174 protein-coding genes (2 of these 174 running past the window's edge) are annotated in these 230686 nt (G+C 47.8%); 77 read left to right on the top strand and 97 right to left on the bottom strand.

The features are described from left to right. Nucleotides 1–2073 carry the 3' portion of an elongation factor G gene (fusA, locus tag PV783_RS15225; protein WP_420988590.1) on the top strand. It extends 3 nt beyond the left edge of the window, so 2073 of the gene's 2076 nt are visible here — the last part of the coding sequence; its start codon lies off the left edge, out of view; the stop codon is at nt 2071–2073. A 58-nt stretch (nt 2074–2131) separates the two neighbouring features. Here fusA and PV783_RS15220 read toward each other — a convergent pair whose 3' ends face one another. Further along, a complete protein-coding gene (locus PV783_RS15220) occupies nt 2132–2728 on the bottom strand; it encodes a nuclear transport factor 2 family protein (protein ID WP_079468043.1) in 597 nt (198 codons plus the stop codon). 67 nt (nt 2729–2795) lie between these two features. Continuing rightward, nucleotides 2796–3833 (bottom strand): tRNA dihydrouridine synthase DusB, encoded by a 1038-nt coding sequence (dusB, locus tag PV783_RS15215; RefSeq protein WP_079468044.1) that lies wholly within the window; start codon nt 3831–3833, stop codon nt 2796–2798. Nucleotides 3834–4157: 324 nt separating this feature from the next. Between dusB and PV783_RS15210 the strand changes: the two genes are divergently transcribed. The 5 genes from PV783_RS15210 (at nt 4158) to egtD (ending at nt 10339) form a co-directional block, all read left to right on the top strand. Further along, nucleotides 4158–5546 carry a mercuric reductase gene (locus PV783_RS15210; RefSeq protein WP_420988589.1) on the top strand — a complete coding sequence of 463 codons (1389 nt, stop codon included), beginning with the start codon at nt 4158–4160 and terminating at the stop codon, nt 5544–5546. Between the two features lie 34 nt (nt 5547–5580). After that, a complete protein-coding gene (locus PV783_RS15205; RefSeq protein ID WP_420988588.1) occupies nt 5581–6519 on the top strand; it encodes an ABC transporter ATP-binding protein in 939 nt (312 codons plus the stop codon). A 9-nt stretch (nt 6520–6528) separates the two neighbouring features. Further along, nucleotides 6529–8097 (top strand): ABC transporter permease/substrate-binding protein, encoded by a 1569-nt coding sequence (locus PV783_RS15200; protein ID WP_420988587.1) that lies wholly within the window; start codon nt 6529–6531, stop codon nt 8095–8097. Nucleotides 8098–8109: 12 nt separating this feature from the next. Then, entirely contained in the window at nt 8110–9261 is a 1152-nt protein-coding gene (egtB, locus tag PV783_RS15195; RefSeq protein ID WP_420988586.1) for an ergothioneine biosynthesis protein EgtB, read from the top strand. 88 nt (nt 9262–9349) lie between these two features. Continuing rightward, nucleotides 9350–10339, top strand: a complete 990-nt coding sequence (egtD, locus tag PV783_RS15190; RefSeq protein WP_420988585.1) for an L-histidine N(alpha)-methyltransferase — start codon at nt 9350–9352, stop codon at nt 10337–10339. Here the strand turns inward: egtD and PV783_RS15185 are convergent. Further along, the gene (locus PV783_RS15185) at nt 10336–10806 is read right to left on the bottom strand and encodes a DinB family protein (RefSeq protein ID WP_111578747.1); all 471 of its coding nucleotides are present in this window, start codon (nt 10804–10806) and stop codon (nt 10336–10338) included. The genes egtD and PV783_RS15185 overlap by 4 nt on opposite strands. A 233-nt stretch (nt 10807–11039) precedes the next feature. Here PV783_RS15185 and PV783_RS15180 point away from each other — a divergent pair, with 233 nt between their 5' ends. After that, nucleotides 11040–13742: an outer membrane beta-barrel protein gene (locus tag PV783_RS15180; protein ID WP_420988584.1), complete on the top strand. Its 2703-nt coding sequence runs from the start codon at nt 11040–11042 to the stop codon at nt 13740–13742. Between the two features lie 244 nt (nt 13743–13986). Here PV783_RS15180 and PV783_RS15175 read toward each other — a convergent pair whose 3' ends face one another. Then, entirely contained in the window at nt 13987–14847 is an 861-nt protein-coding gene (locus PV783_RS15175) for an OmpA/MotB family protein (protein WP_079468052.1), read from the bottom strand. Nucleotides 14848–15129: 282 nt separating this feature from the next. Here PV783_RS15175 and PV783_RS15170 point away from each other — a divergent pair, with 282 nt between their 5' ends. Then, nucleotides 15130–16155 (top strand): LacI family DNA-binding transcriptional regulator, encoded by a 1026-nt coding sequence (locus tag PV783_RS15170; protein WP_079468053.1) that lies wholly within the window; start codon nt 15130–15132, stop codon nt 16153–16155. A 215-nt stretch (nt 16156–16370) separates the two neighbouring features. Here PV783_RS15170 and PV783_RS15165 read toward each other — a convergent pair whose 3' ends face one another. The 3 genes from PV783_RS15165 to PV783_RS15155 form a co-directional block, all read right to left on the bottom strand. Next, nucleotides 16371–17600 (bottom strand): alkaline phosphatase family protein, encoded by a 1230-nt coding sequence (locus PV783_RS15165; RefSeq protein ID WP_420988583.1) that lies wholly within the window; start codon nt 17598–17600, stop codon nt 16371–16373. Nucleotides 17601–17713: 113 nt separating this feature from the next. Then, nucleotides 17714–19882: a DPP IV N-terminal domain-containing protein gene (locus tag PV783_RS15160; protein WP_420988582.1), complete on the bottom strand. Its 2169-nt coding sequence runs from the start codon at nt 19880–19882 to the stop codon at nt 17714–17716. A gap of 36 nt (nt 19883–19918) precedes the next feature. After that, nucleotides 19919–20866, bottom strand: a complete 948-nt coding sequence (locus PV783_RS15155; protein ID WP_079468056.1) for a hypothetical protein — start codon at nt 20864–20866, stop codon at nt 19919–19921. Nucleotides 20867–21018: 152 nt separating this feature from the next. Here PV783_RS15155 and PV783_RS15150 point away from each other — a divergent pair, with 152 nt between their 5' ends. The 12 genes from PV783_RS15150 (at nt 21019) to PV783_RS15095 (ending at nt 30279) form a co-directional block, all read left to right on the top strand. After that, complete coding sequence (locus PV783_RS15150; RefSeq protein WP_420988581.1) at nt 21019–22284, top strand: dihydroorotase; 1266 nt, start codon at nt 21019–21021, stop codon at nt 22282–22284. A gap of 11 nt (nt 22285–22295) precedes the next feature. Then, entirely contained in the window at nt 22296–22856 is a 561-nt protein-coding gene (locus PV783_RS15145; protein WP_420988580.1) for a DUF4199 domain-containing protein, read from the top strand. A gap of 42 nt (nt 22857–22898) precedes the next feature. Continuing rightward, nucleotides 22899–23897, top strand: a complete 999-nt coding sequence (locus PV783_RS15140; protein ID WP_420988579.1) for a glycosyltransferase family 2 protein — start codon at nt 22899–22901, stop codon at nt 23895–23897. Nucleotides 23898–23927: 30 nt separating this feature from the next. Continuing rightward, nucleotides 23928–25064: a glycosyltransferase gene (locus tag PV783_RS15135; RefSeq protein WP_420988578.1), complete on the top strand. Its 1137-nt coding sequence runs from the start codon at nt 23928–23930 to the stop codon at nt 25062–25064. Nucleotides 25065–25131: 67 nt separating this feature from the next. Beyond that, on the top strand, nt 25132–26157 hold the full coding sequence (locus PV783_RS15130) for a dehydrogenase (protein ID WP_079468061.1): 1026 nt from the start codon (nt 25132–25134) through the stop codon (nt 26155–26157). Nucleotides 26158–26184: 27 nt separating this feature from the next. Continuing rightward, a complete protein-coding gene (locus tag PV783_RS15125) occupies nt 26185–26763 on the top strand; it encodes a D-sedoheptulose-7-phosphate isomerase (protein WP_079468062.1) in 579 nt (192 codons plus the stop codon). Next, on the top strand, nt 26760–27455 hold the full coding sequence (locus PV783_RS15120) for a nucleotidyltransferase family protein (RefSeq protein ID WP_079468063.1): 696 nt from the start codon (nt 26760–26762) through the stop codon (nt 27453–27455). Before PV783_RS15125 ends, PV783_RS15120 begins: the two co-directional genes overlap by 4 nt. Then, nucleotides 27452–27973 carry a D-glycero-alpha-D-manno-heptose-1,7-bisphosphate 7-phosphatase gene (locus PV783_RS15115; protein WP_079468064.1) on the top strand — a complete coding sequence of 174 codons (522 nt, stop codon included), beginning with the start codon at nt 27452–27454 and terminating at the stop codon, nt 27971–27973. Before PV783_RS15120 ends, PV783_RS15115 begins: the two co-directional genes overlap by 4 nt. Nucleotides 27974–27999: 26 nt before the next feature. Further along, entirely contained in the window at nt 28000–28974 is a 975-nt protein-coding gene (locus PV783_RS15110; RefSeq protein ID WP_079468065.1) for a hypothetical protein, read from the top strand. A gap of 9 nt (nt 28975–28983) precedes the next feature. Beyond that, nucleotides 28984–29373, top strand: coding sequence for a hypothetical protein (locus PV783_RS15105; RefSeq protein ID WP_111578754.1), 390 nt, complete (start codon nt 28984–28986; stop codon nt 29371–29373). Between the two features lie 99 nt (nt 29374–29472). Further along, nucleotides 29473–29844, top strand: a complete 372-nt coding sequence (locus PV783_RS15100) for a VOC family protein (RefSeq protein ID WP_420988577.1) — start codon at nt 29473–29475, stop codon at nt 29842–29844. Nucleotides 29845–29853: 9 nt separating this feature from the next. Next, nucleotides 29854–30279, top strand: a complete 426-nt coding sequence (locus tag PV783_RS15095) for a MarR family winged helix-turn-helix transcriptional regulator (RefSeq protein ID WP_111578756.1) — start codon at nt 29854–29856, stop codon at nt 30277–30279. Between the two features lie 71 nt (nt 30280–30350). Here PV783_RS15095 and PV783_RS15090 read toward each other — a convergent pair whose 3' ends face one another. The 4 genes from PV783_RS15090 to PV783_RS15075 are packed head-to-tail and all read right to left on the bottom strand — an operon-like array spanning nt 30351 to nt 36089. After that, a complete protein-coding gene (locus PV783_RS15090; RefSeq protein ID WP_420988576.1) occupies nt 30351–32888 on the bottom strand; it encodes a DNA gyrase/topoisomerase IV subunit A in 2538 nt (845 codons plus the stop codon). 17 nt (nt 32889–32905) lie between these two features. Continuing rightward, nucleotides 32906–33310 carry a hypothetical protein gene (locus PV783_RS15085; RefSeq protein ID WP_363435147.1) on the bottom strand — a complete coding sequence of 135 codons (405 nt, stop codon included), beginning with the start codon at nt 33308–33310 and terminating at the stop codon, nt 32906–32908. Beyond that, entirely contained in the window at nt 33307–34173 is an 867-nt protein-coding gene (locus tag PV783_RS15080) for a DUF1835 domain-containing protein (protein WP_420988575.1), read from the bottom strand. Before PV783_RS15080 ends, PV783_RS15085 begins: the two co-directional genes overlap by 4 nt. Nucleotides 34174–34181: 8 nt before the next feature. Then, nucleotides 34182–36089, bottom strand: a complete 1908-nt coding sequence (locus PV783_RS15075) for a DNA topoisomerase IV subunit B (protein ID WP_079468072.1) — start codon at nt 36087–36089, stop codon at nt 34182–34184. A 337-nt stretch (nt 36090–36426) separates the two neighbouring features. Between PV783_RS15075 and PV783_RS15070 the strand changes: the two genes are divergently transcribed. Beyond that, nucleotides 36427–36576, top strand: coding sequence for a hypothetical protein (locus PV783_RS15070; protein ID WP_159454179.1), 150 nt, complete (start codon nt 36427–36429; stop codon nt 36574–36576). A gap of 293 nt (nt 36577–36869) precedes the next feature. Here PV783_RS15070 and PV783_RS15065 read toward each other — a convergent pair whose 3' ends face one another. Continuing rightward, nucleotides 36870–37538, bottom strand: coding sequence for a response regulator transcription factor (locus PV783_RS15065; RefSeq protein WP_079468073.1), 669 nt, complete (start codon nt 37536–37538; stop codon nt 36870–36872). Between the two features lie 48 nt (nt 37539–37586). After that, nucleotides 37587–40688, bottom strand: a complete 3102-nt coding sequence (locus tag PV783_RS15060) for a sensor histidine kinase (RefSeq protein ID WP_079468074.1) — start codon at nt 40686–40688, stop codon at nt 37587–37589. 145 nt (nt 40689–40833) lie between these two features. On the opposite strand from PV783_RS15060, the gene PV783_RS15055 reads away from it, so the two are divergent. Together PV783_RS15055 and PV783_RS15050 are read left to right on the top strand one after the other, a co-directional pair. Then, the gene (locus PV783_RS15055) at nt 40834–41937 is read left to right on the top strand and encodes a WD40/YVTN/BNR-like repeat-containing protein (protein WP_336386113.1); all 1104 of its coding nucleotides are present in this window, start codon (nt 40834–40836) and stop codon (nt 41935–41937) included. A 254-nt stretch (nt 41938–42191) separates the two neighbouring features. Further along, on the top strand, nt 42192–44588 hold the full coding sequence (locus PV783_RS15050; RefSeq protein ID WP_420988574.1) for a glycoside hydrolase family 31 protein: 2397 nt from the start codon (nt 42192–42194) through the stop codon (nt 44586–44588). Between the two features lie 645 nt (nt 44589–45233). Here the strand turns inward: PV783_RS15050 and PV783_RS15045 are convergent. The 12 genes from PV783_RS15045 to PV783_RS14990 form a co-directional block, all read right to left on the bottom strand. Continuing rightward, complete coding sequence (locus PV783_RS15045; protein ID WP_079468077.1) at nt 45234–45833, bottom strand: toxin-antitoxin system YwqK family antitoxin; 600 nt, start codon at nt 45831–45833, stop codon at nt 45234–45236. 223 nt (nt 45834–46056) lie between these two features. Next, nucleotides 46057–46968 (bottom strand): DUF4382 domain-containing protein, encoded by a 912-nt coding sequence (locus tag PV783_RS15040; protein WP_420988573.1) that lies wholly within the window; start codon nt 46966–46968, stop codon nt 46057–46059. Nucleotides 46969–47298: 330 nt separating this feature from the next. Then, on the bottom strand, nt 47299–49248 hold the full coding sequence (gene glgB / locus PV783_RS15035; protein ID WP_420988572.1) for a 1,4-alpha-glucan branching protein GlgB: 1950 nt from the start codon (nt 49246–49248) through the stop codon (nt 47299–47301). A gap of 146 nt (nt 49249–49394) precedes the next feature. After that, complete coding sequence (locus PV783_RS15030) at nt 49395–51191, bottom strand: DEAD/DEAH box helicase (RefSeq protein WP_079468081.1); 1797 nt, start codon at nt 51189–51191, stop codon at nt 49395–49397. A gap of 124 nt (nt 51192–51315) precedes the next feature. After that, complete coding sequence (gene rimO / locus PV783_RS15025; protein ID WP_079468082.1) at nt 51316–52632, bottom strand: 30S ribosomal protein S12 methylthiotransferase RimO; 1317 nt, start codon at nt 52630–52632, stop codon at nt 51316–51318. A 215-nt stretch (nt 52633–52847) separates the two neighbouring features. Then, nucleotides 52848–53729, bottom strand: coding sequence for a cupin-like domain-containing protein (locus PV783_RS15020; protein WP_079468083.1), 882 nt, complete (start codon nt 53727–53729; stop codon nt 52848–52850). Between the two features lie 208 nt (nt 53730–53937). Continuing rightward, the gene (gene ftsY / locus PV783_RS15015) at nt 53938–54900 is read right to left on the bottom strand and encodes a signal recognition particle-docking protein FtsY (protein ID WP_111578767.1); all 963 of its coding nucleotides are present in this window, start codon (nt 54898–54900) and stop codon (nt 53938–53940) included. Between the two features lie 335 nt (nt 54901–55235). After that, nucleotides 55236–55409 (bottom strand): DUF4295 family protein, encoded by a 174-nt coding sequence (locus PV783_RS15010; protein ID WP_079468085.1) that lies wholly within the window; start codon nt 55407–55409, stop codon nt 55236–55238. Between the two features lie 75 nt (nt 55410–55484). Continuing rightward, the gene (rpmG, locus tag PV783_RS15005; protein WP_079468086.1) at nt 55485–55667 is read right to left on the bottom strand and encodes a 50S ribosomal protein L33; all 183 of its coding nucleotides are present in this window, start codon (nt 55665–55667) and stop codon (nt 55485–55487) included. A gap of 30 nt (nt 55668–55697) precedes the next feature. Continuing rightward, a complete protein-coding gene (gene rpmB, locus PV783_RS15000) occupies nt 55698–55934 on the bottom strand; it encodes a 50S ribosomal protein L28 (RefSeq protein ID WP_079468087.1) in 237 nt (78 codons plus the stop codon). A 193-nt stretch (nt 55935–56127) separates the two neighbouring features. Continuing rightward, nucleotides 56128–56715 carry a carboxymuconolactone decarboxylase family protein gene (locus PV783_RS14995; protein ID WP_079468088.1) on the bottom strand — a complete coding sequence of 196 codons (588 nt, stop codon included), beginning with the start codon at nt 56713–56715 and terminating at the stop codon, nt 56128–56130. A gap of 110 nt (nt 56716–56825) precedes the next feature. Continuing rightward, nucleotides 56826–57368, bottom strand: a complete 543-nt coding sequence (locus PV783_RS14990) for a peroxiredoxin (protein ID WP_407641629.1) — start codon at nt 57366–57368, stop codon at nt 56826–56828. Nucleotides 57369–57653: 285 nt separating this feature from the next. Between PV783_RS14990 and PV783_RS14985 the strand changes: the two genes are divergently transcribed. Next, nucleotides 57654–57779 (top strand): hypothetical protein, encoded by a 126-nt coding sequence (locus PV783_RS14985; RefSeq protein WP_310009537.1) that lies wholly within the window; start codon nt 57654–57656, stop codon nt 57777–57779. 363 nt (nt 57780–58142) lie between these two features. On the opposite strand, the gene bshB1 is transcribed toward PV783_RS14985, so the two are convergent. The 6 genes from bshB1 to PV783_RS14955 form a co-directional block, all read right to left on the bottom strand. After that, a complete protein-coding gene (bshB1, locus tag PV783_RS14980; protein WP_420988571.1) occupies nt 58143–58871 on the bottom strand; it encodes a bacillithiol biosynthesis deacetylase BshB1 in 729 nt (242 codons plus the stop codon). A gap of 35 nt (nt 58872–58906) precedes the next feature. Beyond that, complete coding sequence (locus tag PV783_RS14975; protein ID WP_079468091.1) at nt 58907–59401, bottom strand: hypothetical protein; 495 nt, start codon at nt 59399–59401, stop codon at nt 58907–58909. 46 nt (nt 59402–59447) lie between these two features. Next, nucleotides 59448–60071 (bottom strand): DUF4294 domain-containing protein, encoded by a 624-nt coding sequence (locus PV783_RS14970; RefSeq protein ID WP_420988570.1) that lies wholly within the window; start codon nt 60069–60071, stop codon nt 59448–59450. Nucleotides 60072–60150: 79 nt separating this feature from the next. Continuing rightward, a complete protein-coding gene (locus tag PV783_RS14965; protein WP_235015870.1) occupies nt 60151–61152 on the bottom strand; it encodes an alpha/beta hydrolase in 1002 nt (333 codons plus the stop codon). 133 nt (nt 61153–61285) lie between these two features. Further along, nucleotides 61286–63769, bottom strand: a complete 2484-nt coding sequence (gene ccsA / locus PV783_RS14960) for a cytochrome c biogenesis protein CcsA (protein WP_079468093.1) — start codon at nt 63767–63769, stop codon at nt 61286–61288. Between the two features lie 72 nt (nt 63770–63841). Next, nucleotides 63842–64240 carry a cytochrome c maturation protein CcmE gene (locus tag PV783_RS14955; RefSeq protein WP_079468094.1) on the bottom strand — a complete coding sequence of 133 codons (399 nt, stop codon included), beginning with the start codon at nt 64238–64240 and terminating at the stop codon, nt 63842–63844. Between the two features lie 239 nt (nt 64241–64479). Between PV783_RS14955 and PV783_RS14950 the strand changes: the two genes are divergently transcribed. From PV783_RS14950 to PV783_RS14940, 3 genes are read left to right on the top strand one after another with little or no spacing between them, the layout of a single operon-like run. After that, complete coding sequence (locus PV783_RS14950) at nt 64480–65523, top strand: agmatinase family protein (RefSeq protein ID WP_079469967.1); 1044 nt, start codon at nt 64480–64482, stop codon at nt 65521–65523. A 16-nt stretch (nt 65524–65539) separates the two neighbouring features. Further along, on the top strand, nt 65540–66127 hold the full coding sequence (locus PV783_RS14945) for a hypothetical protein (RefSeq protein WP_111578770.1): 588 nt from the start codon (nt 65540–65542) through the stop codon (nt 66125–66127). Nucleotides 66128–66141: 14 nt separating this feature from the next. After that, nucleotides 66142–67437 carry a radical SAM protein gene (locus PV783_RS14940; protein ID WP_079468096.1) on the top strand — a complete coding sequence of 432 codons (1296 nt, stop codon included), beginning with the start codon at nt 66142–66144 and terminating at the stop codon, nt 67435–67437. A gap of 115 nt (nt 67438–67552) precedes the next feature. Here the strand turns inward: PV783_RS14940 and PV783_RS14935 are convergent, their stop codons facing one another. The 3 genes from PV783_RS14935 to PV783_RS14925 form a co-directional block, all read right to left on the bottom strand. Continuing rightward, the gene (locus tag PV783_RS14935) at nt 67553–67987 is read right to left on the bottom strand and encodes a VOC family protein (RefSeq protein ID WP_079468097.1); all 435 of its coding nucleotides are present in this window, start codon (nt 67985–67987) and stop codon (nt 67553–67555) included. Nucleotides 67988–68167: 180 nt separating this feature from the next. After that, on the bottom strand, nt 68168–69055 hold the full coding sequence (locus tag PV783_RS14930) for an AraC family transcriptional regulator (protein ID WP_079468098.1): 888 nt from the start codon (nt 69053–69055) through the stop codon (nt 68168–68170). 80 nt (nt 69056–69135) lie between these two features. After that, the gene (locus PV783_RS14925) at nt 69136–70347 is read right to left on the bottom strand and encodes an MFS transporter (protein WP_079468099.1); all 1212 of its coding nucleotides are present in this window, start codon (nt 70345–70347) and stop codon (nt 69136–69138) included. A 142-nt stretch (nt 70348–70489) separates the two neighbouring features. On the opposite strand from PV783_RS14925, the gene PV783_RS14920 reads away from it, so the two are divergent. From PV783_RS14920 to PV783_RS14910, 3 genes are all read left to right on the top strand, one after another. After that, nucleotides 70490–71377 (top strand): hypothetical protein, encoded by an 888-nt coding sequence (locus PV783_RS14920; protein ID WP_420988569.1) that lies wholly within the window; start codon nt 70490–70492, stop codon nt 71375–71377. A 186-nt stretch (nt 71378–71563) separates the two neighbouring features. Beyond that, the gene (locus PV783_RS14915) at nt 71564–73036 is read left to right on the top strand and encodes a DUF5723 family protein (RefSeq protein ID WP_420988568.1); all 1473 of its coding nucleotides are present in this window, start codon (nt 71564–71566) and stop codon (nt 73034–73036) included. Between the two features lies 1 nt (nt 73037). Next, a complete protein-coding gene (locus tag PV783_RS14910) occupies nt 73038–74327 on the top strand; it encodes a bifunctional folylpolyglutamate synthase/dihydrofolate synthase (protein WP_420988567.1) in 1290 nt (429 codons plus the stop codon). A 1-nt stretch (nt 74328) separates the two neighbouring features. Here the strand turns inward: PV783_RS14910 and PV783_RS14905 are convergent, their stop codons facing one another. The 5 genes from PV783_RS14905 to fbp all read right to left on the bottom strand — a co-directional run bounded on the left by PV783_RS14905 (nt 74329) and on the right by fbp (nt 77945). Further along, nucleotides 74329–74886 carry an NUDIX hydrolase gene (locus PV783_RS14905; RefSeq protein WP_420988566.1) on the bottom strand — a complete coding sequence of 186 codons (558 nt, stop codon included), beginning with the start codon at nt 74884–74886 and terminating at the stop codon, nt 74329–74331. A gap of 12 nt (nt 74887–74898) precedes the next feature. Beyond that, entirely contained in the window at nt 74899–75426 is a 528-nt protein-coding gene (locus PV783_RS14900) for a YfiT family bacillithiol transferase (protein ID WP_079468104.1), read from the bottom strand. A 15-nt stretch (nt 75427–75441) separates the two neighbouring features. Beyond that, nucleotides 75442–76206, bottom strand: coding sequence for an ABC transporter ATP-binding protein (locus PV783_RS14895; protein WP_079468105.1), 765 nt, complete (start codon nt 76204–76206; stop codon nt 75442–75444). Nucleotides 76207–76287: 81 nt separating this feature from the next. Further along, nucleotides 76288–76776 carry a CAP domain-containing protein gene (locus PV783_RS14890; protein ID WP_200817195.1) on the bottom strand — a complete coding sequence of 163 codons (489 nt, stop codon included), beginning with the start codon at nt 76774–76776 and terminating at the stop codon, nt 76288–76290. A gap of 158 nt (nt 76777–76934) precedes the next feature. Continuing rightward, nucleotides 76935–77945: a class 1 fructose-bisphosphatase gene (fbp, locus tag PV783_RS14885; protein WP_079468106.1), complete on the bottom strand. Its 1011-nt coding sequence runs from the start codon at nt 77943–77945 to the stop codon at nt 76935–76937. A gap of 139 nt (nt 77946–78084) precedes the next feature. Between fbp and PV783_RS14880 the strand changes: the two genes are divergently transcribed. The 3 genes from PV783_RS14880 (at nt 78085) to PV783_RS14870 (ending at nt 82206) form a co-directional block, all read left to right on the top strand. Continuing rightward, a complete protein-coding gene (locus PV783_RS14880; protein ID WP_420988565.1) occupies nt 78085–79353 on the top strand; it encodes an aspartate kinase in 1269 nt (422 codons plus the stop codon). A gap of 74 nt (nt 79354–79427) precedes the next feature. Continuing rightward, complete coding sequence (locus PV783_RS14875) at nt 79428–79709, top strand: hypothetical protein (protein ID WP_111578777.1); 282 nt, start codon at nt 79428–79430, stop codon at nt 79707–79709. A gap of 52 nt (nt 79710–79761) precedes the next feature. Beyond that, nucleotides 79762–82206: an outer membrane beta-barrel protein gene (locus PV783_RS14870; protein ID WP_420988564.1), complete on the top strand. Its 2445-nt coding sequence runs from the start codon at nt 79762–79764 to the stop codon at nt 82204–82206. On the opposite strand, the gene PV783_RS14865 is transcribed toward PV783_RS14870, so the two are convergent. The 22 genes from PV783_RS14865 to PV783_RS14760 form a co-directional block, all read right to left on the bottom strand. Beyond that, the gene (locus PV783_RS14865) at nt 82203–83642 is read right to left on the bottom strand and encodes an NADH-quinone oxidoreductase subunit N (protein WP_079468110.1); all 1440 of its coding nucleotides are present in this window, start codon (nt 83640–83642) and stop codon (nt 82203–82205) included. The two genes, PV783_RS14870 and PV783_RS14865, sit on opposite strands and share 4 nt — an antisense overlap. Continuing rightward, nucleotides 83629–85080, bottom strand: coding sequence for an NADH-quinone oxidoreductase subunit M (nuoM, locus tag PV783_RS14860; RefSeq protein WP_420988563.1), 1452 nt, complete (start codon nt 85078–85080; stop codon nt 83629–83631). The genes PV783_RS14865 and nuoM overlap by 14 nt, the downstream gene beginning before the upstream one ends. A 23-nt stretch (nt 85081–85103) precedes the next feature. Further along, on the bottom strand, nt 85104–86993 hold the full coding sequence (gene nuoL / locus PV783_RS14855) for an NADH-quinone oxidoreductase subunit L (RefSeq protein WP_420988562.1): 1890 nt from the start codon (nt 86991–86993) through the stop codon (nt 85104–85106). Nucleotides 86994–87006: 13 nt separating this feature from the next. Continuing rightward, a complete protein-coding gene (gene nuoK / locus PV783_RS14850) occupies nt 87007–87315 on the bottom strand; it encodes an NADH-quinone oxidoreductase subunit NuoK (RefSeq protein ID WP_079468113.1) in 309 nt (102 codons plus the stop codon). Further along, nucleotides 87312–87842 carry an NADH-quinone oxidoreductase subunit J gene (nuoJ, locus tag PV783_RS14845; RefSeq protein ID WP_227024587.1) on the bottom strand — a complete coding sequence of 177 codons (531 nt, stop codon included), beginning with the start codon at nt 87840–87842 and terminating at the stop codon, nt 87312–87314. Before nuoJ ends, nuoK begins: the two co-directional genes overlap by 4 nt. Further along, nucleotides 87839–88354, bottom strand: coding sequence for an NADH-quinone oxidoreductase subunit NuoI (nuoI, locus tag PV783_RS14840; protein WP_079468115.1), 516 nt, complete (start codon nt 88352–88354; stop codon nt 87839–87841). Before nuoI ends, nuoJ begins: the two co-directional genes overlap by 4 nt. Before the next feature lie 10 nt (nt 88355–88364). Next, nucleotides 88365–89315, bottom strand: coding sequence for an NADH-quinone oxidoreductase subunit NuoH (gene nuoH, locus PV783_RS14835; RefSeq protein ID WP_111578780.1), 951 nt, complete (start codon nt 89313–89315; stop codon nt 88365–88367). Between the two features lie 4 nt (nt 89316–89319). Beyond that, nucleotides 89320–92013 carry an NADH-quinone oxidoreductase subunit NuoG gene (gene nuoG / locus PV783_RS14830; RefSeq protein WP_420988561.1) on the bottom strand — a complete coding sequence of 898 codons (2694 nt, stop codon included), beginning with the start codon at nt 92011–92013 and terminating at the stop codon, nt 89320–89322. Beyond that, complete coding sequence (gene nuoF / locus PV783_RS14825; protein WP_420988560.1) at nt 91991–93274, bottom strand: NADH-quinone oxidoreductase subunit NuoF; 1284 nt, start codon at nt 93272–93274, stop codon at nt 91991–91993. The genes nuoG and nuoF overlap by 23 nt, the downstream gene beginning before the upstream one ends. A 2-nt stretch (nt 93275–93276) precedes the next feature. After that, a complete protein-coding gene (gene nuoE / locus PV783_RS14820; RefSeq protein ID WP_420988559.1) occupies nt 93277–93741 on the bottom strand; it encodes an NADH-quinone oxidoreductase subunit NuoE in 465 nt (154 codons plus the stop codon). An 11-nt stretch (nt 93742–93752) separates the two neighbouring features. Beyond that, complete coding sequence (gene nuoC / locus PV783_RS14815) at nt 93753–95498, bottom strand: NADH-quinone oxidoreductase subunit C/D (RefSeq protein ID WP_420988558.1); 1746 nt, start codon at nt 95496–95498, stop codon at nt 93753–93755. A gap of 93 nt (nt 95499–95591) precedes the next feature. After that, a complete protein-coding gene (locus PV783_RS14810) occupies nt 95592–96230 on the bottom strand; it encodes an NADH-quinone oxidoreductase subunit B (RefSeq protein WP_079468121.1) in 639 nt (212 codons plus the stop codon). A 49-nt stretch (nt 96231–96279) separates the two neighbouring features. Further along, on the bottom strand, nt 96280–96762 hold the full coding sequence (locus PV783_RS14805) for an NADH-quinone oxidoreductase subunit A (protein WP_079468122.1): 483 nt from the start codon (nt 96760–96762) through the stop codon (nt 96280–96282). Nucleotides 96763–97014: 252 nt separating this feature from the next. Beyond that, a complete protein-coding gene (locus PV783_RS14800) occupies nt 97015–97458 on the bottom strand; it encodes a CBS domain-containing protein (protein ID WP_079468123.1) in 444 nt (147 codons plus the stop codon). Nucleotides 97459–97632: 174 nt separating this feature from the next. Then, on the bottom strand, nt 97633–99444 hold the full coding sequence (locus tag PV783_RS14795; RefSeq protein ID WP_420988557.1) for a glycoside hydrolase family 35 protein: 1812 nt from the start codon (nt 99442–99444) through the stop codon (nt 97633–97635). A 181-nt stretch (nt 99445–99625) separates the two neighbouring features. Next, complete coding sequence (locus PV783_RS14790; protein ID WP_079468127.1) at nt 99626–101323, bottom strand: GMC oxidoreductase; 1698 nt, start codon at nt 101321–101323, stop codon at nt 99626–99628. Between the two features lie 80 nt (nt 101324–101403). Beyond that, nucleotides 101404–103101: a GMC oxidoreductase gene (locus tag PV783_RS14785; protein ID WP_420988556.1), complete on the bottom strand. Its 1698-nt coding sequence runs from the start codon at nt 103099–103101 to the stop codon at nt 101404–101406. A 30-nt stretch (nt 103102–103131) separates the two neighbouring features. Next, entirely contained in the window at nt 103132–103707 is a 576-nt protein-coding gene (locus PV783_RS14780; protein WP_111578791.1) for a gluconate 2-dehydrogenase subunit 3 family protein, read from the bottom strand. A 181-nt stretch (nt 103708–103888) separates the two neighbouring features. Further along, nucleotides 103889–104638, bottom strand: a complete 750-nt coding sequence (locus PV783_RS14775; protein ID WP_079468130.1) for a L,D-transpeptidase family protein — start codon at nt 104636–104638, stop codon at nt 103889–103891. 263 nt (nt 104639–104901) lie between these two features. Next, nucleotides 104902–105735: a hypothetical protein gene (locus tag PV783_RS14770; RefSeq protein ID WP_420988555.1), complete on the bottom strand. Its 834-nt coding sequence runs from the start codon at nt 105733–105735 to the stop codon at nt 104902–104904. Between the two features lie 699 nt (nt 105736–106434). After that, nucleotides 106435–107565, bottom strand: a complete 1131-nt coding sequence (gene hppD / locus PV783_RS14765) for a 4-hydroxyphenylpyruvate dioxygenase (RefSeq protein WP_079468134.1) — start codon at nt 107563–107565, stop codon at nt 106435–106437. A 49-nt stretch (nt 107566–107614) separates the two neighbouring features. Beyond that, complete coding sequence (locus PV783_RS14760; protein WP_079468135.1) at nt 107615–108772, bottom strand: homogentisate 1,2-dioxygenase; 1158 nt, start codon at nt 108770–108772, stop codon at nt 107615–107617. An 802-nt stretch (nt 108773–109574) separates the two neighbouring features. Between PV783_RS14760 and thrA the strand changes: the two genes are divergently transcribed. The 5 genes from thrA to rpe all read left to right on the top strand — a co-directional run bounded on the left by thrA (nt 109575) and on the right by rpe (nt 116063). Continuing rightward, nucleotides 109575–112019: a bifunctional aspartate kinase/homoserine dehydrogenase I gene (gene thrA / locus PV783_RS14755; RefSeq protein WP_420988554.1), complete on the top strand. Its 2445-nt coding sequence runs from the start codon at nt 109575–109577 to the stop codon at nt 112017–112019. Between the two features lie 65 nt (nt 112020–112084). Continuing rightward, nucleotides 112085–113011, top strand: a complete 927-nt coding sequence (locus PV783_RS14750) for a homoserine kinase (RefSeq protein WP_079468137.1) — start codon at nt 112085–112087, stop codon at nt 113009–113011. 21 nt (nt 113012–113032) lie between these two features. Beyond that, on the top strand, nt 113033–114328 hold the full coding sequence (gene thrC, locus PV783_RS14745; protein ID WP_420988553.1) for a threonine synthase: 1296 nt from the start codon (nt 113033–113035) through the stop codon (nt 114326–114328). Between the two features lie 24 nt (nt 114329–114352). Then, nucleotides 114353–115363, top strand: a complete 1011-nt coding sequence (locus PV783_RS14740; RefSeq protein ID WP_420988552.1) for a tetratricopeptide repeat protein — start codon at nt 114353–114355, stop codon at nt 115361–115363. Between the two features lie 34 nt (nt 115364–115397). Beyond that, complete coding sequence (gene rpe, locus PV783_RS14735; RefSeq protein ID WP_079468140.1) at nt 115398–116063, top strand: ribulose-phosphate 3-epimerase; 666 nt, start codon at nt 115398–115400, stop codon at nt 116061–116063. Here the strand turns inward: rpe and PV783_RS14730 are convergent. Both PV783_RS14730 and PV783_RS14725 read right to left on the bottom strand, forming a co-directional pair. Next, nucleotides 116044–116433 (bottom strand): response regulator, encoded by a 390-nt coding sequence (locus PV783_RS14730; RefSeq protein WP_079468141.1) that lies wholly within the window; start codon nt 116431–116433, stop codon nt 116044–116046. The two genes, rpe and PV783_RS14730, sit on opposite strands and share 20 nt — an antisense overlap. Nucleotides 116434–116442: 9 nt before the next feature. Then, nucleotides 116443–119094: a PAS domain-containing protein gene (locus PV783_RS14725; RefSeq protein ID WP_420988551.1), complete on the bottom strand. Its 2652-nt coding sequence runs from the start codon at nt 119092–119094 to the stop codon at nt 116443–116445. A gap of 258 nt (nt 119095–119352) precedes the next feature. On the opposite strand from PV783_RS14725, the gene purE reads away from it, so the two are divergent. The 4 genes from purE (at nt 119353) to PV783_RS14705 (ending at nt 122378) form a co-directional block, all read left to right on the top strand. Next, nucleotides 119353–119808 (top strand): 5-(carboxyamino)imidazole ribonucleotide mutase, encoded by a 456-nt coding sequence (gene purE / locus PV783_RS14720; RefSeq protein ID WP_079468143.1) that lies wholly within the window; start codon nt 119353–119355, stop codon nt 119806–119808. Between the two features lie 99 nt (nt 119809–119907). Continuing rightward, nucleotides 119908–120864: a PhoH family protein gene (locus tag PV783_RS14715; protein WP_079468144.1), complete on the top strand. Its 957-nt coding sequence runs from the start codon at nt 119908–119910 to the stop codon at nt 120862–120864. A gap of 260 nt (nt 120865–121124) precedes the next feature. Continuing rightward, entirely contained in the window at nt 121125–121607 is a 483-nt protein-coding gene (locus PV783_RS14710) for a DUF4878 domain-containing protein (protein WP_079468145.1), read from the top strand. 231 nt (nt 121608–121838) lie between these two features. Further along, entirely contained in the window at nt 121839–122378 is a 540-nt protein-coding gene (locus PV783_RS14705; protein WP_200817196.1) for an inorganic diphosphatase, read from the top strand. Between the two features lie 243 nt (nt 122379–122621). Here PV783_RS14705 and PV783_RS14700 read toward each other — a convergent pair whose 3' ends face one another. Continuing rightward, the gene (locus tag PV783_RS14700; RefSeq protein WP_420988550.1) at nt 122622–123395 is read right to left on the bottom strand and encodes a C40 family peptidase; all 774 of its coding nucleotides are present in this window, start codon (nt 123393–123395) and stop codon (nt 122622–122624) included. Between the two features lie 92 nt (nt 123396–123487). On the opposite strand from PV783_RS14700, the gene PV783_RS14695 reads away from it, so the two are divergent. The 4 genes from PV783_RS14695 to PV783_RS14680 all read left to right on the top strand — a co-directional run bounded on the left by PV783_RS14695 (nt 123488) and on the right by PV783_RS14680 (nt 126171). Beyond that, nucleotides 123488–124063, top strand: a complete 576-nt coding sequence (locus PV783_RS14695) for a hypothetical protein (protein WP_079468148.1) — start codon at nt 123488–123490, stop codon at nt 124061–124063. Continuing rightward, nucleotides 124053–125144 (top strand): tetratricopeptide repeat protein, encoded by a 1092-nt coding sequence (locus PV783_RS14690; protein WP_420988549.1) that lies wholly within the window; start codon nt 124053–124055, stop codon nt 125142–125144. The genes PV783_RS14695 and PV783_RS14690 overlap by 11 nt, the downstream gene beginning before the upstream one ends. Nucleotides 125145–125218: 74 nt before the next feature. Then, entirely contained in the window at nt 125219–125800 is a 582-nt protein-coding gene (locus PV783_RS14685; RefSeq protein ID WP_079468150.1) for an RNA polymerase sigma factor, read from the top strand. A 17-nt stretch (nt 125801–125817) separates the two neighbouring features. Continuing rightward, complete coding sequence (locus tag PV783_RS14680; RefSeq protein WP_420988548.1) at nt 125818–126171, top strand: anti-sigma factor family protein; 354 nt, start codon at nt 125818–125820, stop codon at nt 126169–126171. Nucleotides 126172–126206: 35 nt separating this feature from the next. Here PV783_RS14680 and PV783_RS14675 read toward each other — a convergent pair whose 3' ends face one another. Together PV783_RS14675 and clpB are read right to left on the bottom strand one after the other, a co-directional pair. Further along, nucleotides 126207–126686 carry a nucleoside deaminase gene (locus PV783_RS14675; protein ID WP_363435026.1) on the bottom strand — a complete coding sequence of 160 codons (480 nt, stop codon included), beginning with the start codon at nt 126684–126686 and terminating at the stop codon, nt 126207–126209. Nucleotides 126687–126794: 108 nt separating this feature from the next. Beyond that, on the bottom strand, nt 126795–129395 hold the full coding sequence (gene clpB / locus PV783_RS14670; protein WP_079468153.1) for an ATP-dependent chaperone ClpB: 2601 nt from the start codon (nt 129393–129395) through the stop codon (nt 126795–126797). 206 nt (nt 129396–129601) lie between these two features. Here clpB and PV783_RS14665 point away from each other — a divergent pair, with 206 nt between their 5' ends. Together PV783_RS14665 and PV783_RS14660 are read left to right on the top strand one after the other, a co-directional pair. Further along, nucleotides 129602–131938, top strand: a complete 2337-nt coding sequence (locus PV783_RS14665; protein ID WP_420988547.1) for a right-handed parallel beta-helix repeat-containing protein — start codon at nt 129602–129604, stop codon at nt 131936–131938. Nucleotides 131939–132161: 223 nt separating this feature from the next. Then, nucleotides 132162–133442 (top strand): OmpA family protein, encoded by a 1281-nt coding sequence (locus PV783_RS14660; protein WP_363435017.1) that lies wholly within the window; start codon nt 132162–132164, stop codon nt 133440–133442. A gap of 44 nt (nt 133443–133486) precedes the next feature. Here the strand turns inward: PV783_RS14660 and PV783_RS14655 are convergent, their stop codons facing one another. Together PV783_RS14655 and PV783_RS14650 are read right to left on the bottom strand one after the other, a co-directional pair. Continuing rightward, nucleotides 133487–135400: a DUF3857 domain-containing protein gene (locus tag PV783_RS14655; RefSeq protein WP_420988546.1), complete on the bottom strand. Its 1914-nt coding sequence runs from the start codon at nt 135398–135400 to the stop codon at nt 133487–133489. Between the two features lie 3 nt (nt 135401–135403). Further along, the gene (locus PV783_RS14650) at nt 135404–137434 is read right to left on the bottom strand and encodes a DUF3857 domain-containing protein (protein WP_159454180.1); all 2031 of its coding nucleotides are present in this window, start codon (nt 137432–137434) and stop codon (nt 135404–135406) included. A 52-nt stretch (nt 137435–137486) separates the two neighbouring features. On the opposite strand from PV783_RS14650, the gene queG reads away from it, so the two are divergent. Beyond that, a complete protein-coding gene (gene queG / locus PV783_RS14645) occupies nt 137487–138401 on the top strand; it encodes a tRNA epoxyqueuosine(34) reductase QueG (protein WP_111578806.1) in 915 nt (304 codons plus the stop codon). Here the strand turns inward: queG and PV783_RS14640 are convergent. Further along, the gene (locus PV783_RS14640) at nt 138398–139198 is read right to left on the bottom strand and encodes a DUF4350 domain-containing protein (protein ID WP_420988545.1); all 801 of its coding nucleotides are present in this window, start codon (nt 139196–139198) and stop codon (nt 138398–138400) included. The two genes, queG and PV783_RS14640, sit on opposite strands and share 4 nt — an antisense overlap. Nucleotides 139199–139601: 403 nt before the next feature. Between PV783_RS14640 and PV783_RS14635 the strand changes: the two genes are divergently transcribed. The 8 genes from PV783_RS14635 to PV783_RS14600 all read left to right on the top strand — a co-directional run bounded on the left by PV783_RS14635 (nt 139602) and on the right by PV783_RS14600 (nt 158279). Continuing rightward, nucleotides 139602–143663, top strand: a complete 4062-nt coding sequence (locus PV783_RS14635; RefSeq protein ID WP_420988544.1) for a hybrid sensor histidine kinase/response regulator transcription factor — start codon at nt 139602–139604, stop codon at nt 143661–143663. A gap of 485 nt (nt 143664–144148) precedes the next feature. Then, complete coding sequence (locus tag PV783_RS14630) at nt 144149–146995, top strand: TIM-barrel domain-containing protein (RefSeq protein ID WP_420988543.1); 2847 nt, start codon at nt 144149–144151, stop codon at nt 146993–146995. A gap of 70 nt (nt 146996–147065) precedes the next feature. Beyond that, nucleotides 147066–150194, top strand: coding sequence for a SusC/RagA family TonB-linked outer membrane protein (locus PV783_RS14625; protein ID WP_420988542.1), 3129 nt, complete (start codon nt 147066–147068; stop codon nt 150192–150194). Between the two features lie 12 nt (nt 150195–150206). Continuing rightward, nucleotides 150207–151766, top strand: a complete 1560-nt coding sequence (locus PV783_RS14620) for a RagB/SusD family nutrient uptake outer membrane protein (protein ID WP_420988541.1) — start codon at nt 150207–150209, stop codon at nt 151764–151766. Between the two features lie 26 nt (nt 151767–151792). After that, entirely contained in the window at nt 151793–152551 is a 759-nt protein-coding gene (locus PV783_RS14615; protein WP_111578810.1) for a hypothetical protein, read from the top strand. 261 nt (nt 152552–152812) lie between these two features. Next, nucleotides 152813–153358, top strand: coding sequence for an RBBP9/YdeN family alpha/beta hydrolase (locus PV783_RS14610; RefSeq protein WP_420988540.1), 546 nt, complete (start codon nt 152813–152815; stop codon nt 153356–153358). Nucleotides 153359–153601: 243 nt separating this feature from the next. Then, a complete protein-coding gene (locus PV783_RS14605) occupies nt 153602–155431 on the top strand; it encodes an alkaline phosphatase (RefSeq protein ID WP_420988539.1) in 1830 nt (609 codons plus the stop codon). Between the two features lie 97 nt (nt 155432–155528). Then, the gene (locus PV783_RS14600; protein ID WP_420988538.1) at nt 155529–158279 is read left to right on the top strand and encodes a glycoside hydrolase family 2 TIM barrel-domain containing protein; all 2751 of its coding nucleotides are present in this window, start codon (nt 155529–155531) and stop codon (nt 158277–158279) included. Here the strand turns inward: PV783_RS14600 and PV783_RS14595 are convergent. The 9 genes from PV783_RS14595 to PV783_RS14555 all read right to left on the bottom strand — a co-directional run bounded on the left by PV783_RS14595 (nt 158271) and on the right by PV783_RS14555 (nt 169464). Further along, nucleotides 158271–158975, bottom strand: coding sequence for an NUDIX hydrolase (locus PV783_RS14595; protein ID WP_079468167.1), 705 nt, complete (start codon nt 158973–158975; stop codon nt 158271–158273). The genes PV783_RS14600 and PV783_RS14595 overlap by 9 nt on opposite strands. Before the next feature lie 77 nt (nt 158976–159052). Beyond that, nucleotides 159053–159715: an HAD family hydrolase gene (locus PV783_RS14590; protein ID WP_420988537.1), complete on the bottom strand. Its 663-nt coding sequence runs from the start codon at nt 159713–159715 to the stop codon at nt 159053–159055. An 82-nt stretch (nt 159716–159797) separates the two neighbouring features. Further along, nucleotides 159798–160307, bottom strand: a complete 510-nt coding sequence (locus PV783_RS14585; RefSeq protein ID WP_420988536.1) for a hypothetical protein — start codon at nt 160305–160307, stop codon at nt 159798–159800. 27 nt (nt 160308–160334) lie between these two features. Then, complete coding sequence (locus tag PV783_RS14580; protein WP_420988535.1) at nt 160335–161507, bottom strand: peroxiredoxin family protein; 1173 nt, start codon at nt 161505–161507, stop codon at nt 160335–160337. 26 nt (nt 161508–161533) lie between these two features. Then, nucleotides 161534–162730, bottom strand: coding sequence for a redoxin domain-containing protein (locus PV783_RS14575; RefSeq protein WP_420988534.1), 1197 nt, complete (start codon nt 162728–162730; stop codon nt 161534–161536). An 18-nt stretch (nt 162731–162748) separates the two neighbouring features. Continuing rightward, on the bottom strand, nt 162749–164131 hold the full coding sequence (locus PV783_RS14570) for a RagB/SusD family nutrient uptake outer membrane protein (protein WP_420988533.1): 1383 nt from the start codon (nt 164129–164131) through the stop codon (nt 162749–162751). Between the two features lie 20 nt (nt 164132–164151). Then, a complete protein-coding gene (locus PV783_RS14565; RefSeq protein WP_420988532.1) occupies nt 164152–167643 on the bottom strand; it encodes a SusC/RagA family TonB-linked outer membrane protein in 3492 nt (1163 codons plus the stop codon). Nucleotides 167644–167896: 253 nt separating this feature from the next. Further along, on the bottom strand, nt 167897–168850 hold the full coding sequence (locus tag PV783_RS14560) for a FecR family protein (RefSeq protein ID WP_420988531.1): 954 nt from the start codon (nt 168848–168850) through the stop codon (nt 167897–167899). Nucleotides 168851–168918: 68 nt separating this feature from the next. Further along, nucleotides 168919–169464: an RNA polymerase sigma factor gene (locus tag PV783_RS14555; protein ID WP_420988530.1), complete on the bottom strand. Its 546-nt coding sequence runs from the start codon at nt 169462–169464 to the stop codon at nt 168919–168921. A gap of 262 nt (nt 169465–169726) precedes the next feature. Between PV783_RS14555 and PV783_RS14550 the strand changes: the two genes are divergently transcribed. After that, entirely contained in the window at nt 169727–170572 is an 846-nt protein-coding gene (locus PV783_RS14550; RefSeq protein WP_420988529.1) for a hypothetical protein, read from the top strand. Here the strand turns inward: PV783_RS14550 and PV783_RS14545 are convergent. From PV783_RS14545 to PV783_RS14530, 4 genes are read right to left on the bottom strand one after another with little or no spacing between them, the layout of a single operon-like run. Further along, on the bottom strand, nt 170566–171672 hold the full coding sequence (locus PV783_RS14545; protein ID WP_420988528.1) for a sensor histidine kinase: 1107 nt from the start codon (nt 171670–171672) through the stop codon (nt 170566–170568). The genes PV783_RS14550 and PV783_RS14545 overlap by 7 nt on opposite strands. After that, complete coding sequence (locus tag PV783_RS14540) at nt 171669–172223, bottom strand: chemotaxis protein CheB (RefSeq protein WP_420989231.1); 555 nt, start codon at nt 172221–172223, stop codon at nt 171669–171671. Before PV783_RS14540 ends, PV783_RS14545 begins: the two co-directional genes overlap by 4 nt. 37 nt (nt 172224–172260) lie before the next feature. Continuing rightward, a complete protein-coding gene (locus PV783_RS14535) occupies nt 172261–173082 on the bottom strand; it encodes a CheR family methyltransferase (RefSeq protein WP_420988527.1) in 822 nt (273 codons plus the stop codon). A 7-nt stretch (nt 173083–173089) separates the two neighbouring features. Continuing rightward, nucleotides 173090–176467, bottom strand: a complete 3378-nt coding sequence (locus PV783_RS14530; RefSeq protein ID WP_420988526.1) for a response regulator — start codon at nt 176465–176467, stop codon at nt 173090–173092. 255 nt (nt 176468–176722) lie between these two features. On the opposite strand from PV783_RS14530, the gene PV783_RS14525 reads away from it, so the two are divergent. The 11 genes from PV783_RS14525 to PV783_RS14475 all read left to right on the top strand — a co-directional run bounded on the left by PV783_RS14525 (nt 176723) and on the right by PV783_RS14475 (nt 193325). After that, entirely contained in the window at nt 176723–177094 is a 372-nt protein-coding gene (locus PV783_RS14525; protein ID WP_079468174.1) for a response regulator transcription factor, read from the top strand. Nucleotides 177095–177098: 4 nt separating this feature from the next. Further along, nucleotides 177099–178253: a HEAT repeat domain-containing protein gene (locus PV783_RS14520; RefSeq protein ID WP_420988525.1), complete on the top strand. Its 1155-nt coding sequence runs from the start codon at nt 177099–177101 to the stop codon at nt 178251–178253. Continuing rightward, on the top strand, nt 178253–179686 hold the full coding sequence (locus tag PV783_RS14515) for a glycosyltransferase (protein WP_420988524.1): 1434 nt from the start codon (nt 178253–178255) through the stop codon (nt 179684–179686). Before PV783_RS14520 ends, PV783_RS14515 begins: the two co-directional genes overlap by 1 nt. Nucleotides 179687–179701: 15 nt before the next feature. After that, nucleotides 179702–181180 carry a glycosyltransferase family 2 protein gene (locus PV783_RS14510; protein WP_079468177.1) on the top strand — a complete coding sequence of 493 codons (1479 nt, stop codon included), beginning with the start codon at nt 179702–179704 and terminating at the stop codon, nt 181178–181180. 19 nt (nt 181181–181199) lie between these two features. Beyond that, nucleotides 181200–184061, top strand: coding sequence for a tetratricopeptide repeat protein (locus PV783_RS14505; protein WP_420988523.1), 2862 nt, complete (start codon nt 181200–181202; stop codon nt 184059–184061). A 22-nt stretch (nt 184062–184083) separates the two neighbouring features. After that, nucleotides 184084–186309 (top strand): DUF4838 domain-containing protein, encoded by a 2226-nt coding sequence (locus PV783_RS14500; RefSeq protein WP_420988522.1) that lies wholly within the window; start codon nt 184084–184086, stop codon nt 186307–186309. 84 nt (nt 186310–186393) lie between these two features. After that, nucleotides 186394–187011, top strand: coding sequence for a TetR/AcrR family transcriptional regulator (locus PV783_RS14495; RefSeq protein WP_143313488.1), 618 nt, complete (start codon nt 186394–186396; stop codon nt 187009–187011). Nucleotides 187012–187172: 161 nt separating this feature from the next. Beyond that, complete coding sequence (locus PV783_RS14490; protein ID WP_420988521.1) at nt 187173–188543, top strand: TolC family protein; 1371 nt, start codon at nt 187173–187175, stop codon at nt 188541–188543. A 10-nt stretch (nt 188544–188553) separates the two neighbouring features. Further along, nucleotides 188554–189597 (top strand): efflux RND transporter periplasmic adaptor subunit, encoded by a 1044-nt coding sequence (locus PV783_RS14485; RefSeq protein ID WP_420988520.1) that lies wholly within the window; start codon nt 188554–188556, stop codon nt 189595–189597. Between the two features lie 11 nt (nt 189598–189608). Next, on the top strand, nt 189609–192743 hold the full coding sequence (locus PV783_RS14480) for an efflux RND transporter permease subunit (protein WP_420988519.1): 3135 nt from the start codon (nt 189609–189611) through the stop codon (nt 192741–192743). A 66-nt stretch (nt 192744–192809) separates the two neighbouring features. Continuing rightward, nucleotides 192810–193325: a hypothetical protein gene (locus PV783_RS14475; RefSeq protein WP_079468184.1), complete on the top strand. Its 516-nt coding sequence runs from the start codon at nt 192810–192812 to the stop codon at nt 193323–193325. A gap of 44 nt (nt 193326–193369) precedes the next feature. Here the strand turns inward: PV783_RS14475 and PV783_RS14470 are convergent, their stop codons facing one another. After that, nucleotides 193370–194239, bottom strand: coding sequence for an aldose 1-epimerase family protein (locus tag PV783_RS14470; protein ID WP_420988518.1), 870 nt, complete (start codon nt 194237–194239; stop codon nt 193370–193372). Between the two features lie 103 nt (nt 194240–194342). Between PV783_RS14470 and PV783_RS14465 the strand changes: the two genes are divergently transcribed. Continuing rightward, nucleotides 194343–195059, top strand: a complete 717-nt coding sequence (locus tag PV783_RS14465; RefSeq protein WP_363434961.1) for a 3-ketoacyl-ACP reductase — start codon at nt 194343–194345, stop codon at nt 195057–195059. 53 nt (nt 195060–195112) lie between these two features. On the opposite strand, the gene PV783_RS14460 is transcribed toward PV783_RS14465, so the two are convergent. Both PV783_RS14460 and PV783_RS14455 read right to left on the bottom strand, forming a co-directional pair. Further along, entirely contained in the window at nt 195113–195898 is a 786-nt protein-coding gene (locus PV783_RS14460; RefSeq protein ID WP_420988517.1) for a porin family protein, read from the bottom strand. A 29-nt stretch (nt 195899–195927) separates the two neighbouring features. Next, nucleotides 195928–196746: a lysophospholipase gene (locus tag PV783_RS14455; RefSeq protein WP_420988516.1), complete on the bottom strand. Its 819-nt coding sequence runs from the start codon at nt 196744–196746 to the stop codon at nt 195928–195930. A gap of 84 nt (nt 196747–196830) precedes the next feature. Between PV783_RS14455 and PV783_RS14450 the strand changes: the two genes are divergently transcribed. Then, on the top strand, nt 196831–197247 hold the full coding sequence (locus PV783_RS14450; protein WP_235015872.1) for a hypothetical protein: 417 nt from the start codon (nt 196831–196833) through the stop codon (nt 197245–197247). Here PV783_RS14450 and xrtN read toward each other — a convergent pair. From xrtN to PV783_RS14395, 11 genes are all read right to left on the bottom strand, one after another. Further along, complete coding sequence (xrtN, locus tag PV783_RS14445) at nt 197237–198577, bottom strand: exosortase N (RefSeq protein WP_420988515.1); 1341 nt, start codon at nt 198575–198577, stop codon at nt 197237–197239. The genes PV783_RS14450 and xrtN overlap by 11 nt on opposite strands. Then, on the bottom strand, nt 198571–201087 hold the full coding sequence (locus tag PV783_RS14440; protein ID WP_420988514.1) for an XrtN system VIT domain-containing protein: 2517 nt from the start codon (nt 201085–201087) through the stop codon (nt 198571–198573). The genes xrtN and PV783_RS14440 overlap by 7 nt, the downstream gene beginning before the upstream one ends. A 101-nt stretch (nt 201088–201188) precedes the next feature. Further along, nucleotides 201189–205154 (bottom strand): alpha-L-arabinofuranosidase C-terminal domain-containing protein, encoded by a 3966-nt coding sequence (locus PV783_RS14435; protein WP_420988513.1) that lies wholly within the window; start codon nt 205152–205154, stop codon nt 201189–201191. Between the two features lie 3 nt (nt 205155–205157). Next, nucleotides 205158–207572, bottom strand: coding sequence for a glycoside hydrolase family 127 protein (locus PV783_RS14430; protein ID WP_420988512.1), 2415 nt, complete (start codon nt 207570–207572; stop codon nt 205158–205160). A 359-nt stretch (nt 207573–207931) separates the two neighbouring features. Then, nucleotides 207932–210184, bottom strand: a complete 2253-nt coding sequence (locus PV783_RS14425; protein ID WP_420988511.1) for a putative Ig domain-containing protein — start codon at nt 210182–210184, stop codon at nt 207932–207934. 7 nt (nt 210185–210191) lie between these two features. After that, nucleotides 210192–211151: a DUF5007 domain-containing protein gene (locus tag PV783_RS14420; protein WP_168771414.1), complete on the bottom strand. Its 960-nt coding sequence runs from the start codon at nt 211149–211151 to the stop codon at nt 210192–210194. A 13-nt stretch (nt 211152–211164) separates the two neighbouring features. Next, the gene (locus PV783_RS14415) at nt 211165–211836 is read right to left on the bottom strand and encodes a fasciclin domain-containing protein (protein ID WP_420988510.1); all 672 of its coding nucleotides are present in this window, start codon (nt 211834–211836) and stop codon (nt 211165–211167) included. Nucleotides 211837–211857: 21 nt separating this feature from the next. Continuing rightward, the gene (locus PV783_RS14410) at nt 211858–213429 is read right to left on the bottom strand and encodes a RagB/SusD family nutrient uptake outer membrane protein (protein ID WP_336386170.1); all 1572 of its coding nucleotides are present in this window, start codon (nt 213427–213429) and stop codon (nt 211858–211860) included. A 19-nt stretch (nt 213430–213448) separates the two neighbouring features. Further along, nucleotides 213449–216634: a SusC/RagA family TonB-linked outer membrane protein gene (locus PV783_RS14405; RefSeq protein ID WP_420988509.1), complete on the bottom strand. Its 3186-nt coding sequence runs from the start codon at nt 216632–216634 to the stop codon at nt 213449–213451. A gap of 252 nt (nt 216635–216886) precedes the next feature. Beyond that, complete coding sequence (locus tag PV783_RS14400; RefSeq protein WP_111578837.1) at nt 216887–218617, bottom strand: DUF885 family protein; 1731 nt, start codon at nt 218615–218617, stop codon at nt 216887–216889. 3 nt (nt 218618–218620) lie between these two features. Next, nucleotides 218621–220759 carry a prolyl oligopeptidase family serine peptidase gene (locus tag PV783_RS14395; RefSeq protein ID WP_420988508.1) on the bottom strand — a complete coding sequence of 713 codons (2139 nt, stop codon included), beginning with the start codon at nt 220757–220759 and terminating at the stop codon, nt 218621–218623. A 190-nt stretch (nt 220760–220949) separates the two neighbouring features. Here PV783_RS14395 and PV783_RS14390 point away from each other — a divergent pair, with 190 nt between their 5' ends. The 5 genes from PV783_RS14390 to PV783_RS14370 all read left to right on the top strand — a co-directional run bounded on the left by PV783_RS14390 (nt 220950) and on the right by PV783_RS14370 (nt 229175). Continuing rightward, complete coding sequence (locus PV783_RS14390; RefSeq protein ID WP_079468200.1) at nt 220950–221858, top strand: AraC family transcriptional regulator; 909 nt, start codon at nt 220950–220952, stop codon at nt 221856–221858. 93 nt (nt 221859–221951) lie between these two features. Then, nucleotides 221952–223409: an amino acid permease gene (locus tag PV783_RS14385; protein ID WP_111578839.1), complete on the top strand. Its 1458-nt coding sequence runs from the start codon at nt 221952–221954 to the stop codon at nt 223407–223409. A gap of 481 nt (nt 223410–223890) precedes the next feature. Then, nucleotides 223891–226944: a SusC/RagA family TonB-linked outer membrane protein gene (locus PV783_RS14380; protein ID WP_420988507.1), complete on the top strand. Its 3054-nt coding sequence runs from the start codon at nt 223891–223893 to the stop codon at nt 226942–226944. Between the two features lie 26 nt (nt 226945–226970). Further along, nucleotides 226971–228434: a RagB/SusD family nutrient uptake outer membrane protein gene (locus tag PV783_RS14375; protein ID WP_420988506.1), complete on the top strand. Its 1464-nt coding sequence runs from the start codon at nt 226971–226973 to the stop codon at nt 228432–228434. Nucleotides 228435–228626: 192 nt separating this feature from the next. After that, nucleotides 228627–229175: a hypothetical protein gene (locus PV783_RS14370; RefSeq protein ID WP_420988505.1), complete on the top strand. Its 549-nt coding sequence runs from the start codon at nt 228627–228629 to the stop codon at nt 229173–229175. A gap of 72 nt (nt 229176–229247) precedes the next feature. Here PV783_RS14370 and PV783_RS14365 read toward each other — a convergent pair whose 3' ends face one another. Continuing rightward, on the bottom strand, nt 229248–230399 hold the full coding sequence (locus PV783_RS14365; protein WP_420988504.1) for an aldose epimerase family protein: 1152 nt from the start codon (nt 230397–230399) through the stop codon (nt 229248–229250). 197 nt (nt 230400–230596) lie between these two features. On the opposite strand from PV783_RS14365, the gene PV783_RS14360 reads away from it, so the two are divergent. Further along, on the top strand, nt 230597–230686 hold the 5' portion of the coding sequence (locus PV783_RS14360; protein ID WP_420988503.1) for a beta-L-arabinofuranosidase domain-containing protein. 2280 nt of this gene lie beyond the right edge of the window; 90 of the gene's 2370 nt are visible here — the first part of the coding sequence; it begins with the start codon at nt 230597–230599; the stop codon falls past the right edge of the window.

Here is a 230686-nt window from a genome sequence, read left to right as displayed (position 1 = left end):
AAACGCTTAGCGGATTTTAGAAATATAGGTATCATGGCACATGTCGATGCAGGTAAAACAACGCTTACAGAACGCATGCTTTACTTCACCGGCTTCACACATAAACTTGGCAACGTAGACGAAGGCAACACTGTAATGGATAGTGACCCGCAGGAAGAAAAAAGAGGTATTACCATTTCCTCCGCTGCTATCACTACCTATTGGCAGCACCAGGATCATACCTGGCAGATCAATATCATTGATACGCCCGGCCACGTGGACTTCACCGCTGAAGTGGAACGTTCATTGCGGGTGTTAGACAGCGCCGTAGCCGTATTCTGCGCCCGGTCCGGCGTACAGCCCCAGTCGGAAACAGTATGGCATCAGGCGAATCATTATAATATTCCCCGCATTGCGTTCATCAATAAAATGGACCGGCAGGGCGCGGATTTCCGCCGCGTAGTAAACGACATACGCCAACGGCTAAACGCTAATGCGCTGCCGGTGCAATTGCCTATTGGCGCAGAAGATGACTTCACCGGGGTGATAGACCTCATTACCATGAAAGCGCTCGTATGGAACACCGCCGACGGTAAAACATATGAAACGCTCAACATCCCGGCGGCCTTGCTGAACGAGGCACAGGAAGCACGTAATTATTTACTGGAAGAATTGTCCCTGCTGGATGAATCCTTACTGAATAAATATACTGCTGCTCCCAACAGTATTCTTCCGGAAGATATTTACACCGCACTGCGCGGTGCAACCATCCGCCTGGAAGCCGTACCCGTACTGGCCGGTGCCGCCTATAAGAACAAAGGTATACAACCCCTGCTCGATGCAGTGGCTACCTATCTTCCTGCGCCTTCAGACATTGGCGATGTAAAAGCCACTGATCCGGAAACGGAAGCAACAGTGATGATTCCCGTTAGCGAAAGTGCGCCGCTGGCAGCACTGGCGTTTAAGATCATCACCGACGACTACGTAGGGAAGTTAACGTTAGTACGTGTATATGCAGGCGTATTGCGCAACGGCGATACACTCTGGAACAGCCGCACCGGTCGCAAAGTCAGGATCAGCCGTTTGATGCGGATCATGTCCGATAAATATGAAACAGTGGAAGAGATAGGCGCCGGCGATATCGGCGCGGTAGTAGGACTGAAAGATGTGAAAACAGGCGACTCCCTTTCGCATCCGGATCACCCGGTATTGCTGGAAAAAATCAGCTTCCCGGAACCCATGATCGGGTATGCGATTGAGGCAAAATCTGCGAAAGATAATGATAAACTGGGCGATGCCTTAAACAGGTTGCTGGAAGAAGATCCTACGCTCACCGTAACAGTGGATAACGCTACCGGCCAAACGATTTTGAAAGGTATGGGCGAACTCCACCTGGAAGTGGTGCTGGAAAAGCTGGCCACACAATATCATCTCGATATCAACAAAGGACAGCCGCAGATCGCGTACAAGGAAATATTTACGCAGGCCGTTACCCATCGTGAAGTGTATAAGAAACAAAACGGTGGCTCCGGTAACTTTGCGGACATCCAGTTTGAATTATCACCCGGCGATGAACAGGCAACAGGACTGGAATTTATCAACGAAATCAAAGGCGGTGCTATTCCAAAAGAATTCATCCCTGCGATCAGTAAAGGTTTTGAGTCGGCCATGCACAATGGCGCCCTTGCAGGGTATCCCGTAAAGTCCATGCGCGTGAGATTACTGGATGGTTCCATTCATAGCAACGACTCCCACGCCCTGGATTTTGAACACGCAGCCATCACCGGGTTCAAAAGCGTAGCAGCGAAAGCCGCTCCCCGCCTGCTGGAACCCTGGATGAAAGTAACGGTAACCATGCCGGAAGAATTTACCGGCACCCTCACCGGCGACCTGAACCGCCGCCGCGGTGTGATCAAACAAATGGAGATGGATGGATCTGTGCAAACCATCACCGCAATGGTACCGTTGTCCGAATTATTCGGTTATATAACGGTATTGCGTACACTCTCTTCCGGAAGGGCCGCTGCTTCGCTTACATTCGACAGCTACCAGACCGTTCCCGGTAATATTACCAGTCATATACTGGTGAAATAAAATGAAAAAGGTGAAGGACATAATCCTTCACCTTTTCTTTATGCGATAAAACCATTCACTATTGTAACACCTCACGATCGCTGTGAACATCCTGGTAAAATTTCTTTACCAGCCGGCTATCCGGCAAAGAGTTCAACACGGCGATAAACCATTTTCCGTCTTTCTTCACCACCTTTCCTTTGTAATAACCAACAGACATCAGTTGGATCTGCCCGGTGGTAAGGTCTGTCCAGAGGTTACTGGCGTACATCGTTACCCGCACGGTATCATTGGTGCCAGGGTAAAACTGCATATTGGAAATAAGGTGCCTCGACTGGTAATGCGTATTCCGGATACTCATTACCAGGGAATCTATTTTAGCGGTCCAGTTTTGTTTACCTTTTAGTTTCACCCCGTCTATTTCACCACGGATGTTATCATCCATAAACTCCACGCATTTATTCAGATCGCTGTTATCGAAATGCTCGCAGAAACCATAAATCACTTTTTCAATCTGTTGCTGTTCCCGGTATCCCAGCTCATGGGTATTGGAAACGTCCGGTAAAACGGCAGCAGTGCTGTCTGTATTTGTTTTTTCTTCGGGAGATGTGTGGCAGGAAAAGAGGCCTATGGTGCTAAGAACAAGCGCAGTGGCGAATAGGAAAAATCTTGACATCTTATAAATTTTATGATATAACAAAACAAACGCATAATTAGTTTTATTATATCATAAAATTTTCTGTCTATAATGGGCACTTCTGATGATAATCAATTAATTCAATCGGGGCGTTAGCCAGCTCAATACCTTTGTAGTAGGCTTCAATCTCATCCAGTACAGCTTCTACCTCTTCAACGGTTTTCATAGTTACCAGCCGCGTACGGAATTGTTTGATATCAGGTAATCCCTTCAGGTAATTGGCATAGCAGCCACGCATTTCGTTGATCCCCTGTACCGGTCCTTTCCATTCTACCGACAGGCGGAGGTGTTTCTTACTTACGGCAATGCGTTCTTCCAGGGTGGGGCCGGCCATTATTTCACCGGTATTCACATAGTGTTTGATCTCCCGGAATAACCACGGATAGCCAATCACCGCGCGGCCAATCATGATGCCATCCACGCCGTAACGGTTTTTATACTCCAGCGCCTTCTGCGGGCTGTTGATATCTCCATTGCCAAAAATGGGAATATGTATACGGGGATTGTTTTTTACTTTGCCGATGAGGGTCCAGTCGGCTTCGCCTTTGTACATCTGGCAACGGGTGCGGCCATGGATCGCAAGGGCTTTGATGCCTACATCCTGCAACCGTTCTGCTACTTCTTCGATATTCTTTGAGTCGTCGTCCCATCCCAGCCTGGTTTTCACGGTAACAGGCAGCTTAGTGGCCTTTACGCAGGCTTCAGTGAGCCGCACCATCAGGTCCAGGTCTTTCAGCACGCCCGCGCCGGCACCCCTTCCGGCCACCTTTTTCACAGGACAGCCAAAATTGATATCCAGCAGGTCAGGATTGGTAACATCCACGATCCTGGCCGCCATCGCCAGGCTGTCTTCATCCCCGCCAAAGATCTGTATCCCCACCGGGCGCTCATATTCAAAAATATCGAGCTTCTTCCTGCACTTAATGGCATCACGGATCAACCCTTCACTCGAAATAAATTCCGTGTACATCAGGTCAGCGCCGGCATCCTTGCATACCGCCCGGAAAGGCGGATCACTCACATCCTCCATAGGCGCCAGCAGCAAAGGAAAATCAGGAAGCGTTATGTTATCAATCTTTACCAAAATCTATATTTTTTCGCAGCAGCCGCAAAGATAAAGATATTACGCGGATTTTGTCTTTTTCAGGATTAGACTGATTATATTGATTACCCCGATTTGACTATGTTGGGATTTTTAAAGGATTTGGGAAGATATAAGCAGAATTCGCTTTTTATCTCCCTTAATCATTTAAAATCAAATATGATCAAATCCAATAAATCAATATTATCAGCGTAATCAGTGTTCCAGGACAATTTACAATCGCCGGAGGCGATCCCCCTTTTATTCGCAAAATTTACTTACTTTTCGTTGGTATAATCTTTGGCCCCGCATCCTAAATCTTTCGGTATGCAGAAATTTGACGCAATAGTAATCGGATCCGGTCAGGGTGGAAACCCGCTGGCAAAAAAACTGGAAGAAAAAGGCTGGAAAACTGCTATCATTGAACAACGCTATGCCGGTGGCACCTGCATTAACGACGGCTGCACCCCTACCAAAGCAATGATCGCCTGCGCAAAAGTGGCGCATACTGTTTTTCATAGTAAAGACTGGGGCGTTCACAGCCACGGATTCATGGTGGATCTGCCTTTTATTGTAGCCCGGAAAAATAATATCGTAACAGAATTTCGCGGAGGAACAATCAAAGGTTTACAATCAAACAATGTAAGCATCTTCATGGGAACGGCTGTCTTCACAGGTCATAAAACAATCACGGTTACCGGGCATAAGGGAGAAGAAAATATACTAACAGCAGATCACATTTTCATCAATACCGGCGCCACGCCTTTCATTCCACCCATCCCCGGTCTTACGGATGTGCCGTATCTCACTTCCACCACACTGCTCGATGAAGTAACAATTCCGAAAGAACTGATCATTCTCGGAGGCAGCTACATCGCCCTGGAAATGGGACAGCTCTATCAACGTTTAGGCAGTCACGTTACCGTGATAGAATCCGCTTCACAACTGGTATCAAAAGAAGATCCCGATGTGGCGGCAGTGATAAAAAAAATGCTGGAGTCGGAAAACATGCAGATTCACACGGGTACACAGGTAACCCATATATCCCGCAACGGGAAAAAGATCAGCGTGGATATTACCACCGGGGAAGATAAAGACACTATAACGGGCACGCATATACTAATAGCAACCGGCCGCACGCCACAAACTACAGCACTGCAACTGCAGCAAACAAATGTACTTACGGATGAAAAAGGATTTATACAGGTAAACGACCGGCTGGAAACCTCCGAACCAGGCATCTATGCCCTCGGCGATGTAAAAGGCGGCCCTGCATTCACACATATCTCCTATAACGATCATCTCATTATTTATAAGAACCTTTTTGAAAATGCAAACACCGGTATAAAAGACCGGCAGGTGCCTTATTGTATGTTCACCGATCCGCAACTCGGACGTATCGGCATCACGGAGAAAGAAGCGCGGAAAGAAGGGATCCCGTTTAAAATAGCCTGCCTGAGCATGGATAAAGTTGCCAGGGCCATAGAAACGGGGCAAACAAGAGGTTTTATGAAAGCGCTGGTGCATGAACATACCGATAAAATCCTCGGCGCCGCTGTAATAGGCACAGAAGGCGGCGAAATCATGTCTATCCTGCAAATGGCCATGCTGGGCGGTATCACCGCCACGCAGATACGCGAAATGGTGTTTGCCCATCCGCTCTATGCAGAATCATTAAACAATCTCTTTATGACCCTGGAGAAACCTGCTCCATAATGAGCAATTTTTTCCACAATCTGATATATACCGAATGATTAAACTGTCGAATGTTTCCAAATATTTTGGTCCGGAAAAAAAAGCGGTCGATGATATTTCCTTTGAAGTAAAAGAAGGGGAAACACTGGTGCTGCTGGGCACCAGCGGTTGCGGTAAAACCACTACCCTCCGCATGATCAACCGTTTGCTGGAAACCGACAGCGGTCAGATTTTTATAAACGGCAAAGAAATACGGGAGCTGTCTCCTGAAATACTCCGGCGCAACATCGGCTATGTATTACAAAACACCGGGTTGTTCCCTCACTACACCGTGAGCGATAACATCGGCCTCGTGCCCTCCCTGCTGAAGTGGGATAAAAAACGTATCCACGACCGTACCACTACGCTCATGGATAAACTCCATTTACCCGCGGCCACCTACGCAGAAGTATATCCGCAACAACTCAGCGGCGGACAACAGCAGCGCGTTGGCCTGGCCCGCGCACTGGCGGCAGATCCGCCGGTACTCCTCATGGATGAACCTTTCGGCGCGCTGGACCCGCTCACACGTATCAGCGTCAGGAAAGAGTTTAAATCGCTCGATGAAATCAGCCACCGGACCATCATCCTGGTAACACATGATGTGGAAGAAGCCTTTGAACTGGGCCACCGGATCTGTTTGATGAATGAAGGACGTATCCAGCAACTGGGCACGCCCGCAGAACTGATCTTCCATCCGGCCAACGATTTTGTAAGGTCGTTCCTTGATCCGCAACGACTACAACTGGAACTGAAATCCCTGCAAATAAAAGATCTTTGGCAATGGCTGCCATCTGCCGCTACACCTGGAAACGGACAACTAGCTGCTTCCAGCACCTGCTGGGATGCCCTGGAAGCTATCACGCACCAGCCGGTAACGGTAACGCATGAACAGGAACAAAAAATAATTGACGGGAATGGACTGATGAAGGCAATTGCTGCCTACAAAAATTAACACAACGGCATGGAAGCAACCGAAACCTTATTTGAATTTGTACAACAACAATCCGGTAAACTGCTGGAGCAAACCCTCACGCATACCGGGCTTACCTTTATATCCGTGCTGCTGGCCGTAGCCATAGGCGTACCCGCCGGTATTTTCATCACCCGCAAAAAAAGACTGGCAGCACCCGTACTCGGCTTCGCCGGTATAATGCAAACCATTCCAAGCATCGCCCTGCTGGGATTTATGATCCCTCTACTGGGCATTGGCCCCAAACCCGCTATAGTGGCCTTGTTTCTTTATGCTTTACTGCCTATTATCCGTAATACCTATACCGGTATCAGCGGGGTAGACCCTGGTGTTACAGAAGCGGCTACCGGCATGGGTATGAGCCGCCGGCAGTTGCTGATGAAAGTACAGCTGCCACTGGCCATGCCCGTTATACTGGCCGGTATCCGCACAGCCACCGTAATCAACGTAGGCGTAGCCACCCTGGCCGCTTACATCGCCGCAGGCGGACTCGGGGAATTTATCTTTGGCGGCATTGCACTCAATAACACCAATATGATGCTGGCCGGAGCCATACCCGCAGCTTTGCTGGCATTGCTGTTCGACTGGCTCCTGTCGCTGCTCCAGCACATCAATATCCGGAAAGCCCGTAAAACATTATACGCGCTGCCTTTTATCTTCCTGCTCCTCTCCTCCTTCTATCTTCTGCCCGATACTTACAGCGGTAAAATGCTGGCGGGATTCACCCCCGAATTTATGGGCAGAAAAGACGGCAACCTCGGACTGAAATCTGTATATGGCCTGCATATCCGTACCCTCGTGATCAGCGACATGATCATGTATAAAGCTGCTTATGAAAAAAAGCTGGACGTTATCAGCGGAAGCAGCACAGACGGCAGGGTAAAGGCATTTGACCTGGTAGTACTGGAAGATGATAAACATATTTTTCCTCCCTATTATGCGGCTCCCATCGTACGGGAAGAAACCCTGCAGAAATACCCCGAACTGGAACCGGCACTCAACCTGTTGGTTGGTACAATTAATGATAGTATCATGACGGAATTGAACTACCGGGTCGACTACCTGAAACAAAATCCCGAGAAAGTGGCAAAGGATTTTCTTGTTGCCAAACAACTCTGGAAACCTGCCGGCAACGGCGCTAAAGGCAGTATCCGCATCGGCTCAAAAATTTTCGGCGATGGCTATATCCTCGCCGCCATGTACAAGATGCTGATCGAAGGACATACCGGCCTTGCGGCCATCACCAAAACAGGATTAGGCGGCACAAAAATCGTATTCGACGCGTTGGTAAATGACCAGATAGATATGTACCCGGAATATACCGGCACCGGTTTACTCGTATTACTCCAGGCGCCGCAACACGTAACCGACAGCATTATCGGCGACAGCCGGAAAGTATACGATTATGTAAGCGCAGCATTTGAAAAACAATATCATATCAAATGGCTGCAACCCATCGGATTTAATAATACCTACGCACTAATGATGCGGAGAACTGCAGCAAAAGAACTGCATATCAGCAGCATTTCTGACTTTACAAAATATGTGAATCAACAGTAAGCACCTGTAATTATGTTACTGAAAGAACAATATGAAACAGTACGGCGGAGAAGTGAAAAAATTTGCGCGCCGCTAAAAACGGAAGACTATGTAGTGCAACCTATTGTGGATGTAAGTCCGCCTAAATGGCACCTGGGCCACACCACCTGGTTTTTTGAAACATTTATCCTGCTTCCTAACGCCAAAGACTACACGGTTTTTGATCCTCAATACAACTATGTTTTCAACAGCTACTATGAATCTGTTGGCGCACGGGTGATCCGCACCAACCGGGGTAACCTCAGTCGCCCGGCAGTGGAAGATATAATGCGCTACCGGAAATATGTGGATGAAGCCATGATCAGTTTTTTGAAAGAAGAACTGTCGCCGGAACTGCAGGAGCTGTTTATTCTCGGTCTGAACCACGAGGAGCAGCACCAGGAATTGCTGTACACGGATATTAAGTATATCCTCGGGCATAATCCCCTGTTCCCGGCCTACGATATTCATCATAAAGATATACCCGTAGTGAACAATCCCGGCGATAGCTGGTTAAATATACGTGCCGGCGTATACGATATTGGCTTTGCCGGAGATGGATTCTGTTTTGATAATGAACTGGGCAGGCATACCGTTTACCTGGCGGATTATAAGATCAGTACTGCACTGGTCACCAACACGGAATACCTGGACTTTATCCAGGCCGGTGGCTACCAGGATTTCCGTTACTGGCACGCAGAAGGATGGGATTGGGTAAAAAACAACCAGGTAACCACCCCGATGTATTGGTACAACATCGATGGTAAATGGATGCACTATACCTGGCAGGGGCTTCAGCCAATCATGCCGGATGCACCTGTTACGCATATCAGCTACTACGAAGCAGCTGCATATGCCGCCTGGAAAGGACAGCGGCTACCAACGGAGTTTGAGTGGGAAGTGGCCGCGCCCCAATTGGCATGGGGCCAGCGGTGGGAATGGTGCGAAAGCGCTTATCTCCCCTATCCCGGCTTTGCAAAGGCACCCGGCGCTATCGGAGAATATAATGGAAAATTCATGATCAATCAGATGGTGCTGCGTGGTGGTTCGGAAGTAACTTCTCCAAACCACAGCCGTATCACTTACCGTAACTTTTTCCATCCTTCACTGAGATGGCAATTTACCGGGATAAGATTGGCAGGATGATTGAGACACCGTTATGAAATGATCCGGATCTCAGAAAAGCAGCCCCCTGTTTTCCTGAGATCCAAGTTCAGAACATCAAAAAATATTTATGACTGTAATTCCTAATGTACTTGCGCCATGCAAGCGCAAACCAGCCACCGATATATTTTATCACGACGTGGTGCAGGGCCTCACTGCACCCCAGAAATACCTGGACCCGAAATATTTCTATGATGCAGCCGGCGATGCACTTTTTCAGCAGATCATGCAATGCCATGAATACTACTTAACCGGGTGCGAAATGGAAATCCTCCGGCAGCAGTCCGCACAAATAGTACAGGCGTTACAGTTATACGCCGGCGATTTTGATGTGGTGGAGCTGGGCGCGGGCGATGCCACCAAGTCTGTTCATTTACTGCAACAGCTGATCAATAACGGTATAGATTATACGTATTTCCCGATCGATATTTCCGCCAATGTGATCTCGCAGCTGGAAAAGAACCTGCCTGCGCAGATACCGGGCCTGCAGCTGCATGGCCTAAACGGGGAATATTTCCATATGCTGCAGCAGGCAAATAAGGTAACTACCAAAAAGAAGGTATTGCTTTTTATGGGCGCCAACATCGGTAACTTCAGCGTGAGCGCCGCCAGGAGCTTCTGCCAGCAGATGCGGCAGTACCTGCAGCCCGGCGATCTGCTGCTGACCGGCTTCGATCTAAAAAAACATCCGCAGGTAATCCTGAATGCATATAACGACTCCGCCGGTATCACCCGCGCGTTTAACTTCAACCTTTTACACCGTATTAACAGGGAACTGTATGCAGATTTTGATACCTCAAAATTTGAGCACTTCCCTACCTACGATCCCGTTACCGGCGCCTGTAAAAGTTATCTCATCAGCCTGGAAAACCAGCAGGTGCATATCGGGGAGGATACCACCATTCACTTCGCGGAAAATGAATCCATTTATATGGAGATCTCGCAGAAGTACAGCCTGGAAGAAACAGACCAGCTGGCCGCCTACGCAGGCTTCAAACCAGTGGCCCGCTTCTTCGACCGCAGGCACTGGTTCACCGATTGCTTATGGAAATGTATTTAATGCCAGGCGTTCAGTATTCTTCTGAGCGCCACAATTTCACCGGTATGATAACTGGTGTGGTCCAGCAACAACACCGCTTCGCGGAATAGGTGCTGACCGCTGCCATGCGGAAAAGGCGCGAACAGATCATCGCTCTGTTCCAGCAGGTCAATGAAAGCATGCAGGTCCTTATCTACCTGCTCTACGCTGTGCTTCCAGGCGGCATCGTCCTTTGGAGCAGTTTCCTCCGGCCAGTACGCCTTCGGCCACTCTATTTCCTTATAGTCCGGGTTCCTTGAGAAGTCGAGGATATCGTACTGTGTAATCCTGATATGCTCTACCAGTTGCCAGATGCTGTAAGGCATACCGGCTGGTACCACGCCTCTCAGATCGGCGGGCAGTTTTTTCACAGAATCGTTGAAAGTAACGTGTGCATTGGGTTTGAGCAACATGTCCTTCAGCGATTTAACTAACGTAGCAGTATTCATAAAATAGTAATTTATCTAAACAAAATTCTTATTATTAAAGTTCGGAGATTAAAAAAGAAAGACATCCCATCAAAAAATACTCCAATAATCACTTCTCCATAATTTGTAAATCATTTGTTAATCACATTATCTTATTAATAATTTTTTAACCATTCCGACAACATTTGATATTGATTAACAGAATGAGGATGTTTCAATACTATCATTGTATTGAATTTAACCAAGATCCTCGCATGGCAAAATACTACGCATTATTGTTAACTGTAGTTCTGATAGGAAGTCATTTCACACTTTCAGCACAAAGAGAAATAAAAGGCCATGCGTATGATAAAGACACCAGGAGACCATTGGCAGGAGCAAATGTACTGCTCTTCACCGCAGAAAGATCAATTCTTAAAGCACAGGGCACCACAAATGAATCCGGAGACTTTACCCTCAAAAAAATCCCCACGGGCAACTATGTGATCACGATCAGTTTTATGGGATATGATGCCGCTACCTCACTCATCATGATATCAGAAAAATCAGCAAAGCTATTCCAGGTAGACCTTCGCTATTCCGGCCTTCAGCGCAATCCCATCAAGTTAAACAGCGTGAACGTAAAAGTAAATAAGTCGGCATTCACCATACGCAAAGATACCGTTGAATTTTCTGCAGGCGATTTCCAGACAACAGAAAATGCTTCTGTAAGAAACCTCCTCAATAAACTCCCCGGCATCACCATCGATGCGGACGGTAACCTGTCTTTCCAGGGCACCGCTATAAAAACCATCCTGGTAAACGGAAGGCCCCTCTTCCAGGATGGTAACAGTTCTTCCGGTGATACAAAAAAAATAACACAGAATCTGCTGGCAGATATTGTTGATAAAATACAGGTCATCGACAGAAAAAGAATAGATGGCCTGGTGGAAGGAGGCAAAAATGAAAAAGTGATCAACATCACCGTTAAAAAGGAATATAAAAAAGGACTCAACGGCGCTGCAGGAGCGGGTTATGGAACAGACAAACGGTACAGTGCCGCCGCCAACGTCAATATGTTCCGGGATACCAAACAAGCCGTGATGATGGGATACATCAATAACGTAAACTCCTCCCGCGGCCCCGCTTCCACCGATGAAAACCTAAGCAGGGCAGAAACTATGATGGGAGGCATCTCCAACAAAAACAACCTCAGTGCAAATCTCGGTACCGACATCTCAAAAAAAATAAAGCTCAACGCCAACTTCCTGCACCAAAGTCAAAATATGGATAACAGCCAGCAGCAGCAGCGCGACAATGTACTGCCGGACAGTAACTTCCGCTACAACAGCAACAATACGTCGGCAAGCACCGCCAACATGAACATCCTCTTTACCAACCTGACCATCCAGGTAGATGAAAAAAACCTCATCTCAATAGATATGTCAGCCAACACACAGCGCAACACTTACCACTCTTTCAATAAGTATATTTCAATAGGTGGTAAAAATAACGACACTATTAACTTTGGCAATACCAATAACCTGGAAACAAGACGGAGCAGTAATATCAACCTGACTACACAATATAACCACCAGTTCAGCCCTACCCTGGGCAGTGTAAGCGTTTCCTTCAACATTGAGCAGAATAATACAAAAGATGAACAGCAGAATACTACCCTGAACAACTTCGTTCCTGCAAACCTGGCGGATACCATCAACCAGCAGGTGAATGCAAAAATAAATGTCAGTAAACTGATGGCCCGCATCAACTACCAATATCCGCTTTTTCCTTCCGTGTACCTGAACGTGTCTTATAAAATAACCAACAACCTCACCAGAAACAACCAGGACGCTTTTGATTTCGACAATGAAAAGAAGGGATATGATATTGTTAACCAGGACCTGACCTACCGGTTTAAAAACAACATCAATGAGCAATCGATCGGTACAGGGCTCTTTCTTAATAAAACAAAAATACAAGGCCAGTTAAATCTTGCCTATAACATCACAGATTCAAAAAGCAATAACTTCACCGCGGGGAATGAGTTCCTGCAAAGGATTCATTACCTGTCGCCCAACTTATCGCTTTTCTATAAAATAGATAACTACAGAAGCCTGGACCTGAGAATAAACCGGGAAACGCGCATCCCCCCTCCCAACGTATACCTGCCGGTCGTGTCTACCCGGAATCCGCTGTATGTGCAACTCGGCAACCCGGATCTGAAACCATCTATTTATAACTCCGCCTCTATTGGTTATCGTTCGTTCAGTGTAAAGGGCGTTACCTTCAGTACCAACCTGGGCGCCGATTTGCCCAATAACGCCATGACACAATCCATCTACTCCGACTCCGCCGGACGGCAAATCAATCAACCCGTAAATGTGGATGGAAACTTCAGCTTTAACCAGGACTTTTCAATAGGGAAAAGATTCAGCAAACCAGCCGTCACACTTAACTATTCATTGTCCTATTATTTCAGCCGGAATAATTCATTCATCAACCAGGTCAAAAGCCGCACCAGCGATCTGAGTATCACCCAAATGATGAACGGCTCCTGGATGTATAAAAAAGCGCTGGAACTGGAAGGCTTTGTGAGCATGCTGTATATCAGCAGCGTTTACTCTATCCAGAACAACAAACATGCTGATTACCTGATGTACAATGTGTCGCTTTCAGCAAACGTTTTTCTTCCTGCCAATATCAGCATCGGCAGCGCAGCCCTGTATTTCAACAATACCAGTCAGCATCAGCAGTTTGTAGTGCTCAACAGCTGGGTTGCCAAAGCCTTTGGGAAAAATAAAAGCTTCCAGGCAAAACTCTATGCCTACGATCTCACGAAACAAAATCAATCGCTGCTCACGATGCAGTCCCCTACTTATATAGAACAGCAACGGAATACTATTCTTACTCAATATTTCATGCTGAGCCTTTCTTATTTCTTTGGCAAAAAACCAGCGGCCAGGCCTGCGATGTAGGCATCGCCTTCGGCGATGAAATTATCCTGGAGCAGGATTAGACTGATTATATTGATTACACCGATTTGATTATGTTCTGATTTTACTTTCAGAATTTCTTATAAAAAGATCAGGGAAGATAAAAGCGGGTATATCCACTTCTATCTTCCCTGATCTTTAAAAATCAAAACTGATCAAATCGGTGTAATCAATATAATCAGCCTAATCCTGCTCCAGGACAATTTACAATCGCCGAAGGCGATCATTAATTCGCTGGTTTCTCGAGTAATTTGAAGAACTGATCCAGCTGTGGCAATATCACGATCCTTGTTCTGCGGTTAGCTGCTTTACCTTCCGCGGTATCGTTGGAAGCAATAGGCAGGTACTCGCTTCTACCAGCGGCAGTCATACGTGCCGGCGGAATAGCGTACTGGTTCTGAAGGATACGCACCACGGAAGTAGCTCTCTTCACACTCAGATCCCAGTTATCCAGCAATACATTCGGACGGTAAGGCACGTTATCTGTATGGCCTTCCACCATGAACTCAATATCCGGCTGGGCAATCAGCACTTTAGCCACTTTTCCCAGTACTTCTTTGGCTCTTTCGTTGATTTCGTAGCTACCACTTTTAAACAGCAGTTTATCGGAGATATCTATATATACCACACCCTTGTCCACTTTAATATTGATGTCTTTATCATCCATATTTCCAATGGCGCCCTTCAGGTTCATTACCAGCTGCATGTTCAGCGAGTCTTTCCGGGCAATAGCCGACTGAAGGTCTTTAATGTAAGCGTCTTTGGCGCCGATGTTATCCAGGGATTTCTTGATACTTTCTGCCTGGGCGCCGGAAATTACGGACAACTCCTTCAGGTGATCCAGCATCTGGGTATTGTTGGTTTTCAGTTGCTCCTGTTGCTCCGTTAAGTTCGTTACTTTTTCTTTGTACGATGCAGCGGCACGGGCAGCATCTTCTTCGCAGGTTCTCAGCTTACCGTAGGTAGCGCGGTAAAGACTATCAAGTTGCGCATTCCTGGCCTGTGATTCTCTTAATTTACGAGGGGCAGAACAGGATGCAAAAATGGTTACTAAAGCTACCGGCAAGGCTAGTTGTGCTATTTTCATAAAATTATACTTTTTAATAATCTAAAAAATAAGTATATATAAATAGTGGGGTATACAATGGAAAGCAATCCCTCTATAGCAAATAGCAGGCCGAAGCCCCCTTCAGTCCGTTAGAAGATGGTTAGAATACGGCTGGTATTAGATGTTGACACGCTTAAATAAAATAAAACCATCAGCCTAAAGATGCTTTATTCATAAAAAAAAGTTAATATTTTCCAATATCTAAGTAACTTGTCCGGCAGAGTATACGCTGTATCTATTTTCTATTAATTGCTGAAATGTATGAGAAAGGTGGTTTCTTCGGGTCAACCAACAATAAAGGAAATTGCAAAAAGGCTGAACATCTCTGTATCCACAGTATCAAGAGCGTTACATGATCATCACAGTATCGGTTTAAGAACCAAAACCAGGGTAAAAGAACTGGCTGCTGAACTGAATTATGAACGCAACCAGACCGCTATCTATTTCCAGCAGGGTAAAACATTCACCATCGGTATCCTTTTGCCCGAGCTGTCGGAAGCATTCTTTGCCAGCGCTATCAGTGGTATTGAAGACACGGCCTACAGCAATAACTATACGGTATTACTGGGACAATCGCACGACGATGAAGCCCGCGAAAAGCAGATCATCCAGAGCATGAAACAGCACCGGGTGGATGGCTGCATCGTATCTATCGGAAAAAACACCAGCAACTACGAACACTTTGAAATGCTGCAACAGGCACGCATCCCGGTGGTTTTCTTTGATCGCATTCCCAACCTTCCGAATATGCACGCCGTATCCTGCAACCTGGAATCAGGCACCGTGCAGGCAGTAGATTTCCTCCTGAAACAAGGCCACCGCGTAATCGGTATGATCAATGGACCCGAAACAATGGTGGCCAGTAAAGAACGTGCTACCGGCTATATCAGGGCGTTACAGAAACACCGCCTGAAATATGATCCCAAAATGATCGTCAACGCGGATCTCACCGCAGCTGGCACGGAAGAAGCCATGCAGTACCTCCTCTCGCTCAAAAGAAAAGTAACCGCCGTAGTTACTTTCAACGACTATGTAGCGATGGATGCCGTACAATATGCCCTAAAACAAAAATTGGAAATAAATAAGGATATAACTTTTGTATCTTACGCCAATACACCGGTAAGCGGGTATACAGCCTTTCCTCCTGCTGCATCTGTGGAGCAGTTCCCTTATGAACAGGGCCAGGCGGCTACTAATATGTTATTATCACTCCTGAACGGGGAACATGCCTTGAATGATTTTCAACGCACTGTCATGGAGTCGCAACTGGTGATACATCACCGCTGAGGCATTATCTTATCGATAACCTTGCCACAGTAGTTGACCGTGGCAGGTTATTCGACTTCATTGTTCGCTGTCTATAATTGCTGCTTTTCCAGCTTAGTTCACTTTCTGATTAATTGCTACAACGATTCTACATGATTTTTTTGGCATTCCATGTACGCAAACGCTTGCGTTATCCGCGCAAGCGTTTGCGTAAAGCCTGTTTTCCGTTGTTTTAGCTATTGTTGTACCACCCACCGGTTCACCGAATTTAATGGTCCTTCCAGCACAATCTTGTAGAATGAAGATGGCAGCGATTTTACACTGATGCTGGCGCTTTCTTTTGATACAGGTACTTCTCCGAGTAACTTATAATCGTCGTGACCACCGGTTTTATAGTGATTAGTAGTAGTCACCCATATTTTTACGGTTCCCTTTTTATCATAAGCCTTCCAACCCAGTTGCAGCTGATCCTGCACTAAGCTCGCAGTAGGCTGTGCCAGTGAAATAGCGCCTGTCAGCGGCACGCCATCCAGTTCACGCGCATTCTCAACAGGAATAGAGATATTCATAAACCGCGCAATAGACGGCAGGATATCTACAATACCCGGTTGCGCCGTTTTAAAGTAAGGATTCAATCCTTTTGCATTGGTAACGATCCAGGTGGTCCGCTCCCGGTCAGATTGCCCGCCGTGGCCATGCCCGCCATGTGCATCACGACCATGATCCGTGGTGATATAGATCTGCCAGTCTTCATTAAATTTCGCCCGCCTGTATTCCATCGCATCCCAGATTTTACCTACCATATCGTCTGTCATCCGCACGGCCGTATCCATCCGCTCACCGGTGCCATAACGATGTCCCATGTCATCGCTGTACTCCAGGTAAACCCAGGTCATATCAGGTGCATCACTTCTTACAAAATCTGCAGCTTTATCCACTACTGTTTCATCAATCAGGTGGATATACCAGCTGTCTTTATCATGCGGAAACCGCACGGTATCAAGTTCCAGCCCATCCACTGCATGATCAATATGCAGGTTGCCCGTTTGCGCTAATCCATCTCCCACCAGCTTGGTGCGGTTATCCAGCCAGGTGGAAAAAATAGCGGTCTTCTTTTCAGGATAAGCCGATTTAAAAAAACGGAAGATGCTGGGATAGGCATAGTTCTGCGCGGCAATATCATTGTCCCATACGTTGTGTTTATTCACCCACGTGCTGGTGAGCAAACTGTTGTAACCCACTGCTGAAATAGTAGGCGTTTGTGAGTAACTGTTCTTCTCCCCTCCTACGTAGGCACGGCGATACCCACCTTCCTTCGCTATGCGCTTCAGGTGAGGAGTGGGTTGCGACTCAATCACATCTGCCGGAATACCATCCGCAATAATAAATAACACTTTGTGTTTCTTCTGCTGCGCCGATAACGAGGTAACTGTTAAGAGGCTCATAGCGAGGAATAAATACTTCATCGTTAACTGTTTAAGATTAGCTGATCGCAAGTAGCATAAAATAATAAAGCGAAGATAACAGCGAATATTAATTTTTCGCTATGATCTTCGCTTTAAAAAGAAATCTAAAAAAACTACTTCAGATAGGCATCAAAATAATCCGTGATCTTCTGCATCAGGTGAACCCTGTCTTTTCCCAATACATTATGTAAATGTCCCGGATATACGAAATAATCTACCTGTACTTCGTTGTCTACACAGGCTTTCAGGAAATCCAGCGAATGCTGCCAAACCACTACATCATCATTGGTGCCGTGGATCAGCATCAGCTTCCCCTGCAGATTCTTTGTTTTGGTAAGCAGGTTGGAATTGGCATAGCCTTCCGGGTTTTCCTGCGGCGTATCCATATAGCGCTCGGTATACATAATTTCATACATGCTCCAGTCGATCACCGGCCCACCGGCTACTCCCACCTGGAACACATCCGGATGACGCAGCATCAGCGATGTAGTCATGAAACCGCCAAAGCTCCAGCCATGTACGCCCATCTTTTGCTGATTAATATACGGCAGCGACTTCAGGTAAGCCACGCCCTGTAGCTGATCATTCATTTCCACCGTACCCAGCTGCCGGAAAGTGGCCTGTTCAAAAGCCTTTCCACGGTTATCGCTGCCACGGCCATCCATTGTAAAAATCACGTAGCCATGCTGCGCCATGTACTCATACCAGAGGTTACCGCTGCAGGGGTAAGTATTACGGATCAACTGCACATTAGGCCCGTTATACAGGTATACAATTACCGGGTAGGTTTTGGTAGAATCAAAGTTCACCGGCAGAATCAGTTTACCATATAAAGGCGTACCGTCATCAGCTTTCAGGGTTACCTGCCTGATTTGCGGACGCTGGAAATCTTTCAGCGGATCGGCAGCAGTAATAATATTTTGTTCAAATTTACCAGTGGTGGCAGTTACCGTCGCTACATAAGGTGTGGTACCGGAACTGTAAGCATCCAGCACGTAGCTGCCATCGGTGCTGGCCAGTGCATCATGCCAGCCGGCTGCTTTATCCAATGGGGAAAGCGCAGCTGCTTTCTGTTTGTAATTAATCTTATACAGGTGTTTTTCCATCGGGCTTTCTTTAGAAGCCGTTAAGATGATTTCATTTTTCTTCGGATTAAAACCCGTTAGTTCATTTACCACCCAATTGCCTGCGGTAATCTCCCGCAGCTGTTGTCCGTTGGTATTATAGAGATACAAATGATTATAGCCACTTTTTTCGCTCCACCAGATAAACTGATCGGTTGTGCCGGGAACAAAAGTTAACGGATGGGTAGGATGCACATATTTGGCATCTGTTTCTTCAAATAATGTTTTTACCAGCTCACCGGTAGCAGCGCTGTATTGGTTCAGCCACAAATGATTTTGTTCACGGTTCAGCAGCGCAACGTAAACGGATTGCTGATCGGGCGCCCAGGTAACACAGGTCAGGTAATGATCTGCCGGTCCGCCGGTTTTCAGGAAAATAGTTTTTTGGGTAGACGGCTGATAAATACCGAGTGTTACCTCATGTGATGTACCGCCTGCCATCGGGTATTTGATGTTGGTATTATGCGCGGGCGTTACCGACCAGTCGATGACCGGGTAATCATTTACCATGCGCTGATCCATGCGGTAAAATGCCAGCTGATCGCCTTTGGGAGAGAAGAAAATACCTTTATCGATGCCAAATTCCTCGCGGTGAACGCTTTTTCCATTCACAATATTGATATCAGCGTCGTTGGTAACTGCCTGTACATTGCCTTCAGCAGTTCGGATGAAGAGGTTATTCTTTTCGGTCCAGGCAATCTGGCCGCTTTGGTTATTCACCGTTACATTCTCTGCTTCTTTGGGCAATTCGCACCAATGGCTGAATTGCATGATGCCATTTTGCAGTTGTCCTTTATACAGCGTGTTACCAATGGAAAACCAGGCACTGGTAGCGGATAACCAATACAGCGGAGGTACGCCGCGTAAAGGTTTGGAAGAAAATAACTGTTCATTGAGCCGGGGCAGTGTAAGCAGGGTATCTGTTTTACCGGCGGGTAGTGCCACCTTTATCCAGGCGTAATTATCTTTTTCTGATAGCACCCTGGTGTAGGCATTTTCGCCGGGCACCCATTCAAACTGTTTTAACCGTTCGGGGGCCAGTTGCTGCCGGAGCCCGTTAGTGGCTTCCGTCATGGTGTACTGACGCTGCTGGCCATAGGTATATTGCAGCCCACCCGTCATCCATCCTGTCAAAAGCAATAGGAAAGCTTTCTTCATCCTTCTTTTTGGGGAGCTAAATTAAGGTTTTACCCGTTACGCGCTCACAAGATGTTTTTTCACCCATTCCCTTTCTTCGGGCAACAGGTAGTCGGCTCTTTTTTCTGTAATCCAGGAAAATGTTTTTTTCACATCCGACTTCGCGGTGCGGAAGCGGAACAGGAATTCCATGCCCAGCATCAGGTCTGTAAAGCCATTCTTCACGGTTTCTATCGTCATCCGGGCGCTACTGCGTCTTTTTGATAACAGCTCGGTAATGCGCGCGGTTACTGCCTGGATCGCGTTCTCGTCGGCGTATTTATAAATGGCTTCCATCGCTTCAAACTTGAGTTGTCCGCGCATGAGGCAACGTGTATAGAACATGGCTTCCTTCTCTTTCTCAATATCAGCAATAGCGGCGAAGGCCAGGCTTTTCACATCCTGGCGGTGATATTCCAGGAGCCTGCGCAGGGCGGGTACACTTTTCTGGGTACCTACTTTATGAAGCAACAGGGTAATATAATAGATGTCGTATTCGTTCACGGTGCGCTTCAGCAGGTTCAGGGCCCAGTCTTCCACCGAAGGGTGGCGGGTACCTCTGAGCGCCAGCAGTGCGGAGCGGCGGATATTATTATTGAGTGAAAGCGTATTATTTAATAACGGTTCCAGGTTAATATAGCCTGGTATGGCCAATCCGCGTTCCAGGTCCTGCTGCATGGCAGTGATCATATCGGCGTCCTGTTCTATTCTGAGCCGGTCCAGCAGGAAACGGATCACTTCCGGATCATTGGTGTTCCTGGAAAGCTGGGTGATAATAAAGCAGGCGGCGCGGCGCTTATCTTTGTCGGGCTCCTGCTCAATGTATTGATAAAGTAGGGGTATATAAGCGTGATTAGCGAGTTGTTCTGCTTCGCGGAGAGCCTGCCAGCTGGTTGTCTGGCCATTATGCAATTGTTCTGAGCGGTCGCATATCCGTGCTACGAGGTTAGAAAGGTAGTCAATCATCAGTAGTTATTTTGATCTGCTACCCCTGCATTTTCAATTATCATACCAACCTGAACAGCCATCCGAAAAGTAGGGCGCCTCTCCCTTCAACAATTAACAGTTTTATGTTACATTTGCCCCTGTATTTTCGGACCGGTTATAGAACGTAAAGCATGCACATACTACTCAAGAACGTAAAGATTATAGCGCCTTCCTCACCCTTGCACGGGCAGCAAAAAGACATTTCTATTCAGAACGGCATCATTCAGCAGGTAGGCAACAACCTCGAAGATGCACGGGCAACGGTTATTTCAGGTGATAACCTGCATGTTTCCGCCGGCTGGATGGATGTTTTCTCCCATTTCTGCGACCCCGGCCAGGAACACAAAGAAGATCTGCAAAGCGGCATCAAGGCTGCTGCTACGGGTGGATATACCACTGTGATGGTAGTACCTAACACCCAGCCTGCCCTGCATACCAAACCGCAAATCGAATACGTACTGAGCAGATCCCGTCATTCGGCGGCCACAGTATTGCCAATTGGCGCTGCTACTAAAAACCTGGAAGGTACCGGCCTCGCCGAAATGTATGAAATGCAGCAGGCAGGCGCCGTGGCCTTCTCCGATGGCCTTAAACCTTTGCAGTCGCCCGGCCTCATGCTCAAAGCGCTGCAATACATCAAAGCATTCGACGGCACCCTCATACAACTGCCGGATGACCAGAGCATTTCCGCGCATGGACTCATGCACGAAGGCATCTACTCCACCCAGCTGGGAATGCCCGGCAAACCAGCACTGGCAGAAGAACTCATTATTCAGCGCGACCTTGAACTGGCGAAATATACGGACTCACGTATCCACTTTACCGGTATAAGTACCCGCAAATCGGTGGAAATGATCGCCGCCGCCAAAGCAGCAGGGATCAAAGTAACCTGCTCGGTAACGCCTTACCACCTGTCTTTAACCGATGCCCAGCTCATCAACTACGATACCCACCTGAAGGTAAATCCGCCGCTGCGCAGTGCAGATGATGTGAAAGCCCTGCAGGAAGCCGTTTTACACGGCACTATAGATTGCATCGCCACCCACCACACACCGCAGGACTGGGACGCTAAACAGGTGGAGTTTGAATACGCCAAAAACGGTATGATCGGCCTGGAAAGCGCTTTCGGCGTAATAAGGCAATACCTGCCCCAGCTGCCGCTGGAACAGCTGATCAACATGCTTACCATTCACCCCCGGAAAATATTCGGCTTGCCACAACCTGCCCTGCAGGAAGGCGCTGCCGCCAATCTTACTATCTTTGACCCGGAAGCCAGCTGGCAGTTTACCAAAGCCCACATCGCTTCCCGGTCCAAAAATTCAGCGTATATTGGCGAACAACTGAAGGGGAAAGTACATGCCACAGTGAATGGACCCGTATTTCATTTAAATAATTAGAGCGTGTGCGTATGCAACAAAATTCGAATCCCGGTATAAAATGGGGTCTTTTAGTGGGATTGGCCATGATTGTCTGGAACATATTAATCTGGGTTGCTGGTCCTGATTATCTTTTTTCCCTTAACTTAAAATTTGTCCAGTTTGTAGTATGGGCAGTACTTGGCATATTTGCCGGATTGGAAAGAAAAAAACAGCTCGGCGGATATATTGGTTTCAAAGATGCCATTAAACCCATCTTTACCACCTTTGTTATCAGCTCCCTGATGATAGCTGTTTATAACTATGTCGTATTTACCTATATGTACGATAATAACCTGATGGAGCTATCTAAAAAACACCTGATGGAAGATACTGCATGGTTATTGCGTAAATTCAAGGCGCCACAGGAAGAAATCGATAAGCAATTAAAAGATCTGAAAGATGCAGATTACCGTGTCACTATTTCTTCGGCATTTATTGATTACCTGAGAAACCTGATAAAATTTTTCGTGGTATCCGCGATACTCGCTGTAATAATCCGGAAGAAACAAGTTTTTGGTGGCGTCAGCGAAATGAACCGGAAAAATCCGTAAGAAAACACCTTATTGGTGAAGTAATAATACTATTCTTTTAAGATGAACATATCCGTAATCGTTCCTTTAAAAAACGAAGAAGAATCCCTGCCGGAACTTGCCGCATGGATTGAAAGAGTGATGGACGCACACCATTTCACCTACGAGGTATGGATGGTAGACGATGGCAGTACCGACGACTCATGGGCCGTTATTCAACAACTGGCTGCGCAGAATCCCCTTGTAAAAGGGATCAAGTTCCAGCGCAACTATGGCAAGTCGGCCGCCCTCAACGAAGGCTTCAATGCAGCACAGGGAGATGTGGTGATCACAATGGATGCCGACCTCCAGGATAGCCCGGATGAAATACCTGAACTCTACCGCATGATCGCGGAAGAAGGATTCGACCTCGTGAGCGGCTGGAAAAAGAAACGTTACGATAATGCCTTCACCAAAAATCTTCCTTCAAAATTATACAACTACACCACTACCCGCATGAGCGGCGTAAAGCTGCACGACATGAACTGCGGTCTGAAAGCCTATCGTAAAAAAGTAGTGAAGTCCATAGAAGTATACGGGGAAATGCACCGCTATATCCCCGTTATCGCCAAATGGAACGGCTTCCATAAAATCGGGGAAAAAGTAGTGGAACACCGCGCCCGCAAATATGGGGTCACCAAATTCGGATTGGAACGTTTTATCAACGGCTTCCTGGATCTGGCCACCATCATGTTTATCGGCAAATTCGGCAAACGCCCCATGCACCTCTTCGGCGCACTGGGCTCCCTCTCCTTCTTCGTGGGATTTGTAGTAGCCGCTTACCTCGCACTGGCAAAAATATTCTTTGATAAAGTAAATATGACCGACAGGCCCCTGTTCTATTTCGGGCTGCTTTGTATGATCATCGGTTCCCAGTTATTCCTCACCGGTTTTATCGGCGAGCTGGTAACACGCAATGCCACCGAACGTAATTCTTACCTGGTGGAAGAGCGGATGGATCATACCAGTAATGTTACGGATGAAGAGTTGCAGTTATCACACCAACATAACCGCAGACGCTGATCCGCTCATTCACTATCGTTATCTGAATCTATGGCTAACAAAAAGAAAATACTTATTTTAGGTACAGCCTACCCTTTCCGGGGTGGGCTGGCTGCTTATAACGAGCGACTCGCAGAAGAACTCCAGCAAACAGATGAGGTGGAAATATGGACCTTTACCATACAATACCCCAAATTCTTTTTCCCCGGAAAAAGCCAGTTCTCTACCGACCCCGCTCCGGCACATCTCCGCATCAAAAGACTGATCAACTCCGTAAATCCGCTGAACTGGTTAATAACCGGCCGCAAAATCCGGAAAATGAACCCGGATATCATCATCACCAAATACTGGCTGCCCATCATGGGCCCGGCATTAGGCTCCCTGCTCCGGTTAGGCAAAAGAAAACATACCAAAGTAATTGCGGTACTGGATAACGTAGTGCCGCATGAAAAAAGACCCGGGGATGTTGCTTTTACAAAGTATTTCCTGAAACCGGTAGATGCCTTCGTTGCCATGAGCCAATCGGTGCTCAACGATCTGCGCGTGTTTGAACCAGTGAAAAAAGCCTCGCTTATTCCGCATCCTATCTACGATAACTATGGCGCCCTGATATCCAAAGAAGAAGCCCGCGCCCAGCTGAAACTGAACCCGGGCAAAAAATATATTCTTTTCTTTGGCTTTATCCGTCAGTATAAAGGTCTTGATCTCCTGTTGCAGGCAATGGCGGATGAAAGACTGAAAAAGCTGGATGTACACGCCATCGTAGCCGGTGAATATTATGAAGATGCAGCCCCTTACCTGGAACTGCTGAATAAACTGCAACTGGGCGACCGTGTGCTGATGCACACCGATTTCATTCCCAACGAAGCTGTTAAAAATTATTTCTGTGCTGCCGACCTGGTGGTACAACCCTATAAAAGCGCTACCCAGAGCGGCATTTCACAGATCGCCTATCACTTTGAAAAACCAATGGTGGTAACCAATGTAGGCGGCCTTGTGGAAATGGTGCCGGACGGCGTGGTAGGATTCCAGGCAGAACCGGAACCAGCATCTATTGCCGCCGCCATCGAAAAATATTTCGTGGAAAACCGCGAAGCGGATATGGTGGAAGCCCTCCGGAAAGAGAAACTGCAGTATTCGTGGGCCAGGCTGGCAAAAGAAATTCATACGCTGGCAGCGGATAGCTGACGGTAGTGAATACAGCGGCATCATAATTGTTGACTACATCGCCAACAAACTAAACCTGACAACTAGCATGATTTACAGAAGCAAAGCTCCTTTACGTATAGGTCTTGCCGGTGGTGGCACAGATGTAAGCCCGTATTCGGACTTATACGGTGGCGCCATTCTCAACGCCACCATTTCTTTATATGCACGCGCATCTATTGAACCACTTCAGAACGGACAAGTGATTTTTGACTGCGCAGACAGAAGGGAAACCGCTACTTATGATGCCGTATACCCTTTACCGTTAGATGGCAAACTGGATATCCTCAAAGGCGTAATTAACCGCGTACAAAAAGATTACGGCTCCTTACCAGCTACCGGTTTTAAACTCACCACCTTTGTAGATGCACCTGCCGGATCCGGCCTCGGCACCTCTTCTACCCTCGTGGTAGCCGTGCTGGGCGCATTTGCCGAATGGCTGAAATTACCGCTGGGAGAATATGACATGGCGCATCTCGCCTATTCTATTGAACGCGAAGACCTGAACCAGGCCGGCGGTAAACAGGACCAATACGCAGCCACCTTTGGCGGCGTAAACTTCATGGAGTTTTATAAAGATGATAAAGTAATTGTAAATCCCCTGCGGATCAAAGAAATAAATCTCCACGAACTGGAAAATAACCTGGTATTGTTCTACACATCTACCAGCCGGTTATCTTCCTCTATCATCTCCGAACAACAAAAAAATGTAACCGATAAAAAGGATACTTCCATAGAAGCCATGCACCAGCTGAAAGAACAGGCGGTGATGATGAAGGAAGCACTACTTCGGGGTACCATCGATAAAATCGGTGAAATCCTGAACTACGGTTTTGAAAATAAAAAGAAGATGGCCCACGGCATCACCAATCCCCAGCTCGATGAAATTTACGACGCTGCCCGCAAAGCCGGCGCCAGCGGTGGTAAAATTTCAGGCGCCGGCGGTGGCGGATTCATGATCTTCTATTGTCCGAAAAATACCCGCTTCGCCGTAGTAGACGCACTAAGCGGTTTTGGCGGAGATGTAAAACGCTATACCTTTACCAATCACGGTATTCAAACGTGGAGCATTTAAGGGCACAACAAATCAAAAAATCTGCTGATGAAACAATTCATTGCCAATAAGATCCGGGAAAGCATCGCTGTAAAAGAAGCCATCTGCCAGGATGAACCGTTGTTAAATACCATCAAACTGGTAGCAGAAGCCATTACACACAGCCTGCAAACCGATCATAAAATCCTTTTCTGCGGTAACGGCGGCAGCGCCGCAGATGCACAACACCTGGCCGCAGAATTTTCCGGCCGGTTTTATAAAGACCGCCAGCCACTGTATGCAGAGGCACTGCATTGCAATACTTCTTATATCACCGCAGTTGGCAACGACTACGGCTACGACCAGGTATATGCCCGCATCCTGAAAGGCATCGGCCGCCCGGGAGACGTGCTGGTAGGCATTTCTACCTCCGGTAACTCGGCCAATATCCTGGAAGCCATCAAGGTGGCAAAGGAGCAGGGAATGATTGTAGTAAGCATGACCGGCGCCACCGGCGGCAAAATGAAAGAAGGAAGCGATTACCTGGTCAATATCCCCTCCGGCGATACACCCCGCATACAGGAAGCACACATCACCGTAGGACATATTATTTGCGAAATAGTGGAAAACAACCTGTTTGGCGCATGACGAGAGAATGTATCGTACTCGCCGGGGGCCTCGGCACCCGCCTCAGAAGCGTAGTGGCCGACAAGCCTAAATGCATGGCTCCCCTCGGTGAACACCCTTTTTTATATTACCTGCTGCAATACCTGCACAAACAAGGCATTAACCACGCGGTACTATCGCTCGGCTACCTGTCTGAACAGGTTATAAACTGGTGCAACAGCATGGAATTGCCGCTACGTGTATCCTTTACCGTAGAACCGGAACCATTAGGCACCGGTGGCGGTATCATCAATGCCCTGTCTGCCGTGAAAGGCAACGAAATCTTTATCGTTAACGGGGATACTTATTTTGATGTGGACCTCGCCGCATTCAATAACTTTCACCAGGCCCATCAAAGCCCCCTGTCACTGGCGCTGAAACCCATGAAACAGTTTGATCGCTATGGCAGCATCCAGCTGGATGAACAACAGCAGATCACCCGGTTCCATGAAAAAAAATATTGTGAAGAAGGATTGATCAACGGTGGCATCTACCGCACTTCCGCCGGTTTCCTGGAAAGCTTGTCGCTGCCGGAGAAATTCTCCTTTGAGAAAGAAGTACTGGAGCCCGGCGCACACGCAGGAAAATTATACGGTTTCATCAGCGATACCTATTTCATCGATATCGGTATCCCGGAAGATTACGAAGCAGCAAAAAAAGTATTGGTATCATGACCCTATTCCTCGACAGAGACGGCGTAATCAACGATGAAATCCGCGACGGATACGTACTCCGGCCGGATATGTTTCATTTCAGTGAAGGCGTACTGGCCGCTATGCCCATCCTTGCCAACCGTTTCGAACGTATTATTGTGATCACCAACCAACGCTGTATTGGTCGCGGACTGCTCACTACAGCGGGCTTACAGGAAATCCATACACAAATGCTGCAACAAATTGAGCGGCACGGCGGCAAAATAGACGGCATTTATTTTTGCCCGGACGTAGACAGCAACAGTCCTTGCCGTAAACCCGCCACCGGCATGGGTATGCAGGCAAAACACGACTTCCCGGATATTGATTTCAGCACTTCCGTAATGGTGGGCAATACATTAAGCGATATGCAGTTCGGGAAAAGCCTGGGCATGCAAACCATCTTTATCCCGTCTACCCGTCCTGAAACACCCTTTCCACACCCGCTGATCGATCAGCGATATCAAAACCTGCTACAGTTTGCACAGGCTGTACAATAATTCTCAGCCGTAACCGTATAATAGATATGGCAAAAAAACCACTACTGTCACTGCTCCTCGTGTTTATCTCCCTGCTGGCCCTGGCACAGCAGCCGGATGCAGCAGGACTGAAACAGTTAATGCGTAACCAGGATACCCTGCAGGTCCTTAGTCAGGATATCTTCAACGGAAAAGGCGATGATGGCCGGCAACGTGCTACGGAAGCATTCATTCCGCTGCTGGTGAGAACACTGAAAACAAAATACTCCTTCCGTTTTCCGTTCGATTCCCTGAAAACAATATCCATTCAATATCCGCAGGACAGCACCTTCCGCATCTTCACCTGGGCGCTGGAACGCGAAAATGGCTTCTATCGCCATTTCGGCGCCATCCAGATGAATACGCCCGACGGCCAACTGAAACTCTTTCCCCTGTTTGATGCCTCCGACTATATTACCAACACCGATACCATCGGCGATAACAAGTCCTGGTACGGCTGCCTCTATTACAATATTGTTCACCGCCACTATTTCAACAAGGAGTATTATACCCTCTTTGGCTGGGATGCCAACAATCCCCGCAGCCAGAAGAAAATAGTGGAAATGCTCACGTTTAAAAATGGTACCCCTGTACTGGGCGGCCCGTTTTTTAGTTTTGCGGAAGACAGCACGCCCAAACCCACACGCAACCGCTTTATCATTGAATATAAAAAAGAAAGCACCGCTACGCTCAACTATAACAAGGAACTGGATATGATCGTGTTTGATCACCTCATCTCTGAAACCAATGAGCCCATGAAGAAATTCACCTACGTAACCGATATGGACTACGAAGGCTTCAAATGGCAGGCCGGCAAATGGATGCATGTAAACAAGATTTTCCATGATGCCATCCCGCTTGGCAAAGGCGCTCCTACCCCGCAACCGCTGGATCAGAAGAAAAAAAGCATGACCCAGCCTAAATCGGCAGAAGATTTTCAACAGGAAACACCAAAGAAACCCGCACAAAAGAAGAAACAATAAAGCAATCACATGGCAGCAACGGACAACGAATCAACATACATCAGGGCTATCAGGCTATTCAATATCAACGAAACAGACTGCTCCTTTGAAACCGGTAAGATTCCAACCCGGAACAAAATTGATGTGAACTATTTCTTTTGTCAGACCGGAACCGGTCAGCTGGAAAATATTCCGCACCCCGCGCCCCGGCGCCAGTTTGTGGTAACGCTGAAAGGCAGACTCAGATTTACCGTTACCAACGGCGACACCTTTATCCTTGAACCCGGCATTATCCTCATCGCAGAAGATATCGACGGCCCTGGCCACACCTGGGAAGTAACCGACGGTAACGAATGGGAACGGATCTATATCCCCCTGGACATGGAAAGCAACAATAACTTTATTGCCGATCCCAGTTAATACCATTTAAAAAAAATCATTTTTTTTCTTTAAAAGAACAATCATTCTCCTATATTTGCATTATAAAAGAGCGAACATTCATTTATCAACTACACTATAATGCAACTTAATCACTTAAACCTCAGCGTAAAAGATATGCCTGCAACCCGGGCACTATTTGAAACCTACTTCGATTTTATCTGCGTCGACCCAAAATTGAACGATACCTTATCCGTTTTAAATGGCCCCGGTGGATTTATCCTGGTACTCATGAACCAGCGCATGAATGAGAAAGGAAATCACACCTACCCGGATACTTTTCACATAGGATTTTACCTGGAAGATGAGGCCGCAGTAACTGCCACCTGGGAGCGACTGCAAAGCGGAGGTATTGTACTGGACCAGGTACCGCAGATCATGCGTAAAACCTTCGGTTTTTACTTTACTTTCGATACCATCATGATCGAAGTAACCACCCCCATCAAAGATTAAAACAACTTTATGCAATCCGAAATAGACCAAAAGCTGCCTATCGGCTGGTACCTGAAGGAAGCCGACAGCCTGATCACCCACTACACCAATATAGCTTTTGAATCCTTTGGTATCAACAGGTTTCACTGGCAGGTATTGAAAAATATAGACAAGCACGGAAAGATTTCCAAAGAGCTGTTTTACCACCAGGTAAACCGCTTCCTCACCGAAACGGAGCTGGAAGAAGTCCTGGCAACATTGCTCAACCGCAACTGGATCCAACATACCGATGATCTCTATTCCTTTACAGATACCGGGAAACAGGAGTATGCGGCCATCGAAGCCCTCCAGATGCAAAACCGGGAAAAAGTAATGGAAGGTATCACAACAGAAGAATATCTTACGGCCATCAACTTCCTGGAAAAGATGATCAGAAACCTGGGTGGCAAAATATAATCATCTTACAAAAACAAAAAAGCGGACAGCATTATTTGCTATCCGCTTTTTATATCTTCCACAACAGGCAACTAGAACAATTCTCCCTGTCCGCCTGCCGGTCCTTCTTCATTCGGATCAGGATCTTCATCTTCAGACAATAACTCCGCACTGATCAGGTCATCCCCTGCAATCCTTGTTCCCACTGCTTTCCATCCGGTAACCTCCACAAATTCGGAGAGGTCTATTTCCTCTTCTTCCGGACTGCGTTTCTTACCTGTTTTCAGCAACACCACAGGCTGGGTATGCGTGGTCACCATTTCCAGGTAGTTATTCACGCCCTCCTTAATGAAGTTGAATTTATTATTCAGTGTCTGCGTTTCAATCCGGAAACGTTTCACATTGAACTGCTTCTTATCCGCGTCAAAGTAAATGGCCGTTACCGTCTTTTCCGGGTTGAACTTCTCAATATACACTACATCATTCGACTCATACCGGTTGGTAAGATCGTAGTTCGTCAACTCATAGGTACCATTTTTAAAGGCAACAAAGATCTTGTCCTCTCCTTCAAAAGCACCAATATACACGCCACGTTCTTCTGTATTCAAACGACCGGTTTCTGTATCATACCAGATCTTTTGCCCGGCCAGTGTAGATACCCCTTTCTCCTTAAACTTCACGCCACGGATAGGGTATTTGGTTACCACGTTACCCATAGAGCTACGTCCCTTGATCGCAATGGTTTCAAAAAACAGGTCGAACTCCTTGTTACGCGCGCTGCAGTTCGGACTCAGCTTAATGGTCACCACTTCTGCTTCCCCGTTAGGGTTGGAAGAGAAGTAATGTACTTTGGAATTTTTCTCTCCTTTATGCGCCAGGTCATATTCTTTGTCGCGGGTAACACCCGTTACATTGAAACGTTTGGCATAGCTCACGCCTGTTTTACCTTCTACATAAATCATGTTGTAGGTAGTGCGCTCGTCATTCTTACGGAAAATGTCCACATGAATGATATCCTTACCCACAAAGGTTTTATCGGCTACTTTCGTCACCAGCATTTTACCATCCCGGCGGAATACGATGATGCTGTCCAGGTCAGAACAATCTGCCACAAACTCATCTTTCTTCAGCGAAGTACCAATGAAACCATCTGCCCGGTTCACATATATTTTAGTGTTGGCAATAGCTACCTGTGCTACCTGGATATTGTCGAATGTTTTAATCACCGTTTTACGTTCACGGCCTTTACCATACTTCTTCAGCAGGTTGTCGTAATAAGCCACGGTGTAATCGGTGAGGTTCGCCAGGTTATTCTTTACCTCTTTAATTTCCGCTTCAATACCCTTGATCTGTTCATTCAGTTCATTGATATCCAAACGGTAAATACGGCGTACAGGCTTTTCCGTTAGTTTCACAATATCCTCGCGGGTAATTTCGCGTTTCAGTTGTTTCTTATACGGTGTAAATCCTTTATCAATAGCATTCAGCACGGTTTCCCAGTCCTTATGCTTTTGCTCCAGTTCCTTGTAGATCCCTTTTTCAAAGAAGAGTTTTTCCAGGGAGGTATAGTGCCATTTTTCCTGTAATTCCGCCAGTTTGATTTCCAGTTCCTGCTTCAGCAGGTCTTTGGTATAATCAGCGGAAGATTTCAGCAAATCGGAAGCCGTGAGGAACTGTGGTTTATCATTTACGATCACACAGGCATTCGGGGAAATGGAAATTTCGCAATCCGTGAATGCATACAGCGCATCAATGGTAATATCCGGTGAAATACCCGGCGCCAGCTGCACTTCAATTTCCACTTCCGCAGCGGTATTATCCACTACTTTCTTGATCTTGATCTTACCGTTGTCATTGGCTTTTACGATAGACTCCATCAGCTGCGTGGTGGTGATACCATAAGGTACATCCTTGATCAGCAGCGTCTTTTTGTCTTTCTCTTCAATATGTGCGCGTACCCTTACTTTACCACCGCGTTTACCATCGTTGTAGCTGGCAATATCCACCATCCCACCGGTAACAAAATCGGGGAACAGTTCAAACTTTTTACCACGGAGGTATTTTATCGAAGCGTCTATGAGTTCAATGAAATTGTGTGGTAATATTTTGGTAGATAAACCAACCGCAATACCTTCCGCTCCCTGTGCCAATAGCAGCGGGAACTTCATCGGTAATGCCAGTGGCTCATTTTTACGGCCGTCGTAGCTGAGCTGCCAGGAAGTAGTTTTAGGATTAAATGCTACATCCAGTGCAAACTTCGACAGGCGCGCCTCAATATACCTGGCTGCTGCCGCATCATCACCGGTTCTTACATCGCCCCAGTTACCCTGGGTATCAATCAGCAGGTCTTTTTGTCCGAGGTTAACAATAGCATCACTGATAGAAGCATCCCCATGCGGGTGATACTGCATCGTTTGCCCGATCACGTTGGCCACTTTATTATAACGGCCATCGTCCATTTCTCTCATGGCGTGCAGGATACGACGCTGTACGGGCTTCAGCCCATCTTCCATGCTGGGCACCGCCCGCTCCAGGATTACATAAGAGGCGTAATCCAGGAACCAGCTCTCATACATGCCTCCAACGTGGATGACATTGTGCAGAGATTCGTCTGATGTTTTATTTTCCATGTCCATGTATAATACACTTACGGTTTTACGTTAATCATTTTTTCAAAATCCTCCCGCCAGATACGTACACTATCTTTCTGTACATCTTCAAGGGAGTTCAGTTCTATAAAGCAACAATCTGTAATGGCCACCAGCTGATGCCACACATTCACAGGTACTTCTACCCTGGCCGGCGCCGTTACCTCCGTGGTCACTATTTCATGGCCTCCAAGCGCACACCAGTGAATGGCCGCCTTGCCGGTAAACAGGTACAGTACTTCCGGGTTTTTATTGTCGCTTTTACCTTCGTGATAATGCTGACCGCTGCTGCTGCCGGCATTCCGGTAGCAAACCAGGAAATCGCCCGTACGGTTGCAGTTCCAGAAATAACCGCTGCCGCGGTCATCAGCACCCATCAGTTCCAGTGGCGTTACGGTTATCATACGGTTGTTGGATTTTCAATGGTTTCTCCCGGCAGCTTCACTTCAAAATCACGGATGGTTTTCAGATCGCCCCTGCTCTCCAGCTTGCCTTCGCGGATCAGCTCTTTCAGCCGCCAGCCCAGGAACTGGTCCATCACAGGGTATTTTAGCTTACCGGTTACCTGCTGCACTACCCGCCATGCTTTTACAAACTCTTTTCCACTCTGCGCCAGTAACTCCTTGTCGTAAAACAGCGTGGGTTCTCCTTTGATCTTCTTTCCTCCTTCCAGTAAACGGATACCTGCATTCTCATTCATCAGGCGATACCACTCATCGCCATCCAGCTCGTATTCTGCCAGTGAAATAGCACGCGCCAGTTTCTTTGCCTTCAGGAATTCCTTTGGCAATATCTGGTGCAGATGGGTAGGATAAAACACCGCTCCCTTTTCATTCAGGAAAGGCAGGTTGTTGAGGTAAATAATATGGATGCGTCCTGCAAAATCATACAGCTGACTTACCAGCCAGTAGTACCCGCACACGTCACGGGCGTTTTGCCCGGCCCATATCCATACTTCCTGTTCGGGGTCTTCCTTTAATTGCGCTTTCAGGGATTTAAAAAGATCGGCATCATCGGGATCACCGGTCACTTCTTCCGCGGCCGGTTCTTCACCGGCTGCAAGTGCCGCCGGTTCAATACCCGCCAACTGCTGCCAGAAAAGGCGACGGCCGGCACGGCCCTCTTTGGTGTCCAGGATAAATAACGGTCCAACGGACAGATCATCTTCAAAACAGCGGATCTCTCCACTCATTTTCTCATCCATCGCTATCGCCTCTCCCAACACCGGAACTGAAGACTGACCAAAAACAATGTGTATTAAGCCCATATGCCTTTCTATACTGTTTCTTCTACTAAATCCTTTTCATACCGCAGGTTGTTGATGATAAACTCCTGACGGGTCTGGGTATTTTTACCCATATAGTATTCCAGTAACTTCTGGACATGAATATCTTTCGATAAAATGATCGGCTCAATACGGATATCTTCCCCGATAAAACGGCCAAATTCATCCGGAGAAATCTCTCCCAATCCTTTAAAACGGGTGATCTCCGGCTTGTTGCCCAGCTTCTTTACCGCTTTCTGCTTCTCATCTTCATTATAGCAGTAAATAGTTTGCTGCTTGTTACGCACGCGGAATAACGGCGTTTCCAGGATATATACGTGCCCGTTCTTTACCAGGTCAGGGAAAAACTGCAGGAAGAAAGTCAGCAGCAGCAAACGGATGTGCATACCATCTACGTCGGCATCGGTAGCCACCACAATGTTATTGTAGCGCAGCCCTTCCAGGCCGTCTTCAATATTCAACGCATGCTGCAGCAGGTTGAACTCCTCGTTCTCATATACTACCTTCTTGGTAAGCCCGAAGCTATTCAGCGGTTTACCACGCAAACTAAACACCGCCTGGGTTTCCACATTGCGCGACTTGGTAATGGACCCACTGGCAGAATCACCCTCTGTAATAAAGATGGTGGAATCCAGCCTGCGGGCTTCCTGTTCTGCCTTATCTTTCCCGGTAAGCTCATCGTTCAGGTGCAAACGGCAGTCGCGCAGCTTCTTGTTGTGAAGGTTAGCTTTCTTCGCTCTTTCATTCGCCAGTTTCTTGATACCGGCCAGCTCCTTACGCTCACGTTCACTCTGCTCAATACGCTTCTTCAGCGCATCAGCAATCGCCGGGTTACGGTGCAGGTAATCATCGAGGTGCTTGGAAAGGAACTCCAGAACAAACGCCTTTACAGACGGACCATTTTCAAAAACTACCTGTGAACCCAGCTTGGTTTTCGTTTGCGATTCAAACACCGGCTCCTGTACCCGGATAGATACCGCCGCACAAATAGAAGCCCTGATATCAGTAGCCTCATAATCTTTCTTGTAGAAGTCGCGCACCGTTTTTACAAACGCCTCGCGGAAAGCCGCCAGGTGCGTACCACCCTGGGTAGTATGCTGCCCGTTTACAAAAGAATAATACTCTTCTCCGTACTGGCTTTCATGGGTAATGGCTACCTCAATATCTTCTCCCTTCAGGTGAATGATCGGGTAACGCAGATCCTCTTCATTCGTTTTACGCTGCAGCAGATCCAGCAAACCATTCTTTGAAATGTATTTCTTGCCGTTAAAGCTAACGGTAAGACCCGCATTCAAAAAGCAATAGTTCCAGATCTGGTTCTCCAGGAATTCCGGGATAAAACGGTAGTTCTTAAATACCGTATCGTCCGGTGTAAACGTAACCAGGGTACCATTGGGTTCCGTAGTCGCAGTTTCTTTATGCTCTTTTATTAAAACCCCTCTTTCAAACTCAGCGGTTTTCATGCGGCCGTCACGAACAGACTGCACCTTGAAGTAGCTGGACAAAGCATTTACTGCTTTGGTACCCACCCCGTTCAAACCAACTGATTTCTGAAAGGCTTTGCTATCGTACTTGGCGCCGGTATTGATCTTACTCACTACATCCACCACCTTTCCCAAAGGAATCCCCCGGCCAAAATCCCGGATGGTGACGTGATGCTCCGTTACTTTGATATCAACCTGTTTGCCAAAGCCCATCGTATGCTCGTCAATACAGTTATCCGTTACCTCTTTAAGCAGGATGTAAATACCATCATCCATACTCGATCCATCACCCAGTTTACCGATATACATACCAGGCCGGAGGCGGATATGCTCCCGCCAGTCCAGCGACCGTATGGAGTCTTCCGTATAGGAAGCAAATAGATCTTTGTTATCCGTTTTGTCCGTGTTTGCCATAATATATTATAATTTCCAAAATACTATTGTTTCGCAGGTCATGCAATGTTTTGCAAGGATACTAAATCTTTTAGCAAAATCTGATTGCTGGCAAAAATAAAGGATTCAGGGAATCATCCCAAGTATAAGTTATACACTATGCTTACATTATTTATTACCAATGTATTAAGACTGTTAAATTTTATATTTCCGGGAGATAATGAACAGTTTTGGGGATTTTCGGGAAGTATCACATGAAAATGGTATAAAAAAAACTAATGTGAATGAATCCTTATATCAGAATTTTATTTATATTTACATAAGTCAACAATTTTGAGATATCCTAACCTATGTCCTTATGAAAATACTATTTCTAATCCTGCTTACCGCAGTTTTTCTGGTAGCACTCGTAGCTACTTACTTCATTAAAAAAGAAGAGGATAACAGCATCGGAAATAAATTCCTTCGCCTTATCCGGAAATTTGACGCATGGCAAATGATGCGATGATCAATTTTACCTGCTTTTACCAACAAACGGCTTTCATACAATATTCACAACTGGTCACATCAGCCTGGCAATAGCCATCAGGGAGTGTTATGTCTTAACCATATTACCTATTAACCGTAAATCCCTTATCCTATGAAAACTGGTCTGTTATTTAAACTTGCCTGCCTGTTGATTGCTGCTGTGGTATTATCTGTGCACCTGGTGTTCAAACCTAAAACAGAACACCGTTGAAAAACATTCAGGGATTTTATTGCTTCTTATTCAGAAAACAATAAAATCCCTGAATTACTGACTTATCTGTTATAATATTTATTCACTGCATCAGTACGGCTACGTACGTGCAGCTTTTCGTAAATATTATGTACGTGGCGTCTTACCGTTTCAATACTGATAAACAGGTTACTCGCAATTTCTTTGTACAAATAACCTTTCGACAACTGATCCAGGATTTCTTTTTCACGTGTAGTCAATGCTTCAAGCGCCGGATTCGGCTTGGCCTGCTTCTGGAAAAATGCCACCACCCTTCTCGCTATCTGCGAACTCATCGGGGAACCGCCATCATACAAATCACGGATAGCTTCCAGTAATTCGCCCGGAGATGTTTTCTTAAGAATATAACCACTTGCACCTGCCTCCAGCGCCATAAAGATTTTATCATCATCTTCATACACTGTCAGCATCATAAACTGCATATCAGGATGCTCCCGCTTTAACTGCGCAATACATTCAATACCATTCATGCCACCCGGCAGGTTGAAATCCATCAACACCACGTTAGGCATCAGTTGAGGGATTTGCTCCACGGCAGTTTCCGCATTATTGAATGTCCCTACACAGGCGTAACCGTCAGAACCATTAATCAGCAATTCCATAGCCGTGCGGATATCATGATTATCTTCTACTATCGCAATAGTGATAGTGTCCATGTTATCCTGGGACTTCTTCTTTGAGTATACCGTCATGTTTAAAAGGAATTATAACACTTAAATGTTATTAAAAACAAATGTATGTTAATTTAGTGGGATATCGAGAAAAACTATTGTTCCATTATTCGAGCTGATATCCGCATTTCCTCCAACTGATATCATTCTTTTCTGGATATTTTTTAATCCGTTTCCAAATAATCTAACCTTCTCCTGGTCAAATCCTTTTCCATTGTCCTTAATCATTATCGTCATATTTTTATGCATCTTCACTTCCACAATTACCTCTGTTGCCTTCGCATGTTTCACTACATTATGCAATGATTCTTTCACCGCCAGGTAAATATTCCTTCGTGTACCTCCACTCAGCTTAATGTTGGGAATCGTTTCTGGAATATAAAACTGATGCGTGATGTGCGCATGCTCGAGGAATTCTGCCGCAAAACTTCTCATATAAGCAATCAGATTGGCCAGCGAATCATTGGATGAACTCATCGCCCAGATAATCTCACTCATCTTGTCCACCATTTCTCCCGCCGTTTCAGAAATACGCTCTACTTCCCGCGTCTGGGAAGGATCCTGGATTTTCCGCTTAGCCACCTCACTCAGCAACCGGATAGTAGATAACCCCGATCCAAGATCATCATGCATGTCACTGGAAATACGCGCCCGCTCCTGGTCTACCGCCTGCTCCTTTTCCAGCTTCAGCTTCTCATGCCGTATCTTATAATCCAGATACAGGGTAGAGAAATAATAAGCAATGCCCAGCAACAGCAGCAATAGTAAAAACCGGAACCACAACGACTGCCAGAAAGGAATCCGGATCACGATCTCCAACGTGGTGGGAACAGTACTCCAGATATCATCATTATTCGATGCTCTCAGCTTAAAAACATAACTGCCGGGATGCAGGTTGGTATAACGCGCCATCCTGAAAGTTCCGGCCTGCACCCAGTCCTCATCCGCGCCTTCCAGCTTATACTGCACCTTGTTCTTTAATGGATTGGTATACTCCAGCGGCACAAATTCTATCGCAATAGTATTCTGGTTATAAGGCAACTCTATTTTCTTCAGTAACGAAATAGCCGTGTCAGATTCGTAAGGCTTGTCCAGCACTTCCATCCGGCGGATGATCACTTTGGCATTGGATAAATTGTCGCGGAAATTCTTTGGATAAAATCCGTTTACACCACGGATACCACCAAAAAATAATTCGCCGTCGATAGACTTGTAAAATGCACCGGTGTTAAACTCGTTCGACTGTAATCCATCTTCATAATTATAAGTAGTGATTTCACCGGTCAACGGATTGATCTGCGACAACCCTTTATTATGGCTCACCCAGATCCGGTCTTTATCATCCAGCAACACGCCGTACATATAATCATTGATCAGTTTGGGATTATCATAACTGTTGTAGTGTTGCTTGATGCGACCTGCATCATCCAGGATGAACAATCCTTTATTAGTGGCCACCAGCAACTCTTTATGCGCATTTTTATTGATGGATTTTACAGTAGTGCCGGGAGCAAGGAACACACTTTTCCAACGGGAGTCGGCCACACGTTTTATATACAGCGCCGATTTCGTACCCACGTACTGGTTACCCAGGTAGTCTTCATAAAAAGCAGTCAATACTTCATCCGAAAAATTATGTACTACCGCTACTTCGTATCCTTTCTCAGTATTATCAAACATCAGCAGGTAGCCGCCATAATTGAAATACAATTGTCCGTTAGTACGTTTAAACAGGAAGGGGAAAGGTGCAAGCTGCGTAGGTAAACCCAATGCCGTTACCTTTCCTGTAAGATCCAGGAAAGATTTGGTTTCTACATTGAACAACCCGATGTGCATACCCGCAAAGTGCAGCCAGAGCTGATCTCCATTCTCCCTGCAAATAGCGCCCAGATCGTTGCCGGGAAACTTCCCGGGATATAATTCATTGGAAATACGCTCCAGGAATTTTCCTCCATCTTCATAAATATTCAATCCGTCCCGCATCAGTCCCACATACAACTTGCCATCATCATGCTTGTACACAGCCTGCACCATGTTGTGCGTGATGTAAGGCGACCGGTAAAGGTTAAACACTTTTTTATGCGGGGAATATTTTTTCAGACCGTCGCCATCGGTGCCTACCCACATGTTATCGGCCACATCCCGGTAAAGCCACGATACATCATTAAACGACCTCGTTTCAAAAGTATTAAAGCTCACAATATGCCGCACAATTTCATTACGCGCAATACTGTATATCAGCACGCCATCGCTCCCGCCTATCCATACGTTGCCGTACTGATCCAGTTCAGACACAGCAGGAATGAATGGTTCCCCCTTTTCATTCTTCATATCAAAAACCAGGTCGCTGAATTTGTTGCGTTGCTTGTTAAAGAGCGTAATATGACCTGCACTGATAATGATCATGGAGTCTTTGTTCAGGTTGCGCAACAACGGCTTATCGCCCACACCGGGCAAACAATAGGTGGAGATGCGGAGGTTTTTGATATTCAGGGAAAAAAGTTCGCCCTGATCTCCGTTCATCCAGATGGTATTCCCATCTTTCATAACTGCGGAAGGCAATATCCGTCTTTGGGTAAACTGCGGCGGATACAGGATGATACGGCGTATGGCGTAAGTGGTATTATCCAGCACGTAGATGCCTTTCATTGGTCGCCATACCCACAGCGTATTAGAAGCCGTGTCTTCTCCCAGGATCGCAAACTTCACATTACTATCACGTTCCGCGGCATTTACAATGGTGGTATCTTCCAGCAGTTTGCTAAAGTTGTTCTTGTATTTATCGTACACGCTGATCCCATTGTTATGGGCCAGCAGCAGTTGGGAGCGACTGTCTTTATAAAAAGAAAAACCTTTATACCCTTTCAGATCAAAACGGTTGATAACCGCGCGGTTGCCGGTAGATCCGCGGGCTACCAGCTCTCCCTTTCCTTCGCCTGCCTTGTAAAGAGCGCTTGGTTTGTACCGGTATTCATTAAAGGTATAGCCATCGAAACGGTTGATCCCGTCGCGGGTGGCAATCCACATAAATCCCTGATCGTCGCGGGTGATATCGAATACCGTGCTTTGAGAAAGGCCCTCATTAACGCTGTAGCTGTCAAAAATGTATGGTTTGTCCTGCGCATACAGTACCCCGGAGAAGAGTCCCCATATACAGCATAGGATAAACATTTTTAAGCGACGCGGTTGATGCACTGGAATATTGTTAATGAGTAAGCAGGTTAGGTAATCTGCAAATATATAAATCTGTGTCACACTTTGTAGCAATTTTGTAATTTTCTTCCCGGTAACAGATTGGGAATAAACGAAATACTTTATGAATACAGCCAACACTACATCCGGCACACCAGGCTTAGATACCCGGCAGTGGCCCTTTATCACTCACAAATGCAGGGCGCTGCGCCGCCTGTTGCTGTTGGGATGCTATACTTTAATATTTACGTTTCACCCGGCAGCCGCCCAGGAAACAGCAGCCGGTTATCATATAAACATCATATCGGCTACTCCGGTTCAAAGTATCCGGGGCCTCAGCGTGGTAACAGATGAGGTGGTATGGGCCTCCGGTACCGGTGGCAAGGTAGGCAGCAGCACCGACGGCGGTAAACACTGGAAATGGACCACTGTTACCGGCTGCGATAGCTGCGACTGGCGTTCGCTGTATGCTTTTGATGCCCGTAAAGCCATTGTATTGAATGCCGGCGCCCCGGCGCTGATTTTTTTAACGGAAGATGGGGGGAATTCCTGGAAACAGGTATTCTACGATAACAGGCCGGGCATTTTCTTTGATGCCATGCAGTTTTTTAACGAACGGGAAGGTATCGCTATCGGTGATCCGATCGACGGGAAATTTACTGTCATCCGGACACATAACGGTGGCCGCAGCTGGAAAGCCGACCCCACTCCCACTTTGCCGGCCGCGGCAGAAGGAGAAGCCATCTTCGCCGCCAGCGGCACCAGCATGGTGCTGTTTCCCGGGAACAAGGTTTACTTCGCCACCGGCGGCCAGGTAGCCCGGCTCTTTAAAAGCGCGGATAACGGACAAGCCTACACGATCCCGCTGATACAGGGCAGCAGTACTACCGGCGTATTTTCCATCGCCTTCCGCGACACCGCCAACGGGATCGCCGTAGGGGGCGACTATAAGCAGGATACCGCCCGGAAAGGCAACTGTATGCTCACCGCCAACGGCGGCCGGAGTTGGGAAGCTCCCGCTGTCCCTCCCGGCGGATACCGCTCCTGCGTGGCCTGGATCACCCCGCAGCTGCTCATCGCCACCGGCACCTCCGGCACTGATATTTCAGAAGATGGCGGTCATCACTGGAAAACGATCGGTAAAGGATTTAATGTCGCCGCAAAAGCAAGAAAAGGAACAAAAGTATATGTAGCCGCAAAAGAGATCGGGGTGCTGGACAACCGTTAACCCGGCCCGCTGCCAACAAAAAGGTGCTCCTGGAAAGGTGCACCCACTAAAATAGGTTAAAGCAAAAAGTAAATTTATTGATATGAAGTTAATAAGTAATTTATTTACTTGCTGAGATATTTTGCAAAGCAGCTAATTTAAAGGGTAAACGTAGAAAAAGAAGCATCTAACGCAAAAGGACTACCACTACTCTGATTTTTTTATGTAATTTAAGACCTCGTTAACGCATTACCGCGCATCCAGAAAAAGAGATTATGCAAGTTGAAACCTCGTCCAGTAAATACGGCGCCAAACACTATCCCGATGGTATCAGGGATTGGAAAAAAGAAGGAAACTACTTTTGTTTTTATACTACAGAAACAATTCTCGAAATAAGGGTAATTGCCGACAAGATCATCCGCTTCAGATATGCTGCGGAAGGCTCTTTTCAACGGGACTTCTCCTACGCCACCAGCGATACGCTGGAAGAATCCCCCATCGCATTCGGGATCAAAGAGTGGGAAGAAACTTTTGAGATCTATACAGACGAACTAAAGGTATTTATAGCACGCGATAACCTCCGCATCACCATTTCAGATAAGGAAGGAAAAGTGATCAACCAGGATGAAATGGGTTACCACTGGCAACACTACCTCCTCAAAGGAGGTAAAATCCAGTATTGCAGCAAGTTAGTACAGGAAGGGGAATGCTTCTACGGGTTGGGCGACAAGCCCACCGAGCTGAATCTCCGGGGCAAACGCCTGGAAAACTACGGAACCGATGCCTATGGTTATCAGAAAGATACCGATCCGCTGTACCGGAACATCCCTTTTTATTACGGCCTGCATCATGGCGTCGGCTACGGCATTTTCTTCGATAACACCTTCCGCACCATCTTTGATTTTGGTAAAGAAAGGGAAGATGCCTGCAGTTTCTGGGCCCGCGGCGGTGAAATGAACTACTATTTTATTTACGGCCCCGACCTGCTGGAAGTGGCCGAGTCCTATACAAAAATCACCGGTACCCCCGAACTGCCCCCATTATGGGCATTAGGATACCACCAGTGCCGCTGGAGCTACTACCCCGACACCCGCGTAAAGGAAATCGCAAAAGAATTCCGGAAACGGAAGATTCCCTGCGATGTCATCTACCTGGATATCGATTATATGGATGGCTTCCGCTGCTTTACCTGGAACAAGGAATGGTTCCCCGATCCCGCAGGATTGATCAAAGAACTGGCCGCCGAAGGCTTTAAAGTAGTAGTGATCATTGATCCCGGCATTAAGGTAGACACCGACTACGCTGTATACCAGGAAGGCATCAAAAACAACTACTTCTGCAAACGCGCCGATGGCGCACTCATGGAAGGAGACGTTTGGCCCGGCAAATGCGTATTCCCCGACTACACCAACCCCGAAGTACGGGAGTGGTGGAGCAGCCTGTTCAAAAGCCTGGCCGAAACCGGCGTACGCGGCGTATGGAACGATATGAACGAACCCGCCGTATTTGAAATGGGCTCCTTCCCCGAAGATGTCCGTCACGACTACGACGGTGAAGAGGTTAGTCACCGCAAAGCCCATAACGTATACGGCCACCTGATGAGCAAGGCCACCGCAGCCGGTATGAAAAAATACCTGATGCCCAACCGCTCCTTTCTCATTACCCGCTCCTGCTATGCAGGCGCACAGCGCTGGTCTTCCGTATGGACCGGCGATAACGTATCCAGCTGGGAACACCTCTGGCTGGCCAGCGTGCAATGCCAGCGTTTAGCCGTTTCCGGTATTTCCTTTACCGGCAGCGATATCGGCGGCTTCATCGGCGAACCCGATGGCGAGCTGTATACCCGCTGGATTCAGCTGGCCGTTTTCCACCCGCTCATGCGTACGCACTCCGCCAGTAATGAAACCGGCTTTAACCAGGAGCCCTGGAGCTTTGGGCCGGAGTACGAAAAAGTAGTGACCAAGTTTATTACGTTAAGATATAAGCTGCTCCCCTATCTGTACACCACCTTCTGGCAATACGCCACCCACGGTACGCCCATGCTGCGCCCCCTGGCTTTTGTGGCGCAAACAGATGCGGCCACGCATAACTGCTCGCACGAGTTTATGTTCGGCGATTCCCTGCTGATCAGTCATGTAAGCGAAAAAGGTATGCAGGAAAAAGCAGTATACCTCCCCGCCGGCAACTGGTACTATTTCTGGAACGATCAGAAATATGCAGGCGCAAAAGAAATCAAAGTAAAAACACCGCTGGATGAAATCCCCCTGTTTGTAAAGGCCGGCGCTGTATTACCGGAATTCCCGGAAATGCAGTACACCCAGCAAACACCGGTTACAGAAATGCTGCTGCATGTTTACTTTGGTGATACAGAAGTGAAGAGCGTACTGTACGAAGATGCCGGCGATCACTACGGCTACAAAAACGGACAGTATAACGTAATCCGCTTCAAACAACGTTCTACCGCACAACAATTCTATCTTAAAAAACAATTTTATATCAACTACGAAACATCATACAAAAATCACCGGATTATTGTACATGGCCTTCCCTTCAAACCCACTACGCTCGTGGTAGACGGACAAGCCATTGCCTTACTGCCGGAAAACCTGCTGGCAGATAATACCGTGTCATTTGTGGTACCAAGAAACTTTGAAGAAATATCAATGAAGTAGAAACAGATCCGATAAAGTGGTAAGAAAAAAGAAAGGCACTTCAGATAGAGATCTCGCGCCGGTTTCATAACCTATGCCAACTTTAGAGATATAAAAATAGATGCTTAATATCATTGTACAAAATGTTCACAGGCGATAAACGCACAATGAACAAAATGAATAACTCCTTAACATTGAATTAAGAGTCCTGGAATCAGAAATCACAGAAAGTAACCTGTAGATCCACTCTGAATAAGGGTTACATCTTAAAAAATCAATTTAGCAATATTCACAAAAACGTAAAGGCTCAATGATGAATCACCATCATTGAGCCTTTTTCACGTTGATGATATTTGTTTATGCTTAATAAAAAATAGACAAGAAGAAAATAGAGGTCAATGCACAAAACACCAAAAAGATAAAAATAGCCCTGAAAAGGATTTCCATCCTGTCAGTAGTATATTCCATTCCGTGTAGTTCCTGAGGATTTTCCGCGTGGTTGATAGTAAGGCTTTTCATACAAACAAGTTAAAAGGATCTGCAATAAAAATTTATTGGTGACTTACGGGTTCTATAAGATCACATCCTATTGATGAAATTACATAAAAAAAAGCTAAAACAGACAATTCTTTTTGTTCATTTTAGCCTCCCGTCTGTTCATTTTGGTTACCCCTTCTTTTTCTGCTTACCGGCATTTTCATGCGGCAGCTGTAACGGAGCCTTCTTTACAGCAGGTGCGGCAACTTCGGTACTATCTCCCAACTCATCTGCAGTAACGGTTTCCCCCCGCTTGTAATACTCCTTCACCATCTTCCCCGTTTCTTCATCATATAACTTCCACACCCCGTTACGAACGGAATTACCTAACCTTACAATCTCCGTGGGCGTTTCTGCGTTGGTCACCGGATCAATGATCATGATGGTATCCCGCTGCCCCTCAATTTCAGTAGCCAGGAAAGCACCTTCCTCACTCAGCTTCCCGTTAGGGAAATAATATTTGCAATAACCATCCAGCACGTTGTTCTTATAAGTTTCCTCTGCCAGTAAATTACCAATGGCAGAAGTCTTTTTCCAAACACCCTCCTTCCGGCCGTTTTTATACACGCCTTCCCACGTATAACCCGGCTCTCCCCTCACTTCCCCCACTTCCTCTACCCAACGCCCCTGCTTACGGCTTTGCCCGTCGCGCTGGTTCACCTTCGCCTGGGCCATCCCCATGCTGCAAACACTCAATAACAACAGGTATAAAAACAACAGTTTCTTCATAGATATTACTTTGTCTCAAGTTAAATATTTTACGCATGTATTTAACGCAGGTATCAACTCCCGTATTGCCTTCCCTGCTATTAAACGCTGTATTGCATAAAAATAATTTGGGAAGATAAAAACAGGCCCCCCATTTTCATCTTCCCAAATCCTTTATAATCCAAAAAGTAAAATCAAAGTAATCAGTATAATCAGTCTAATCCTGAGAAAGACAACATCCACGTTACTTATGCAGCTGGATATCCCCTATCCGCGTGTCTTTCCCCCGTTCTACCTTCACACCGGTAACCGTAGTATCCTGGTAACCGTTGGAGGCATTTACAAAAACATTCCAGTCGTCGCCCACTTTCAAACCACGTACCTTGTACTCTCCGCTTCTCCATGGCAGTGCATATAAAGTATCATTGCTGTTGTTGTAAATAGAAATTACCGGGTAAGCGTCCCACGGGGTTACCTTACCTGAAATGCTGCCCATTTTAAGAATGGTAAATACATTAATGTAGGGTTTGAGGATGAATTGTCCATTCCGTACTTTGATAATAGAACGCTGTATATCAAAGTCCAGCCACAACTGCAGATTATCCGCACTCAGCTCGTCCCATTCGTTATGACGCACCCTCACAATGATCTTCGACTGACCGGAGATCGATTTCACCGGGTAAGTAACGCCATCTTTTACCAGCGAATTCTGGTCGCCAATGGTAATACGGATCCGTTCCATCGTTCCTTTTGCTACCACGCCGCCGGCCAGCAGGGTATCGGCTCCGTTCCTCAATGTCAGCAGGTCATAAACACCAGGGTTAATATCCAATGAATCCCACAACTGGCAGGTATCCCGCCCGCTGTTCCGGTCGTGGTCGCGGTCCTCATCCCACCAGCAACGGTCGCGGTCCGACCAGTTGTCGTCGTCCGTTTTCCCGCAGGTGTCCACCAGCACTTCCACACTGCGGATGTCCAGTAGTACTTTATCGAAGTAACCCGGATCATCTGACAAATAAAGACTTACTTTTTGCTTATTGTCCGGAATCGGCGTGGTGGAAGCAGAATTATCCTTTTTACAGGCGCCTGCTAATGTAACAGCAGCCAACACTGCTATCACCAAACCATGCCCCGGTTTGCGGAGAATGTTTTTCATAAAAAGAACGGTTTTATGTAACTAAATAAAAATATGGACGAATTGATCTGGTTGAAATACTGACACCTCATAAAACGTACCACCATAGCCGGTTATTGCAACAGGATCAGATTGCTGATAGATGGAAAAAAGAAGGCAAAGTTTAACCGGGTAAACACTTTTTTTGAGAGTTTTTTTAAAGAGATTGATTCACTTGAAACTGTATGTTCCGATTTTTTTTATCTTAAAAAAATAAAGGAGATGAAAACAGGATCTCCCTGCTTTATCTCCTTTAAAAATTTTATCTCAATAAATAATCAGTCAACTACGATTACTATTACCGGCCGGCACTCAACGTTCACCCAGGCTCAGAAGCTTTAGTATAGTGGCCCCCAAAGGTGGTAAACGCAAAGAAATCGTATAATCCCTGCCGTTATATATCTGTTTAACGGTACGGATTACACCGGTATTCACCACGCCACTGCCGTAGTACTTCGGGGCATCGCTGTTCATTACTTCTTCCCACTCACCTGCTACGGGAAGCCCCACCAGGTAGTTTTCCCGCACTACCGGCGTCATGTTCAATACCACCAGCAAAATATCACCGGCTTCTTTTCCTTTCCGCACATAAGCCAGCACACAGTTATCATAATCATTTACCGTGATCCACTCAAAACCCGCAGCATCAAACTGTTGTTCATATAACGCGGTAGTAGTGGCGTAAAACTGGTTAATGTCTTTTACAAAAGCTGTCAAACCCTGATGGGTGGGATGCTTCATCAGGTGCCAGTCCAGCTCCCCACGGTAATTCCATTCAGATGTTTGCCCAAACTCATCTCCCATAAACAGCAACTTGGTGCCGGGATGGGTATACATATAACTATACAACAACCGCAGGTTGGCTAACTTCTGCCAGTCGTCGCCAGGCATCTTATACAGCATGGGCGACTTCCCGTGTACCACTTCATCATGACTCAGCGGCAGCATAAAGTTTTCTCCGAACGCATACACCAAACTGAATGTCAGATCGTTCTGGTACCACTTCCGGTGAATAGGGTCCTTTTTAAAATAGTCGATGGTATCATTCATCCAGCCCATCATCCATTTCATCCCAAAGCCCAGTCCACCCATAAAAGTAGGCCGGGATACGCCATAGTGGGAAGTAGAATCTTCCGCAATGGTTTGTACATCCGGGAACAGGGCATATATCGTTTCATTCAGCTTCTTCAGAAAACTGATGGCTTCCAGGTTCTCATTGCCCCCCACTTCATTGGGTTCCCACCCGCCTCTCTCCCTGGAATAATCCAGGTGGATCATCGATGCCACCGCATCTACGCGGATAGCATCCACATGGAACCGGTCGAACCAGAAAACAGCATTGCTCAGTAAAAACGACCGCACCTCATTCCGCGCATAATTGAAAATATAACTGTTCCAGTCCGGATGATAACCCTTACGCATATCCGCATATTCATACACATGCGATCCGTCGAAACGGAACAACCCATGCGCATCATACGGAAAATGCGACGGCACCCAATCCAGGATCACGCCAATACCCGCCAGGTGAAAAGCTTCCACCATCTCCATAAAATCCTGCGGCGTACCATACCTGGAAGTAGGCGCAAAGTACCCGGTGATCTGGTACCCCCAGGAACCATCAAAAGGATGCTCCATAATGGGCATCATCTCCACATGGGTAAAGCCCATCTCCTTTACATAAGGCACCAGCATATCGGCTATTTCCTGGTAAGAATACACCCGCTCCGGATCAGAGGGATCAGGGCGGCGCCAGGAACCGAGGTGTACCTCGTATACGGCAAAAGGACTGTCGAGCGCATTGTTTTTTCGTCGGTGATCCATCCACTTCTTATCATCCCACTCATAATCCAGCGGGCATACCACCGACGCCGTTTTAGGACGTACCTCCCAGTGATTGGCATAAGGATCTCCCTTGATCAGCTCTTCCCCGCTGTTGGAGCGGATAAAATACTTATAGAGTGCGCCGGGCTTCACGCCGGGCACAAAACCTTCCCAGATACCGGAGCTGTCCCACCGTGGGTAAAGCGTATGGGTGTAATGATCCCATCCGTTAAAATCCCCCATTACTGCTACAAATGCTGCGTCCGGCGCCCAAACGGCAAAGTACGTACCATGGGCGCCTTCTACCTCCATAGCATGAGCGCCAAACTTTTCGTATAGCCGGTAATGTGAGCCTGCCTGGAAAAGCGTTATATCACTGGAAGAAAAAAGAGTAAATGGTTCTACGTACTGTAAAGCGCGATTTGTATCTCCGGTCATAATAACGTGTGAATTGGGTGTCTTGATGAACAAGATAGTTTAAATTTGGGAAAATGACCTATACTATGAAACAGATATTTACATAAAAAGAAAAAGGTGCCCGATGGACACCTTTTCTCTTTTTATATCGCTATTCCGTTACCGGATTAGTATTTTTTCTTGTACGGAGGTTTGCCACCGCTGCCGAAAGACTCACGTCTGTCGCCACCGCTGCGGCTACCACCCGGGCGGCTGCCACCTTCTGCGCTCCAGCTTCTTTTACGCGGACCATCTTCACGACGCGGACCACGATCGCCACCACCACCGGTACGGGGGCGTCTGTCGCCATCCTGGGACATTTCTATCCTCACGCTGCGGCCGTTGTACTCCACTTTCTTGAAAGCTTCGGTTACTTTTGGCAGTTCTTCGTTCTCTACTTCAAAGAAGGAATAAACACCCTTCAGATCGATACGGCCGATTTTATTGCCACGGAGACCAGTATTGTCACACAGGTAACGGAGCATATCGCCACGGTTGAAATCATCTACTGAACCCAGGTTGATGAATAAACGGGTGAATTTGCCATCGCTTCTGCGCGGACCTCTGTCATCGCCCAGTGTACCGGCGCGTCTGTCGTCTTTTGCATTCAGATCAGGCGCATCCTGGTAGTATTCCAGGAACTGGTTGAATTCCAGGGAAGCAAAACGTTTGATCAGGTCTTCCTTGGTCATGGAGGCAAACTCTTCGTTGATGCGCTCCATGTAAGGTTCAATCTGTTCTTCGTTTACTACTACGTTATGTACTTTATGTACCAGGCCAAACAGTTGTTTTTCACATACTGCGAAACCATCCGGTACTTCAGCTTTTACAAATTTCTTCTGGATCACACGTTCAATCTGGCGGATCTTTCCGGTATCACGGCTGCTGATGATAGCAATAGAGATACCTGATTTGCCGGCACGACCAGTACGGCCGCTTCTGTGTGTGTAGTTTTCTACGTCATCCGGTAAATCGTAGTTGATAACGTGTGTTACGTTGTCCACGTCGATACCACGGGCAGCCACATCTGTAGCCACTAATACCTGCAGCGCTCTTTCGCGGAAGCGTTTCATCACCTTATCACGCTGTTGCTGGGTTAAGTCGCCATGCAGGGCATCTGCATTGTAACCGTCCTTGATCAGCGATTCAGCAATTTCCTGGGATTCAATTTTGGTACGGGTAAAGATGATACCAAAAATTTCAGGGTTGAAATCCACGATACGTTTGAGGGCCGCATATTTTTCACGCGGGCGCACTACGTAGTATTCGTGTTCTATATTAACGTTACCGCTGTTTTTGTTACCTACGGTCAGTTCAAACGGATCCTCCATGTATTTCTTGGCGATACGGCGAACTTCCTGTGGCATGGTAGCAGAAAACAACCAGGTAGTTTTACCTTCAGGGGTGTTAGACAGGATGCTGTTGATGTCTTCCTGGAATCCCATGTTCAGCATTTCATCTGCTTCATCCAGTATAGCATAACGCACATTGTCAAAATTAACCGCACCACGGTCAATGATATCCAGTAAACGGCCGGGAGTAGCCACCACAATGTGTACTCCTCTTTTCAGTTCACGCAGCTGCTGAACAATGCTGGAACCGCCATATACCGCTACGATGCTCACATCGCCGAGGTATTTGCTGAAGTTTTTCAGATCATTGGTGATCTGTAAACAGAGTTCACGGGTAGGACATAAAATCAGTCCCTGTGGTTTATTTATTTTCAGATCCAGTTGCTGTAGCAAAGGCAGGCCAAATGCAGCAGTTTTACCGGTGCCCGTCTGGGCAAGACCTACGAAATCGCGGTCACCTCCTAACAATACTGGTATTGCCTGTTCCTGGATGGGAGTTGGGGAAACGAAGCCCAGGTCCGTAATTCCCTTTAAGATAGGCTCTTGTAAGCCCAGTGATTCAAATGTAGTCATTGATTTGCATTAATCAAGCTCCGTCGGGAGCTGTGGATATAGCTTTTAGCAGTTAGCTATCAGCTGTTAGAAATATTATTTCAGCTTTTAGCGTTAGCTATCGGCTGTTGGTGGCTTTCAGTGATTAGCTGTTAGCTACCAGTTCTCCTTCGAGGTCGTAATCAAACGCCTTGGTGATCCGTACTTCTACAAAGTCGCCCGGTTTCAGGCGTTTGGTAGTGTCTATAATCACTTCGTTGTCTACTTCCACCGAATCAAACTCGGTACGGGCAAGGTATCTGCCTGCCTCTTTTTTATCTACTATTACTTTAAAGATCTTCCCTACTTTTTCCTGGTTTTTTTCCAGGGAGATTTCCTGCTGCACTTCCATAATTTCCTGCGCTCTGCTCTCCTTTTCTTCTGCCGGGATATTATCCTCCAGCTCGTAGGCGCTGGTTCCTTCTTCATGACTGTAGGTAAACACCCCTACACGGTCAAAACGCATTCTTTCCAGGAAACCTTTCAGCTCTTCCACGTCTTCTTCCGTTTCACCGGGGAAACCGGCAATCAGGGTAGTACGTAAACAGATACCCGGTACTTTGGCACGGATGTCATGCACCAGCTGTTCAATTTCCTCCCTTGTAATCTGACGCTTCATAGCCTTCAACATGGCATTGGAAGCATGTTGCAGCGGCATGTCAATATACTTGCAGATATTCGGGAACTCGTTCATCACATCCAGGATCTCCATCGGGAATTTGGTGGGATAAGCATAATGGAGACGAATCCATTGCAGTCCTTCCACTCCGGCCAACGCACGCATCAGGTCTCCCAAACGGCGTTGCTTGTACAGGTCCAAACCATAATAGGTCAACTCCTGCGCAATGAGCATGATTTCCTTTACACCGGATTTCACCAGTTTCTGCGCTTCTGTTACCAAGTCCTCAATAGGCTTGGAAACATGGCCACCCCGCATCAGCGGAATAGCACAAAAAGAACAGGTACGGTTACAACCCTCTGCTATTTTCAGGTAAGCATAATGAGACGGGGTACTCAGTAATCTTTCTCCAATCAGTTCTGCTTTATAATCTGCATCAAATTTTTTCAGTAACAGGGGCAATTCCATCGTTCCAAACCATGCATCTACTCCTCCTATTTCTGATTCCAGGTCGCCCCGGTAGCGTTCACTCAAACAACCCGTTACATAAACCTTATCCAGCTTGCCACGTTGTTTCAGCTCTACCTGCTCCAGGATGGTATTAATCGATTCTTCTTTGGCCTTGTCAATAAATCCGCAGGTGTTCACCACAACAATGTTATGATCGCGTTTTGCACTTTCATGCACTACATCGATTTCATTAGCCATGAGCTGACCGCTCAGTACTTCTGAATCCACCATGTTCTTGGAACAACCAAGCGTAATAATATTAACCTTGTCTTTCTTTAAAGTTTTTGTCTTCAAGCGCGAATGTTTTAAACAAGCGGTCAATCATTTGTTGAGCCGCTACCGCCACGAAGACACACAGACACTGATTGAATGTAACAGCAGACTTACTGTATGTGACTTGAGTCTTAGTGGGGGTTAAGGAAGGTGCAAAGGTAGTAAAAAGATTTGACAATTGGAAATTAATGCTAAGTAACTGTTCATTAGTTACTTAGCATAACGTTGGAACCAGGTCAGCCCAGCGTTTGCATGGCCTTGTCGGCACGCTCGCGGGCCTTTTGTCTTTTATAATGGTACCACCACTTGGGCGCCATCTTAATCATGAGGTTATTCATTCCCCGCAGCCCTACCAGGTGGTAAAGCCCGTTTAGTTTATTGACGAAAGAAGGGTCCAGCGCCCGGAGACTCATGGCAAAACCGCCATCCAGGTACTCCATATGATGCCAGTAGCCCGCCGGCATAAACATGGTATCGCCGTGGTTCAGGATGGTAGTGTATCCCCGCGCATGTTTCAGCGCCGGAAACTGGTCCTGGTCCAGCTGCTCATGCCAGTTCACGAAGTTAGCCGCGCTCTCCACGGTAAAAGGCATCCGGTAAATGAGGGGCGATTGGTTGTTTTCCAGCAGCAATACCCGCTTACGCCCAATAAACTGGGTATGGAAAATGTGCGAAAGGTCAATGTCATAATGCATATGTGCTACCGAACCGGCACCACCCACAAATAACATCGGGTACTTCTTCAGAAACCCGGAGGCAAATTCATCCGGGAAAGTAAAATCTTCCACCAGCTGGGGAGCATGCTGAAAAATATTGAACAGGAAAATCCGGAGCGCTACCGGTCCCTGCTGTATCATGTCGAGGTATGCCCCGAAAGTAATGTAATCATCCGCCCCGTTTACAAGGGTATTTTCGTTGGCGCGCTCATTATTGTATACCCCAACCGTTTTGCTGCCGACTATTGATTTGAAATAATCCCATGTCCACTTGTTGTAGGCCGGCCAGTGTTTGCTAAGTGCCGCCGCCGGAATAATTACAGGTTTACGTGGCTGGTAATAGTTCTTCTTGAATTCCGCTGGTGTAATATCTTCAACTCGATCTATGTGCTGTACTATCATACTTACGAATTGTTAAAAAGGGTACAAAAAGGGAACAATTATCCAAATTTAATAAATGCAGTGCGATTTTATAATTACAAACAAAGAGCTTTAATGTTGATCAAAAAATGAGCCGGGCTCCTGTTGGAGCCCGATTGCCTTTACTTAAAGTAAAATATTAGATAAGGTTTATGCTGATTGATAAATAACATTCACAATAGTCAGAAAATCAGGCATTTACACTAAAGAGTGAATCTACGAAAGACTCTTTATTAAATACCTGCAAATCCTCCATCTTCTCACCAATACCAATATATTTTACCGGTATCTTAAACTGGTTGGCAATGGCCAGTACCACACCACCCTTCGCGGTGCCGTCCAGTTTGGTAATAGCCAGGGCTGTTACCTCTGTGGTAGCGGTGAACTGTTTAGCCTGTTCCAGCGCATTTTGCCCGGTAGAGCCATCCAGCACCAGCAGTACTTCATGCGGGGCGTCAGGGATCACTTTCTTCATCACCCGCTTAATTTTGCCCAGTTCATCCATCAGGTGGAGTTTGTTGTGCAAACGGCCGGCGGTATCTATAATAATTACATCCACATCTTTGGCTGCGCCGCTCTGTACCGTATCAAAAGCCACTGCGCCGGGATCGGATCCCATCTGCTGCTTTACAATAGGCACGCCCACTCTTTCACTCCAGATCGTCAGCTGATCTACAGCCGCCGCACGGAAAGTATCTGCCGCACCCAGCATCACCGACTTACCCGCTTTCTTAAAGTTGTAGGCCAGCTTACCAATGGTGGTGGTTTTGCCCACACCATTTACACCTACCACCATAATCACGTAAGGCTTCTTACCAGCCGGTATGTCGAAATCACGGAAGCCACTATCCGGCGCATCTATCAGCAATGCTGCAATCTCTTCCTGCAACATTCTGTTCAATTCACTGGTTCCCAGGTATTTATCCTTAGCCACGCGCTGCTCTATGCGGTCAATGATCTTTACGGTTGTGTCTACACCAACGTCTGCAGAAATAAGGGCGTCTTCCAGGTTATCCAATACTTCGGTGTCTACGGTGGACTTCCCTGCAATGGCGCGTCCTATTTTACTCAGGAAGCTCTCTTTGGTTTTTTGTAAACCCTGATCCAGATTTTCCTTCTTCTCCCTGGAAAATAGTTTATTGAAAAAGCTCATAATTTAGATTAATTGGGTCCGGTACATTCCGGTTTTTTCGTTAGGGTGCTAAAATACGCGAAAATTCGCGGATTTAAGCGAGTTTTGTCTTTCTCCGGATTAAACTGATTACACTGATTACCTTGATTTGATCACTTGTGATTTTAAAGGATTTGGGGAGATATAAACGAATATATCCGCTTATATCTCCCCGAATCTTGAAATCAAAAAAAATCCAAAAGTAAAATCAGCGAAATCAGTGTAATCAGTTTAATCATGAGTGAGACAACCTCCGCACAAACGCAAAAAGCTGTCCCTTAACAGGACAGCCTTTCAGTATTATTAGTAAAGCCGAATTACTTTTGGGTCATGTACTCCTGGATCTTATCCTTGTGCACGATTGCTTCCTTAAAAGTATAAGCACCGGTTTTAGGAGAGCGGATAGCTCTGATAACCTTGGTCCATACCTTTGATTCAGCTGCTGCTTTAGTATCTTTTACTTTCGCGTTCTTTGAAGCTACTTTTGCCATGGTATTCTATTGTTTTTATGGTCCAATGGCTAATTGGCAGTATGCTAATACAGCCATTTCACCATTAACAATTACTTATTTAATTTCTTTGTGTACAGTCACTTTCCTTAAAATAGGATTGTACTTTTTCAACTCCAGACGCTCAGGAGTATTTTTCTTATTCTTGTTAGAGATGTAACGGGAAGTTCCGGGTTGGCCAGAAGCTTTGTGCTCTGTGCACTCCAGAATTACCTGCACTCTATTACCTTTTTTTGCCATTGTGTATTACAAATTAAGTGAGTCTTAGAATTAGATTGCCTGACCAGCTGCACGCAATTCCTTCACAACTGCATACAAACCTCTCTTGTTGATGGTTCTTAAACCGTCAGCAGAAACTTTCAATGATATCCATTTGTCCTCTTCTGCCAGGAAAAAACGTTTCTTTTGCAGGTTAGGAAGAAACCTTCTGTTCGTCTTAATGTTGGAGAAGGAAACATGGTGACCTGTAATCGGCTTCTTTCCTGTCACCTGACATACTCTTGCCATGATCTAAAAATTTAGGAATGCAAAAGTCCAATTTATTTATGGATTTTGCAAATATTATTAAATGAATTTATTCACAAATGCATAAAAGTCACTCGTAAAAAGCGGCTTCTTAATAAGTGAACACAATGCAAAATATTGATAACCATTCGGTTATCAGGCAAATTTACATCTGTCTTTTGCCGAAAAATATTTTTTACAACAGTACGATCAGGCTACGTAAAACGGCTCCTAATCTTACCGATTCCAATACTCTTTGCTGATCCGTTCCATGTTTCAGCAACGCTTCTTCGTGCGAAGTTACGCACATTTCACATCCGTTCAATGCAGATACCACCAGGCTCAGTAACTCAAAAAATTCTTTCCCCAATACCGGGTTCGCCATAATGCTCATCCGGATGCCTGCAGGTGTAGTGGTGTAAAATTCCTTGTTCACAAAATGCCTGAAACGGTAATATACGTTATTGGCACTCATGAGGGAAGTACAGCTGATCACCTCTGCAATCTCCTTGTCCGTTGCTCCTTCCTGCACCGCCAGCTTCTCAAACGATGCCTGCAGATCCGCATGCTTCTCATTCACCGCCACAGCCAGCCCGATCATATACGCCTCTTTCTTCGACAAGGTAGCTGCCGCCAGCGAATTGGATACATTGATCTTCAGATCCTTCAGGTACCGCGCATCCACATTTACAAGGGATTGCAGTTTTCCTGAAACCGAATCTGCCGCTAACCCTACCGCTTCCAGTAATTGAACAGCCGTATCCTGATTTGTAGTTGCAAACATAATATGTAATTTTTTTATTTAATAATTTTATTAGCAGAAGAAGCTGTCCTGCCATGTTTATCCCGGCAGAACAACCTTCTTCCTAATAAAACAGTAAATGACTTGATTAATTAAGCAGTCAGCGTAGCTTCACCCTTAGTCCAGTTGCAAGGGCACAGCTCATCTGTTTGCAGGGCATCCAGTACACGCAGTACTTCTTTCACGCTACGGCCTACAGACAGGTCGTACAGGGAAACCCAACGTACAATACCCTGGGGGTCTACGATGTAGGTAGCACGGTAAGCCACTTTTTCATTGGCTTCCAGGATACCCAGCTCAGTAGCAAGGGATTTGGAAGTATCAGCCAGCATAGGGAACTGCAGGCCACGTAAATCTTCATGATCTCTTCTCCATGCAGCATGTACAAACTCACTGTCAGTAGATGCACCGATCAACACCGCATCACGATCAGCAAAATCCTGCGCATGTTTGTTAAATTCAGCTATTTCAGTAGGACATACAAAAGTAAAGTCTTTAGGCCACCAGAACATCACCATCCATTTGCCGGAGTTCTTCAGTTCTTCAGAAGACAATTCATAAAATTCTTTACCTTTTTCAATTGATACTACAGCCGTTTTTTTGAATTCGGGAAACTCTGACCCTACGGATAAGATAACATTTTTCATAATAACTAATTCTCTTTTTGATTTACAGACTAATGATTTTATTCTTTGACGCCGCAAAGATCACATTACATTCATTATTAATCAAATAGATTTTAAAAATGTGGTATTGAGTTTCTCTATATATGTGGCTTTTCACTGCGGTGGAGCGGGTAACAACGAACACGGCAACTATAAGCAAAAAAAATGTTCCGGACTTAACATTTTTATGCTATTTCTGTAACAATTTGGCACGTTATTTAGTTATATAAGTGGACTTTTTTTAATCAATTTAGCATGGAAATGAAGAAAAAATACTTTTTACTGGTGGTTATCACGATTGGACTTGCTTTGATCCCGTTTATTAAAAACAGCATCATCAAACACGATGAATTTGACGCTACCCGAGATCTGTTCATTTAGTGTTTAGCGGGTCCCATTGACCGTTTCTGAAAACACCCCAAAGTGGGGTCGGACTTTTATATGCCGGTAGGTACTGATGCGACCGGACTGCACTCCTGCCCCCTTAACTTTTATTATCTTTCACCTTACTCATATTTTATCATTAAAAAACGATTGGGAAACCATACCGGATAATTCCGTTATCGTCTCCCAATCGCTTCCAGGTGAATAACCAGCGTTATCAAAATCCCCGCTAACCCAATACAGTAAAAGGTTTCCAGATCAAGTCCACGTCCCCTCCACGTCACCTCCACCATTACTCCATGTCAAAGGCTACTCCTAAGCATGTCCACAGCCACTTCCAGGTATATCCCAGGTATGTAATCAGGTAGTTTCACTGATCATATCCGCAAAATTCCGGATACCGATCATTTTAGCAGAAGTATACCCCTCGGCATACTCCACCCCCACCATCTTACCCAACATCTTTGCACGGTAAATAACACTGTCGAAAAAGCCCGAACCGGAAATGTAAGTCTGCGGCTCATGGTCTTTCGGCGCCAGGAACTGCGAACTGAAGCTTTTAATCGCATCCAGCTTCTGTTCCATCACGGCACTGATATCTATTACAAAATCCGGCTCATGATAACGGTCCTGCAGGAAGTGAAAAACCTGCTTCGGACGCCACGCTTCCTGCGGCTGTCCATCTGCCATAGTCTCCACTTTTCTTAATCCCGCCAGGAAACAGCTGTCGGCAATCAGTTTGCCGGCCCTTCCGTGGTCAGGATGACGGTCGTCCATCGCATTGGCCAGCACGATGTCCGGGCGGTACTTCCGGATCGCCGTAATGATCGCCATTTGCTCCATGGTATCGTTTCTGAAAAAGCCGTCAGCAAGCCCCAGGTTCTCCCTCACTTCCAGTCCCATGATCTTCGCCGCTGCCTGTGCTTCCTGCTCACGCAGTTCCGGGGTGCCCCGGGTGCCCAGTTCCCCGCGGGTGAGATCCACCACGCCTACCTTCATTCCCTGCCGTGCATGCACCATCAGTGTGCCGGCGCACCCCAGCTCCACATCGTCCGGGTGCACCGCTATAGCCAGTATATCTAGTTTCATATGCTGTAAATTGAGGTGCAAAGATGGGAAAATATTTAATCTTCTGAACTGGTGATAACGATCCCGGCCTTGCGGTCCATCACCTGGTACTTATCCTGTACTTCCTTGTCGGAAATAACCTTTACGGAGCGGAAAGTTTTCCGGTCTACAGTCATCAAACCGGTTTCATTGGTAGGAGTAACCGGTTTCCCATTTACGATGAAGTAAAAGCTGCTGTCGTTGCCGTATTTACGCAACAAACTGTCATATGCGGGGGATTCACTGCTCAATAAGGCATTCACCCTTTTACGGGCAAAGGGTTTGGTTTCTATATACACCACGCCGTTCTCCGCCTGGCTGCCGTACTTCAGCACGGCTTTGGCGCCTTTGGCAATGGTGATCACGCCAATACGGTCGGGCGAAACCTGCCCGATGGCGGCCTGCGTTACTACCACGCTGTCCAGTACATACACGGGATCGTCATCGGCTACCTGTGCCGCTGCCCCAACAGAAATAAATAATAAGCTGATAAGTGAGATCCTTGCTTTCATAATAAGCCCTTTTTCATGACAGGCGAATATTACGAAGATAGCCCAATTAATTATAGGCGCGGAATTGCTGGTACATTTCCAGCTCCTGTACAATCACCTCGATGTCGCGGTCTTCCTGCTTGTCGTAATCACTTTTCAGGTTGCCTCCAAAAAAGAAAGCAACGGTTTGCCATACACGGGCATTAAAGCCGCCTTTAAGTTCCTTGATGATTTCAAAGCAGTTCTGACCTGTTTCGCGGTCGATCAGTTTCATGAGTACTTTGCCCTGGTAAACGGAGAGGTTTTCGAGTTTATCGCCAAACTGGGCTTTGAGTTCTTTTTCCTTGCTGGCCAGGAAGGCTTTACGTTCCCTTTTATTCATGGTAGCCATACGGGTGTTCACATCTTTCAGCACCTTCGCCGCCGATCTGGCAAAAGGATAGGTTACATATACCGCATTGCGTAAACGGCTCCAGCGCTCGCGTTCCTTACGCAACGCCTTTGGCATTTTAGCCACTACATCAAATATGGCCAGGGTAATTACCGGAACGGTATCACGTCCCACTATCATGGCATGCAACGGTATTACATCCGCACCATGCGCCTCCTGGGCCATCGCCTCCGTGTGACAAAGGGATATGCCCAGTGCCAGGAATAATGAAACGATGATCTGTTTAATACGGATACGCATAGTTAACTTAACGTTGCTTATAGATAGAATGTTACCACAAGTTATAAAAGATTTCAGAATCCGGGTTAACTAAAAAGTGTTATCGCACCGGCCTCATATGTAACTTATTCATTACGAAATTATCTATCGCTTTTTCCACCGCGGGGATATCGTGTCCTGTAAGCGCGCAGCCCATTACATGGTTGCCGGCGCCCGGAATAGCCATGGCCTCCTTTAAAGAATCCGGTGTGCCCAGCTGCTTTTCCATCTCCAGGATGGCGGCCACCCGCACCGTTTTATCCTGGTGCAGTTCATCTTTATAATAGTACAGGTTCAGCACCGGCTGATGTACTTTTTTGAACGTTGCTGGTACCATGCTGGACTCCAGCAGGTTTTGCAGTTGCACCACCGCTTCCAGGCGGTAATCATTGTACCAGTACTTTGCGGTTTCCGGGTTCTTGTCATCACTCCGCCTGAAATCACCTTTACTCACCGTTCTGGCCAGCTGCAACCCCCAGGGGTTATTGGCAAGAAAGGCCAGGTTGTCGTTGATGGCAATATTGGGCGACATATTGATCATGGCATATACATCATTGGGATACGCCGCTGCCAGCTTCAGTGCCAGCGTGCCGCCGGTGGAGGTGGTCATCAGGATCACCTTGTCGCCCAGCGCCTTGCCTATGCTCAACGCTTCTTCTGCGTCTTTCCACAAACCTGCTGCCGTCATATGCAGCAGCGGATCGCTGGTGTCAATCCCGTGCCCGTCGAGCCGCGACAGGTAAAGGTTACACCCATAACGCGCGGCAAAATTGCGGTGTACAGGGTTCCCCTCTTCCTGGCTGGCGGAAAAGCCATGCAGGTATACCACGGAATAAGGCGTTTTATGAAACCCGGAATCCTGCCATACAATACGCGCTTCATTATCGGGTTTCAGCCGGTGCGCGGCTTCTTTATGCTTTATATATGCTTCCAGGGCGGGGCCTGCAGCCGGTACTGCCGGCAGATTGTGTTCATAAACCGGTTCCGCCGGTTTGGGGCCAAGAAGATACACCACGGAAGCTGTGGCTATAACGATCAGGGATATACGCAACCACCTACGCATCATAAGGATATTTATTCCAGCTAAATGTAGATAAGAATTCTGAAATGCCGCAGCCCCGCCGGTTATTTAATTAATAAAAAATCCTTCAACAGCCACGCCATTGAAGGATTCTTTCTAAAAAAAATATCTGCAGTTATCTTCTTCTTACTTTCTGATAAATACTCATGGCGGTACCAATCACGGTAATAATGATACCCAGCCACAGCACGTTGATGTAAGGGAATATCAGCGCTTTCATCACTATATAATCATTGAAGCCGGCTGCTTCTTTTACTTTCAGTTCTATTTTATTCTCCGCGGGCATAATTTTCGAGAACCGTACATTCAGTCCCAGCGGTGCCAGCGTATCTTCCACGCTGTACTGGTAGCTGCTGTCGCGGATAAAGTAGATCGGCTGCAGCTTGAAGTGATCATCTGTTTGTGTGTATACCTCCAACTCTGCACCTACGGCCAGGTCGCCATTCTGCGGAATGTAGTTGCGGCTTTCCGGTTTGGTGTTTAATCCTTTCAGCACAATAAATCCTTTGGAGAAGAATACCGAGTCGCCCTGTTTCATTTCATGGGTCACATAAGGCGTGGTATCTGCCTGTGCGGCTTCATCGCGGTTAGGCGCGGCAGATACATAGGTAAAGATATCTTTTGTCAGGTAATGCCTGGAAGCCGGGTTAGACGACAAAGCATTTTCCTTTTTATTCACAAACGCATCAGGATAAAGGGTGAAACGCTCCAGCGCCTTGCCGGTTTGTTTATCCTTTTTCTCGTAATGCACTACGTAATATGTTTTGGGATCTCCCTGCGCTACGGAATCACCGGTATAGGTAACGTGATAGTCGCCCATTTCCACCGGTACATCCTTCGGCAGCATAATATTTTCGCGCGGATTCTGTTTGCTTTCCTTTGTGAAAATGCCATCGCCCAGCATCTTCATGCGGTCCAGCGAAATCACTTCCATTTTGGCAGAGGAAATCAGCACACCCAGCAACACCATACCAAAACCGATATGTGCTACAGAGGCGCCTGCGTTTTTCAGCTTGCCTTTCAGACCGGAGAAAATATAAAAGAAGTTGCCCACAATTGCATAAATGCTGGCAAACAACATCAGGTAAATAGCTGTGAGAAAACCTGCACCGTATTTATCGTAGGTGATAGTGCCTTTCCAGGCCACCAGCGCCGTTAATAAGATGGTTACAATAGTAGGTACCAGCAGTTTCTTTGTGATCTCGCCACGCGGGGTATCCTTGTACCGCATAAACTGCACGATGGCCGTTAATACGCCCAGTACAATCGCAATCCAGATCTGGATTTTATTGTAGTGGAAAATACTGTCAGATGGCGGCGCAATATCGTTCATGTTGAAGGCAGACTTCAGCCCGGTGAGACTCAGTAATTTATTCCATACGGGAATAGAAGTAGTGAAGGTGATCTGGATGGCTGCAATCAGCAGGATCAGCGAACCCACAAACAGCCAGAACTCGCGGGAGTAGCTGTTCTCTTCTTTCTTTACAGAAGGAATTTCCTTTCTGCGTACAATCAGCAGGGCGATGGCCGGAACCGTAAATACCAGCATGGAAATCAACAGCTGTGCGCTCATACCCATATCGGTAAAGGAGTGTACGGAAGTATCGCCCAATACGCCGCTCTTTGTTAAGAAAGAGGAATACAGGATCAGTACGTAGGAAATAAAGAAGAAGAAGAAGGTAGATTTCAACGAGTGCCCGGTGGCTTTATAAGCCAGGAGCGTATGCACGCCTGCCACCATGGTAAGCCACGGTACCAGCGACGCATTTTCTACCGGGTCCCATGCCCAGTAACCGCCGAAGTTGAGCGATTCATAGGCCCAGGCAGCGCCCATCATAATACCGGTTCCCAGCATCATAATGGCAAACAATCCCCAGGGTTGTACCGGTTTTACCCAGCCGGTGTAGTCTTTTGTCCATAAACCGGCAAACGCAAAAGCAAATGGAATGATCATGGAAGCAAAACCCAGGAACAGTACTGGTGGGTGGATCACCATCCAGTAATTCTGCAACGTAACATTCAATCCGTTTCCGTCGTGGATATGCTGCATATAGTCTGCTGTCTGGAAGATAGGCGCCAGTTGGTTTTCAGGCGCTTCCCTCAACAGCATGAAAGGATTGCTGCCCACTTTATAACCCAGGATGAAAATACCCAGCAGCATGCTGGCCATAATCAGCTGTGCGAGAGAAAAGATGGTCATTACCGGCGCTTCCCAGTTTTTGGAAGTGCGGATCAGGAAAATCCCCAGGATGCTGTTCCAGATGCTCCACAGCAGGAAGCTGCCTTCCTGGTCGGACCAGAGGCTGGACAGCAGGTATTGAATAGGCAGGTCGCGGGAAGTATTGCGCCATGCGTATTTATATTCGAAATAGTGATTATACAGGATAAAGTACAGGCAGGTAAATACACCTATTACGGCGGCCGACTGGATAATGAAAGACCAGCGTGCCAGTCGTTTCCAGGAATCCCTGATCAGGGGTTCTTTTCCTTTAACTACATTATAATAAGCCACAGTGGCTACCATAGATGCTACAAATGCCAGTATGGCAAAGAAGTGGCCTAGTTGGCCCGGCAGTAAATGTTCCCCTACAAACTTCATAAAATTCCTCTGAGAGATGTGAATATTGTGGCATAGATCATCCTACGACGACAATCATATACATATAGCTAATTATATCTGTTTGTTGCTTACTGCAACCTGGTCGTCCTTATACTTGGAAGGACATTTCATCAGTATTTTGCTGCAGTGAAATTCTGAGCCTTCCATTTTACCGGTCAGTACAATGGATTCGGCTTTTTCAAAGTCGGTAGGTTTGGCGCCGTAGAAAACTACTTTATGGGATTCCCCGGTTTTATCGTGGACATAGAAGCTGAACAGGTTGGCATCTTTAGCCGGATCGTAGCTCATTGCTTTCAGGGTATCGAGTTTACCAATTACGTGAAACTCCTTCCCTTCTTTCTCACGGGCTGTTGCGAAAGTTTCATAGGTACTGAAATCACCCACCATAGTCACTATCACTCCAATTGCCACCGCAATTACCACCAGCAGAATAATATTTGTTTTTTTCATATGAAAATTATCTTCCCTATTGATTAGACACAAGCTGCAAAAACCCTTTACCAACGCCGCTTCTACTATTCCTTCCTTTTTGCCTTACTTTATTTGTTTCCGATTAATCGGCAAAATTAAGTCAAAATGACCTTCTTCCGACAAATTTTATATAAAAGGCAATTCTTTTTATGAGAAGGACGGCTGTAAGTAAACATAATCCTATCTTTGCGCGGAATTTAGAAAAGTACGACTTTATCATGGCAGATTTATCTCAATTTGACCCTAACTCGGTTGGCCTGCTGTCCAACAACGTTTTTGGCTTACCTTTTTCCGAAGAAGAGGCAAGACTGGTGTTATTACCTGTTCCCTGGGAAGTAACCGTTTCCTATAATAATGGTACGGCCCGCGGCCCCGAACATATTTTCAGGGCTTCCTTCCAGGTAGACCTGTACGACGCAGATGTAAAAGACGGCTGGAAACAGGGTTTCTACATGCGGGAACCAGACAAGCACCTCCTGCTGCGCAGCGATTACCTGCGCAAGGAAGCAGAGCTGTACCTGAAATTCCTGACCGAAGGGGGAGATATTTCTGAAAATGAATTCCTGAAAAAAACACTGGTAGACGTGAGCAACGGTACCAGGGCCATGAATGAATGGGTATACACCCAAACCAAAGCGCTCCTGGAAAAAGGTAAGCTCGTCGGTTTGGTGGGCGGCGACCACAGTACGCCACTCGGCTTCTTCAAAGCAATCGGTGAACACAAGGGCGAATTTGGTATCCTCCAGATCGATGCCCATTGCGACCTCCGTGATGCATACGAAGGATTCAAATACTCCCACGCCTCTATTATGTTTAATGCGCTGGCAGAAGTACCGCAGCTCTCTAAACTGGTACAGGTAGGCATCCGCGATTACTGCGAAGAAGAAGTGGATTATATCAATAACAGCGAAGGCCGCGTAGTTACCTTCTTTGATAAACAAATCAAGGAAAGACAATTTGAAGGAGAATCCTGGAAAGCTATCTGCGACAGCATTGTAGCTGCTTTACCACAACAGGTATATATCAGTTTTGATATCGACGGACTGGATCCGAAATTATGCCCGCATACCGGCACCCCGGTAGCAGGCGGTTTTGAAGCAGAACAGGTATACTATCTCTTTAAAAAAGTACTCGAAAGCGGTAGAAAACTGATCGGTTTTGATTTGAACGAAGTAAGCACTTCACACGACGAATGGGATGCCAACGTAGGCGCCCGCGTGTTGTTCAAACTTTGCAACCTGTTGATCAGTTCTAATTCTTAATCTCACATTCCTGTTCATGCATAGTTTGCGCATCCTGCATCCGAATACCCCCAGCAGAATCCGGTTGCTCCCGGTAATGCATGGGCTTACCGGCATACTGTTCCTGTTTAACGCGATCGGTATTTACCGCAGTCCGCAACCTAACTGGTTCCTGGTGTTTTTTTTCCTGGTAATAGGCGTATTGTGCATTGGCTTCCCTTTTACCATGAGAAGGTTTAAGAAATTTACCGAAGCCAACACCGTAGCACGGATGATAGAAGCGCTCATTTGTCTTACCGGCAGTTTGTATTTCTTGTCGCACCTCAACCCGGTTACCGCATTGCTGCTGTTCCTGGTAGGCGCCGGGCTCGCCTACGTAGGCTGGATGGAATACCGTATTTTCCAACCTTCTTACGTAAAAATGGATACCACCGGGATTACCCTGCCCACTACCTTCTCAAAAAGGCTGGTTGGCTGGAACGAACTGAATAACGTAATTTTGCGGAACGATCTGCTCACAATAGACTTTAAGAACAATAAGATTCTGCAACTGGAAATACTGGATGAACCAGGCGCAGCACAAAGGGAAGCACTGAATGATTTTTTCCGGAGCAGGGTTCAATAACATAAAAACAAAAAATGCTAAAACAAACACCTTACATATTATACTCAGACGGTAACGGTAATATTTTTGAAGATACTACCATGCATGTAACCGGCCGTAGCGGCTGGGATGCGTGGCCGGTAGAAGCAGATGAATGGATTGAATTACCGGAAGGAGGTAATTTGTATGAGTTGCCCGGCCGCCGGGGTATTGGTATCAATGCCACCACCGGCGATATGCAGCTTTGTGATAAAGGATGGGCCGTAGCCGCATTTATACCGCCGGCGCATACCGGCTTTTACCTGGCTGCCTACGAAACCATGCCGGACGCTCCTACCCTGCCGCTGTTCTGCTATACCGCAGTAGGCTGGCTGGATGGTAAATTTTATGTACCCGCCACCCGTATTGAAGCAGATATCCGCCAGGAATGCGCGGGCTTTGATGATAAAAAGGTAAAGCAGGGCGTAAAAACCCTGGTGGAAGCATACCCGCATAACAGGTTGGTACAGCATCTCGCGGAAAATTGCGCACTCACTTATGAGTGTCCTGCCGCGCGTAATTATTTTATGGGAAGATGGGAATGCCCTATTCCTTCCTCTCCTGCATGTAATGCCAATTGTGTTGGATGCATTTCATTCCAGCCGGAAGAAGAAAGCATTGTTTCTACACAGGATCGTTTGCGCTTTAAACCAACCGCGGAGGAAATTGTGGAGTACACCGTACCTCACCTGGAATCAGCTCCTTTCCCTATCGTTAGCTTCGGACAGGGCTGTGAAGGCGAACCGCTGCTGATGTGGGAAACCATCCGCGAATCCATCCTGGAAATACGTAAACATACGCCAAAAGGCAGTATCAATATCAACACCAACGGCAGCAAACCGGATGCCGTAAGAGCCTTGTGTGAAGCAGGCCTGAACAGTATCCGCGTAAGCCTGAACTCCGCACAGGAAAAATATTACACTCCGTATTACCGCCCTAACAACTACGTTTTTGAAGACATCATCGAAAGCCTGAAAGTAGTGCGTGAATTCGGCGGCTGGACGTCCATCAACTACTTCGTATTTCCGGGCATGACAGACAGCGCAGATGAATATGAAGCACTGCGTAAACTGATCCGGGAAACCGGCCTGAATATGATCCAGTGGCGTAATTTCAATATTGATCCCGACTGGTACCTCGGTAAACTGGGCGTAACGGAAACAGGAGAATGCTTAGGGATAAAACAGTTACAGGAACTGATCCACGAAGAATTCCCGGATCTGAAATTCGGTTACTTTAATCCTCCGATGGAGCGTATTACCGGTGATTATATGAGCGACTTTGCTCACTGAAAATAATAAAGCACATTAAAAAAAGAGGCTGTCTCAAAAAGGGGTAGCCTCTTTGCCTGGGTGCTACAGATGCTGCACATACAGCAGGTGCGCCAACGAAAGGACACTGTTAACCTTACCCCTTATAAGCCGGGTCAAACTCTACAATCCATTCAATACCATATTTGTCTCTAAACATTCCGGCGTACGTACCCCACGGACTGTCACCAATAGGCCCCTCTACTTCTCCGCCTGCCGATAATCCGTTAAATATTTTGTCAGCTTCTTCACGGCTTTCTGCACTAACTGAAATTTTCGACCTGTTCTCATTTTCGTTTACCCGTCCCATAAATTCAGGAACATCATTGGCAATTAACACATTGTGTTTGCCAAGAGGCAAAGCGATGGTCATTATTTTATTTGCTTCCTTTTCCGGTACCGGAAATTCATCGCTTGCCAGGTCCTTGAAACGAATGACCCTGGTGAATTCTCCGCCAAAAACAGATCTGTAAAAAGTGAATGCTTCTTCGGCATTCCCATTGAAGTTGATCCACGGATTGATTGTTCTCATAACTTTTATTTTTAGATTGTTGATCTTTCGGTTTATTATTTCTGCGATAAAGTGGTTAACAGATCTTCCAGGTTTTTTAAGGTCGTGATAAAGCCTGCATCAAAGAGAATAATAACGATGTGATCGGCCAGCATTCGCAGGTGGCGCCTTTATTAGAGGCGGGCTTTAATGGGGTTGCTGCTACTTTAGTTCTTCCGCAAAGCGGTATTGCCTCGCATAAGCGGAAGGCGACATGCCCGTCACCTTTCTGAATACCCGGTTAAAGGTGATGGGGTTATTATATCCGGTAGCATATGCTACTGCTGCAATGCTGTCGAAATCCCCGTTGATAATATTCTTGCACGCCACATTGATCCTGATCTCGTTCAGAAATTCAAGGTAGGTTTTGCGCGTATGTTTTTTAAAGTATTTGCAAAAAGCGTAGGTAGTAAGATGTGCCACGCTGGCAATTTGTCCAAGCGAAATATTTTCTGCATAATGCTCCAGCGTATACTGGTAAATATCATTCATCCGCAGCCCTTCCGACTCGCTGTAGGAGTGCCGGGAAAACCCCGTGGATAACGACTTCCAGTCCTTCACCTGTTTGGAGAAATACACCAGCATGCCCACAAACGCCAGTAATCTTTCTGCACCGCTGAGCCGGGAAATCTTTAATATATCTGTAGCTGTTTTCTCCGCGTATTCAGCAGGCAGTTGCAAACTGTTGGCGGTGAGTTGCAGGAACTTCCTTACGGAGTCCATCTCTTTCAGGGAAAATAAACCCTGTAGTGCATGTTCATGATCGAAAAAGATATGGATGGCGTGGATATTCTTCTCCTGTAAATTTTCAAAATACCGGGCATCCCCTTTAAACATATGGGGTTGATTGGCGCCAATCACATAAATATCTCCGGCCTTGAATGGTTGGGTATAGTTCCCGGCAATCAGGGTGCCTTCTCCCTTTATAATAAGTGTTACCTGCGCCTCTTTGTGACGATGCAGGTAATTATAGAAGTAAGGGAGGATATCTTCCTGTATTACTACAGCACCTTCATCGGCAACGGGGACAGTAAATTGAATTACTTTCATTAACCAATTTTACTAATTTCTCTGCAAAATTAGCGATTATGTGGCAATAATGGTAAAGTGTTGGACAATATCTCAAATAATCAGGCTGCCCGTCCTACTTTCTTCTGCAACCATAAAAACCCGCCGCCCGACAACACGCACCCCAGCGCTGTAATCCCCCACCACGGCTTAAACCCAAGATGCTGCACCACAAAAGCCCCTGTTGTAGGCGATACAATATTGGCCAGGGAATACGAAATGGTATACAGCGCGGCATACTGCCCGCGGTTATGGTCCAGGCTCCTGCCGATCCAGAAACTGTTCATAAAGGGGAGGCAAAACATTTCCCCGAAGGTGATTACTACCATAAACACCACCGCCAACGCCCATACCGGCGGCAGGAAACAAAGTAACATATAGGAGAAGCAAACCATCATAGCGCCGCGGGCCACAAAGGACAGGTTAGGCATTTTCCCGTCGAGGCGGTATACCATCACCATTTCCACCAGTGCAATCAGGATTCCGTTCACAGACATATTCAAACCAATTGCCCATTCTTCCATGTGCATCACTTCTTTAAAATATAAAGGCACAATGCTGGAAAACTGGAACAGGCAGATCGCATTCACGGTAGCAAAAAGCAGGAACCACAGGTAAATATGATCCCTCCATACCTTATCCTCTTTCTTTACGGCTGTTTTGGCTGTCTTTGGCGGCGCCGGTACCGGTGGCAGGAAAATCCGCATCAGGATGGCGGCCAGCATACAGGTGAAGCCATCTACCCAGAAAAGCAGCTGGTAGCTGAAGCTGGCAAGGATACCGCCAACAGCGGGACCTACCGACCATCCGAGGTTTACCGCCAACCGGTTCAGCGCATACGACCGGGTACGGTTTTCCGGCAGGCTGTAGGCGGCAATAGCAATACTGTTGGCCGGCCGGAAGGCATCACCCACAGAACTCATCACAAATACGCAGACACATATTTGCTCAAAGGTGCGCATCTGACCCAATAAAATGAACAATAATCCGTTAGAGAAAAGACTCCAGAACTGTACCTGGTAGAAACCGATCTTATCAGACAGCCATCCGCCCAAAAGGGCGCCAACGATGGCACCGGTACCAAAACAGGCCATTACCAGGCCTGCCTGGGCAATACTGAAATGAAGATGTTGCGTGAGATATACGGTCATAAAGGGAATGACCATCGTTCCGCTCCTGTTGATCAGCAATACAAGCGACAACCACCAGGTAGCAGGAGCAAGACCAGTATAAGCATTTTGATAAAGACGGATCGTTTGTCTGGCAAGGTTCATAAAATCGGTGAAAAATAATTTACTATAATTGGATTAACAGCACAGTTTTTGCAAAGATCCGGAATTCATCTTTTGATGAGCGATTATTTTTTCTGGATCAAAACATTAACTTTGGCCCGAACAGGCACTCAATAAGGTTATCATGGAGGAAAAAAACGGTAAAAAAAATATACAGGCTTTAGGGATCACTATCGGCGTGCATGCATTGCTGTTAGTGGCGCTGGTATTTACCGGTTTTTCTGCACCTCCCCCGTTACCGGATCAGGATCTGGGCATGGAAGTGAATTTGGGTACTTCCGACGATGGCATGGGAGATGAACAACCATTAAACCCTAACCCGCCCAGTGCAGCAGCGCCTGAACCAGCAGCTGCCGAAAGTCCGGCTGCTACCGCTCCGGCCAACACCGAGCCTCAGCAAGACATTGCCACCCAGGATGAAGAAGATGCACCGGAAATAAAAAAACCGGAAAAGCCGGTAGAGAAACCAAAAGAAATTCCAAAGAAATTAGAACCAAAACCTGTAAAACCTACAAAGAAACCTGCAGAAACGCCACCGGCGCCAACACCTCCCGCACCAAAACCAAAGGCAGTATTTTCGGGTGGCACCGGCAACAGTGCCAACAGCGGTAACAGCGCCAATGGCTCCAATAACGCTACAGGAGAAGGTAATACCGGCAAACCCGGCGATCGTGGCCAATTGGGTGGTAACCCTAACGGCGGCAGATATACGGGCGGTGGACTCGGCGGCGGACGCTCCGATTTCCACCTGAACGGCAGAAGCCTCATCGGCAGACCACAGGTTACTTACGACGGCACCGAAACAGGCTATGTAGCCATCAATATAAAAGTAGATCAAAAGGGAAATGTGACTTCCGCCACTTTTAGTATGAAAGGATCTACTATCAGTAACCCCCGCCTGATTGAGATAGCCAAAAAGGCTGCCTCCAGCGGACAACTGAAATACAATGCTAACCCAGACGCGCCGGAAGAGCAGTTTGGAGTGATACGCTTCTTTTTCAAAGCAGAATAAGCAGAGTAAATAATATATACAGATTTTTAAAGAAGCTGTTTTATTTATCGGACCAGGAACTGATCCGAAACGGCATAGCTTCATCCAAAAATTTGATTCGTTCCTACATCTCTACCTATGATTGTAAAAACTGACAAGAGCAAACTTTTTGTGTCATTTCGAGGAACCTATTTTTTATCGCCAACGATGATTGTAAAACTTAACCGTATCTTTTCCGGCACCGCAATATTGCTCGTGCTGATGCAAGCCGCTGTGGCTCAAACTTTCCCGGGTTACAATAACAGTAACTACGCGGGTATTTATGGAGTATTCTCCAACCCGGCCAGTGCAGCCGGTTATCGCTATAAATGGGATGTAAACATTATTGGTGCAGATGTAAACGTTGGCAACACTTATGTAAGCGGTCCAAAATCCTTACTGTTTAACAGACCTGATTCGTTCGTGCGGAACCGCGACTACTTCCTTGATGAAGGCGCCAACAGGAAACAAATGGGCTGGGAAATGGCGGAAATTGTATTACCATCTGTATTATATGCCATCGATGAAAAACAATCTGTTTCCTTTGTATGGCGTATGCGCAGCAGCAGCAGCGGTGGTAACATCACCACGCCCATCGCTAATTTCTTTGGAGTGGATTTTCCCAACCCGGGCTATGTCAACAAAAATTTGAGTATCCCGCAGGCAGGCGTTTCTTCCCACATCTGGCATGAACTGGGCTTTAGTTATGCGCGCACTATCAAGGAAACCTACAGCGGCCGCTGGAAAGCCGGCGTTACCCTGAAACTGCTCAGTGGTGTAGCCGCAGGTTACGCATCTGTAAAAGATGCCAACTTCAGACTGAACTCTTCCAGCAATGCCACTATTACCAGTGGTACCCTGTATTACGGGTATAATAAGGAACTGGACGACTGGCAGTCGCCCGCACAAAAAAATCTCCAGCTGTTCCAGAACAATGGCATCGGCGCAGATATCGGAGTGATCTACGAATACCTCCCGGATAACGGCGGCTTCGGGGCTTCTGAAAACTCTGACGCAGACGACTACAAATTTCGTATAGGCGCTTCCATTACCGACATCGGCAGGATAAAATATAACCGGTCTCCTACCAACACCAACCTTAGCCTGGTGAAAGATAATGTAGTACCAAAAGAAATTCAGTACCAGAACAAAGAAAGCCTGCAGCAATACGCCCGCCGGCTCAATAATTATTTCACGCCACTGGGCACCGACTCTACTTTTAATATGATGCTGCCCACAGCGCTCAACCTGATGGGCGATTATAATATCGACAACCGCTTTTTTATCAGCGCACATGCCGTTATTGCCTTAACTGCCGGCAACCGCGATGTCTCCAAAACATACGCTTTAACGCAATTCAATATTACGCCACGCTATGAAACCTACCTGTTTGGCGCCTATATGCCATTCACTATTAACCGCAACGGCCAGGCCGATGTAGGAGCAGGCATCCGCATAGGCCCCCTCCTGATTGGTTCCAGCACAATTTTTACGAACCTCTTTCAAAAACATGTAGACCGTGCAAATGCTTTCGTAGCTTTGCGCTTAAATTCAAGCATGTTCGAACGGGGTGAGGGCGGTGGTGGCCTCTTTAAGAAGCGTAACCGCCAGTTGGATTGCCCGGTGGTTAACAATTACTGATATGACCTCTTACAAAGAAACGCTGGACTATCTGTATGCACAGCTGCCCATGTTTACCAGGGTGGGCGCCAGTGCATTTAAAACAGACCTGCATAACACCATTGCATTGCTGGATAAGCTGGATCAACCGCAACACAGCTTTAAAACCATACACGTAGCCGGTACCAACGGGAAAGGTTCTTCCAGCCACATGCTGGCAGCTATCTTTCAGCAGGCCGGTTACAAAACAGGATTATATACGTCTCCCCACCTGCTGGATTTCAGGGAACGTATCCGCATCAACGGGCAAATGGTACCGGAAGATTTTGTGGTGGATTTCACTGAACAGATGCGCACACACATTACAGACATCCAGCCGTCTTTTTTTGAACTCACCGTAGCCATGGCATTCCGCTACTTCCAGCAGGAAGCGGTGGACATTGCCATCATTGAAGTGGGCCTCGGTGGCCGGCTGGACAGCACCAATGTGATTACACCCGAACTATCGCTGATCACCAATATCAGCTATGATCATAAAAATATCCTCGGCGATACCCTCCCGCAAATTGCCGGTGAAAAAGCCGGGATCATCAAAGCCGGTGTACCGGTGGTGGTCAGCGAAACACAGTCTGAAGTACAGGACGTATTTATCAATACCGCCCATGCGCTGAATGCCCCCATTCACTTCGCAGACCAGGAATGGATGGAAGCTTCCGGCGCCATTGAAAGCAATCACTTCACTATAACGTTACTGGATACACGCCAACAGCAGATGCGCCGTTTACAACTGGATCTGAATGGCCGGTACCAGGAAAAAAATGTGATGGGCGTATTGTCGGCGGTAAAAATATTACAGCAAAATGGCTGGCACATCACCTGGGATCACATCACCCAGGCGTTATCGCATGTAAAGAAACTAACCGGCCTGAGAGGCCGCTGGGAAGTTATTCAGCGGCATCCGCTCACCGTACTGGATGTGGGCCACAATGAAGCCGGCATCCGCGAAGTGATGCAACAACTGGGACATGTTAATTACCAGCAGTTACACATTGTAGTAGGATTTGTGAAAGATAAGGAAGTAGAAAAAGTGCTGCCGTTGTTCCCGCCTACTGCGCATTATTATTTCTGTAAAGCGCAGATTCCCCGCGCGATGGACGAAGTGGCGCTGGCCGAAATGGCGGCTGCCAGCGGGCTACAGGGCCATGCTTATGCCTCTGTTCAGGCAGCCCTGCAGGCGGCCAGGCAACATGCCCAGCCGGATGATATGATCCTCGTTTGTGGTAGCTTTTTTATTGTGGCAGAAGTGATGTAAGTTATTTCATCGTCATTTTACCAAGATACAGCAACGCGTAAAAGATACAGGTGGTATGCAAACTGTGTACTATTTTGTTATCCAGTAACAGTTGCTGTAGTTCTTCCAGCGGCATAATCACCACTTCAATATCTTCGTTGTGATCCAGTTGCTGGTCCTGCACCTTCACTCCTCCCATTGCCAGGAACATATGCGTGTAGTTGTTACTGGAAGCAGTGTTAGGCGCAATAGTGCCGAGCGACACCCATTCTTTAAATGCGTACCCGGTTTCTTCCAGCATCTCCCGTTTCATGGCAAATAAAGGATCCGGATCAGTGGGGTCCATAGTACCACCGGGAATTTCCAGCAATGTTTTGCCTACTCCCTGCCGGAACTGCCGGATCATGATCACCTGCCCGTCTTCCCGGAGCGCCAGGCCGTTTACCCAGTTGTTGTACTCCAGTACGTAATAGGGCGCTACTATTTTGCCGGCAGGCGTTTCGCAGGTATCTATACGTGCAGTAAGCCAGGCATCTTTAAAAAGATATTCCGATGAGAGTAATTTCCAGTCCATATTCATAATAACAATGCTTTACCAGTCCATTCGTTCTTTCAGGCGCAGGATATGCTCCAGGTGATGTTTACCATGCCAGGAATAATTGGCGGCATGGGTTTTCAGATTATGCCTGGTACCATTGGCAGGATGTACAAAAGTACGTTCCCACCCGGCTTCAGATAAATGCTCCATTAAACTTACCCAACGGTTGTGCAGGGCATGCAGCAGGGTGATAGATACATTTACCGGCGTAAATTTCACATCAGGCAGTTCCGCCCACAGTTGTTCCTCGTAAGGTTTTATTACCGGCTGTTCTTCTGTGAGGGCCAGCTTCATGCGGGTATATCCGTTCATGTGGCTGTCGGCCAGGTGATGTACTACCTGTGCTACCGTCCACCCTTCCGGGCGGTAAGGTGTTTGCAGCTGGTATTCGTCCAGTTGCTGCACAGCAATTTCCACCAGCTGGGGCAAATAGCGGATGTCGTTAATAAATCCCCGCAGCATTTCCGGCGTGTAGTCCGGTAATGGTTCAAAGCGGCCAATAGGATATTTCAGTGATTCCATCCGTTATGTGTTGGTTTATTCTTCGCGTAAGTCTTTTCCTGTGAGGTGAATGAACACATCTTCCAGGTTTGCTTTCTTCACTTCTTTCTTTCTTTCAAAACCGGAAGATACCAGTTTATCAATCAATGCATCCGGTGAGTCGATAGCGATAATAAGACCGCTGTCGACGATGGCGCAACGGTCGCAGAGGAATTCTGCTTCATCCATATAATGCGTGGTGATCACCACGGTGGTGCCCTGGCTGCGCACCTGCTGGATCAGCTCCCACAAATTGCGGCGGGCCTGCGGATCCAGACCGGTAGTGGGTTCATCCAGGAAAATGATCTGTGGTTTATTGATCAGCGTAGTGGCAATGGAAAAACGTTGCTTCTGACCGCCGGAAAGTTCTTTGAATTTTGCTTTGGCCTTATCTTCCAGGTTAAACATCCCCAGGAGCTTCATAGGCTCCACGGGCTGGTTATACAGGCCGCCAAACATTTCGATGAGTTCTGTGAGATTCAGTCCGGGATAATAGCCGGAACTCTGGAGCTGTACGCCAATGATCTTCTTGATATCGTTAGGGTCTTTGTCGAGGTCATAACCTCCTACCATCACTTTGCCGGCTGTTTTTTCCCGCAGGGTTTCAATAATTTCCAGGGTAGTGGATTTACCGGCGCCATTGGGGCCCAGCAGGCCAAAGATCTCTCCTTCAAACACTTCAAAGCTGATTCCTTTTACCGCGGTAAACTCCCCGTATTTTTTTACCAGGTTACTTACCTCAATGATCTTTTTCTTTTCCATGCCGCCAAATTACAGAAAGAATGCGAAAAAAAAGAGCGCATAAGCGAAGGGGACAGCCACCGGCCGTCCCCTTCGCTTTAATTACTGCTTGATAAACACCTGCGTAAAGAAGGTAATCCTCCCTTTATCCGCGGTGCCGATACCAATGAGCGTATAATCGCCCAGCATATTTTTACGGTGCCCCGGACTCTTGATCCATCCATTTACTACGGCTTCCGCATCAAGAGTGCCATAAGCTACGTTTTCAGCAGCGCTGGCTACGCGGCCCATCTTTTTGGAAACGTTGGCCACGCGCTCTTCAAATCCTTCATGACCAAAACCGGTGCTGCCGTTGGCCATATCCCGGCTGTGGCGGCGCGCCTGCTGGCTGATGGTGGCATCCAGCTGTAAAGGCTTCAACCCTTTCGACTGACGGAACTTGTTGGTGTAGTACAGGATCTGGTCATCCATGCTGGCACCTGCATTACTGCTGTCTGCCGCATGGGTGGCACGTGAACACGCGCTAACCTGGAAAACGGCCAACAGGGCGACTAATAACGCAATGATCCGCTGGTTCTTCAAAATCGACATAGAAATAAAATGGTTAATAATTAAAAATGAATAAAGAGTACTAATAAGACTATTAAAACCAGGCCAGGTTTAGCAAGCCGGGTGCCAGAAATTAAAAACGGTGTATAAAGGATATTTTGTATCCGCTATACACCGTTTTTTATATTATTTTTTTACGCTTACTCGTTCATGATCCGCTGCCAGGTGTCCATCATTGTTTTGGACCCTATAAAAATGGCCATCCGCTGGTGCAGCTGTACGGGTTTCAGCTCCAGGAGGCGCTGTTTGCCGTTAGCCATGGCCACGCCGCCGGCCTTCTCCATGATAAACGACATGGGATTGCACTCGTAACAAAGCCTTAAACGGCCGGCCGGGTACTTACCAAAAGCCGGGTACATGAAAATACCACCCTGGATAAGGGTACGGTGTATTTCAGCCACCATACAGCCTACAAACCGGTGACGGTAAATACGGTCATTTTCGTTCCTCGCCATGAAATGATCAATCGACTTACGGATTTTATGCTCATATAAGTGGTAATAACCCACATTTACGGAGAAAATATCACTGTCGGGCGGGCATTTCAGGTTGGGGTGCGACAGGCAGAACTCCCCGATAGACGGGTCCAGGGTGAAGCCCTGCACGCTGCGGCGCGTGGCGTATACCATCATGGTAGAAGATCCATAAATGATATACCCGGCGGCTATCTGCTTGGTGCCCGGCTGCAGGAAATCCTCCAGCTCACACTCCGAACCCTCCGGTGTAAGCCGGCGGTATACGGAGAAAATGGTACCAATGGATACATTCACATCAATGTTGCCGGAACCATCCAGGGGGTCCATCAACACCACATATTTCGATTTTTTGGAATGCTCATCATGAAAAGGGATGAAGTTTTCATTTTCTTCTGAGGCCACGCCACAGCAGTAAATACTGGTTTCCAGTGCATCAATGAACTGCTCATTGGCAAATTCATCCAGCTTCTTTACTGATTCGCCCTGCACATTGGTTTTGCCGGCTTCTCCCAGGATATCAGCAATACCCGCTTTATTTACTTCCACATTTACCCTTTTAGCAGCGAGACCGATATCACGCAGTAAACCGGATAACTGACCGGTGGCTCCCGGGTAATTCCGTAACTCCTGGATAGTAAATTCATCCAGTGTCATTACTTTTTGCTTAAGATTCATAACGTTAGGTTGTATGGGCGAATTTAGTCAATTGAAACTATTTTAACAGAACTGTCATTTATCTGCAAACAGATTTTAAAACAATTCTAAACTTGTCTTACTTTGCCAAATAATTTTTTAAAAGAAGATAAACTATCATATGAAGGTTTTCAAGTTTGGTGGCGCAAGTTTAGAAAGTGTTGAACGTATCCGGCAGGTGGCTCAGATTGTACAGTCATTTCCGGACGAGAAACTCCTCATTGTTATTTCTGCAATGGCCAAAACAACCAATGAGCTGGAAAAAGTAGCACAGAACTTTTTCCTGCGTAAAAGGGAAATCGCCGCGCAACTCCTCTTTAACATCGAGCAGCAACACGTAAATGTAGCCGAGGCCCTGCTGGGAACAAAGGATCATCCTTTATTTATCCAGCTGCAGCAATTCTTCACCGAAGCAGAATGGACGCTGGGCGAAAAACCCCTGCGCACCTACGATTACTATTACGATCAGCTGGTTGGCCTGGGTGAACTGCTCAGCACTTCCATTGTAAGCGCTTTCTTTAACAGCATAGGCATCCACAATACCTGGCTGGACGTAAGGGATATTTTCCGGACAGACGATAACTTCCGCGACGCCAATATAGACTGGCCCTACACCCAGCGGCAGGTAACCGAAAAAGTGGTTCCCCTGTTCAACAGCACCAATATTGTGATTGCACAGGGCTTTATAGGCAGCACCGACCAGAACGAAAGCGTTACCCTGGGCAGGGAAGGCAGCGATTACTCTGCCGCCGTTTTCGCCAATATGCTCGACGCCGAAAGCCAAACCATCTGGAAAGATGTAGAAGGACTAAAAAATGCCGACCCCAAGCTGTTCCCCAACACCGTGAATATACCGGAGATCAGCTACGGCGAAGTGATAGAAATGGCCTACTATGGCGCCCAGGTGATTCACCCGAAAACCATTAAACCACTCCAGAACAAGCAGATCCCCCTGCTGGTGAAATGCTTCCTGGATAAAAACCTGCCCGGTACCGTGATCAAGGAAACCGCAGATGTAAAACAGCTGCCCCCCATCATTGTGCTGAAAAAGAACCAGGTTTTACTGAATATTACCTCCAAAGACTATTCTTTTATTACTGAAGATAAGATCAGCGATATCTATGAGATCTTCCACGGGCTGAAGGTGAAAATTAACCTGATGCAGAACGGGGCGATCAATTTCTCCTGCTGTATAGATAATAACCCGGAGAAGATAGAACTCCTGATCAAAACGCTCCACGAACAGTTCAAAATCGTTTACAACGAAGGACTGGAACTGCTTACCGTACGTTATTACCAAACCGGCCTGCTGGAAGAACTCAGCGACGGCCACACGATACTCCTGGAACAACGTTCACCCGCTACCATACAGCGTCTCTGGAAAAGATAAATTTATCCAGTAAAAATATTCCGGCCCTCCGTGCAACTTTTTTCGTACCCGTTCGTCTTTAGTAAAAATGTGGTATGAAAAAAGTTGCTATCGTATTAAGCCTGAGTACCGTGGTTATGCTGATCATAGCATGCGGAGGGAAAATGGTCAACCGTGGCTACCTTTCCGCCAGCAACCCGGATGAATTGCCTATTTACCTGATCACCCTCGGATATTTCAGGGAAACGCCTGCTTGTTCCACTACCCCTTCATCGTCGTGTGTTATGAATGAAACAACAAACATGCCCCTCGGTAAGATACAGGATGTTTTAAGACAGGCACTTCAATACTACCAGGAGAACTGCAGCAGGAAATAACAGCCCCTTTTTTGGTATTAGCTTTTGAGAAATTTACAACGGAAACGATAGTATGAGAACAATCATCGTAGCCCTGGGAATGCTTTTTGTTTGTGTGCAAACAACCCTCGCCCAACAAACTAACTCCACAGGAAAAATTACACTGACAATTACAGACCATGAAGGCAAGCCGCTCCCCTTTACCAGCGTAATGGTGAGGAATATTAAAGACTCGTCCCTTGTGAAAGGAGAACTGACCACCACCAACGGCAGCTGCGCCTTTGAAAAAATAGCCTACGGCCATTATTTTATCCAGGCATCCCAGATGGGATACAACACCTCCTACAGCAAAACTTTTCTGCTCAATGCCTCCCATAAAGCCATCACCCTGGATACCATCCGCCTGAACACTTTAGGCAAAAACCTCCAGGCCGTGAATGTAACCGCGCAGAAACCTTTTATTGAAAGTTCCGCCGGGAAAACCGTGATGAATATCGAAAACAGCGTAAGCGCCGCCGGCAATACCGCCCTGGACCTGCTCCGCCGGGCGCCGGGCGTACAGGTAGATAACAACGAAAACGTAACCCTGAAAGGACAAAGCGTAACCGTAATGATCGATGGTAAACTAACCTACCTCAGTGGCGAACAGTTAACCAATCTCCTGAAAACAACACCCGGGGAAAGCATCGCCTCCATTGAAATATTAACCAGTCCATCTGCCAAATACGATGCCTCCGGGAATGGTGGTATCATCAACATAAAAACTAAAAAAGGAAAAATGACGGGGATCAATGGTAACGTAAATGCTACCCTTACCCAGTCGAGATACGGCCGCTATGGTATTTCCGGTAATGTTAACTGGAGAACGGAAAAATTCAACCTGTTCGGTAATTTCGACCAGGGCGACTATCCCCGGCAGGTTACCCGCGTATACAGCCGGAACATAAAGGAAAACGATGGCAGCTCCACCTATCTTCAGCAAAATATATTTCAGCGCAACCGCTTTAAAAACAACTACCTGAAAATAGGAATGGATTACTTTATCACCGATAAACAAACCATCGGTGTACTGGCCAACGGTTATAAAAATTCCTTTAGTAACCAGATTTACAGCGATGCCAACCTGGGCCAGGCAAATATGCCGCCGGATTCCATCGTAAATTCCCTCACCACCAACAACAATAAGTTCGATAACATTGCGCTTAACCTGAACTATAAAATAATCCTGGATACCGCCGGCGGAAGGGAAATCAGTTTTGATGCCGACTATGCACAGTTCAACAACCACCGCTTAATGCAGCTGAACGATAGCCTGTACGATGCCAAAACACAACTGAACCGCAACCCCAACAGCATCCGCACCACAGGCAGCACACAGGTACTTATCAAAAGCCTGAAAGCAGACCTGAGCTGGCCGCTCGGGAAGGAAGGTAAACTGGAAGCAGGCGCTAAAACCAGCTTCGTTACCACCACCAACCTATTGCAGTTTGATTCGTTGTTTCATGGCAGCTATAAACCCTCCCCTGGCTTAAGCGACCGCTTTAACTACCAGGAAAATATTTATGCCGCATACGCCACTTATAAAAAACAAATACAGAAAACAAATGTGCAACTGGGACTGAGAGTAGAGAACACCGAGTCTACCGGGACTTCTTTTACGACCGGCACAAATGTGAAACGCTCTTATGTCGACTTCTTCCCAAACATCACCGTGGAACAAAAGCTCAATGATAAAAATAAAGTGAGCCTGGCCATGTCACGCAGGATAGAAAGGCCACAATACGGCCAGCTGAATCCATTTATGTTTTACCTGGACAAGTACACCTACTTCAGGGGAAACCCGTACCTGCGGCCGCAATACAGCAACATCGCGGAAGTAGCGTATACGTTCAAAGACAAATACATCGCTACCTTCCGCTACAGCCGGATTAAAGATATGATGGAAGAATTCATCACACAGGACGACAGTACCAAAGCCTCCATCAGCACGGAACGCAACTACGATAAAACAGATATTTACAGCATCCTGTTTACACTACCCTTCCAGTTTACAAAATGGTGGACCAGCGATAACAACGCGGATTTCTCCTATAATAAATACCGCTTTGAAGATCCTGTAACGAATGATCCTTATTACCGGTCTAACCTTAATTATTACATCAGCAGCACCAATACCATTACCCTTCCAAAAGACTTTAAGGTAGAAGTAATGGGCTACTATAACTCGCCTTTTATTTTTGGTATTTTCAGGGGCTATGCACAGTACAACCTGAACCTGGGTGTTCAGAAAATGTTCCTGAATAAAAATGCTACCGTAAAACTGAGCTATAACAATATCCTGCGGAATGAAAGCTACCGCGGGGCTGCAGAATTTGCCAACCTGAACATGAGTATCTTCAATACCTGGCAGTTCCGCACCGTAAACCTTTCCTTCAGCTATAAATTTGGCAGCGCCACTATTAAAGCCGCCCGCGAAAGGAAAACCGGTACCAGCGATGAACAGAACAGGGCAGGTTAAACCAGGATGCGCATCATTTGCTGAATCAGCGCCATCATAGCAGTAGGATATACACCCAGCCCTATTAACAGTATGGTTAAAATAACCAGGGTAATATTACCGGCCATGGGCAGGGCCGGTACCACCGTTGTTTGCTGCCCCTTTGCAGGCACCGCAAACATAGCCGCCACCAGCCGGATATAATAATACAACCCGATCACACTATTGATCACCAGCATAAACAACAGGAACCACTGGTGCCCGTCCACTCCCGCCAGCACCACGTAAAACTTACCGATAAAACCTGCGGTAAGCGGAATACCCGCCAGCGATAACAGCATTGCTGTAAACACCGTAGCCACCCAGGGATAACGCCAGAACAGCCCCCTGTAATCGGCAATCGTTTCCGCATCCTGCGAACTGCTCGACATCACAATCACCACCCCAAAGGCGCCGATGCTTGTAATAAAATAAGCCACCAGGTAAAACGCCAGTGCCTCCAGCCCGGTTTGCACGCCCGACAAAAAAGCCACCAGGATATAACCCATATGCGCAATAGAAGAATACGCCAGGATACGTTTGATATTCTGTTGTGTGAGTGCCAGCCAGTTGCCCGCAAACATAGACGCTACTGCAATAATAGCCACTATCCACCATAACATCGGGTAGTCGTTACCGTGAATGTCCTGGTAGAAACGGATCAGCAGCACCAGCATAGCCCCTTTGGAAACCGTAGCAATAAACGCCGCCACCGGCAACGGTGCGCCCTCATAAATATCCGGCGCCCACATATGAAAAGGAACAATGCCCAGTTTAAACCCTACTCCTATCAACATCAAACCGAAACCCGCCATCACGCTCACCGGCAAGTAACCCGCCTCGCGTAAAGCCGCGCCTATTCCGGGGAAATCCATATGGCCGGTAAAGGCATACACCAGCGCCATCCCAAACAACAGGAATGCAGACGACAACGCCGCCAGCATCAGGTATTTGATCCCCGCTTCATCAGACCGCTCACGGGCACGCAGGTACGCAATTAATCCGTATAAACTGATACTCAGTATTTCCAGCCCCAGGAACAGCGACATAAAGTGACGGCTCACCACCAGCACCAAAGCGCCAATAGTAGCCAGGATCAGGAGAATGTAATACTCCTCCTTCCGCTCTTCCCTTTCTTCAAAATAGTTAAACGACAACAACAGGATAATGAATCCCGATACCAGGATCAACCCGGAATTAAAGAGGGAAAATTCGTCGATCACCAGCAGCGGTGGCACCGGGTGCGGAATATACTTAATGGCGGGAATCACCGCCGCCATAGCCATACCAAAAGCAAGAAGGGAAAAGCTGTACACGATGCGGTGATTACGCCAGGCTGCTACCAGCAACATGGCTATCACTGCCGCAGCGCACAGGGTTATCAGCGGCCCCAGACTTAAAAAATCAGCGAACGACATAGTCAATGTTTTGGGAAGTGTTCAATACCGGTTGCGGATGGAAGCCCAGCCAGCATATTACTATTACCAATGCTATTATGATCACCAGCTCACGCCCGTTTAAATCGGGCATGGCATATTGCCGGTCGCACGGACCGAAGAAAACTTTCTGCATAATGCGCAGCGAATAAGCCGTTGCCACCACCAGGCCAATAGTGGCCAGGATAGTAAGCACATGATTGGCCTGCCAGCTACCCAGCAGCACCAGGAATTCCGCTACAAAATTGCCTAACCCCGGCAAACCCAGAGAGGCCATTACAAAAATCATGGCAGCGCTGCCCATCATAGGCAACCGCAGCCAGAGTCCGCCCATCTGCCGCAGGTTGCGGGTATGTATGCGCTCATACAACGCCCCTGCAATAATGAATAACGCGCCTGTGCTGATGCCGTGGGTAATCATCTGCATCACTACTCCCTGGTAAGCAATTTCATTAAAGGCAAAAGCACCCAGCAGTACAAAGCCCATATGACTTACACTGGTGTAGGCAATCAGTCTTTTAAGATCTGTTTGTGCATAGGCCAGCATGCCGCCATACAGGATACCAATTACGCCCAGCAACATGGCCACCGGCGCTATCTCTGCTGCCGCAGCAGGAAACAGCGGCAACACAAACCGGAGGATACCGTAAGCACCCGTTTTCAGCAGCAGCCCGGCCAGCACTACACTGCCCGCAGTAGGCGCTTCCGTATGCGCGTCCGGCAGCCAGGTGTGAAAAGGCACTGCCGGCAGTTTTACCAGGAAGGCAATCAGGAAACCCAGCATTAGCCAACGTTCCATAAAGGGCGTCATGGGCGTATTGAGCAGGTCGAAATAATTAAACGTATATACGTTGGTGTTAGCTTTATGTATAAAGTACAAACCGAGTATTGCCAGCAGCATCAGCAAGCCGCCCGCCTGTGTGAACAGGAAAAACTTGTTGGCCGCATATTCCCGGTGCTCATGGCCCCAGATCCCAATCAGGAAGTACATCGGTATCAACATCATCTCCCAGAAAAAATAAAACAGGAAAAGATCCATTGTCAGGAAAACACCTGTGATACCACACAACACAAACAACAGGTTAAAGTGAAAGAACCCTACACGGGTTTGAATTTCTTTCCAGGAAATGAGTACTGCCAGCGCCCCTAGGAAAAATGTCAGCGCCAGCATCAACATACTTAAGCCATCCATTGCCAGGTGCAGGCTGATACCGAAGTGCGGTACCCAATCCATCCGGAACTGGTACCACCACCGGTTGCTGTTATGCGTATGCTCCATCCACACCCCTGCAATAATGCCGAGGTTCACCAGCAGGCTGCAAAGGGCTATCCAGCGGCTGGCAGCGTGGCTTTTCACGCCGGCTACCCACGACAATAACGCCGCGCCAAAAAGGATTAATATCAATACCAGCAATATCATAACTTTTCGTTTAATCGTTCCAGTTATATATAAATCCGCCAGATCAGTACCGACAATATCGCCACTGCCCCCAGCACCACGCCCAGTATATACCATCGCAGCAAGCCACTCTGCGTACGTGCGAGCACGTTATGACACCATTCCATAAACGCCGCCAGCCCGGTATAGAGCGTGTCTACCAGGTCCCTTTTATTGATACGCGACAGGTACACAAAAGGACGTACCAGCAGCACATTGTATAATTCATCAAAGTCCCATCCCCTGCTCCAGTAGCCGCGCAGCCACATGATGGCAGGCATCTCCAGGAAATCGGACATCCCTTTGGGATGCTTCACTACCCAGGCATACGCCAGCCCAATGCCGCCCAGCGCCAGCAAAGCAGATAATGCCTGCGAAGTCCATTCCATCGCAAGGCTTTCATGCAACATGGATACCGCCGGCAACACCGGTTGCAGCCAGTTACTGAATAAGGTTACATGCCCCATCGTATGCGGCAGTTCTATAAACCCGGCCACAGTGGACAATACCGCCAGAACATACAGCGGAATCATCATACTGCCTCCCGGCCGGTGATGTACCTTCGTTTTTTCTTCTCCATAAAATACCAGGAAGAACATGCGGAAAGTGTACATGCCTGTGAGTAACGCACCCAGCAAGGCCGCCAGCCAGAAGCCCACATGCCCTCCTGCCGCTGACCACGACAACCAGATGATCTGGTCTTTACTATAAAATCCCGCTGTTATAAAAGGAATGGCGGCCAGGGAAGCACAGCCAACCAGGAATACCCAGTAAACACTGCGCAGCTGCTTCTTCAGTCCACCCATCTTAAACATATCCTGCTCATGATGCAGCGCCACAATGATAGCACCCGCAGCCATGAACAACAACGCCTTAAAAAAGGCGTGCGTAACAAAATGAAATACTGCCGCCGACCACGCGCCGCAACCCAGCGCCAGGAACATATACCCGATCTGGCTCACCGTAGAGTAAGCCAGTACTCTTTTAATATCTGTTTGCACCAGGGCGCTGAAACCCGCCAGCACCAAAGTGATAGCGCCTATTACGGCTGTAGTGGTTTGCGCTGCCGGCGCCAGTTCAAATAAAGTATGTGTGCGTGCAATAAGATAAACGCCCGCTGTAACCATTGTGGCAGCATGGATCAATGCACTCACCGGTGTAGGCCCGGCCATCGCATCCGGCAACCAGGTTTGCAACGGCAACTGGGCCGATTTACCCACCGCGCCGCCCAACAGCAGCAAAGCGATGATAGTAATCACCCCGTCGTTCGCCGACCAGATATGTGTACTGTTTTCCAGTAAGCCGGGAATACTCAATGTGCCGGTGTACTGAAATAACATAAACAACGCAATGGCCATAGCGGTATCGCCTACACGTGTTACAATAAAAGCTTTCCGCGCTGCATATCCGTTGGCAGGATCTTTATACCAGAAGCCGATCAGCAGGTAACTGCAAAGGCCCACGCCTTCCCAACCGAAGTATAGCAGCAATAAATTATCTGCCATCACCAGCGTAAGCATGGCGCCTACAAATAAGTTCATACAGGCAAAGAAGCGGGCATAGTCCGGTTCGTCGTGCATATAACCGGATGCATACACATGAATCAGGAAACCCACAATGGTGATCACCAGCACAAATACCACCGACAAGGCATCCATCCGGAAATCGAAACCTGTTTTAAAGCCGCCGGCTTCCAGCCAGTTGCCGGCATGCTGAACAATCGCCTGTTCGCCATTCGTGGCAAACTGCATGGCAATGATGATGGCCACTATGGCCGCTAATGCGATACTGCCGCATCCGATCACGGTAACGCCTATACGGTCGAAACGCTTCCAGCCCAGCATGAGCAGGAAGGCGCCTATAAAAGGAATGAGCGGTATGAGTGCAGGAAACATACAATTGAATATTTTATCCGTTCATTTTTGCTGCTTCGTCGCTGTCCAGTGTTTTGAGCTGATGATATAACTGTAAGATCAATGCCAGTCCTACCGATACTTCCGCCGCCGCCATCGCCAGTATGAAGATGAACATCACCTGTCCGTCGGCAGTACCCCAGTGGGAAGAAGCCACTACGAAAGCAAGTCCCGCGGCGTTCAGCATTATCTCCACCGACAACAACATAAAAATAATGTCGCGGCGAACCAGGATACTGATCAGCCCCAGCACAAATAAAACGCCGGCAAGCAGCATGCCCGCTGTGGTAGGATGTACTATCATGATTGATTATTTTCAAGGAACCGGTGCAATGTTTTCTCTTTCTGCCGCCCTAAGTGATAAGCCCCTACAATGCCCGCCATCAGCAACATCCCGGTAAGTTCCACCGCCAGGATATAAGGGCCGAATAAAGCAATACCCACCTCTTTCGGATTCACCACCTGGACGCCGGATACCGGCTGACGGTTCTGCAATACCAGGAATACCAACTCTCCCAGCAGGATGATGCAAAGCAACGATGGAAAGATCCAGATGCGCGGCTTCAGCCATAGCTTCTCCTGCGCGGCAGACTCTTTCCCCAGGTTCAGCATCATCACAAAAAAGATCAGTAACACCATAATAGCGCCCGCATACACAATCACTTCCAGCGCCGCCATAAACGGCGCACCGTAGAGATACAACACCACCGCCACCGCCAGTAAAGACACTACCAGATACAACAGGGCATGCATAATATTATACCGGGTGATCACCATTACGGTAGACAATACCGCAATTAACGCAGCAATATAAAATGCGGTCCCTATCATGGTATCAGGCTTTTAATATCTACCGGTGGTTCTTCCTGTTGCGCATCACCTTTATCTTTTCCACGGATGGCCATACCGGCTACATTGTAATAGTTATATCCGGGATACTTGCCCTCACTGTTGATGAGAAGATCTTCCTTTTCATATACCAGGTTCTGACGGTTGTATTCCGCCATTTCAAAATCAGGGAGTAACTGTATCGCGTAAGTAGGACAAGCTTCTTCACAGAAGCCACAGAAAATACAACGCGAGAAATTGATCCGGAAAAATTCCGGGTATCTTCTGCCGGAATCATCTTCTGTTGCCTGCAGGGAGATACAATCCACCGGGCAGGCCGCAGCACAAAGGTAACAACCCACACATCGCTCACCTCCGTCCGGATCACGGGTTAACGCAATGCGGCCCCGCCAGCGGGCCGGCAACGGCGCCTTCTGTTCCGGGTACTGAAATGTTTCCCGCTTGTGGAACATATGCAGGAATATCAGCCACATACTTCTTACCAGACTAAACATGTTTTTCGTTTTAAGTATTTAACCACAGCTTAATGGCAGCTGTTACCATCAGGTTCAAAATCGACAAAGGGAACAATACCTTCCAGCCGTACTCCATCAACTGATCATACCGCGGCCTCGGCATAGAAGCACGGAACAGGATGAACAGCATAATAAAGGCAAACGTTTTTATCACAAACCATAATACCGGCGGCAGAAAAGCAGGACCAAGCCAGCCACCAAAATAGAGCGTTACCAGCATGCCGGAAATCAGCGTTACGCCCAGGTATTCACCAATGAAGAACATACCGAACTTCATCCCGGAATACTCAGAGTGAAAACCTGCTACCAGCTCACTTTCCGCTTCCGGAATATCAAAAGGTAAACGGTGCGTTTCTGCTACGCCCGCCACCAGGAAAATGAGGAAGCCTATAAACTGCGGAATGATAAACCATACTTTCCGCTGCGCCTCTACTATTTCAGCAAGATTAAAAGAACCGCTCAATACCACTACGCCCATCAGCGCCAGTCCCATAAACACTTCGTAGCTGATCATCTGCGAGGCCCCGCGCATAGCGCCCAGCAACGCATACTTATTATTGGAAGCCCAGCCACCCAACACCACGCTGTATACGCCCAATGAAGACATGGCCAGGAAAAACAACAACCCTATATTCAGGTCGGCCACCACAATGCCAGGTGCAAAGGGCATCACCACAAAGCTCATGAGCACACTCAACATTACCACGCCCGGGGCAAATACAAACACTACTTTATCGGCAAACGGCGGAATCCAGTCTTCCTTAAAAAACAACTTGATGGTATCTGCCAACACCACCAGCAACCCGAAAGGACCTGCCCTGTTAGGTCCGTAGCGGTCCTGCCACAGTGCCAGCATGCGGCGCTCCACCCAAATAAGACCCGCCGCCGTATTTAACAGTGCAAAAAGCACCCCGCCTATTATCCACCAAATGTTTATCATAGCATTATACTTTTATCAGTTGCGGCGCCTCTGAAATCTGCATGCCGGGAAGGCCCACAGGTATTCCGGCAACGCCTTCCTGTAATGTATCGTTAATGATCACCGGCAACGTATATTGATGCCCGTTATCCGTGAAATGCAGCAGGTATCCGGCGGTTACCTGCAACCGCTTTGCGTCTTCACTGTGCAGCATGATGTACGGGGCAGGAATGCGTTCTGCAATGCCCGGTGTATGCACGCTCAGTTCTTCCGATCCGAAAATATGATAGAGTGGTACCAGTAACAGGTGTTCTTTGAGTGGCAGAAAGGGTTCCGGCACCTCTGTATAAAACGGCGTTTGTCCGTTAGCGTGAGGTTCAATGAGCCGCTTGCCGGGGTTACCGTCGTGCAGCGGTCCGCCTGTTTCCACCTGGAATTTATTCACCGACTGTACCGAGTTCCATCCCGGCGCCCAGAAGAAAGGAATCATGGAAGAAGGTGGCTCTCCCCGGTATCCTTCCATGGTAAAGGATAGCGCCGTATCCGGGTCCTGTGGCGGGCGTGGCTCGCTTACATTTACATTGGCCTGTATGGCGGTACGGCCACTGAAGCGATGTGGTTCCCGTGGTACCTTCTGACCGGCAATACGAAAATCAGCATGCGGTGCAAGCTTATCTATCCCTTCAAATTTTTTGTATGCGTGTGCAATGTGACTTACCACATCATCAAGGTGCTGTAAACCAGAGAGGGTGGCATGACCATTTATATCGGCGATCTGTAACAGCCAGCGCCAGCTTTCCTGCACTGCGGAGTCGGGCGCAAATACCTGGAAGAAACGCTGGGCGCGGCCTTCATTGTTAACCAATGTACCATCCGATTCTGCAAACGTACCTGCCGGTAAAATGATGGTTGCTTTTTCCGCGGTAGGATTGTAAAGATGATCCAGCAGGATCACGTCCTTTACCCTGCCAAAAAACTTCTCTGCACGGTGCTGGTTCAGCCTGCGGTACAGGTCATTTTCCAAAATGATCACGGTATCCACTTCGTTATTCAATGCACGGTCTACCGCCGAATCCAGGCGATGACCGCCCAGCATTTCAAGCCCTACGCTGTTGCATTCCGGCACCGTGTAAGTAAGCATGGCATCGATACCCAGGTCCCGCAGCGCCCATGACACATTTGCAGCGGCTTTGATGATGGCTTCACTGCCACCGCCGTAGCCCGCAATGATAAGCGGATTCTTAGCAGCTTTCAGCACGCCGGCTATTTCTTCAGCAATCGCTTTTCCCTGCTCCGACATTCCTTTTACTTCCGGCATTTTGCTGCTGAGCAGGTGACTAACGCCAAAGCCTATACGGGCAATATTATCGGGCGCAGTATGATAGGCTCCTTTTGCCAGTTCATCCAGTTTTGTTTCCTGTACATTTAAAATATACAGGGGGCCTTTGCTGTCCTGCACGGCTTCCCGCACTGCAGCATCCTGCCAGGCGGGCATGTGGATATGGTTGATCACATCTTCCACCGGGATGCGGCGTACCGCCTGCCGTACCGACAACGCCAGCATCGGCGCGGTATTGGTTACATCTTCTCCGAGGATCAGCACTACATCTGCTGCTGCCGCTTCCTGCAGGGAGGCGCTGCGCACCGGTCCCTGTTCCAGTATTTTAAGGGAAAGGGATACCAGGTCGTGATCTGCCGATGACACACCGAGGTAAAAGTTTTCTTCTCCTACCAGCTCTTTCAGTACAGCATTGGATTCCAGGGAAGCTCTCGGCGATCCGATGCCGATAGTCTTCCCTGGCTTCATCCGTTGATGTACATGTTGCAGCACCGGGATGCCATTGGCCTTATCTGCAGGGCCATGATGCACCATCGGCGTTTTGATCCGTTGTCCGCTGTTCACAAATTCGTAGCCATAGCGGCCACGGTCGCAAAGGAAATAACCGTTTACTGCGCCATTAAACCGGTTGGTGATCTGTCGCACGGCGCCATAACGCTCACCGGCGAGGATATTACAGCCCAGGCCACAGCCCTGGCATACCGAAGCAGCAGAGGTCAGATCCCATTTACGGGTATAATGCTGCTTCAGTGTTTTATCCGTAAACACACCGGTAGGGCATATTTCGGCAAGATTGCCGCTAAACTCGCTTTCCAGCGTGCCCTCTTCCTGCCGGCCAAAATATACATGGTTATGCGCGGCAAAAACATCCAGGTCCTTACCACCGGCAAAGTCTTTGTAAAACCTCACACAACGGTAGCACTGGATGCAACGGTTCATTTCATGATTCAGGAATGGTCCGAGATATTGGTTGTTATAAGTTCTTTTGGTGAAATGATAATCGCGGTAAGAGTGGCCTGTCATCACCGTCATATCCTGCAAATGGCAGGAGCCGCCTTCATCACATACGGCGCAGTCGTGCGGGTGATTGGTCATCAGCCAGCCGATCACATGCTCCCGGAAGTTGCGGGCATCGGTATCGTCAACGGATAAACGAAGCTGGTCTTTTACCGGCTCCATGCACGACATGATGATCCTGCCCTTCTTGTCTTCCTCATCCTTAAACACCTTAACGGCGCATTGACGGCAGGCGCCCACCGCACCCAGGGCTGGGTGCCAGCAAAAGTAAGGAAGGTTTAAACCCAGCGACAGGCAAGCTTCCAGCAGGTTCTTTCCCTCCTTTACCTCGTAGGGCTTATTATCGATGTGTATGATCGGCATATGGACATTTTTTTTCTTTGATGTGTTGTTCAAAATCCTCCCGGAAATATTTCAGTGCGCTTTGCAACGGCTCCATAGCGCCGGGCGCCAGCGCGCAGAAAGTATTACCGGGGCCTAACAGCTTGGTATGCATTTCCAGTTGCTCGAGGTCTGCATAAGTGCCCTGTCCCTGTTCCAGTGCGTATAGTATCTTCTCCGTCCAGGGCAGTCCTTCGCGGCAGGGCGTGCAAAAACCACACGACTCCTGTGCAAAGAAATGCTCCAGGTTATGGACAAATCCCACCGGGCAGGTGCGGTCGTCCAGTATCACCATAGTGCCGGTACCCAGGCGGCTTCCCGCAGCAGCTACTCCTGCGAAATCCATTTTTACATCGAGGTGAACATCAGTTAAGAAATCAGTGGAAGCGCCACCGGGCAATGCACCGCGAAAACGGTATCCCGCTTTCATGCCACCCGCATGTTCTTCCAGTAATTCCCGCATAGTAACGCCCATAGGTAGTTCCCAGGCACCGGGCTTGTTAACTTTTCCACTTACACCGTATATTTTCGTACCCCCGTCGGCGGTATAGCTCAATGATTTGAACCAGTCGCCACCCTTGCTGATAATATGCGGTATATAAGACAACGTTTCCACGTTGTTCACAATAGTAGGTTTGCCAAACAATCCGCTTACCTGTGGAAAGGGCGGTTTGGCGCGGGGTACAGCGCGTTTTCCTTCCAGCGAATTGAGCAGCGCGGTTTCTTCTCCGCACATATATCTGCCAACGCCTGTATGCAGCTGCATCTCCAGGTTATAATTTTTACCGAGTATATTTTTACCGAGATATCCTGCGGCATAAGCATCTGCAATGGCCTGGTTCATGATCTGCGCGGCTTCTTTATAGGCCCAGCGCATAAACACAAAACCCTGTGTGGCCTGTATGGCATAAGCGGCAATGATCATTCCTTCCAATAGCTGGTGCGGATTGCCTTCCAGTAACCAACGGTCTTTGAAGGTGCCGGGTTCCATCTCATCGGCATTACAGATCAGGTAACGCGGGCCGGTTATTGCTGCCGGAACAAAACTCCATTTCATACCGGTGCTGAAACCTGCGCCGCCACGGCCTTTTAGATTGGCGTCTTTTACTTTGTCCGTCACTTCCGCAGGGGTGAGTTCCTGCAATACTTTGCGTAATGCGGCATAGCCGCCCACTGCTTCATACTCCTTCAGGTGAAGAGGCGCTCCGGAAGCGGGTATATGTTGTGTGAGCGGTTTTTCCATCTTTATAAATATTGATCCAGTATTTGTGGAAGGGAAGCTGTTGTCAGATCCCTGTACAGGTCGTTGTCTATCATCATTGCCGGTGCGTGGTCGCAGGTACCAAGACAAGCATTGGGCAGCAGCGTAAAGCGCTCGTCGGGTGTGGTTTGTCCGTATTTGATCTGCAGCAGTTCCATCAGTTGTTGTTTGATCTCCGTATAGCCCATCACGTAGCAGCTGATACTATCGCACAACAGGATCACGTGCCTGCCTACCGGCCGCCGGAAGATGAGGTTGTAGAAAGTAGCTACGCTGTCTACTTCCGCGGTGCTCATATCCAGTATAGCAGCAATGTCTGCCACGCTTTCATCAGATACCCAGCGGCGCTGTCCCTGTACAATTTTTAATGCTTCAATACAGGCCGCTTTTTTAACCGGCACCTGCTGCATTTCATGTGTGATCTGTTCTATTTCAATTGCAGAAAGCATATGTTGTTATATTATCTGTCAATATCTGCGAGTACGTAATCCATTCCTCCGAGTATCGATAACAGATCGGCCACGGTATATCCGCGGCTGATCAGCGGAATCATCTGCATGTGCGGGAAAGAAGGCGTTCGTACCCTGGTACGGTAAGAAGCGGTATTGCCATCACTGACCAGGTAGTAGCTGTTCCATCCTTTGGTGGCCTCCGTGCAAACAGCAGCCTCCCCGGCGGGTATTACCGGTCCCCAGCTTACGTTGAGGAAGTGATGGATGAGGGTTTCAATGTCCTGCATGGTGCGTGCTTTTACCGGAGGGGTAGCCAGCGGGTGGTGCGACTTATAATCGCCGGACGGCATGTAGGCCACGCATTGTTCAATGATGCGGAGGCTCTGTCGCATTTCTTCCACCCGTACTACCGCACGGTCGTAACAATCTCCGTTGTGTGCGACCGGGATCTCGAAAGCAAAATTCTCATAACCACTATATGGCTGCTTCTTGCGCATATCCCACTCCAGGCCGCAGGCCCGGAGTCCGGGGCCGGTTACGCCCCATTCAATGGCTTCTTCCAGTGTATAGATGCCGATACCTTTGGTACGGGCTTTAAAGAGATAGTTTTTCATCACCATGCTGTCGTACTCCTTCAGCTGTTTCGGGAAATAGCTGATAAAGTTTTTCACGAGCGGTTCCCAGCCGTTGGGCAGGTCCTGGGCTACGCCGCCAATACGGAACCAGTTGGGATGCATGCGGCCGCCGCAAATAGCTTCTATAATTTCGAACACGCGTTCACGGTCGGTGAACATATAGAATACGGGCGACAACTGCCCGAGATCCTGGGCAAAGGTGCCATACCACACCAGGTGGCTGGCAATACGGAACAATTCGCAGAGCATAATACGGATCACCTGTGCGCGGAGCGGTACATCTATGCCGCCCAGCTGCTCTACCGATAAGAGGTAGGCCAGGTTATTATTCACGCCGCCGAGATAATCGATACGGTCGGTGTAAGGAATATACGTGTGCCAGGATTGCCGCTCTCCCATCTTTTCCGCGCCGCGGTGATGGAACCCGATATCGGGTACGGCGTCTACAATATCTTCGCCGTTGAGCTGGAGGATGATACGCAAAACACCGTGGGTACCCGGATGTTGCGGACCGATGTTGAGGAACATAAAGTCGGCGTCCTCGCTATGGCTTTTTAAGCCCCATTCTTCGGGTTTAAACCGCAGGGCCTCCTGCTCCCTGTCCTGCTTCTCGTCATAGAGCTTAAACGGCCCCATTTCAGTTGCGCGTGCGGGGTGCTCCTTCCGGAGCGGGTGCCCTTCCCAGGTGGAAGGCATGAGGATGCGTTTCAGTAAGGGGTGACCATTGAACCGGATGCCGAACATGTCGTACACTTCGCGTTCATACCAGTTGGCTGCCGTCCAGATGGGGGTGATACTTTCCAGCGTTGGGTATTCGCCGTGAAGACCGGCTTTTATTCGCAGGAATTCGTTTCTGTCGAAGGAAAAAAGTGTGTAAACAACGGTAAAGTCATAGGGTTTATGCCCGTTCTGTTGCCGTTTATACGCACGCTCGTCAATGGCCGTGAGGTCATAGAGCATGCGATAAGGCATTTGTATTTCAGATTTAAGAAACTGTAGTACGGCCACAATATGCTCCTGTGGCGTCCAGAAGGTGGGCGTCCCATCCCGTGTAACCTGAGGTTCGAAGGTGATATCACCAAAACGGGAGCTTAATTCCGCTGCAATGCGCTCTGGCATGGCGTATTAAGTTTAGATGGGGGGTAAGATAATACTGTGGTCTTTTTCCGTTTTAATCTTTCATATATCCGTTAATGTTAGTAAGTATTGTTATTATATTTCATCGGGTGTTTTAAACTTTGTCATTTGTTGCCGTTTCTCCCGCAGGGTATCTTTCATGGAGATTTTTTCCGGCCGGATTACGCCCTGTTCACCGATCACCCAGCTGAGGGGGCGTTTCTCTTTACCCACGCTGTCGCGCAGCATAACGAGGCCCGACATAAATGCGTCCGGGCGCGGGGGGCAACCGGGTACATAGACATCTACAGGTAGAAATTTATCTACTCCCTGTACTACGCTGTAGATGTCGTACATACCGCCGGAATTGGCACAGGAGCCCATGGATATTACCCAGCGGGGCTCCATCATCTGCTCATACAAACGTTGAATGACGGGCGCCATTTTTATAAATACGGTGCCTGCGATGATCATGACATCAGCTTCGCGGGGAGTACCTCTGATTACTTCCGCGCCAAACCGGGCCATGTCATACTTAGGGGTCATAGCGGTAGCCATTTCTACAAAACAACAGGAAAGGCCGAAATGGAAGGGCCATAGCGAATTTTTCCGTCCCCATGCCAGCAGGCTTTCTACGGAAGTGAGCATTACACTTTGCTGTATCACTTCTTCCATAGAAGTATTGCCGGATATCTTACCCGTTACATCATTTGCGTTGGTCAGCCACCATTTCATATAAAAGTTGATTTACCTATGCATGATTCATAAAATCAACATGCTGTTGCTACGTCAGTGCCTGTGGTGTTGGAGTCTTAATGTCCGTGTAACCGTTAACGTGAGTGGAAGTTTTCTTCCGCATTTTTTTATACGCGCGTAAAATCTTTTTCCCATCGGGCCCGAAGTCCAATGCGCCGTTACGCCATTCGTAAATAAGTACAGCCAGTAATATGAAGATAAAAACAGAAACGCCGAGGAAGCCGGTCCAGCCTACTTCTTCGTAGGCAATAGCCCAGGATATAATCAATACCGTTTCAATGTCGAAAATAACGAAGAGCATCGCTACCAGGTAGAACTGGGAAGGGAACCGTAGTCGTGCAGAGCCGGTGGAGATAATGCCGGACTCATAAGCCTCACCGGTGGCGCGGTCTTTATGCCGCTGCCCCAGTACATAAGAGAGCCCCAGTATGATACTGATGAGTATCACCACAATAGCTCCATATGCTAAAAATGGCCAGATGGGAGTGATGTCAGAAACAGCGCTTTTCAAAGTGTTCGCCCTCCGAGCGATTTACTTAAAAGTCCGTTATGCCTGTCTATCAGATAAAACCAGTAGTATGCTTTCCAATCTACTGAACATGTCTATTATTGGTAATGCTAGTCTGTAAACCGCCAAATCAAGAGGGAAGACCGGATACGGACCCGGTTTCATAACGTTTCAAGTGCTGCTATACGGTAAAGACTATATGAAACTGAAGTTACAAAAAATACAACGATAAAACAAAAGATTAAAATGCGATACTCAGGTATGTGTACCTGTAATATAACATTCAAGACTGGTGATAATGTGCTGCTGGTCGTCAATAATAAATTTCACCACGTCACCAATAGATATCAAACCCATCAGCCTGTTCTGCTGGTCAACTACCGGCAGGTGACGGATCCTTTTATCTGTCATCAATCCCATACAGTCTTCAATGGAATCATCCTCGGTAACCGTGATAGGACGCTCTGTCATGATTTCCCGGATCAAAGTTTCCTTTGATGCACGCCCCTTCAGGATCACCCGGCGGGCATAATCACGTTCGGAAAAAATTCCCATGAAATGTTCATCTTCATCAACTACTGTCAATGCGCCGACGTTGTGATCTACAAGGAGTTGGAGCGCTTCAAAAACAGTGTTGTCGGGATTTATGGAGTATACTGCATGACCCTTTACCTGCAGGATATTACGTACCTTTCCCATGGCAAGACTTTTAGAAGAGTAAATAAATGAAAAACCACCATTTCTAAGTTACCAATTTTCATTGTTAAAAGCAAGGCAGTGAAAATAAATCGTTTGTGTAAATAGTACACAAAGGCAGAAATGAAAAATGCAGTGGCACATAGTACCACTGCATTTTTTTATTTCTAAAATATATTACAAACTCACCACTCCCTTCACCGGTGCAGCCGTTTCCTGGTGCAAATCAAACACCACAATTTCATTGGCGCCTTTCTTCAGCCACGGAGCAGGACAGTACAGGTTCTTCTGCGGTCCTATTTCCCAATAGCGGCCAAGATTGTGACCGTTTACCCAAACAATTCCTTTCTTATATCCCGACATATCGATGTAAGTATCACCGGTTTTATCAAGGTTAAAAGTGGCTTTAAAAAACTGACCTGGTTTAGCAGCATTATTGGAAGAAGCACTCAACTCCTGTACAAACTTTTCCGTCATAGGCAGGCTGTATACTTCCCAGTTCATCAGCGTCATACCATTCAGTACTACACGATCCGTGATTCCTTTACGGTCAATCAGCGCTTCTGCAAAGTTAATGCGGCCCATTCCCTCTACCAGGATTTCCAGTACCGGATTCTTTACATCACTCACCGGCAGGTCAATTGTTTTTTCACCAAGCCGGCGGTCAATTTTACCGATATACTTGCCATTCAGAAACACGGTAGCATAGTCATGCAAATCCTTTACACTCAGCTTGCCGCTCTTATGCCCTATCAGCGTGGTTTTATACACCATAAAACCATAGTCCTGTCCATATGCTTCAAACGGCTTAGGCTGCGGGGATTTAACCGGTTGCGGCAAATGATCCCATACAGAAGTAAAGGGTGTAAGATTAAATTCAGGAATTGTAATTGCCGGAATTGGTTTAGGTATGGCTGGTAATTTTTTGCCCTTCGGGAGATAGGAACCGATCAGCTTACGCAGTGCTTCATATTTAGGCGTCGCATTTCCCTGCTCATTGATAGGCGCATCGTAGTCGTAACTGGTTACATCGGGTTCGTAACCCTTTCCGCCGGAGTTGGCGCCGGCAGTATAGCCGAAGTTGGTGCCGCCATGAATTACATACAGGTTGAAAGAACGTTTGGTGTCCATGAGGAACTTCACTTCTTTGGCAATGCCATCTATGCCTGGCCGTTGCCATTGTTCGCCCCAGTGGGTTAACCAACCCGGATAGGATTCACTGCTGAAGGCAGGTACATCGGGATTCTGTTTTTTGGCAGCGGCAAAATCCGCTTCCGATCCGCCGGAGTCCAGTCCGATGGCAGCGCCTTCCACGCCTCCTGCTTCCAGCATATAGGCAGTGGCGCCGTCGGCCGTGTAGAATGGAACATTGATGCCATTCTTTACCCACATATCTTTCAGCGTATTTAAATATTCTTTGTCGTTACCGTAGCTGCCATATTCATTTTCAATCTGCACCATTACTACCGGTCCGCCGTTGGTTACCAGCAACGGCTTTACTTCTGCGGCCAAACGATCTACATAGGTGGTTACTGCTGCTATATAACGCGGGTCCATGCAACGCACTTTTATATCCGGTGTTTGCAGGAGATAAGGAGGTAAACCGCCAAACTCCCATTCCGCACATACATAAGGACCGGGGCGCAGTAATACCCACATGCCTTCTTCCTGCGCTATTTTAATAAATCCGGCAATGTTGTGATTACCGGTACTGAAATCAAACTGCCCTTTCACAGTTTCATGATAGTTCCAGAAAACATATGCCGCAATGGTATTACAACCCATTGCCTTCGCCATCTGAATGCGGTGACGCCAGTATTCATGCGGTATACGGGCCGGGTGCATCTCTCCGCTGATCATCTGGAAGGGTTTACCATCCAGCATAAAATCAGTTTTACTTAATGCAAAAGAATGTTTGTTTTGCGCCTGCACTGCCTGCCCCATCCAACAGGATAGCGCCAGCATGCCGCTTAGGATTACTTTCTTCATTGTTCAAATAAGTTGCAGATAAGCGTACAAAATACGCCAAAAATCTTTGATTCTAAAGATTTTTATAGGAGGCTTAACGGATACTTCCGGAGGATTGTTCAGGGAGATAACAATGATCATTGCAGTATACCTGCTAAAAAGCGAAAGGGAAACCGGTAAGCCGGTTTCCCTTTCGCGAAAATTAAATATTTCCTTTCTTCAGTTCTTTAACAGCATAATCACATGCCCGCGCAGTAAGCGCCATATAAGTGATAGAAGGATTCACACAGGAGGAAGACGTCATACAGGCGCCATCTGTTACAAATACATTTTTAGCGGCGTGTACCTGGTTAAAACCATTCAGCACCGACGTTTTGGGATCTTTACCCATGCGGGCCGTTCCCATTTCGTGAATGCAATGTCCCGGAGGAGGCGCACTGTCGTAGCCATGTACATTTTTCAGTCCTGCTGCTTCCAGCATTTCTATCGCGCTGGCCTGCATATCCTTGCGCATGGCCATTTCATTCTCTTTAAATTCACAGTCGATATCAAGAGTAGGCAGTCCGTATTTGTCTTTCTTGTTTTTATTCAGCACTACCTTATTTTCAAAATAAGGCAGGTGCTCGCCCCAGGAACCGATGCCCATATTCCATTTACCGGGTTCGCCCTGGGCTTCTTTCAGCTGAACGCCAATGCCATCCATGCTGATACCACGGCCTCTTTGTGCGCCGCCCTGGTAGCCAAATCCACGCACATAATCTTTTTGCAGGGTGTTGGCATTGGTGTTACGGAAACGCGGAATATAAATACCGTTTGGTCTGCGGCCGCTGCTGTAGTATTGGTCTTCAAAACCATCAAACTCTCCACCGGCGCCTACACCATAATGGTGATCCATGAGGTTGTGCCCCAGTTGCCCGCTGTCGTTGCCAAATCCGTTAGGGAAACGTTCAGAAACTGAGTTGAGCATGATCCAGCTGGTACCCAGCGTGGAGCCGTTCAGGAAAATAATATCAGCGTAGTATTCTACTGTTTGCAAGGTATGGGAATCCATCACCCTTACACCGGTAGCCTTACTTTTATCTTTATCATATAATACTTCCAGTACAATAGAATCCGGGCGAAGGGTCATATTACCTGTTTTGGCGGCTGCCGGCAGGGTAACACCGTTGCTGCTGAAGTAACCGGTAAACGGACATCCGCGGGCGCACAGGTTACGGAACTGGCACGGACCACGGTCCTTTAATCCTTTGGTGAGATGCGCTGCACGGCCAATGGTGAGAATACGGTCGTTATACTTTTCCTTGATACGCGCGGCAACGTGCTTCTCGAGGCAGTTCATTTCCATTGGCGGCAGGAAAACGCCGTCGGGCAATTGGGGCAGGCCTTCCGCCTGACCGCTTACGCCGATATATTCTTCTACATATTTATACCACGGAGCAATGTCTTTGTAGCGGATAGGCCAGTCTACACCATGACCGTCTTTTGCATTGGCTTCAAAGTCAAGGTCGCTCCAGCGATACACCTGGCGGCCCCACATGAGGGAGCGGCCACCTACATGGTATCCCCGCAGCCAGTTGAAGGGCTTTATTTCGTTGTAAGGATTCTCTTTATCATTTACCCAGAATTGCTGCGTAGCTTCATCAAAAGCGTAACACTGGCTCTGTATGGGATGATTCTCCCGCATTTCATTGGTGGTGTGAAGATGGTGCGCAAATTCCCACGGCGCTTTCATAGCGGTGGTGTAGTCTTTAACGTGTTCTACATTACGCCCTCTTTCCAATACCAGCGTTTTCAATCCTTTTTCACTCAGCTCTTTGGCTGCCCATCCGCCGCTGATACCGGAACCTACTACGATGGCATCATACGTATTTTCCTTCTCTGCCTTGATATTAAGATTCATATCGTTGTGTTTAACGCGACAAGCGGCCAGGGATCAGCTTTCCCAAAAGCTATCCCTGACCGCTACGCACTTATCATTTTTTAAATATTGCCTTTCTTCAGTTCCTTCACGGCATAGTCTACTGCGCGGGCAGTTAACGCCATATACGTGAGAGAAGGGTTTACGCAGGAAGCGGAGGTCATGGATGCGCCATCTGTTACAAATACATTCTTCACAGCATGCATCTGGTTAAAGCCGTTGAGCACCGATGTTTTAGGATCGCGGCCCATACGTGCGGTACCCATTTCGTGAATGGCCATACCCGGATAAGATCCGTTGTCATATGTTTTCACGTTTTTAATACCTGCGGCTTCCAGCATTTCTGCGGCGTCATTCATCATGTCCACACGCATTTTCTTTTCGTTCTCCTTGAACTCTGCATCAAATTTCAACACAGGCTGGCCCCATGCATCTTTCACAGAGGTATCCAGGGTTACCTGGTTGGATTCGTAGGGCAAACATTCACCGAAGCCACCTAAACCGATACTCCATTGGCCCGGTTCAGTGAGCATTTCCTTGAAGTCTTTACCCACACCCATTTCAGCAATACCGCGGCTCCAGCCTGAACGGCTGGCGCCACCCTGGTAACCAAATCCACGGATATAATCACGTTTATCGCTACCGATGTTGCGGTAACGGGGAACATAGATCCCGTTAGCACGGCGGCCGAAATAGTATTTATCGTCGTATCCTTCTGCAGTACCGCCGGCGCCTGTACGGAAATGGTGATCCATCAGGTATTTGCCCAGTACGCCGCTGTCGTTACCCAACCCATTCGGGAAGCGGGAGGAAATAGAGTTCATCATTACAAAGGTAGAACCGAGGGTAGAACCATTGATGAAGATGATCTTCGCATAGTATTCCACCATTTCCTTTGTGTGCTTATCAATCACTTTTACGCCTGTTGCCTTGCCTTGCTTTTCATCATAGATGATGGAATTTACAATGGAGTCCGGACGAAGCGTGAGATTACCGGTGGCTCTTGCTGCCGGCAGCGTGGAGGATTGTGTGCTGAAATAAGCGCCAAACGGACATCCGCGGCTGCAAAGGTTACGGTACTGGCATTTCTCACGACCAGGAAGCGGTTGCGTGATGTTAGCTACACGCCCCATGGTAATATTACGGCCCTTGAACTTTCCTTCCACGCTGGCCTTTAGATCTTTTTCCACGCAGTTCATTTCCATAGCCGGCATAAACTGGCCATCAGGCAGCTGCGGAAGCCCTTCACGGGTACCGCTGATACCGGCAAATTTCTCTACGTAGTCGTACCAGGGTGCAATATCTTTATAACGGATAGGCCAGTCTACGGCAATGCCGTCTTTCAGGTTGGCTTCAAAATCAATATCGCTCAGGCGGTACGACTGACGGCCCCACATAATGGATTTACCACCCACGATATCCGGGCGGTACCAGTCGAAACGCTTTACTTCATTATACGGACTTTCGGAATCGTTGATCCAGTATTTTTCGTTGTGTTCACTGTAGGGATAGTCGCGGCTCAGTTTAGGATGTGTTTCGCGCTGATCTACGGTGATACGGCCGCGGTGTTTAAACTCCCACGGATCTTTGGTAGCGGTTTCATAGTCTTTCACATGCTCCAGTGGTTTACCACGATCGAGCATGAGTACTTTTAAGCCTTTTTCTGTCAGTTCTTTGGCAGCCCATCCACCACTCACACCTGAGCCAATTACGATGGCATCATAGGTATTTTCAGCCTGTGCTTTTATATTCAGGTTCATTTAATTTGGATTTAGAAAGTAAAAAGAAGATTATATCGCCCAGGCCTTCTCTCCTTTGGTGTAAGGAGTGCAACCTTCGTACTTACCGGGAACGGCTACATAGCGCAGTGCTTTGGTGGCACCCGGTTCGGAAGTGAAATAACCCAGCAGGGTTAATTCTTTCAGGTACTGGAAATAATGGGTAGGATCCCCTTCTTTTTTATCTTTACGCTTGTTGTACTCTACGCGCTCTTTTTCAATCCCTGTCAGGAGTTCGGTACGTTGTTCCGGAGTAATATCCATGAAGCCTTTTTTGAATTGCTTCTCACTTGCCTCATTAATTTTTAATAACCCGTCGAGGAACACCTGCTGATCTTCCTTCTTGTAGCAATCGTTCATCATCACAATGATAAAGTCTTCTACTTTGGCATCTTTTGCACCAGGAGTACTGGTTTTGGGTATGATGGTTTCCGCTATCTCTGCTAGTAAAGCTTTGGTTTCCGGCTTTTGAAGATCGTAGTTCTTAGGAGCGGAACCTGTACAGCTTTCTAAAGCTGATAACGTGGAAGCGGAAATGGCGGTGCCCAACAAAATCGCCACATTCCTTATTGCGTCTCTTCTGTGCATAAATAGTAAGTTGATTTGACCTTCGAACAAGTTGGAAAAAATTCTTCTAAAAACCAAATAAAGAGGGGTGAAATATGCATGAGCAGTTAAAAAACAGGAAGAAGTAAAAAAAGAAGATGGGTAGATGTAAGTCTGTATTACGACTTCCATCTACCCATCGGCCTGTGCAATGTGGCAACTGCTACAGGATGTATTTTCCTTTATCGTCTACCAGTACAACCGGCAGGCGGTGGTGTTTTTCAAAATAATCGTACGCTGATCTGAGTTCCGCCCAGAATTGTTTGGAGGAATTGTCTGTCATTGTAAAGGTGCCCAGGTAGTTCATGGAACCAGGGTTGCCAAATTTCACCGGGAAAACATGCACCGGTATGAAGTCCTGTCCTGCATTCTTTGCATTTACCGCTAAAATGTATACCTCATCAATGAACTCATCAGTTAACGGAATACAGCCTACGGTGATACAATTGCCGTGGATATAGATTTCACCGCCCGGGTTTTTCGGATCGCTCAGGATGCGGTCAGAAAAATTCGGGTAGTTGATCCCCAGCGACAGGTGATAGTTGCTGTTCGGGTTAAAATCGTTGATATAATAGAATCCTTCCGGTACCTGCCGGTCGCCTTCCTTACGTTTGGGTCCCATTTTACCGGAGAGCGTACACACCCGGTAAGATTTGAACAAACGGAAAGTATCCTGGGGGTTATTTTTCACCCAGATCTCCATTTCACTGTCCAGTTTGAAGGAACGGACAAACATATATCTCGCAGGGTAAACAAGACCCTTCTTTTCGAATTCTTTTTTCAGCAACTCCTCCTTTTCACGGTATGCCTCCCCTACTTTGGGAAACATTTTCTGGTTGTCGAGGAAAGATTGCTGGGCAAAAATTTTACCTGCACCCAACAAAATCAGGACGATTACAACAAGTCGCTTCATAATACTATTCAACAAATTTTAATGTTTATACCAGGTTTATATAAGCAAGATAAAACAATAACAGGGCAAAAATAAAATATATTACCATACTCACTTTCCTGTTGGCAATCTTCAATATATAGTGCTTGTGCCCCTGATAGATCAATATAGCCGTAAAGGCCTGGAAAATCCCACCTAACAAAAACAATACACCGAACAGCGTTTGCATCCTCATAAAAAACGGAACTCTTATTTTTATATTGTAAAGTTACGCGTTTATTACGTTACTGTAGCTTTATCCATTCCAGTTTTACGGTAGCTGCGTCCATGCCGGAACTGAAAGTGGCACGAACCGGGTACTTTCCATTATAGGCGTAGGTATAGGTATTGGTAACCACCCTGGAAGTGTTTGGGCTGCTGATGTTTTCGGTAAGCACGTTGTGGGCCGACAGGCTTCCGGCGCCGCCTTCCAGCAGGATGCCCAGCTCGGGCTGCAGCTGCTGTGGGTTCAGTTTGCGGTCGTAAGTGTAGCTAACGGACGACGTATACACGAACTTGCTGTACCCTGGCTGTTTTCCATAGGTATCCATCCGTTCTACATCTCCTTCCTGGTTCCAGGTATACTCCAGGTACCCGCTGTTTTCCCAGGCGGCTTTGGCAGCGTTACGGCCAAACTGGTAGCGCCTGGCTAATTTACCACCGTTGTCATACACCAGGGAATCGTAGGAATACAGGGCATTGTCCCGGTAGTAAGTAATCTTCGATACCTTGTCGCTGTTGTACTCAAACGACAGGTAAGGCTCGCCGGTAACAGCTTTTTCATCGGCAGCCGACAGACACTTCACCAGGCGGCCATTTTCGTATACCGGCAGCTGGATGTCGCTGTAGGTATCATTTTCCGATTTGTGCAGCTGTACAATTCTGCGGATGGTTTTGTCCGCGTTGTACTCCACCAGGGTTTGCCCTGCCGGAGATACTACTTTGTGCAGATACGTTTGCTGATCGCCTCCGTTGTGGAGATTGATATGGCTGCCTTCGCTACGGAAAGCAGTAAGGATGGTGAACGATGTCACCAAAGCGGCATAGATAGCCCCACGGGCTATGGAAGTTGTGAGCATAGGTTACAAATATTAAATATAAATATACTGTATAAAAATAACTAAAGTGTGGCGAATGTGGGAAAAGACGCAATATATACGCGCATTTTAAGCGGACGGTTTAAAATAACGCGTTATTTACATATCGTTAACATTCGAATATATTTTATGATCTCCTCCGGCGATGCGGATTTTGTCTTTCTCCCGATTAGACTGATCAGGCTGATTACATTGATTCTATTTTTGGGGATTTTTTTGATTTTAGTAAAAAGATGAGGGAAGATAACAGCGCATTTCGCTGCTATCTTCCCTCATCTTTTAAATCCAAAAAAATGCAGATTTTGCCAGATTATGTTTATCTTTATAATGTGCTTAAAGCATTGATATTCAGTTTATTCCTCTGACGAAACCTATTGAAAGAATGTTTCAGAACCCCCTATAGCACATTGATACACAATACGTTACCGATCAAGTCCACGTCACCTCCACATCACCTCCGCGTCAAGTCCATACCAAAGGCATGTGCAAAGTATGAGCTAAGTATATGCAAAGCATGAGCTATCCCCTGTTCACGCCATAAATTCCTGTCTCCAAAAGAAAAAAATAAAATCAATGTAATCAGCCTGATCAGTCTAATCGGGAGAAAGACAAAGTCCGCTCCGGGAAACCGGAGCGGACTGCAGTTAAAATAGTTGTAACCTCCCACCGGGAGCTGAAGAATTATAAATTACCGCGCAGCGCCTGTTCTCTTTCTATAGACTCAAACAACGCTTTAAAGTTGCCTTTACCAAAAGACTGCGCGCCTTTGCGCTGAATAATTTCAAAAAACACCGTTGGCCGGTCCTGGATAGGCTTGGTGAAAATCTGCAACAGGTACCCTTCATCATCACGATCCACCAGGATGCCTAACTTTTGTAACGGCGCAATCTCCTCATCAATCTTACCCACCCTGTCCAGTAAGGTTTCATAGTATACCGGCGGCACCGTGAGGAACTCTACGCCCCTGTTCTGCAGCTCGGTTACTGTTTTCACAATGTCGTTGGTAGCAATGGCCACATGCTGTACACCGGGGCCTCCATAGAAATCAAGGTACTCTTCAATCTGCGACTTTTTCTTTCCTTCTGCCGGTTCATTAATCGGGAATTTCACACGGCCGTTACCGTTACTCATCACCTTACTCATCAAGGCTGAATACTCGGTGGAAATATCGCTGTCGTCGAAAGAGATCAGGTTCCGGAAACCCATCACGCGCTCGTAAAATCCAACCCAGGTATTCATCTCATTCCAGCCTACATTACCTACGCAGTGATCTACATATAATAAGCCGGTGTCAGTTGGATTGTAGTTCGTTTTCCATTCCTTGAAACCCGGCATAAACAGCCCTTTATAGTTTTTACGTTCTATAAAAAGATGCACGGTATCGCCATAGGTATGAATACCACTCCGTACTACTTCGCCAAATTCATCTTTCTCTGTAACCGGCTCCAGGTAAGGCGTAGCGCCGCGTTTCACCGTTTCCTCGTAGGCAGAGCGGGCATCGTCTACCCACAACGCCAGTACTTTCACGCCATCGCCATGCTTGGCAACGTGACGGGCGATTTCTGTATCCGGCAACAGGGAAGTGGTGAGTACAAAGCGCAGTTTATTCTGCACCAGCACATAGGAAACCCTGTCTTTTACACCGGTTTCAGGACCGGCATAAGCTACCGACTGAAAGCCAAAAGCAGTCTTATAATAATGAGCAGCCTGCTTGGCGTTGCCTACATAAAACTCAACGTAGTCGGTACCGTTGAGTGGTAAAAAGTCCTGCTGACCAGTTAAGTTGTCCGCATTCACTAATGCTGTTTCCATAACATTCAATTGTTTTGGTTTTATAAGTTGGTTGGTTTTTGTGTATCATTTATTCTGCCCAGCTCATTACATAGCTGCCATCTTCAATACCCAGTGCTGCTTCGGTGATCTGGAGCGGGTGAAAGGTGTCTACCATCACTGCCAGCTCCTTTGTTTCCTTTGCGCCAATGCTTTTTTCCACGGCTCCGGGGTGAGGCCCGTGCGGAATCCCCGCAGGATGCAGGGTAATCATCCCCCGCACCACATGCTTACGGCTCATAAAGTCACCGTCTACATAATATAATACCTCATCACTGTCGATGTTACTGTGATTATACGGCGCAGGGATGGCCTGCGGGTGATAATCAAATAACCGCGGACAGAAGGAACACACTACAAAGTTGTTGCCCTCAAAAGTCTGATGCACCGGTGGCGGCTGGTGTACCCGCCCGGTGATCGGTTCAAAATCGTGGATGGAAAAGGCAAACGGGTATTCGCATCCATCCCAGCCAACTACGTCGAAGGGATGATGTTTATAATGAATGGGATAAATCACCCCTTTCTTTTTAATCCGGATCAGGAAGTCGCCCTCCTCATCAATGGTTTCCAGGTGCTGTGGCTGCCGGATATCCCGCTCGCAGTAAGGGGAATGCTCCAGCAATTGGCCGTATTTGCTCAGGTATCTTTTCGGATAACGGATAGGACTAAACGATTCTACAATAAACAGGCGGTTATCTTCCGTATTAAAAACAATCTGGTAAATAGTGCCGCGGGGCACCACCAGGTAATCGCCATAGCCGAACTCCAGCTGGCCATACTGTGTTTTCAACACACCGCTGCCTTCATGTACAAAAATCATTTCATCGGCATCGGCATTTTTGTAAAAATATCCCTCCATACTTTTCCGGGGCGACGCCAGCACAATATGAAGATCACTGTTTACCAGCACGGCTTTGCGGCTATCTAAAAAGTCGTCTTCCGGCTTAATGTTGAACCCGATAAAGCTGCGGTGCTTCAGCATCTTCTCTTCTGCTACCTTTGGCGCAACAGAATAAGGTTCATCTACTTTTACAATCTCCGTAGGGGGGTGACAGTGATACAACAGGCTGGAATGGGAAGAGAACCCCTCCGTGGAAAACAACTGCTCCGAATACAGCTGGCCGTCCGGTTTACGGAACTGGGTATGGCGCTTATGCGGTATTTGTCCTAGTTTATAATAATGTGGCATGACAGGTGGTTTGAGAAAATTGTTCTGGTGTACAATTAAAAGATTGAATGGGTGTATGATTCATTGTACTGGTGTATGATTCATATTTATATGATACAGCGCAACCTGCTGATGGCAGCAAAAATTAAGATACACATGCGCAGGAATAGCAACTGAATACTATTACAAAGTTACGGTATATAAACACGAAGGATGGCCGGTAGCGGCCGTTGGGAAAGGTTATGCCAAAGTCGAATCCATGGCAAGCGTGGCCATGAGAAAGTAGTAGTTAAGCTGACTGTTGCTTGTATATTTCAGTGAAATGGACAAGTGGCAATTGTTTAGGCGACTAAGGTAAGCAAAAACTGCGATTCCAAAATGATTTTTGTAATAAGCAGGATTCAGGGAGCTATCAGTCATAAAATTGTCACCAAAACATCATTCTATCAAAAATCACAAATCACAAAATCACAACTACACGGTTTATATTTTGAATATAATTCTAAAAATTAGCCGTAATAAGTATCAAAAATCAACAAACGACCCTAATTTTAAAACATTTCTAAAAATAGCCACTGCGCTTTTATTTACCAGTGTAATTGTGGACTTTTGTTACACAATCGTCATATTCCAATAGTGATACCGTTCTACACATACCAGTTCTCTTCGGTTTCTGCCTCCAGGCAGATAGCGGGCACTATGGCGACAACGACCACCATTATTACAACCCCACTGCGGGGTTAGTTTTCACATATTATCCAACGACCACAAGGGTGGTACATAACCGGGAGGACCCGGACTTATCTACGTATAAATTTTCCATATGCAAGTATTAAAATTTGGCGGCACTTCAGTGGGAAGCGCCAAAGCAATAGAACAGGTTTGCAACATCCTCAAACAATATAAACCTGCCGGTAAATATGCTATCGTTGTATCTGCACTTGGCGGGGTAACGGACAAGCTTATACGCTGCGGACAACTCGCGGAACAAGGCAACGAAGAATATAAAAGTGTATTACAGGAAATTGAAGCCCGGCACCTCGATACCATCCGTGAACTATTCCCTATCACCGCACAAAGCGGGCAAATCAGCCAGCTGAAGAAAAAACTCAATGCCCTCGAAAACCTCTGCGATGGCATCTTCCAGGTAGCAGAACTCAGTCCACGTACCCTGGATAAAATCATGAGCTACGGCGAACTGATGTCCTGCGTAATAGTAGCCGAGAAACTGAAACAACAGGGATTCTCCGCTACCTGTAAAGACAGCCGCGAACTCATCGTAACAGACAACCACTTCGGCCATGCCGCCGTTAACTTTGTTGCCACCAATCACCATATTACACAGTTCTTTGCACAGTCGCCCGCCGACTATGTAGTACTGCCAGGCTTTGTAGCCGCTACCCCCGATGGCGAAACCACTACCCTCGGCCGCGGCGGCTCCGACTATACCGCCGCTATCGTAGCTGCTGCCGTAAATGCAGCCGTACTCGATATCTGGACAGATGTCAGCGGCATGATGACCGCCGACCCACGCATCGTATCACAGGCCATTCCTATCTCACACATCTCTTATGTGGAAGCAATGGAGCTGTCGCACTTCGGCGCCAAAGTCATCTATCCCCCTACCATCCAGCCGGTGATGAACAAACGCATCCCCATCTGGATCAAAAATACTTTTGCCCCGGAAGATCATGGTACCCTCATACAGGACAGCGCCGACCGCAGCTTCCCCGTAACAGGCATCTCCGGTATCCCCAACATCGCCCTGCTCACCCTTGAAGGTAGCGGCATGGTGGGCATCCCCGGGTTCTCCAAACGCCTGTTTGAATCCCTCTTACGGGAACGCATCAACGTAATTCTTATTACCCAAAGCTCTTCCGAACACTCTATTACCGTAGGTATCCACGAAGCGGATATGCTGAAAGCCAAAACTGCGGTAGACAGCGAGTTTGCACAGGAAATAAGCGAAAAACGGATAGAACCCCTCCTGGTGGAAAAAGACCTTTGCATCGTGGCCGTAGTAGGTGATAAAATGAAAAACCATCACGGCACCAGCGGTAAGCTCTTTGGCACCCTGGGCAGGAATGGTGTGAACGTAAGGGCTATCGCGCAGGGATCTACCGAAAAAAATATCTCCGCGGTGATCAACAAAGCCGATATCAAAAAAGCACTGAACGTAATGCACGAAACCTTTTTTGAAACACCCCTCAAACAGGTGAACCTCTTTATCGCCGGCGCAGGAAACGTAGGCAGCAAACTGCTGGAACAACTGGAACAACAGCAATACTACCTCCAGCATGAACTGGGCCTGCAAATCCGGGTAACCGGCCTGGCCAACAGCCGCCATACCCTCATCAGCGAAACCGGCATCACGTTGCTGGACTGGCGCGAACAACTGGAAAAGGCCAAACATATCAGCACCGCCGATTTCGTGCAGCAGATAAAAAACCTGAACCTCCGCAACAGCGTATTCGTGGATAATACCGCCAGCAGCGACATTGCAGCCGTATACCACGAATTCCTGCAACACGGTATTTCCGTGGTTACCTGCAATAAAATTGCCTGCTCATCAGACTACGCCTATTATAAACAACTGAAAGACCTCGCCCGCAAATACAACGCCTCCTTCCTGTTTGAAACCAACGTGGGAGCAGGACTACCGGTTATCAATACACTGAATGACCTGATCCGCAGCGGCGACAAAGTACACAGCATCGAAGCGGTACTATCCGGCAGCCTCAACTTTGTGTTCAACCATTTCTTAAATGGTACCAGCTTCCGCGAAGTAGTGAAAGCCGCACAGGATGAAGGCTACACTGAGCCCGATCCGCGCATCGATCTCAGTGGTAAAGACGTAATGAGAAAGATCCTCATCCTGGCCCGTGAAAGCGGCGCCGCCATTGAAATGGATGAAATCACCAACCATTCGTTCCTGCCCGCCGAATGCCTCGACGCCCCTTCTGTACCCGCCTTCTATGAAGAGCTGGATGTACATGCCGGTCACTTCCAGGGACTACGCGAAGCTGCCGACGCCGAAGGCAAACGCCTCAAGTTTGTAGCCCGTTATGAAGATGGCAAAGCCTCTGTAGGACTGCAAAGCGTGGCTCCCGATCATCCGTTCTTTAAACTGGAAGGCAAGGACAATATCGTGCTGTATACCACCAGCCGGTACAAAGACCAGCCGCTGATCGTAAAAGGCGCAGGAGCAGGAGCAGATGTTACCGCCTCCGGCATCTTTGCAGACATCATCCGGAGCGCCAGATTGTAAACTTTCCATGAATTGAGTTGCAATCCTGACAATCAATTATTAAATTAAACTAACTTAAAGGTGATATGGACAGTATAAAAGTATTTGCGCCGGGAACAGTGGCCAATGTAGCTTGTGGCTTTGACGTAATAGGACTGGCGCTGGACGCGCCGGGAGATGAAATGATCCTTCGCAGGAGCAGCGAACCAGGCATCCGCATTACTGCCATCCACGGTGCGGACCTGCCCCTGGAAACATCGCGCAATGTAGCCGGCGTAGCCGTTCAGGCGTTATTACAGAAATACGACCAGCCGGATATCGGTATCGAAATAGAGATCTTTAAAAAGATCCACCCCGGCAGCGGCATCGGCTCCAGCGCCGCCAGCAGCGCCGGCGCGGTGGTAGGCGTCAATCATTTACTGGGAGAACCCTTCACCAAAAAACAACTGGTGAGGTTCGCCATGGAAGGTGAACGGCTGGCCTGCGGCTCCGCCCACGCGGATAACGTAGCCCCCGCCATCCTCGGCGGCTTCACACTGGTGAGAAGCTACCGCCCACTGGATATTACCACGCTTCATACCCCGGAACACCTGTGGGTTACCGTGATACATCCGCAGATAGAAGTAAAAACGTCTGACGCCCGCGAAATACTGAAACAAAAAGTACTCATGACAGACGCCATCCGGCAATGGGGCAATGTAGGCGCACTGGTAGCCGGGCTTTACCAGGACGATTATGAACTGATCAGCCGCTCACTGGAAGATGTGATCGTGGAACCCATCCGCTCCATCCTCATCCCGGCTTTCCACGAACTGAAACTGAAATGTAAAGAAGCCGGCGCCCTCGGCGGCGGTATCTCCGGTTCCGGCCCCTCTGTTTTTATGCTCAGCAAAGGAGAAGAAAATGCCCGCAAAGTAGCGGCTACGATGGATAGCGTTTACGCACCACTTGGCGTGGATTATAAAATCTACGTTTCCCAGATTAACACCGCCGGTGTAAAAGTGATTGACTAACTAATTAACAACGTTTTATTCATGCAGTATTTCAGCTTACAGAACAAGCAGCACCAGGTAAATTTCGAAACAGCAGTAGTACAGGGATTAGCACCAGACAGAGGACTCTATTTTCCGGAACAGATACCAACGCTGGATAAAGACTTCATCAATAACCTGCATAATTATACGGACCACGAGATCGGACTTCAAGTAATCCGCCCGTTTGTAGGCGATGAAATACCCGAAGAAGCATTAAAAAAGATAGTAACCGATACCTTACATTTTCCTTTCCCGGTACAGAAAGTAACCGGTCATACTTACGCCCTGGAACTGTTTCACGGCCCTACCCTCGCATTTAAAGATGTGGGCGCGCGCTTTATGGCCGGCTGCCTCGGCTACTTCCGCCGCAACAGCACCACCCCAGTAACCGTACTGGTAGCCACTTCCGGCGATACCGGCGGCGCCGTGGCCAATGGGTTTTATAATGTTCCCGGCGTGGAAGTTGTGATCCTCTACCCTTCCAATAAAGTAAGTGTGCTGCAGGAAAAACAACTCACCACACTGGGCAATAATATTCATGCACTGGAAATAGAAGGCACTTTCGACGACTGCCAGCAACTGGTGAAAACCGCTTTCCTCGACCAGGAACTGCAGGCACGCCGCCCGCTTACCAGCGCCAACTCCATCAACGTAGCCCGCTGGCTGCCCCAGATGTTCTACTATTTCCTGGCATACAAACAAATGAAAGCGGCACATCCCAAACTCGTGTTCTCCGTACCAAGCGGCAACTTCGGCAACATCTGCGCAGGCATGATGGCCGCCGCTATGGGATTACCGGTATCACACTTTGTAGCTGCCACCAATATCAATGATACGGTTCCCCGCTTTATGGAAAGTGGTAAATATGAACCAGGCAAAGCATCGCCTACCATGTCTAACGCAATGGATGTGGCAGACCCCAGTAACTTTGTACGGATCCTGGAACTGTTTGGCAACAGCCGCCCCTCCCTCGCAGAAAAACTTACGGCTTACAGCTTTAATGATAAAGATACCGCCCGCACAATGGAACAGGTATGGAAAGAAAACCATTATATGCTGGACCCTCATGGCGCCGTGGGCTTCATGGGACTGCAACGTTACCTGGAACATTCACCGGAGCTGACAGGCGTTTTCCTGGAAACAGCCCACCCCGTGAAATTTGAAGACACCGCCCCTAAATCTATCCGGGAAGAAATATATACTCCCGCAAAGGTGATGTCTTTATATGGTAAGGAAAAACAGGCTACCCTGCTGACTGCCGACTATCCTGCTTTCAAAAACTGGTTAATGCAATAATGATTCTGTAGTTTTGGCGCCAGTATGAAGTATTTACCTATCCTCCTGTTATTGATGGGTGCGCAGGCATGTAACAATGCCGGCACCCGGCAGCAGAATACTGCCAGCCGCCCGGACTCCGTGTTGTACAGCGATATCATCCGGCCGGTAACGGATTCTATTTCACAGTTTCCCAACAGTCCCGATCTGTATTACCATCGCGCACTGCTGCTGTTTAATACCAACCCGGCACTGGCGCAGACCGATTTTGAAAAGGCCGCCTCCCTGATGCCGGCAAACACCGACTACTGGGCCGGCGCCGGTGAAGCCGCCCTGATCGTGAATGATTATAAAAAAGCGGCCGCAAATTTTCAGCAGGCCCTGGCTACCGCTCCCGGCTATACGTACCTGGAATACCGCCTTGCCACTGCGCTGATAGAAAATAAACAATACGCCGAAGCAGACAGCATCGCTAACGTGCTCGCACAAACGACAGATGCCCGCGATAAGGCATTCTACCTGAAAGCCCGCATGGCGGAAGATAAACAGGATACCACCACGGCTATCCGTCACCTTACCTCCGCTATTCATGCCGCCGGTAAACAACCTGAATTTGAAGCCGTGATGGAACTGGGCGACCTGCTCCGCAGCCGCAAAGCCACCGCCGCCCTCAACTATTACCAGCAGGCATGGCAACTGGATACCACCAACGCTTATCCTTTGTTTGAAGCAGCACAGTTCCAGGAAGAACTGGGCGATCTGTCCGCTGCTCTCAATGCCTACCGGAAATGCATCGTGGCTGATCCCGGCTTTGAACCTGCCTACCTGGCGCTGGGGAAAATTTACAGCAATAAAAAAGACTGGAAAACAGCTTACACCTATTACAACCTGGCGGCCAAATCGGCTCCGACAGATGCATGGGCGTATTACTACCGGGCAACTGCACACGAACAACTGGGCAACAAAACCCAGGCGATAGAAGACTATACAAAAGCTACTTCCTTTAAGAAAGATTTCAGTGAAGCAAAGGAAGCCCTGAGAAGATTGAACCCGTAATTACTTAAATTTACATCATTCAAAAATAGAGCACTTGGAAAAACATCCTGTTTTAGTGGCGCCATCTTTACTGGCAGCAAATTTCCTGGAGCTGGGAAAAGAAGTGGATATGGTAAACCGCAGCGAAGCCGACTGGTTCCATCTTGATGTGATGGACGGAAGGTTTGTACCAAATATCAGCTACGGCTTACCCGTGATTGCACAAATCAGGAAGAAAGCGCAGAAACCCTGTGATGTACACCTGATGATTGAAGAACCGGAAAAATACGCAGCCGACTTCAAAAAGGCCGGCGCCGATATACTCACCGTACACTTCGAAGCCTGTATCCACCTGCACCGGAATATCCAGCAGATCAAAGGTCTGGGTATGAAAGCCGGTGTGGCGCTGAACCCTCACACCCCCGTGGGCATGCTCGAAAATGTGATCCGGGATATTGATGTAGTGCTGATCATGAGCGTGAACCCCGGCTTCGGCGGACAAACATTTATCGAACAAACCTATCAGAAAATAAGACAACTGAGACAACTGATCACAGATAATCATGCACATGCGCTCATTGAAGTAGATGGCGGCATAGGCACCGATAACGCCGGACAACTCATCCAGGCAGGCGCAAATGTATTAGTGGCAGGCAGTGCCATCTTCTCCTCTGCCGATCCTGAAAAAACCATTCACGCACTCAAGACAAGTGCGCAATAATTTCCTTTGATAATGGCTTGGTGAGATATCCTGTTACAAAATTGTAGGCATTCACACGTTCCCTGTCCTTTTCATCAATGGAGGAAGTCAGTACAAAAATCCTGATTTGCTTCGGCAACTGCGCCTGAAAAACAGCATATTCTTCCAGGAACTCCCAGCCATCCATTATAGGCATATTAAGATCCAGCAGTATAAGATCCGGTAAGGCCTGCGCTTCTCCCGCATTTTCCCGGAGAAGATCCAGTACATCCTGTGCGTCGGAAAATACACGGATATTACTACTGATAGCCTGACGTTCGATCATGATTTTGGCAATCTGCTGGTGAATCGGGTCATCATCTACAATAAAAATCGTATTGATTAAACTCATAAAGGGGGTTTATTCTGATCTAAAAGTAATAATAAATTTGGTTCCCTCTCCGGGATGACTTTCTGCTCTTATATTACCACCCATTGCTTCCACCTGGGTTTTAGTGATAAATAAGCCAATTCCCTTCGCATCTTTATTTTTATGGAAGGTTTTACGGAAGCCAAAAAGTTTGTTGCCAAACCGCTCCATATCTATTCCCACTCCATTGTCCTCCACGCTCAGGATGATGTTATCGTTTTCTTTCCAGCTCCGCAAATGCAATGCAGGCGTGCGTTCCGAAGAACGGTACCGGATCGCGTTGGTAATAAAATTCTGCAGGATGCTGTCGAGGTATACCCGCGGGTATTCAATCACCGGCTCATCATCAAAATCATAGGTGATCTGGATATTGCTGGTTTCAATATCTACCAGCAAAACGTCCCTTACCTTCTGTAATCTTTCGGCAAACAACAGTTTTTCTTTCTCCACATTCACATCTTTCCGGATCTGCACCACTTCCACGAGGTCGTTCAGCGTTTCATCAATCTTCTTGATTACCTCATGTACCATGCCCAGGTAAAGATCCCTTTCCTGCTGGGCGGCAGCCTCATTGTGCATTTGCATCAGCGCCTTCAGGTTGGCAATAGGCGCCCGGAGGTTATGGGAGGTGATGTGGGCAAAATCTTCCAGCTGCTTGTTCTGGTTCAGCAGGTTCTTGTTCAGGTTAGACAGTTGCTCGTTCGCCTTCCGCAGCTCTTTCTGCAATTTCCGGCTGTCGGTGATATCACGCATAAACACGGAGATCCCGCCATCCTGCATAGGGGTAAGGAGGAAATCGTACCATTTGTCCACCCCGGGGAAGTAGATGCCGAACGACTGTGACGCCTGCTGCTGGATACATTCCTGCAGCCGCGCATAAAACACGGTGCCGCTCAGGCGCGGAAACTCCTCGAAGATATTGTTGCCCATCGCCACTGGATGGCCGATCATTTTCTCTGCCTTCCGGTTCAGGAAATTGAGGTTCCCTGATTTCTCCATCGCGGCATATCCCATATCAATAGTGTCAAAGAAAAGACGCATCAGCTCCGTGTTCCGGGTAAGTGCGTCCCTGATTTCCAGTTGTTCGGTAATGTCCTGCACTACCCCGTACATGCGTACCATCCGGCCGTTTACATACCCTGGCTGCCCGATGGACCTTACCCTTTTTACCTGTTGTTTGGAAGAAATGATGGTGAGCTGTGCATCGAAGGGCTTTCCCGTTTCTATACATTGCCGCATCAGGCCCTCAAGGTTTTCCCGGGCCTCCGGCGTATAATACCCCAACGCTTTTTCGAGGTCAATGCGGGTGTCTACCGGGCAGTCGTGGATGTGGTACGACTGGTCCGTCCACCGCACCTGGCCACTGTCTACATCCAGCTCCCAGCCGCCTATTTTGCCAATGGTACCGGTTTGCTGCAGGAACTCCTGGTTCTTCTTGATCTCCAGCTCCTGTAGTTTCTTGTCGGTGATATCATTCACCAGCGCTACCACAATCATCTCCTTGTCAACCGGCTCAATCACCGGAAACACGGTCAGGTCAAGGTATACTTCCCTGTCTACGGTCGTCCATCGCTTGTCCTGCGAAAAATCGATCCGCTTTTCCACGCGGAGCAATTTATTCTGTTCCAGGGCCTGCACAAATAATTTGTCCAGCTCAAACATGGTAGCCAGTTCATCGTTCATTACGTTGAAAGGCTGACGGCTGACGGGATGCGGCGAATTAAAGAAGAAGCGTTGTGTTTGATTGATCCGGCGGATAAAGCCAAAATTATCAAACTGGATATAGCCGATAGGCAGGTTCTCGATGATGTTGTCGAGGAGCCGTTCGCTTTTCTGGAGACTGAGTTCCGATAATTTTTTTTCTGTGATATCATCCAGTATCAGGAAGATATTGTCCATATTCCGTTGCTGGTCGGTGAGCGGGAATATGGTGGCTTCAAAGTATACCGGATAAAGCCGGGTAATGTTTTCGTGGTGTTTCTCGCGGTAGCTGAGGAGGATTTCCTTTTTGATAGTCTTCCCGGTTTTCCGGGCTTCTTCAAACATACCGGCGAGGCCATTAAGCCGGTAGAAAGGATCTTTCAGCCATTTATAATCCGGTTGGGTAAAGAAGGCGTGGTGTTTTCCCCAGATCTGCCGTTGGCGGCTGTTCATGTCCATGTTATCGCCATCCGGTGAAAACTGCTGCAATCCGAGGGGCAGGTTTTCCAGCACCTGGCCGTAGTATGCTTCATTACGGGCACGTTTGATTTCAGTGAGTTTACGTTCGGTGATATCGATGCCGATCAGCATGCAGTGTGTAAAGGCGCCGGTTTCACTGAAAAACGGGGTAATGCCTGCTTCCAGCCACAGTTGGGTATCTGCCGCGTTGATAAGAAAACACAGTTGTTCCTGTACCGGTTTGCCTTCCGTCAGGGTTTTCCAGAGATCCTGCCAGTGTTCCGGGTGAGCAGGCCGGAAGAGCGCGGTAAAAGGGCGGCTGGTGAAGGGGCCGTCCGATGGCTGCAATGCCGCTATCACCTGCGTATTAACCGCAGTCACCGCACCCGTTGCATCTATGGTAACAGAGAGTGCAAAGGCATTAATAGCGGTTTCAAGATGCTGTAAGTGGCTGTAATGCTGTTCCAGCATAACTACATTCATATGATAGCAGAATCTAAGATCGTTGTGTCAGGAAACGCCTAAAGTAGGCATTATATAATAAAAAACACTATTAGGCAGGTAAAAGTAATAAAATGTTGCGGAAAGGTCAATTCCCTACAAACGCACAATTAACAGGGGGAAGAGTGGATTGGTTCAATCATTTATCCACTTGTTGTGGATTTTGAGTTTTCCGAAATTGTTAAACGATCAATATCTTTGAGGTAACTTATTACATTATTATTTTTTAAATATTATCAGATGAAAGTTTTGATTATCATGGGTTCCGAGAGTGACAAGCCTGTAATGGAAGAATCTCAGAAGCATTTGCAGTATTTTGGAATTGAAAATGAGATGATAGTGGCTTCTGCTCACCGCAATCCTGATAAAGTAAGGGAGTTGTGTATAACCGCTCAGGAAAAGGGTTTTGGCGTAATTATTGCCGCGGCGGGCATGGCAGCAGCCTTACCGGGAGTTGTATCAGCTTACACTTCGCTGCCTGTTCTGGGAGTTCCTTTAGATGGTGGTTTACCGGGTGGTATTGACGCTTTGTATTCAATTGTACAGATGCCTGCAGGTTTACCGGTAGGTACATTGGCAGTTGGAAAGGCAGGTGCACGTAACGCAGCTATACTGGCCGCACGTATCCTGGCTTTAGGTAATAAAGATATCGCCGCTAAAGTAGAAGCTTTTAAACAGAACGGGTACAGGATTTAGTGATAGCTTAACAATGGCATCCTCCAGGTTATACAAGATTTAAATATATTCGGATTGAAAAATACCGATCATTTCCTGGACAATTAAACCTTAGAATCATTGACTGAATCCATTATCAATTTAGACAGTATTAATCCCATTGAGTTTTTCGGCGTTAACAACGGAAAGCTTGATCTGCTGAAAAAGAAATTCCCATTGCTTAAGATCCTGTCCAGGGGCACCCAGTTAAAATTGAGTGGGGCACCGGAAGAAGTGGCTACAGCGGAGGAAAAAATCGGTCAGATCGTTAAATACCTGGAACGGAACGGTAACCTGACAGAGAACTATTTTGAACAGATTCTGGGAGATGAGGAAGGCACCAGGATCGACAATTTCAGCGAGCGTAATCCCAACGAAGTATTGGTGTTTGGACCCAACGGCAGAACCGTAAGGGCCCGTACATCCAATCAGAAAAAGATGGTAGCGCTGGCCGAAAAGAACGACATCATTTTCGCAATAGGTCCTGCCGGTACCGGTAAAACCTATACCGCCGTGGCTTTGGCGGTTCGTGCGCTCAAAAACAAAGCAGTTAAAAAGATCATTCTAACCCGCCCTGCGGTGGAAGCAGGCGAAAGCCTCGGTTTCCTGCCGGGAGATCTCAAAGAAAAGATCGATCCATATCTGCGGCCATTGTATGATGCGCTGGATGATATGATCCCTGCAGAAAAGCTGAGTTACTACATGACCAACCGCGTCATTGAAATTGCACCATTGGCGTATATGCGTGGACGTACCCTGGATAACTCCTTTATTATCCTGGATGAAGCGCAGAATGCCACCGACCTGCAGATCAAGATGTTTCTAACCCGTATCGGCGCATCTGCCCAGGCCATCATCACCGGTGACCTTACACAGATAGATTTACCCAAAAATCAGCAATCCGGTCTGGAAAGGGCTACCCGTATCCTTCGCAACATCGATGGTATCGGGCATGTGGAACTTGATGAAGAAGATGTGGTAAGACACCGGCTTGTAAAAGCCATCATCAAGGCTTATGAAGCCAATAAAGAAAAATAAGGCATGCGGATATCCTATTATCCGATAGCTGGTTATTTGTTTGGACGGCACAGCCACCAGGCAGATAATCAGCTATCAAAATAACAATTATCTCAATATTTAACTCTTTGTTAACGGCGATTGCCGTAAGTTCACCTGTTTTTATCCGAGGGAGACCTTCAGTCCGGAAGCCTGTGATTGTGCTGAGCTATAGCTGATGACTTTGCAGTATTGAAGTTTACCCCTATTTTTGTTGTGATATATTATAATTTATCGACCGCATGACCAATTTTTTTCGAATCATGACACTGGCATTGATTACAACGTTGCTGTTAGGCAGTTGTAAGAAAAGGGCTTCCCCCGAAGAGGTAGCGCTGGCGTTTATGCATGCGATTCAGGATTCGAACTACGACCAGGCCAGGGATTATGCCACAAAAGAATCCCAACAGGTATTACAGATCTATGCCATCTTTGACGGCCGCCGCAGTGGCGCAGAAAGGGAAAAAATTAAAAACGCCCGCATCGAGGTAGTCAATATCGAAGAAAACGGCGATAAAGCGGCTGTTACAATACTGAATTCCTCCGCCCATCAGAAAGAAGTCCTGCAGATGGTGAAAGAAAACGGCCAGTGGAAAATTTCCCTGACGTTCGACAGCATCATTCCCAATTACACACCGCAAACCGGTGGTAATGCTGCCTTCGACTCTACTGCTTTGCCGGCAGACAGCGCACCTGTTAATAGCCTGTCGGCGCCCGGAAACTAAATAATTACCGCCCTCTTTTGTATTTTACACAAAAGGAAAGGATAATTTTTAGCTATTAACGGCTAGTTCCCTTAATTTTGCCACGCATTAATGATCAGATGTGTGGCTTATTCCTGTTTTTACTTACCGGAAACCTGACCATATCTCCATGAAAAGTGAGGTGAGTACTTTATTCACTTTTCAACATTAATCCAATATTGAACAATAAACCTTAAAGTAAAGTAGATTATTATGATGACAAATCCCTGGCACAGTGTGAGTCCCGGCTCTGAAGTGCCTAATGTTGTAAATGCAATTATAGAAATTCCAAAGGGATGCCGCGCTAAATATGAACTGGATAAAGAAAGCGGTTTGCTGAAACTGGACCGGGTTTTATATTCTTCTGTATACTATCCTGCCAACTACGGCTTTATTCCACAATCTTACTGCGATGACCATGATCCGCTGGATATCCTGGTAATCTCCCAGATCGAATGTGTTCCCATGTGTATCATCGATGCCAAAATCATCGGCGTAATGCAAATGATAGACGGCGGCGAAGCTGATGATAAAATCATCGCGGTAGCAGCCAACGATATGAGCGTAAACTACATCAACGATATTACCGAACTGCCTCCTCACTTCATCGACGAAATGCGCCATTTCTTCGAAGAATATAAAAAACTGGAAAAGAAAACCGTTGTGGTGGAAGAATTCCAGAATAAAGAGAAAGCAAAACAGATTATTCTCCAAAGCTTTGAAGATTACCGTAAAATTTTCAAACAGAGCTAATGCGGAGGATCGCATCCGGCGATTACAAATTGTCTTGGAGCAGGATTAGACTGATTATGCTGATTAAGATGATTTTTACTTTTTTGATTTTTTCCGATATAATAATTAAGGGAGATAGAAGCGGATATCCGCTTCTATCTCCCTTAATCTATTAAAATCACAAGTGATCAAATCTATGAAATCAGTATAATCAGTCTAATCCTGCTCCAAGACAATTTGTAATCGCCGAAAGCGATCCCTCCGCTAAAAGTATCTCTTTATAATCCGCAGATGATGCGTACGTAAACCCGTATCCGCATTTATAATCCCTTCGTTATCTATCGGATCTATCCGTACCTTTCCGGAAGAATGGATAATTTCATGATCGTTCAGCAAAATACCAACATGCGTAATCCGCCCCTCTTCATTGTCGAAAAAGGCGAGATCCCCCAGGCGCGCTTCCTGTAAAAAATCAACAATATGCCCCTGGGTAGCCTGCTGGTAAGCATCCCGCAAAAGCGGAATACCGGATAGCTTAAACACGTTCTGCGTAAAACCGGAACAGTCCACGCCAAAAACACTGGCACCTCCCCAGAGGTACCCCGTATTCAGAAACTGCGTTGCAGCGCTTTTTAAGGCAGTAATATCTACAGGTGCGGGATGGGTAAGCGGAAGGGGCTTATCCTCAAATTTTACAGCAATAGTTCCCCATTGCGTGGAAATGTCGCTGTCGCTCTTCACCAGGCACCCAAATGGCACCAGCATAGGCTGGCCGTTCATGGTAACCCGGTTTACCCAGCCCGGAAAATAATACTTCGCAGGCGCCAGGTACAGCGGTTCATCTATCATTTCCAGGTGGGCAGCTGTGGCCCAGCCGGTATATCCGTCGTATTGGTTTTTTACTTTTACCCAGCCGTCGGGAGCTGTTTCGGTGATCTCCACCCCTGCTCCCCATAAGAGCTGGGAAATCATTTCGCTTTTATGTGAGGCAGTACTCCTTAATGGCGCAACTGGCACAATGACAATGGCGTATGGCATATTAATTGTATAAATCCCTTTTACTATTCAATAATCTTATGCGCTAAATGAACTTTTTCCGCTTTTGTACGTAAATATAAAGTAATAAGTTTATGCAACAACAGTTAACCAATTTATCGGACAAAGAGTTAATATCCCGCGCCAGGAAACAGCTTGACCGGGAGGCAGAAGGCGTATTGATGGACAGGTACAGTCATTTACTGGTTGCTGTTACAATTCCTTATCTGAGTAGCCAACCTAACCTCGACCCCAACATTGTTTTCCCCGCCCTGCTGCAAAGACTAAATGCCAGTCTTAAAACGCAAACCATCTACAAAGCCAACGAATGGATCCTGCATATACAGAAAGGATATCTCGGGAAACCTGAAAAGAACATCCCCTTCTATCCATCCCGCGACGGAAGAGACCTGCTGCATATCGAAAATACGGTAGACAAAGCCGCTACCAATATCATCGACCGCCAGGACCTCATTGTACGGCTGGAACAGGCCCTTCAACGGCTGAGTGCAGATGACAACGCACTAATCACGCAATTCTATCTTGAAAATAAATCCTTTGCCGACCTTACAGCTGCTACCGGGCTTCCCAGGGAGAAGTTAAGATCGCAACTCAAAGCCGCCAAAGCGAAACTTGCCAAGTTATTCATGAACCAGGGATATGCAAAGTAACAAACCGAATAATGAGAAAGTACTGAAGATCTTTTCTGCCATCCGGTGCCTCAGCAGGGACCAGCTGCCCCGTTATATGGAAGGCAGGCTGACCGACGTGGAACGCCACCTGGTAGAACAACACCTCACCGACTGCGATCTCTGCTACGATGCATTAACCGCATTAGAGCAGGAAGAAAACACCGAAAGATACCAGGACCTTACCAATAAGCTGCAACGCTATGTACAAAACAGCATACAGCCTGTCTCGCATGTGCAGAAAATAGCGCAATACACCCGCAAGGAAAAAAACAAGGAACACATGCTCGCCTACTTCTGGATCATTGCCTTCATTGGCCTCGGAATAGGCAGCGTGTACGTATTGCGCGGACATATACGGAACCAGCCACCTGTACGTATCATGGCATCATCCGTGCCGCAAAAAGACTCCGTACGTGAAGAAGTGGCGACGGGCGTTCCACTGGTAACAGCCGCAGAAAATAATGCCGGAACCACAACAACGCCGGCCCCTGCTGCCGCCCCGGCCACGCAAACGTCCGCCAAACCAGCAACTGCCCCGGTTCACCCCGACTCTGCCGCGCTGAAAAAAGCAGCCGCTTTAAAAGCCCTGCAAAAGAAAGCCGCAGCAGACAGTATCAGAAAACATACATTACTGCAAAAACAGGCCGATTCCCTGAAAAAGGAAACCGCCGATAAAGCTGCAGCCGCCAAAGCAAAAGAAGAAGAAAAAAAGCCGGATCAAAAACCGGAACAGAAACCCGTTCAAAAAGAAAAAGAACAGGCGCCCCCACCGGAACCTGCTAAAAGAGAAACACCCTCCACCGCTATTAACAGTGATGAATACCTGTACAAAGCAGCCATGGTATACCAGCAACAGGGCAACCTCAATGAAGCCATTAACAGGTATAAGAGAATAGAATCCGTAAGTTCAGGCAAATACGTGGAAATGGCCCGCTATCAACTCGCTATCTGCTACCGCAGCAAAGGACAGGCAGGCAAAGCCCGCCGCATGTTCAAAGAAGTGATCCGGATGGACGGCTCCATGAAAGCCGCTGCCCAACAGGCATTGGATAGTATGTAAAAAATAAAATATCAAAATAATTATGGATTTTTGCAAATGCTGCATCTAAGATGCAGCATTCCATTTATTAGCCTGTGAATAATCCAGACATACAACAACTAACAGACCAGGAGCTACTGCAACGGTTCAAAGCTGATAATAACAGTGATTGGATAGGTGTGCTGTTTGACCGGTATGCCCTGCTTTTGCTGGGTATGTGCATGAAATACCTGAAGAACGAAGAAGATGCACGCGACGCCGTGCAGCAAATCTTTCTCAAGATGTTATCCGACATCAACAGGCACGACATCCAGTATTTCCGGGCCTGGATCTACCAGGTAACAAAAAATTACTGCCTGATGCAACTCCGGCAGAAACATATGAAATACAAGGAAGAAATCTCCGATAAACATATGGGCGGTATTGCCGCTGATCCCGAAGATAAACAGGTGTACCAGGAAAAGGATATCTTGCTGGAAAATATGGGGCAGGCTATGAGCCAGCTAAACCCCGAACAGAAAATCTGTGTTGAACTGTTTTACCTGCAAAAGAAATCCTATCAGGAAATTGCTGATCAAACCGGGTATAGCCTCCTCCAGGTTAAGAGCTATATTCAGAATGGAAAGAGAAACCTGAAACTTTTATTGGAAAAACAACAACGCGCAAACAAAAGTTAATTTGCATCAATAGTGATATGAACGAGCATTTCAACGATATCTTTGTAACTACAAGCTGTCCTACGCAACAGCAGCTGCTGGACTATGTACAGGGCAAGCTGTCTGCGGAAGAACAACATGAAGTAGAAATGCACCTGTCTGACTGTGAGCTTTGCAATGATGCACTGGAAGGACTGGCTGCGATAAAAGATAAGGAGAAGATTCCCGGATGGATTATCGAAATGAAATGGAGTCTTCTTAAAAAATTACACAAACGATACAGGACCAGGAGAAAATCAGAAAATTATATATCCCTTGCCGTTATTATTCTCTGCATTCTTTTCTTACTGCTCGCATTGTTCTGGGCCTACCATTTCTCTATAAGACATTAGCGGAGGGAAAATATTCCCTCCGCTGTATTTTGCAGCTAGTATAACTTCTTATCTCCCTTTTCTTTCCATCTCCGGAAAACATTCAACGCCTCAGGATCAGGTAAAGCAATCAGCGGAATCTTTTTATCCGTATGATCCTTCTCTATTTCCCGGTAAATAAACGAATCATCAAAATCAATTGCGGCGGCATCTTCCTTCGTATTGGCGTAGTAAACACGCTGCGGCCTGGCCCAGTAAATAGCGCCCAGGCACATCGGGCAGGGTTCACAGGAAGTATATATTTCGCAGTCGTGTAACTGGAAAGTACCCAGCTTCTTACACGCTTCGCGGATAGCCACTACTTCTGCGTGAGCAGTTGGGTCTGTACTTGTGAGCACCTGGTTCCAGCCCTCTCCTACAATCTCATCGCCCCGCACTACGATCGCGCCAAAAGGACCGCCGTCACCGTTGTCCATTCCTTTACGCGACAAGGCAATGGCATGCTGCATAAATCTTCTTTCTCTTTCTCCCGGCATACGCTTACTTTTTGATTTATTCAAATTTAACGAAAGCTGACCACACATAAAAAAGCCCCGCGAAGAATCGCGGGGCTTATCGTTAACTATGTATCGTCGTATTTAGAATTACTTGTTTCTGATTACTACTACGCCATCAAACACATCAATCAACACTGGTTTGGATTTGTCAATATCGCCTGCCAGTATCTTCTTACTTAACAGGTTAATGATCTCCTTCTGGATGAGGCGTTTCAGCGGTCTTGCACCAAACTGCGGGTCGTAACCCTGTACAGAAAGATATTCGAGCGCATAGTCTGAAAATTCCAATATCATGCCATTTTTCGCTACCATATCCTTCAGTTGCTGTAACTGAATGTTAATTATTCCCTTAATTTCACTTCTCAGCAATGGCTGGAACATAATCACTTCATCTACCCTGTTCAGGAACTCCGGACGGATGGTTTGTTTCAGCAATGCCATCACTTCTTCTTTCGTTTTATCTACTATCTCATCCCGGTTGGTATCGTTAATGTTTTCAAAATTTTCCTGGATGATATGGCTACCCATGTTACTGGTCATGATGATGATGGTATTCTTGAAATTCACCACACGGCCTTTGTTATCCGTTAACCGGCCATCGTCCAGTACCTGTAACAAAATGTTAAAGGTATCCGGGTGCGCTTTCTCAATTTCATCCAGCAGTATCACAGAGTATGGCTTACGGCGTACGGCTTCTGTCAGCTGGCCACCTTCATCATATCCCACATATCCCGGAGGCGCTCCTACCAGGCGGCTCACAGAGTGTTTCTCCTGGTATTCACTCATATCTATACGCGTCATCATGTTCTCATCGTCAAACAGGTACTCGGCCAATGCTTTGGCCAGCTCTGTTTTACCAACACCGGTAGTACCGAGGAAGATGAATGAACCGATAGGTCTGCGCGGATCCTGCAATCCTGCGCGGCTGCGGCGGATAGCATCAGACACTGCTATGATAGCTTCTTCCTGTCCTACTACACGCTGATGCAGCTCTTCTTCGAGGTGCAGTAATTTATCCTTTTCGCTCTGCATCATTTTTGATACCGGGATGCCCGTTGCCTTTGCCACGTTTTCCGCGATATCTTCCGCGTCTACTTCTTCTTTAAGAAGACGTTTGTGATTAGCAGATATTTTATTCAGCTCTTCTGTAAGATCTGTTACCAGTTTTTCCTGTTCTTTTATTTTACCATAACGGATTTCCGCCACCCGGCCGAAATCGCCGTTACGCTCTGCCTGTTCGGCTTCCAGCCGCAGGTTTTCAATGGCCGATTTGGCGTTCTGGATCTGGTCCACCACTTCTTTCTCTGCCTGCCATTTTGCCTTGAACGTATTCCTTTCTTCTCCCAGCCGTGCTATTTCTTCACCCAGCTCACGTAACTTATCTTCATCATTTTCTCTTTTAATCGCTTCCCTTTCAATTTCCAGCTGACGGATCCTTCTTTCCAGTTCATCCAGTTCTTCCGGCATGGAATTCATTTCCAGCCTCAGTTTAGCCGCGCTTTCATCGATCAGGTCAATAGCCTTGTCCGGTAAAAAGCGGTCTGTTATATAACGATGCGATAATTCTACCGCAGCAATAATTGCTTCATCTTTGATAAGTACGTGGTGATGACTTTCATACTTCTCTTTCAGTCCACGTAAAATGGAGATGGCATCTTCCACGGAAGGTTCATCTACCAGCACCTTCTGGAAACGGCGTTCCAGGGCTTTATCTTTCTCAAAATATTTCTGGTATTCATTCAGGGTGGTGGCACCAATGGCACGGAGTTCACCTCTTGCCAGGGCCGGTTTCAAGATATTGGCAGCATCCATTGCGCCTTCCATAGCGCCGGCGCCTATCAGCGTGTGGATCTCATCTATAAAGAGGATGATTTCCCCGTTGCTTTCGGCTACTTCTTTTACCACGCCTTTCAATCTTTCTTCAAACTCACCGCGGTATTTGGCGCCCGCCATCAAAGCGCCCATGTCGAGGGCATAAATGATCTTTGACTTCAGGTTTTCGGGTACGTCGCCGTTAATAATCCGGTGGCCCAATCCTTCTACGATGGCTGTTTTACCAACACCGGGTTCACCCACCAGGATAGGATTGTTTTTAGACCTGCGGGAGAGGATATGCAGGGTTCTGCGGATCTCCTCATCACGGCCGATTACCGGGTCGAGTTTCCCTTCCCGGGCCATTTCGTTCAGGTTCTTGGCGTATTTCTGAAGGGTATTGTATTGGGTTCCGCCGCTCTGGGAATTAACGGTATCACCTTTACGGAGTTCCCGGATGGCAGCTTTGAGTCCCTTTTCAGTAAGACCGGCATCTTTCAGCAATTTGGCAGTATCGTCGTTACCGCCGAGAATGCCCAGGAGCAGGTGCTCCACGCTTACAAATTCATCTTTAAATTCCTTGATGGCTGCTCCTGCACGCAGGATCACGTTGTTGGCGTCGCGGCTGAGCGACTGACCGCCCTCGCCTCCCACCATACGGGGGTATTTATTGATCTGCTCATTTAACTTATTATTTACAAATGAAGTGTTTACATCATTCTTCTTTAATAAGTATTCAATCGGGCTATCTTCATCATTTAATAAAGCTTTGAGCAGGTGCCCGGTTTCAATAGACTGATTTTGATTATTAAAGGCCAGTTGCTGGGCCTGTTGCAGTATTTCCTGCGATTTTATAGTGAAATTATTCAAGTTCATATGTGTTGTTTTTTCTCCTTTTTTGATGTTATCAAACGTCTTCTGGTAACAACAAACCATGATCCAATGTTGCAACTCCGGAAATTATGACATATAAGGGAAAGGATTACTGCATTTTTAGCAGAAAATTAGTCCAGTAACTGCTAATTTTTCATTACAACCGCCCGGTTATTCCGGGTATATTTACCGTTTACCTATAATATGTTATGAAAAATATATTTGCCTGTATCGTATATGCAGCACCGTTATTCCTGCTCTCCCCGGTGCTGGTAGCGCAAAAGAAGCCGGCTATACCATTGCTGGTATCCACACACCCTTCCGCAACGGCCGGCAAGCCGTCCATGAATTTACAAGCCGCCGTTGCAATGGCCCATGTATACCAGCAGCAGCAACCCGGAAGAAGCGTTGAAATCCGGTTCCAGCCCGGTACTTATTTCCTGGACAGCACCCTGTTGCTAACTGCCGGCTATTTTAACGGCAACGTTACCTTCCGGCCGGCCGGCCAACCGGGCACAGTAACCCTCAGCGGCGGGAAACCATTACAGCTGCAATGGGCTCCCTGGAAAAATGGCATCTACAAAGCAGCCGTAAACATCCCTTTTGAGTTCAGCCACCTTTATATTAACAACACGCAACAGGTCCGGGCGCGCTACCCCAATTACGACAGCAGCGCGAAACATTATAACGGCACCGCAGCAGATGCGCTGAGCCCCGCCCGGATAAAAACCTGGCAGCATCCCGAAGGCGGCTATGTACACGCCCTCCACCGGGCGGAATGGGGTGGTTATCATTACCGCATCACCGGTGTAAATGCAGATGGCACGCTGCAACTGGAAGGCGGCTACCAGAACAACCGCCAGATGGGTATGCACGAACAACATCGCTTTGTAGAGAATATTTTTGAAGAACTGGACGCGGAAAAAGAATGGTTTTATGATAAAGCCACCCAAACACTTTACTATAAACCAGCAGCAGGTACCAACCTGCAAACAGCTACGGTAGTGGTTTCCAGGTTATCTGAAACGGTGGTAATGAAAGGAGATGCTGCGCATCCCGTTAAAGATATCACGTTTAAGGATATACGTTTTGCGCATACCAATGCCACGTTCATGGATACACGGGAACCGCTGCTGCGGAGCGACTGGGCCATTTACCGGGGCGGCGCCATACTGCTGGATGGCACCGAGAACTGCGTTATTACCGGCTGTGAATTTGACCACAACGGAGGCAACGCTGTTTTTGTCAGCAATTACAACCGCCATGCGAATATCAGTCATTGTAACATCCATGATGCCGGCGGCAGCGGTATTTGTTTTACCGGCAACCCCGATGCAGTAAGAGCGCCCTTGTTTGAATACAATCAATCGCCCGTATTTGCCGGTATGGATACAGCGGCAGGCCCGCAAAGCCCCAACTATCCGGATTCCTGCATGGCATACGATAATCTCATTTACCGTACCGGCCGTATAGAAAAACAAAGCGCCGGTGTGCAGATCTCTATGGCAATGGATATCACCGTATCGCACAATACCATTTATGATGTGCCACGTGCAGGCATTAACGTTAGTGAAGGCACCTGGGGCGGACATGTCATTGAATATAACGACGTATTTAATACGGTGCTGGAAACCGGCGACCACGGAGCATTCAACTCCTGGGGGCGCGACCGCTGGTGGTACCCCGACCGGCAGGTAATGGACAGCATGGTTGCACTGCATCCCTGGTTGGTGAAACAGGACGCTGTAAAAACAAACATCCTCCGCAACAACCGTTTCCGCTGTGATCATGGCTGGGATATTGACCTGGACGATGGTTCTTCCAATTATCACATCTATAATAATGTTTGCCTGAACGGCGGACTTAAACTGAGGGAAGGATTTTTCCGTACGGTAGAAAATAATGTGATCCTCAATAACTCTTTTCACCCGCATGTGTGGTTTGAAAACAGTCATGATATTTTCCGCCACAACATTGTAACCAGCAGCTATAAACCGATTGGTATTAAATACTGGGGAGATATCATTGATTATAATGTGTTCCCTGATGCAGCCGCCATCAATACACCCACTGATAAACATTCACAGGCAGGCAACCCCTTGTTTGTGTCACCGGCAACGGGCAACTACCAGGTAAAACCAGGATCGCCCGCATTAAAAGCAGGGTTTAAAAATTTCCCGATGAACCAGTTTGGCGTGGTATCCGCCAACCTGAAGGCGCTTGCCCAAAAAGCGCCGCTGCCTGTATTGAAAGCGGCAACCGCTGCTTCCTCCAATATCAGCAACTGGCTGGGTGCCCAGGTCAAGAATATAGAAACACTGGGCGAACGCTCTGCCGCAGGCTTACCGGACAACAAAGGCGCCTTCCTGGTAGCGGTACCGGAAAATTTCAGGTACCCGGTAAAAACGGGCGATGTGATTTTACAGGTAGGAGAAAGAAATGTGAATAATGTGGATGATCTGCTAAAAGCCAGTACTTTCTACGCAAATAAAAAAGTACCGCTGGTCGTATTCAGGAATCAGCAGCGGGTGAATATCAATCAATAAAAGGGGAAAGCGCTTACATCTAATTAAGGGTCAATATATTACAAGCATCCAGATATATGTTAAAACTTATATCTGGATGTTTATTATTAGGGGAATCAAACAACCCGGCCGCCTCCGTTGTTATAAAAGTCCTTGAAGTACAAACTGTACATTCCTGCTTACAGCCGGATGATTCAGCGTCAAAAACTGGTCACCACATTCTTCATCACTAAACCCTACAATTATGTCTTTCGATTTACTGGAAAGCGCTAAAAGTATTTTCAACAACAATGTCGTTAGTCAGGCCTCCTCACAACTTGGAGAAAGTGAAGGCGGCATTCAGAAAGCCATCAGCGGTATCATACCGGTTGTACTAGCCGGCCTTCTCAACAAGGCAGGATCCTCCGGAAGTGCCGGCGGTTTACTCGACCTCGTGAAAGGAGTAGCAGGTGATGCCAACCCTTCGGCCATTACCGGTGCACTGCAGGGAGGTACGGGAGGCTTGCTCAGTAAAGGCGCTGATTTGTTGCGCAGCCTGTTCGGCGACAAAGTAGGTTCCATTACAGGCATGTTATCCTCCTTTGCCGGTATCAAGGAATCATCTGCCAATACCCTGCTGCAATCTGCTGCGCCGGCAACGCTGGGTACAGTAGGACAGTACGCGGCCCAAAACAATCTTTCTCCCAATTCCTTTCTTTCCCTGCTTGACTCACAAAAAGATAAAATACTGGGCGCTATACCCGGTGGACTGAACATTGCCGGTATACTTGGCCTGGCCAACATCGGCGACCTCGGCAAAAAAATCGGCAGCCTGCTGCATATGGATACCGCCACTACTACCGCCGGCGCCGTAAATATCAAACCGGACGCCAAACCCGGCAGCAGCCGCTGGCTATGGTCCCTGCTGCTCATCCTCATTGCCATCATCCTGTTGTGGTACCTGATGCGCGGTTGCGGCGCCAATAAACACGATGGTATTCCGGTTACGGATAGTGTTACCACCAGCCAGCTTGCAGATTCAGCTACCATGACCGTTACAGAAGGCGGCCCGGTAGTTACCCGCGAAAGTATCAAAGTAACCCTCCCCGACGGCGTTGTACTGGATGCATATAAAGGAGGTATAGAAGATCAGCTGGTAGTATTCCTGAAAGACAACAGCCGCGCAGCAGGCAAAGATGTATGGTTTGATTTCGATAACCTCAACTTCAAAACCGGCAGCGCTGAACTGACAGAAGAAAGCATGAAACAGGTAGGCAATATTGCCGCTATTATGAAAGCATTCCCCAAAGCTAAAATAAAGATCGGTGGCTATACCGACCGCACGGGCGACAGCACCCTTAACCTGCGGCTGTCTAAAGAACGCGCTGAATCTGTAGTCACTGCATTAAAGAAAAGTAATACCAACGCCGCGCAGTTACTTGGCGCAGAGGGCTATGGTTCTCAGTTTGCAAAGGCCGCAGCTGATGCACCTGAAGAAGAAAGGAAAAAAGACCGGCATATTTCCGTTAGTGTACGCGAAAAATAAATTCATATAAATACGAAGGGAAGGCCATCCAGCCTTCCCTTTTTTTATTCTTTTACCAGCACCAGCCGGCTCCTGTCTGCTCTTAGCATAGTAGCATAAAACTTCACCAGTTCCGGGTAATCTGCCGCCGGGAAAATCCCCGCCTTCCCTTCTACTTTTCGTATATAGCTCAGCGTATTTCCCTTGATAGAAACCGCAGCATTATAACTGCCAAATTTCGCGGTTACGGTTACCGGCGCCGGCAGTGATTCCGGTTTATACCCTGCCGGCAACGTGATGGTCACGCTATCCACGTCCCGGTAAGCAAAATCGATCTTAATATCCGACTTGCGGGTTGCGTCGGGTTCCAGCTTCACACCACCGCGTGTAAGTATATTGGGGACAAGGAATATTCGTTTGCCCGTTACCGTTGCATAGTTGTTTCCTTTGATGTCCAGTTTCTCTTCAATGGAAGGAATGGGTGTGTTCAATTCAGCGCAGTGGTAATTACTGATATCATAACTGGAAAGGTTCAGTCCTTTCCGTAGTATTTCCAATTGCTTTTCCTGGCTTAGCGAATGCAGTCTTTCATGCAAATCATCCTGTTGCAGCCCACTGTAAATGGTCGTCGATTTAATATCAATGTTACCGGCAGAGTCAATAACAGCATTCACATGACGGATCTGTTCATTGCAATCCATTCCGTAAACAGGGGTGTGTATTAATTTACTGTCCTGTGCATCTACCAACAATACCGGCCGGTTGTCTGTAAACTGGCTCAGGTAGCCGGCAGGAAGCGTGTTACTGGTACATTCCAGCCAGGTAGTGTCTTGCACGTCCGGCACACAAAGGATGACGTGATTAAACTGCGAAGACGGGAAATCTTCACGCAGGGTATGCTTACCTTCTCCTGATTTTACCAGCACACAGTTGGATTTAATCCCGGCTTCTTTTAACATCGCCATCATATAGTTTGACAACGCCTTACAATCACCATAGCCATTAGCGGCTACAGACGCGGCATCAAAGGTTTGCCATCCGCCTATCCCAAAACTTATGCTGATATAACGGTTATTCTGCTGAAGGAACTTATACAGCACCCTGATCTTTTCCTGGCGGCTGTTGATGCCATCTGTCAGTTCACGCACTTTAGCTTTGATATTATCAGGCAACACGTCCCGTCCTTCATTGAGCTTGTATATAAAGCTTCCAAAATCTTTCCAGGTAGTCATTTTGCCCTTATAGTGCCCCATCTCGAAATCAGTTGCGCCCAGGAAAATGCTTGGCGTACGTTGGTATAATTCCGCCGGGTAAACCTCATTCTTCAGCGCTGTCAGTTGGCTGATCTCCCAGGTGATGCTTTTGTTGCCTTTATCGGTGGTGATGACAGGTTTACCAGCATAGAGGTAACTGCTGTAACGCAGTTCATAGTTTTCCGGGTAAATAACCGTTAAACGACCCTTTTCTACAGTAGCAAAAATATTATCTTGTGGCTGCCACCTCGGCATTATGGCCGTTGTATTACTACGCGTCTCTGTTTCATACTCCACCGTGTAAGGATACACGTTATGATAGAACTGGTGCAGCTTCGCCCGATCGTCTGTCATCAGACTGCCACCGCCAACAGCACTTACATCGCGCATATCGCTTTGTTTCAAACGTTTCACCAGCTTGCCTCCGGCGTCATATAACGCACCACTGACAGAGCGGATCTCTATCAGCTGATCATAATATACTACCAGTTTCGCATAGTCTGCGCCGGCTTCATCCAACACTGTAATCACCTTATGCGATACCAAACGTATATCCGTGAGATCATTGATTTTCAACGTCTGCTCGTCGAGTCTTATTACCACGTGTGCATTCGCTCTCAGTGAATCAGGAATAGCACTCACGGGATAAACCGGGTCTCCTGCCAGCACCACCTGCGACACAGCAACAAGGAAAAACAGGATCGCTATTGATAATTGCTTACGCATACTTTACTTTTTCTTTTTTAACACAATCTGTTCTGCTTCTTTCTTTACCACCAGGTCATAAAAGTCGCGCAGGGTTACATACTCTTCGGGTTCAAAGTTGGCTTTGTTTAATCTTACCCGGCAGCGCAGTTGTATGTGATTTTCTACTTGCTGGATAAGGTACTGAAACTGGCCTTCGTCGCCATTATAGTTTGCTACTGCCGATTTCGGCAGTTCATCTACTACATAGCCCTCCGGCACGTCCATATTAAAAGAATACACTTCATCAGATACGCTGTTCATTTCTACAGGGAACTTGCGCTCCATCGCTTTGAAGGGGTTGCTTCTATAGGCTTCCGACAACAGCGGGTTGATGTACAACACTTCGCCATCGCCTACCTGCAGCTTAAAATCGTATTTTACCATCACGGGCGACTCCAGTTCTTTCAAATCCTCTATCGCTTTATTCTCCAGTTCTATTTCGCCGGTATAGGATTTTGTTATCCGCTTAAAGAACTCTTCCGGATCTTCATCTTTTACTGCCGTCCTTATTTTGTAAGAATCAAAGTAGGTAGGCCGTTGCATAAAAGAGCCCGACACCATACCGTTTTCTATTTTACCCAGCACAACACTGGTAAACCGTTGTTCTTTCAGGGAGTCCGCTCCCAGGATCACAGGAGTGGCAAAATCATCCAATGAACGGGCGGCGCCGTTGTAACATTCTGCCGGCAGCTTTCCGAAGCCCAGCAAAGGTCTGGAGGCATCCAGTTTCAGGTATTCTTCTCCCAGGTTTACACCGGCAATCACATAATTGAAGTGGGTATACAAAGGATAAAACTGGTATACATATCCATTGCTGCGGGTACTCAGCAGTAATGGGGTAGCAAAAAGGTTGGCTTTCTTCAGCATAGCCACCAGCAACATGTTGATGTCGGACACATTCCCGTTCTTTGAATTAAAAACGGTTTTTAGTGATTTTTCCATCCACAGGGCGTTGTGATCGGTGCAGATGAAATTATCGCGGACCCAGGTATAGATTTTCTGCACTTTTTCCTTATCGGTTTTAGCATCTTTTACCAGTTCGTCTACTTTATCAGAAAGGAATCCATTGTAGGTAGTGAGCACTTTACCCAGTTCTTCCTGTTTCATCAGGTCTTTCATCAGCTCCTCCCAGGTGCTTTGAACCGGCTTGCGCGGCTCTCCGGGCCAGTTGTAGGCAGACAACTGGAATTCTACCCGGTTTACATAGTTATCGGTAGTGGTGATATAACTCTCTTCATTAATCGGCGGCACATCTTTCAGCGCCCATTTATAAGTGGTGATGGAAGGCGTTACCGTTACCAGGTTGGAAGGCCCGGTAGCTCCATGCGATTCATTACGGAAGGTAAAAGTGGAACGGGAATACGTTTTTGTTTTTACCACATATGGCTCATATCCCTGCGGGATGAGCATATAGTCGAAGTACTCCGGGATGGCCACACTATATTCGCTCCACAGGCGGGGATATTGCCCCTGGAAATTCCAGGCCCGCAAGTGCCGGTAAAATGGGGAAGCAATCGAATAAGTGTATTCAATGATAGTGCCTTCCTTTACTGCGGGCAGGGTGAATTTCTTTATCAGCAGGGATTTATCCTGTTTGTCGTTGAATACATTTTTGCTTTCCATTTTTGTTTCCACCACTTCCCCGTTTTCGAGGTTGTAGGCAGCTGCTTTCAGGTTCAGCAATTTCTCTTCCGACGATTCTGATTTGTATATCGGCACCAGAACGGTAGCTACATCATAGCCGTTTGGATCAACGACCTTGATGCGCCGGTGTACTTTATACACGAGGCGAAGGTCGTTTCCATCCGACTCAAAAATGGAGGAGCCGATTTCAGACAGGATGATGGCGTGGGCGCCGGTATCTTTCTCTGATCTCTTAATAGCAAATTCTTCTTTGGAAACCTTACCAAATTTCATTTTACTTCCGTCCTGGGCAAAGGAGGACAGGGCGAACAAACAGCTGACAATGGGAGCCAGCGTAACAAAGGTATAGCGCATACAGTTAACGGGCATATGGGATATATATGCGGACCGAAGATATAAATAATATGCTAATTTTGCCCGGATGACCCACACTTTATTCATAAAAGAGCTGGCAAAAGAATTAGGATTTGACCATTGCGGCATTGCGAAAGCGGTGCAGCTGGATGACGATGCCCGCCGGTTGGAAACGTGGCTGAATAAGGGTATGCATGGCAACATGCAGTATATGGAGCATCATTTCGACAAAAGGATCGATCCGCGTAAGCTGGTAGACGGCGCACAGTCGGTGATCACCCTGTTGTTTAACTATTTTCCTTCCACGCAGCAGCGTACCGATGCCCCGCGTATCTCCAAATACGCCTACGGGCAGGATTATCATGAGGTGATCCGGGCGCGGCTGAAAACGATGTTGCTGCGTATGCAGGAACGCATAGGCCCCGTTCAGGGCCGGGGATTTGTGGATTCCGCCCCCGTGCTGGAGCGCGCCTGGGCCACCCGCAGCGGATTAGGCTGGATCGGTAAAAACGGGAACCTGATCCACAAACAGGCCGGCTCGTTTTTCTTTATAGCCACCCTGATTACCGATATTGAACTGGAATACGACGGCCCGGTGGCCGACTACTGCGGTTCCTGTACCCGCTGCCTGGATGCCTGCCCCACAGAAGCACTGGTAGCGCCCGGCGTAGTGGATGGCAGTAAATGTATTTCCTACTTTACCATAGAACTGAAAGAACAGCTGATTCCCGATAAAATGAAGGGACAATTTGATAACTGGATGTTTGGCTGCGACACCTGCCAGGATGTTTGTCCGTGGAACCGTTTTTCCAAAGCCAGCCAGGAAGCGGCTTTTACCCCCGTGCCGGCGATCCTGAACTTTTCTACCCGCGACTGGGAAGAGCTGACAGAAGAAGCCTTTAAAGACATCTTCCGTCACTCTCCTCTTAAACGCAGTAAGTTTGCCGGTATCAGGAGAAACATCAACTTCCTGAACACCTAGCGTCCGGCGGCTTTAATGAGCCATTGGGTAAGGTCTGTTGCTGCTTCATAGTTTTGGAAAGATGCCGGCAGCTTCTTTCCATCCACATATTCGTTATAAAACCAGGGGTCGCCAACGGCAAACACCTTTCCTTTTCCTACTTCCGCCACTGCCATAATCACATAGTCGCCATCCTTGTAAACCGCTCTTGCAGGGGCTTTCAGGGTTAAGGTAGACAGCTCCTTGATATATACCTGTCTTCCTGCCTGGAATATTTCATGCCCTGCCGGGATATGAAAAGTACCCTGGTCCCAGTTTTTGCCCTTTACCCGGTTGCGGCTGTCGCCGTTAAAATGGATCCCAAACTTTTCACTCAGCCTGTTAAAGTGCGAAAACTCCGCGTTGGCAGAGTCGTTCTCCAGCAATACCAGCACCCCGCCAGCCTTTACCCAGTTATAAATGGCGCGGGCGTCCTTTTCGTTCATATAGTTGGGCGTGGGTGATTCTTTGTCCGTGTCCGGATCAATGATCACATAAATGCCGGTGTTTTTCAGGTTGGCCGCCGTGGGCGCCTGTAGCAGGCTATCCCTTTTCACCCCGAGGGAGTCGAAAATATGCCCCCACAGCGACACGCCGCCGTTATCCGTTTCGCCCCAGATGTAATGCCACCTCACCGGGTTGCCGGCGTTGTCTTTTTTGAACTCGTTATTGTAATAGTAATCAAGCGTAACGGTGAGCTGCTTTGCAGGTGGTTGCTGCGCGAAGGTGGTTAACCAGGTTCCTCCCAACAGCATCATACTTAAAGTAATACGTTTCATGGATTTTCAGATTGGCAAAAAAGTACTCAATAATCTTCAAAGATTATAGCGCTCCGGGAACGAAATTATCCAGCCTGAGAAAAAAATATGAGGTCCGGATGTTTTTTACCTTTTTTTAAATAATGTTTGCTAATTTCTTGACAATCGTTTTAGCTTCACCTACTTTTGTATAGCAAGAGGCTGGCTACCCCATAAACCGCAAAATATCATTTATCATATACCGGCTATGCCGGATTTTAGCTGATTAACTTTTTATGGACCTGAGTGCCATAACGTGGAATTTTAGCAATAAAGGTCGAATTCTTTCGACCTTTCTTTTTTTATATCTGTTTTATACTATATTGCTGCGCAATTATAATAATTGTCAGACCAACAATTTTTCAACCAGGTAAGGTGTGTGTACATGCGGAAGCGGGTCTTAATATTCATCTTGTTATTCCTCGTTACTTCAGTAACGCAGGGGCAAACACTCCCCTATCAGTTCAACCGGATTGATATCAACCAGGGGCTGTCCAACAACCAGGTCAACTGCGTTTTCAGGGATAGTATGGGCTTTATGTGGATTGGTACCGTATCAGGACTGAACCGGTTCGACGGGTATCACTTCACCGTTTACCAGCACGATCTGCGCGACACCACCTCTGTGGCTGATAACAACATCAATAAAATCATGGCCGGTCCCGGGCAGCAACTCTGGGTCAGGACCCGCTCCGGCATCAATATCTATGACCCGGTAACCACCCGTTTTAACCGGCGCCCCGAAAAAATCCTCAGCCAATGGGGCTTTTCCGGAAATGTAGTGACGGATATTGTGCATGACCCATCCGGCGGATACTGGTTCCTGCATCCCACAGCAGGCGTGTTCCTGGTGGATGCCGGCAACAGGGCGCAACAGTTTACCCATACCAGCGACGGCGGCAGCATCGGCACCAACAGCGTATCGGCACTGCTACCCGGCAAAGCCGGTCACTACTGGCTGTTGCACAGCAATGGCTTACTGGAAAAAATGGACGCCCGCAGCCACCGCATTATTTACCGCAACAATACACTCGTTCGCCCGGCAATCCCCGGCAACAGCTGGTCTATGGTGGCAGATGCCGACGGCGACCTGTGGCTGTTCAGCACCAACGAAGACAACGGCGTTTACTTTTTTGATGTGCGTACCCAACAGTTCCGGCATATCGATCAGAGTACACCCGGCCTCGCGCTGAACAATAATATCGTACGAGGCATTGTTCCGGACAACAACGGGCTGGTATGGATAGGTACCGATCATGGTGGTATTAACATCATTAATAAGAAAACACAAAGCGTCCGTTATATTGAGAATATCAATGAAGATAACCGCAGCCTGAGCCAGAACAGTATCACCACCCTCTATAAAGATAATACCGGCATTATATGGATCGGGACCTTTAAAAAAGGACTGAACTATTACCATGAAAACATGGTAAAATTCCCGCTCTACCAATACCAGGCGTATAGCCGTAACAGTTTGCCCTATAACGATGTAAACCGGTTTGTGGAAGATGAAGCCGGCAATTTATGGATAGGTACCAACGGCGGCGGACTGATTTACTTTGACCGCAGCCGCAACATCTTTACCCAATACAGGCACGATGCCAACAATAACAACAGCATCGCGGGAAATGTAATTGTAAGTCTTTGTATAGATCACAACAAACAACTATGGGTAGGCACCTACTTCGGAGGGCTGGACCGGTTCGATGGCAGCCGCTTTATCCACTACAAACATAACCCGGCAGACAGCACCAGTATCAGCGATAACAGCATCTGGGAAATACTGGAGGACAGTCGCCATCAACTGTGGGTAGGCACCCTCGGCGGCGGCCTTAACCTGATGAACCCTGCCACCGGCCGGTTTGAGCATTTCCCACAGGTGAAGTCCACCTACATTTCCGCCCTGCTGGAAGACCGGCAAGGGAACCTCTGGATAGGTACTTCCGATGGACTGGATGTACAACACCTGGCCACCGGCGCCTTCAAACATTACAATAATCTCCCCGGCGACAGCAGCAGTCTGAGTCATAATAACGTGGTATGCATTTTCCAGGACAGCCAGCAACGCATCTGGATAGGCACCCGGGAAGGACTGGACCTCTTCAATCCAAAAACTAATAACTTCCGCGCCCTCCGCAAAGAAAACGGTCTGCCGGACAACTCCATCCTGAACATCCTGGAAGCAAACGATCACAGCTTATGGATGAGCACTCCCAACGGCTTGTCCAATATGACCATCAGCGCTGATGCCTTTACCTTTAAAAATTATGATGAATCTGACGGGCTGCAGGGAAAAGACTTCAACGAAAACGCTGCGCTGAAAACCAGCCGTGGGGAGCTGATATTCGGTGGTGGCAACGGCTTTAACCTGTTTTATCCAAACGCCATTGCCCTCAACAATAACATCCCGCCTGTAGTACTCACCGATCTGCAGATCTTTAATAAAAGTATACTGCCCGGCGAAAAGATCAATGGGCGCGTATTGCTGAAAGCCGCGATCCCTGAAACACAAAGCATCACCCTGAAACATGGTGAAAATGTGTTCTCCATTGAATTTGCCTCCCTGAATTATTTCCACCCGGAAAAGAACAGGTATGCCTATATGCTGGAAGGATTTAATAGAGACTGGCTATATACCGATGGCCTGCAAAGGAAAGCCACCTTCACCAACCTCGATCCCGGTGAATATACTTTCCGGGTAAAAGCCTCCAATAACGACGGCGTATGGAATGAAAAAGGAATCACCCTGAAAATAAAAGTACTTCCCCCTTTCTGGAAAACCTGGCCCGCCTTTCTCGGCTATGTGTTGCTGATACTGGGCGCCCTGCTGCTGGCCCGCCGTATCATCCTGGAAAGGGAACGGCTGAAGTTCAGGATGGAGCAGCAAACGCAGGAAGCCGCGCGCATGCACGAACTGGATGCCCTGAAAATCCGTTTCTTCACCAATGTAAGCCATGAGTTCAGAACGCCACTCAGCCTGATCATCACCCCGCTGGAAAAAATCATCCGGCAAACATCCGAAAACGGCTTAAAAGTACAGCTGGAGCTGATGCAGCGGAATGCCCGGCGCTTACTCAACCTGGTAAACCAGTTGCTCGACTTCCGTAAAATGGAGGTCCAGGAAATAAAACTCCACGCCGCAGAAGGCGATATCGTCGGTTTTGTAAAAGACCTTACCGGGTCATTTTCTGATCTGTCAGATAAAAAGCATATCCAGCTTAACTTCCAGAGCAATGTGCAGGAGCTGAAGATGTTGTACGATGCAGATAAAATTGAGAAGATCATCTTTAACCTGCTCTCCAATGCCTTTAAATTTACGCCTGAAGAAGGCAGTATATCCGTTCACGTTAGCTACCAGGAAACAACCGCGCAACTGGAAATTGCCGTGAAAGATAATGGTATTGGTATTCCGCCGGAGAAGCAGGAGTATATTTTTGAAAGGTTCTTTCAACATGAAGTACCAGCTTCTATGGTCAACCAGGGCAGCGGGATCGGGTTATCCATCACAAAAGAGTTTGTGAAAATGCATGGCGGCAGCATTACGGTAGACAGTGCGCCGGAAATGGGCAGTTGCTTTACGGTGTACCTGCCGGTTAAAACAGCTACCGTTGCTGTTCCCGGAGTTGTACAGGAAACTATTCGTACTACCACTGCCGTTATACCGGCCGCCACCGTGAACAGCAACTCAAAAAAACCGGTGATCTTACTGGTAGAGGATAATGAGGATTTCCGTTTTTACCTGAAAGATAACCTTACCCAATACTTCCAGATTATAGAAGCAGAAAACGGGCTTGCAGCCTGGAAAGTGCTGCAGCAAACACTCCCGCACCTGATTGTAAGCGATATTTCCATGCCGGAAATGGATGGGCTGGAATTGTGTAAAAAGGTACGCGCCCAGCAACGCACCGCCCACTTACCTATTGTATTGCTCACTGCCAGGGCTGAAGAGGCCCAGCAACTGGAGGCGCTGGAAACCGGTGCATCCGACTACATCACCAAGCCTTTTAACTTCGAGGTATTGCTTTCGCGGATTAAAAACATTATCTCCCAGCAATCATCTCTCAGAAAAACATTCCAGCAGTATATAGAAGCCAACCCCGGAGAAGTAGCTATTTCATCTGCGGATGAACAATTTATCCAGCAGGCTTTACAAATTGTAGAGAAGAATATCTCCAATCCCGACTTCTCGGTAGAAGAACTGAGTAAGGCGCTTTTTATGAGCCGGGTATCTGTGTATAAAAAGATCCTGGCCCTCACCGGCCGGTCGCCCATTGAATTTATCCGGAGCATCCGTTTAAAGCGGGCGGCACAGCTGCTCGAAAAAAGCCAGCTTACCGTAGCCGAAGTCGCCTATGAAGTTGGGTTCAACAACCCAAAATACTTTACAAAGTATTTTAAGATGGAGTACAATGTACTCCCTTCCGTTTACGGAAAGAAGAAATAATCCCCCTACTTCAATTATACATCATCCCGTAAAACAACAAATCTGCCCCATTAAATAACGAAATGCGCCCCCTGCCTACGGGGTGCAATGGATAATTTTGTGTGACTACTATTAAACCTCATTATGTTCAAGCAAAACTTTAAACGAAGCAACCGCCTGTACCTGCTGATTGAAATCCTGCTGTATTGCGTGATCACAGGTTCCCTCATCGGCCTCTTCTTATTATAATGGACTTAAAACCAGCCCGTTCCTCCGCCGCATGTTAACATTTAATGCCCTAACCGTAATCATTTCATCACCTCATTGGAACAAACGGTTAACATAATCGCCCTACATCTTAAACATACCCCTACCCTCCGATTCCAAAGCTCCTTTTACATTTGTTTTAACACGTTTTGAAGTAACACGTTTTGAAAATACATCTCGGGTACCACACCCGTAATTGTAACAACCACGTTCAACCAACGAAAAAAATCCGTTCAAATATGCAGATAAAGAGGGCGATACCGATCGTACTAATGACGTTCCTCACTTCCTGGTGTTATGCCGGTCAGGTGGAAAAACTGTCTGATGGCCTGTTGATTCATTTAAAAAATCCCGCCCGGAACGGTGCCAGGCAGGTGAAGTTGCAGGTGGTTTCCGATAAGGTAATCCATGTAACCGCCACCCCCGATGATCATTTCACCGGATCTCCCAGCCTCATGGCTGTTGATGCGCATGGTAATGCCATCAAGTGGGATTCGGAAGAGAAAAATGAAACCGTGACGTTAAAAACAGCCAGCATCACCGCCACCGTGGCACTGAATACAGGAGCAGTAGTATTCCGCGATAAAGCCGGCAACATTATATTACAGGAACAACCCGGCGGCGGTAAGATCTTCACCCCCGTTACCATTGACAATAAATCTTTATACCGGATCCAACAAATATTTGAATCGCCCGCCAATGAAGCGTTCTATGGACTCGGGCAACACCAGACCGGCTTAATGAACTACAAAAACCAGGACGTGGATCTCACACAGTATAACTCTGTGGCCGCCGTACCTTTTGTAGTATCCAGCCGTAACTATGGTATTTTATGGGATAACTATTCCATTACCCGTTTTGGCGACAACCGCCCTTATAAACAAATGTCCGAATTACACTTAATGTCTGCCGATGGGAAACCTGGATTCAGTGCTACCTACGGCGACCGTTATAATAATACGGTGTATGTAAATAAGGTGGAAGATAAAATCGACTATGAATTCCTGGATCGCCTGTCGTCGCTGCCAGCCACTTTTCCAATGATAAAAGGAAAAGTAACCTGGGAAGGCACGGTGAATGCAGATGAAACCGGTGAATACAAATTCTTCATGACCACCTCCGGCTACACCAAAGTATGGATCAATGGCCAGCTGAAACTGGACCGGTGGAGGGAAAGCTGGAATCCCGGCGCTTCTGTGTTCAGGCATCTCCTTCAAAAAGGACAGCCTACTACTGTAAAAGTGGAATGGATCCCGGAAACCGCCCAATCCTTTATCTCCCTTAAATTCCTTCCTCCCACTCCCGCTGAAGGAGCAGATAAAATGCAGCTGACTTCAGAAGCAGGCGAAAAAATCGACTACTACTTTATGTATGGCGATCATATGGATGAAGTGATCAGCGGCTACCGGCAGGTAACCGGCAAAGCCACCATGATACCCCGCTGGGCGCTGGGCTTCTGGCAAAGCCGGGAACGCTACAAAACACAGGACGAGATTGAAAACACCGTAGCTGAATTCCGCAAAAGAAAAATCCCGCTGGACAATATTGTACTGGACTGGAGTTACTGGAAACAGGACGAATGGGGCAGCCAGCAGTTTGATCCTGCGCGTTTTCCAGATCCCACCGGCATGATCAGCCGCCTGCACAAACAATACCATACCAACTTCATGATCTCTGTATGGCCTAAGTTTTATGAAGGCATCGCCAACTATAAACTATTCGACAGCAAGGGCTGGTTATACAAACAGAATATTAAAAACAGGCAACGCGACTGGATAGGTAACGGTTACGTATCTACGTTTTACGATGCCTTTAACCCGGAAGCGCGTAAACTGTTCTGGAGCCTGTTGCAGAAAAACCTGCTCAGCAAGGGCGTGGACGCCTGGTGGCTCGATGCCACAGAGCCGGATATCTTATCCAATGCATCTATCGAAGAACGTAAAACACTCATGAATCCTACAGCGCTGGGATCAGCTACTCAATATTTCAACACTTATGCGCTCGTAAATGCACAGGGCATTTATGAAGGTCAACGGGCCGCCAAACCGGATCAGCGTGTGTTTATCCTCACCCGCTCCGCTTACGCAGGGTTGCAGCGCTATGCCGCCGCCACCTGGAGCGGTGATATCGCCGCCACCTTTGAAGAGTTCAAAAGGCAGATCCCCGGCGGGCTGAACTTCAGTTTGTCAGGCTTGCCTTACTGGACTACAGACATCGGAGGCTTTTTTGTGGAAGATAAATACGATCAGCCCGATCCGCAGGGGCCTGCACTGGAAGAATGGAGAGAACTCAATACACGCTGGTTCCAGTATGGCGCTTTCTGCCCGCTGTTCCGTTCGCACGGGCAATATCCCTACCGGGAGATGTTCAACATTGCGCCCGACAGCAGCGTAGCGTACCAGTCGATGTTATACTACGACCAGCTGCGTTACCGCCTGCTGCCATACATCTACTCCGTAGCAGGTAATACTTACCATCACGACTATACGATGATGCGTGGCCTGGTGATGGATTACGGTCAGGATACAGCGGTGCTGAATATCCGCGACCAGTATATGTTTGGTCCTTCGCTGCTGGTAAACCCCGTAACGGAATACCATGCCCGCAGCCGGGAACTGTACCTGCCCGCAGGCAATGGCTGGTACGATTTCTATACCGGAAAATATGAAACAGGTGGTCAGCATATTACCGCAGCAGCGCCTTTGCAGCGAATGCCTTTGTATGTGAGAGAAGGCGCTATCCTGCCGGTAGGTCCTGCACTGCAATACACCAGTGAGCGCAAGGCCGATACTATACAGCTGTATGTGTATACCGGTAAGGACGGGGAATTTACTTTGTATGAAGATGAAAATAATAACTACCAATACGAGAAAGGCGCTTTCAGCAACATTTCTTTCAAATGGAATGAAGCCGCCAAAACACTCACAATAGGACAACGGGAAGGTCGTTTTCCCGGCATGCTGCAGCAAAGGTATTTCCTGGTAACATTTGTAGGTAAGCAAAACGCAGCAGGACCGGACATCAACAATAAGAAAGGTGAAATGATAACATATAATGGAATAGCAAAAACGGTCCGGGCCATCTGACCTGGACCACTTCTTCTGAAAACATTCAAACATTATTCATACTCCTTTGCCTAAATAAAACACGTTAAACATGAAAATCTGGTACACAATCAGCAATTATTTTCCGCGGCAAACCGTCTTAAAGGCGCTTGCTGTGTGCAGCCTGACTGCTGCAGCGCCCCCGGCACTGCATGCAGCTGCCAATAACGGGAAAGCATATACGCAACCTGTAAAGCAAACTATTACGGGCAAGGTAATTGATGCCAGTGGCGGCACTCCGCTGCCCGGCGTTAATATCGTTGTAAAAGGAACTACCCGTGGCACTGTAACAACAGTCGACGGATCATTCAGCCTGCAGGCTGATCCCGGGGAAATACTCGTGGTATCGCTGGTAGGCTATACCAAACAGGAAGTACCCGCGAAAGCAGGCGGTCCGATGACAATAAGCCTGACATCCGCTTCCACAGGGCTCGATGAACTGGTAGTAGTAGGTTACGGCGTACAAAAGAAGAAAGTAGTGACCGGCGCCACCGTACATTTAAACAACGACGACCTGATAAAAAACCACAGCATCAGCGTGGAGCAATCTTTACAGGGACAGGCGCCCGGTGTGCAGGTAACGTCCAACTCCGGTCAACCCGGCGATGCGCTGAAATTCACTATCCGTGGTATCGGCACCAATGGGGATTCCCGGCCGCTGTTCATAATTGATGGATTTCCGGCAGACGACATCTCCTTCCTCAATCCAAACGATATTGCCAGTGTAGATGTGCTGAAAGATGCCGCCTCCACTGCCATTTATGGAACCCGCGCAGCAAATGGTATCGTGATGATCACCACCAAAAAAGGCCGCGCCGGTAAAATGAATGTCAGCTTCGATGCTTCCTACGGATTACAGAATCCTGCCCGCAAACTGGATCTCCTGAATGCGCAGCAGTATGCCAACATCATGAATGAAGCGTCTATCAACTCTGGTTCTGTGCCCATCTATACACCCGATTCTATCGCTAAACTGGGTACAGGGCCCGACTGGCAGAAAGCCGCCACCAATAAAAATGCGCCTATTCAAAATTATAGCCTGAGCCTTTCCGGCGGAAACGAAAAGTCCGTTTTCTCCTCGTCCTTTTCTTTCCAGGGACAACAAGGCGTAATGGGACTTCCCGGCAGGTCTAATTTTGAAAGGACATCTTTCAGGATCAATTCAGAACACAAGTTGTACAAAGACCTGATCAAAACCGGTGAGAACCTCACGTTTGCGCATACACGCCAGCGTGGTATCGGTACAGGTAATATCTACAATAACTCTATCCGTGGTTTATTAAATGCTACTCCCATCTACCCGGTGTATAATGCGGATGGCAGCTATGGTAAATCGCCCTACGCTGATGAACCCAACCCGATCGGCTCTATTGATTACACACAAAATAATCAAACCATTACCGACAGGATCATTGGTAACATCTATGCGGAAGCCATCCTGGTCAAAGGATTGACCCTCCGTACAGATTTTGGTGCAGATATCTCGTATAACTACAACAATGCTTTTATCCCCGTATATAACCTGGGAACCAATAACAGCAACGAACATTCCTTTGCCAGTCAGGGTATGTACCGCAACCTCACCTGGAACTGGGATAACACCCTCACTTACCAGCTCACTGCCGGCAAACATAACCTGAATGTAATGGTGGGTACCACCGCAAAAAAATATGAAGGCTATAACGTAAGCGGCAGTAAAACAGACCTGATCATTCCCGACTTTGATCATGCCATTATTGATAACGGCAGAAATGACTCTACCCGTAAAGTATACGGCACCAGGAGCATGAATGCCCTGCAATCCTACTTTGGCAGGGTATTTTACAGCTACGACGATAAATACCTGCTCACCGCCACGCTTCGCCGGGATGGTTCTACCAAGTTCGGCGCCAACAACCGCTATGGCTACTTTCCCTCCTTCTCTGCAGGATGGATCGTGACCAACGAATCGTTCCTTAAAAACAGCAGCTGGATCAACTTCCTGAAGATCCGCGGCGGATGGGGACAAAACGGTAGTGACAGGATAGATGACTTCAGGTACCTGGCTACCATTAACTCTACTTACCGCGATTACTATTTCAACGGACAAAAAGCCATCGGCGCTTCTCCCGACAAAATACCCAATCCTGATTTGCACTGGGAAGCTTCCGAACAAATTGACATCGGATTCGATGCGACGTTGTTCAAAGACGTAACCGTTACATTCGACTGGTATCAGAAAAACACCCGCGACTGGCTGGTAACCGCTCCTATCCCCGACCTGGTGGGTACCGGCGCACCCACCATCAACGGTGGTAATATTCAGAACAAGGGTATTGAGCTTGGCATTAACTACAACCACCAATTTGGAGAAGTAACTATTGGTATCGGTGGTAACATTGCCTTCAATAAAAATACCGTGATCGATATTCCTAACCAGGAAGGCGTATTGCATCCTTCTTATAACGGCGTACTCTCTTCCAACATGGATGAATACTTCCGCGCACAGAATGGAATGCCTATTGGTTATTTCTATGGTTTAAAAACAGCCGGTATCTTCCAGAACCAGGCAGAAATTGATGCCTACACCAGCAAAAGCGGCCAGAAAATACAGCCAGGCGCACAACCCGGCGATGCCCGCTTTGTAGATCTGAACGGCGACGGCGTAATCAATGGCGATGATAAAACAAAAGTAGGTAATCCTAATCCTTCGCAAACATATGGTATCTCCTTATCTGCAGGCTGGAGAGGATTTGACCTGAGTGTATTGCTGAGCGGCGTAGGCGGTAACGACATTGTGGATGGAACAAGAGCATACGACCGTTTTTATAACAACTATACCACGGCTGTTTTCGACCGCTGGCATGGTGAAGGTACTTCCAACAGCACGCCCCGTGTAACGCTGGGCAATGAAGCCAATCAGAACTACACCCGCTTCTCTGACCTGTATGTACACAATGGCGCGTTCCTCCGTGTAAAGAGCATCAACTTTGGATATGACCTTAAGAAAACATTACTGAAACGTTTGCCTGTTCAGCAGCTCCGGTTGTATGTATCCGGACTGAATGTATTTACGTTTACCCATTACCGTGGGTTGGATCCTGAAGTGGGCTATGGTATCGACAGCTGGTCATCTGGTACTGACCTCGGTTATTTCCCACAGCCAAGAACTGTTTTATTCGGTCTTAATGTTAAATTTTAAACTCCGGCAATCATGAAGAAAATAATAGCAGCTATCATCATAACGGGGTTAATGAGTTCCTGTTCCAAAAGTTTCCTGGAAACATTGCCCATCAATACGATTACAGAGGAAGACTTTTATAAAACTCCGGGAGATGCTTACCAGGGACTGGTTTCCGCGTACAGCGTATTAAACTGGGACGGTTACGGCAACATTGCATTAACCTCGGAAATTGCATCCGACGATTGCTTTGGCGGCGGTGGCGCTTCCGACAACGGCTGGAACCAGTGGGATAAGAGCATTAAGATGAATGACCTCAACAGCAATGCCTGGAAGAAATACTACACCGGTATTTACCGCGCCAATAAACTGATCCAGAAAATTGAAGCAGTAGATTTTAAGGGAGATGACGCCACTAAAAACCGTTACATCGGTGAGGCTCACTTTCTGCGGGCGTACTTTTATTTTGACCTGGTGCGCATGTTTGGTCATGTGCCATTGATCACCGCGCCGCTGGAACCCGGTAACTACAGCATTCCACAGGCCAATCCGGACAGCGTATACATGCTCATTGCCAATGACCTGAAACTGGCTGCAGCTAATATTCCGGCTACGCCTTTTACCAGCATTCCTTCCGGCGAATATGGCAGGGCTACCAAATGGGCTGCGGAAGCTTTGCTGGGCCGTGTATTCCTGTACTACACCGGCTACTACAGCAAACCTGATATTGCCGGAGTATTTTCACAGGCAGATGCAATTGCCGCCATTGACGATGTGATCAACAACAGCGGATACAGTCTTGTTCCAAAATACCGGAACCTGTTCCGTGCTTCCGCTGAAAGCACTACTGCCTACGCGGGCCAGAATAATGCAGAAGGCGTGTTCACCATTCAGTATACCTATCTCGGTATGGGTGACCAGAACCAGCAGAATGGTAACCGCATGCAGGTGATGATCGGTATCCGCTCACAGGTGCTGGAGCCATACTACAAGGGATGGGGCGCCGCTACTGTAAATGAATCCCTCTTTCATTCCTATGCTCCCGGCGACAGCAGGCAAACAGCTTCCATTATTTCTATTGCCGGAGAAGGATATGCAGATACCTATAAGCTGGATGATCAGGCGCAATACACCGGCTTCTTTATAAAAAAATATACACCGCTGAAAGATAAAAATGCAGATGACCTCGGTGGTAGTTTCCAGTGGGACAATTTCGACAACTATATGGTGATCCGTTTTGCAGATGTGTTGCTGATGGGTGCAGAGTTAAATCTCACGGCGAATGCAGGCAAGGCACAGGGTTATATCGACCGCGTGCGCGACCGTGCATTTGGCGATCAAACCCATCGCATTACCCTTAGCAATAAAACTCAGATCATGCAGGAACGCAGGCTGGAACTGGCGCTGGAAGGGCACCGCTACTGGGATCTGCTGAGGCAGGGCATGGCGGTAGCCAAACAGGCAATAGATAATACTTCTTCACAGCCGGGTTTCAACGTAAGCTTCCGCACCGAAACAAATGGTTTATTCTCTATTCCTGAAACACAGATCAATTTATCAAACGGTACGATCAAACAAAACACCGGTTGGTGATATTGCCCACTTTAAAAACTACAAAAATGAAACGTCTGCATATATATTTCCTGGGATTAATCACTGCATTGTTTTATGCGTGCAGTCCTTACGAAGACAGGATCACCCCGGCAAATCCTGCCGGCATTCAACTCGATTTTTCCGTTACGCAAAATCCGGATTACGATAACCAGGTAACGCTGGAAAGCAAAACGAAAGATGTAATCCCGTTCTGGGACTACGGTTTTGGTACCACGAAAGAAGCGAAGGCAGTAGTGATCCTGCCTTTTGCGGGCGACTTCTTCGTAAAATATTCTGCTTATGGCGCCGGTGGTCCTAAAACTGATTCTGTAAAAGTTACCGTGAGTGAAAACGATCCGAAGTTCTTTTCCAGCAAACTGTACAACCTGCTCACCAATGGCGCTGATGGTAAAACCTGGGTATGGGCCGTTGATGTTCCCGGTGGTTATTGTTTTGGCAATGGCCCTGGTAATTCCGACGTACCGGCATGGTGGACCGTGGGAAAAGCGGGCCTGATAACCCAGGGTGTAGTAGATGATGAGATGACATTCGATCTTAATAAAAATGCAAACTACTCCATCACGCATAAAGGAGTTACTACCAAAGGTTCGTTTACACTGGATACTTTAGCGCAGAAGATCAAGATCAACGGCGCTGACATCAGTTGGGGAAACAACGTGACCTACAATATTGTTAAGCTGAACGCTAATGAATTGACGCTGGTACAGCAAGGCGATGGCTGGCGCAATATCTGGATATTCAAGCGCAAAGGTTTTGTATTTTAAAAATCCACATTATGGCCCCCGGTGGGAATTTCCCCGCCGGGCTTTTTTTAACAATTATTTTATGGAGATGATAAAAGCGAAAAAATATATCATAAATAATTAAAATACTCAGTATTAATCAATGCTGTTTTGGTTGTTACCTGTTGCCGGTGCTTTTTAGCCCCGGCTATTTTTTTGGGTATATACTATTTTTCTGCGGATCACTTAATTCGTATTTGGTGATTCTTTTTACTATCTTTCAAGACACAACGCCTCTATGTCATGGAAATAAAAGTTCTGACCGCGCCGGGGCTGGGTAGCTCCGGAAAATTACACTGGCAAACATTATGGGAACAATCTATACCCGGAACAAAACGGATTGAGCAAACAGATTGGGATGCGCCGGTTTGCGCCAACTGGGTAGCGCAGATAGAGAAGGCGGTAGCGGAAGCCGGTCCGCAGGTAGTAATAGCTGCACACAGCCTGGCTTGTATTGCACTGGCACATTGGGCGGGGCAAACCAGGAGGAAGATCCGGGGGGCGTTACTGGTAGCGCCGGCAGATGCAGAAAGACCGGGCTTCCCCGCTGAAGCAACCGGCTTCACTCCTATTCCTTTAGTGAAGCTGCCGTTTGAAAGTATTATTGTGGCCAGTACAAATGATACTTTCTGTTCTTTGGAAAGAGCCGCTTTTTTTGCCCGTCACTGGGGAAGCCGTTTTGTAAATGCAGGCGCCAAAGGCCATATCAACAGCGAATCCGGGCTTGGGGAATGGCCGGAAGGACAAAACCAGCTGAAGGAACTGGTGCAGAACTGGCCAACGCTTTAATGCGGTTACCAGCCAATTTTATTCCCTGCCAGCAACGTTTAACCTGTAATTTCACTTTTTTTCATTCCGCTTTTCCACTTTTTCTTTTAAGACCTGAATAGGATATGTTGTTGTCAGAAGTCTTAACTAAATCGATTTTCTTTACCGATAATTAACATAAAGATAAACACGGGCAATACTGCAGGCAAACAGGATTATGCCACCTTTGGCCGCTGAATCTTTAAAACTATCTTTTACCATACAATGAAAAAAGCACTGTTCATTTTATCCGGTGTAATAATGGCTACCGGGGCATCCGCACAAATAAAGCAGTATACTATGGCGCAGGCACACTCTCATAATGATTATGAGCGGGCCACTCCTTTTTATGCAGCGGCATCCCTCCAGTTTGGTTCCATTGAGGCAGATATACACCTGAAAGACGGCGTTTTATACGTTGCTCACGACGCGAGCGCCATACAACCGTTCCGTACCTTTAAGGAACTGTACCTGCAGCCTGTGCTCCGGCAGTTCTCCCTTTACAACGGTAAACCTTATGCCGGCAACGCACCGATGCAGCTGCTGATAGACCTGAAAACAGCAGGCACTCCTACCCTCCAGGCATTACAGGAACTGCTGCTTCCTTACCGCAACTATTTTGACCGCAACACAAATCCCTCCGCCGTAAAACTGGTGATATCAGGCAACGTGCCCCCGGTAGCAGAATGGCCCAAGTATGATCCCATCTTCTTTTTTGATGGCCGGCCTGACAGCGTGTATCCGGCAGCGTTACAGCAACGCGTTGCGATGTTGAGCGTGGATTTTCATTCCTACAGCACCTGGAACGGCAAAGGCACACTGGTGCCGGAAGAAATGAAGGAAGTAACCGCCGTTATCAATAAAGCACACCAGCAGGGATATGCTTTCCGCTTCTGGGGCGCTCCTTCTACCCGCTCTACCTACTACAAACTGATGGACCTCGGCGCCGACTGGATCGGAACCGATCACCCGGAAGAGCTGTATGATGTAATGCACAACACTCCCCGTACTACCGCTTCCGGTATGCCGGTGCATGAAGTGTATACTCCCTCCTTTGTATCTGATGCCACCAAAGTGCGCTCCAAAAACGTGATCCTGATGATAGGCGATGGTACTGGTCTTGCGGAAATGTTTTCCGGCTACACCGCCAATAAAGGTGCGCTGAACATATTCCAGATGAGACAACTGGGTTTATCTAAAACCCAGTCCACCGATAATTACCACACCGACTCTGCCGCTGGCGGCTCCGCAATGGGCACCGGTACTAAAACACATAACCGCGCCATCGGGCTCGACAATACCTACGTATCCATCCCCGTGATCCCTGAAATACTGGCTCCCAAAGGCATTCAGAGCGGCGTGATTGTAACCGAAGAAATTACCGGCGCCACACCTGCTTCTTTCTACGGTCATACCTCCGACCGGGATAGCACCTATACCCTGGAAAAGCAACTGCTCAGCAGCAAACTGCAACTGGCTGTTGGCGGCGGAAGGGAAGAACTGGAAAAGGATTTCGGTGGGCAGCTGGCTTCCTCCGGCATCCGTATCTACGATAACCTGGATAACTGGGACGCCACTACGAAAAACCGTACGCTCGTGATCCTGAGCAATAAGGTAGTCACCTCTATGCGCAACGGACGGGGTAACTACCTGAAAACCGCACTGAAAAAGGCTTTACAGCAACTGAATGCTTCCGGCAAAGGATTTTTCCTGATGGTGGAAGGTTCCCGTATTGATCATGGCGGCCACCTGAACGACCTGGATTACCTGGTGCGTGAAATGCTCGACTTCGATGAAGCAGTGGGAGAAGCTCTCCGCTTTGCCGACCAGGACAAGCAAACCACGGTGATTGTGACGGCTGATCATGAAACCGGCGGCCTCGCCCTTATGGATGGCGATATTGCCACAGGCACTTTACGCGGCCACTTTGCCACCAACGACCATACCGGTATCCCGGTGATGGTGTTTGCCTACGGCCCCAACTCCAACCTGTTCCGCGGCGTTTATGAAAACAATGAGATCTTTCATAAGATGCTGAAATGCTTCGGTAAATAAGGCAGCAGAGGAGGCGCCTTCAGCGCTTCCTCTGCAAAAAAACACCCCAACTCCTCATTTCTTTTTATACTTTTAAAGGCATTTTAAAATTCCGGACATGTCAGCAAGAATCCTATTGCTGCTTACAGGTATGTTATGCCTGCATACAGCGTTTGCACAGGAAACCCGATACATCTATCTTTCAGGCACCGATAAAGACCACACCGTTAACTGGGACTTTCATTGCTCCGGCGGACAACGCAGCGGCAAATGGACCACGATCCCCGTTCCCTCTAACTGGGAACAGCAGGGATTTGGCAGCTACAACTACGGCCATGATAAAGACAAAGCCCATGAACAAGGACTATACCGCTACCGTTTTCCCGCACCGGACAACTGGCGCGAACGGCAGGTAAATATTGTTTTTGATGGCGTAATGACCGATGCCGAAGTAAAAATAAACGGGCGCCTGGCCGGTGAAATACACCAGGGCGGCTTTTACCGGTTCAGATATGATATCAGTAAACTGTTACGCAACGGCAGCAACCTCCTGGAAGTAAAGGTGAGCAAAATGTCGGCGAATGCAGGGGTGAACCGGGCAGAACGGAATGGCGATTTCTGGGTGCTGGGGGGTATTTACCGGCCTGTATTCCTGGAGGTAAAACCATTGATCCATATTGATCGCGTGGCCATAAATGCTACCGCTAAAGGCCATTTCACAGTACAGGCTTTCACTACTCCTTTGCCGGAAGGATACTCCCTCTCCGCACAGGTAACAACCACAGCAGGTCAGCCGGTTCAAGAGGCGGTAACAGTGCCTGCCACAGCCACCCACCCTGCCGCCTATACGTTGCAGCAACAAATTAACCAGCCCGCTACCTGGAGTGCAGAGTTCCCGCACCGTTACCTCGCAGTAGTAGAGATTAAGAAAGATAACCGGACCATACACCGCATCACCCAACCCTTTGGCTTCAGAACCATTGAAATAAGATCACGGGATGGCATATACGTAAATGATACCAAAGTAATCCTGAAGGGCGTAAACCGCCACAGCGCCTGGCCGGAAACAGGGCGCACACTCAGTAAGGATATCAGCATACTGGATGTGAACCTCATGAAAGACATGAACATGAACGCCGTGCGGATGTCGCACTACCCGCCGGATGATCACTTCCTGGATGTATGCGATTCACTGGGTTTGTTTGTACTGGATGAACTCACCGGCTGGCAGGCTGCCTACGATACGGTGGTGGGACGCAAACTCGTAAAGGAACTGGTGGAACGCGATGTTAACCATCCTTCCGTGATTGCGTGGGACAATGGCAATGAAGGCGGGTTTAACCGGGCACTGGATGGCGACTACCACCTGTATGATCCGCAGCTGCGCCCCGTGCTGCATCCGTGGGAAAGATACAATGGTGTGGACACCAAACATTATCCCAACTTCAACTACCTTGTTAACTCCAGCTTGTACGACCAGGACATTTACCTGCCTACCGAATTTATGCATGGCCTGTACGATGGCGGCATGGGTGCGGGCCTGGCCGATTTCTGGGACCGTATGTTACAGCATCCCCGCTGCGCCGGCGGATTCCTGTGGGCATTCAGCGACGAAGGACTGGTACGTACCGATAAAAACGGCATCATTGACACCGACGGTAACCACGCCCCCGATGGCATTGTAGGCCCCCACCGTGAAAAGGAAGGCAGCTTCTATACGATCCGGCAGTTATGGTCGCCGGTACATATATCCCTGCCCGTTATAACGGCAGCATTCGATGGCCGCATACCGGTGGAAAACCGTTACGACTATACGTCATTGTCCGGGTGCCGGTTCAGGTGGCAGCTGCTGCGGTTTACATCTCCCGGAAAAAACAACACAACAGACACCATTGCCACAGGCTCCATTGCGGCGCCTGACCTGGCGCCCCATACCAAAGGCTTTCTGCAACTGTCGCTTCCAAACGGCTGGCAGGATGCTGATGCGTTGTATGTGAGTGTGCAGGATAGTTACGGACGCAGCATCCTCACCCGCAGCTGGCCTTTACAGGCGCCTTCCCGCATTGTGCGGCAGTTCCCGGGCGTTAGCGGCAGCCTCGATATTATGACTGACCATGACACCCTTTCTGTGAATAACGGTACCGGCACTTATTATTTCAGCCGTACTACCGGTCAGCTGTTGCAGATCCATACTCCCAAAGGCAGCATTTCATTAAGCGGAGGCCCCGTACTGGCGGGCGTTTCGCAAGAGCTGAAAGAGTTCAGGTCCGGTACTGATTCCAGTGGTTATTTTATCATCGCCCGTTATGAAGGCAATGGCTTCCTCCAGGTAAAGTGGACTTTCAAACCAGGCATCCCGGCGCAACTGGACTATAGCTACAGCATCAAAGGCGCCACGCCTTTCAGCGGCATTACGTTCCGGTATCCGGAAGAAAAGGTAACGGGGCTGTCGTGGATAGGTGAAGGACCATACCGGGTATGGAAAAACAGGCTGCAGGGACAGCTGTTCGGCAGCTGGTATAAAGCCTATAACAATACGGTGACGGGGGAAAGCTGGGAGTATCCCGAATTTAAAGGCTATCATGCCAATGTGTACCAGGCCACCTTTCATACAAAGGAGCAGCCATTCACCTTTTATACCGGTAACGAGGGTACGTTTTTACAGGTATTTCACCCGCAGGCGCCAAAGGGAGCCGCCAACAACAATACGGCGCCGGCCTTTCCGGACGGGGATATCGGTTTCCTGAGCGCTATTGCGCCGATAGGTACCAAATTCCAGGATGCCGCACAGATGGGGCCTGAAAGCCAGGATAATATAATGCTGAACTATACGCCGGTGAAAGGCACGCTCTGGATCGGCTTACCGTAAGTTTCCGGGGTCCGTTACAAAATTCAGGAAGGCATTGAACTTGGCGTTGTACTTACGTTTGTCCAGCTTGAAGTAAAAGGCGCCACGCTTAGAGCTGAGCCTGTCTTTATCCTTTTGTTTGATCAGCAGGCCGGTAGACAATACCTTGCGGCTGAAGTTACGTTTATCGAAAGTAACATCATACACCGCTTCATACAGCAGCTGTAGCTGGGGAATAGTAAACTTCAGCGGCAACAGTTCAAAAAGGATGGGGTGTATGGCAGCTTTATAGCGAAGCTTCTCCTGGGCCATCTTCACCATTTCAGTATGGTCGAAGATGAGATCCGGCAGCTTATCAAGCGAAATCCATTCCGCATGGTACTCGTCGTTGATCTGCAGTTTGTATTGATTGATATCGATGAGGGCAAAGTAGGTGATAGAAACGGTGCGTTCCACCGGGTCACGGGCCGGTTCGCCGAAGGCAAACAGCTGCTCCATGTATACCCCTTCCAGGCCGGTGAGCTTATTCAAAATCCTTGCAGCAGCGGCTTCAAAGCTTTCGTCTGCCTGTACAAATCCGCCCATCAGGCTCCATTTATTCTTCTGCGGTTCAAATCCGCGCTTGATCAGCAGCAGCTTTAATTCTTCTCCATCAAAACCAAAAATGATGCAATCGACTGCCACCAGCATTCTTGATTGCCCTGAATAACGTGTCATAGCAGCAATTATTTATATAACCCGGCAATTTATGGTTCCCTGCTGACATTAGGAAATTATATTGCAATATTCCTTGTTTATACAAACAGCTGTTGCAACACCGGATCGGTGTAATCGGCCACAAATGCCCGGATATTATTGTAAGCGGCGAACTCTTCGCGTGTATGCATGGTAGTTAACACAATTGCCTCCATACCGGCATTCAAAGCGGCTTCCACACCTTTGGGAGCATCTTCAAATACGATACAATTAGCCGGCGACACACCTAATAACTGCGCACATTTCAGGAATACTTCCGGGTCCGGCTTGCTGGTGGTTACGTCATCGGCACTAACAATCGCCTTCAGGTAGTGGCGGAGGTGCAGGTTGTCGAGCACATAATTAATGTTGAAAGTATTGGCAGCAGAGCCTATTGCCATCGGGATATCAGCGGCAGCGGCTTTTTCCAGGAAGGCCGGAAGTCCTGCAATCAACTCCAGGTGGGGCCTGAAAGCCTCCTGGTATAATACTTCTTTTTCATGGGCTATTTCTTCCATCTGCTGCGCCGTAAAATGATCTTTCCCGAAAACACGCACCAGCAGTTCTTCATTTTTGCCATACATATGGCTTCTTACAATTTCCCGGGGAAGATTGGCGCCCAGCTTGTTCAACATGTTGTACCAGCCTTCCAGGTGATACTCCATATCGTTGATCATAGTACCGTTCAGGTCAAACAGAAATGCTTTTTGCTGCTGGGTCATAATGCCTTTTTTTGTAAGGCGCAAAGATAAGCGAATTTTGTCTGACTCAGTCAAGCTGAGTCAGACAAATCCACGGTCATCCTTATTGTTCCAGCAGCTTTTTCAACCCGGCTTCGTAGTTACTGATCTCCGCGGAGAGCGTATCTACAAGCGGTTTACGGGCGCCTTTGCTGCCTTCAAGCATGATGCCCCACCTGATTACGGAAGTGTCGTCCTTATCAGGTAAAGATTCTACCAGCGCAGTTACGGTAGCATTGGTAATCCCTGCTGGTAACGGTGAAACGATGCTGAACACAAAAAACTTGTACGACTCATGTACCTGTTCAATCACATCGCGGCGCTTCCTGTTATCCGTGAAGGTGATATCACGGTAACGGGTATCGTTTTCGGTGATGATCTGCACGTCTTTAATGGTGCCATTGGCGTAATCCTTTACCTGTGGCAGGTTGCGGATTACGCGCCATATTTTTACCGGAGAGCTTTTTATCAGCGTTTCGTGTGTATAATCCGGGATGATCTTCTGCGCTGCCTGCATTTGCGCCATCGCGGCGGTGCTGCAACAGATTAACAACAGTATCAGTATTTTTTTCATAACTTTTTGAATTACAGGTGATCTGGTCTATTTGCCAAAAATGTCTTCGAGTTTACGGGTCAGTTCTTCGCCGCGCAGGTCTACTGCTACTATTTTACCTTCTTTGTCTATCAGGAAATTGCTGGGTACCGCACGGATATTATACTCCTTCGCCACCGCATTTTTCCAGCCTTTCAGGTCACTTACATGCGCCCATTCCAGGCCATCATCTTTAATGGCTTTCAGCCAGGCGTCCTTTTTATCATCCAGTGATACGGCCAGTATTTCGAGTCCTTTGGCATGATACTTTTCGTAGTTCTCCAGCACATTCGGATTCTCTGCCCGGCATGGCCCGCACCAGCTGGCCCAGAAGTCCAGCAGTACATATTTACCACGGTAGTCAGATAGCTTCACGGGCTTGCCATCTGTATTGTTTTGGGTGAAGTTCATGGCAGTTGCGCCTATGCCGGTTTTCTTAGCGATGGCTTCTGCGGCAGCCATATCTTTTTTCTTCTCACGCGCTTCCACCAGCCAGGGGTACTCTTTTGATAAACGGTCTACTTCCGCCAGGATCAGTTCCTTGTTCCTCAAAGGACTCAGGTAATCCAATGCGTACATCAGCACAGGCGTATGCTGATTCATGCGCACCAGCAACTTAATACGTTTGGACATATCATCGAAGAGGAAGCTCATATGCTCTCCCAGCAAACGTTCCAGCATAGTGTCTTTTGCAAGGGAAGCTTTGTATTGCAGTTGTCCTATGGCAATCGTATTCTGGTAATTGCGGTGGTTAATGAAATTCACCTCGTTGATCAGGTTATTTTCCTCGCTGCCCTCAATAAAAACGTAAGGAGGGTTTTTGATACGTATGGCTGCAGTGTCCATACCGCGGAAGTCGATCTTCAGGTTATCCTTCCCTGCCCAGATGGTAAGCCTGTCTTCCTCAAACTCATTGAGGATATAGAATTGCGGCCGGGTAGCATCGATCTTAATACTATAAGAGCCATCCGGTTTAAGATGAATGGTGTCAATAGTTATACAGTCGTCGCCCACCTGTTTCTGTACACGGAAAGGAAACTTCTGTTGCTGTTCCGCCGGTGGCGGGAATTTGATCTTCCCGCTTACGGTGATAAATTTCTTGGCCTGCTGCGCGGTAGCGGAGGTGGTAATACCTGCTACCAGCAATAGTATCCCGGCCAGGTTGTTCTGGTATTTTTTCATCTGAAAGAAAATAATTTAAAAGATAATTATTGCATGGGCACCATTGGAATGGCTTTCATTTCTTTGGGCGTTCCGGACTTTGCAGCAGGCTTTACATTACTACTGCCAAACAGCTCCGCCAGTTTCTTTTCAATAGCGCCGCTGCCATCGGGTTCAAAGCCTACTTCTTTCATCAGGATTTCGCCATCGGGGCTGATCAGGTAAGTAGTAGGTACGCCGGTAATGGCAAAGCCGCTGCCCGCAATGTTGATATTGTCCAGCGCCTGCTTCCAGGGATTGTTTTCCTGCGACACGGCTTTGAGCCAGTCGGCTTTACTTTTATCAATGGAGATGCTGTAGATATCGAATTCCTGATCTTTATATTGCTGAAACACTTCCCGCATGTGTGGAAAAGACTGGCGGCACGGCGAACACCAGCTGGCCCAGAAATCGACCAGCACATATTTTCCTTTGAACTGGCTGAAGGAAAGCGGTTGATCTTTCTCATCCGGCAGGGTAAAGTTTTTTACTTTTTTGCCTACGGCAGAATTTTTAATGCCGGCTGTAAATTCGTGGAATTCCTTTGCTTCTTTGGTTTTCTTCATGGCTGGCGACAACGCTTCGTAGAGGCGTTCCTGTTGATCGGTGCTCATCATTTGCCGCGCTTCCCCCAGGCTGAAAACAGAGGCAAAGGAGTTGGAATGATCCTTTACCAGCTGCTGGAGCAAAGGCACCAGGTACTGCTGCTGCAAAGCATTTTGCCTGGTTTCAAACTCCGCATACCGTGGATCTTTTTCGGGCAGCCAGGGTTGTCCGAATTCCTTCTTCAGGGTTTCGCTGATCTGCTTCCATGCAGCTGCTTTTGCTTTGTTGTAAGTTTGCAGCAGCTCCACTGCTTCAGAGCCTTTTACCACAGAAGCGTTCATCCCTTTTTCAATATCGGTGGTAACCGTATAGGTAACCGGCTTATCCATCAGGATACCGAAGGGAACGTACATCTGGCGCTGTGCCTGGATGTATTCCGGGTAGAGCATCAGGAATACGGGTTCTGTAAAAGGAATGTTGATGGTATAATGCCCGTTGGTGATCACCGCGGAATCGCGGTAAGTACGGGAATAGATATACATTTTGTTATACCCTTTCAGGTCGCCGGTAATATTGCCCTGCAATACAATCTGCCTGCTCTGGGCCTGGCTGCCCAGGCTTAACAGCAGCGCCGGAAGGATGGTGAATACATTTTTCATCTGCATGTGTTATAATGGTTAATAGGCGGGGTTCTGTTTAATCAGTCCCTGTGTGATATCAATTTCATGTTGCGGTACCGGCAGCGCGAAACGGGTGGCCGGTAACGATGGGTTAGGCGGCGTACCGGTACGGATGGCATCGAAGCGGGCAAACCCTTCAAAGGCCAGCTCCCAGCGCCGTTCCTGCAGGATCCTGTTAATCAGTGCAGCCGGGTTTTCAAAGTCAGCAGCGGTATATACGTGTGGCACGCCGTTTTTCGTATAGGCGCGGGCGTATACCTGGTTCAGCAGGTTGATGGAAGCAGCGTTTACCCCCTGGGTATGCGCCAGGGCTTCTGCGGCGGTAAGCATTACTTCTGCCAGCCGGATCATCACTACGTTATCGCGTATATTCATGTCCGTGAACTTGCGCATCACTTCCTTACCATACAGGTTGAGGCTGTCTTTCCGCTCATCGCCGGCGCCATAGGACGCCACGAAGTCAGGCAACGTTTTATTAAACCCATACACATAATAGATCCCGTTATTATCGTTTGACTTCGACGTTTTATTAAAGCTTTCCGGGAAAGCAAACAGGATTTCATTGCTCAGCGGATAGCTGCCTCTGCTGGCCGAGTTATCCGGCCACAGTGTCCAGAAGTTAGGCTGGAGATGATAGGTATTGCCGGTCATGGCCGCCTGGGCATATGCAGCGGCTTTTTCATACTGCCTGCTGTACAGGCAGATCCTTGCGGCCAATGCGTTGGCGGCGCCTTTGGTAGCCCTGCTACCCTGGCTGAACGCATCCGGGCGCACGGCAGGCAGATCCGGAATAGCGGCATCCAGGTCGTTCAGCATTTGCGTGTATACGGCGGCGTTAGTAGCCCGGGGTATATCCTGCGAACCGTTGTAACCATCAAAGGGAGTGAGTCTCAGCGGCACGCCCATGTTATCCGGCTTTCCCTGCAATGCCCCATCTCCGTATAACCGTAACAGTGACATATAGCAATAGCTGCGTATAAACCTGGCTTCACCAATGATCTCCGCCTGTTTGCCTTTATCAAACCCGGCGTACTTCGGCAGCTGTTCAATGATCACATTACACTGGTTGATGGTCACATACGGGGCCGACCACAAACCGTAATAGCCGTCATCCCGCGGATCAATAGTACCGGTGACCAGGTTCTGATCAAAAGTAGCGGCTATACCCGCGGTAATATCTCCCAGCTGATAACTATTACCGGCGCAGGCATTCATCATCCGCAGGTAAGTGTCTGCGAGATAACTCTGCGTAGTTTGTTCATATCTCAGTAACTCCGATTCTATCATGGTGCCTTCCGGCTTCAGATCCAGTTGCCTGTTGCAGGCGCACAGCGCCAGCAGCAATGCAAAGAGACTTATATGGTAGCTGTATTTTTTCATATCCGGCTCAGTTTAAAAATTTAGAAAGATGCTTTAACGCCCACTCTCCATGTGCGGGGAGAAGGCATGGTAAGCTCATCATATCCCATGCTTAATGCGGAAGAACCATATGCACTCACTTCAGGATCCAGCCCGGAGTACTTCGTGAGGATAAATACATTGTTCGCTTCTGCATAAATTTTTAATGTTGTAAATATGCGGGCACGCTGTAACTGCCGGCTGCTGAAGTTATATCCCAGCAGTAGGCTACGCAGTTTTACAAAAGAAGCATCTTCAAGGAAACGTGAATTTTTCCTGTCGAGCGTATAGTCGTAAGAGGTACCAAAGCCTGCCTGTGCATAGTTGGAGCCATTGATCAGCGCAGGGATATCTGTTTGCTGCCCGGCATACTTCCAGTAATCCAGCAGATCGGAAGAAAGATTGTATACATTATTGGCAGAAGAAGAACTGCCCAGGTAGCTGTACATAGCCGCTTTGGCGCCATTGTATATTTTGTTCCCGGCAGAAAAAGAGAAGAAGCAGTTCAGCTCCAAATTTTTCCAGTTCAGTGTATTGCCGAATCCGCCAAATACCACCGGCATGGCATCGCCCATATATTTCCGGTGTACATAAGGCGCGTCGGGATATTGTTTCTGGATAGGCACTTCAGATACTTTGCCGGTATTATCCACCCAGTTCGGCTGACCATTGGCGGGATTTACGCCACCCCATTCATAGAGATAGAAGGCTGTAGCAGAATGACCTACCCGCCAGAAACGGCTGCCGGATATTTCGTTCTGGGACGCCAGTTGTTCTTCATTGATCTGGTGCAAACGGGTAACGATGTTACGGTTACCGGAGATATTGAAGGTTGTATTCCAGTGAAAATCTTTGGTAGACATATTCTCGCTGGTGATACTGAACTCAATGCCTTTATTGGTAAGATCAGCACGGTTCTGCTGTTGCAGATCGAAGCCCATAAAGTAAGGCAACGCAGATTGCAGGATGGCGTTGGCGGTTTGACGGCGGTAATAATCGAGGGTAGCAGTGATGCGGCCTTCCCAAAGACTGATATCAGCTCCCACATTCCAGGTAGTGGTGCGCTCCCATTCAAGATTGGGATTGGCCGGCTGCTTATTACCGATGGTGGAAATGTTGCCATAAGTAGCGCCATATACATCTACCACATACTGGCCCTGGTTGCCATAATAACCAGTACCGCCATCGTTGCCTGTAAAACCAACACTGGCGCGAACTTTCAGTTGCTCTATGGCTTTTGCCCTCTTCAGGAATCCTTCTTCACTGGGTACCCATCCCAGTGCAAAGGAAGGGAAGCCTACATAACGGTGGTTGGCGGAAAAGCGGGAAGAACCATCCAGGCGATACGTAACCCCTGCCAGGTATTTATGTTTGTATTCATAATTTAATCGGCTCAGGTAAGATACCTGCGCCCACTGCTGTTGCAGGGAATTAAGCACTCTTTTGTCTTTCGCGGTGGAAATACTCAGCATGTCGTTTGTAAGGAACTGTGAGCCATACACGCCGTTGGCGTTTTCTACCGATTTCTCAAAACTCTGTCCCAGCATAGCGCTTACAGCATGGCCATCTCCAATGATCTTATTAATATCAAGACGGTTGTTGATCACCCATTTCCTCAGCTGCTGCTGCGTTTCTGTAGCGGAACCGCCAACCAGTTTGGGCCGTTCGATGATACGGTTATAGGAACGTGAATTGATCCAGTCCACGCCTACATCGGAATGCGCCGTTAACCAGGGACTGAGTTTCAGATCGGCAAACACGTTGCCCAGCACGCGGTTATCGGTGCTGTAGTTTTTTCCTGAGATAGCCTGTGCAACCGGGTTAGACACTTCTTCCGGACCGGTGGGATTATTACCATACAGCCAGTTGTATTTGTAACCGGTGCTATCATATACGGAAATATTCGGGGCTTTCTGGATGGCGTTACGGTATACCTGTTGTGCGCTGAGCGCATTGTTGGTGGCCTGGTTCAGGGACATGCTCACACCTACCTTCAGCGACTTCGACATCTGGTTATCAAAGTTCACACGGCCCTGGTAACGGGTAAAATCGTTGTTGATGATATAGGATTGTTCTTTGTTGTATCCCAGGCTTACGTAGTAATTCGACTTATCAGTGCCGCCGCTCATGGCTACCACCACATTGTTGCTGTTGGCTGTGCGCACTATTTCATCCAGCCAGTTGGTGTTTACGCCTTTGGGAAACTTATAGTTTTTGGGAATATACCAATTGCCTTGTTGCGCTTTCCCGATAGAATCTTTCTGGCGGAAAAGTTCTGTATAAAAATCCGCGTATTGATCGCCGCTCATGATAGACGGGAGTTTGCGGGGCTTGCTGAAAGCCGTGCTGTATTGCACATCTACCCGCATTTTACCGCGACTGCCTTTTTTGGTAGTAATAAGAATTACGCCGGCAGAACCACGCGAGCCGTAGATAGCAGTAGAATAGGCATCTTTAAGCACTTCCACTGATTCAATATCATCCGGGTTGAGCGTAGCCAGCGGATTCTTTTCAAAAGTGGTGGGCTGGCGGTATTCGTTCACTACCTGGTTGCCGCCGAAAGAAAAGCCGGCACTGCTGCCTTTGTTATAGTCAACCGTATTCAGGTTGGGATCAATGCCGTAAATAGGCACGCCATCCACTACAATGAGCGGGGAGTTGCCATTGGCGTTGAGCGTGCTGATACCGCGGATAGTGATATTGGAGGCGGCTCCCGGCACACCGCTGGAAGGTGCAATAAAAACACCGGGGAGTTTACCCACCATTGCTTCATCGATGGTAACGGGTGTTTGTCCGGGATCTTTAGCCGCATTGTAGGTAGCTACTGCGCCGAGCAGGCTGCGTCTTTCCTGCACACCATAGCCGATTACAACGGCTTCCGTTAAGCGGGAGGCTTCCATTATCATCGCTATTTTCTGCTGGGCTACTGCGCCTGGCAATACTTTTACCGCCTGTATAATGGATTTATAACCGATAGATGTTAACTGCAGCGTATAATTCCCCGCAGGCAAGGTGATCTCAAAGGTGCCTTCCGGGCTGGTTACCGCGTAATACCGGGTACCCGTGGCTTTCACGGTAACACCGGGCACCGGCGGCCCCTGTTCTCCATCCGTTACCACTCCTTTTATTTTACCGGGAGTGGGTTGCTGGGGGTTCAATACAGCGGGCGGCGCTGCTTTTCTTACAATCAGCAGCACCCCGTTTTTTTCCACGAAGCTGAGTGGCGTGTTTTCCAGCAGCAACTGCATCACTTTTTCCAGCCGTTCATTTACAAATTTCAGTTTCTTTACCTGGTAGCGAACCAGCTCCTGGTTGTCGTATCCGAAGGAAAGGTGATACCCGGATTCCAGTTTTTTAACGCATGAAGCGAGGGACTCATTCTCAAATTTTTCCGTCACTCTTACCTGTTGTAATAGTTGGCTGTACCCATTATTGGCATACAGGAGGGTGATACCTCCGAGTATAAAAAGGGTGACCATTACGCTCCATCTCATAAGACTTTGTATAAAAGTTAGCGTAAGCGATTTTTGCATATATTTGGTTGATTTTAGTGTTAACTAAATGCATATAACAGTCATCAAGCGTGTCTGCAAATCACTGCCTGACTGTTGTATAACTTTCTAAAAGCCGTATCTGCTCCAACAGATGCGGTTTTTTATTTCCCGGTGGGACATAGCTATCGCAGGGATGGCTTTAAAGTGTGCCCATCCTTACTAATTTTGGTTGCATCCTCCTTGTATGCGCTATTTAGTTTTTACGATGTATGGTAATCTCTTTGTCCTTTATATCATATTGTACAGGATGTATGCTGCTTACCAGGTCCAACACCTGGGTAATGGTTAGTTGTTTGCTGCAGCGCAGCGTATATTCGTCGCGTTTCATTTCTGCCGGGTTGTACCGGATATGCACGCCATATTGATTTTCCAGCGTGAGTGCCAGTTCAGCAAACCCGGCCTGTGAAAGGCTGATCATACCGCTGGTCCATTCATTGATCTGTTGGTTGTCTGCTTTTGATTTCATGTACTGCTGTGCCGATCTGCTGAACGTGAGCTGATCATTGGCGCTGAGCACATCCAGTCCTTTCTGGCCGTGCAGCACCTTTACCATCCCTGTTTTCACGGTTACCTGTGTTTCATCGAGAGTGCTGTAGGCTTTTACATCGAAGGAAGTACCCAATACCTGCACGTTAATTTCGGGCGTGTGTACTTCAAACGGGTGGTGTTCATCCGGTTGTATGTCAAAGAAAGCTTCTCCATCCAGCTTTACGGTGCGCACCTCTCCAAACTCCTGCGGGTACTCCATCCTTGCGCCGGCATTGAGCCATACGCGGGAGCTGTCCGGCAGCAGCATTTCCCGCTGCTCCCCCGCCGCCGCCTGCACAATCATCATATGATGACGGGGTTGCCAGCTATTGAAGAACCACCAGCCTGCGGCCCCTACTACGCCTGCAAAAACGGCCGCAGCAATCTGCCAGCGGTAGCGCATCCGTACCACGGGCGCTGACACCGGCTCCAGCTGCGCATGGATATGTTGTAACATACCTGTTTGCAGTTGTTGCTTATGTGCTTCATTCCGGAACGCATGCACAGGCTGCGTTTCCTGGGATTCATACCAGTTTTGCAGCCATTCCAGTTCTTGTGGAGTACAGGTTCCGGTTTCAAGCTTTTGGAGGATCTTTGCTATTTTATCTTGGGCGTCCACGCTTTTAACCATTTGTATTATTAAAGACACCCCTGCGGAGTGATAGTACCAGGTTGTCTGAAAAAAAATTATTTATAAGACTGTAGCTTGTCTTTCAGCCGTTTGACGGCGGTGGTCAGCTGGTTTTTTACTGTTTGCGGGGAGATGCCCAGCTGCGTAGCTGTTTCCTGCACCGATAGTCCGTCACGACGGCTCAGGAGGTATACTGCTTTCATTTTTTCGGGCATGCCGGCTACAGTATCTGCAATGATCTGTTGTATTTCAGTCAGGGTAAGGTGATCATCTGCCGAAGGCAAAAAGGGAAGCGGGAAATCGGCAAAAATATCCAGGTGTTTCTGGTAGGTGTTGTTATTCCGGAGATGATTGAGCACACGGTATTTGAGCGAAATAAAAAGGTAGGCATCCAGCCGCTGGCGGATAACGATCTCCTTTCTTTTATGCCAAAGGGCTACAAACACTTCCTGAAGACAATCTTTGGCGTCTGCTTCATTTTGCAGCCTGGCGTAAGCAGCCATATATAATGGCTCCCAGTAACGGTGATACAACTCATCAAAGGCAGCTTTATCGTCCAGTAACTGCATTCGTTCCAGCAGCGCGGTATCCTGCAAGTCCATCAATCACCAAAAGGTTTAAGCGTAAATATATGTAAAAGCGTTTCAAAAAAGCAAGCGGTATGCCGTAATAGTTTCACACCGGCCCCATAAATGGCGGCATACCCATTACCAGGTAGTTCGTTCAGCGGAATTACTTATATTTGAAAAATGTGATCTTCCGGCCAGTGGCTTTAAGGAGTATGTACCAACGGACTAGTCCGGCATCTCAGCATAACCCGTTTTTTCGTCAGCTATAGTTTATCATCTTTATTAATTTCATACCGTGAGTATCTGGGAGCGTAAAGCTTTAAATTTTATCAATCAAACCGGCAGATGGGATAAGGATAAACACATCTCTTCCTTTCTTGCATTCAGTATTGCCCTGGTAAAAAACCTGATGGAAGCGGATATTGCGCTGCAACTGGAGTTTGAGGATGAAGAAACGGCAAAGGTTAAATGCGCCTCTCCCCTTCACCTGAACGGCCTGGTGCTGAATCCTGCGCCCATCAAAAAACTACTGTATACAGAAGACTTTAAAACCATTTACTGGCGTGAGATCCCGCCGGCAAAAGAAAATGTATTTAAAGAAATACTACCGGCCTTGTCATCGGCCATTATAATCCCGGTAGATACCAGTCCGAATAACAGCCTGCTTGTTCTTGGATGGAGTGAACCGCCTTCTTTTGAACCCGGTTTCCTGGAGTGTATGGAAACCATCCGGTTACGATTGAAAGAGATACTGGTACAATCCCAGCAGCAGATCTATTTTCAACGGGTGGCTATCCGGTTTGCCGCTATCCTGCACACCATTCCGCATGCGCTGGTGTTCATCAACAACGACGGGGTTTCCGGGTGGGTAAACCAGGAAGGCGCCAGCCTGCTGGGGCTATCTGGTCCCGGAGAGCAGCTGCCCGCGGTGCTTTCAGATGCCATGACGCAATTGCGGAACAAAGCACTGAATATAACAACCATTGAAAAAACAGCTGCACCGCTGTCTTCTTCACCGGAAAATTCCATCAGCAACTGGAGCTGGCAAATGGAAAACAAGCTACTCCTGGTATCCAGTTTCCCCGTTACCACCCAACAGATCTGCGGAAGATTATGGATTTTTGAAAACGGTGATCAATAGCGCTGACGCCAGAGGAAATAGAAAGTACTGCCTTCACCCGGCTGGGAGTCTACCCACACTTTACCACCCTGTTCTTCTACCAGCAGTTTAAATATATTAAGACCGATACCGGTTCCTTCGCCTTTTCCGTCGTTATCCAGCCGCTCAAACAGTTTGAAGATACGGTCGGTATCACGTTTGGCAACACCCGGCCCATTGTCTTTTACATAGAACTCATAGAACTCGCCCTTGTCGGCTCCCCCGATGGTAATGATCCCATCTTTTTTGTCGTTATACTTGATGGCGTTGGAGATCAGGTTCTGGAATACCTGTTGCAATTTCAGTTTATTGGTATCCAGCTGCGGTAAGGTGCCCACGGTTTCAATATGAATATTGGCGGGAGGAAACAGCAGCTTTGATAATTGTGTAACCAGTTCGTGTACGTTTACCTCTTCAATGGTTTGTTCCATATCACTTTGCCGGGTATAGTCCAGCATAGAGGTAATCATTTCCGTGAGGTGATTGGTGGCGCCCAATACTATTTTCATGTACTCACTCAGATCGGGGGCATTTTGGATACGTTCATCTTCATTGATAAGGGCCAGCAGGCCAATAGCGCCCGACAGCGGTGATTTCAGGTCGTGCGCCACTACATACATAAACCGCTCCAGCTGTTTATTTACCTTTTCCTTTTCGCTCATGGCTTCTTTCAACTCATACTGGTAGCGGTATAGTTTTTCAAATACACTTACTTTTGCGCGGGTTACATTTACATCCAGTGGTTTCGACAGGTAGTCTACCGCACCTTCTTCAAAACCCCGCATTACATATTGTTCTTCCTTGTTTATAGCAGTTACAAAAATGATAGAAATATCCTTTGTTTTGGGATTTGTTTGTAAAAGACGGGCCACTTCATAACCGTCCATATCCGGCATTTGTACATCCAGCAGAATAAGACCTATATCATCGTGCCGGAGTACCGTTTTTAATGCTTCATTACCCGAATCAGCTTTTAAGATCTCCCTGTTACTGGCTTCCAGCATATGTTCCAGGGATACGAGGTTTTCTGCTTTATCATCTACCAGCAGTATGGTGAATGTTTTTGTTTTTCGCTGCTTCATTTCTCGGTGTTTATTTTCGTGCTAATATTTCTCAAGTAACGGATCATATCATTCACTGTCATGGTTTGAATGCCGGAGCAAAGATCCAGGGCTGCCTGGGGCATGGTGCTAAACCCGGCGGTCCGCGGGTCCTGTACAATTGCTGCACCACCGGACGCGGCTATATGACAAAGCCCCGCTGCGCCGTCTTTATTGGCGCCGCTTAACAGTATTCCCACGGCCGCACTGCCAAAAGCGCTGGCTGCGCTCTCAAAGCTCATATCTATAGCAGGCCGGCTGAAATTCACCAGTTCGGAATAGTCCAGGGAAATGGAGCCATCGGCCTCTATCAGCAAATGATAATTTTGCGGAGCCAGGTAAATATGCCCCGGCAATAATAGCTCTTTATCGTCCGGCTCTGTAATTTTTTGTCTCACGGATAATAAAGTACCCAATTCGCTCTGCACATTTTTCAAACGGTGGATTACAATTACCACCGGCATAGGAAATATTGCCGGCAGCTCACTGATCAATTTGGTGAGCACGGTCATACTGCCGGCAGAACCGCCAATAACAAGGATCCTGTATGAATGGGAGGCTGCCAGCTTTTTACATTTTACGTCTGAAAATTTTATTCGCCTGGTTTACCGTTTCAAATTTCGCCCGTTCTTCATTATATAATAACGATTCTTTAATGCCCAATGCCAGATAGCCCAGCGAAGTTAAGCTATCATAAAATAACTTCACTACCCGTGTCTGCAATGCCCTGTTAAAATAAATGAACACATTCCGGCAACAGATCAATTGAAATTCATTGAACACCTGGTCGGTTACCAGGTTGTGCTGGAAGAAAATAATATTGCGTCGCAGGGCCGGGTGGATGATAGCGTTATCATAGCGTGCCGTATAGTAGTTGGAAAAGTCGTTGATACCTCCGGACTGCATATAATTAGCGGTATACTCTTTCATGTCTTTCAGTGCAATGATCCCGCTTTCTGCTTTCCGGAGATTGACTTCATTCATATCTGTGGCATATATCCTGCAGCGGTCCAGCAAACCGGCTTCCTCCAGCAGGATTGCCATAGAATATACTTCCTCTCCGGTAGCACAGCCGGCATGCCATACTTTAATGATCGGGTAAGATGCCAGTCGCGGCAGCACCTGTTCTCTCAGCACTTTATAAAAAGAAGGGTCCCGGAACATTTCAGTTACATTCACCGTGATATACTGTACCATTTCCCGGAAAAAATGTTCTTCATTCAGCAGCCGGTGCTTCAGTTCAAAGATGCTGTTGATTCCCACGAAGCCGGTGAAGCGGCTGAACCGGCGTTTCAAAGAGGCTTCGGCGTAGTCTGTAAAGTCATACCCGTAGCGCTGTTGAATGATCTTCACCAGTTCTGTAAAATCTCCGTGACTGATTTCCTCTACCATACATTTTTTATGACAGCCATACCCGTAACAGTGAAAGTAGTTTTATACTATCTACGGGTTTGGCGATATAGTCGGATGCTCCTGCTTCCAGGCACTTTTGCCGGTCGCCCGCCATTGCTTTTGCGGTGAGTGCAATTACCGGCAGTTGCTGAAACCGGGCATCTGCACGGATCTGCTGCATTGCTTCATAACCATCCATTTCCGGCATCATGATATCCATCAATACCAGGTTGAGTGTTGGATGCTGATGTAATACATTCAGTGCTTCCCGGCCATCGGCCGCGGTGAGCACGGAAATGCCCTGTTCTTCCAGCAGCGCGCTGATGGAAAACACATTGCGCATATCATCGTCTGCCAGCAGCACGGTTTTTCCGGAGAGGTTTCCTTCCGTCCAGGTAGTGGCGGTGTCTTCTATATTTGTTTTCTTCTGCAGTTTGTAAAGAAAGAGTTCCAGTTCATCCATCAGCCGGTCGGTGGCATGCGTGGAGTTGCGCACGATGGCAGATGCATATTTCTTCAGCTGTTGTTCTTCATTACCGGTAATATCCTGGTCCAGGTAAACGATGAGCGGCGTATCACCGGATTCGGGGATCTGCGTCAGCGCTTCCAGTTGTTGTAAACCAGCCTGCAGGTCGTTGCCAATTTCCACGATGACCGCATCATACTTTGTTCCGGCAAGGAATGTTTGCACCTCCGGGATGCCTGCTGCAATATCGTACCTGGTGCCCAGATTCCTTTCTTCACTCATGGTTTCCAGTGTGGCGCCTGCACTCAGCGGACCTACCGACACCAGCAGCACTTTTTTCAGCCGTGCATGCAGTTGTGCGCTGATACCCGTAAACACTTCTTCAAGGTCGCTCAGCTCCAGTGGCTTTCTCGTATAGCCATGTATGTTATCTGCCTTAATAGCCTGTATATCCGCCCCGGTTACAACATGTACGAGGATTTTGCTCAGCTCTTCACTGCTTTTCAGAATTTTGAGAATACTGCTGCCGTCAATTACAGGCAGGTTCATATCCAGGATAATGGCTACCGGTAAGAATTTGCGGGCATAGGCCAGTCCATCCTGCCCGTTGTGCGCCACAATGGTCTTAAATCCTTTGTTACGGGCAAAGTCGCGCAGGATATCCGCAAAATGAACATCGTCTTCAATAATCAGGATCAGCTTATCGTGTTTGGTGAGATTGTCGCGGTCGTCGTTCACGGCAACTGGGGGCTGTATCAGCCGGGGGGCATCTTTCCCCCCCGTTACCTGCGTTGTAGCCGGCATAGTGGCATCTACCGGCAATACAATGGAGAATGTGCTGCCTGCGGGGCTGCTGTTATCGAGGCGGAGCGCTCCGTGCAGCAACTGCATCAGTTCACGGCTGATGCTCAGTCCCAGCCCGGTGCCGCCATACTTACGGTTAGTACCGCCATCGCCCTGGTGAAAGGCGTTAAATATCAGTTCCTGCTTATCTGCCGGTATACCCGGGCCCGTGTCTGTAACGCTGATGCAGAGGATACCGGGGCTGCTTACATACCAGGAAAGATTGATCACGCCCCCTGCCGGCGTAAATTTAAACGCATTGGACAACAGGTTGCGGATTACCTGTAACAGGCGGAGTTTATCGGTGTTGATAGTCGCGGGAACATCCGGCGCTATATTTTTAATGAAGGCAATATCTTTCTCCTGCGACACTACGTCAAACAGGTCGGAAAGGTCGTTTATGATACTTTGTACCGGCACATCTTCAAATTCCATTTCCACTTTACCGGCTTCTATTTTCGAGAGGTCCAGCACATCATTGATCAGGTGCAGCAGGTCGGAGCCGGACTTATGAATGATCCCTGCGTATTCCATTTGTTTTTCCGTAAGGTTGTTATCCTTATTTTCCTGCAGCATTTTCGCCAGGATAAGTACACTGTTCAGGGGTGTCCTCAGTTCGTGCGACATATTAGCCAGGAATTCTGATTTATACCGGCTGCTGGCTTCCAGTTCGCTGGCTTTCAGGGAAAGCGCGTTCCTGGCTGTTTCCAGGTCTTTATTCTTTTCTGTTATTTCCGCGTTCACCTGGCGCAGTTCTTCGTCCTGTACCTTTAGTTCTTCTTCAGATGCCTGTAATACTTCCGACTGCCTGCTCAGTTCTTCATTGGACTGCCGCAGTTCTTCCTGCTGGCTGATCAGTATTTCTTTTTGTTCCTGTACCTGTTGGAGAAGATGCAGGATCTTTTCACGGGCATTGGCGGCATTAACGGCAACGGCTATATCTTTTGACAATACTTCCAGCAACCGCAATTGTAAGGGCGTCACCTCCTTGAAGGAAGCGAGTTCAATAACGCCGAGCAGTTCATTTTCTATCCACAGTGGCATCATTACCAGGGAACCGGGCTGAATGTGTCCGCTGGAGGAGCTTAGCTGCCAGTAGCCGGCCGGCACATCCCTGACAACGAGAATTTCCTTTCCTGATATGGCTGTACCCAGGAAGCCTTCATCCAGCGGTACTATTTTAGGGACGGCAGATGGCATGCTAACGGCGGCGTACAAACGAAGATCTTTATATCTGTCGTCATAGCAATAAAAAGCACCGGCTGTAAAACCGGCGAAGCCGGTGAGCGTGTGCAGGCATTTCCGAACCAACTCATCGCGGTTATTCACGCCCTGGAGGCTGTCGTTCATATCATTAACGCCGGTGAGCATCCAGTTTTTTTCATTGGCGGCAGCGTTGATCTCTACCACTTCATCCAGTTTATGGTTCAGTGCATGCTGCGCCCTGAGGCGGCGTTTAAACTCTGTATAGGTAATCCTCATGAGAATAAAGCCTACCAGCAGGATGAAGACGTTATTAATCAGCAGGGTTCTTACAGCCTTTGTAAAAGAGGTACTTTTAACGTTTTCCCGAATGGCCAGCAGGCGGCGCTCTTCTCCGTTCACCCGTCCTATCTGCTCACGCACCCCGTCCATCAATAGTGTTTCTTTCTCCGTAATGTCCGCATTCTGTTCAAAGCGCTGTTGCACTAAAATATGATCCAGTTGATTCCAGTAGCTGAGCAGGGCGTTGATATTATTTTCCAGGGAATCTATATTTTTTACCTGGCCGGGGTTATCTGCTACCATCGTACGCAGATCGTTCACTGCCGGTGCCACTTTGGGGAGCGCCAGCTCATAGGGTTGCAGGAATTTTTTATTAAAGGTACCACGAAAGCCCCTGCGGGAAGCTTCCATATCAAATAATAAACGCTGCACTCTTTCGGAGTTATTGAGAACACGGTAGGTGTGCTGCACCCATCCCGCCTCCTCTGTTTGCTCGGTAAATGTTTGCCATGTTAAAAACCCTCCGAGTAAAACAAGTAATACAACAACGGAAAAACCGAGGTACAGTCTGTTAACTAATGAAATATTCATATAATATTAATTCCTTAATACCGCATAAAAATACCTAAATGCATTCATATTCAATATCTTTGGGGGGAGCAATAAATCTGTTTAAACAGTAATGTAACCATTTGTTTTTATCAATGGAAAACTATTCATTTATTTTTAAAGTATATACTATATATAAACGTCCACGGTTTTTATTTTCCAATACCAATAATAAAATATCACCCCCTGCTGAACAATTAAATAACAGCTTTGTTTAGCGGGTTAAATTCAGCCACGATGAGTAAAATTTTATTAGTTGAAGATGATGAGATAATGCCGAAAATAGTGGCAAGAATTCTCCCCTCTGCAGAGTATGAGCTGGACCACGTATCAAACGGAAAAGAAGCATTTGAAAAACTGGAATCAACGAACTACGGCTATGACCTGATCATTACGGATATTATGATGCCGTATGCCAACGGTTTTGAAATCCTGAGCAGGGTAAAAAGCCAGCCCAGACCGATCCCGGTAATTATTGTTTCCAATGCCGGCAATGAAGATATGATCATGGAAGGCTTTAAACTGGGAGCGGACGATTTTCTGAAGAAGCCGATTATACCTGCCGAGTTACTGATCAGGGTAAAAAGATTGTTAATGAAGAATAAATAGCTGCATGTTCGATATACCCATTCCTGCTTTCCTGGATCCCGCCCTCAGCATATTCAGGGAAGCGCCATTGGCCATCAGGCTGGCAATGATATTTATTATAGTGGCTGTTCTGGTTACCCTGCTGGCTTATTTTTCTATATTAAGAAGCCGGTTCCTGGGGTATCAGCGAAGAAAAAGACTGGACTACCTGCTTCCAAAGATCGATAACCTGATCATTGATGAGATCATGGCTAACCCGGAAGTAGCCGCCGGCACACCGGCCAGCCAGATCCAGCTGAACCTGGATGGTTTCCAGGAGCTGCCCTTACATAAGAAATGGGCCAGGCAGGCTACCACCAACCGTATTATACATTTCCGCCGCAATGTAAGAGGCAATGCCGGCCACCTGCTACGTAACCTCTATATCCAGCTGGAGCTGAACAAAGATACCATGAAGCAGATGAAGTCGCCTAAATGGGCCCGGAAAGTACGGGCGCTGACGGAGTTCATCGACATGGATATCCCCGTGGCGGATGTTACCATTTTGCCATTAACGAATAGCCGTAACCGTGAGTTACGGGCTGCCGCACGGCATGCATACATCAAGCTCAGTAAGAATGAGCCCTTTAAATTCTTTGATGTGGTAACCGATCCACTACTGATGTGGGACCAGGTAGAACTGTTCCGCATCATTACCACTACGGAGGATATTTCCATTCCTAACTTCGCCAGGTGGGTCACCTACTCTTCCAATAAAAGCGTGGTATCTTTTTGCCTGAAACTGATTGTTCATTACAACCAGCTACCGGCCGTACCCGCGGTCATCAAACTGCTGGACACCAAAGATCATTACCTGCGCGCAGATGCGATTAATTGTCTTGGTAAACTAAAAGCGCCCGATGTGGAAGACCGGCTGGTATCCATGTACAGCAGCCAGCCGCTGCAATGCCAGATAGAAATACTGAAGGCCGTAGGCCGCATCAGCAGCGGACGGCAGGTAGATTTCCTGAAACAGGAATTCCTGCACTCCACCAATTTCGACCTGCGCAAAGCTGCCGCCAAATCACTGGTACGAAACGACCAGGCAGCCGGCGGCATAATACAGGAACTGCTGGAAACCGCTAACCGCGAGAACCTGCTGATACTGAAGCATTGTATGAACCCCTTAATTAAATACTGATGGAGGGCATCTTATCATGGCTGGGCAGGGCCTACGAAAATACCCTTTTCGTATATGGGTTGGTTTTATTACTGGTATATGCTTTACTGGCGCTGTTGTCCATGATGGCAATACGTCGTTACACCCGGAAAAGCACCCAGCATCAGCTCGACATACTAGCCAGCTCGCCAATGGCGCCGGGTCTTACCATCCTGGCACCCGCCTTTAATGAAGGGCTTACCATTATCTCCAATGTACGGTCGCTGCTTACGCTCAACTACCCCCGCTATGAAATCATTATCATTAATGATGGCAGCACGGATAATACAATGGAGCAACTGATCTCGGAATTCAGGATGGTAGCGGTAGATTTTGCCCATAACGCCAGGATACTGACGCAGCCCGTGCGGAAGATCTATAAATCCACCGACCCGGCTTACTCCTCCCTGATGGTGATTGATAAAGTGAATGGTAAAAGCAAGGCAGATGCCGTGAATGCAGGCATCAACATCGCCACCTTTAATTATTTTGTTTGCACGGATGTAGATTGTATTCTTCATAAAGATACCCTGCTGGAACTGGCACTCCCGGTAATGCAGGAAGAAAAGAAACGGGTAATTGCCGTAGGCGCCACCCTGCGTATCGCCAACTCATCCGACTTTGACGAAGGAGTACTGATCCGCATGCGGCCACCCCGGCAGCTGCTCCCCTGTTTCCAGGAAGTGGAATACATCCGCTCCTTTGTATTGGGAAAAATGGGCTGGAGCTATATTAATTGTGTACCCAACGTTTCCGGCGGACTGGGTTTATTTGATAAAGAGGTAGCTACCCGCTGTGGAGGCTACGACCACAGCTCTTTCGGTGAAGATATGGAATTGCTTACCAGGATGTGCCGTTATGCCCACGACAACCAGATTGACTATGCAGTAAGGTATATTCCCAGAACCCTCTGCTGGACAGAAGGACCGGCTTCAGTAAAGATATTCAGCCGGCAACGCACCCGCTGGGCGCGTGGATTGGCCCAGCTGATGCATGCCCATTTTAGTATGTTCCTGAATCCCCGCTACGGAAAGATGGGGCTGATCGTATTTCCCTTTAATTTCTTCTTTGAATTACTGGCGCCCCTGGTGGAGTTCAGCGGTATCATTATTTATATATACCTCGCCGTAACCGGCCAGGTAAACTGGCCGTATGCATCACTGCTGCTGCTTTTCGTATATACATATGCGGTTATGATCACCACTATCTCCATATTATGGGATCAGCTTTCTTTTGGCTATTATAAGAAGTGGTGGGAAGTAGCATATTTGTGCCTGACACCTTTCATCGAGTTTTTACTATATCATCCGCTCATCGTATTTTTTTCCCTGCGGGGATACTATTATTTCCTGACCGGGAAAAAGAGTACCTGGGGAAATATGCAACGGCAGGGCTTCGGGAAAAAGAAGACATAAAGAAAACAGTGTGCTATGCTCAGAACATTTTTTGAAGGAGGCGTATTTATATATGGTTGTGTACTGTTGTGCATGTATGCTTTATTGGCGTATATGTCTTACCGTGGTATTATCCGTTTCCGCAAAAAAAGCAGTTTCACCAATTATGATCACCTGCTCGATTCCCCGCTCACACCGGGCATATCCGTGATAGCGCCGGCCTACAACGAAAGCGTTACCATCATCATGAATGTACGCTCGCTTCTAACGCTGAACTATACACGTTATGAAGTGATCATTGTAAACGATGGCAGCACAGATGATACCCTGGAAAAGCTGATCCTGGAATTTGAACTGGTACCCGTGGATTTCGCTTATAACGAAAGGATTGTAACACAGCCCGTGCGGCAACTGTTTAAATCGACCAACACGGCCTACGATAAATTGCTGGTGATCGACAAAGTAAATGGTAAAAGCAAGGCCGATGCCGCCAATGCGGGCATCAACGCTGCCGCCTTCGACTACTTCCTGAATACAGATGTGGATTGTATCATTGAAAAAGATACACTGCTGCGTATGATCAAACCATTCATGGATGAAGAGCATAAAAAAACCAAAGAGATCGGCGAGCCATGCCCCCAGTGCGGATACGTGCATGTAATGGAAGACAGCCGGCAGGTGATAGCCACCGGCGCCACATTACGTATCGCCAACTCCACGGAAATTGATGAAGGCGTGATCATACGGGTACGCCCCCCCGAAAAACTACTGCCCCGCTTCCAGGAAATGGAATACATCCGGGCTTACGTGCTGGGGAAAATGGGATGGAGCGTGATGAACAGCGTACCCAATGTTTCCGGCGGACTGGGCTTGTTTGACAAGGAAGTAGCCATCAAAGCCGGTGGCTATGATCACAGTTCCTTTGCGGAAGACATGGATATTGTTACCCGCATGTGCGCGTTTATGATCGATAACAAGCTGAAATATGCCATCCGTTATATCCCTACCACTCAATGCTGGACCGAAGGGCCTCCGAATATGAAAATATTCAGTCGCCAGCGAACCCGCTGGGGCCGCGGATTGGCAGAGATCATCACCCTGCACCGGAAACTCATTTTCAATCCACGTTACAGAAAACTCGGACTGATAGTGTTACCCTATAACCTGTTCTTTGAGTTCCTGGCGCCTGTTATAGAGTTTACCGGTATTCTTTATTATATCTACCTGATTATTACGGACCAGGTAAACTGGCCCTACGCACTTATATTATTACTCTTTGTATACCTCTTCTCCGTGATGATCACTACGCTGGCCATCTGCTGGGACCAGCTTACCTACGGCTATTACAAAACCTGGCGGGAAGTAATTTCACTGTCGCTGATGGCTTTTTTTGAACCGCTGATCTATCATCCGCTGATTGTATTTTTTGCGTTACGGGGATACTGGTTCTTCCTGACCGGGAAAAAATCTTCGTGGGGAAATATGCAAAGACAGGGATTTGGAAAGAAAAAATAAACTCATAAAAGATAAGCAAATGGCTGTATTAAAACATCTGTTAACAGGCATACTGATGTGTTGGGCGATGCAAACGCAGGCGCAGATCTTAAAACAGAAGAATAATGCAGAGGCCCTGTATAACCAGGCCGTTCAGGAAACCAAACTGCAGCACTATGATAAAGCAATCAGCTTATCGCACCAGGCGCTGAAAGCCCAGCCTGATTTTATTGATCAGCAGTTGTTGCTGGCGCGTTTATACATGCTCACCAAACAATATGACCTGTCCAGGAAATACACCAAAGAAGTACTTGTAAAAAATCCGCGTTACCGCGACGCTTATTACTATGCTATCAATGTAGAACTGACCACCGGCAGATATGCAGAAGCAGAATGTTATGTAGATGAAGCCCTGGCTTATTTTCCCGGCAGCCGGGAATTTATGCTGAAGAAGCTGGGCATCCTGGATCTGCAGCACAAAGTATATCGTGGCAATGAACTCGCCGAAACCATCCTGAACAAATATCCTGAAGATACCACGGTGCGCAATGCCTATATAGAACACCACCTCCAAAGCGGCAAGTATTACCAGCAATTAGGCAACAGCGGCATGGCGCGTCAGAGTTACGACCGGGTACTGCTCGTAGACCCACGCAACCGCGAGGCACGCGAAGCCAACCTGGGCGTAGCTTTGAAGGGTGGTAATTACCAGTCGGCCCTGGAACAGGTGAATGATGAACTCGCCGCACATCCCGGCAGCTACGATCTGCTGATGCGGAAGCTCAGCATCCTGGAAGACATGCACGCCTATACAGAAGCGCTGAGTACCTTGCAGGAAATACAACGCCGGTATCCCGGAGATGCCAAAGCGCGTACCCTGGAAACGTCCCTGCGCATGGAAGCCGCTACTTACTATGCTAACATGGACCCCTATACGCTGTATGGAAGTGTACTGGAAAAAAATCCAGGCAACCGGGAAGCACTGGATAAACTCATTGGTTACAGTATGGCCCGTGGCGCCTACCAGGAAGCGCTGGCGTGGATTAACCGGGGACTGAAAGCCCATCCTAACGACAGCCGCCTGCTGACGTTAAAGATGGATGTACTGGAAGGCGACCGTAAGTATGGCAGCGCCGCCGCATTGGCCATGATACTGTATCAGCGCGCACCCAACCCGGCGCTTAAAGAAAGACTGGTACAGCTGCAAACCGCCACCGGGCGGGAATACCTCGCGCAGCAGCAATACGACCTGGCCCTGGCTTCCTTTGAATCCGCCAGACAGGTGAATCCTGGCGATTCTACGGTGCTCCAACTGCTCGCCAATACCTACATCTCCCAAAAAAATACTTCCGCTGCATTAAAAGTACTGGACCAGGCACTCACCTATTACCCGGCCAACGAATCTTTTCTCCTGAAAAAATCCGGTGTGCTGGCAGATGCCGGCAGGTATGAAGAAGCTGCTGCCATAGCAGGCGAACTGGCTGCACGCTATCCTTCCGATGAACGCTTCAGTAATAACTTTGCCGACATGCGTTTAACCGCCGGCCGTAATTTAATGCGTGCAGAAGAATATGATCTCGCCAAACAACAGTTTGAGCAGGTGCTGGCAGTAGTGCCCTCCAACCAGGAGGCGCTCGAGTATATGATCAACATGCAAAGCGCCACCGGCAAGCCCGACAGCGCCCTGTACTTTGCGGATAAAGCGCTGACTTATTATCCCGGCAACCGCGACTTCCTGCTGAAAAAAGCATCCGTGCTGCAGGATATGCACGCGTATAATGAATCTGCAGCCATTACCGGCGACCTGATGAACCGGTATCCTTATACGATCAAATACAAAAATGCGTATCTCACCAGCCTGATGTCGGCCGGTACTGATTACCAGCGTAATCAGCAACCCGATAGCGCCCTGGCCATGTTTAACCAGGTGCTGGCCCTGCGCCCGAAAGATTCAATGGCGCTATTATACAGTATCAATATCCTCAATGGCCGGCAACGCTACGACAGCGCCCTGGCCTACTCCGCACAGGGAATAAAATACTACCCGGATAATGAAACCTTTTTAATGAAACGGGCCATCACCCTGGAGAATAAAAAAGACTTCGCCGCCGCCGCACTGGTGGCCGATTCCGTGGTAAAGCTGCAGCCAACTGCTGTAAATACCGATTACCGGGATTACCTCCAGAGTAAAACACTGAAGAACCAGTTTGGGCTGTACTACCTCAATTCCAGTTATGATTACATGTCTGATAAATACAACATCGCTACCATCGAATACCGGCACTATATAAAGCGCGGCTCATATGCTGTGCAACTGAACTATGCAGGCAGGAAAACCGGTAACGGCTTACAGGGACTGGCAGAAATGTATTACACGCACACGCCTAAACTGTATTCCTATGGTATGCTGGCTTACTCCAATAAAACTGTATTCCCGCAACTGCGGGCAGCATACTCGATCTTCAAAACCTTTAAGAAAGATATAGAAGTGGAGCTGGGCGGCCGTTACCTGAACCTGGACAGTACCAACAGTTTTTCCGGCGTGGTTTCTGTAGCAAAGCCCTTCGGTGATTTCTGGGTAAACCTGCGGGGATACGCCATCAGCGAATCTTCTGATTTTTATACGTCCTTTAATCTTACCACCCGTTATTTCATGAACCGGCGGCAGGACTATCTGCAGGTGGTAGCAGGATTGGGTACTTCGCCGGACGACAGGAGCCGGCTGATTAACTTTCCTAATCTTTCCGGCTTGCTGACGCATAGCATTGGCGCGGGTTACCAGAAAGTGATCCGGTACCGGACCACACTCGGACTTTTCGGTACCTGGATTAACCAGAAGATCAGCGACACCGGGTACCAGAACCAGTACGATATTTATGTAACGCTTCAGCGGAAATTTTAACGGAACTACAATGTGCAGAATTATGAACAGCCTTTTGTTAATGATCACTACGTTGTTATACAGCGCCTGTCAGCCTTCGGCAGAAGAAATTACGCTGGTACGGCAGGGACGCAGCGAATATGTGATTGTGCTGCCGGAGCAGGCCACCAAAGCAGAAAGCAAAGCGGCGGGTATTTTCCGGGATTATATTCAACGCATTTCCGGGGCTGCATTACCGGTGATAACAGAACAACAATACAAAGACCAGCCCGCAGTATTTATTGGCAACACCAGTCATAGTGCTGGTCCGGCTGAAATTCACGGAGAAGGTTATTTCGCCGGCAGTAAAAACAAACAGCTCTTTATCCGCGGCGGCAGCGGCCAGGGAGTGGTATATGGCGTATATTATACTTTACAAACGTATATGGGTTGCCGTAAGGATGCTGCCGGTCCTGCCGTGATCCCAACGGTGAAGGATATACGTTTGAATGGCGCGATCTCCGATTTGCGGGAACCTGCATTTCTTTACCGGGAAAGCTACTACCCTCCTTCTATGGATGCCGAATACCTTGCCTGGCATGGGTTGCACCGGTTTGAAGACCTGTGGGGAATATGGGGACATTCCTTCTTCAAAATCCTTCCGCCGGATACTTATTTCAAAGAACATCCCGAATATTATTCAATGGTAAACGGCAAAAGGCAGCCGTTGCAGCTATGTTTAAGTAATGAAAACGTATATACTTTAACGGTAGAGTGGTTTAAAAAAGCCATTGCTGATAACCCGGATGCCATGTACTGGTCCATTGCCCCGCAGGATGGCGGCGGTGGCTGTACCTGCGATTTGTGCCGCAAGGCAGATGCAGAAGAAGGCGGTCCGCAGGGTTCACTGGTCCGTTTTGTAAACCGGGTGGCCAAACAATTCCCGGACCAGCGCTTTACCACACTGGCATATGGTTACACTGCCAAGGCCCCGGTGAAAACAAAACCGGGCGCCAATGTATTCATAATGCTGAGCACTATCGACGCATTCCGGCAGGAACCATTGGCGCAGGCCTCTTCCGCAGCTGGCTTCCGCAAAAACCTGGAAGGCTGGGAAGCTACTACTGGTAACCTTTTCATCTGGGATTACACCACACAGTTTACCAATTACCTGAATCCATTCCCCGACTATGGTAATCTCCAATCCAACCTGCAGTATTTTGCCACACATCATGTAAAGGGCGTGTTTTCCCAGGGCAGCGGCGAAACTTATGGTGATATGGCCGAATACAACAGCTACGTACAGGCGGCACTGTTATGGCAACCGGATACTGACATCAAAAAGATCACCAGCGACTTTTTAAAGGGCTATTACGGTCCTGCTGCCCCGGCGATGGGCCAATACCTCGATGCGCTCACTAATGCCGTTAAAAGCACCCGTGCAGTGCTGGATATTTATGGCAACCCCATCTACTCATCACACGATTATTTATCGCCCGTGCAAACAGACCTGTACTCTGGTTTCCTGGATAAGGCTGAAGCAGCAGCCGGTAACAACCCGCTTTATCTCCGCCGGGTGTATAATACCCGGTTGTTCCTGGAATACGCAGTGTTGCAGCAATCCCGCTTTTATGGCACCGACAAATATGGCTACCTCCAACCGGACGGCACGGTAAATCCGCGGTGGCCGCAGCGTGTACAGAAGTTTGTAGCGCAGTGTAAAACCGCCGGTGTGCAGGAACTTGCAGAAGGAGGATTATCACCGGATGCATATGCACAGGAATGGCAGGAGCTGTTTTCCCGCAAATGGGTAAAGAGCCTTGCATTGGGTGCGGCGGTTACTCTAGTAAACCCCTACACCCCGGAGTATACGCCTAAAAAGGAACGTACGCTCACCGACGGGTTAACCGGTGGCAACGACTTCAGTTACAACTGGCTCTTTACTTATGGCAAGGATATGATTGCCACTATTGATATGGGCAGCAGTAAAACTATCCGCCAGATCCAAATGAATTTTTTACAGGACGCACGGCATTATATTTTCAATCCCACACAAGTGTTGGTAGAAACCTCTGCGGATGGTACTCACTTTACCTCAGCCGGCGTGAAGGACATTCCTGTTCCGGAGGAAGATTACGCGGTGCGGATTAACCATTATACTTTCCCTGTTTCCGGGACGGCTGCCAGGTACATCCGGGTTACGGCCAGGTGCCCTGTTACGCTTCCTGATTGGCGCCTGGTTGAGGGGAAGAAGGCTGCGCTTTGTTGCGACGAGGTAATGGTGGAGTAAACCCTACCCTCAAAATCCCTTCTTCCAAAAATAAATTTGGAAAATAAACACTGTTCAGTATATTTGCACTGTAAACAATTCAACGTGGGCATAATAGAAAGAAAAGAACGTGAAAAGGCTGAGATGCGCAGGCGTATTGTAGACGTAGCTATTAAAATGTTTGTGGAAGACGGATACGAGAAAGTATCGATCCGCAATATTGCTGATAAAATAGAATACAGTCCTGCAACTATTTACCTTTATTACAAAGATAAAGATCAGCTGTTATACGATGTACAAACGGAGGCGTTTGCGACCCTGGCAACAGAGTTCCTGCAAAAAGTGAATAGCCGCGATCCGTTCAAAAGGCTGGAGCAGCTTGCGCATGCATATCTGGAGTTTTCAAGGAATCATCCGGAGTTATATGACCTGATGTTTATCATCAAGGCGCCCATGAATGCGGTGATGGATGAAGAAAAGTGGAAGAATGGAGATCCTGCCTACGATGCTTTATATAACCTGATGCAGGAATGTATAGACAAAAAATTAGTGAAGTTTAAAAATGCAACTGTCGGTACGCTGTCGGTATGGTCCTTTGCACATGGATTTATAAGCCTGAACCTGCGGGGAAGATGTGTTAAAGTCTCAGGTGTATCTGATGAAGATATGCCGGCAGTGATGGACGAAGCCATCAAAGAATACCTGCGGATGATTAAAGCATAGTATTGCTTTGTGAAGATGAAATGTAACCGGAAAATATACACTAAAAAGCCGCTACGGCTTTTTTTTAAACCCTCTATTAAACACTGTTCAGTATATCAACAACGATTAACAAAAAGCCTTGCAGGCTTTATTTTTTTCGGCTTCAATAAACACCGTTCATTATGTACACATCAATCACAAAAGGGGCATTGTTAATAATCCTGCTCACAGCGGGTTTCAGCTCCTCTGCACAAAGTTCTGTGCTGGATCAATACATACAATCCGCCTTCAGCAACAATAAAGGACTAAAAGATCAAAACTTTCAGCTCACTAAATCAATGCTCGCTTTGCAGGAAGCGAAAAGCCTTTTTGGACCGAATGTATCGGTACTGGGCAGCTACACCAAATCGGCAGGAGGCCGTACCATCGACTTTCCCATCGGGGACATTATGAACCCGGTGTACAATAGCCTGAACCAGCTGACCAACAGCCACGATTTTAAAAACATCGACAACGTATCCGTACAGCTGAACCCCGACAACTTTTACGATGCAAAGGTGAGAGCCAGTTTGCCGCTGATCAATGCCGAGATCTATTACAACCAGAAGATCCGGAGAGAACAGATTACACAGCAACAGGCAGCCCTGAATGTATACAAGCGGGAACTGGTGCGCGATATTAAATCGGCTTATTACCAATACTACCAGGCCGCACAGGCAGTAGCCATTTACAATAATGCCCTGTCGCTCATCAATGAAAACATCCGCATCAATGAAAGCATGGTACGTAATGGTATACGTAACAATACCGCCCTGTACCGTGCACAAACAGAGAAACAAAAAACGGATGCCGATATCAACAAAGCCATTAACGCGCGGCAGAACTCCAAAGCCTATTTCAACTTCCTGCTGAACCGCGCACTCGATGAAAACATTACGCTCGACAGCACACTTCTTCAAGTGCCGGCACAGCTGCCCGGTAAAGATATCAACGGCCGCGAAGAACTGGCTCAGTACAAAAGCGCTACTAACGTATACCGCTTAAACGAACAACTGCAACGCTCCTACCTGGTACCAAAACTCAGTACCTTCATTGACCTCGGCTCACAGGGCACAGGCGCGCGTTTCGATAAAGATACCCGCTACTACCTGTTTGGTGTAAACCTGGAATGGAACCTGTTCGCCTCCCATAAATACAAATACAAAATTAAACAGGCGGCTAACGAAGTAGCCACCATCACCAACGCTGCCGACCAAACAACCGACCAGTTACGGTTACAGCTATACGAAGCTGTCAACAACTACCAGACCGCCCTGCTGAATTTCAAAACTGCCCAAAGCCAGCTGTCGTTTGCGGAAAGGTATTACCGGGACCAGATGAAAGTATATAAAGAAGGACAACTGCTTTATATAGAACTGCTCGACGCACAAAACCAGCTTACACAGGCCCAGCTGCAAACTACCGTAACACAGGCTGCTGTGCAAACGGCCTACGCATCGGTAGAACGTGCACAGGCATCTTACGATATTAACAACAATTACAACAACCAATAAACTCACACCCATGAAAAATACATTGCTCCTGCTGCCCTTCTCCCTGTTGCTGTTTTCCTGCGGCAGCAAACCGGCAGCTACCACCACCGTTTCCGATACCATCCCGGTGAAGATCATGCCGCTGGAAAAACAGGGAACTGCCGTTACGATCAATGCTTCCGGGCAATTTACCACCGATGATGAAGTATATCTTTCTTTCAAAACCAACGGTATCATCAGCAGCATCCTGGTAAAGGAGGGGGATAAAGTACATAAGGGACAATTACTGGCAACACTCAATCTCACAGAAATAAATGCGCAGGTGCAAAAAGACCAGCTGGCCTTTGAGAAAGCCCAGCGCGATTACCAGCGTATTGTACGGTTGCATAACGACAGCGTAGCCACACAGGAACAGCTGGAAAACAGCAAAACCACTATGGACCAGGCCAGGCAGCAACTGAGCACTACCCAGTTTAACCGCAGCTTCTCTGCTATTCACGCCACACAGGATGGGTATGTATTGCATAAACTGGTGAGCAGCGGACAAATGGTGAATGCAGGCACACCGGTATTACAAACCAATGGCGCCAGCAGCTCGCACTGGTTACTTCGTGTAGGCGTGAGCGACAGGGAATGGGCACAGGTAAAAAACGGCGACAAAGCCAGCATTGAAATATCCGGCATCCCCGGCGATTCACTCACTGGTACGGTTACACGTAAATCTGAAGGCATTGATGCACAAAGCGGCACCTTCCTCATTGATGTACAACTCACCGGCAACAAGCCCGCCGCTATCGCGGCCGGCATGTTTGGCCGCTGTCATATTCACGCCGGCGCAGTTTCCGGCAGCACGGCATGGAGTATTCCATACGCCTCTCTCCTGGATGGTAACGGCAGCAGCGGTTTCGTATTTGTAACCAACGACAATAAAACCGCGCAGAAAATACCCGTTACCATCGCAGGTATGGAAAAAGAAAATGTACTCATCAGCACCGGCATGGAACAGGCGAAGGCACTCATTATTTCCGGCAGTGCCTATCTGAAGGATCAATCACCTATCCGTATCATCCAATAACTATTACGATCATGAAAATAGCCAGATATGCCGTCAAAAATTACCAGTTCACGCTGGTGATATTCATAATGATCATCGTGTTGGGCATCACCACCATCCTCAATATGCCCCGCTCCGAAGATCCGGAACTGAGATCGCCGCAATTCAATGTCGTTGTAGTGTACCCCGGTACCAGCCCTAAAGACATGGAAGACATGGTGGTAGATCCACTGGAAAAAGAAATCTACGGACTGGACGACATGAAACGTGTTCGTACCTCCATCAGCGATGGTGTGGCCGTTATGCACGTGGAATATAAATACAGCTCCAACGTAGACCAGAAATACCAGGAACTGGTGAGAGAGGTAAACAACAAACGGCAGGAACTGCCGGCAGATATTTACAGCATTGAAGTGCAGAAACAGGAACCCTCTGATGTAAATATCCTGCAGGTAGCGTTAATCTCTGAAAACACCTCCCGCGACAAACTCCGCTACTATGCCGATAAATTGCAGGATGAACTGGAGAAAGTGCCATCCCTGAAAAACGTAAAGCTGCATGGCTTGCCGGAACAACAGGTAAGGGTAGAACTGCAATTGGATAAAATGGCGCAGCTCCATCTGCCGGTGAATACCGTGATGACAGCCATGCAAAGTGAAATGGCCAATATACCTGGTGGTAGTATCGATGCGGGTGATAAAAGTTTCAATATCAAAACCAGCGGTAACTATCAGCACATCGATGAAATCAGCAACACGATTGTATCTGCCGGTAACGGGAAAAATATTTTCCTGAAAGATATTGCCCGCGTATATTATGGTTTTGAAGACGAAAAGTATTTTGTACGGCTGAATGGTCACCGGTGTGTGGTGGTATCCGCAGCACAGAAAACCGGTGAAAATATTACCAAAACACAGATCGCTTATAAGCCGGTAATTGAGAAGTTCAAAAAGACGTTGCCCGCCAATATCGACCTGGTGCAGTATTTCGACCAGGCCGACGCCGTAAACGGCCGTTTAAGTGGTTTGGGAAAAGACTTTATCATTGCTATCCTGCTGGTGGCCTTTACCCTGCTCCCATTGGGTCAGCGGCCGGCACTCATTGTGATGATCTCTATCCCCCTGTCGTTGTCTATTGGTATTGTATTACTGCAGCTATTTGGCTATAGCCTGAATCAACTGAGCATTGTAGGATTGGTAGTAGCATTGGGACTACTGGTAGATGATAGTATTGTGGTAGTAGAGAATATAGAAAGATGGATACTGGAAGGACATAGCCGTATGGAAGCCACGCTGAAAGCCACTTCACAGATAGGGCTGGCGGTAATCGGCTGCACCGCCGCATTGGTTATTTCGTTTATGCCGCTGGTATTTATGCCGGAAGGCAGTGGCGATTTTATCCGTAGTCTCCCGCTGGCAGTGATCTTCAGCGTGCTGGCATCTATGGCCGTGTCGCTGACTATTATCCCGTTCCTTGCCAGCCGTTTGCTGAAGGAGCACACCGGTAATCCGGAAGGCAACCTGTTTATGCGTTTGCTCAAAAGGCTGATCCACGGCAGTTATGCAAAGCTGCTCGACAAAGCATTGCATCGCCCCGTGATCACTATCTTGGTGTCACTGGTAATTTTTGGCGCCTCCGTCGGGTTATTTAAGGTGATTGGTTTCAGCCTGTTTCCTGCATCAGAAAAGCCGCAGTTTCTTATCAATATTTTTGCTCCGCCACAGTCGAACCTGAGCTATACCAACAGTATTGTGCAGCAGATAGAAAAAGAACTGAAGCAGGAAAAGATGGTAAGCTCGTATGCCAGTAATATCGGCAAAGGCAATCCCCGTATCTATTACAACGAAATACAGGAAAATGAAAAAAGTGATTATGCACAGCTCTTTGTGCAACTGGATCCACATACCAGTCCGGCCGACAAAAACAAACTGATTGAATCGCTCCGTAAAAAATGGACACCTTATCCCGGCGCCAAAGTAGAGGTAAAAAACTTTGAGCAGGGACCGCCGATGGTAGCGCCGGTGGAAGTACGGTTGTTTGGAGATAATCTGGATACCTTACGATCTTTAGCCGGCAATGTGGAAAAGATGCTGGAGAAAACCCAGGGCACCATTTATATCAACAACCCGGTAAGTAACCTGAAGTCGGATATCCGCGTGCGGATAGACCGTGAAAAGGCGCAGCAGCTGGGCATCCCCACCGCCAATATCGACAGGGTGGTACGTTTAGCCGTGGCCGGTATTAACCTCGGTCAGTATAACGACCAGAATGATAATGACTACGACATCCTGCTTACCAAGCAGAAAACAGCCAAACCCACGCTGGATGTATTCAGAGATCTGTACGTGAACAACAGCCAGGGAACCGCGATTCCGCTTTCACAGGTGGCACAGCTGCAGCTGGAAACATCTCCCCTGACTATTAAGCACCAGGAGAAAAACCGCGTAGTAGCGGTGAGCGCTTTTATAAAGAAGGGCTTCCTGACCGACCAGGTGATAGAAGATGTAGTAAAACAGATGGATGCCCTGAAACTACCTGCAGGATACACTTACGAGATGGGTGGAGAAGTAGAGAGCCGGAAAAATTCCTTTGGAGGATTTATGAGTGTGATCATTGTCACCATCTTCCTTTTTGTGGCCGTGTTGATCCTTCAGTTCAAAACGTTTAAGAGTATGCTCATTGTTTTATCGGTGATACCTTTGGGTATTGTTGGCGCCGCCATTGCGTTGTGGCTCACCGGCAATTCGCTGTCGTTTGTTGCGATCATCGGACTGATAGCGCTGGCAGGTATTGAGGTGAAGAACACGATTTTGCTGGTAGACTTTACCAACCAGTTGCGGATGCAGGGCAAGCCTTTGGAAGCCGCCATCCGCGAGGCCGGCGAGGTACGGTTCCTGCCTATTGTGCTCACATCCCTCACGGCTATCGGCGGGTTAATTCCTGTAGCGATATCCACTAATCCACTGATTGCGCCGCTGGCCATTGTGCTGATAGGTGGTTTGATCAGCTCTACTTTGTTGTCGCGTATTGTTACACCGGTGGTGTATAAACTCATTCCACCGAGGATTGAAGCGATTAACAACAACGGGCATAGTTCGCATAAACGGAAAGACCGGGAAGAGGACGAATCGGTATTATCGCCTCATGCTATAATTCACAATTCGTAATTAGCAATTAGTTCCTTACTTTTATGGCTAATTTGCTAGTCACCAATCCTCTGAAAATTAGTTCTTATGAAAAAAATCTTCCTGGCATTTGCAACCATGCTCCTGATGATCTGTATCAGTTCACAGTCGTCACAGGCACAATTGAAACGATTCAGTATCGGACCTTTTGTTGAAGCAGGCTTCCCGGTAGGCGACTTCGGTGATACCCACAATACCGGTTATGGTATTGGTTTGGGCGCTGATGTAAAGCTGATAGCAGGTTTAACTGCTGTGGGTTCCGTGAGCTACTTTCATTTTGGCGGTAAAAGCTTTAACACAGGCGGTGTAACCGGTAACTATTCGGATTACAATGTGGTACCTATCCGTTTGGGATTGCGGTATAACCTGATCTCTATTCTTTATGTGAAGGTAGAAGGTGGTACTGTTCAATATACCGGTAAAAACTACAGCGGTGTAGGCGGACTGGTAGCTCCGGGTGTTGGTATCCGTATACTGGGTCTTGATGTAGAAGCCAAGTATGAGGCGTGGTTTAAAGATGGCACCAGAAGTTTCTTTGGCCTGAAAGCCGGATATAATTTTTAAAAAGATGAAAAGCTGGTAGTAACAACTACCAGCTTTTCATCTTTTTAAAATATCGTTGCTGTCCATGTTCTTTCAAACAATCCATCCGGCGCCAGCCGGTTAATCCCCTCTTTCCCTTCCAACTCCCCGGTAGCATCTACACTATCAGCAATTCCACACCAGGGTTCAATACAAACAAAGTCGGCATCTTTAGCCGCCCAGATGCCCATATACGGGAAGCCTTCAAAGGCCAGCGTTAAGCCATGCGGGGTACGGTTGCTTTTGATGCTGATGGCCGTAGACGCCAGGTTTTTGAATACCAGGGCATCATTGTAAAACAGGGATTTCTTCAGCGGCAGTTCGTGCGTATGCTGAAGATATGGAACGGGAGTGGTTTCTACCTGTCCGCCTGCGGATAATGGCCAGATCCCTGCCTCTTCTTCTTTATTAAAATACAGGTAATAATCTTCATATGTTGTATCCGGCACCAGCGGCAATTTAAAGGCCGGATGGGCGCCTACAGAGAAGAGCAGGGTTTTATCATCCCGGTTGAGCACCTGGTAGGTAACCTGTAACTGATCGTCCTGCAGGAGGTACTGGATCGTAAAGTCGAACCGGAAGGGATATACTTTACGGGTAGTTTCGCTATCCGAGAGACGGAGACTTACATATTCCGCTCCCTGTTCCGTTACTGTAAACAGTTGCTCCCTGGCAAAGCCGTGGCGGCCAAGCGTGTAGAGTTCCCCGCGGTATTGATAGGTATTTTCTTTCAGGCCCCCTACTATGGGGAATAATACGGGGCTTTTCTTGCCCCAGAAGGCGGGGTCGCCACTCCATAAATATTCGAGGCTGGTATCTTTCCTCACAATGCTCTGCAGTTCTGCTCCCTGGGGGTTCACCTGTACGGTGAGTTTTTCGTTGGATATCTGTATCATAATCTGAAGCTGTTATAATGGAACAATGCGAAGATAGGCTGTAAATGGAACAAAGCTTTGTACCTTTGCCAGGTATTTTTAAACCTTACAAAGCGAAGGCATTATGGAATCATTAAAAGGAAAAAAGGCCCTGATCACCGGTGGTGGCAAAGGCATAGGTCGTGCGCTGGCAATAGCGCTGGCACAGGAAGGCGTAGATATAGCCCTGTTGGGACGTAGTGCCGGACCGCTGGAAGCAGTGGCAAAGGAAATCAGTGGTTTGGGCGTAAAAGTAGCTTATGCAACTGCAGACGTGAGTGATCTTCCCGCGGTGAATGAGGCGGTGGCCCAGCTGACAAAAGAATTGGGGGAACCCGATATCCTGATCAACAATGCCGGCATTGCTGCTTTTGGCAATTTTATGGACCTGGACCCCGTTCAATGGGAGCAGATTATCCGGGTAAACCTGCTGGGCGTGTATTATGTAACCCGTGCTGTATTACCGGGTATGATAGCAAGAAAAACCGGTGACATCATCAATATATCTTCCACTGCAGGGCAACGGGGCGCACCGCTTACCAGTGCTTACAGCGCTTCCAAGTTCGGCCTGCTGGGCTTAACAGAGTCGCTGATGCTGGAAGTAAGGAAACACAATATCCGGGTGAGCGCCTTAACACCGAGCACCATTGCAACGGATATGGCAAAAGACCTGAATTTAACGGATGGTAACCCGGACAAAGTATTGCAGCCGGAAGACCTGGCGGAGTTTGTAGTGGCGCAGCTGAAGCTGAACAGAAGAGTGCTGGTGAAATCAGCCGGGTTATGGTCTACCAATCCATAACGACAGGTCCCTTGTTTCAGCAGGCGCCTTCCTGCTGAAACAAGGGTATCCTTTTATTTTTTATTACAAATGCGATAGGCATACCCGATTGAGGCCGTAGCGGCGCCGGTATTATTTTTACCATTGGCACTGCCTTCCTGGATATTGAGGAAACCATAGTTTCCACCCCCTTCCACAAATACCTGGTGACGGCCGAAGATATAGGCCAGTCCTAAGTTCCCGCTTACTCCCACATTAAAAGTATGCAACTGGTCTTTGATGTCTGTTGTTTTGTCGAACGACTGGGGTTGCTGCGTAATAGGCTGTTTACCTTCCTCATCGAGGTAAAGGATGCTGCTGCCGCTGGTGACCTGTTTGGCACTCAGGAGGAAGCCGAAGAACGGACCTGCATCCACGTAGAGGCGTAAGGGTGAGGTAGGTCCCAGGTTCCAGCCAAATTTAGCGAGGATGGGCACCATCAGGTAGTTCAGCTTTGCCTGGCTCTCGAAATCTGCATACAGATAGGTTGGCGGGGGCACGCTGGGAGGCAATGCTCCGGCCATTTCACGGGGAAACGGGAATGCCTGTATCCCTTCTTTTTTACCACCCTGTGATGAGTAGGAGATCATGGCTTCAATAGAAAAGAGTTTGCTGATGTGATATTCACCGAGGATGCCGAAATCCGGTCCCTGGCGCGAGCTGTAGCCCGTATTGAGGGGGTTGCTCTCACTACCGCCGGCAGTAAGATTCGGGATACTGATGCCTCCGCGGACACCAAGATCAACCTGTGCATTTGCCTGTATACAGCAGCATAGCAGGAGAACAGGCAGGAGCCATTTGTAAGAGCGATAGAATTTCATAGTTAATTAATTGTAACCGAATTTACTACTTATCTCACATTACTTAGCCAGCCCGCTATAAACAATAATACTTCCCGGCTGGCGGGCTCATTATGCATTTCGTGGTACATGCCCTCCCACTCACGGTAGGTAAGCAAGGCGGAGGGCGCCCTTTCAGCAAATAAGCGGGAGCCTTCCACGGCGGTAAATTCATCGGCATTGCCGTGGATAAGCAGCGATGGTACACATAGTTCAGCCGCGTGTAACAGGCACCAGGCGCCGTTTTGGATCATATCGTTGGCCAGCCGCAGGCTCAGTTTATCATGTCGCATGGGATCAGCCCTGAATTTCTCTACTTCGGTCTTATCATGTGAAATTTTATTGATGTCCAGTCCTTGTTTGATCCGGATATTGGGAGCTATGGCGCTGGCCACTTTCAGCACGCCTTTCAGAAAACCGCCGGGGCGCATGCCAATGATCAAAGCCGGCGCGGAAATAACCGCCGCCATGATTTCCGGCTGCCGCCGGAGTAAGAAGCCGGTGAGCACGCCGCCGCCCATACTATGACCATACATTACCACCGGTTTGTGATAGGTATCTTCCACATGCCGCACGAAGCTTTGTAAATAATCAAACATAAATTCAAAGCCTTTGGTCGCGCCTTTTGCTCCATCGCTTTTACCATGGCCGTAATGATCGATGCCAATCACCAGGTATCCTTCCTTCATGAAAAAGGCGGCCACATGATCGTAGCGGCCAATATGCTCGCCAATGCCATGTACAATGATCATGACCCGTCCGAAGTTTTCAGGGATCCAGTTGATACCATGAAACCTGGTACGCTGATAAAACCAGTAAAATTCATTCATAGCCGGAGGTGCTGGTGCAGAAACGAAGATAAAGAATATCTTTACGCCCTATTTCAACCAGATAAAATTAACTGAATAACACAAATGAGCAAACAAGCCACCACTTCGCCGGTATACAGCATTCCTTTAAGTTACCGTAAGATGGAAAACCTTCATATTGTTTTCTGGCTGTTGAAAGATATCAGCTGGTGCATGATATGGAAGCCCCTGGGCGTAGCGATGATCTTCCCCACCCTGATCATTTCCATCGTGATCGCGTGGCGTACCCGCCAGTTTATGTCGGAGCTGTGCCACAATGTGGCGATTTCTGTATGGATTGCGGCCAACTCCTACTGGATGATCAGTGAGTTTTTCCATTTTGACACACAGGTAATAACAGGTGATATCACCTTTAAACATCTCGCCCTGATTCCTTTTGTAACCGGGATATTAATACTGGCTTATTTCTACCTGTATTATCAACCCAGGCATAAAGAAGAAACAGAAGTGATCACTGAATAAGATGCGTATGCAGCAATGCCCGTATTTCCGGTTCCAGTAAGGATTTATCTTCTACCGTAATATTTACCAGGTAATAATTATTCCCGCTGCAGAGCGCATCCCATCTCCATTCGAGTTGACTGCTGCTGCGGCGGGTACGGCTTTCATACCACCAGGCAGTGTACAACGTACTGTTTTCTTTTTTCAATTCAGCAGTATACACTTTCGCACCCTGTATAGTTGCTTCCTGTATCTTATAAAACCCAAAGCCACTTCCTTTCCAGCAGATCATGGGCTGATGATCCGTAAAATAAAATCCCGGGATTCCTTTTACATACAATAAGGCATTAGTTTTTGTTTGTTTGACGATATGACCGTCCAATACGGCGTAGCTATAGCCGGACAGGTGCTTTACCTGCTGATCCATTTCACCGGAAGCGGTGCTTCTTGGGGTCATAAAAAAGTGTCCGCCAATAATACCGGCAGCCAGCACCGCGTGTAACAGCCAGCCATATAACGGTGGCGGCTGCACGCCATTGTACGCGGAGTTTACTTTTCCGTAACGTTGCAGCATCCACTTGATGCCGGGGAGCAGCGGCAGGATCACATAGATCAGCAGCGTGGCGATCCCCATCGCATCATGCGCCATTGTTTCCGGAGGTAAAGCAAACTGCACCAGCAATATAATCCGGAACAGGTTAGCGATTATGTTTAACGCGGAAATGGCCACTAACACCACCACAATACCGGTTAACGGCAGTACTTTCTGATAACGGCGCTGGTAAAGGGCTATCAGCATCACACCACATAGTAGTGAAGTAAGCATCATCTGTAAACCCATACAGGCAGGGTCTACACTGAACTCATTACTTCCCAGCAGGATCATGTTGCCGGTGGTGGTAACCTGCGGATTAATGCCTGCCAGTATGTTACCAGCCACACCGGTGAGCCATAACCTGATCGGGAAACTGAATACGTTTACCACAAAATTAATTGCCGGCGCAATGAGTGCAGCAGTGATGAAAGTGAGCGTTTGTAATCTCCCGAAAAAAAATTCTGTTACAAAAAACAAGGTGGTAATAAGCGTTGCATACCGGAAAGTTAATACAGGGATTTGCCACGACAGTAACAAAAAGAACAGGGCTATCCAGCCGCAACGCATACTGCCGGGGCGTGACTTGTCCACCTTCAACACCACTCCCATCGCTATTACGCATAGCAGGAAGAAAGTACTCTCCCAGGAGAAATAATGTTGCAGTTGTAAAATGCCCAGTACGGTATAAACTGCCAGCAATAATACCGGCAGTTTTGTTCCTTTATTCAATATACGTGTATGCGGTAACGTTAGCATGCGCTTCTTTTTCGTTTGAATAATTTTTCGAACCGTACATAGGCAAGTATGGCCACTGCTATGATGAAAAGCGCCCATTCGTGCGGTTCGGGTACGGCGCCATGACCTTTCAGAGAAGCATTTTTCAGGCTGTTTACATCATCACTGATCTTGAATTTATCGTAGTCGGCCTGTGTTTCAAGCACAATTAAACTGGACAACGGCGTGACCACGTAAGCAGCTTTGGCGGCATTGATCAGCGCTGTATCGGAAGACAAATCTTCTCCTGTAACTTTTGGCCCCAGTTCTTTCAGGATGGAATTGTAAGCGAACAGGCGCGCCAGGTGATCCGGCCCCTCTGTTTGAGTGTTATCCATGCTGCGGGCAATGCGGATTTGCGCATCTTCCATAATCAGCTGGTTACTGTCTTCCTCCTGGCGCAGGAAGCTATTGTTACGTAACTGCGCCAGCAACTGATCCTTTGTTCCGTTTTCGTATACCAGTGACCGTGACTCCTTCAGCGTAGCCAGGTAAGGGCTTAGGGTATTACTTATATTGTATAATCTTATTTTTTCGTGAGATAGAAAAAGGCGCAGGTTATTCCTGAAAGCGGAAGTATCCAGGTCGCTGAGCTGAGGCGAAATATTGTCTGAAGCGCTGATCACCAGTGCTGTTGCAGGGTTGGTTATTTTATAAAAGGGGAACAGGGAAAAGCGTTGATCGTGCAGTTCGCTGAAGAGTGCTTGCTTGTTATCTTCCTTCACTGCCATCATTCCTTTGCGGGGATGAAATATCCATACCTTTTTATTGTTGAGTTGAGAGATGATCTCCCGGTAATCATCATAGCTCCAGCTATTATTTACATCCAGGTAGTAGTTTTCCGGTACAAATAATTCATAGGAAGGTTGGTAGGACAACAACGTATATCGCTGACCGTTAAAGCTGAAGGCAGCATTGTCTGTTGCTTCATTGCGCATTGTCAACTCCCAGTCCGCATCATACTTCCCGGTTTTTCCGACCGTCTTCCCCTTGTCTGAATAGAACCCACCGGGATAGCTCAGTTCTCCGGGCCATTTATCCATATTGAGTTTTACTTCGTAATGCGCATCCTCATGTGCCGGGCCTTCAAACCATACCGGTTGATACACCAGTTTACCGTGTTGCACTTTCAATGGCGAAGTGATCCCGATCTTAAATTTCCGTTCTTCATTCTGTAGTACGGGGAATATACGTACTACTACGCGGTTGCCTTCCTGCCAGTGTACCACCGACGGATCGCGTTGTTGCCGGCCTACAATTTCCGAATAGGCTTCCGTGGCTTTCGCCTGGGTGGTGAGGATGGCTTTCTCTTCATGGTTATTGATCCACAATGACAGCGAAGTAACTACTGCGCCCTCCGGGAGATGAAATGTGTAAATGGCTTCTTCGCTGCTGCTCCATCTGCGTTTGGGAATATTTTTAACCGTGTAAATATTTTCCGTATAGGCCAGGTGATACTGTGGCCAGATGTTGGCGGTTGTACTTACGCCGGTAGTTACCAGGTCTTTTCCGGTCCAGTAGCGGTCTACCGTATAATGTCTTTTATCAAACATTACGTTCAGCATCTTCAGGCGGTCTTCTTCCGGGATAGTTATAGTACCCAAAAATGCGCCGGCGGTCATAAACAGCGGATCATGTGTTCGTCTTTCTCCAAACTCCCTGTCGGGCATATCCCAAAGATTGAAGCCCGACTGCACACCCGGGCTGGTATAAACGATATCTGTTTTCAGCAGCTGCGCTGTTATAAAGCTGGTCCCGGCCTCCTGCGCGGCCTTGATCCAGGGTGGCAACTCCTCTGTTACTGCAATATTACTTTTCGTATAGGCGTGCTCCATTTTGCTTTTGTCGTTCGCATACGCCACCATGTATAGTATTACTGCCAGTGCAGCCACTGCGCCCGACCACAAGTAGGTGAGCCGGTAGCTGCGCACCGGCCATACCAGTTTTCTCACCATCCGGAAGTTAAACCAGAGCAGGAAAATGGGTGAAAATGTAACGATGGAAAGTCCGATGGCCAACAGGCCGATCAGGCTTACCAGGTACACCGGCAACAGGTAAAAAGCCAGGTAAAAGGGCAGCAGCAATGTAAAGCCAAGCACCGCGCATTGCAGGTACTTCACCCATTCCGGCCATCTTTCAAAAAATCCAAATGCCAGTATATTGGCGCAAATAAAAATCAGCATAACCGCCGACCAGGTGGAAGATGATTCAAATACACGAATGGACTCATTCACCGTATAGGCATCTGTGAGCAGCAGCACTACGAATACCGACATCACTTTTCTTCTTCCCTCCCAGGGTTTAAGAAAGCCGCCGATCCAGCAACTGAAAAAATAAAGTAAGGTGATCAGGTGTGTAATGATGAATACGCCGTCGGAATTTGTACCTGCCGGTGGAAAGGCGGAATAGCACCTGGCGATAAGGGCGAAACATAGCAATGTAAGGCCGAACACATAAGGCGCCGGCAGGGTTCTGGAGGTATTGACTTCCATTATAGATGATTTGAATACGCCCCAAATATATAAAATAAAAAGTACTTTGCATTACAAAGTATAAATAAAAATCAGCTTGATTAGAAAATCATCGCCAGGAACTAATCAGTTATACCGTATGCCTTACGGATATCCTGTTGCAATATGTTGGGAGCAGGAAGTGTATGTATACCCGTCTTATTCATTGTTAAACCGGCATAAGCCAGGTATTGCTGATAGTTAACAGGAGCGGGCGTTTCCACATATACAAAAAAGTCGGACAGGGATTGTCCGGCAATGGTTTCGCAGGTTTCCCGGAACCCGGCTGGTGTAAATCCGCGTTGGAGTTGCAGGTAATACTGCCGGTATAAAGCCCGCATCACATCATCGAGCGATTGCTTATTATGTGTAGCATAACGGATCCGCAGATCCAGCAGGAAGGCAAGCACCGGCCCTTTTTCATAACAGGAAATGGTTTTGGCCGGATCACCGCCAAAGGGGCCATCATCCCAGGTTTCATAGCTGGCAGCGGTAACAGATTGTACCTTGTTGCCCGGCCGTTGTTCGCACGACTGTATATGCCGGTTCAATGCCTGCAATAAGTCGGCACCCGACATCAGCCCCGCCCTTTGCAGCACGAGGTACTCATAGTATACCGTGAATCCTTCCGATACCCACAGCAGCTTTGTACGATTGGCAGCATCATAATTAAAAGGTCCCAGTTCTACCGGGCGAATCCGCTTTACATTATAATGATGGAAATATTCATGTGCCAGGAAACTATAGGTTCTCTGGCGTGCTGCTTTATCATTTAATTCTTCCCCGGTAAAAGATACGGCCGTTGAATTCAAATGCTCTATACCTCCCTGGCCTGGCCCGATTCCCAGAAAGGTATAGTGATCATAGGGAATATCCCCGATGATCCCGGCTGCTGTGCCGACTATCTTTTCCAGGTCGCTCATAAACTGGTCACGGTTGAAGTTACCCGGCTGAAAAGCGGTGAAATAATGAGGGATCCCTTTTACTTTAAACGCGGGAAACGATTCCAGGTCGCCCATCAGTAAAGGGCTGTCGTACAGCACATCAAAGCTCTCGGCGGTGTAAGTATGCTTACTCAGTGTATCCATTCCCGTAGCCACCTGCCAGTTGCCATATGGCTGTAAAGTGAGGACAACAGGCCAATCCGTTTTCCCCGCTGGATGCATAAAAACACCGGCGGGTGTAATATAGCCGTGGTCCTTATCCAGGTAGCTGGTAGCAACAAAATTACGGCGGGCAGTTACTTTATAAGTGACCTTTACTTCTGCACCGGGCGCATGGGTGATCTCCCAGCTGTTGGCATTTGTTTTATGCCACGGTAATGTGTCATTGGTGGCGCTATATACATGAAAATCTTTCACCTGACCGGCATAGTCCATCAGTTGATAATAACCCGGCGTCCACACCGGGAGCTTCAGCGTGGTGTGGGTGGCGCTGTCCGCCTTGTAATTCATTTCCACTTCATATACGCCTGCAGCCGGTTCGGGCATACGCACATTAAATACTATACGCGGTGATTTCAGGCGGATAATGTTCACCGACAACGCAGGTACTTTCCAGCTGAACTGCGCCGCTGCATTCTGAATCGTGGAAGTATGCGGTGTGTAAGCTTCCGGGGATGCAAATGAATTCTCCGCGTCCGGCTTGCCGGCTGTTAGCGTGATCACCTGCGCAACAGGATTCACTGCAGCTCCGTTCAGGCGAATATCCACATCTACAGCGCTTTCGCCGGCATTCACGATTTTGAGGATAATGTCGCCGTTCTTTTCATCTTTGCCTGCAATAGAAAATAACTTCTGTGGTTCGCGGTAAGTCATGAGCAGTGAATTGTCTACGAAACACTTCACTTCATCATTGTTTACTTCGAGGCGGATATCATACCAGCGACCGGATTCCAGCGGGGCTTTCAACCGCACCGGGTTGCTGATACCAGCCACATCGTATCCGTTGGTAAGACTTTCAAACATGGCATTGGAATTCAGCCAGGAGCCAATATGGGCACGTAAGCAGGTATTAGTATCTTTTACAGCAAAAGGAATAATAAAAGCATTTACCCCACCGGTTTTCCGGGCTTTAAGCGACAGCGTATAGGCATTAAAGTGATGACCTTTCAGGATAGCCAGTTGCTGCGCACCGGCAGCTGTTTGCGCCAGTACACCGGTTTGTCTCTTCCAGCTGCCTCTTACCGGAAGCCAGTCTGTCAGCTGCGGGTCAAGGCGGCTGTTGTAAACAGTATCGCCCTGTTGCACGACGGTAATGTCTTTATACTCCGCTTCCGTATCCCAGGTAGCGAGGCCAATACCTCCCGAAAATTTTGGCGTTACATTCTTTTCCGGCAGCAACATGGTTGTTACCGGATAGTTGAAAGTGGCTTTATGATCATTCAGCATATTCAGCGCGTAATAGGAGATCCTTCCAAAGCTGGCGCCTGCGTTGAAATGAATGAGGTTCACGGGCCAGTCCACATCATGCTCATTCACCAGTAAAGGCGCATAGCTGCTCATCTTCACCAGGTCGGCATTCTTCTCCATGCTCATTACATAAACCGCATCACTGAGGGCGGCCTGCATGTTACCGTTTCCTACGCCGGCGTTGGTAGCATACTCTCCTACATACATCTGCCAGTTGCCCCGTTTGTATTTATCGAAGTGATCAAAGTTGCGCAGGCTCCAGCCGGCATCTTTATAGGCATGTTCATCCACGATATCTGTATGCTGCATGCTGTCGAGGGTATGCCGGTTTACGTCGCCGATGCCCATACTGGCAATGATTTCTATCTGCGGATATTTTTTGTGGATGGCGTTATAAAAAACATTGTACCGTTTTGCATAATCCGGACCATGCTGTTCGTTGCCTACTTCTACGTACCTGAGCGGGAACGGCGCCGGGTGGCCATTGGCAGCGCGTTGTTTTCCCCAACGGGAGGTAACCGGACCAATCGCGTATTCGATCGCATCCAGCGCGCTTTGGATATACGGCGCCACACTATCGTCCGGCACAAAGGTGCCGCTGCGGTATTCACAGGAAATGCCCACATTAAAAACATACAGTGCCGCGGCGTTGATATCTTCGCAAAACTGCAGGTATTCATGATATCCGAAGCCGTTGCTGCTCCAGTAACCCCATGGGCTATACGAAGCCGTACGCTGTTCTACCGGGCCGAGCGTAGTTTTCCAGTCGGGCGCACTTTCCACAGTGATACCTTCCACATAGCAGCCGCCGGGCCAGCGTACAAAGGCCGGTTTCATTCGTTGAATGAGGGTGGCAATATCCGCACGCATGCCATTGGGGCGATCCCGGAAGGTATGCACCGGAAACAGCGATACCATATCCAGCAGCAGGGTGCCGCTTTGGTGAAAGGTAAGCACCAGCCGTCCGGCAGGATCGCTTCCTTTCGCTGTAAGAGTGGCATTATATTTTTTCCAGGAAGCGGTGCCGCCCATCTGCAACACGGTATCTGCCAGGATTTGTCCTGATGCCGTTTGCAGGGAAGCGGTTACTTTTCCCGTGTATCCTTTAACGTTATTTGTAAAGAAGGACAACCGGTAAGCGGCTCCTTTCTCCACATTCATGCCCCAGAAGCCTTCGTTAACAAGGGCTGCGTCTTTGCCGGTTACTTTCACCTGCATCGCGTGCGGCGTGGCGACATTCAACGGATGATCCGTTACCAGCGAAAGTTGCGCATTGTTTTCCGCATGCCACGCCGGCCACCGGCTTTGCAGCGGCCATTCCATTTTCCAGTCGGATACCTGTCCGTGCAGCATGAAATGCGGCTTTTGCGGGAAAGGCACCAGCCAGCCGTTTTCCAGCTTAGTACCAGCCGGAATGCGGTGATCTTCAAAGCCGCGATTTTGCACCATTTCAGCGTATAGTCCTCCTTCACCGGCGTGACTGATTTCTTCAAAGAAAATACCGTGCAGGGTAGCCGGGATAGCAGCCCCCTTCTCGGTGGTATTTACGGTGATTTCAGCCCTTTTCTGGGCAATGGCTGGGATACTCCCTGCAAGCAGGCAGATAACGGCCAGAAAGCCTTGTTTTATGCGGTTCATATATTATTCAACTATCCATTCGTGTATCCCGGCGGCATTATCTGCCGGCAGTTGTATTTCCAGTTTTAAAGCGGTGGTGGTAACCGGCTCAAAAGTGATCACGTTATACTTGTCCTTTTCTATAGTATAAGGTACTTTGGCATTTACCGGTTTCCACTCCCCTCCCTGTTTGTAATACAGCTTCCAGGCAGCGGGCACTCTGCAGCCGCCAAAAGGACCGTCGTCGTACCAGTATACTTTGGAGCTGCTTACAGTATGACTGCTATCAAACGTATACTGTACCCATTCTGTGGTGCCTTTGGCAGGCCACCAATGCAGGTAAAGGGCGCTGTTATCTTTTGAGTCTTTCGGTTCATACTGATCATTCAGGGCCATATACATGCGCTGATTTTTTATAGAAGCCGTTACTTTACTTTTAGAAGCGATGGTGGGTGCAGGTTTCGGACGGGCAGCCGAAGCTTCAAACGGAATCCATACTGTCATTTCAGCGGGACCGCGATTGGCCCAGGAAAAATAGGGTATAGCCGTTACCGTTTGACTGCTTTTAATCAGCGAGTCAGAATTCAGTTGACGGCTGGCAGAATTACCGGGCATTTGCAGGGTCATTACCCCGCTGAGCAGATCCGGACGATATACAGGAGAAACCACCGCATGTTTATCCACGACGATATTTTGCACGGTGGCGTCTTTATTATCCGGTCCCTCCAGGCAATACATAATAGGCCCGCGCTCCAGCGCAAAGCGGGAGTGGTCGTCCTTTACCGCAGCGGCAGCCAGGATCTTTCTTACTTCCATCGGGAAATCCAGTGTCACCTTATCCCCTTTCTTCCACGAACGGTTAATAACAGCATAGCCTTTTTCCGTCGTATAGGCAACGGGGTTACCATTGAGCAGGATGGGAATTTTTACGGCTGAACTGTCTTCTTCAAAATACAGGTTTCCCGGTACCGGCCTGTTTTCCGCCCAGCCCGGAATACGTACCCGGAGTGTGAAAGTAGTAGGTTTGGCAGTATTGATCGTGATTTCGTCTTTTCCATTCCAGGGATAATCCGTTTGCTGAACGATATTTACTTTTCCGGCTTTCAGCTGGATGGTAGCGGAGTCGCCCACGAAAAGATTTACGTACAGGTCATTGTCTTTCTGTGCATATACATACCCCGGCATGGAAGGCAGGAAGCGGGTCATATTGGAAATGCAGCATGCGCATCCAAACCAGGCGCTTCGCTGGTGCTGCCCCATAGAGGCAAGTGGGTTGGGATAAAAGAAGCGGTCGCCGCTGATGGATACCCCGGAGAGCAAACCATTGTACAGCGTGCGTTCCAGCACATCAATATATTTTGCATCGCCGTGCAGCAGGAACATACGGCTGTTCCAGTATACGTTGGCTATGGCAGCGCAGGTTTCCGCGTAGGCCGACATGTTCGGTAATTCATACGCAGCTCCGAATGCCTCTCCTGCACCGGTGGCGCCAATGCCGCCGGTGATATATAGTTTCCGGTCCACCACATCATCCCAGATATCATCAATGGCTGTCAGGTATTTGCGGTCGCCGGTTAAAGCGGCCACATCGGCCATACCGGTGTACATATAAGTAGCGCGCACCGCATGCCCTACGGCTTCGTGCTGGTCTGTTACCTTCTTGTGCGACTGGCTATACTCCTGGCTGTAGTGGGTACCCGGACCACGAACGTCCAGGAAAAATTTGGCCAGGTCGAGATAGGACTTGTTGCCCGTTACCCGGTACAGGCGCGTGAGCCCTGTTTCCACGATCTGGTGACCGGGGAATTTTTCTTCCTTGCCCCAGCCGAAATCCCGCACCAAAAGATCGGCGTTACGGATGGCAATATTCAGCAGCGTTTTTTTACCCGTGGCCTGGTAATGCGCTACCGCCGCTTCAAACAGGTGACCGGAATTATACAATTCATGGCTCAGGTCTTCTTCCTTCTCCCATCTTTTACTGCCAATCCATTCATGAGGCTTTGCTGCTTTCACCGTGCGGAAGGTATAGAGATATCCATCTTTCTCCTGGGCGGCGCCGATAATACTGATCAGTGTATCCAGGTACTTTTCCAGACCAGGATTGGGCTGCATCTGCAATCCGTAGGAAGCCCCTTCGATTACCTTATACAGATCAGTATCATCAAAGGTGTATTCGGTGAGTTTATCACCCGGTATCTTACCCGCCGCACGTAAAAAGTTATCGATGCGGCCTGTCTTTCTACATTGCTCCAGTGTATACGGAATCGTCACACTGGCATTGGTCCTTATCTTCGGCGCCCAGAAATTATCATTCACCCGCACCTGTGTAAAAGCCACCGGTTTAATCGGATAATCTTTCTGTAACTGCGCCTGCACTGTAATGTTGGCCATCAGCATACCGGCGCCGGCCAGCGCCGCCTTTCCCCAAAATGATCTCATACCTTTTATCTTTATAGTCTTACAATATAATATTTTATAATTGTCTAGATAACAATTATGTCTAATACAGGGTGCATACAGGTGCCAGGTAACAGCCACCTGCCGGGAAATAAATAGTTATTCATAACACTAGTTGGATTTACGGTGGACAAGGATGCCGGTTGAATATAATTGTCATAATGACATTTAAAAGTATTGATAAAAAAAGAGGAATACTGCGTAGATATTAACGAGTATTCCCAACATTTTGTCAATCCCAAAACCTTGTCCTGTAGCGAAGTTTCCTGCAATCGATTACTACAGGCATCAGGATAATTTTGTTGTCAATCTTACGGCGTATAGCATCCCATCAGCATTTATTATTCACTGCAGCGGAGCAGCACTACCCCATGCGGAGGCACATCCACGGTGTAAGCAACAGGTATAACACCGAGGTCGCGCTGGGTCCATACATTTCTTACCTGTGGCTTCGCAGACAGGTCAATGTCTTTCCACGGTACCGTAAGATGCCGGTATTGCCGGTCTTTATTAAAGATGCCTACCGCCTTACTTCCATCAGCCAGGGGTTTCACCCACACTTCGTAGTGCGCCGTGGCAATACGCCGTCCGGCAGCTACCCCCAGCGTATCCTGGTCGATGGCCAGCACTTCGTCATTGGTGAGCAGGTTAAGCGTAAAAGTATCTATCCTGCTGATGTCGCACCCAATAAGCAACGGGGCTGCGAGCAGGCTCCACAGGCTCACATGCGTATATTGCTCGTCCGGCGTAAGCCGCGTGGGATGCAGATTTTCGCCCCAACCCACCTGTCCTACAATCATCATGTCCGGATCATTCCAGTTACCGGGACGGGCGTACTTCTCAAGTGGATATTGCCCGAAGCCGATGCCAGCCATGCTTTCCCAGGTATCATCAATATCTTCTGTGGTGCGCCAGGTTTGTGCATCTACCTGCGGTCCCCATTTCCACACTTCTCTCAATCCATACTGGCAAAGGTTATACACGATATCACGGGGATACTTCCGGATGGCTTGCTGCATAACCCGGAACGGATGAATGAATGTTTCGAGGCTGGTGTCCGCAGGCATTACCTGGTCGTAACTGCACCAGTCGTATTTAAGATAATCTATTCCCCAGTTTGCATAGGTAGCAGCGTCCTTCTCCTCATTCCGGTAAGAACCCAGGAATCCGCCACAGGTAAGCGGACCCGGAGAAGAATACATTCCAAATTTCAGTCCGCGGCTGTGCAGCCAGTCGCCCAGCCCTTTCATATCGGGAAACTTTCCGTTAGGAAGGATACTGCTGTCAGCTGCACGCCGGGGTTGCTGCCAGCCATCGTCAACATTAATATAATTCCAGCCATGATCTGCCAGTCCTTTGTCCAGCAGTGCCTGCGCAGAGCTCTTCACTTTGTCTTCACTTACGCTGAGGCCCCAGCAATTCCAGCTGTTCCATCCCATTGGCGGCGTTAAGGCAATAGTGCCACCTGCTTTCAGCAACAGCGACTGTGTAGCTACACCGGGTACGTTAGTCACGGTAACACCTATACGATAATTACCGGCCTGTTTTATCACACCGGTAATTACCCCATTGGTACTATCAATCATTAAACCTTCCGGCAACCCGGATGCGTGGTAATGCAACGGGGCCGTTCCGGTGGCGGCCACTTTAAAGATCACGGGCGTGCCCGGACTAACGCCATACACCGGGGCACTGTTGATCCGTGGCGCGGGCGCAGGCGCCGGTGTTTGAAGATAGGGTACCTCCAGTTCTCCCTTCAGCTGGTGCCCGGTAGCCGTTTCCGTGAAACAATAACGTAAACGGATACCCGCTCTGTGAGGCGCCTCCATGATAAACGCCCCTTTTGATTCCGGCGTAAGTATCATGGTCTGCATATGACTCGATATCTTCTTTCCAGCCGCTAAGTCAAATATATCACTACGGAGTGTACCCTTTACCGTAGTATTGAACAAATTAGTGAGTCGCACCGGTAATGCTGTCTTTTTATCACTGAAAATGATCTGGTCTTCCGGCAGCGTTAACCGGATACCATCTATTTTCCGGAGCAGGTCCACATAAGGGGTACCCATAAAAATACCGCCGGTACCGCCGCCATCAAACACTCTTACGGCTATCACATTTTCTGCATCCCAGCGGATAGCTTTATCTGCAGCGGGAATATGATACTCCCGGATGTATGGCCACTTACTAACGTAGCCGCCTACATCATGGGGGAAGCTCCCGGTTTGCCCTATCCGCACGCCATTCAACCAGGTTTCATCCACATCATTTACATGCGCAAGGTAAATACGCAAGGAGTCTTTCCAGGCAGCCTGTTGTTTCAGGCTGCGGGGAATAACTACCTTCATACGGTACCAGCCATACCCGTGATAGTCCGGAAAGCCCTGCGACTGCCACACTTCACCGGCCTTTATACGTTTCCAGTGCTGATCGCTATAACCCGGCGACGCCCATTGCAGGGAGTCGCCTGTTGTAAACGCAGCTTCTTTCAATATCAGTGCATCGGGATGCTGGGCTATCGCCGGCAAAGCAAAGCAAATCATTAATACTACATACCATCCATGCTTCATACATCCGGTCATCGCATCTTTCATTTGTCGTTTATAACTTCGTCACATTTGGCAATCGCACTATCACTTCATAACTGCCTTCAAATAATATCTGGAAACCAAACCGCGGGTTGGCCGACCAGGCTTTGGGTGCAGCGCCATCCATTTTAATAAACCACGCGGGAATGCGGTAATAGATCAGGTAATTGACATAACCGGGGATCAGCTTCGCCGGATAAGGAGCAATGGCATAATCCGTGATCAATGCAGTATCCGTTACCACCACCGGGTTAAATCTTGCATAGGAAGCAAAGGACGGCCGGTCGCCACGGGTAATCACCTCCCCTTTCTTTGGGTTAAATAGTTTCCCGTTCTTATCCATGATCTTTAACATCACTTTGGTACCGGAAGCGGATATACGTTTTAACTCCATCGTGCCTTTCATCTCGCCGGGAAAAGTATTGGTAACAGAATCGTACCCGGGAATCACCGGTATTTCCGTCATACGGATATACTCAGGATCTTCAATATGCAGGCGGGCGATGTTCTTATACACCTTACTCCCGTTAACATTGGTCGCTTTCACATCAAATTCATACACCCCATTAGGAATGTTAGCGGAAGGCGATTTAAACAGGAACCCGCCATTCACCGGGTTAAACTCAAAAGGCAACTCCTGCAAACTGTCCTGCTTTGCGCGCAACTCAGCAATTGTGGTATCGGTATCCGGGTCAAAAGACATTTTATCTTTAAATACCCATACCGGGTATTTGGTGGTAAACGCGGCTGGTAACTTCCCTCCTCCTACCGGCCGTATATCCAGCATTTCAAATGTTACCGGTGGCGTGGAGCCATCGAATAAAATGCCGGGATAACGGGCCGTAATTCCTTTCGGAATAAATATCTCCGGGCTTTTGTAACGGATACCATCGCTCAGAAAACCTTCTTCCACTTTGGTACATGCAGCATTCATCAATACAAATGCGCTGATGGCGAATAAGATATATTTCATAGTCATCTTATTTTTAGTTTTCCCTGTAAATGTAAAATCCCATGTTGGCGTTGGCCTCCAATACATGCACCATACCTGTAGCAGTACGTACTTCAGAAGTTTGCACATACGCATAAAAATCCGGGTCCCTGTTCTCCGTGCCATCCGGTACATCTTCATCTGCCAGTCCGAATACCCGCCGTATCTGTATCCTGTTGGTAGTAGACCGGATACCACTTACATCGATATAATACTTTTCCAGCAGCAGAAAATAATTCCCTTCGCTGTTGATGTTGGTAAAACTCTTCTTCGTATAGCTCATGGCTTTCTTATCAATTACACCTTTGAATATATGCCGCCGCAGGTAAAACTTAATACTGTCGGTCGTCAAACTATCCAATGTAAATTTGATGTTTTCGTTGTTATACTTCCGTTGTAACGCGCGTGTTTGCTGCGCCAGGAAATTGGCTACACCGGAATTTGTGGGTGAAAAGAAAGTTATATCCCCGTTGATCTCGTCTTTCATTCCTGCGCGGTCTATCAGCATTACCACGGTATCCAGCACTTTACTTTCTTTCAGGAAATCGTAGGTCGGCATCTTCCTGATCCTTTCCAGGTTGGTATTGCCTTCATCAACCAGGTAGTTATCTTTTTTACACGCTGCCAGGATCAGCAGTGATCCGAGTAGCAGATGAATGATCTTCATGATAAATAATTTGGATAAAAATTAAATTTTACCTGCCCAGTATTTATTCTGCACCAGCAATCTGTTGTTGTTGAACAATGCAGGGTCCAGCGGCATAAGGAAGCCTTCCTGGTTGTACCTGGCGGGTGTAAGCCAGGGCACCACCGACCGCTTCATCCTTACATCATCAAAATAAAGCTGGCCTTCCATAAACAGTTCGCGCGAACGCTCTGTCATGATTTCATCCATCAGGCTGTTGTAAGTGAGCGGCGATTCGCTTACGTACAGTGCAGAGTCCATCTGCGGCTGGTTACGCGAGCGACGGAAACTCCGCAGCTGTGAATAAGCTTGTCCCAATTCTCCTTTGTATACGGCGATTTCCATGCGGTTCAGCAATACATCTGCATACCGGATCAGGGAAACATTGTTATCCAGGTAAGGTTCCGCCTGTTGATTTGGATTGTTGTAGATGATGTTACTGTATTTTGTTAAGATGGGCTGGGAGCCGTCTGCATCGTAGAGAAACAAACTTCTTCGTATATCCGTATTAGGTAGTGTATCTTCCGGATTAGGACCCGTTTGAATAATGCGCGGGTACAGGTTACTAACAATGCTGTTGCCCAACAGCAGGGGGCTCCAGTCTGTTTTTGCCAGTACCGGGATCCTCAGAAACTTCATGGGCATCAGGTTGTTTGAACCCTCGTTATAGGCATAGCGCGTATATAATTCAAAGATACTTTCGCGGGTGTTGCCGGTAAATACTTTTGCATACTGGATACTGTCCACCTTCCCACCGGGAGCCGGCAAACCGTACAACCCGCTGCCGATAATGCTTTCCACCAGCGCAGAAGCTTTTGCCACATCTGCCATATCCGGCGTAGCTTCAAATACCGGCTTTTTAATTACGCAGGCGCGCCACAGGTATACCTGTGATTGCAGCGCCATCACCGCCGCTTTATTAGGAACGGTCCCCCTGTTGGCTTCCACTTCATAAGTCATATCCAGGCAGTTAGCTGCCGAGTCGAGATCGTTCAGGATCTGTTGTACTACTATATTTTTATCAGTACGCGCCAGCGGCTTATTGGCAATGGGATCAGGGTCCGGTGTTAATACCAGCGGCACGTCTCCAAAAGTGCGAAGCAACTGAAAGTACACATAGGAGCGGATAAAAAGAGTTTGCCCGGCAATGTTCTTCCGGCCTTTTTCCGGATCATCCGCAAAGGTATCGTCCGGTACCAGCGGCAGCTTTTCCAGTATCAGGTTTGTTTGCAGAATGGTACTGTAAAACCTCGACCAGTTACGGAAAACATCCAGGTAGTTCATTTCAAACTTACCCACCTGTATGTTCCAGTCGGAATTGGAAAAATAAGGTCCGCTCCTGATGATGATAAACTGATCGCCCAGCGTCATGTCGCCCAGGTTATGAAAGTAATCCTGGTCGAGCATATTGGCGCGCAGCGAAGCGTATGCGCCTGCCAATGCCTTCTTCATATCATTCTCCGACTTCCAGAATTTCTCCTCGTAAGTAGTATCCTTTGGCTCCTGGTTCAGCATTTTCTTACACCCCGATAAAAATGCTGCCACTATAATGATGATAATTAAAGTCCGTTTCATAAAAAGTGTTTAGCTGTTTTTAAAATCCTACATCGATGCCCAGTGTATACTTATGCGGGCTCGGATAGCCGACACCGTTATACTCCCCGTAAGGGTTCACATTTTCCGCATCCGGTAATCTTTTGGATGCCTGGAACATGTATACATTGTCCATCAGACCATAAAACCGGAGGCGGTTCAGATGCAGTGGTTTCAGTGCTTTTTCTTTGAGGGTATAGCCAAATGATACGTTCTTGATCCTGAAATAATCTCCTTTCTCCAGGAAGAAGGTTTGATCTGCACGGTAATAATAACGGTAAGTACCAATATCCATTCTTGCATACTGGGCCTTATCACCAGGCTTGCGCCAGATATTCATAGACGAAAGATCTGATACCGCATATTTGGAGAATTCATTACCTGAACCATCCCAGCCGTAGCGGCCATAGGTGTCGGATTCATACAGGTTCAGCACATCTCTTTTAAACGTGAAGGTGCAAAGGAATCCAAAAGTAAAATTCTTCCAGTAAAAGTTTTGTGTGATACCGCCAGTGAGGAAAGGATTAGGATTTCCGTAAGGAATTTTATCGCCGGTGATGCCGCCATTAAAGGCATCAATAATACCATCGCCATCCAGGTCAGCAAAAATAAACTCGCCGGCTCTGAAAGGGTTATTGGCAGCGGGATCATTCACGGCTCCCACTCCGAATTTCTTACCGGTGTATTTATCCGTAGGCACATCATCATCGGTAGCATATACACCCAATGTTTTCAACAGGTAAAAAGTATTCACTGCTTTTCCACGGGTAAGGATATGCGTGGTATTAAACAGGTTACCAAAGGTAAGATCCCTGTTATCATTAGGCATACTAACCACTAAATTCTGGTTCATGCTTACATTCCACATTATTTCCCAACGCAGCGCACTTTTCTCCGGCATTACATTCCTGAACTGGAAATTGATATCAATACCGGAATTGCGTAATTGTGCGCCGTTTGTTTTAGCAGTGGCGATACCAGTAGTGCTCTGCAGGTTCATATCAATGAGTCCTGCTTTACTATTCTTCACATATACATCGGCGCTGAAATAATATTTACCGTTCATCAGCTCTGCTTCTATCCCACCGTTCCAGCTGGCGGTTTTCTCCCAGCTGATATCTTTCTGCGCTACGCCACCAGAGCCAAATTGCGGGGTAATGGTTACTGCGCCGTTGTAAGTATTGGGATTTAATCCGCTGCCGTTATACCCGGCGGCGCCTACGTTATAAAGACTGTACTGCAAATAGTAATCGCCTGGCAGGTTACCCAGCACACCATAACTACCGCGCAGTTTCAGCATGGACAACCAACTGGAATAACGGCGCATAAAAGGTTCATTGCTGATCATCCAGCCTGCGGAGATAGCGGGAAAATATCCCCACTTGTTATCCGGTCCGAAGCTGGAAGCAGCATCACCACGCAGGGATGCAGAGAAGAGATAGGTGCTTTTATAATCGTAGTTCACCCTTGAAAACAGGGAGAGGATACCAAAGGCGGCATATGAAGAACTGCCGTACAGATAAGGCCCCTGCGGGAAACCATTCACCACCTGGATCTGATCACTGGCGCCACGGTCGCCCCGTGCATAGGTATTCTGATAAGTGCTGTACTGCACCTCCTGCCCTACGATGGCGTTGATGGTATGTTCTTTGCCTTTTCCGAATACAGCGTTCCAGTTCAGGTCATTGGAGGTAGTATAGCTTTGCTGCAGCCCGCTGGTAGATGATGCAGAGTTACCGAGGTCAGCGTTCAGTTCACCGGGTACTGATACATCGCGGCGGCTCATCACCATAGATACGGAGTTACGGGAGCGGAACGACAACTGGCTGGATAACCGCAGCTGCACAGAGATATCGCCATTCACCTGGTTATCGGTATTGATATCCATGTTACTGGAATATCGCCCTAACACACGCTGCAAGCTGTTCTCGTCCGGTGCAAACAGGGAGGAAGGCATGCTTTGTCCCACGGCGCCAAAGAGGTCGGCGCTGCCGGAGCCGCGTCCTCTCTCCATGCGGGCCAGCCTGATGTTAGGTACTACTTCCAGCGCGCCGTTTTTGGTACGTATAGAGGAGGAATAGTTGAGCGTATAGCGTTTAAACCCGGAGGCTTTCACAATTCCATCTTCCATATATAACCCGGCCGACAGGCGGTAGGTGTTATACTCCGTTCCCCCGTACACGTTAAAGTCCACATTCCGTACCAGACCATTACGGTAGAACAGGCGTTGCCAGTCGGTAGATTTATTCAGGTCAGGGTTCAGACTGTCCGTCATGATGAGGTTCTTATGCGTCAGCCTGTCGTAGTTGCCTTCAAACGCATCATCATACAAGCGGATCTTTTCGCGGCGTTCTGCTGCGCCCACCAGTACCTGGCGGAGTTTAGGGATCTGCGTTAAACCGCCATAGGCCGATACGCTGAAGCGTGGCGCACCGGTGCGGGCGCGTTTTGTTTTGATGATGATCACCCCGTTGGCGCCGCGGGAACCATACACCGCGGCGGCGGCAGCATCTTTCAGTACATCCACCGATTCAATTTCGTTGGGGTTCAAACCGGCGATGTTGTTGGTGCCTGTACCGATGTCCGGCCCTACCATATCATCATTGAACTGCGGTACATCATCAATCACATACAGTGGTTTGTTTAGTATTTTATACTGATTGCTTTGGTAAGAAGTACCGATAGCGGTATTACCTCTCACGGAGATGGTGGGTGCAGCGCCGGGTTCCCCGGTGAAATTCTGCACATTTACGCCGGCCATACGCCCCTGCAGGAGTTGTTCAAAACTACCGGCGGGAATGTTTTCAATATCTTTTCCTTTGATACTGGAAACCGCCGCAGTGGCTTTGCGCCGGTTCACTGTCTGGTAGCCGATCACCACTACATCACCTAATGCGCCGCTCTGTGCGGTAAGCACTACGTTAAGATGCGTGCGGCCTTTTAATTTCTGTTCCTGTTTGAGATAACCAATAAAACTGAACTCCAAAGTGGCATCAGGTGGCGCCGACAGGGAAAACTCTCCCTTATCATCCGTGACTACCCCCTGGGAATTCCCTTTAATTTTGACCGAGGCGCCCGGCAGAGGCCCGCTTCTTTCATCTGTAATTTTGCCGCTGACTTTTACGTTCTGGGCAACAGATGGTAAGACCGCCAGTAAGGCGATAAAGGCCATGACAATTTTTTGCATGGGATTAGGTTTAAGCGATGTTGAAAAATTCTGGTTGATATACGATGTTACAGGTCCGCACACGGTGCGTCTACAAAATATTAAACTTTATTCCGGTTGATTTATTTTAATTGTATTGTTGACAATTGTTATTACAAATCTATCTAAAAGGACCGGATATTACTTCCCGGAAATTAACTGATAGGTTGCTGATTTTAACAGGTAGGGAGGGAAAAGGGTAACGTCTCCCACACGGAGACGTTACCAATAAGATTATAATTTATAAAAGCGCCAGCTGGACGTAAAATCCTTTGGCACCGGCTTATTCAACAGGATGGCCCGGAGCATTTCAATGGGCATCATATTCTCCCGGAGCACGGCATCATGATATTGTTTAAACGACATTTTCCCACTGTCAACCAGTTCTTTCTTCAGGGCTTCAAACTGCAATCCGCCGATCATGTAAGCAATCTGGTACAACGGACTGTAACCACCCACAAAAGAGCGGCGCACTTCTCCTTCTGCATTTGCCCGTTCGTGTCCTACGCGGTCTACGAGGAAGTCGATACATTGCTGTGGCGTCCATTTACCGGTATGATAGTTAATAGAGAAGATGATGCGCGCGCAACGGTGCTTACGCCAGAACAACATACCAACACGGTCTTCCGGCGACTTTGCAAATCCCTGGTCCCATAGCAACCGTTCCCAGTAAAGTGCCCATCCTTCAATCCAGAAAGGCGTTTCAAAGTGACGGTACGTTTTATAGCGGTTCTGCATAAATTCCTGGAGAGCGTGTCCTGCCAACAGTTCATGGTGAACGGTGGCACGGGAAAAGTGCGGGTTATTGCCACGCATACTCATCATTTTATCTTCATGGCTCATGCTGCTAACGGGATAGGATACACTAAACTCTTCGCCGCCGGTGAAGAATGGGTTCACCAGCTGCCGCTCCGGCGTCATCATAATCATACGCCAGGTTTCCTCTGCGAGAGGTGGCAGGGTAATCAGGTCATGCTGTTTTATAAAATCCACGGACTCGTTGTAGAGCTTCATCATCGCAGCAGGTTGATCTGCCGGGGGCACGTAACTGTTCTTTACTTTTTCCATCGCTGCCTTCCAGTCTGTTCCCAGTCCCATTTCGCGGGTGGCTTTTTCCATTTCCGCGTCGCACCAGGCAAATTCCTTATTGGCAATAGCCAGTAATTCTTCCGGTGTGTAGGGAATCATTTCTTCCTGCAATCCTTTTATCAGCGCGGTTCTTCCGATAGGGTGACCGGCAATGCCGCTGCCGTCTTCCGGCATGCGGGCAGTACTTTTCTCCTTGTTGTTAAAAGCAGTGCTGTAAGTTTTCAGGAGACTGTCCACCTGTTTATACGGAGCCGGCACCCACCAGGAAAACAGCGGATCGTATCCGTTATAAAAAGTAAATACATTGCCCAGTGCTTCCCGTAAACCTCTCACCGTGGAGATGCTGCGGCGAATCTCAGGCAGGGTGAGTGAGCTGTCGCTTTCCAGTTGTTGTCTTTTTTTGATGATTTCCTTTGCCGTTTCGCTCAGCTGGGCTGCCAGTGCGGCTGCATCCGGCTTCTCTCCGCGGCGGCGATGTTGTTCTGCCTGGTAGATCTTATCTGCAAAGGGAAACCATTTTTTCACCTGTGCGCTTTCCTGTTGTGCGAGCAACAGCTCCTCCAATGTCTGTGAAAGCCGGCGTTTAAAAAGCGTGTAATCTACCTGTGCGCCTACATTCAGCGCGGCATACTTCAGTTGTTCCAGCCGTTGCTGATAGCTCTTTACCAGGGTGGTCATGCGGGCGAGTCCTTCCGGTGAGCTGTCTACAAAGTAAAACCGGCGCAGGTTACCGGCGTCCGCTTCGTATTGCACCATGATGTTATTCACTTCGCTGGTCTGGAGGTACAGGTCATTATCCGCAGATTGGGCGGAAGTTGTTGCCTGCTGCAACAGCACGCAGGCAAGGAGCATGTATAATTTCTTCAAAAGAGGCATATTTTACTCGTTTATATTTCTGTCTGGCGGATTGATATTCAACAGGCTTTTCACAAAGAAATCGCGGCGTTTAATTCGGCCGTAGGGGCCTCCGTCGCTGTGTCCCATGCCGGGCACCGGCAGGAACTCGAAAGTCTTACCCTTTTTGATCAGTGCGTTGATCACCCGGTAAGTAGATTCCGGCGGCACATTGGTGTCGGCTTCACCCACTATCAGGAGCAGGCGGCCCTGCAATTTACCGGCGTTGGTTACATTGGATTGCTCCTCATACTCTTTGCCTACGGGGTATCCCATCCATTGTTCATTCCACCATTGCTTATCCACACGGTTATCATGACAGCCGCAGGAAGCCACTGCTGCTTTATAAAATTCGGGATGGAAGAGCAAGCCGCCCAATGCGTTTTGTCCGCCGGCGGAAGTTCCGTATAGCCCTACCCGTGAGGTATCCACAAAAGAATATTTTTGAGCCAGCGCTTTGATCCAGAGGATGCGGTCCGGGAATCCTGCATCCACGAGGTTTTTCCAGCATACATCGTGGAATGCCTTCGAGCGGTTAGCGGTGCCCATACCATCGATCTGCACTACAATAAATCCGAGATCAGCCAGGCTTTGCATATCGATATAATAGCTCATAAAGCTTTTGGGTACAAAGGCATCCTGCGGACCTGCGTAGATATTTTCCACTACCGGGTACATTTTCGTGGAATCGTAATCCGTTGGCCGGCACATCACGCCCCAGATATCTGTTTTGCCATCGCGGCCTTTCGCCGTGAAAGGTATGGGAAAAGGCACGCCGGTGGCTTCCCAACCGCTCACATCTGTTTTTTCCAGTACGGTGATCAGCTTACCGTCGGCAGTGCGGCGCAGTTCATTTACCGGTGGCACGTTTACCTGTGAGTATTTATCTATAAAATATTTTTTATCGGGAGAAAAAAATGCCTGATGGTTGCCAGTGGCCGGAGTAAGGTCCAGCAGGTGCTGTCCGCTGAAGTCCGTACGGTAGTAATGGAGGAAGTAAGGGTCTTCCCCGGCGTTCCTGCCTCCTGCCCTGAACCAGATCTCTCTTTTCTTTGCATCCACGCTGTCTATTTCCCTCACTACCCAATCGCCTTTTGTTACCTGGTTTTTAATTTCGCCGGTGAGGGTATTCACCAGGTAAATATGCCGCCAGCCGTCTTTTTCAGATGTCCAGAGAAGTTCATTGGTTTCCGGGAGGTAATGGGTGTAGAGGCGCGATTCGTAGATGAAGGAAGGCGTTTTTTCATCCAGTATGGTGCGGGTGTTACCATTAGTGGCATCTACTTCTATTACGCGGAAGCGTTGATGACCACGGTCTACTTTTTCATAGAGGAAGTAGCGCGGGTCTTTATGCCGCCAGTGCAGCATTGGGGCATCAAAGAAATCGATCTGTTCTGTTTTTACTTTAGCGGTGGTTTTACCGGCCAGGGTAAACAGGTACATATCGAAGGTGGTAAAAGGATCGCCCGGTTGTTTATAAGGTTGGGAGCGCAGCTGTCCGCGGGTGGTTCCTGCCACGTCGGTGAGTACATAGTACACGGAGGAATCTTCCACGGGGTGAATACGGTAGCCAACCAGGTATTTGCTGTCGGGCGACCAGGCCAGGGCGCCGTAGTAGTCGCCGGTGGCTTTCCCGTCGGTGGTAAACGGCGTGAGGGCGCCGGTAGCCACCGAGCGTACATACACGTTGCCATCGATGGTGGTGGCTACCCATTGTTTATCCGGGGAAACGCTGTCTGTTGCAAATCCTTCCCAGCGACTGGGCTCATGCTGTCTTACAGGACGCGCGCCTGTAAGATTTTTAGCCAGTTGCGCAATTTTTGCGGTGTCGGTGATCTCCTCTTTTTTACCGGTGGCAGCCGTCACAAGATAAGCTGTCTTGCTGCTGTCTTTCCCCGTAATAACATACCAGAACGACTTTCCGTCAGGCATCCAGTTGGCATCCACGTTATGCCGGGAAATGGTTTTCCGGGTAATACTGTCCAGCAGCTGTACTTTTTTATATCGCTGCAATATCTCTGCATGTGAAGGCAGGTAAGGTGTTGGCTTACTTTGCTGTGCGAGCAACAGCCCGGTTGGCAGGCTCCATAAAATCAGCAGGTAAAGAAATCGTTGGTATTTCATAAGTTATGTTGATCCCCTGTAATTAAATGTACATTGGACAGTTAATATATACTGCCTGTCCGATTATTTTTTAAAAGTACATCAGGCATTGATTAGATTTTAAACGTTTTTTAATAACTTGTTCTCATATCTTCACCTAAATTTGGTTACAATCCCTTCAAAGGTGTTAAAAAAAGAATAATGTAACTACATGAAAGTATTACAGTTTACGATACCTGTTGCGCACGATAAAACCATTATCACACAAAAGGACATATTGCCGGCTTTTTATCCGCATCTTCACCGTCATGAGGAAATCCAGCTTACCTGGATCCAGCATGGCCATGGTACTTTGATCGTAGAAAATAATATGCATGCTTTCTGGTCCAACGAAATATACTGGATAGGCAGTAACCAGCCGCATGTATTAAAAAGTGAGGAACTGCCTTTTGGCAGCAAGAACAAAAAAAATGTGCAGGCCCTCACCCTCTTCTTCAACCCGGAAGGCAAGCTGGCGCCGCTTTTCGGGTTACCGGAATTTAAAAAGATAAAGTCTTTTATAGATCAGTCCCAGAACGGGTTTAAGGTACCGGAAGCGCATGTGGTGGAAATCTCCAGCCGGTTGCTGAAAATCCACCAGTCGCAGGGCATTGCGCAGTTCCTTGCATTTGTAGAGCTGATCAATTTCTTTCTTACTATAAAAAACCTGGAGCCGCTGATCACGGGATCCAGATTATCTGCTGTAAATGAGCAGGAAGGCATCCGTATCGGGTATATCTATAATTATATTATGCAGCATTATGATGCGGAAATAAAGCTGGAAGATATTGCACGGGAGGCGCACATGACGCCGCAGGCTTTTTGCCGGTACTTTAAAAAACATACACGGCTAACGTTTGTTTCGTTCCTGAACGAAGTGCGGATCAACGAAGCCTGCAAAAAGCTGGCCGGCGGATCGTATGATAGCATTGCTACCGTGGCCTATAACTGTGGCTTCAACAGCATTGCCAATTTTAACCGGGTATTTAAGAGTATTACCCGCAAATCGCCCCGCAGTTACCTCCGGGAATATGAGCAATTGGAAAACGGGGCACCGGGCACTGCAACAAAATCTGCATAGTATTGATCAAAAAGCGAATAGAATAGCCAGCAAAGTAACTGTAGTTTTAGGGGAGATAAACCTGTAATATCAACCAAACTACGATTCGCTACTATGTCAGACGCTCCTACCTTCAAACCGTCCATTAAGCTGCTGGATGCCACCATGATTGTGGCCGGCAGCATGATAGGCTCGGGAATTTTTATTGTCAGCGCAGATATTACCCGTCATACCGGAAGCGCCGGATGGCTGCTGCTGGTATGGCTGATCACCGGTTTTATGACCCTTACTGCTGCATTGAGTTACGGGGAGCTGAGTGGTATGTTTCCACGTGCAGGCGGACAATACATCTACCTGAAAGAGGCTTACAACCCTATGACGGCCTTCCTGTATGGCTGGAGTTTTTTCACCGTGATACAAACCGCTACTATTGCGGCGGTGGGTGTAGCCTTTGCCAAATTTACCGCTTACCTCCTGCCGGTGTTCAGTGAAGAAAATGTGTTGTTGTCGGTAGGCACACTTCATATCACCGCTGCGCAACTGCTTTCCATCGGGGTAATTGTGTTGCTCACTTATATGAATACGCGGGGTATTGAAGGAGGTAAAATGATCCAGACTACGTTTACAATGACCAAGCTGGTGAGCCTGGCGGCACTGATCATATGCGGACTGCTGGCGGTTAAACCGGAAATATGGCAGGCCAACTGGCAGGACGCATGGAAGCTGCACCCGCTTACAACAGATGGCAGCATAGGGTCTTACAGTACCATTGCTGCTTTTGGCGCTATTGCTTCTGCAATGGTGGGATCGGTGTTCAGCAGTGACTCCTGGCATAATGTGGCGTTTGTAGGCGGTGAAATAAAGAATCCCCGGAGGAATATCGGGCTGAGTCTTTTTTTAGGAACAGCTATTGTAACGGTCATCTACCTGCTTACTAATATTACTTATCTCGCAGTGCTACCGCTGTCTGAAATTGCCCATGCGCCAAAAGATCGTGTAGCCGTGTCCGTATCACAGGCAGTACTGGGAAACATAGGTACCGTCATTATTGCCGTGATGATCATGATATCCACTTTTGGTTGTAACAATGGACTTATACTTGCCGGTGCGCGGGTGTATCATACGATGGCAAAAGATGGCTTGTTTTTCAAAAAAGCCGGTAGTTTAAACCGTTCCGCCGTACCTTCCTTTGCATTGTGGATTCAATGTCTTGTAGCATGCTTATGGTGTCTTAGCGGCCGTTATGGCGATTTGCTGGATATGATCTCTTTTGTGGTGGTGGCTTTTTATATGCTTACCATTGCGGGTATTTTTATCCTGCGGAAGAAGCGTCCGGATGCCGACCGGCCTTACAAAGCGTTTGGATACCCGGTGCTGCCGGTGCTGTACATTTTAATGGGCCTGGCTTTCTGCGGACTGCTGTTTGTATATAAACCACGATTTACCTGGCCGGGATTATTTATCACGTTGTCCGGTATACCCGTGTACTATTTCGCCAACAGGAATAAACGTAACGGCGATTCACCTATCTCCCGGAAAGAAAATATAACAACTGCTGAATCTTCTTACTGAATAATGCTGTCAACCAGGGGGACTATTAAAACAGTCCCCCTTTTTTTGTTTTCCCTTATAAGCGTATCCCCTACGCCTTTTCAAAGTATTAATATATAATTAATCCAGCATCATAACCGGGCAAAAAACTATACTTGTACATTTACAAAATTCGTTACCTTTCTGACAGAAACTGATACGATGTTATGTAGAGAAACATGTAATTCCTTTTCTGACGAAGCATTACGACGTGCCATATTGATCATGTGAAAGACCAACTTTATTTCATCACTTTTGGGGATCCGGTGAGTTATGTAAAAAATTGCCTTTAGCGGGCAAATGTGCAATAACGATTTAGCAAATTATTTCAATCACAACCAAAAACACTAAAGCAACAACACGAAAGACAGGCCGTATATCTGTTCCATTCACGTTTCTATTCAAGTTCACGTCTTATTCATTAATTATGAGGTATTCATTCACTGGAAAATTATGCTTTCTGATGGTCTTTCTGTGCGCAGCCACCAGCGCAGTATTCGCTCAAAAGACCCTTACCGGAAAAGTTACCGGAGCGGCAGATGGTGCTCCCCTGCCAGGTGTAAACGTAACTGTACCCGGCACCGCCAGCGGCGCCAGTACCGATACAAAAGGGAACTACACCCTTTCTTTACCACCGGGTGCTAAATCGGTTTTGTTCTCGTTTATCGGCTACGAACCACAAACTGTCACGATCGGAGAACAAACCGTTATCAACGTATCGCTGGCCGCTGCCACCAAAGGATTAGGTGAAGTAGTGGTAGTAGGTTATGGTGTGCAAAGCCGCCGCGATGTAACCGGCACCATCGCTTCCGTAAAAGGATCGGATATCAAAAACCTGCCTGTATCAGACGCCGCACAGGCCATCCAGGGCCGCGTAACAGGTGTGGACATCGTACGGTCGGATGCAGCCCCCGGCAGCACGCCCTCCATCCGCATCCGTGGTACAGGTACCATCAATAATTCAGACCCCCTGATCATTATAGACGGCGTGCCCGCAGGCGGACTCGCAGATGTAAGCCCCAACGACATCGCCTCTATGGAAATACTCAAAGATGCCTCCTCATCTGCCATTTATGGTACCCGCGCCGCCAATGGCGTGGTGATCATTACCACCAAAAGAGGCAACTACGGGGAAAAACTGAAAGCATCGGTCAACTTCTATCGCGGCGTTAGCAATACCGTCCGCTATATCCCGCTGCTCACCGCACCAGACCTGGTGAAACTGAAACAGGAACGCTATACCAACGATGGCGTGCCAATTGAACCCATCTGGCAGGATCCTTATTATGCCACACAACGCACGGACTGGCAAAAGGCATTATTCGGTTCCGGTGATATTACCAATGCGGATGTAAGTCTGCGCGGCGGTAATAGCAGCTCCAATTATATGCTCAGCGCCGGTTATTATAATGAAAATGGTATCATCACCAATTCCTATTTCAAAAGATACTCCGTACGCATTAACTCGGAACACAAGCTGGGTAAGCGTTTGAAAGTAGGTGAAAATCTGCAGCTTACGTACAAACAAAACAGCGGCCCGGATACCTACTCTTCTCAAACAGGTCTTATTTTCAGCGCCCTGCGCTTTAACCCCGCCATCCCCGTTCACAATCCTGATGGCAGCTGGGGCACCTCCAAAGCCAGCAATGAACTCGGCGATATCAACAACCCGGTATACACGGCAGAAACCACCGACACCTGGACAAAAAACTATCGCATGCTGGCCAGCGTATACGCTGAACTGGAAATCATGGATGGCCTTACCCTCCGCGCCAACTACGGCTTTGATGGCAGCATGGTAAACCAGTTCAACTTCGCACCAAAAGTACTGGACCAAACCAGGGCCCGCGATCATGCGGAACTTTTTAACCGCAGCGAAAGCTATAACAACCAGCTGAGCGAAATATTCCTCACCTATAATAAAGTGCTGGCAAACGTACACCACCTCACTGTTACCGGTGGCTACTCCCAGCAAACCTTCAATGGTTCCTGGAACCAGGCGGAAAGATGGGGCTTTAATGATGAATCGAAAGACCAGCTGGTATTGAGCAATGGTAATGATATCCACGATGCGAAAGGCAATTACTTTAATGCCAACGCCATCGCATCCGGATTCATCAGGGGCTTCTACGGTTTCAAAGATAAATACCTGCTCACTGTTACCTTCCGTGCAGATGGCTCTTCCAGGTTCGCACCGGATCAGCGCTGGGGCTATTTCCCTGCTTTCTCCGCAGGATGGCGTATTTCGGACGAAAGCTTTTTCAAAGACAACGTAAAAGCTGTCAGCAACCTGAAAATTACAGGCGGCTGGGGACAACTGGGTAATCAAAACGTTACTGAATTCCAGTACCTCGCACAGATAAACAAAGACCGCCGTTATAACTTCGGGGAAACTTCCTACACCGGCATATGGAATTCCAGACTCGCCAACCCCGACATTACCTGGGAAAAAGCCGAAATGACCAACATCAGCCTGGAAGCAGGGTTCTTCCAGGATAAACTGACTACCACCATCACCTGGTTTAATAAAAATACCAACGACATGCTGGTACCTGCTCCTGAAATGGACCTCCACGGTACTTCCGCTATCCCCGACCGGAACCTCGGCCAGCTGAATAACAAAGGCTGGGAAATAGAAGTAGGCTACCAGGGCGGCAACGACAAGTTCCATTATAATGTAAGCGCCAACGCTTCGTTTATTAAAAATGAAGTGACCAAACTATATGACCCTTCTTCTTACATCGGCTCTACCCCTTATGGCAGACAGGGACAGGAAATTTCACGCACCTATGTGGGCCAGCCGCTGGCTTCCTACTATGGCTGGAAAACAGATGGAATCTATCAGACAGCAGATGAGATCAACAATGATCCCAACATCAGCAAAGATCCCAACAAAGCCAATATCCAACCCGGTGATGTACGTTTCCTCGACACCAACGGCGATAATATTGTAAATGATAAAGACCGTGTAAACCTGGGCAGCCCCAATCCTAAAATGGTATATGGCATTCAGGCCAGCGCCGCTTACAAAGGTTTTGACCTGAGCCTTTCCTTTGCCGGTGTAAGCGGCGTAAAGCTTTACAACGCCGATAAAATGCAGGGTATGGATCCAAACTATCCGTACAACCTCTATGCAGATGCGCTGAATCGCTGGCATGGCGCCGGTACCAGCAACTCCGTACCAAGAATGACCCTGGGCAATGCCAATCAGAATAACCGTACCTCCGACCGTTTCGTGGAAAGCGGCGATTACTTCTCGCTGAGAAACGCATCGCTGGGTTATACCATTCCATCAAAAGTATGGGGCCGTAGCGGCATTTCAGATATACACGTATATGTGGCCGCACAAAACCTCTTTATGCTCACTAACTACTCCGGCTTAACACCACAGCTGGGTTATAGCGGCTCTTCAGATGGCAGCAAAGGTACCTCCGACGGAAACAGGCAGAGAGGCGTGGACGTAGCCGCCTATCCGCAGGCCAGGACCTTTACCTTTGGCGCTACCCTCAACTTTTAATTCACGGGAACTTTAAATTAATTACTATGCAACGGATCAAATATATATTAGTCGCAACGTTACTCTTTACCGCCTGTAAAAGCGTGCTGGATGTATCTCCCAAAGGAATGTACAGCACCGGTAACTACTGGCGCAATCAAAGCGATGCACTCGACGGGGTAACCGGTATTTATAATATTTTATTGGAAGAAGATTACACCGGCTTTAATGAGTTTGTATTCGATAACTGCTCGGACGACCAGGTACGCGGCGGTGACCACGATTATGACGGCGTGATAGAAGATTTCACTTATGATGCTTCTACCTACAGCGTAAGAGTAGGATGGAGATGGAAATATGAAACCATTAACCGCGCCAACAACGTACTGATCTATGTTCCTAAAATTACAGACATCGATCCGGCCATTAAGAACCGTTGTCTCGGAGAAGCACATTTCTTCCGTGCATTCGCCTACTGGCGCCTGCTGCTGATCTATGGCGAAGCTCCTATCATCACAGAAGATGACGTGCTTAAATCTTCCTATAACAAACCCAAAGTAACGGCAGATGAACTGCGTGCCCAGATAGAAAGCGACCTGCTGGCTGCCGCCGACCAGCTGCCGGAAACCTACGATGATGCCAACAAAGGCCGCGTAAGCAAAGGAACCGCCTGGGGCCTGTTATGCAAGCTGTATATGAACTGGTCGAAACTCGACAAAGCTATTGAATACGGCAATAAAGTAGTTAGCAATACTAACTATAAGCTGGCGCCTAACTACGCGGATAATTTCAGCGTAGCCACCGGCAACAATTCAGAAATGCTGCTCGCCGTTCAAACAGTAGATGGAAACGGCTACTCCGATTTCATCACCTACCATGCACCGCGTAACTGGAACGGATGGAGCTTCTTCTACCCTACTAAAGGACTGGTGGATGAATTTGAAGCAGGCGATCCCCGCAAAAATATCTGCATCATGCAGCCCGGCGACCAGGTGAATATTGGCACCGGTATTGCCACCTACGAGGCGTCGGCTTCCTGGAGCGGCTATCACTATAAAAAATTCTGTAGCTGGAAACCATCCGGCGGACTGGACTACTCCCTCAAAACACCGCTAATGCGCTCCGCAGATATTTATCTGCTGGTAGCAGAAGCAAAGATCCGTTTAAATGGCCCGGGCGCCGGCGACGCAGAATTGAATGCAGTCCGCAAACGCGCTTCCGCCACTTTACCCGCGGTAACCAATGCCGGTATGCCAGCACTGATGCACGAACGCAGAGTAGAGCTATGTGGGGAAAACGAGCGGCATCAGGACTTGCTCCGTTGGGATAAGGCCAACCTGGTAGATATTGTGGCGCTGTATAAAAAACCCAAACTGGCATACAATGGCGCTGTGATTACAAGAGGCGGGGCTGCACGCAATTTTACAAAGCCTAAGAATTACTTCTTCCCGATGCCGCAACAGGAAATCGACAGAAGTAAAGGAACATTGGTGCAGAATCCGAATTATTAGTCTTCATTATTATTTAGAACAAAAGAGGGCGCCTCAAAATAATTGAGGCGCCCTCTTTTGTTCTTCAAAAAAAAGTGAATACTACCTGTTACCAGGTAGACAAACAACCCCACAAACCAGTATTTTCAATCGAAAAACCCGTCCGGGTACATTCTTTGAGTATTTTTATGCCAACGAATAAAAATAAAGAGAATGAAAAAATCACTCACATTTATTGCTTTGCTATCCTTCTCCATGATGTTGTTTTCCTGTGGCGGAAAAGATGATGATCCAACACCTGAACCACCTGCAGGTGAATCCAGCTGGAAACTGGGTAACTATACTTATACGAGAGGCGCCTCTGCGCAGGATATCACCGGTGCTTTAGTAGGAATGACAGTTACCACCTCAGGTGATGGCGGCAATCATGGCGTTTACTCTGGCAGCGCATTAACGGCTGTTTTTGTGGGGGCATTAGGAGCTGGAAAATATACGCTGACGACCAGCAGTGTTATGGCCGCCAATCCAGCCGTACGTTATATGACACTTGGCTGTGCGGTTGGTACTGCGGTGACCACAGGCGCCGTTGAATATGCAGCAACTGCCACTTCCGGAGGCACCGCTGATGTAACGGTAGATGGCAATGGAAAATACCATATTAACATCTCCACCCCGGTAACGCTGGTTAAAGCGGCGGTAACAGGCGGTGGGATTCCCGGAGCGCCTAACACCTACACTTTAACGATTAAAAATGCTTATTAATAAGGGGGCATTAAATACAAAAAGGGCGTCTCAATTATTTTTGAGACGCCCTTTCCTTTTTATTTTACTTCTTTATTTTACAGAGAACTTATACACCGTCGTCTGTGAAAACGTTTCACCTGGTTTCAGGATTACGTTCGGGAAAGACGGCTGATTGGGAGAATCAGGGAAGTGTTGCGTTTCCAGGCAAAGCGCAGCGTTCTGCACATATTTTTGTCCGTTGCGTGTATTCGTGAGCGTGCCATCCAGGAAGTTACCTGTATAGAACTGAATACCGGGCTGGGTTGTAGCTACTTCCATATAGCGGCCGCTGGTTGGATCATACAGGGTGGCAATGGTTTCCAGCACGCCTTCCTGTTTGTCCAGTACCCAGTTATGATCATAACCGCCTTTTACTTTACCAATATCAGTACCAATCTTTTTGGCAGTAGTAAAATCCATTGGGGTACCTTTTACCGGGTCCAGTTTGCCGGTGGGGATCAGCTTATCATTTACCGGGGTATAGCGGCTTGCCTTCAGGGACAGTTCATGTCCGAGGATGGTGCTGTCTTTTCCGGCAGACAAATTAAAATACGCGTGGTTGGTCAGGTTTACCGGGGTAGGTTTATCCGTGGTAGCCTTGTAGGTGATCTGCAGGGCGTTATCCGGTGTAAGCGTGTACACAACGGTAGCCTGCAGGTTACCGGGATATCCTTCTTCGCCGTCTTTGCTGTTATATACCAGTTGAAGGCTGCTGTCGCCCGCAGGAGTGGCAGCCCACACTACTTTATCAAATCCTTTCAATCCGCCGTGAAGCGTGTTGCCGTTATTGTTAGGAGCCAGTTTATATTCCTTGCCATCCAGTGTAAATTTCGCGTTGGCAATACGGTTGGCGTAGCGGCCTATCAGTGCGCCAAAGTAAGGTTGTCCTTTTTGCTGGTAGCCGGAAAGTGAGTCGTAAGACAATACCACATTGCCTTTCTGTCCTTGTTTGTCGGCGGTAATGATGTCCGTGATGGTACCACCGTAGTTCAGGATCTTTACTTCCATTCCGTTTGCATTCTTCAGGGTATACTGCAAAACTTCCTGGCCATCAACCTGGCCAAAGCTTTGCGGACCAGCTGTTACAGCTGTTGCTGTGGAATCCTTACTTTCTTCCGTCTTCGCAGCATTGTTGTTGCAGGAAGCCAGCATGGTGCCACCGGAGATAACGAGGGCGGTTAGCGCCTTAAAGTTCATGTCCATAACGTATTTTGATGTTAAGTGAAAAAGAGTCATTAAATATCGGGATAATCCGGCTAAAGTCAAATATTTTTATTTGAAATTTATTGTCACAAGAACAATTAAAACGCTATTGATTAAAATACGTGTACTTTCTGTCAATAATGGGAAAGTAAGTATACCGCGGGCGAATTAGCTTTAACCTGTTAAATACTGATGAAATGAAAAGACTGATCATTACGGGATTGTTGCTGGCCGGCAGCCTTCCCCTGTACTATAGCGCCTGTGCCCAATCTTATGTACCGGAGTGG

The organism is Chitinophaga sp. CC14 (assembly GCF_048957795.1).
Classification (GTDB): domain Bacteria; phylum Bacteroidota; class Bacteroidia; order Chitinophagales; family Chitinophagaceae; genus Chitinophaga; species Chitinophaga ginsengisegetis.
The sequence above is the reverse complement of the archived record's forward strand: the minus strand, read 5'-3'. Positions and strand labels throughout refer to the sequence as shown.

What these genes read in the sequence shown, in the direction of transcription:
- PV783_RS14890 (WP_200817195.1), bottom strand. Translation starts at nt 76,776, where the DNA reads ATGTCGATTTTGAAGAACCAGCGGATCATTGCGTTATTAGTCGCCCTG.
- PV783_RS15220 (WP_079468043.1), bottom strand. Translation starts at nt 2,728, where the DNA reads ATGTCAAGATTTTTCCTATTCGCCACTGCGCTTGTTCTTAGCACCATA.
- PV783_RS14615 (WP_111578810.1), top strand. Translation starts at nt 151,793, where the DNA reads ATGAAACGTCTGCATATATATTTCCTGGGATTAATCACTGCATTGTTT.
- PV783_RS14635 (WP_420988544.1), top strand. Translation starts at nt 139,602, where the DNA reads ATGCGGAAGCGGGTCTTAATATTCATCTTGTTATTCCTCGTTACTTCA.
- PV783_RS15010 (WP_079468085.1), bottom strand. Translation starts at nt 55,409, where the DNA reads ATGGCAAAAGTAGCTTCAAAGAACGCGAAAGTAAAAGATACTAAAGCA.
- PV783_RS14505 (WP_420988523.1), top strand. Translation starts at nt 181,200, where the DNA reads ATGGCTGTATTAAAACATCTGTTAACAGGCATACTGATGTGTTGGGCG.
- PV783_RS14950 (WP_079469967.1), top strand. Translation starts at nt 64,480, where the DNA reads ATGGCAGATTTATCTCAATTTGACCCTAACTCGGTTGGCCTGCTGTCC.
- PV783_RS15055 (WP_336386113.1), top strand. Translation starts at nt 40,834, where the DNA reads ATGAATACAGCCAACACTACATCCGGCACACCAGGCTTAGATACCCGG.
- PV783_RS14690 (WP_420988549.1), top strand. Translation starts at nt 124,053, where the DNA reads ATGCAAAGTAACAAACCGAATAATGAGAAAGTACTGAAGATCTTTTCT.
- PV783_RS15175 (WP_079468052.1), bottom strand. Translation starts at nt 14,847, where the DNA reads ATGAAAATAGCACAACTAGCCTTGCCGGTAGCTTTAGTAACCATTTTT.
- PV783_RS15020 (WP_079468083.1), bottom strand. Translation starts at nt 53,729, where the DNA reads ATGATAGTACAGCACATAGATCGAGTTGAAGATATTACACCAGCGGAA.
- PV783_RS14705 (WP_200817196.1), top strand. Translation starts at nt 121,839, where the DNA reads ATGATGACAAATCCCTGGCACAGTGTGAGTCCCGGCTCTGAAGTGCCT.
- PV783_RS15115 (WP_079468064.1), top strand. Translation starts at nt 27,452, where the DNA reads ATGACCCTATTCCTCGACAGAGACGGCGTAATCAACGATGAAATCCGC.
- PV783_RS14630 (WP_420988543.1), top strand. Translation starts at nt 144,149, where the DNA reads ATGCAGATAAAGAGGGCGATACCGATCGTACTAATGACGTTCCTCACT.
- nuoG (WP_420988561.1), bottom strand. Translation starts at nt 92,013, where the DNA reads ATGCCGATCATACACATCGATAATAAGCCCTACGAGGTAAAGGAGGGA.
- PV783_RS14750 (WP_079468137.1), top strand. Translation starts at nt 112,085, where the DNA reads ATGGACAGTATAAAAGTATTTGCGCCGGGAACAGTGGCCAATGTAGCT.
- PV783_RS14520 (WP_420988525.1), top strand. Translation starts at nt 177,099, where the DNA reads ATGTTCGATATACCCATTCCTGCTTTCCTGGATCCCGCCCTCAGCATA.
- ftsY (WP_111578767.1), bottom strand. Translation starts at nt 54,900, where the DNA reads ATGAGCTTTTTCAATAAACTATTTTCCAGGGAGAAGAAGGAAAATCTG.
- nuoI (WP_079468115.1), bottom strand. Translation starts at nt 88,354, where the DNA reads ATGTTTAGTCTGGTAAGAAGTATGTGGCTGATATTCCTGCATATGTTC.
- PV783_RS14545 (WP_420988528.1), bottom strand. Translation starts at nt 171,672, where the DNA reads ATGAAGCAGCGAAAAACAAAAACATTCACCATACTGCTGGTAGATGAT.
- PV783_RS15210 (WP_420988589.1), top strand. Translation starts at nt 4,158, where the DNA reads ATGCAGAAATTTGACGCAATAGTAATCGGATCCGGTCAGGGTGGAAAC.
- PV783_RS14535 (WP_420988527.1), bottom strand. Translation starts at nt 173,082, where the DNA reads ATGGTAGAGGAAATCAGTCACGGAGATTTTACAGAACTGGTGAAGATC.
- rpmB (WP_079468087.1), bottom strand. Translation starts at nt 55,934, where the DNA reads ATGGCAAGAGTATGTCAGGTGACAGGAAAGAAGCCGATTACAGGTCAC.
- PV783_RS14700 (WP_420988550.1), bottom strand. Translation starts at nt 123,395, where the DNA reads ATGCCATACGCCATTGTCATTGTGCCAGTTGCGCCATTAAGGAGTACT.
- PV783_RS15030 (WP_079468081.1), bottom strand. Translation starts at nt 51,191, where the DNA reads ATGACTACATTTGAATCACTGGGCTTACAAGAGCCTATCTTAAAGGGA.
- glgB (WP_420988572.1), bottom strand. Translation starts at nt 49,248, where the DNA reads ATGACCGGAGATACAAATCGCGCTTTACAGTACGTAGAACCATTTACT.
- PV783_RS14605 (WP_420988539.1), top strand. Translation starts at nt 153,602, where the DNA reads ATGAAAAAAGCACTGTTCATTTTATCCGGTGTAATAATGGCTACCGGG.
- PV783_RS15060 (WP_079468074.1), bottom strand. Translation starts at nt 40,688, where the DNA reads ATGTTTATCCTATGCTGTATATGGGGACTCTTCTCCGGGGTACTGTAT.
- PV783_RS14525 (WP_079468174.1), top strand. Translation starts at nt 176,723, where the DNA reads ATGAGTAAAATTTTATTAGTTGAAGATGATGAGATAATGCCGAAAATA.
- thrC (WP_420988553.1), top strand. Translation starts at nt 113,033, where the DNA reads ATGCAGTATTTCAGCTTACAGAACAAGCAGCACCAGGTAAATTTCGAA.
- nuoC (WP_420988558.1), bottom strand. Translation starts at nt 95,498, where the DNA reads ATGCCAGAGCGCATTGCAGCGGAATTAAGCTCCCGTTTTGGTGATATC.
- PV783_RS15125 (WP_079468062.1), top strand. Translation starts at nt 26,185, where the DNA reads ATGAAACAATTCATTGCCAATAAGATCCGGGAAAGCATCGCTGTAAAA.
- PV783_RS14460 (WP_420988517.1), bottom strand. Translation starts at nt 195,898, where the DNA reads ATGAAATTCTATCGCTCTTACAAATGGCTCCTGCCTGTTCTCCTGCTA.
- PV783_RS14710 (WP_079468145.1), top strand. Translation starts at nt 121,125, where the DNA reads ATGACCAATTTTTTTCGAATCATGACACTGGCATTGATTACAACGTTG.
- PV783_RS14915 (WP_420988568.1), top strand. Translation starts at nt 71,564, where the DNA reads ATGATTGTAAAACTTAACCGTATCTTTTCCGGCACCGCAATATTGCTC.
- PV783_RS14465 (WP_363434961.1), top strand. Translation starts at nt 194,343, where the DNA reads ATGGAATCATTAAAAGGAAAAAAGGCCCTGATCACCGGTGGTGGCAAA.
- PV783_RS14975 (WP_079468091.1), bottom strand. Translation starts at nt 59,401, where the DNA reads ATGAAAGCAAGGATCTCACTTATCAGCTTATTATTTATTTCTGTTGGG.
- PV783_RS14900 (WP_079468104.1), bottom strand. Translation starts at nt 75,426, where the DNA reads ATGGAATCACTGAAATATCCTATTGGCCGCTTTGAACCATTACCGGAC.
- PV783_RS14870 (WP_420988564.1), top strand. Translation starts at nt 79,762, where the DNA reads ATGAGAACAATCATCGTAGCCCTGGGAATGCTTTTTGTTTGTGTGCAA.
- PV783_RS15065 (WP_079468073.1), bottom strand. Translation starts at nt 37,538, where the DNA reads ATGACGGTATACTCAAAGAAGAAGTCCCAGGATAACATGGACACTATC.
- PV783_RS14595 (WP_079468167.1), bottom strand. Translation starts at nt 158,975, where the DNA reads ATGACACGTTATTCAGGGCAATCAAGAATGCTGGTGGCAGTCGATTGC.
- PV783_RS14795 (WP_420988557.1), bottom strand. Translation starts at nt 99,444, where the DNA reads ATGAAGAAAGTAATCCTAAGCGGCATGCTGGCGCTATCCTGTTGGATG.
- nuoL (WP_420988562.1), bottom strand. Translation starts at nt 86,993, where the DNA reads ATGTTTCCTGCACTCATACCGCTCATTCCTTTTATAGGCGCCTTCCTG.
- PV783_RS14470 (WP_420988518.1), bottom strand. Translation starts at nt 194,239, where the DNA reads ATGATACAGATATCCAACGAAAAACTCACCGTACAGGTGAACCCCCAG.
- PV783_RS14965 (WP_235015870.1), bottom strand. Translation starts at nt 61,152, where the DNA reads ATGCGTAGGTGGTTGCGTATATCCCTGATCGTTATAGCCACAGCTTCC.
- PV783_RS15200 (WP_420988587.1), top strand. Translation starts at nt 6,529, where the DNA reads ATGGAAGCAACCGAAACCTTATTTGAATTTGTACAACAACAATCCGGT.
- PV783_RS14880 (WP_420988565.1), top strand. Translation starts at nt 78,085, where the DNA reads ATGAAGGTTTTCAAGTTTGGTGGCGCAAGTTTAGAAAGTGTTGAACGT.
- PV783_RS14530 (WP_420988526.1), bottom strand. Translation starts at nt 176,467, where the DNA reads ATGAATATTTCATTAGTTAACAGACTGTACCTCGGTTTTTCCGTTGTT.
- PV783_RS14660 (WP_363435017.1), top strand. Translation starts at nt 132,162, where the DNA reads ATGTCTTTCGATTTACTGGAAAGCGCTAAAAGTATTTTCAACAACAAT.
- PV783_RS14770 (WP_420988555.1), bottom strand. Translation starts at nt 105,735, where the DNA reads ATGCTCACAACTTCCATAGCCCGTGGGGCTATCTATGCCGCTTTGGTG.
- PV783_RS15090 (WP_420988576.1), bottom strand. Translation starts at nt 32,888, where the DNA reads ATGGAAAATAAAACATCAGACGAATCTCTGCACAATGTCATCCACGTT.
- PV783_RS14945 (WP_111578770.1), top strand. Translation starts at nt 65,540, where the DNA reads ATGCATAGTTTGCGCATCCTGCATCCGAATACCCCCAGCAGAATCCGG.
- PV783_RS14810 (WP_079468121.1), bottom strand. Translation starts at nt 96,230, where the DNA reads ATGAAATGGTGGCTGACCAACGCAAATGATGTAACGGGTAAGATATCC.
- PV783_RS15105 (WP_111578754.1), top strand. Translation starts at nt 28,984, where the DNA reads ATGGCAGCAACGGACAACGAATCAACATACATCAGGGCTATCAGGCTA.
- nuoM (WP_420988563.1), bottom strand. Translation starts at nt 85,080, where the DNA reads ATGATATTGCTGGTATTGATATTAATCCTTTTTGGCGCGGCGTTATTG.
- PV783_RS15080 (WP_420988575.1), bottom strand. Translation starts at nt 34,173, where the DNA reads ATGGGCTTAATACACATTGTTTTTGGTCAGTCTTCAGTTCCGGTGTTG.
- PV783_RS14435 (WP_420988513.1), bottom strand. Translation starts at nt 205,154, where the DNA reads ATGAACCGCATAAAACAAGGCTTTCTGGCCGTTATCTGCCTGCTTGCA.
- PV783_RS14575 (WP_420988534.1), bottom strand. Translation starts at nt 162,730, where the DNA reads ATGAAAAATGTATTCACCATCCTTCCGGCGCTGCTGTTAAGCCTGGGC.
- PV783_RS14480 (WP_420988519.1), top strand. Translation starts at nt 189,609, where the DNA reads ATGAAAATAGCCAGATATGCCGTCAAAAATTACCAGTTCACGCTGGTG.
- purE (WP_079468143.1), top strand. Translation starts at nt 119,353, where the DNA reads ATGAAAGTTTTGATTATCATGGGTTCCGAGAGTGACAAGCCTGTAATG.
- PV783_RS14665 (WP_420988547.1), top strand. Translation starts at nt 129,602, where the DNA reads ATGAAAAATATATTTGCCTGTATCGTATATGCAGCACCGTTATTCCTG.
- PV783_RS14380 (WP_420988507.1), top strand. Translation starts at nt 223,891, where the DNA reads ATGGTCTTTCTGTGCGCAGCCACCAGCGCAGTATTCGCTCAAAAGACC.
- PV783_RS14905 (WP_420988566.1), bottom strand. Translation starts at nt 74,886, where the DNA reads ATGAATATGGACTGGAAATTACTCTCATCGGAATATCTTTTTAAAGAT.
- PV783_RS15140 (WP_420988579.1), top strand. Translation starts at nt 22,899, where the DNA reads ATGAACATATCCGTAATCGTTCCTTTAAAAAACGAAGAAGAATCCCTG.
- PV783_RS14800 (WP_079468123.1), bottom strand. Translation starts at nt 97,458, where the DNA reads ATGGGAAAGGTACGTAATATCCTGCAGGTAAAGGGTCATGCAGTATAC.
- PV783_RS14910 (WP_420988567.1), top strand. Translation starts at nt 73,038, where the DNA reads ATGACCTCTTACAAAGAAACGCTGGACTATCTGTATGCACAGCTGCCC.
- PV783_RS14370 (WP_420988505.1), top strand. Translation starts at nt 228,627, where the DNA reads ATGAAAAAATCACTCACATTTATTGCTTTGCTATCCTTCTCCATGATG.
- egtB (WP_420988586.1), top strand. Translation starts at nt 8,110, where the DNA reads ATGTTACTGAAAGAACAATATGAAACAGTACGGCGGAGAAGTGAAAAA.
- PV783_RS14515 (WP_420988524.1), top strand. Translation starts at nt 178,253, where the DNA reads ATGGAGGGCATCTTATCATGGCTGGGCAGGGCCTACGAAAATACCCTT.
- PV783_RS14740 (WP_420988552.1), top strand. Translation starts at nt 114,353, where the DNA reads ATGAAGTATTTACCTATCCTCCTGTTATTGATGGGTGCGCAGGCATGT.
- PV783_RS14865 (WP_079468110.1), bottom strand. Translation starts at nt 83,642, where the DNA reads ATGTCGTTCGCTGATTTTTTAAGTCTGGGGCCGCTGATAACCCTGTGC.
- PV783_RS14600 (WP_420988538.1), top strand. Translation starts at nt 155,529, where the DNA reads ATGTCAGCAAGAATCCTATTGCTGCTTACAGGTATGTTATGCCTGCAT.
- PV783_RS14555 (WP_420988530.1), bottom strand. Translation starts at nt 169,464, where the DNA reads ATGGACTTGCAGGATACCGCGCTGCTGGAACGAATGCAGTTACTGGAC.
- PV783_RS14590 (WP_420988537.1), bottom strand. Translation starts at nt 159,715, where the DNA reads ATGACCCAGCAGCAAAAAGCATTTCTGTTTGACCTGAACGGTACTATG.
- PV783_RS15130 (WP_079468061.1), top strand. Translation starts at nt 25,132, where the DNA reads ATGATTTACAGAAGCAAAGCTCCTTTACGTATAGGTCTTGCCGGTGGT.
- PV783_RS14385 (WP_111578839.1), top strand. Translation starts at nt 221,952, where the DNA reads ATGTCAGACGCTCCTACCTTCAAACCGTCCATTAAGCTGCTGGATGCC.
- PV783_RS14580 (WP_420988535.1), bottom strand. Translation starts at nt 161,507, where the DNA reads ATGAAAAAATACCAGAACAACCTGGCCGGGATACTATTGCTGGTAGCA.
- xrtN (WP_420988515.1), bottom strand. Translation starts at nt 198,577, where the DNA reads ATGCTAACGTTACCGCATACACGTATATTGAATAAAGGAACAAAACTG.
- bshB1 (WP_420988571.1), bottom strand. Translation starts at nt 58,871, where the DNA reads ATGAAACTAGATATACTGGCTATAGCGGTGCACCCGGACGATGTGGAG.
- PV783_RS15085 (WP_363435147.1), bottom strand. Translation starts at nt 33,310, where the DNA reads ATGATAACCGTAACGCCACTGGAACTGATGGGTGCTGATGACCGCGGC.
- PV783_RS14785 (WP_420988556.1), bottom strand. Translation starts at nt 103,101, where the DNA reads ATGAACCTGAATATAAAAGCACAGGCTGAAAATACCTATGATGCCATC.
- PV783_RS15185 (WP_111578747.1), bottom strand. Translation starts at nt 10,806, where the DNA reads ATGAATACTGCTACGTTAGTTAAATCGCTGAAGGACATGTTGCTCAAA.
- PV783_RS14760 (WP_079468135.1), bottom strand. Translation starts at nt 108,772, where the DNA reads ATGCCACATTATTATAAACTAGGACAAATACCGCATAAGCGCCATACC.
- PV783_RS15040 (WP_420988573.1), bottom strand. Translation starts at nt 46,968, where the DNA reads ATGAAAAACATTCTCCGCAAACCGGGGCATGGTTTGGTGATAGCAGTG.
- PV783_RS14425 (WP_420988511.1), bottom strand. Translation starts at nt 210,184, where the DNA reads ATGAAAGATGCGATGACCGGATGTATGAAGCATGGATGGTATGTAGTA.
- PV783_RS14940 (WP_079468096.1), top strand. Translation starts at nt 66,142, where the DNA reads ATGCTAAAACAAACACCTTACATATTATACTCAGACGGTAACGGTAAT.
- PV783_RS14875 (WP_111578777.1), top strand. Translation starts at nt 79,428, where the DNA reads ATGAAAAAAGTTGCTATCGTATTAAGCCTGAGTACCGTGGTTATGCTG.
- PV783_RS14995 (WP_079468088.1), bottom strand. Translation starts at nt 56,715, where the DNA reads ATGTTTGCAACTACAAATCAGGATACGGCTGTTCAATTACTGGAAGCG.
- PV783_RS15170 (WP_079468053.1), top strand. Translation starts at nt 15,130, where the DNA reads ATGAGAAAGGTGGTTTCTTCGGGTCAACCAACAATAAAGGAAATTGCA.
- PV783_RS14400 (WP_111578837.1), bottom strand. Translation starts at nt 218,617, where the DNA reads ATGCCTCTTTTGAAGAAATTATACATGCTCCTTGCCTGCGTGCTGTTG.
- PV783_RS14680 (WP_420988548.1), top strand. Translation starts at nt 125,818, where the DNA reads ATGAACGAGCATTTCAACGATATCTTTGTAACTACAAGCTGTCCTACG.
- PV783_RS14790 (WP_079468127.1), bottom strand. Translation starts at nt 101,323, where the DNA reads ATGAATCTTAATATCAAGGCAGAGAAGGAAAATACGTATGATGCCATC.
- PV783_RS14930 (WP_079468098.1), bottom strand. Translation starts at nt 69,055, where the DNA reads ATGAAAGTAATTCAATTTACTGTCCCCGTTGCCGATGAAGGTGCTGTA.
- PV783_RS14985 (WP_310009537.1), top strand. Translation starts at nt 57,654, where the DNA reads ATGGAAATGAAGAAAAAATACTTTTTACTGGTGGTTATCACGATTGGA.
- PV783_RS14625 (WP_420988542.1), top strand. Translation starts at nt 147,066, where the DNA reads ATGAAAATCTGGTACACAATCAGCAATTATTTTCCGCGGCAAACCGTC.
- PV783_RS14640 (WP_420988545.1), bottom strand. Translation starts at nt 139,198, where the DNA reads ATGAAACGTATTACTTTAAGTATGATGCTGTTGGGAGGAACCTGGTTA.
- PV783_RS15070 (WP_159454179.1), top strand. Translation starts at nt 36,427, where the DNA reads ATGAAAATACTATTTCTAATCCTGCTTACCGCAGTTTTTCTGGTAGCA.
- PV783_RS15095 (WP_111578756.1), top strand. Translation starts at nt 29,854, where the DNA reads ATGCAATCCGAAATAGACCAAAAGCTGCCTATCGGCTGGTACCTGAAG.
- PV783_RS14775 (WP_079468130.1), bottom strand. Translation starts at nt 104,638, where the DNA reads ATGAAGCGACTTGTTGTAATCGTCCTGATTTTGTTGGGTGCAGGTAAA.
- PV783_RS14610 (WP_420988540.1), top strand. Translation starts at nt 152,813, where the DNA reads ATGGAAATAAAAGTTCTGACCGCGCCGGGGCTGGGTAGCTCCGGAAAA.
- PV783_RS15100 (WP_420988577.1), top strand. Translation starts at nt 29,473, where the DNA reads ATGCAACTTAATCACTTAAACCTCAGCGTAAAAGATATGCCTGCAACC.
- PV783_RS14490 (WP_420988521.1), top strand. Translation starts at nt 187,173, where the DNA reads ATGTACACATCAATCACAAAAGGGGCATTGTTAATAATCCTGCTCACA.
- rpmG (WP_079468086.1), bottom strand. Translation starts at nt 55,667, where the DNA reads ATGGCAAAAAAAGGTAATAGAGTGCAGGTAATTCTGGAGTGCACAGAG.
- PV783_RS14510 (WP_079468177.1), top strand. Translation starts at nt 179,702, where the DNA reads ATGCTCAGAACATTTTTTGAAGGAGGCGTATTTATATATGGTTGTGTA.
- PV783_RS14430 (WP_420988512.1), bottom strand. Translation starts at nt 207,572, where the DNA reads ATGAGATCATTTTGGGGAAAGGCGGCGCTGGCCGGCGCCGGTATGCTG.
- PV783_RS14935 (WP_079468097.1), bottom strand. Translation starts at nt 67,987, where the DNA reads ATGAGAACAATCAATCCGTGGATCAACTTCAATGGGAATGCCGAAGAA.
- PV783_RS14730 (WP_079468141.1), bottom strand. Translation starts at nt 116,433, where the DNA reads ATGAGTTTAATCAATACGATTTTTATTGTAGATGATGACCCGATTCAC.
- PV783_RS14485 (WP_420988520.1), top strand. Translation starts at nt 188,554, where the DNA reads ATGAAAAATACATTGCTCCTGCTGCCCTTCTCCCTGTTGCTGTTTTCC.
- PV783_RS14375 (WP_420988506.1), top strand. Translation starts at nt 226,971, where the DNA reads ATGCAACGGATCAAATATATATTAGTCGCAACGTTACTCTTTACCGCC.
- queG (WP_111578806.1), top strand. Translation starts at nt 137,487, where the DNA reads ATGACCCACACTTTATTCATAAAAGAGCTGGCAAAAGAATTAGGATTT.
- PV783_RS14585 (WP_420988536.1), bottom strand. Translation starts at nt 160,307, where the DNA reads ATGAAAAAAATACTGATACTGTTGTTAATCTGTTGCAGCACCGCCGCG.
- PV783_RS14365 (WP_420988504.1), bottom strand. Translation starts at nt 230,399, where the DNA reads ATGGACATGAACTTTAAGGCGCTAACCGCCCTCGTTATCTCCGGTGGC.
- PV783_RS14620 (WP_420988541.1), top strand. Translation starts at nt 150,207, where the DNA reads ATGAAGAAAATAATAGCAGCTATCATCATAACGGGGTTAATGAGTTCC.
- PV783_RS14725 (WP_420988551.1), bottom strand. Translation starts at nt 119,094, where the DNA reads ATGAATGTAGTTATGCTGGAACAGCATTACAGCCACTTACAGCATCTT.
- PV783_RS14570 (WP_420988533.1), bottom strand. Translation starts at nt 164,131, where the DNA reads ATGAAAAAATACAGCTACCATATAAGTCTCTTTGCATTGCTGCTGGCG.
- PV783_RS14410 (WP_336386170.1), bottom strand. Translation starts at nt 213,429, where the DNA reads ATGAAACGGACTTTAATTATCATCATTATAGTGGCAGCATTTTTATCG.
- PV783_RS14970 (WP_420988570.1), bottom strand. Translation starts at nt 60,071, where the DNA reads ATGCGTATCCGTATTAAACAGATCATCGTTTCATTATTCCTGGCACTG.
- PV783_RS14565 (WP_420988532.1), bottom strand. Translation starts at nt 167,643, where the DNA reads ATGAGATGGAGCGTAATGGTCACCCTTTTTATACTCGGAGGTATCACC.
- nuoF (WP_420988560.1), bottom strand. Translation starts at nt 93,274, where the DNA reads ATGGAAAAACCGCTCACACAACATATACCCGCTTCCGGAGCGCCTCTT.
- PV783_RS14925 (WP_079468099.1), bottom strand. Translation starts at nt 70,347, where the DNA reads ATGAACCTTGCCAGACAAACGATCCGTCTTTATCAAAATGCTTATACT.
- PV783_RS14420 (WP_168771414.1), bottom strand. Translation starts at nt 211,151, where the DNA reads ATGAAATATATCTTATTCGCCATCAGCGCATTTGTATTGATGAATGCT.
- PV783_RS14920 (WP_420988569.1), top strand. Translation starts at nt 70,490, where the DNA reads ATGGAGGAAAAAAACGGTAAAAAAAATATACAGGCTTTAGGGATCACT.
- PV783_RS15120 (WP_079468063.1), top strand. Translation starts at nt 26,760, where the DNA reads ATGACGAGAGAATGTATCGTACTCGCCGGGGGCCTCGGCACCCGCCTC.
- PV783_RS15155 (WP_079468056.1), bottom strand. Translation starts at nt 20,866, where the DNA reads ATGATTGACTACCTTTCTAACCTCGTAGCACGGATATGCGACCGCTCA.
- nuoJ (WP_227024587.1), bottom strand. Translation starts at nt 87,842, where the DNA reads ATGATAGGGACCGCATTTTATATTGCTGCGTTAATTGCGGTATTGTCT.
- nuoH (WP_111578780.1), bottom strand. Translation starts at nt 89,315, where the DNA reads ATGATAAACATTTGGTGGATAATAGGCGGGGTGCTTTTTGCACTGTTA.
- PV783_RS14895 (WP_079468105.1), bottom strand. Translation starts at nt 76,206, where the DNA reads ATGGAAAAGAAAAAGATCATTGAGGTAAGTAACCTGGTAAAAAAATAC.
- PV783_RS15110 (WP_079468065.1), top strand. Translation starts at nt 28,000, where the DNA reads ATGGCAAAAAAACCACTACTGTCACTGCTCCTCGTGTTTATCTCCCTG.
- PV783_RS15160 (WP_420988582.1), bottom strand. Translation starts at nt 19,882, where the DNA reads ATGAAGAAAGCTTTCCTATTGCTTTTGACAGGATGGATGACGGGTGGG.
- PV783_RS14440 (WP_420988514.1), bottom strand. Translation starts at nt 201,087, where the DNA reads ATGGAAGTCAATACCTCCAGAACCCTGCCGGCGCCTTATGTGTTCGGC.
- PV783_RS14955 (WP_079468094.1), bottom strand. Translation starts at nt 64,240, where the DNA reads ATGAAAAAAACAAATATTATTCTGCTGGTGGTAATTGCGGTGGCAATT.
- PV783_RS15075 (WP_079468072.1), bottom strand. Translation starts at nt 36,089, where the DNA reads ATGGCAAACACGGACAAAACGGATAACAAAGATCTATTTGCTTCCTAT.
- thrA (WP_420988554.1), top strand. Translation starts at nt 109,575, where the DNA reads ATGCAAGTATTAAAATTTGGCGGCACTTCAGTGGGAAGCGCCAAAGCA.
- PV783_RS15180 (WP_420988584.1), top strand. Translation starts at nt 11,040, where the DNA reads ATGGCAAAATACTACGCATTATTGTTAACTGTAGTTCTGATAGGAAGT.
- PV783_RS15045 (WP_079468077.1), bottom strand. Translation starts at nt 45,833, where the DNA reads ATGAAGAAACTGTTGTTTTTATACCTGTTGTTATTGAGTGTTTGCAGC.
- PV783_RS15135 (WP_420988578.1), top strand. Translation starts at nt 23,928, where the DNA reads ATGGCTAACAAAAAGAAAATACTTATTTTAGGTACAGCCTACCCTTTC.
- clpB (WP_079468153.1), bottom strand. Translation starts at nt 129,395, where the DNA reads ATGAACTTGAATAATTTCACTATAAAATCGCAGGAAATACTGCAACAG.
- hppD (WP_079468134.1), bottom strand. Translation starts at nt 107,565, where the DNA reads ATGGAAACAGCATTAGTGAATGCGGACAACTTAACTGGTCAGCAGGAC.
- PV783_RS14415 (WP_420988510.1), bottom strand. Translation starts at nt 211,836, where the DNA reads ATGAAGATCATTCATCTGCTACTCGGATCACTGCTGATCCTGGCAGCG.
- egtD (WP_420988585.1), top strand. Translation starts at nt 9,350, where the DNA reads ATGACTGTAATTCCTAATGTACTTGCGCCATGCAAGCGCAAACCAGCC.
- PV783_RS14390 (WP_079468200.1), top strand. Translation starts at nt 220,950, where the DNA reads ATGAAAGTATTACAGTTTACGATACCTGTTGCGCACGATAAAACCATT.
- PV783_RS15165 (WP_420988583.1), bottom strand. Translation starts at nt 17,600, where the DNA reads ATGAAGTATTTATTCCTCGCTATGAGCCTCTTAACAGTTACCTCGTTA.
- PV783_RS14500 (WP_420988522.1), top strand. Translation starts at nt 184,084, where the DNA reads ATGAACAGCCTTTTGTTAATGATCACTACGTTGTTATACAGCGCCTGT.
- PV783_RS14655 (WP_420988546.1), bottom strand. Translation starts at nt 135,400, where the DNA reads ATGCGTAAGCAATTATCAATAGCGATCCTGTTTTTCCTTGTTGCTGTG.
- PV783_RS14450 (WP_235015872.1), top strand. Translation starts at nt 196,831, where the DNA reads ATGAGCAAACAAGCCACCACTTCGCCGGTATACAGCATTCCTTTAAGT.
- nuoE (WP_420988559.1), bottom strand. Translation starts at nt 93,741, where the DNA reads ATGCTTTCTGCAATTGAAATAGAACAGATCACACATGAAATGCAGCAG.
- PV783_RS15150 (WP_420988581.1), top strand. Translation starts at nt 21,019, where the DNA reads ATGCACATACTACTCAAGAACGTAAAGATTATAGCGCCTTCCTCACCC.
- PV783_RS15205 (WP_420988588.1), top strand. Translation starts at nt 5,581, where the DNA reads ATGATTAAACTGTCGAATGTTTCCAAATATTTTGGTCCGGAAAAAAAA.
- fbp (WP_079468106.1), bottom strand. Translation starts at nt 77,945, where the DNA reads ATGAATCTTAAGCAAAAAGTAATGACACTGGATGAATTTACTATCCAG.
- PV783_RS14475 (WP_079468184.1), top strand. Translation starts at nt 192,810, where the DNA reads ATGAAAAAAATCTTCCTGGCATTTGCAACCATGCTCCTGATGATCTGT.
- PV783_RS14650 (WP_159454180.1), bottom strand. Translation starts at nt 137,434, where the DNA reads ATGCCCGTTAACTGTATGCGCTATACCTTTGTTACGCTGGCTCCCATT.
- ccsA (WP_079468093.1), bottom strand. Translation starts at nt 63,769, where the DNA reads ATGAAGTTTGTAGGGGAACATTTACTGCCGGGCCAACTAGGCCACTTC.
- PV783_RS14675 (WP_363435026.1), bottom strand. Translation starts at nt 126,686, where the DNA reads ATGCCGGGAGAAAGAGAAAGAAGATTTATGCAGCATGCCATTGCCTTG.
- PV783_RS15050 (WP_420988574.1), top strand. Translation starts at nt 42,192, where the DNA reads ATGCAAGTTGAAACCTCGTCCAGTAAATACGGCGCCAAACACTATCCC.
- nuoK (WP_079468113.1), bottom strand. Translation starts at nt 87,315, where the DNA reads ATGATAGTACATCCTACCACAGCGGGCATGCTGCTTGCCGGCGTTTTA.
- PV783_RS14405 (WP_420988509.1), bottom strand. Translation starts at nt 216,634, where the DNA reads ATGCAAAAAATTGTCATGGCCTTTATCGCCTTACTGGCGGTCTTACCA.
- PV783_RS14780 (WP_111578791.1), bottom strand. Translation starts at nt 103,707, where the DNA reads ATGCACAGAAGAGACGCAATAAGGAATGTGGCGATTTTGTTGGGCACC.
- PV783_RS14455 (WP_420988516.1), bottom strand. Translation starts at nt 196,746, where the DNA reads ATGAATGAATTTTACTGGTTTTATCAGCGTACCAGGTTTCATGGTATC.
- PV783_RS14395 (WP_420988508.1), bottom strand. Translation starts at nt 220,759, where the DNA reads ATGAAATACCAACGATTTCTTTACCTGCTGATTTTATGGAGCCTGCCA.
- PV783_RS15145 (WP_420988580.1), top strand. Translation starts at nt 22,296, where the DNA reads ATGCAACAAAATTCGAATCCCGGTATAAAATGGGGTCTTTTAGTGGGA.
- PV783_RS14695 (WP_079468148.1), top strand. Translation starts at nt 123,488, where the DNA reads ATGCAACAACAGTTAACCAATTTATCGGACAAAGAGTTAATATCCCGC.